This window comes from Taibaiella sp. KBW10 (assembly GCF_003852495.1).
GTDB lineage: Bacteria > Bacteroidota > Bacteroidia > Chitinophagales > Chitinophagaceae > Edaphocola.
Genome location: NZ_QAJI01000003.1, coordinates 558,684 through 789,369 on the forward strand (window position 1 = coordinate 558,684; position 230,686 = coordinate 789,369).

Below are 230,686 nucleotides of genomic sequence, written 5' to 3' on the forward strand. Positions count from 1 at the left end.
GATACAGAAGAATGGATGCTATTGGTACCCCTTTCTGCGTAACTATTGATCACCAAACGAAAGAAGATCAAACCGTAACGATCCGTCATCGTGATACCATGGCACAAGAACGGGTACACATCAGTGAAATCAAAAATATTGTTTTGCAATCTCTGTAATCTTTATTGATATTAAATGAAATGGCGCGCCTTCGGCGCGCCATTTCATTTAATATCAGCCTATTTCGTATTAAGAAAATACACTATGCTTTATTTTCACAATACAGGACGCATTTTCAGGCCCAAACCTTAGTGAGATTATGCCCTAAAACCTAAGATTAGCAATAGTTTAGCAGGTTCTGTTAAGGAAACCAAAATAAAATAAAAAACCGCTCATTATTAAGATGTTGCGCCTATTTTTGGAGCGAAACAAACATAAAACACTATTATTATGAACAAACTAAAAATTGCACTTTTTGTCTCTGTTGCTGCTTGTACGGCAATATTCTTCGCTTCTTGCAAAAAGAAGGGTTCTGCACACAAGGTCGTATTTAAAGCGGAAGCTTCCTCGGGCGGTAGCGTTGATGTAGCCGTATATGGTTATGATGCAAATACCACAACAGCCTCAAGCCTTACGGGTACCACTTGGAGCAGCCCGGAACTGAACGTTCCCGCCGGCACTGTAAATGCAAATGTCGTGGTGAATGGACAAGGGAATAGCACTTCTACTTTAAAAGTACAAATCTATGTAGATGGCGTTTTGAAGAAAGAAGGTACTTCCAGTGGGCAGGTACTTAGTGCTTCTGCAAATTATCAATTTTGATTTTCTATTCCTTAAAGGTAAAAGGGCCAGGTTTTTAAACCGGCCCTTTTACCTTTTTAATTCTCGGGTTGAAAAACATCTCGGTCAAAACATGCTCCATACAAAAGGAGACCCGATGGTAAAGTCTCCCCTGTCCTGACCGGCTCTGCTCAAAAAAGCGCCGTACTACAGTCAGATAATTTTCAATATTTCTTAGCTAATGATGGGCGCGCCTTTGGCGCGCCCATCATTAGCTAAGAAAATAGTCGCTATTCTATTTTCGCAAAAACAGTTCGCAGGAAATCGAATCGGCAAGCGCAGGACTCGCAGCCTTTAAGTCACGTTCGTTACGCTTACACCATTGGTACGCCTGATTACCACGCATTTTATCATGAAAATATTGTGTTGTGCCGGGCGCTTGCGGATCACTGCCCCGCGTATAACAACTACAGCTCTGCTGCTGCTCACAACTGGAAAAAGTAGTCCATAATAAAAAACAGCACAATCCCTTTCCTGATGCGGAAACAATAAATCTCATCCTGTTAAGTGTCTTTTTAGTAGCGCTAAAGCATATTTGTTTCATGATAGTTAATTTTTAAGGTACAAAGTATCAATACGTTATATTTATAAAATTAAAAATGTTTCATATTTATCTTTTAAGACGCATTTTTCAGGCATAATCTTAGTAATTTTATATCTGGCGATACCAGATTGGCGATGAAATAGTAAATTCGGTTAAGGATATCAACATACAAAACCGATTGACAGTAAGGCATTGCCCACCTATTTTGAAACTAAACCTAATTGTTTTATTAAAACTGCAAATATGAATAAACTAAAAGTTGCACTTTTTGTGTCTGTTGCCGCCTGCATGGCTGTTTTCGCTTCCTCCTGTAAAAAAAAGGGCGGGTCAGCACACAGGGTTGTATTTAAGGCGCATACCTCTTCGGAGGGTAATATTAAAGTAGCCGTATACGGTTATGATACCAAGACGACAACCGCTTCAAAACTGAATGGTACTACTTGGGTAAGCCCGGAAATTACTGTTCCTGCGGGCAGTCAAAATGCTACGGTTGTGGTAGATGGAAGCGGACCATTTGCATCTTCTACTCTAAAAGTACAAATCTATGTTGATGGAGCGCTGAAGAAAGAGAGCATATCCAGTGGACAAACACTCAGTGCTGCTGTAAGGCATCGATTTTAATTGCTCAAACTGATAACTATACTGAGCCGGGTCTATAAACCCGGCTCCATTTATTTAAACTAATCTTTAGGGGCAAAGAACAAGTCTGCCAGGGCCTCAATGAGCGCAAACGGAGGCCTGATGGTAAAAATACCAGCATCCTGCCCGCTCCGCACACCTCTCAAAAAAACATAGACAATTCCCCCAAAATGAACCTCATACTGATAGGCACTACCCATACGCTGTTGCAGGTATTTATGTACGGCCACAGTATAAATCAGGTACTGTAAATGATAGTTATGTTCGGTCATGGCTTCATACAGCTTTTCACGCTCATAATCGGCTATGTCAAAACCCAGGTAATTGGATTTCCAATCCAGGATATAATATTGTCCCTGTTGCTCAAATAATAAATCGATCTTTCCGTTCATCATACCGGATAAACTAAAATATTTATCATTCAATGTGGCGCCATAGGATTGCAAGAGCGGCAATAAGCGCTCCTGGATGGCGGTACTCTGCAGCGGGAAATTAAATTCCAGCTCATTGATCTTAGCATGATTAGCTATCGAGCGTAGCTCAAATATGTTATCTGCAAAACGGATGGTGGCATGCAGGGTATGATAGACCAATTGCCGCAGGAGATCTGTCCGGTCTGTTTTTAGGGTACCATTGGCCCGGACGTTAAACCCGGATAAATGCATCTTTTCAAAATTACCCAAGGTCTGCAGGCTGCTGTAGTCTTTTGTAAAATCCAGTTGTTCAAAAATAGTATGTAATAAGGTTCCGGCTTCTGTACCCCGGGGCAATTCATTAAATACAAAAGCATCATAGTCTGCTAACTGATTACTATTACTTTTAGGTACATAATCGTGTTTTACATTTAAGGCCGAATAGCTCACCATATTCCAGGGAGATTTGCTCCCCAGCACGGCCTGCTCCTGATAACTTATCGTTTTTAGGGTACGGTTATCTTGCTGCGGTACATAGGCCGCTACGGTATCGGCGACCGTATAATCAAGCAAAAGCCCCTCTCTGCTTTGCAACTGTTGCAGGTATTGATATAGTCCCGAATTGTTATGCCCTGTCTTGGTATAAAAAATATAACATTTATATACTGCACGGGTAAGGGCCACATACATCAACCGTCTTTGCTCCTGTTCCGCTTGTTTTAACAACAGCGCCTCCTCTTCCTCACGCAACCACTCTTTTTCTATAAATTTCTTCTTACCCTCCCGGTCTTTAAAATGATTAAATCCGTTACGGACAGTTTCTTTCGTGTGTATCCCGTATACAAACACGATATTATATTCCAATCCTTTACTCTTATGAATGGTCACGATGCTCACGGCATTATCATCACTTTCCAGTTGCACCTCATAGGCATCGCCGGAAACAGCTGCCGCCTCCGGATTTTGCAGCCAAAGCAACAGGTCATCGGCATTCATATTGCGCCGGTATTGCTGCTGATGCATCAATTGCATTAATTGTATAATATTGGCCAGCGCACGCAAAGATTTATTGTCTTTCGACATTTTGGCCGCAATACTAAAGTCTGATAGTAGTTTCTGAAAAGCCTGGTATACTTTCTGCTCCAGCACCAGCTGATGATAACTTTTAAACAAAGCCGTCAGGGCGATTTCATCCAGGTGATTGCTGTCCAGCAAGGCCGCTTGCTCTTCATAGTAAAGTGTATTGATAAAACTGAGGTATAAGGCTGAGGCTATATTTTTGACCGTAGGTGCCAGCATAGCCTGCAGCAAGCGCATCATATCTCCTGCTTCTTTGGTTTGCAGCACCCTTGTATCATCGATAGGCACGGCAAGGATATTATAGGCACGCAGTATTTTTTTAAGGTCTGCACCATCCTTACCGGTACGCACGAGGATCCCGATGTCGGAGGGCACAATTGCCCTTAGGCCACCACTGCCATCATCTATCGTACACCCATTTTCCGGATTCAGCAGATAGGCGATCTCTTTTGCCAAGGCCTGTTTGGCATCACCCACTTTATCGGCATAAGCCAATACCAATGTATCCTGATCGGGAGTATGATTTCTTTGTATCGCCTTCACCTGATCTTTCCCTTCTACGGGAATATACGTAATACTCTGCTCCCCGGCATCTTCATAGCCAAAAGCCTGTGTTCCCAGTGCGCTGAAAAAATAGTTGACAGACTGCACCATGCGTGCAGTAGAACGGTAATTCACATTCATGGAATAGACCTTATCTACTTTTTGCTTGGCCGCCAGATAGCTGTCTACATCGGCATTACGAAAAGCATAAATACTTTGCTTGGGATCACCGATCAGGAAGAGAATGGTCTCATTCGGGCTGTCCCGGTTCATGAATAGCTGTTCGAACAATTCAAACTGTATGGTATCTGTATCCTGAAATTCATCAATAAAGACGGCTGCATACCGCGCCCTGATCAGGCTACAGAGATATTCATTCTTTTCCTTCACCACAATACGATGCAGGTCTTCTATCATGGCATCGAAGGTAAGGATGCCATTTTTATGGATATACTCGGTCACTTTTGGGGCGTAATGCCTTAAAGCATGATAGGATAAATATTGTTGGAACAAGGCCCTTTGCGCGGCCAGGGATTCTTCCTGCCGCAAAACCTGCTGCAAGGTATCCCAAAATGCACCTTCCAGTTTCTGTATGTACGCGGTGCCTTTACGGCCGGCATTTAATGCGGCTTCTATAAAAGCAGAAGCATCGTCCAGCAGCGGCACTAATGCTTTCTTAGCATAGGCATTACCCATAACCGCGGCGGCAACCGATTCCCGCTGAGTAAGCAGCAGCAGAGACAAGGATTGTGTTGTTTCCGCCAGTTCTTGCTGCAACAATCCTATCTTCAGAAAGGGTTCAAATACGTCGTAGGATTGCGTCGCATCATAAGCGGCATATTGCAAGCCACCCAAATGTTTATAAAACAGTGTTGGCAATTGTGCTTTAAAAATATCCATTTCCTTAATGGAAAAGGTATTGACAGGCAGGTTGGTCACTACCTCACGCCAGAACTGATTGACGGCAGTCGCAACAATATCGTTCAGATCGCTTTGTAAGGCCGCATCAAAATGTTGTTTGGTTTCAAAGGCAAATTCATTCAGCATTTGCTGGCAGAAACCATGTATGGTCAAGATATTCGCCTCGTCCATCATCAAGAGCTCCCCTCTCAGCCGGTCTTTGAGGGCAAGCATATCGGGTACCGACTGTACTAATTGATTTATCAGTTCATCCTTAATCGTAAGACCGCAACTGGCATCATAGGCCATTTTGATAAAATGACGGACCCGCTCTTGCAATTCGGCAACGGCAAAACGGGTAAAGGTCACGATTAATTGCTGCTGTACGCCTATGCCTTTCTCGATGATCAGGCGCAGCACCAATATAGCGATGGAATAGGTCTTTCCCGTTCCGGCACTGGCCTCCACCAGATTCGTACCCTCTAAGGCGACCTGGTTGACATCAAATATCTCGTTCTTCTTAGGCATGGTCAAAAGCGGGTAAAATATATTGATCCAAAAGATCTTTAAAATCGGTGAAATATTCTTTTTGTGCTGCCTCGTCTATAAAAGGCAGGGCATGAATGATATAATTATCGTAATAACGATTTTGCTGAATGCTCTCTTCGAGCTTAGTCAAATAATTATCCGCATGGAGCTTCTCTTCATAGAGATCCATCGGGAATAAGATCATGGCTTTATGATGTTTGATAAAGAAGCGCAAGAATACCTCCAGCGTTTCCTGAGCCACTAGCTTAGTACAGGGCTTTAAGGCAAGGATACCATCCAGGGTAATCAGAAAGGCCGCTGCCACCTGTTCTGTAGCTTTTGCCAACAGGTATTTCAGGAATAATTGCACTTTATTTTTAAGCGATCTTTTACTTGCTTTTAAGGCATAGTCAATCAGGTTCCCATCCAGGATATTATCAATGATTCCGGTAAACACATATTGATCACAGGTATACATCACCGTAATGCTTTGCGGTGCGGTATCCTTAAGAAAGTCTTGATACTGTTGATAGATTTGTGTTATCGCTTCGTCCTGCTCTGCAATAAATGTTGGTGCTACATTGCGCAAAGGCAATATGGCATTAGCATACAGGGCTTTTAGGCGCTCGGCTTCATCTCCATGAATTTTGCCCTCAATGAGCGCTTGCCGTACGGCCCATCTTTGTAAGCTGTCCAGTGTAAAGTTTTCGTGTGCGGCCACTTGTGCTATCGTATCATTTATATACACCTGTAGTACTTTGTTATAGTAATACTGGGTTGGTTTCGTAAAAAACTGAAGCAGGTCTTTTAAGGAAAAGACTTGCTCCTGCATCATCACCTGCGCTTCTGTTGCTTTAAACGTAATCGGGAAAGGCTTTGCCTCCTGGATCAGATAATTGGGAATTAATGCACGGTCAGCCTGATTATATACTTTACTAAAACTGTGTAGCGGATGTTGCTGGATCAGTAGGTCTCTTAATTTTCCTGCTCCGGTGGCACGATACCCGATTTGGATATAATCCAGCAATTCATCGATCAGTACAGAAGGAGGCAGGGGCTTATTGTCTTTAATCGACCGGCCGATATAGCTCAGGTACAGGGCACTTTCGGCAGACAAAACCGACTCTAAAAACAGATGTTTATCATTGTTCCTGATGTTCCGGTCGCCGAGCATCGGTTTTTGAATCATCAGGTCAAAATCGACATATGATTCCTTACGTGGAAAGGCGTCGAAGTTTAAGCCCAACAAAGCAATGATTTTAAAAGGGATACTCCGGAAAGGTAATGGTGAGCAAAAGGTAATGCCACGATTCATGAAGTTTAGGCTTTGCTGTTCACCACTGATGGCATTCAGGAGCCGTTTACTAAAAACCTCATAGCTTATTTTCGTATCGTCGAGATAGGCATCTATGATTTCGTTTTGTTTGAAGCGGGTGATCAGGTCCCAATATTGTTCATCTTTTTCCTGCTCTTCTTCAATCACAAAACCCATGATCAGGTCATCCACATAGGTTTTCCAGTCGCTCAGGTTCTTATTTACTTTTCTTCGTTTAAGGGTTTCTTCCAAAGCCTGGACAAAACTGGACAGTGCCGTGATCTGGTGCATGTCCTCTATGTTATCGGCAATATCGGTCGTATACACATCCCTACCGGCAACATACCATTGCGACTCGTCGAAACACATGCCGAACATCAGTTTTTGTAAGCCATATTTCCAGCTCACAAGATAAGTATCGTCAATTCCTTCCTGGTAATCATTATCTATTCCAAAGCGAATATTAGCGGCTAACACGATCTTACGGATATACTCCATCTTATAGATCCCGAAACGCCTGCGAATATGCTCCGATTCCAGTAATTGTAATACCAGCTCTGCGGTAAAATTATATTCATTGACTTGTAGCAAAAGGATCAGCGCGCTAATCACGGTATCGCCATTGGCAATACTTTCATCAATGATGCTGTAGCTGAATTTATGAGGAGCATTATCAAACACGGCACGTATGTAGGGTGCATAGGCATTGATATCACTCACCATCACGACGATATCACGCTCGGTTATGGCACCATAGGTTTGCTGAATGACGGCATCCAGCAAATAGTTGTACAGGACTTCCACCTCACGGGGAATGGAGTAATGGGCGGTAATACTGATCGTCTTATCCCTTAGCTGCGCTTCTGTGAACTGTATATTTTCTGTTTTATTATAAAAAATATCGTACTGAACCTGTTGCAGCAAACTGCCCTGTGCCGGTTGTGTTATAGGTAGTTCATTGACCGCATTGATAAACTCATCGGAGCGGAACAGTAAACGATAGGTATTCTGCAGTACTTTACCCCAACTGGTCAGCAATGCATTGCCGACGTTCAGGTGGGCTACGTTTTTGCCCTTGAATTGTTTGAGAAAAATCTGTTGCTCCTGCTCATCCTCAAACCAATAATGATCGGGAGCAGGGTTTACGAGATAACATTTGAAATCGATAACCCGGCTGAGCTCATAAAAAATATGCAGGTGAAAAGGGGTGAGGATAGACAAACCAAATAAGTACAAGACAGGCATTGCCTGCCGGATACGCTCCTGTTGTACGGGATGTTTGAGTTCGGCAAGGATAAAATGGTGTATGGCCGTGATGTCGGGAAAAGCCTCTCCTGACTTGGATTTAATGGCCTGCCAGATAAAAGCCTGCCATTGCATCACCGGATCAATATCTTCTATCGCTTGTGTATTCCACTGTTGCATGATGTGGTTGCGGTAGATCTGATACTGATCAAAGAGATCGGCAATCTTAGCCGCAAACTCCCATTTCTTTACATCCTGCTCTACGCCTTCTTCTATATAATAAGCGGCCTGTTTGGGAAAGCGGTTCCGAAAAGCAGCCGAACTGAGAACGGCATAAATCAGCCAGTCGATGTTCTGGCGGTTGATCTTATAATACGATTGGCCGCCTAACAATCCGTAGACCTCCCATAAAATATCGGCAGGCTTCAGGAATTTCATATTGGCGGCAATACCCAGCTGATTAGCGGTATTCACCACCAGCCAGTTGTTCATGCCAATGGTCTGGGTAATGATATAATATGGTTGTAAAACCGGTGCTCCATGATGTTTAAAGTCATCGATCATCGCGGCAGACAGCGACCTGATATGATTTGAGATATAAATTTCCAAAGCCATAGCTGCCCTTATTGTAAGATTAAAAATTGTTGTTGTATCCCGGAAATACGGCGAATACTCTGTGCAGCCGTAGCCAGAATCGTGTCTTTATCGCCCACAATCACGACTTTACGTTTTGCACGGGTAATAGCCGTGTATAAGAGTTCACGAGTCAGCAACTGATGTTCTTTTGCCTCCGGCAGTACAATCAGGACTTCATTAAACTCCGAACCCTGGCTCTTATGGATCGTCATGGCATAAGCAGGCTCCCAGGATTGTATTTGCGGGGGTGTGATCGTCATATACTCTTGCTCTGATTTTGGCAAGTAGGCATAGTACAAGCCATCGGAAGCCGATGATCGGATCAGGGCCATATCGCCATTGAAGATACCTTCCTGCGGCTGGTTCTGGCTCACCATGATCAACTGGTTTTCATAAAAAACGGCCTCGGGATTAAATAAGTTACGAGCAACTTGTTCGTTTAGGGCATATACGCCCTGACGGCCTTCTTTAACCACGCAGAGTATGGTGCTGTTGGTCATTCTGGCCAATGCTTCGCTAATATCCGGGATACCAATATACCCGCCTTGAGTGGCTAATAATTTTTGAGAAAAGTCTTGTACACATTGCGGCAAAGCACTATGCTTATGTAGTGCCACCACTTCGTCGGGCGCTTCAAAAAAAGAATTTATGGCCGCCACATCGTTATGTAGGATAGCCTTGCTCAGTTTACCAATGCCCTTGTCATCATCAAAGCGATAACTCAATTGCAAGGCCACGATATGCTGAAACAAAGGATGGGCATGCGGCGTGCTGATTGATTCCGGCTGTATTCGATGCGCCTCGTGATCCAGAAATTCATTTAAAAATCCGGCGCGTGCAGCATCAAATTGGTTGATCAAAGTAGTCTCAGCGCAAAGGTCACTGAATACACTACCCGCATCGACAGAAGCCAATTGGTTTTGATCGCCCAGCAGGATCACTTTTGTTTTTAGGGGATCGATCGCTTTAAACAATTTATGAAACAAGGCCATATCGATCATCGAGCACTCATCCACAATCAGCACATCTGCCTCTAAAGGATTGTGTTCATTGTGTTTGAAATGAATACTATCGGGAATATAACCTAATAAACTATGAATGGTACTCGTTTGTAATTGCTCTATACGCGCAATAATTGATTCTTCGATCTCTATCGCATGGAAGGCGGTTCTCACTTTACGCAAACCTTCTTCCAGCCGCACTTTAGCCTTTCCGGTAGGAGCGCATAGCATAATCCTGCATTCCCGGTTTTCATATAGAAACAAAGACAGCAGCTTGGTTACGGTTGTGGTCTTACCCGTTCCCGGGCCACCGGAGATAATACTAAACTGATGCAGAAAAGCATTCAGACAAGCTACCATTTGCCAGTTGGTACTTTGCAGGCCGGCTTCCGGGGCAAATAATTGTTCTTGGATAAAGGGACGCAAAGTGCGTAAAAAATCCATGCGTTCAGGCACCACTTCTGCCCGCACCAGGACCAGTATTTTTTGTACAAACTGTTTTTCGTAATGATAAAAACGATGCAGGTATAGCCTGTCCTGAAAAAGAATAAAAGGCTTCACCTCGTCGGCGTTGCCCACCAGCACATGCTGCTGTACTACCTGCGGGTCCGGCGCTTCGTTTTCCCATTCCTCAGTGGTCATACTATCCAGTGCCAGGCAGACATTGCCCTCGCTCATCTTTTTGGAAAGGTGATACAGGAAGGGATGCAATTTATCTTTGGTAAAATAGTTGGCAAAGGCGTTATGTATATTCGTGTGCTGCAGCATATCGGTCAAAAGAGGAAGACTGAGTGCTAAAATATCCAAAAATTGCGTGATTTCGGGCTTTCCAGGGCAGATTTTATACACAAAGTGGTCTCCCAAAAATAAAGCGATGATCGTGATCATCGCTTTATTGCTATTTACTGCAAGGCATCCAGTACATCATTGACTTTAAAGGGACTCATGTCAAAATACCGTTCTTCAGCACCCTTGGTCATCTCTTTGAGTTCCCGCTGGTTTACCGGCTTGCCTTTTTTGTTGTAAAGAATTCCTAAGACGACATAACCCATGGGCAGGTTCTTATTGGTTTTGGTGCCGGTAAAATTATAGCTCTGCACCCGAGCACCCATCATATAATTCCCATCCAGTTTAATCTTTACATCATTACTTACCCAGGCTTCATAGGTGGAAAATTTGGGATTAGCCGGATAAGTGTAGATATATTGCTTACAATTAAATCCATTGATAACCCTGGTTTCTGAAGTGGCGACCCAGGCGGTCTGCTCCCCTTGTTCTTCTTTTGCCGCTTCTTTTTTCGCCATTTTTTCAGCCATCTTCTGCATATTGATCAGGGGCATTTTCATGGCCGTTTTGTCTTTTACCTGCACCATATAATTGGCTTTGTCCGCATAATTATAGACAAACCAGGTCTCGTTTTTTTCGCCTTCATTAGAGACCATGCATTCTCCGGTTTTGCCAAAAACGATTTTATCGATGCTGGCTTCTTTCAGATTCCCTTTTTTATCATAATCTGCCGAGGCAAATACAAAGGTAGCCTGGACTTTATTTTTAGGATCTTTATAGCGCTTATCGTTTTCGTATGTTACCTTTTCCAGCGCTTCTTTGCCTTTCTTTTTCTGTGGGTCGGCATACTTCTTTTCCATGTCTTTCTCTATCTTATGCCGCACATAACTTCTTTGTGCCGGTACAGAAGTCGCCGCTAATAACAGCAGAAGCAGGCAATATATCCCTTTGTATGGTACTTTTTTCATGACCTTTTCGTTTTAAGTAATACCCAAAATTATCTAAGCTTGCCAAGCATTGCAAGCGATCGCGGAAAAATGGGGATTTTTCCTAATTTATCGGCAGGCTATTTCCGAGAAAAACTTGTTTATAGCATTAAACTAAATTATATTTGAAAGCTAAATGAAGATAAAAATGAATTATAAAAATTGGATGTTGGGTACCTTTGGTCTATCCTTGTTTCTATGCTCCTGCCAAGGGGTAAGCAACAATAAGCATACGACGGGTATTGATCCATTATCGACGAATATTGACACGACAGTACGTCCTCAGGATGATTACTTCAGCTATGCCAACGGCGCTTGGATCAAAAAGAACGCCATCCCGGATGAATATAGCTCTACAGGGATTGCCCGTTTGGTGATCGACGACTTGCAGGGCAGATTAAGGACCATCAATGAAGATGCGGTAAAGAAACCGGAAGGAAAAGTTGGCCGCCAGATTGCGGACTTCTGGCAATCGGGCATGGACAGTACAAAACTGAACCAGGAGGGGATTAAACCTTTAGCGGGCCTGATGACACAGGTAGATTCCTTATCGGATATACCGGGTTTAATACAACTCTGTGCAGGGTTGCATAAAATGGGCATTGAGGTATTACTGAGTGTAGGCGTGCTGCAAGATGCGAAGAATAGTGATGCCATGGCGTTGTACCTGTTTCAGGGGGGAATCGGTTTACCCGACCGCGATTATTATTTCAACACGGATGAGCAAACACAAAAGGTAAGGGCTGCTTACCCGAAACATATCGCGCAAATGTTTAGCCTTGCCGGTTTGTATAAAGGAGAGGAAGCGGCTTATGCAGAGAAAGTATTGGCTATCGAAACAAACCTGGCCAAATCCAGTCGTAAACTGGAGGCTTTAAGGGATCCCTATGCCAATTATAATAAATATGGTGTGGCCAGCCTAAAAATGAAATTAACGCCGCAGATTGATTGGCAAAGTTTCAATCATAATATCGGCATCAATCAACTGGACAGTGTGATCGTGGGGCAACCTGAGTTCCTGAAAACACTGGATGCGGCTTTAAAGAGTATGCCCCTGGCTGAATGGAAGGCCTATCTTAAATGGCATATCCTCAGTGCTTATGCACCTTACCTGAGCGATGCACTGGTAACGGAAAACTTTGCTTTTTATGCCCAGACTCTAGGCGGCGCGAAAAAACAATTGCCCCGCTGGAAAAAAGTACTGGATGCGGAAGAAGAAGCTGTAGGAGAAGCTTTGGGACAATTATTCGTGAAAGAATATTTTAATGCAACGGCGAAAAAACGCTATGAAGATATGGTGGAAGACATCCGTGCGGCCTTAAAGAACCGGATTGAACACCTGGAATGGATGAGCCCAACAACCAAAGAAAAAGCCTTGGTTAAACTGGCTAAAATGAGCAAAAAAGTAGGTTATCCCGACAAATGGAAGGATTTTTCTGCGATGGATATCAAAGCGCAATCTTATGCCCAAAACATTATGGCGGCGCGCCTGTGGTGGCACAATTATTCGATCAACAAACTGGGCAAACCCGTAGACCGCAGTGAATGGAATATGACGCCGCAGACCTATAATGCTTATTATAATCCTTCTAATAATGAGATTGTCTTGCCAGCCGGAATATTTACGGTACCGGGTAAGCGAGATGAAGAATTGGATGATGCCTTTGTATACGGTTATGCGGGCGCTTCTACCATCGGTCATGAGATCACGCATGGTTTTGATGATGAAGGCCGTCAGTTTGATGAAAAAGGAAACCTGCAAAACTGGTGGACTAAAGAAGACGAGGCCAATTTCACCCAACGTGCGGAGGTAATGGTAAAACAGTTTGATGCTTACGAACCCTTACCGGGCAAGCATATCAACGGTAAGGCTACACTGGGCGAAAATATCGCGGATTTAGGCGGTGTATTGCTGGGCTGGGATGCTTTCCTGAAAACAGAACAATACACTAAGGGCAAGAAACTGAACGGGGAAAGCCCGGCAGAACGTTTCTTCCTGGGTTATGCGCATGGCTGGTTGTATAATATGCGTCCGGAAGAATTGGCCAGAAGATTAGTGACCGATGTGCACTCTCCTGCGAAATACCGTGTAAACGGGCCTTTCTCGAATGTTGCCGCCTTTTATGAAACTTATAAAATACAGCCAACGGATAAGATGTATATCCCTGAAGCAAGCCGGGTAAAAATCTGGTAAGCCGGAGTTTTAATAGAAGCTTGATTAACGTACAAAAAGCATATTGATTTAGGAATCCTAAATCAATATGCTTTTTTATATTATGGGTATAGTGTTTGTTTTTTGATTGCCGGACAGATGAAGCATATTGGTATTGCATTTCGTTTTGTCGTGTTGATGTAAGGAGAAGCTATTACAATACATAATCACTTTTTCCAGGTAGTATACTTTTTTATGATTGTCTGCATATAATCAACACCATTTTGTTTGTCCTTTTGTCCGGCAACAAAAGGACCAAAAATGCCTGTTTTCATCAAGGCGATTGCTCCGCACCACAATTTTGTTACGTTTCGTGCATTGATTTTTGAGCCTTTAAGAGCGTATCCCGGGCTCAAAAATCGCAGCTCCTCTTACAAAATTGCTATCGCTGTGATGAAAACAATAAGCGATCCGTACAGAACACATCGGATTTGAACTGGCCTTATCAATCCAGCTTAAGAAAATCATCGGGCTCGGTCGATAATCCGTCAACCAAACTCGCTTCGCTCGAAAGCACAAGGAGAATGTATACAGTGCTCCATCTTGTCATGCTGACCTAAGGAGGCATCTCCCCTACTACAAATCACATTCCCCATACAAACAACAAAGGCATTCCGAGAAATGGAATGCCTTTGTTTATATTACTAATTGTACTGTTTATTTCAATTCGAAAGACTCGATAAATTTCGTCGTGAAATTACCCGCTCTGAAATCTTTATTTTTCATCAGTTGCTGATGGAACGGAATGGTTGTTTTCACTCCTTCGATCACATACTCGCTCAAAGCACGCTCCATGGTACAGATCGCTTCTTCGCGGGTTTGCGCTACGGCAATGATCTTAGCGATCATGGAATCGTAGAATGGAGGAATCACATAACCGGCATAGATATGCGAATCAATGCGCACCCCATGACCACCCGGCGTATGCAATACCTGGATCACACCAGGGCTTGGACGGAAGTCATTATAAGGATCTTCTGCATTAATCCGGCACTCAATAGCATGCATGGTCGGTTCGTAGTTTTTACCACTGATCGGTTCTCCGGCAGCAATTTTGATTTGTTCTTTGACCAAATCATAACTCGTTACCTCTTCCGTTACACCATGTTCTACCTGGATCCGGGTATTCATCTCCATAAAGTAGAAATTACGGTGCTTGTCTACCAGGAATTCGATGGTTCCTACGCTTTCATAGTTAATGGCTGCTGCTGCTTTAATAGCCGCTTCACCCATTTTCTGGCGCAGTTCCGGCGTCATAAACGGAGAAGGCGATTCTTCTACCAGTTTCTGATGACGGCGCTGAATAGAGCAATCTCTTTCGCTTAAGTGACATACGGTACCGAATTGGTCGCCCGCGATCTGGATTTCAATATGACGTGGCTCTTCTACGAATTTCTCCATATAGATACCATCGTTTTTAAAAGAAGCCGCCGCTTCCGCTTTCGCGTTATCGTATGCTTTTTCAATTTCATTTTCAGCCCATACCACACGCATCCCTTTACCCCCGCCACCGGCAGTTGCTTTCAGGATTACGGGATAGCCCATTGCATTCGCCAGTTCTTTGGCTTCTACAACGCTTTCCAGCAAACTTTCAGAACCCGGGATTACCGGTACACCTGCTGCGATCATCGTTTCCTTGGCCGTCATTTTATCGCCCATACGGCGTATCATGTCGGGTGTGGGCCCGATGAACTTAATATTATATCGTGCACAGATTTCAGAGAAATCTGCATTTTCAGCTAAGAACCCGTAACCCGGATGGATGGCATCCGCATTGGTAATCTCTGCCGCTGCCATGATCGCCTGTACATTCAGATAAGAATGAATGCCCTGGGGCTTACCGATACATACCGCTTCATCAGCGAAACGCACGTGTAAACTATCCCTGTCGGCTGTAGAATATACCGCTACGGTTTTGATCCCCATCTCGCGACAGGTACGGATAATACGTAAAGCGATCTCACCACGATTAGCAATTAATATTTTTTTAAACATTTTCTAATTTTAAATAATGGAACAATACAGGTATAGAAAATGCGGTATCGACCGCATTTTCTTAATACAAACATTATTTTATATTATTCTACGATAAATAAAGGTTGGTCATATTCTACCGGAGTACCATCATCTACCAATACCTTAACGATACGGCCGCCTAAATCGCTTTCGATCTCATTAAATAGTTTCATGGCTTCTACGATACACACGACATCACCTACTTTAATCTCGTCGCCTACCCCTACAAAAGGAGGTTTGTCGGGAGAAGAAGAGCGGTAAAACGTACCGATCATTGGAGATTTCACCACTTTACCGCCGCTAACCGGAGCATCTGCTGCCGGGGCTGCACTGGCTACAGGAGCAGGAGCTGCCTGCGGTGCCGCAGGTGCCATCATTTGAGGCATTGCCTGGTATTGCGCTACCGGGATGGCCGTGATCGGCGCTTCTGCAGTAGCTTGCTTGATGGTAATTTCAAAATCACCGTCTTTTATAGACAATTCGCTAATGTTAGATTTGTTTACTGCTTTTAGTAACTCTTGGATTTGTTTATACTCCATTGTAAATAAATTTAAATAGATATGTGTAGTATGTTTATATTATTCTTTTACGCGCTCCATATACTCACCGGTAGTGGTGTTGATACGGATCAGCTCGTCGGTATCGACAAACAAAGGTACGTTAACCGTAGCGCCTGTTTCCAATGTAGCTTGTTTCAAGGTACGGGTAGCGGTATCACCTCTTAAACCGGGTTCGGTGTAGGTTACACGTAAAACCACAGAAGAAGGTAATTCTACGCTCATAGGCAATTCTGTTTCGGTATTGACCAATACAGAACATTCCTGACCGTCTTTATACAAACCGGCGCGGTCCAGCATATTTTCGGCCACTACGATTTGCTCGAAACTTTCATTATCCATTAAGTTATACCCGCTGTCGTCCTTATATAAGAACTGGTAAGGACGGCGCTCTACGCGCACCGGGAAGATATTATCGCCCGAGTTCCAGGTATGCTCGATGGTACGGTTATTGTCTACGCCTTTTAATTTAGCCCAAACTTTAGCCGCTGCACGGGCTGTTTTATTTTGTCCGAATTCTACAACGGAGTACAAGTTATTTTCGAGTTTTAAAATCATCCCGTTACGGATGTCTCCAGTATTTGCCATTGGTTAATTTGTTTTCAACCAGCAAAAATAAGGATTAAGTTCATTTAAACGAAAAAAGGTATTGTTTTTTGTGAGAAAGGGGCTGATTTGCGCAAATAACCCTTCAGGGTGAATTTTTTAGGCCTATTTGGATTTGTGGAAAATGTTATTATTTTTGTCACAAATAAAGGATTTAATAAAAGAAAACCGTATGAGGACAATAATTTCAGTGCTATCAATGATAGTAATCATAGTCTGTCTTATATGGACAAGCCAGCTAAGCGGAATTGACACGAGAGAGGGGCTTCTTGTATCAATTATCTTGGCAATTGCATCATCTGTAATTTCCTGGGCTATCTCATCCTTTTATTCCGAAAAAACATTAACTGCTGAGAATACAAAATTAATTGACCGAATTGGAGAACAGTCAAGCGAAAAGATTTTGAACCAATCAAAGCAACTATATTCGATTGAACAATACTTAGATGAAAAACAAAATATACTCTTGGAAAAAGATTTATCTCCAGAAGGCAGTATATTCTTAGAATCGACTCGCAACATGATAAGATTAGTAAGGTCTTCCAATAATACTTACATAAATGATTGGACAGGAGTCGTTTCAGACAAAGTAAAAGACAGTATCATAAAGCAAAGAAACGCGCAGTCTCAACTATTTGAAGACATTAATTTAATTAGGCATGTTTCTCCAGATAAGAGAGAAAAATTAGAGGAAAAAATAGAAAAAGCGTCGCAAGATTTACCATCTTATCTAGTACCTGTTACAACTTTAAAAGAAAATCATGCGAGTATTATAGAACATATCTATATAGAAGACACAACATCTATAAAAAAAGGAAGACTTAAAATCTATTTAGCAGAAGATTGTTATAAAGGACACGTTGTTGGGAAATTTTTATCTACTTTTTCAAACCCACCAAAGAAAAGCACCTCTTCTATGGAAAAAGCGGTATCAAGGGATCAGCAAATAAATACTTTCGCAAGGACCGGTACCGTTTATGATTTTCATGTTGGCATTAAATCAATAGAATATAATATTCCTCTTAAAAAAGGAATTTATGAAGTTGAATATTGTTTTGAAGAATAACGAAAAAAGCAATAAGATATTTTTTCGTCAAGAAGTGCAAATTTTTATCATCTTTTTCTTTTCTCATAAATAAAAGCACACACCTTTTATTTAAAAAATAAAAAAACAATTTATGCATTCAAAATTTAATCAACATGGCTATAATTAAAAATGGTTTTTTTGCTTATAGTTCAAATCCAACACACTGTGGAGAATTTATTGAAGAGGCAATAAAAGAAATTCACAAAAGTGGTCATTTGGTATTGATTAAGAGTTGGAGATCAATGAGTATTTCTGGAAACTATATTATTTCAGAAATACTAAAGCAAATTGAAAAATCCGACTTTTTAATGGCCGATTTAACCGGATTAAATGAAAATGTATTATTTGAAATTGGCTTTGCTATTGGAAAGGGTAAACCGATTTGGCTCATTCAAGATACATCTATTAACGAATCCTTTAATAGATATAAAGAGTTGAATTTACTTACCACCATTGGATATTCACCATATACGAGTTCAAAAGACATCGTAAGTAGTTTTTTGAACCAAAAAGGCTACTTAAGGAATGGCAATTTGCTAAAATCTACATTCAATTATAGCGAAAATACAAATAAGGAACAAGCTATATTGTATCTAAAAAGTCAAATAGACACAAATTACAATCAGTACATCATAAATACTGTAAATGAATTTAAACTTCCATCAATAGTTGATGATGCTTCAGAGGTAAAAGTCCAATCCATCTCTTGGTATATAAATCACATTCAGCTCGTTCCAGCAGTATTAGTCGAGTTTTCGTCAATTTACAGAAACGGCTTTGAGCTTCAAAACGCAAAATGTTCTTTAATAGGAGGTATAGCATTGGGCCTGGGTTTAAAAGTACAAATGGTAGCAGAAAAGCCATGTCCGACAACAATGGATTACCAAGAGTATCTTAAAAAGTTTACAAATATTGATTTGTGTAAGCAAGCAATAATCCCATTTTTAACAGACCTAAGAAATAATATTGCAGAATATTTCACAAAAAAAAACAATAATGAAATTATTGACAAAGAATTAAGCGATTTGCAAAAAATAAAATTTGGAGAGTATATTGCAGAGCACGAAGCAAATAATATTTATGACTACTACTTAGAAACCGCTCATGAAGAAACATTAGTTAGAAGCGAATACAATATTGTAGTTGGCAGAAAAGGTTGTGGCAAAACAGCAACTTTATATTTTCTAGAATCTTATCTTTCAAGAGATATTAGAAATGAGGTTATAACAATAAAGCCAATCAATTTTGAAATAGATGGATTAATTGAGCTGATTAAAAGGCTGAAAAGTGATTTCGAAAAAGGTTATATTATTCAGTCGATCTGGAAATTTTTGATATATACAGAAATTGCAAAAAGAATTTATGAAATAACTAAAAATAAGCCATTATATGCATTGAATGATATTGATAATAGAATTATATTTTTTGTTGAAAATAACAAAAATATAATATTAACTGATATTTCTACTCGTTTAGAGCAGGAGCTCGGAAATCTCGCAATTATAGAGAATATAGAAGAACAATCCGAATTTAGAAATAAAATTTCAGAATTACTACATGAAAATATAATAAAAGATCTGAAAGAACTAATTATCGAGTACATGAACTCAAAGAAAAAATTAGTTGTTCTAATAGATAATTTAGACAAGAATTGGAAGAAAGAAAATAACATCGAGGTAATAAGTAAATTCATATTAGGCCTTCTAGGAGTTATTGGCCGTATTGCAAAAGAACTAAAAGGCAGCTCAAACAAACCAAATAAATTTGATTTTAATTTAGTCATATTTTTAAGAAGTGACATATTTAAATACATAATACAATTTGCAAGAGAACCCGATAAAATTGAATATTATAATTTAAAATGGAACGACTCTGAAGTACTGTTAAGAGTTATAGATAAACGTGTAGAGGAGCTTTCAGAAAAAGGAACAAGTGATTTTTGGGGCAAATATATTTGCCAAACAGTTGATGGCATTCCAACAAAAGATTATATCACTTCATGTGTTATACCAAGACCTAGGGATCTAATATATTTTATAAATAGTGCCAAGGACATTGCCGTCAGAAGGGGCCACGCTTTGATACAAGAAGCTGACTTAATAACTGCATATAAGGATTATTCAAATTGGATATTTAAATCTATACTGGTTGAAAATGGAGTAACTGTAAAGCAAATCCAAACATTTCTCTATAATGTTCTTGGTGAAAACTCCATTTTAACAAAAGAAAAGATAGAAGAATTAATGGAATTATCTAGTATTTCAACCAACGATAATTACTCTAATAAATTTATCGATCATTTATGTAGACTTTCATTTTTAGGTAGGGAGATAAAACCTCTAAAGTTCGAATATGAATATGACTTCGAAGCAGATGAAAAAAATATAGTTTTGGCAAAAAAGTTAAATTCAAATAGATACAAAATCCACAATGCTTTTGTGCCATACTTAGAGTGTTCTGACTATTCCGAATAAATTTCAATAAAGCAATTTACTTGACAAAGGATTATAAATTAGCTATATATACTAATTTATAATAAACAACTAGCGATATTTATTAAAGTTTAATTTAGAAATCCAGCCCATGCTCCCTAAAATAGTACTTATCCTTTGCTTGTTATTGGCACAGCAGGTCTCTGCACAAAGCATACAAGAAAAAAGGGTTTATGCATTGTTAGATAGCCTGGACAATCCTTATTATACGCAACGTATTCCCGAAGATGGCTGGGGCAGAATCCCTCCCGAGGGCTATGAAGAAAAGTACCCTTTTCGAATGCAATTGCGCGCCTTGCAAAATGAGTTGAGCACCTTACTGCGCAAGGATACGCTTTCTGTTGAGGTACTCCGCTCTTTACTCAAAGAAGAAAACTATCAAAAATTATTTTCTACGGATTGGCATCATATTGTTGACCAGATCACCGCATACAAGGACGATGCTGCCCATAAACAACTCCTGGCTTTTGCCATTCTACCCAGTACCACCTATTCCTGGCAGCAAACCGGCCTGGAACAGTACACCATTCGTTCCTTCGTCGTCAAACAGATTTTACCCGGCGACATCAAAGCCTATATCTTTAAAAACAAAGATTTTAACGCTACTTATTATAACCGCATAGACAAAGAGACGGACCTATTAATTATTGAGGCACAAATCAGCTATTTAAAAGCAGAACGCAAAAAGGAAGGCCTTGGCGATGCGCCACGTTGGGCCAATTTGCTCTTCGATAAAATGATCAGCCCGATCAAATATTGTGACCGCGACTATCCGTTTTATCTGGATTATGGCAATTACTGGGATCATCATGACAATAAAAAGAATGTGGACATGACGATCAAAATCTTAAACGAGATCAAGACCAATTATGAGTCCATACATCTCAAATGCAAGCAAATGGATAAAGAGATACAGGCATACCAGGAAAGGCAGGCAAGGTAATAAAGCAAAACTATTTACCCCAAAACAGCAAACTCATCAGCAGGTTGTCGCTACGAGCATGCGCTAAAATCATTATCTTCGGCTATGCACAAATCATTAACAGGTCCCGAACCACACGCGACAATCAATAAAACAGATCATACACAACCATGCCGCTCTTAACGATATACATAGCCACAAGCCTGGATGGATATATTGCACAGGCCAATGATGACCTTAGCTTTCTGAAATTAGTAGAAAAGGAGGGCGAAGATTACGGCTATGCTGCCTTCACCGACACGATTGACACCATAATCCTTGGTCGAAAAACATACGATTGGGTACTTAAAGAAATCGGCCCGGCTCATTACGACAATGGAGACCGAAAGGTATATGTGATCACCAGAACAGAAAAACCAGGTATCGGCAACACCACATTTTATACAGGCGATCTAAGGGAATTAGTGCAGCAACTAAAATCCGGAAACGGGAAAAACATTTATTGTGACGGTGGTGCCGAAATCATCAATGAATTATTGCAAAATGATTTGATTGACGAGATGATTCTTTCCATTGTTCCGGTATTGCTGGGTAGCGGAACAAGGCTTTTCAAATCGGGCAGACCGCAGCAGGAACTGGTACTGCTACAGGTAAAAACATTTGAAACCGGGCTCACACAACTACATTACAAGCGAAAAAAGAATGAAGATCAAGCATAGCCTGTTCCAAAATGGAAGGACAACTTACTTCAATCAGACAGCGTGTATTTCTTTATTTCCCTTACCCCCGCAAATCAATATAATGAAACACTTTTTTAGTCTGTTACTGATCCTTTTTATTCCCTTCATGGCGATCAGCCAAAAAAGGCTACCCCAAAAGAGCGCCATAATCGACACCAGTGATGTGGTTACAATCAATGGCATCAGACATTACCTAAGCATCAAAGGGAAGGACAGCGGAAAACCGATCTTATTCTTTTTACATGGCGGACCGGGTACTTCTATGATCGAAACCTCGGAGACCTTTTCGGATCAGCTCAGGAATGCATTTATCGTCATCAATTGGGATCAAAGACAAACAGGAGCAACCTTACAGTTAAATGCCTCAGTTCAACCGCTAAGTACTAGCTTGCTGAAGGATGATGCAAACCAAATGCTTGCGTATATCTTAAAGAAATATAAGAGAAAAAAATTATATTTAGTTTCCCATTCCTGGGGATCGGTGCTGGGCTTCGATATCGCTCAAAAGCACCCGGAATTATTATATGCTTATATTGCCATTAGCCCGATTATAGATCAGGACAAAGCCGGGCAATTGACCATTGATATGTTGCAGGATTGGGCGAAAAGTGAGCATAATGTTTTGGCACAAGAGGAAATCGAAAAAGTCAAAGTGCCTTTTGAAACGAAAGAGGATCTCTTCTATTCCCAGAAATGGCTCTTTATTAAAAATGGCGTAGATTTTGCACAGAAAGAGGACTTCAAAACAAATTACTACAAATGGATGAACGTCTGGTTTCCCACCTGGAAGGAATCGGTCACCCTCAATATGTTCCGCAGCCTTTCCTCAGTGGATTGCCCGATTTATTTTATTGAAGGCAATGCAGACCAATATAAAATGCATGATCTGGTAAAGGAATATTATGCGTTTATTAAAGCGCCTAAGAAAGGCTTTTACTGGATGACAAAATCAGGGCATACAGTGTTTAACACCGAACCGGAAAAACTACAACAGACCATCATTGATATAAAAAAGGCAACGCTGTAACAAAGGCTACTCCCTATCCGGGTAGTATGCCGGCCTGTATTTAGGCCACATCTAATTGTATTGATTTATAACATAGATACCAGAACCCAACATAATGCCAAACCCATTGACCCTCAGAATCGCAACACTCGAAGATATCCCGCAGATGCAGCGCATCCGGAATACCGTAACCGAAAATACCTTGTCCGATCCGGGTCTGGTTACGGATGCCGATTACCGGGAATATATGTGCTCAAGAGGTAAGGGCTGGGTTTGCGATTGGAATGGGGAAATTGTGGGCTTTGCCATTGCAGATATGCAGGATCATAATGTCTGGGCGCTGTTCGTAAAAACGGGATGGGCACAAAAAGGCATTGGCAGGCAGCTGCATGATACCCTACTAGATTGGTATTTTGCCCAAACAAAAGAAACCCTCTGGCTGGGCACTGCTCCGGCTACAAGGGCCGAAACCTTTTACCGCAAAGCCGGTTGGCTGGAAACCGGAAGGCATGGTCAAGGGGAAATCAAGTTTGAAATGACTTATCAAAACTGGCTGGATAAACAAGAAAACCCGTTATAAGGTAAACAATAATGTCTTCTGCGCTCCGTAAATATTTTGGCCGCATCGCCTTTTCTTAATACATTAGATCAGAATATGTACCACTATATTTTATCCATGAAATACGTCCCACTCTTATTATTATCTATTATCCTCAACAGTGCTGTATATGCGCAAAAACGCGATACCTGGACGGCATTCTGGAATCAGGACACAACACTCATCGGTTTTAAAGATGCCCAAGGCAAGGTGAAAATTGAACCCAAATTTATGGGCCTGACCACCGCCGGGAAGTTTGATGATATTATGGCCGTTACCGAACCCGTAAAGGACACCTGGGCCAATTACTACCAAACCAAATCGGGCCGGATCCTTGGCCGGGACAGCCTGTATGTCTTTGATAATACTGCGGACTGTGAGAGTGAAGGCTTTATCCGTTTCCATGATCCCAAAACTGATAAAGTAGGCATGTTTAACCGCAAAGGAGATATCGTGATCCCGGCGGAATATAATGGCCTGACACCGGTGCGGAATGGCATGGCCATTGCCCTTAAAGGTGCGAAAAAAAAGTATTGGGATAAGGACAAACATGACGGTTGTAATCATTACAGCTGGACGGGCGGCACCGAAGTATTAATTGATACCAATAACCGCGTCCTGGTAGCGGACTTCACGTATAATGGACAGCTCAATTTTTTCTCACTTAAAGTTACCGCACAACCAAATACCGACCCCATCAGAAAACATTTCAAAGGCCTTAATGGACAATACTATTCCTTTATTGATTTTGAACTGGAGTTCAAACAGTGGCTGCAACAAAATCTTTTGCAGCAATGCACGAAGAAAGACCTGCTGGCCGCTACTTATGAAAAGATCACCTGGGAAGCACCTGATGATTGGCGTACAGAGCCTAAAACCGCTTTTATCGACCGCAATGTCGAATTGTTACAAAGCAAATTCAAAGAGCTGAGCAAGGCCGGCACCGATTATGCCATTTCCAGAGACGGACTAAATCCGTTTATGTTTGCCGAAAAGGAATTTGAATCTTATTATAACAATTGTGGCGAAGCCAAAGACTGGCTGTATCCTACCATGGACATTATCATCACGCATAACGATGAAGATCATTTCAGCCAGGATCACCTGGAGTTTTTAAGAACGGAACAGGGTTATAAACTGATCTGTGTGACAATTCGGAAGGGTACGATACGGTAAAAACGGCAAGAAGATACAAGCGGCGTTGCCGCTCGTCGGGGAATACCATAAAAATAAAATCCGGGTATCCGTTTATAGCAAAACAAGATTGTCTCTATGCTATAGGTACCCATTGCTTTCATCATAGTGCACAGCAATCACCTTGATAAAAACAGGCATTATTGAAACAACAGATTATGCGGATAATCAATACAAAAATTAATTAACCCTATTTATTCAAAAAAATGATGAACAGAATAACCGTTTTTTGTGGTTCCAGTTTCGGGACGGAAGCCATATATCAACAGCAAGCTTATGCTTTAGGAAAAGCCCTGGCAGAAAAAGGTATCGGTTTGGTTTATGGTGGTGCCCGTGTGGGTTTGATGGGTGCGGTAGCGGATGGTTGTCTGCAGCACAAAGGGGAAGTAATCGGGGTGCTCCCCCACTTTCTGGGCAGTAAAGAGATTGCCCATGAGCAGCTCACAGAACTGATTTTAGTGGACACCATGCATCAGCGAAAAACCAAAATGAATGAACTGTCGGATGGGGTCATTACCTTGCCCGGCGGCTTTGGTACCATGGAAGAGCTCTTTGAAATGCTAACCTGGGCACAATTGGGCTTACATCAAAAGCCTATTGCCATCCTTAATGTTGAGGGGTTTTATGATGAACTCTTAGCCATGATCAATAGTATGGTAGAAAAGGGATTGCTAAAAGCCCTTAACCGCGACATGCTTCTGGTGAGCGACGATATCCACAACCTTTTGGATCAAATGCAACACTACCAGGCACCGGCAGTGGGTAAATGGATTACAAAGGATAAGGTGTAATTTTAAACGATCACAATGCCATCACCACAAAAAGAACCTTCTATATGGAACATACTTGCAAAAACCTTTGAAGGGCACTATATCGAAAAACAATCTTATCATTCTGACAAAGCAGACTTGAGATTTAAAGACTTCCAGATTCTGTGTGATTACTATACAGCTTATCGCACCGTGGGACAGACAACGGTGCAAAAAACATATACCCGAATGGTATGCCCTTATCGTTCTGCTAATCCCTTTTTCTTTCAGATCTATCCTCAGGGCTTCCTTGATCGTATAGGCACTTTATTGGGGGCACAGGATATCTTAATTGGCAATGAAGCATTCGATAGGGCATTTATCATTAAAGGAAATGATCCCTATAAAATAACGAGCTTATTGAATGACCATACCATTCAGGATTTAATACAGACTCAGCGAGGACTTCATATCGAAACCTCAGACCAACACGGCATTTGGGAAGATAAATTACCAGAAGGCACTTATGAATTGTCTTTGTATCTTGAAGGTGCATTAGATATGGAGGAACAACTTAAAGCTTTATACTTATTATGTACCAAACTGCTGACGCAACTCTTAAAGATAGATGCCATTCATCCCATATATTATTACAGCCAATAAACCTTTAAATAAAGACAATCCTTGCCCCGCCATGTCTCTATAAAAATGAGAGAACGCTAAACAAAAAACACATGAACATAACAGATATAGCAACAGCCTTCTCCAATGGAGCCTTTGCAGCAACCTATCCATATCTTTCTGATCAGGTTGTATGGATCGTGGTAGGGGAAAAGACCTATGCGGGCAAAACCGCGGTGACAAAGCAATGCGAACAAGTACAGATCTATTTCGAATCGGTACAAACAGACTTCAAAACGATACAGATAATTACGGAAGCGCATAAAGTGGTGATCAGCGGAACAGCCGCTTTTTCAAAGGAGGGGCAATTGATTTCCTTTATATCGGCTTGCGATATTTATGAATTCAATGCCCGGCAACAACTGGAAAAAATCACTTCTTATTGTATTCCCGAAAAAGGAATATAGTCTTCATTTACTCTTTATTGAGACACTACCCTTCAACAATAAAGCCCCGGAATTTCCGGGGCTTTATTGTTTTTTATTATTTGATCAGCTTACTTCTGAATAATCGGTTTTCCTTTTCGGATCGCTCTTTTATGGGTCAGTTTGGTAATGGCCACATAAAACACCGGTACAATAAAGATTGCCAAGGTAGTAGCCGCGATCATCCCGCCAAATACAGTCCAGCCCATGGTATTACGGGACTCTGAAGCCGCACCGGAAGCGCGCATCAAAGGCACTACCCCTAAGATAAAGGCCAGAGAGGTCATCACAATCGGACGTAAACGCAGGCGCACAGCATGTAAGGTCGCTGCCACCACTTCTTGCCCCTTGTCTACCCCTTCTTTGGCAAACTCCACAATCAGGATCGCATTCTTGGCCGAAAGCCCGATGAGCGTAATCATCCCGATCTGTGCATATATATTATTGGTCAGGCTAGGCATAAAATATAAGGTAAGCATAGAACCAAATAAACCTACCGGAACAGCCAGCAATACACTAAACGGTATCGACCAGCTTTCATATAAGGCTGCTAAGAACAGGAATACGAAAATGATGGATGCCGCAAAGATATAAATAGTACTATCTCCTGCTTTGATCTCTTCCAGGCTCATGCCGGAGAACTCATAACTATAGCCGGCCGGTAAGACTTCTGCCGCCACTTCTCTAAGCGCATCCAAAGCCTGTCCCGAGCTGTACCCGTCTTTTGGCGTACCATTGATCTCGATCGAACGGTTCATGTTAAAGTGAGGAATCACCGATGGATTTTCCACCACTTTTGAGGTCACCAATGTTCCCAGCGGAATCATATTGCCTTCATTGTTCTTGACAAAGAATTTATTCAGGTCGCTGGTTGAAGTTCGGGAGGTACTGTCCGCCATCATCACAACACGGAAGTTACGGCCGTAGATATTGAAATCATTCACATACTGGCTACCCAAAAGACCCGACATCGAAGAATATACATCCGAAATACTAATACCCAGTTTTTTCGTCATTTCCCGGTTTACATCGACCTTATAGGCAGGTGTTTTGGTATTGAAGAACGTATAAGCATTATCGATTTCCGGACGTTGGCGCAATTTAGCCAGGAAGTCCTGTGAGATCTTCTCAAAGGTCTTGATATCATCACTACCCCCTGTCTGCATCAGCTGTATGGTAAACCCATTTGCCGAACCCAGACCCGGTATGGCCGGAGGCGCTACCACACGTACACTCGCTTCATTAAAGCCTTTCGTGCGTTTTACAATTTCTTTTAATACGGACTGTACATGCAGGTCTTTGGTCTTGCGTTTATCCCAGGGTTCCAAAAGGATGAACATCGTACCCACATTGGATTTACCCGAACCATTCAATACATTGAAGCCCGGCAAACCACCTACTACACGGATACCCGGAATATCTTTGATCTTACCCACCAGATCCTGAAACAGGGCACGGCTACGGGTAATGGAAGTTCCTTCCGGCATTTCGTAAGACACAAACAGTTTTCCCTCATCTTCCAAAGGCACGAATCCTGTCGGCTTGGCTTTCATCAGGAAGACCAGGCCAAAGGTTAGGAGCAACATCAGTGTAACCACATAAGGGGTTTTCTTGATCCACTTGGCGACACCATTGGTATAGGAATTGGATAATTTTAAGAATTTCGCATTGAACCAGTCGAAGAAACGGTTCATCAGACTTTTTCTGCGCTCCCCGATGGGCGTTGGTTTCAGCATGATGGAACACAAAGCCGGTGTTAACGACAAGGCCACAAAAGCAGAAAGCAATACCGAAATCGCAATGGTCAGGGCGAATTGCTGATACAGTTTTCCCGAGATACCCGGTACAAAACTGATCGGCACAAACACTGCTGCCAGGATCAGGGCAATCGCAATTACCGGCCCGGAGATCTCTCTCATCGCCTGACGGGTGGCCTCCTTAGCATCCAGCTTATCATGATCAATCTTATGCTGGACCGCCTCGACCACCACAATGGCATCATCCACCACAATGCCGATGGCCAGTACAAAAGCGAACATGGTCAGGGTATTTACGGTAAAGCCCAATGGGATAAATATCAGGAACGTTCCGATAATAGATACAGGAATCGCCAACAGCGGAATCAGGGTTGCCCGCCAGTTTTGCAGGAACAGGAATACCACCAAAACCACCAATAATAAGGCTTCGATAAAGGTGTGCAATACTTCCTGAATAGAGGCCCTTACTACGGTTGCATTCTCGGTCATCACCGCATAATCAAGGTCTTTCGGAAAAGCCTTTTTCATTTCGTCCATCTTGGCCAGGATCCTGTCGTAGGTATCCAGGGCATTAGAACCCGGTGACTGATAGATCAGCAGGAAAGCCGCTTTATTTTCAAAACGATACCCACCGCTGGTATAGTCAAAGCTGCCCAATTCAATTTTAGCGACATCTTTCAGGCGCACAAAACTACCGTCTCCGGCATTTGCCCGCACCACAATGTCTCCAAACTCATCTACCGTATTCAAACGGCTATTGGTGAGTACAGAATATTCAAAAGCCTGAGAACTGGGTTGCGGACTACCACCCAGGGAACCCGCAGCAATCTGAAGGTTTTGTTCGGTAATCGCATTCGATACATCTTTCGTGGTCAGGTTCAGTGCCGCCAATTTTTCAGGCTGTAACCAGATCCGCATACTAAAGTCAGAACCCCTGGCCATGATATCACCTACCCCGGCTACACGGGACAAGGCATCTTTTACATAAATATTTGTGTAATTGTTCAGGAATTCCGCATCATGACTGTTATTCGGTGCATACAGCGAAATCGCCATCAACATACTCGGGTTTCTTTTCTTCACCGTTACCCCAAGCCGTTTGATCGCATCGGGCAAAGCCGGTGTAGCCACACTCGCACGGTTCTGTACATCCAGGGTGGCGATGTCGATATTGGTACCCACATCAAAGTTTACCGTAATATTACTCAAACCACTACCGGTACTGTTACTGGTCATATAGGTCATGCCCGGTGTACCATTAATCTGCGATTCAATCGCCGTGGTGGTGGTTTGCTCTACCGTTTCCGCATCGGCCCCCGTAAAGTTGGCACTGATCGAAACCGTAGGCGGTGTAATTTCAGGGTATTGCGCAATAGGCAAATTGAACAAAGCAATCAGGCCCGTAAGCACAATAACAATAGAAACTACGATAGCCGTGACCGGCCTCTTAATAAACGTTTCTGCAATCATAACTATGAAAAATCTTTTTTGATTGAGTTTATAATTTTACTTTGGCACCTTCTTTCAGCTTTTGCTGTCCCTCTACCACGATCTTCATGCCGGGGCTTAACCCTTCATTGATGATGATACGATCACCCAGCTGCCTTCCGGGTACCACATGTTTTTGTGTTGCCGTACTGCTGTCGGTCACCACATATACATAAAATTCACCTAATTGTTCTACAAGCGCCTTATTCGGAATAATGAATTTAGGTTCCGGATGATCGTTCTTTACTTTGATTACCGCAGTCATACCAGAACGCAGCATTTTATCTTTATTATTAAAAATAATCCTTGCTTTTACCGTTCCGGTAGCGGGATCTACTGCACGGTCTATGATATCGATCTTACCACTTTCGGGATAAGGATCGGTACCAAATACCAGGGTGAATAATTGTTCTGAAAGCGCTTTGGTTTTCATCTTTTCAAACTTGAACACATCGCTTTGGCTGATGTTGATATCTGCTGCCATCGGATTATCTGTAGATACGGTGTTGAGCTGTGTTTGCCCGGCTACAACAGCCGCTCCTACACGCACTTTAGAAATCCCGATCGTCCCGGTAAAGGGTGCCACCACAAGACCAAAGTTCACATTTGCCTTAGAACTATTGATGCTCGCCTGTGCCGCCTGTACTTGTCTGCGTGCTGCCGTCAGTGCCGCATCGGCATAGTCTACCTGTTGCTTGGCGATCGCATCCTGTTTATCTAACTGATGGTAACGGGCCGCATCTTTCTCGGCTTTCACCAGATTAGCTCTTTGTACTTCGTAATTGGCCACCGCATTATCATAATTGGCATTCGATACCGGTACATCAATACTGTATAATTTTTGCCCTTGCTGCACCACCTGACCGTCTTTAAAATAAATGCCGGTAATGGTTCCGCTCGCCTGGGGCGTAAGGATCACCTCTTTCTGGGCTACAATCGTAGCCGGGTATTCGTCAAAATAAACCGCAGCACTTTGCTGGATCGCTACAGTCTTTACCGGTTGGGCCGCATTGGCCGCAGCAGCCTTGGCATCATCTTTCTTACCGCCACCACAAGACAGCAGGGTGATCGATGCAAAGGCCACAAGCGAAGTGATATATATATTGGTCTTCATTTTCATTAATGGTATTATAATAAATATTATTTTGTTTGAATATCGCCCAGGGCTTTTTGAATATCTACTTTATCAATCAGGAGTTGATAGATGGCATTAGCATAATTGATTTCTGCTTTTTGCAGGTCCGTTTGGGCCACGACAACCTCCAGGTAATTTTTCACTCCGGCTTTATACTGCGCGTCTAGTATACGATATACTTCCTTAGACAGGCCCAGGTTTTCTTTAAGCGTCTGGTAGGTATTCCAATCTGATTTATAGAGGGACAGTGCATTTTCATACTCTGTATTGATCACATTCTTAGCTTGCTCAATCGCCCAGTTGCTCTTTTCAAACTGAAACTCTGCCTGCTTAATATTATTGCGTCTTTTGCCCCCCTGAAAAATCGGGAAGCCTACCTGTAAACCGGCAAAGGAGTTGGGATAACCCTGGTTGTATAAGGGTAATAACTCATCATTCAGGAAATTGACATTATAATTGGCAAATAAGGACACCGTAGGCAGCAAAGCATTCTTACGGTATTGTATGTTAGCCTTATTCAGGTTTTGTGTCGTCAATAATTGCTGGAATTCTACCCTTTTTTCAGGTGCAATCCCGACTAAAGTGTCAATTAAAGCTTCTTGCTCCAGATTAATCGCTCCCGCAGTCAGCGACAGAGCCGCATTTGTAGGATAGCCCATCAACTCTTTTAGCTTTGCATACTTAGCCTGTAAGAGTACTACCGCATTTGCTTTTAGTGTCACCGAAGTGTTTAAAGAGATGGTCGCACGGGAATAATCGACCTTGTCTACAATACCGGCATCATATTGATGTTTGGCCATATCCAGGCTCAGGCGTAGCCTGTTGATATCTTCGTCCAGCACCTGAAGCTGATACTCGGTCAATAAGACATTATAAAAAGCTTTACTAACGCTCGATTGAATGTCGATATTGCTAAGCGCAACTTGTTGCTGTGCCTGCAGGCGTACATCATCAGCAGTACGGGAAGCTAGCTGTACCTCACTGTTAAAGATGTTTTGGGTAAGTCCCAGTTGCAGGGCAGATTGGTTATACCTTCCCACACGGGTTACCCCGGCTGCATTCGCGAAGGTTTGCAATTGAAAATTTCGTTGATAGTTGGCGGTTAATCCTATTTGCGGATACCAGTCAGCCAGTTTACTTTTTACCTGAGATTCGGTAATCGCAGCATCTAAAAAAGATTGTTTTAGCATCGGGTTATGCTTCAAAGCATAATCCACACATTGCTGTAAAGTAGCGCTATCATTCAGTGTGCGGGCTTCTTGCTGTGCCTTGGCAGCCGTAACGGACAATAAGCCAAGGGCAATAAAGAGGAGCCTGAGATAATATTTGGACATCAAAAGTATAAATAATTTTTTCAATAAAAAGAAGAGGCACAAAGGTATAGGTATCCTTTTTTAGAAAATAGCACTTTAACTTATCGTAAAATAAATAATATTGATAGTACTATTTAATCTATATATTGGTTAATGATAAGATAACATATAACTCCTTTTTTTAACGATTACGTTAAAAAATAAAATCTGTTCTTTTTCGAAGTACCTTTGTTGCCCTTAGTATTATTATCATTATGTCGGAACATATAGAAGTATTAGGCGCTCGGGTGCATAACCTTAAAAACATCGATGTCGCCATTCCTAAAAATAAATTAGTAGTCATTACGGGTCTTAGCGGGAGCGGAAAATCTTCTCTGGCTTTTGATACCATTTTTGCCGAAGGACAAAGGCGTTATATGGAGAGTTTCTCTGCCTATGCCCGCCAGTTTATGGGCGATCTGGAGCGTCCGGATGTAGATAAGATCACCGGGCTTTCGCCGGTAATCTCTATCGAACAAAAGACAACCAATCGTAATCCACGGTCTACCGTGGGCACGGTTACGGAGGTATATGACTTTATGCGCCTGCTCTATGCCCGTATCGGTACCGCGCATTCTTACCTGAGCGGCAAAGCCATGACCCGATTTTCGGAAGAAGAAATCCTGCAACATATTTACACGCATCTACCGGAAGAAAAAATTATCTTGCTCGCCCCCGTGGTGCGCGGACGCAAAGGGCACTACCGGGAACTCTTTGAACAATTACAGAAGCAGGGCTACCTGAAAGTACGTATTGACGGTGTTATCGTGGACCTGAAACCCAAAATGCAACTGGACCGCTACAAAATTCATGACATTGAATTGGTAGTTGACCGCTTAAAGGTAGATGAAGAAAGCAAAGGCCGCCTGAGCCAAAGCCTGCAAAAGGCCCTGCAATTAGGCAAAGGCCTTTTGTTTGTACAACAGCATGAAACAAACAAGCTATTACAATACAGTAAACACCTAATGGATATTGAGCATGGTATTTCGTATGAAGACCCCTCGCCCAATACCTTTTCGTTCAACTCTCCCTATGGCGCCTGTCCTGCCTGTAAAGGCCTGGGTACGGTGCATACCATTGACCGCAGTACCGTCACTCCCGACCTAAGCAAGAGCATTGCTGCAGGTGGTATCGCACCGATGAAAGAGGCGCGCGAAGCCCAAAGCTATCAGATCGCGGCCAAATATGCCCGGAAGCACAAAATTGACCTTAATAAACCGGTCGGCGAACTGAGTGCTACGGAATTGAACCTGATGCTCTACGCAAACGAGGAAGGCACCTTAACCTATGTGGCCGGTGAGGGCAGCGCTTATACTTACCTGGACGGAGGCGCTTATGAAGGCGTACTGAATATGATGATGCGCTGGTTTAATGAATCACCCTCCGATTATGTGCGGGATTGGGCGGAGCAGTTTATGCAGTTGGATAAATGTCCCGAATGTAAGGGACAACGCCTGAAGCCGGAAAGCTTATCGTATACAATTTATGATAAGAACATTGCGCAACTGGCAGAAATGCCTTTAAGCGAGTTGCATCAGTGGTTTAGTGAAGTGAATCCTAAATTAAACAAGAAGCAGCAGACGATTGCCAAAGATATTTTAAAAGAAATAATAGACCGAGTCGGCTTCCTGATCGAAGTCGGCTTGCATTACCTGATCCTGAACCGCCCCACCAGAACGCTGAGTGGCGGGGAATCGCAAAGGATTCGCCTGGCGACGCAGATTGGCTCTAAGCTCATGGGCATTACCTATATTCTGGATGAACCCTCTATCGGTTTGCACCAAAGGGATAACCATCAATTGATCACTGCCCTGCAAAACTTAAGGGATGGGGGCAATTCGGTGCTGGTGGTAGAGCATGATAAAGATATTATGCTGGCTTCTGATTATGTATTTGATATGGGGCCTGCAGCGGGCATTCACGGCGGAAAGATTGTTGCCCAGGGTACCCCGAAAGAATTCCTGAAATCGGGTAGCATTACGGCGCAATACCTTAATCATAAAATGTCTATTGCGATTCCGGAAGAGCGTAGAAAAGGGAACGGACATCTGCTGGTGCTGAAAGGCGCCACCGGCAACAACTTGAAGAACGTTAGTATTGAAATTCCTTTAGGCACGCTTACCTGTGTGACCGGTGTTTCGGGAAGTGGCAAATCTACCCTTATCAATGAGACGCTGTACCCTATTTTATCGCGCCACTGCTATCCGCAAAGTAAGATGCAGGCCATGCCTTATAAAAGCATAGAAGGGCTGGAGCATATTGATAAGGTGATCGAGATCGATCAGAGCCCTATCGGGCGTACACCCAGGAGCAATCCGGCTACTTATTGCGGCTTTTTCAATGATATCCGCCAACTGTTTGCAATGATACCCGAAGCGAAGATTAGGGGTTATACCGCCGGCCGTTTCAGCTTTAATGTAAAAGGCGGCCGTTGTGAAGAGTGCCAGGGCGGGGGTACGCGGGTGATCGAGATGAACTTCTTACCGGATGTGTATGTGCCTTGTGAAAAATGCCAGGGTAAGCGTTATAACCGGGAGACCTTGGAGGTGCGGTATAAAGGCAAATCAATTTATGATATTCTGGAAATGACAGTAGAAGATGCCGTGGAGTTTTTTGTGAACATGCCTTCCCTGCATCGTAAAGTCAAAACGCTGAAGGATGTAGGCCTGGGTTATATCACTTTAGGGCAGAGCGCCGTGACCCTCAGTGGGGGCGAAGCACAAAGGGTAAAACTGGCAACAGAATTATCCAAAAAAGATACGGGAAAAACAATTTATATTCTTGACGAACCCTCTACGGGCCTGCATTTTGAAGATATCAAACACCTGCTGGCCGTATTGAATAAACTGGTGGAGCGAGGTAATACGATTGTTGTGATTGAGCATAACCTGGACATTGTGAAGGTAGCCGATTATATTGTGGACATTGGTCCTGAAGGCGGACATGGTGGCGGCACGGTTGTTGCAAAAGGAACTCCGGAACAGATCGCCAAAAACAAAAAAAGCCATACGGGTACCTTTTTAGCACTCGAGCTATAAAAAATGTTATATATATGTTAATCTACCTTTAGATGACTAGGATTCCTGTATTAAAATCCTTTTTTTGTTCCTAATTAAAAACACTAAACATATACAATATGGGATTTATTAAAGAATTCAAAGATTTTGCGGTTAAGGGCAATGTACTGGACCTGGCCGTTGGTGTGGTTATTGGTGGCGCATTCAATGCGATTATCAAGTCTTTGGTAGACGATGTGATCACTCCGGCTATTTTAACGCCCGCTTTAAAAGCGGCTAACCTTTCGGATTTGGCGCAACTGACCATTCCGGGCACGGCAATTAAGTATGGTAATTTCCTGTCTCAGGTTATTTCCTTCATCATTGTTGCCCTGACATTATTCCTTGTGATTAAGGGGATAAACAGGATCAAGAAAAAAGAGGAAGCGGCAGCACCTGCAGAACCATCTTCTACAGATAAACTGTTGATGGAAATCAGGGACAACCTGAATAAAAGATAATAATCGTATGATTATATAAAAAGAAGGGCTGCNNGCAGCCCTTCTTTTTATATAATGTGCTAGAAATATTAGAATGGTAAATCATCTCCAACATTAGGCTCAAAAGAAGTGCCTTGCTGTGGTGGTGCATTAAAGTTTTGTTGCGGCTGTTGCGGCGCATTATACTGTTGTTGTGGTTGCTGATAGCCTCCTGCTTGCGGTTGTGCCATTGCAGCTTCTACTCTCCAGGCATTCAGGTTGGTAATGTATTTTACCTGACCGTCACGCTCCCACTTGTTTCCTCTGATGTCGAAACTCACTTTCACCTCTTGACCTAATTGAAACTGATCGATTACAGAACAAGCGTTATTCACCAATTGAAAAGAAGCAAAATTGGTAAAGGTCATGCCGGTATTTGTTTGTTGTGAAATTTCTATCACAAACTCTCTCTTAGAGAAATTTTCTTTTATTTGTTGGGTAGGTTGTATTACAATTAATTTACCCGTTACTTCTAAAGCCATAATATCTAATAATAATAAATTAAACCACAAATTTACAATTCTTTCATCGCAGAGCCAAAAAAAGTGCATCAAAATGATGCACCTTAATTATGTTATTGTAGATCAAAAGATTACAATTCAGCATTGTACAAAGATTCATCAGAAACTCTGCGCACGCCAAAATATTGGAATGATTTTCTTTTATATCCTTTTTTAGTAAAAACGTCTGTATTTCCTTCTTCCGGAATAGTGATCCAGTCACGGGACTTTGGATTGTACCAACGGTATACATCTACACGGTTTGGCATACGCGTGTTGGAAGCATAATATTGAAGTTTTTTCTCTTTATAACCCATTTTCAGCATCTGATCGTCTGTATACTCATCTTCAGTAACAGAGATCTGATCTTTTGTAGTAGGGTTTGTCCAAGAATACACGGCTGTTCTGTTTACGCCCGGCTCACGGAACGCATAGAACAACAATGTTTTATCTTTATATTTCCAGTTCAACAGTTGACCTTCCTGATACTCATTTTCAGCAAGAGTAACATAAGTCTTATCCGTAGGATTGTACCAACGGTATACTGCAATCATTTCAGGATTTTGTTGTGCAAAAGCTGAACTTCCGAAAAACATACCTGCAGCTAAAGCAGATAGTAGTACAATTCTTTTTTTCATAATTATTATTAAAATAAAAAAACTCGAAATTTCTGCCAAATTACTAAATTATTTTTCTTTAACAAACTTTTTCGGTTTTTTTTGCATCCCTGAAATGTAGAATGGGGCAATACTTCCGTTTTTACGGCAGCAAACCTAAAAATGGTGTTATTGTATCCTATATAATAGAGAATATTGCAGTTATTTATGTAATTTGGCCTCCATTTTGAAAAGAGGAATTTTTATGCAAGAAGTATACATTAACAGACTGGCAAAGTATCTACCGAACGATCCCATACCAAACGAAGCAATTGAAGATGTATTAGGCTATATTAACGGCAAACCCTCGCGTGCAAAAGCAATCGTGCTGCGTAATAACGGGATCAAAAGCAGGTATTATGCATTAAAAGACGGTAAGTCGACGCATTCTAACGCTGAGCTCACGGCATTAGCGATAAAAGGCTTATTCCCGGAGGGAAAAGTGGATACCGATTTACTCACTTGTGGTACTTCTTTTCCGGATCAAATCCTGCCCTCCCATGCAGCCATGACCCTTGGCCTGCTGAAAACCCATCCAACGGAAATATACAGCCCTTCAGGCGCCTGTTGCTCCAGTATTCAGGGTTTGAAGCATGCTTACTTATCTATTAAATCCGGCGATGCCCAAAACGCAGTGGCTACCGGTTCCGAAAAACTGTCCAATATGATGGACGCAACAAAATTTGACGGAGAAATTGAAAACCTGGAAGCCTTAAATCAAAACGGTTTTATCGCCTTTGAAAAGGATTTCCTACGCTATATGTTGTCTGATGGCGCCGCAGCCGCATACCTTTCTAACCAGCCGAATAAAGAGGATATTTCTTTAAGAATTGACTGGATCGACATGACTTCTTTTAGTAATGAACTGGACACCTGTATGTACGCAGGTGCGGTTAAGGATGAATCGGGAGCTGTGGTCAGCTGGAAAGACATGGATGTTAAGGAATGGCGCAACCAAAGTGTGTTTGCCGTAAAACAGGATACGCGTTTACTGGGCCAGTATGTGGTGTCTAAAGGGGTAGATTTTTTGGTCGACATCATCGCGAAAAGAGGTTTAGACCTATTTACTTACAATCACTTCTTACCCCATCTTTCCTCTAATTTTTTCAGAGAAGAGATCAAGAAAGGATTGGCATTGAGAGGCCTGGAAATTCCTGCGGATGTATGGTTTACCAATCTGGATCGTGTCGGTAATGTAGGTGCCGCATCGCCCTTCTTAATGCTGGAAGAATTGTTTCATTCCGGCCGGCTGAACAAAGGAGAAAAAATACTGATGATGATCCCGGAAAGTGCCCGGTTCATCTATGCTTATATTCAAATCACTGTCGTATAATTTAGCGCCCTCATTTTATGAAGAAAATACTTGTGGTCTATTTTACCCAAAGCGGCCAAATGAAAGATATTGTCCATGCTTTGTGTATGAATATTGAAGGGCAGGCAGAAATCGATTATGCACCGATCACTTTAGCGCAGCCCTACCCTTTTCCCTGGGTAGCATACGATACTTTTTTTGATGCCATGCCGGAATCGGTTTTAGGGATTACGTTCCCCGTACAGCCTATGCCGGAACTTCTGGAAAAAGATTATGATCTGGTGATCCTGGGTTACCAACCCTGGTACCTGTCTCCTTCTATTCCCTTCAACAGTTTTTTGCAGAGTGAATGGGCGAAGGTACTCAGTGGCAAGCCGGTAATCACCGTTATTGGTTGCCGCAATATGTGGTTGAACGCACAGGAAAAAGTAAAACAGCGCTTGATCGAACTGAATGCCTCACTGGTAGGCAATATTGCTTTGGACGATAAGAATCCGAATATTACCTCTACCCTTACCATCGTAAGATGGATGCTTAAAGGCCAGAAGGAAGCTACCGAAAAAGCACCGGAAGCGGGTGTTGCTCAAAAAGACATTCAGGATACAGCACGGTTTGGACCAACGATCCTGGATTGGTTGCGCAAGGGCCAACAGGATGATTTGCAAACGCAGTTATTAGCACAAGGTGCGATTCAATTGCGTCCTAACCTTATTGTTATGGAAGGGAATGGCGCAAGGCTGTTTCCCAACTGGGCCAATAATGCCCGGAAGCTGGGCTTACCCGGAGATCCGGCCCGTCAGAAAGTACTCAAGAAATTTAAGGTTACTTTGTTTATCTCTATATTCATCTTATCTCCATTGTCGGGTGGACTGGCAAAACTGAAAACATTATTACAAAAGAAAAAAATAACTGAAGACCTGGCTTATTTCAAACAAACGAAATACATCAAAGGGAAAATAGGGAAAGCCTGATCCTGATTGATTATGACGACTTAGCCAGGTATACACACTATTACAATACTTTTCACCTGATTTATAAAGCCCCTTCTCTTGCTTAGAGAAGGGGCTTTTTGCTGCTGCACATGATACCGTTTTTTTACAAAAAAAATGGCTGCCCTAGAAAGGGCAACCCTAAAAATGAAACTAAATAAAGATTTCATATTATCTTTTCATTGTATGGTAAGTGTTTAAGCTATTTCCCCTGCGGTATCGTCATTTCATTTCTGCCGTGTACTATTTTTCAGCACCAATATAATGCGGCGATACGTACTAGTATTGCCTTATGCCTGAGTAAACATTCATGTTGGTTCCGAACCTTGCAGGGGCAAACAGGACAAGGCCTTGCAGGCCTTATTTCCATTATATTAGGGGGGTAAATTTACTGGTGATTTTTTGTTCATTTTTTCATGTGTATGCTGCCCTCTAGTGTACATATAAAACTTCGTATGAGAAACATACAGGAGCTAATATGGGTAGTCATATTGGTTTAGAAGAGGATATTAAATAGTGATAATAAGATAAATAGGTTTACATCAGTTAATTAGGATACAAGATTAAGGAAAATAGTATACTCAGTTTCTTACACAATCGTTATTAACGTCATATTAAATAAATGCCGTTTATTTTTTCGGTAAATTGTAATGGCATGGCTAAGGTAAATATGCCGGCAACACAAAAGTTTTTATATCGTTCTTCAGCACTTCTACGTTGTATTATTGCCTCTTATGCTGCAGGAAACAAACCTGTTTAGCTCCTTAAAGGCCCTGGCAAAATCTAACACATAAAAATGCTGATGCGTCATACCCTCTTGATGATTGTCATATTGTTACTCTTTTCCTGCAATGATGAGCGCGGAGAAACATTTCCTCATCTGCGGGACTGTTACCGTCTGCAGACCCTCTCTGCACCCATACACCCGATACGCGAAGGGGAATGGCGATCTCTACATACTGAAGTTCCTGTTCCCTTAAAAATATATATGCGCAGCGCGCCGGCAAGGGCAGATCAAAAAAGAACAAAATTATATGTCATGAAAATCGGGGATTTCGACGCCACCGGCAACCTTATTTTTGATCAGGCTAGCGCTTATCTGCAAGCTTATTATCAAATTCAAGTGGATACTGTAGCACCTCTGGACATCAAAAGTATTCCATTAAAATATACCCGGAAACGCAGCGAAGGCTTACAGCTTAATTCTTCTTACATCATCACCAATATATTGCCCGAACGGAAACCGGATAGTGCTTTTGCACTTATTGCCTTTTCGCTTTATGATCTCTACCCCGATGAGCAATGGAATTTTGTGTTCGGACAGGCCAGCCTGAATACAGGTGTAGGTGTATGGAGCCTGGCAAGGCTGGGCGATTACAAGGAAAGCCCGGAGCAGTACCGCATTTGTCTGGAACGTACTTTGAAAGTTGCGGCACATGAAACCGGTCATATGCTCGGTATACAACATTGTGTAAAATATGAATGCAGTATGAATGGCAGTAATTCCTTGTTGGAAAGCGATCTGCAACCGGAATGGCTCTGCTGGGAATGTCTTGCAAAGCTTTGCTGGAACAGGAATACCACGCCACAAGCGCATTTGGCTGCACTGCTTCGTTTTCATGAAACAGTAACGCATAATAGGAAAAGCATACCGTACTATCGAAAGGCATTAGGCCTGTTACCGGTACAAAAGACACAATAGTTTATCTTTGCACGCAAACAAGGAACAGATATTGAATGAAGATTAAATTTCAACAAGTCATTTTGCTTTTGCTGATCTTAGGAAACAAAGAAGGTCTTTATGCACAGTTTAATGACAGTACACATTATATGGCTGCAGTGCAATCTTCAGGCAGCTTTAATAAAACGAATGATGGCTTCAATGCACTATACAACAATAGTATTAAATACGGCATGAAGTTCAACAGTTTTATCATGAATGCAAATAGCAGTTGGGTCTATGGCAAAACGCCTGTAAAGCTGAGCAATAATGACTGGAATACTTCTTTAGATTTCAACTTGTATAAAACCTTACCGCATTTTTATTACTGGGGGTTGCTCAATCATGCTTCAAGTTATTCTTTAAAAATAAACAATCAGTTCCAAGGCGGACTGGGTATTGCTTACCGTTTCTTTGACCGGCCCAATATCCGATTAAGTGTGAGTAATGGCATTCTATATGAAACCAGCAGCATTATACAGGAACAAGGCCATAACCTCGATTATGAGACCTTTAGAAATTCTTTACGGGTACAATTTAATTACACCTTTAAAGAGTTGGTAAAATTAAGAACGGTAGGCTTCTATCAACCTTCTCTTACACTGAAAAATGACTTTATCATCAATGCGAATGCCAGTGTGCAGATCAAAGTATGGAAATGGGTACAATTCAGCACTACGGCTACTTATAATAAAGTAAGCCGCACCAATCGTGAAAATTTTATCCTGACTTACGGACTGGTTGCCGAACGCTTTTTTTAAGTAAAAAATCTTCTTTAAAAGATCGAGGGCGGCCCATTGGCCGCCCTCGATCTTTTAAAGAAGATACTTCTGTTTATAATTTTACCACTTTAAAGAATTGGCTTACCTCATTGCGGCTGATCTGTATAAAATAATTACCGGCATTTAAGGATTTCAGATTAAGTTGGCTCGTATTGTTAGTAGCATACTGTTCCATGATTACCCTGCCGGAAGCATCAATTACCTTAAGAAGGTCGCCACTTTGAACGCCTTCAACAGTCAGTATACTCGCCGTTACGGTAGGAAATACTTTGATCTCGCCTGCGCAGTTCAAGGCAAGGCTCAACACTTTGGAATAGGCATAGCTGTTATCATTATCCACCAGCTTTAGACGATAGAATTGTTTTCCCTGGCCGGTACTGTGATCGGTAAATCCATATTGGCTCTGTGCCCCTTTAGCGGACACTTCCCGAATCGCTTTAAAGTCTGTTCCATTGCCGCTTTTCTCGACAATAAATTTTTTAAATTGATCTTCTGCACCACTCGTCCACAGCAATTGAACACCGCAATCTGCCTGTACACTAGCCTTAAAGGAAACGATCGTTACCGGTAAAGGAAAGCTGTAGTTAAGTGTATATGTCGAAGGACTCTGATCTACACTACCTGCTGCATCTACTGCTGCATAGCCAAAACTCGAAGTAGTGGTTCCTCCCGCTGTGGTAGGCCCAGCTACAATACTCAGGGTAGCGGGATCGTAGGTTATGTTAGGATCAATAACGGTAATCGCTACGCCATTTACTTTTAAGATAAAACCATTGGTGGGCAGACTGGTTATTTTTACGGCAGTCCAGTTTTGCTGTGTTCCGCTGTTTACTTCCGGATCACTTCCGCGCATAGGTGCCGTACTGATATTAACCGAAGTGCCGGGACTACCGTTTACAGTATTGGTTACCGGAAAGGTTTGGGGAAGCCTATTGATCCCAAAATCATTTCCGGCAATGTTAGTATTCGTGATCGCATCGGCCACAGTCACGGCAATACCGCCATTTGCGCTACCATCGCTTTCTGAAACATTCACCCAACCGGTTGGCAAGGAGGCTGCAGGCGCGGCAGCACCTACGGTGCCCTGCACGGTACTTAGCCGTGCCGTAAAGGAGCCTGAAATACTTGCCGGAACAGAATAACTCCCATCTGCCTGTACTGCCGCTGTACCTACTACATTGCCCGAACCATCAACCAGATTGACATACAACTGACCAGCCGAAGAACCGGAACCGCCTGTTGCGGTACCATTTACGCCACCGGTCGTACCATTGGCATCGTTAAAAATACTCCCCCGTATTAGTGCCGGACAAGCTTTAAAACTTACGCTCTGTACAGTATAATCATCGCCATGCCCACCGGCATCTGCGACAAAGCGTAACTGCAGGTTTCCGTTATTAGGAATTGTAGTCGGCAGGGTAAGGCTAATAGTAGTCATAGTACCTGGAACAAAGGATGCAGGGCTTACTGTGGCCGACGCCAGTGCTGTTACCGTAACATTGGTGGTGGTATTATTTGCCGTCCTTAGCCTTGCATACGTTACCCCATTATATAGGACTTCAAAAGAGGCCGGTAATGAACCTGCAACCGGGTTACCATCACTGCCCGTCATCACCAAGGTAACAAGCGCACCGGAACCCGTAAGATTTGCATTAGTGACCGATCTGGTTACTGTTTGTGCCACATTATTATCGGTTACAAACTGTGTACCTGTAGATCCGGCGTATATTGTGCCTGTACCTCCTCCGGTCCAGCCTGTCGCGCCGGGAATAGCCGTTACCGCAATATTTCCATCCGCGGCGGCACCATTAAAGTCATAAAAATTTGTACTCGGTGTTACCTTCTCTACCTGCAAAGCAGGAACACATTGTGCCCCCGCATTATAGGTGCTTAGGAATAAAATACCGGTGCATAAACACGGAAAAAAGTTGAATTGTCTCATCTATTTGGGGCTTTATGTTACGAAATCTATATATAATACAAAATTAGATAATTATACCTAATATAAAAATAAAGTATCATTAATACAGCCATGCAATATTATGACAATCAATTAAAACAAATGGTTATACAATTATTTAGTAAATTTATTTATATATAAAAAATAAAAAATATGGAATGATAAATAGTATGGTTGACCTGTATAAAAAAGGGGCAATCCACTTGGATTACCCCCTTTTTATGCTTCTTTACGCCTTATAATTTCACCACTTTGAAAACCTGAGTCTCTTCATTATGGCTGATTGTTATAAAATAATTACCGGCACTAAAGGATTTCAAATTAAGCTGACCGGTCTGGACGGTAGCATACTGCTCCATAATTACCCTACCGGAAGCATCGATCACCTTAAGAAGGTCGCCCCTTTGAACGCCTTCAACAGTCACCATACCGGCCGTGATCGTAGGATATACTTTGATCTCTGCGGCACAGTTCAGGACAAGGCTCAACACTTTAGAATAGGCATAGCTGTTATCATTATCCACCAGTTTTAAACGGTAGAATTGTTTTCCCGAACCCGCACTGTGATCGGTAAATACATATTGGCTCTGAGCCCCTTGAGCGAACACTTCCTGAATTGCTTTAAAGTCACGACCAGTACTACTTCTTTCTATAATAAATTTGTTGAAGTTGTCTTCCACACCGGATGTCCAGCTTAGGGCAACAGTACAATCGCTCTTCGCCAGCGCATCAAAGGATAATAAATCTATAGGTAAAGGTTGTGTAAAGGCAATGCTATACGTAGCCGGACTTGGGTCTGCTTGTTTAGCGGCATCAATAGCGGCATATTTAAAATTGGTCTGCAAAGTACCTGCGGGTGTACCAGGACCCGGGGTTACGGTTAGCAAGGCCGGATTGTAATTAAAAACAGAATCTCCGGCAGTGACCACGACACCATTATACTTTAGGATAAAGCCATTGGTAGGTAATTCGGTGATGATTAAAGCCCTATTGTTCCAATCGCTTTTTATACTGTTATTATCTTCGGGATCGGAACCCTGTAAAGGCAGATCGCCCAGGTTCAGGGCAACACCCAATACGGGAGCACCCGTTATGTTTTTAGAACGGTCATAACTTTGCGGAAGCCGTTGAAAGCCAAAATTCACATTCGTGATATCACTCAGCAAATCTAGTGGGGACACGAGTAGTTTGGACAATATGCTGATGCCAAGGCCTTTCGCATTATTCATCCCAAGATTACTTCCGGTAAAGGACCAATCGCCTAGATTGGTTTCGCTATACACGGTGCCGTTCGTTAATTCCTTTGTACTAACGGCTACATTATAGAGGGCATATTCGGGTGCAAATAAGGTATAAGTACCGTCTGCATTCACCATTGCTTTTCCCAAAATCCTGTTATCTGCCGGATCTAATAAATAAGCATATAAAGCATCGGCAGTTAATTTACCGATGAGGGCACCATCTACTAAATTATTGGTGAGCCCATTGGCATCATTATAGATTTTACCGGAAATTTTATAGGATGATTTCCGTACAAAGAAATTATCAAAATACGCGTCATTACCCGACTCATCTGAGGACGTAACGAGGTAATAAATGGCATAATCACCATCAAATTTTGCCGTAAAATCGGTAAAGGCTTTATTCCATCCAAAGTTAATGCTATCCATGGCATCGCTACCGGTAGACTGTACGGCAATCGTCCCTAAAGCTGCAGTATCATTAGTTGATATTCTTTTTACGAAATATTTGATGGTAGTCGGTTTTGCATAGGCGGTGCCTTGCTGCCATTTGTTGGCCGATTTACCATAAAATCCCATAGAATAAGTATTCCCGGAAGTCAGCCTTACGGTATCTGCAAATAAAATTGCGTTCAGGCTACTATCAACAAGATTACTCCCATTCACCGCCAGAAAACGATCGTTCCAAGCACCGGTTGTTGCGCCTGTTGTCACGCGCCATCCGAAATTCATGTTGTTCAAAATCCCTTTTAATCCCATATCGGTGCCGGCTGCCTCCAGGTAATTGGTGCCTAAAAAGTCGGTCACGACATACTTTCCCGCATCCCATAAAAAACCGTTGGTTCCGTAGTCCCCATTTTGGTAAGTATAATTAGATCCGGTGCGGTAACCCGTAACATCTGAATATAGTTCGGGATGTGTTGCCGTTAAGGAAAAATATTTTGTATTGGGATGATTTAATACATAAGCGTCTCCGGAAGCATCTGTGGTTCCAAAGGTTCCGTTATTCGCATTGGTCACCAGGTTTGGATTCAATATCCCGGCATCATACATGGTGGTAGTCGGGGGTAGAAATCCAAAGTTGATGACACCGGTTTGTGCATATTGCTCACTTTGAATATTGGAGAATATAAAATTTGCGTCTGCTGCCAACGAAGGAAAAGACAAGCCTGATTGCGGCATAGGCTCGGTTCTCGGCTGTAAATTACCCAATGGTTGTGCGGTTACCGAAAAGATTTCCAGGCCATCCAATACCGCCGCACCAAAGCTATAGCTGCCATTGAGGCCGGTGAGGGTGGTGGCAGCGGGCGTAGCAGCACTTAGCGATTTGATCCATACTTTTGCCCCGACAACTGCGGGTTCTGTCGATTCTTTACTATTGTTCAGGTTGTAGTCCTGAAACACGCTACCACTAATACTAAAATTGTCAAACAACTCTAGCTCCGCTATCCTCATATTCCTGGAGGATGCCGTATTATTAATCCGATAGTACCGGTATGCGTTCGTATTGTTCAGCGCAAATAGTTTTCGGGAACCTTGTTTCTCCCAGACGGTTGCGGTACGGGTATCTAAAACCACAAATCCACTGGTCGCATTGTTTGATCCTTCGATAGTCCAGTTGGTCGGGTTATAGGTCGAATTAGTGGGATGGTTGGTTAAACTATATCCTTTAATCACTTTTGCTGTACCCAGATCAATACGACAATAGCTGCCATTATCGATAGTTGCATAAGTACTTTTTGTATTGTCGACAAGGTTGGCTCCGTTGGTTACGGAAGTAATACTTGTCGTCTCTGAGGTTACATCTTTTAAAGAAGTTTGTGCTGTGCTGCTGTAAAAGCCCAGTACAGCGGTAAGGCCCAGAATCCATTGTTTAGAGTTTCTGGTCTTGATAAATCTGGCAAAATCGAATCGCATGATTGGATGGATTGAAATGATTGAAAAGGGTTACATGATTTTAAATCGCTTTGCGTGTGGGCAAAACAAAGTCACTACAAATCCTTGTGCAAAAAATTTACGGGTAGCGCAAATTCTTTTGAACAAAGCTTCGTTTAAGCCAGGCAGGTTTCATTTTTCAATCAAAACAGCATCGAAAGTCCAAACGTAATGTATATACGTTCAAAGGAGCAACGCAAGCGTCGTGTCAGGTGTACGGAGTATTATTAAGGCACATAAAACCAATGATTTTAGATTATGGTTTTATTTTTTTCGGTGGGTTATTTGAGGTGCAAAAGTAGCACTATTCTTTGACTAAAGAATGTAGTATTTCTTCTATATGTTTGTAGTAAAATTACTACAAATACGTGCCAGAAAATTTGCCCGTTCCCGTAAATACCTTCCAATAATATATTTTAACAATTCCATATCTTATACTTATACATTTTTTAGTAATTATATGTATTCCTATGGAACTGAAAACAATATCTTCGCACTCTTACTACATATACTATGTCTCTAAAAATAATCATTGCTGACGATCATTCTGTGGTGCGTTACGGGATCAGTCAGATTGCAAAAAGCGTTTACCCTGATGCTGAAATTACGTTTGCAGTAGACTTTGGTTCGATGTTGGAGGAGACGACTAAGGTGCAACCGGCACTCATCATTTGTGACATCAATATGCCCGGCTGCGACAGCTTTAACCTGGTCAAAAATATTAAAGCGGAAAGTGACACTGCAAAGATCCTGGTGTTCTCGGCTTATTCGGAAGAGCTGTATGCCCCTCGTTTTTTATTGGAAGGGGCGGACGGGTACCTGCATAAAGATGCCGACCTTGCCACCATTCGGACAGCCCTTAGAGACATTATGGATAAAGGACGGTTTATTAGCCCGGCAATGACTGAATATTTCCTGGATGCAAGCCTTTCTAAAAAAAGGGTGGGTGCAAATCCACTTAAGTTATTATCTAACCGGGAAATGGAGGTCGCTTCTTTACTCTCACAAGGTTTAGGATTATTAGAAATTTCCAATACCCTTACGCTGCATTCCAGTACGGTAAGCACGTATAAGAACCGAGTATTTGAGAAACTGAATATTTCGAATATTCCGGAACTGCTCAATATTATCCGCACGTACCATAGCCTGGAGCTGCTGTAATGCTTTAGGGTTTATTGATGTAAGTATATATCGACTCTTAAGCCTTGTGGCCGCACCGAACGCAACACAATCTGCAGGTGTAGCATTGATTGTACATCTTTCATAAACAGAAATCCAAACCCTACATAGCGATTGTTGATATTATCATTAGACTGGTCGCTAAAGAACGTATTGTAGTGGGCGATCTGTTCTTCGGAAAGTCCCCTCCCGGAATCTTCAATGATCAAAACGGCATGGCCATCAATATCCTCATTTCTGATCTCAATGGTACCTTGTCTTGTATTTTTGATGGCATTGTCGATCAGGTTATGAATCAGTATTTCGAATAGTTCGGGATAGGTATCCAAATCATAGTTGGGGCATACTTTATTAGAAATCTGTACCTGCTTTTCTTTCGCGGCGAGCTCAAAGGTTTCCTTCTTCTGTTCTATCAGCGAATGAATATGTACGGGTTTTGCGTCTTGTCCGGCCATTGATTTGGCCTTCAGGTAATTGGTAAGACTATCGGTGTAGTTATAAATTCTTTCTGCAGACAGGTACAAGCCGGTGGTATCTTCTGCTTCCGGCATTTCGGATTTGCGTACTTTTTCAGATAAGTACTGAGCGGCAATGACGAGATACTTTAGCGGCGTACGTATATCATGCGCAATATTCTTACTTAATTGCTCCTGAAATTGTAATTGCTTATTAATCTTAATCTCGGAGCTTTGCAGGGCTTCTATGGTTTGCTTGAGATCAGCAGTCCGTTCCATCACGGCCTGCTCTAATTGTTTGTTTTTTCTTTTATGATAGGTGAGCCGCATGTAGAATAGGATACCGAGTATGGAAAGCGCACAGACAAGCACTGCCAGCTTAAACAGGAAGGTTTCGTAATAAGCCGGCGGCACATGAATAACCAGCCTGGTGCCATAGGTAAAGGTATTCCCAAAGCCTGACCGCTTACGGGTTTCTAAGGTATGGATACCGGCGGAAAGTTGGTTAAACGTAATGATATCATTATCGACCGGTAGCCAGGAAGAGCTATCGATCTTATATTCGATAACAAGGTTATCTGCATTGCCAAAATAAGGAGTGGTTAAGTGTATGCTCATATTGGCAAACTGCCGGGCAATCTCTACCGTATCTTTTACCGCTATTGTTTCATTATCGAGGGTAATACAGTCAAGGATCATTGCCGCATCCGGCAATTCGGGTTTTATTGCTTCCGGCTTAAAAAATACGATTCCGTTTATAGAGGCAAAAGTGCTGAAGCCATTCCTAAGCTGTACGGCCATTTCTCTGCCACCACCATTAAATTCATTGCTGTTAAAACCCTCTCCTTGCTCATATTTCAAATAGAACACGTTCTTAAGTTTGCCATCAGCGTAATCGTACAAATCCTGCTTCCAAACCTGAAAGATACCGCCATTGGTGCTGAGCCAGAAAAAACCATTCCGATCCGCAACAATGGCATGTACTGAATTCAGGATTTTCTTTTGGTCTTTAGGAAAGGTTATGACTTCCTTATCCCGATACAGCAGCAGTCCATCCTCGTAGGTACACACCCACAGCCCACCCTGTTCCGCTGCGTAAATATTGCGTGTCACTTTTTTATGAAAACGGGGCACAATCTCTAACTGTTTACTGTCGGTATGGTAGCAGTATAAATCATTCTGGGTGCCGATCCAGACATTGTCTCCTTGTCTTAAGATGGCATATACATAAGAGCTTAGTGTAAGCTCCAGCATTACAGGATGCTGCTTTTCTTTAGGGTTCAGGGTGTATACATTACCCTCTCGGGTAGCCACCCATAGCGCTTCCGGACTAATCTGTGCTATGGCTGTAATGCGGCTCTTGAATTTCCAAGTGCCCAACTGTTTGGTTAAGGTTGCATTATAACAATTAAGAAATCCCGCCCCACCCTGCCAGATATTGTGGTCTTCGCCGCGGAATAAGACGGTGCCAAACTCGCTCATATTTTCGGTCTGATTGAGCAAAGCGGGGGTATAATACGCATTGGTACCTGAGCTAAAAACGATGCCCTTTCCGGTTAAAACGGAACTGTCGTTAAGGGGTATATGATGGTAGTACACATTGCCGGAGACAGTGGTTGTACCATTACTTACCTTTGTATCAAAGTGCTTGCGGGATAATATATATAAGCCATTATAGGTACTTCCTAAAAAAATCCGCTCTTTTGCCTCATCATAATAAACAGCAGCAATCTGATTTTTTTGAAAATCAAATTGACTAAAAATAAGCTTGGTATCGAGATCTCCATTGGCCAAACGAAATACCTGGTAGAGATGTGCACCACTTCGTATAAATACCTGCTTCATCGCTATATTGGCAATGAAGACCATATTTTCGTATTGCTTTTCTCTGGCGATATCGCCCGTAACCTTTACCCTGCCTGCCTCGGTGGCGCTGTAGCACATAACCTCCAGCGAATGGCTTCCACATATGGGTATGTATACATGATGATCTATCGAGAATAAATAGCGAACATCTTCGATAGGAGGCATACCGTATTTTTTAACCGCCACATGATCTTTATACCAAGTACTCAGTTTTTTATTATTATCAATAAAAATTGCATTTTCTCCATCAATACTGATTTTTAGTTCTTTTAGTCCAAATATGTCTTTAGCATTGGCGTGGATCCATGAAAGGGGAAGCGGGCTATAGTCTTCAGAGCTATTGCGAAGGGAGGGAAATAATTTCTCGACATTACCATATAAATCGCCTAATCTCGCTCTGAAAATCTCCAGAAAGGTGAAGTCTTCGGTAATCGCTTGCAATTTATTGTTATAAGGAGATCGGTCGAAACTGATCATCCGGCTGGAGGTCATGCCGGTATTATATTTATTAAACAGGGAAAATTTCCTGCCATCATAACGCACCAATCCGGCCTCTGTGGCCAACCATAAAAAACCGAGTTCGTCTACAACAATGTCCTTTACACTGTTCTGCGCCAAACCATTTTCTGTATTAAAATGTTGTATGGAGAAATCGCCGGTTCCTGTACCTGCATTGAGGGTACCGGACGGACAAAAAAACAAACTAAACACCAGTAAGCCCCGCAAAAGCAGGCGTCTGCACGCTGATACAATGATCATATATGTATATAAAATTACCGGAGATAAGCTTATACTGTACTGGCAATATCGTCGGGTAACTGAGATTTAAAATTAAAAGGAAACAAAGGTATAAAATATCGGTTCAATTGCTCTTAAATCATGGCCAGCAGCATATAATACAATTATTATATAACTATCCGTATTAGATAAACAACTATTGCGATTCGTTCTCGGTCCTTGTATAGGACAACAAGAGGAATAAAAGGGTATTTTCATCAAGACGATTCTTGCTACGCAATACAATTTTTCGGCCTTAGGTATTTTCATTATCGGGTCCTAATGCGATGTGGGGAAAACGCAAAAGCAATAAAGTAAAAAGGTGCACCCGATTGGGTGCACCTTTTTACTTTAGGTGTAATGATTTACGCTTATTGTTTTACAAATTGTCTTGAGTTTTTGGTTCCATTAATGATTGTAGAAACCTGATAGATACCTGTTGGTAACTCAGCAATATCATTGCCCAGATCCAGTACATTATTACCTTTCGCTACCTGCATTAATTTTTTAACAAGCAACTTTCCGGTATAATTGTACAGCTCAACAGTCGCCTCTGTATTATCTTCTGCCATTAAGTTCAGGTGCATCGATTTCAGCACCGGATTAGGATAAATCTCAAATGCCTGCGCCATTTGCTTACTGGAAACAGCAACTTTTACTATTTTACTGTGCTCATATTGTCCACTAAAATCCGTGGCTTTTATTCTGAAATATAATTGGCTGGCTTCAGCTGGAATATCAATCAGGGAAGTGTATTTTTTGATGGCTAAGTTTGCGCTCTTTGCTTTCTGCAAATCTGCCGCAGCAAAGCTTTTACCGTCAAGGCTCATCTCTACTTCAAAAGTGTTTACTTCTTTTTCTGTATACGTTTCCCAATTTACCTGAGCCTGATTATTAGCATTAATGCTCGCCGAGATATTACCAAAGGCAACAGGAAGCGGTGTATTTACCGGCCAAACGTTGGTACCTAAATCGGTGTAACCTGATGCGGCATGTACTAAGGTCGCTCTGATGGTGGAGGTCAAGTTTGTTGTATTTCTCAAATTGATTGTTGCCGGATCTAAATAATAGATACCATCTTGCACACCACTACCAGAACTATTATCTGTTGTGGACAGGTACATTCCGCCAAACTGGTCAAAACAACATCCGTTTACGCTACCGCCAAAACTATTGCCGTTGCCATCCAGGATATCCCATTTTTTGGTCAATTTTGTATTGCTGCCATTCGGTTTACCAATAAATATCTGGGTTGTACCGCCGTTATTTACCAATACAAACATGTTACCATCGCCATCGAAACAAAGGTCTCCGTTCTGGAAGGTACTTACGCTACCACCGATCAGATCTACATCATTATCGACCACTTCTACGGCACTATTGTTAATGGGTGATAAACCATTAGGGGTCGCTTTTACTAAATAAACACTGCTACTGCTTGCCGTAACAATCCAGGCGACACCATTCTTGTCTAAACCGAGACGTACATAACCTAAGGAGGAATTATTGCCACTTCCGTTCACATCATAGGAAGAGATAATGGTCTGGGCCGTACCTGATCCATCTCCTTTTTGTCCATACATGGTGAATACTCCGTTGTTGCTGCTCGTATTGGGCAACCAATAGAAAAAACCTTCCGGTACAGAGGGATAAGGACTGCGTCCTAAAGCCGCGAAAGCACCGTTTTGAACTTCGTATAATAATGCCGGTCCGTTCGCTTTAGTTCCGGACAGGATGTTGAAGGCATCGACGCGGTTCACGCCGTTGTTGCCGCTGTATGCAGCCCAAAAATTGGTCACTGCATCCATAATCGTAATTGTTGTGGAAACTGAAGTACCTCCTCTTGATACGGTAACGGTATAATTGCCGGTGGCATCTGAATTAAAGGTAAGGGTGTTGCTGGCGTTTTCGCTACCATATCCTAAATTGGTACTGGCAAGAGAAACTCCGGTAGACGGGCTAACGGACCATGTATAATTTTGGAAAGCACCATTAAAGTCTCCATCGCTTCTTGTAACGGTAACGGTACGGCTACTATTCGGTTTTAGGATAAGGCCGTTGCTCGGTCTAAGGGACTGGGCATTCAATTCGTTTGTACAAAATAGTACAGCGAATGCGATAAACCACCGTGATAATGTAAAATTGCTCATGTCTTAAATTTTAGGGGGGGTATAATATTTTTAGTGAAGTTTGTATGTGCTATATCCGGATATATTGATACTTACTTTCAATTGCAAAAGAAATATAAAATGGTAGGGTATATAAACGCAAAAACACCCGATTAAAAATCAGGTGTTTTTACGTGCTTGAAAACCAGCACTGGAGCAGTATTGACTTAATTAGCTGACATATAATTATTTATAAATTATACCCGGCTTTTCAGAAGTTATTTTCTATATAAATGAAGCAAAAATTATCCTTTGATCGCAATCGTATAATACGCACAGGTGGTAAAGAAATTACGGAACCAAGGGATGTTCGCGATGATCTTTGCTTGCTTTCTGCCCCTAAGGTTAAACTTATATTTATAGATCGGATTAATAAAGTACAGTAATCGGTTTTGGATTTGGTAGCCCGTTTCTGCGGTAATACGTTCAAATCTTTCTATCGAAATTCTGGTATCATATATTTCCAGGAATTCGGCCGGATCCATACCGCCCATTTTGATTAATTGCCGGTACAAAGGTTTTGGGAGCAAGTGTGTATATGGCACTTTGGATAATAGTTTGTGTTGCATTACCTGCTGATGTCCGCCAAAGGGCATTTGCCAGGGGGGAAACCCAAAAAAGATAACGCCTTCGGGTAACAACATCTCTTTCATCCGCTTGAATAATTTGGGCTGGTCGAAGATATGCTCAATAACATCTTTCAAGATGATGAGATCAAATTTTCCACCCAATTCTTCTGGACTGGTCAAATAAATATCTTTAGGGATGAAGAGGGCTTTTCCATCGGCTACCTCTTCGGCCATCCACTCATTTGCATTTTCTAAACGAATTTCGTCAAATTCTACCCCAACGGTGATACAACCTTTATCAATAAAAGGCTTTAAGACCCCACCTTCACCACAGCCAATTTCAAGTACCCGCATTCCGGGTTTCATTTTTTTGGTCTGCTCCAAAAAAGGCAAGACGTATGCTATGGTATTCTCTACCTGCATATCAAAATACCTTTTTCTATCTTTATGAAATTCAAACATTTTTTTACATTAATTAAGCCAAGAACTATTTTATATCCAGGATAAAAGCATGTCTGGTGCAATCCCGAACACAATAATAGCACAAATAATAACGGTCATAACGACTTTGTCTAAGGTGGTGATTTCTGATACCAATTCCGGATCTCCCTGTTTAAAGTACATGGCCATAATCACTTTAAAATAATAGAACAGACTCACTGCTGCCATCACCAAAGCAAAGACCACTAACCAGAACGTATAGGCTTGTTCTAATGCGGCGGCAATCACAAACCATTTGGCGAAAAAGCCTGCGGTAAGTGGTATCCCGGCCAAGGACATGAGACAGATGGTGGCTACTAAGGCTAAGAAAGGATGTTTTTTGGCCAGGCCGTTAAAGCCATCGTAGGTATAATCTTTTAATTTCAACAGTACGCCAAAAATACCTAATGTGGCAATGGTGTAGGCTACCGCATAAACAATCATGCCTTTCATCGCCATGGCATTACTACCAATCACGACAAACATCATAAAGCCTGCCTGCGCAATAGAGGAATAGGCCAGCATACGCTTAACGCTTTGCTGGTATACTGCGGTGATATTTCCGATCAGTAAAGTAAGCCCTGTGATCACACCTAATAATAATACTTTCCAATAAGGATCGATATTGGCAAAGCCTTCCATAAACAAACGCATAAATGCAAAGAAAACGGAGACTTTTACAATCGTGGCCATAAAGGCGGTAAAGGGTGTAGGCGAACCATCGTACACATCGGGTGTCCAGAAATGCATAGGTGCTGCACTGACTTTAAAACCTAAAGCCACTAACATAAACATGACACCAACAATACCCATTACGCTTAATGTACCTGTAGCATAGAAATTAAACCCGTGAATATCGAAGGTACCCATAGCACCATACAATAAAACGATACCCATTAAAAGTATACCGGTAGAAAAGGCTCCCATAAGGAAGTACTTCAGTGCGGCTTCGCTACTTTTTAAATTACGTTTATCAGAACCGGCCAGGATATACTGTGGTATAGATAAGATCTCAATACCCAGGAATAAGATCAATAGATTATTATAGGTAGATAATAAGAATACGCCGCAAAGAATAAAGAAGTGTAAAGAATAATATTCGCCTACATGCACGCCCACTTTCTCGATACTCCGGCCGGTCAGCAGGATGTATAAGAAGGAACAAGCGGTCATGAGCACATTAAACCACAGGGCATAATTGTCGACACGCAACATTTTGGCAAATAAATCGGGTGCCGCCTGCGCATTGGCCAGGAGATGATTATAATCTGCAAGCTCCCAAATATTAAGGCCTATTAAACCTAACATAAGGATCGCCGCAAAATTAGTCAGGCTCTTCTTTTCTTTTACAGTCAATGCTGCAAACATCATTAGTATTGCGAATACTGCGGTTGCTATTAATGGTTTCATTGTATATCTACTGATTATTCATTCTTAAGAAGTCCTAACCAAATGCTTTATTTTAAAAAATACTTTATTCCAAAAGCGTTTATAATACTTGTAACAACAGATTAGGATAAACGCCCAATACGACGATTACAATCAATATGATATAAATACTTATTTTTTCGTTTAGGCTCATATCGGCAATGACAAGGCTCTTTTGCTCGCCGTAGGCTACTTTCTGTACCATATTCAACATATATATGGCGCCAAGGATAATACCTAAACCGGCCAGTACCATGAAGGTAATATGGTTTGGATTGGTGCTTTCAAAAATACCCAGGAATAATAAAAACTCTCCGACAAATCCATTGGTTAAAGGCAAAGCGATACTGGAAAAAGTAATCACCACCAAAGCGATGGTCATTTTCGGTGCCGCACCGGCCAGACCTCCTAAAGATGCCAGGTCGCGGGTCTGATACCTGCGCTCGATCATATCTACCACCAACCATAAACCGGTGATCGTAATCCCGTGGTTGAACATTTGTGTGATCACACCATTGGTTGCATTTTCGGTTTGGGCAAAGATCCCCATGATCATTAAGCCTACGTGGGCCAAAGAGGAATAAGCCACCAGGCGTTTGATATCGGTTTGTACAATCGCCAATAGAGAGCCGTAAAGAATCCCGATCAGCGCTAAGATCATAATGATATTATAAAACTGCTCGTCTACATGAGGGAATACCGGATATAACCATTTCATCACACCGAACAATCCCATTTTCACCATAAGAGCACTCAATACAATCGTAACCGGTGTAAGGGTCTGCTCATAAGCGGAAGCCTGCCAGGAATGTAAGGGGAAGATGGGCATTTTGATCCCAAAGGCAATAAAGAATAAGATAAACAGGGTTCCCTGACTGGCGATCGGTAAAGAAGCTCCTGTAGCCAGAATCGTATTATAGTCAAAAGAGCCATTGGGCGTCTGAATGTATAAATAGATCAGGCCGGCAAGCATCAATAAACTACCCAGAAAGGTATATACAAAAAACTTGAACGATGTTTTGATGCGGTCTTTACCACCCCACTGTCCGGCTAAGAAATAAACCGGTATTAAAGCCAGCTCCCAGAAGAAGTAGAATAATAATAAATCGTTGGCGAGGAACACGCCCATTAAACCACTTTGCGCCAAAAGCATTAAACCATAAAAACGGCTCGGCTGCTCTATATCTTTATTCCATTGTGCAATAAAGACCAGTGGAAATACAATAGCGGTCAGTAAGGTCATTAATAAAGCCATTACAGAACCTTGCAGGCTAAAGTTGGCCCCCAGGCTTGGCAACCAATTATAGTTGGCCTCAGGAATGCTTTCTTTAATACCACAAAAACTAAGTGCTGCCACAACAAGTGTAGCCAGTGCACCGATCAATGCCCATGTTTTTACCGCCGGTGTCTTGCGAAAAGCAAAACTGGCCAGACCGGTAACCAAAGGAATAACTAAAAGTAAAATAAGTAACATTTGTATAATTTAAAATAACTGATCGCCTGAACTAATCAACAATAATGGTTTATAGTCGTCTACTTAAGCATAGAATAATCCGAAAATACCTATCGCAAATATGATAATGATCCCGATGACCATAGCAAATAAATAAGATCCTACTTGTCCGCTTTGTAAATTTTTCAAACGGGTACTTCCCCATTGCACTAACTGGCCTACACCATTTACGCCGGCATCAATACCTTTAAGTTCTATAACATTATTTAATATTTTAGCGATCCATGCCATCGGCTTTACAATGAGGAAATCATACACTTCATCGATATACCATTTATTTTCCAGCACTTTTGCCAAACCGGTCGCTTCTTTGAATTGTTCTTTTTTCGTTACTGCTTTCGCAATGATGATCATGATAACGATCAGGGCCGTGGCCACGGCCATTAAGGTCCATTCCGTACTGTGCGATAAATGATGCACATCGAAATTTTGAACCACAGGCGATAAATATTCATTTAGGAGGTGACCCACATTCAGGTGTTCCCCGATTACTTCAGGCAAACCTACATAGCCGCCGATCACGGATAATACCGCCAGAATAATAAGTGGAATGGTCATCGCCGCAGGGCTCTCATGCAGGTGATGCTTTTGTGCTTCTGTACCTCTAAAACTACCGGAGAAGGTATAGAAATAGGCTCTGAACATATAATAGGCAGTCATCAAAGCCCCTAATAAAGCAAAGTAGTAATACATAGGATTCTTGGCATATGCTGCTGCCAGGATCTCATCTTTGGAGAAGAATCCCGAAAAACCGGGTAAACCCGCAATAGCCAGGCATCCGATCAGGAAGGTAAATTTAGTGATCGGCATATGTTTGCCCAAACCACCCATTTTACGCATATCCTGTTCGCCACTCATGGCATGGATCACGGAACCACTGCCTAAGAACAACAAGGCTTTGAAGAATGCATGGGTCATGACGTGGAATAAACTTCCGACATATGCACCTACTCCTAAAGCCAGGAACATATAACCCAATTGACTCACTGTAGAGTAAGCCAGTACTTTTTTAATATCATTTTGCTTGATGGCAATAGAGGCCGCTAATAATACGGTAGCTAAACCGATAATGGCAATCATATTTTGTGCCATCGGTGCCAGATTAAACAAAGCATTGCTACGGGCAATCATATAGATACCGGCGGTAACCATCGTAGCCGCATGGATCAATGCAGATACGGGCGTAGGACCGGCCATTGCATCGGGCAACCAGGTATATAAAGGAATCTGTGCACTTTTACCCATTGCTCCGATAAAGAAACAGATCGCAATCGCATTGGTCATTCCCGTTCCGATCATATAACCGGTGTCGGTCATCGTACCAATACCACCGCTTAATTGACCAAAGAATTCATGATAAGATGCCGTACCAAAATTATAGATCGTCAGCATCAAACCTACTAAGAAACCTAAGTCTCCTATACGGTTCATGATAAAGGCTTTTTTAGATGCGTTCGTGTATTCTTTGTTCTTATACCAGAACCCGATGAGTAAATAAGAGGCTAAACCAACACCTTCCCATCCGATAAACATCACCACATAATTGGCTCCTAGAACCAATAGTAACATGAAGAACACAAACAGGTTCAGATAAGCGAAGTATTTGGTATACCCGGCATCATCGTGCATATAAGCTGTAGAATAGAGATGGATCAAGAAACCAATCCCTGTAATGATCAGCAGGAACATAGCCGATAACTGATCGACCAGGAAGGCGAAAGGAACACTGAATTTCCCTACGCTGATAAAATTAAAAATGTGTACAATACCTTTATCCGGTACACCACCGCTTTTCACTTCAAAAAAGATACCTAATGCTACACAGAAAGAAGCCAGAATTGCTACGCTACCGATGATACCGGCAAGTTTCTTTGGCATTGATTTCCAAAATAATCCATTTAACAGAAAACCGATCAATGGGAATAATGGTATTAAATAAACAAGTTGTGTCATAAATTATATTGCTTAAGCCTTGCTATAAAATGCGGCGTTTGTATGCGTTTAGTTTTTCAGACGGTTCAAAATATTAATGTCTACCGAATTTACTTTCCGGAACATCATCACGATGATGGCGAGCCCTACAGCGACCTCGGCTGCGGCGACCACCATAATAAAGAATACAAAAACCTGCGCTCCTGCATCTCCATGCAATTTGGAGAAAGCAACCAGCAAAAGGTTCACGGCATTCAACATTAATTCGATACACATAAAAATAACGATGGCATTTCTACGCATCAACACCCCCATTACGCCAATGGCAAAAAGGCTAAAACTCAAAAATAAATATGATTGTATAGGCACACTATAAAATTTAAAATGTTCTTATTTAGTTTTTTCTTCTACAACTTCTTTTCTACCGATCACCATCGCACCCACCATAGCTGCTAAGAACAATACAGAACTTAACTCAAAAGGCAGTACATAATGTTCAAACAGGGTTTTACCCAATACTTTAATCAGGCCTATATCACCGGCATCGGTAATCGGTACCTGGGTAAGGTTTGCATAGCGGAAGGCCGATAAGATTACCAGCAATAAAGAACCGGCACTGATCAAGGCGGCAAAATGCACCAAACGGCTTTTCTGCGGCTCCGTATCGGTATTCAGGTTCATCAGCATGATCACGAATAGGAACAGTACCATGATGGCTCCTGCGTAAACAATAATGTTGACAATGGCCAAAAACTGGGCATTCATGAGTATATAGTGCCCGCTAATCGCAAAAAAGGTTGCAATCAGGAACAATACACTGTTTACGGGGTTGCGGCTTACCACCACAAAGATGGCACAGACAATCGCCCATAAACTCAAAATCCAAAATATAATATCGTGTATATTCATATTAGTCGATTATCCTTTCTGTAGTTTTAAGCGTTTTTGTTTTACCTGTTCATCGGTCAGCAGCATATCTTGTTTTTTGTACACAAAATAATCTCTGGTATAATTAGAAGGCATTACGGTCTCGGACATATAGATCGCATCTTTAGGACAGGCTTCTTCACAAAATCCGCAGAAGATACAGCGCAACATATTGATCTCGTATTTCGCCGCATATTTTTCTTCGCGATACAAATGCTCTTCACCCGGTAGCCGCTCTGCCGCTTCCATCGTAATGGCTTCTGCCGGGCAAGCCAGGGCGCACAGCCCGCAAGCAGTACATTTCTCTCTGCCTTCTTCATCTCTGTTCAATACATGTAACCCACGGAATACCGGGCTGAACGGACGGGTTTCTTCCGGATAATTAATCGTGGCTTTCTTCTTAAACACATGCCCAAGGGTAATGCTCAAGCCTTTCAGCAATGCAGGAATATAAATCTTCTCTGCAAAGGTCATGGGGCTGCGATCTACCGCCAGTGCTCTATTCGTTAATGATTCCATTGCTATTTCTTTTGGGCAAAATGCCTTTACTTTTTATTTAATACAAATAAGATAACCGCTCCTGTTACCATCATATTGAACAATGCCAAAGGAATCAGTTTGGTCCAGCCTAAATTCAACAGCTGGTCAAAACGGAAACGTGGTAAAGTCCAACGGACAAACATAAAGAACAAGATAAATCCGATTACTTTGATCATTAACACCCCTACACAGATCAGGGCAAAGATACCCGAAGGTACTGCTGCCTGCACGGCATCCATTCCCGGGAAATTATATCCGCCAAAGAATAGGGTGGCCAATACCGCAGAGGATATAAACATATTAATGTATTCTGCAAACAAGAACATCCCGAGTTTCATAGAGGAATATTCCTGATGATACCCCATGTTGAGCTCACTCTCACTCTCCGGCATATCAAAAGGGGCACGGTTCAGTTCCGCAAAGGAACAAACCAGGAAGATAATAAATCCTAAAGGTTGTTTGAATACATTCCAGGTAAAATAGCCTTCGTTCCAGAAGCCGTGTTGCTGTTCTACAATCGTTCTTAGACTTAAGGTACCGGTCAGCATCAATAAAGCAATAAGGCTCAAACCTAAAGCCAGTTCATAACTGATGGCCTGAGAGGCGGCACGTATCGCACTCAATAAGGAGAATTTATTGTTGGAAGCCCATCCGCCCAGCATAATACCATATACACCAATACTCACCACCCCAAATACATACAGAATACCAATATTAATATCGGCTACCTGTAAGGAAATGGTTCTGGCACCGTCTGCGGTATTGAATACAAAGTCGGGGCCCCAGGGAATAATGGCACTGGTCATTAAAGCCGTAAAGATGAACATGGCCGGTGCGAGCATGAACAGCCATTTAGTAGAATTATCGGGTATGATCTCTTCTTTAAAGAACAATTTACCACCATCTGCCAGGGGCTGCAGCAAGCCAAAAGGCCCTGCTCTTAAGGGACCGATACGATCTTGCATCACTGCGGCTACTTTACGTTCTGCCCAGGTAGAATAAGCGGCTATTCCCATAGAGGCTGCAATGATAATGACAACCAATACTAATTTTTCTAGGATCAAAAAAGTATCTATACTCATTTTTTTGTTTAAATTATTTCGTTTGACAGCCTAATCGTGCCGCGTTTGTTTACTGTTTAAAGTCGTCTGAATGTGCTGGTCCGGCAATACGGTCTAAATGCACATTAGGTTGATTCACCTCACTTACCTGATGAATATCCAGGGTGTATAAAGGTTCTTTTCCGATTACTTTATCAATCAGTTTTTCTGATTTACCGGCAGACCCTACCGTACCGGCATAGTGCCCCTGTGCGATTACGGAATGACGGTTGATATTGCTCGGGCCTTCGATTACCCAGTCTTTGGTCTCTTTTTTCTCAAAACGGCATTCGTTACAAATCCATCCGGTAGTACCATTGCTTGCAGTAGCCACCTCTCCCCATTCATCTTTTCTTGCGGTCACACGGAATACTTCCGCCCCGCGCATCCATAAACGCACTTCGCCACAACATTTAGGATTGCTACAGTTACGGTGTGCCTCCAATGGCTTAGTAAACCATACCCTGTTTTTAAAACGGAAGGTTTTATCGGTCAGGGCGCCCACCGGACATACATCTATCACATTTCCGATAAACTCGTTGTCCAATGCATTTTGAATACAGGTACTAATGCGGGAGTGATCGCCGCGATCCAATACGCCATGTTCTCTTTTCTCCGTCAGTTGTTCTGCGGTGTATACACAACGATAACACAGAATACAACGATTCATGTGCAACTGAATGTACGGACCAATATCTTCGGGAGCAAAGGTACGGCGTGGAAATTCGGTACGGGTACCTTCTCTTCCATGCTCATAACCCAGATCCTGTAAATGACACTCCCCCGCCTGATCACATACCGGGCAATCCAGCGGATGATTCAACAGCAGGAATTCAGTAACGCCTGCGCGGGCATCGGGTACCTTTTCTGAAGTAATGTTTTTCACTTCCATACCATCCATAACCGTGGTACGACAACTCGCCACCAGCTTAGGCATCGGGCGTGGATCTTTTTCAGAACCCTTGCTTACCTCTACCAGGCAGGTACGGCACTTACCACCGCTGCCTTCCAGTTTGCTGTAATAGCACATCGTAGGCGGCGCTACGGCACCACCAACTTTACGGGCCGCTTCCAGAATGGAGGTTCCGGGAGCCACTTCTATGGTGATATTATCTATCGTTACTTTAAATAATTGTTGTTCCGACATTGTTATATTGCTTCATCCCCTAAGGGATCGTTTTATATTTTATGATCAGCTTTGTTTTGCAACCGGTTCTTTAAGATTCGGTGCGCAACAGCGCGTAATCAATTAATGTAAACTATACACCGCACCGATCATTCCATTTACCTGTGCATATATAAAGTCCTGTTTTCCTCTTCCCTGAATCCCTTTTTTATGTAATATAATATCGGGCATATCAACGTATCCTGCTTTCGCTTCAAACCTGAAGGACAACTTTCTCAATACCGTAATCTGCACACCTGCTTTCAGGGTTGTGCCAAAACCCGATACATGAAATCGGTCATTACGCTCATAATCTAAAAGTGACGTGTTGGTCCGTGGTATCATCACTCCCAGCCCTAAACCATACAGGTAACCGATATGCAATTTCTGATCCCGTGTTTGGTATAGATCACCGAGCTTTTCCACTTCAATATTCAGATAGTTTAAACCATCTGTATGCTCAAAGGTCAAGAAATCGTCATAAATAACGGTATTCCCGTTATAAGTTCCCTGATACTTTCCCTCATGCTGAATGATCCCATCTACTTTTGCCGTCTGGTTCTGAACCATCACATACTTCATGTGATCAAAACCGGCAGTTATCGCCAGATCGTCTCGCAAATAATAACCTACGCGCAGGTTTGTTTGCGGAATGGTGATCCTGTCGGCACGCAAATAATTATTCAGCCTTAAGGCACTGGGCCGGTCTGTCGCTTTCAATTTATGCAGGGTTAAATCATAATCCCCACCTTTAATTTTCAAAGTACTATTCGTGTACACTTCACGGTTCCAGCCCCAGTAGGCAAATACCGAGCCTTTCTTATTCGCACTTGTTTTGCGTACGGGAGGGCTTTGAACAGCCTGTTCCTGCGCAAATAGTGTATTTGTTCCGGTAAGTAATAAAAAAAGAACTAAAATCTGTCTCGCTTTCATGTTTCCTGATCTGTGTCTATCTGCTCTTTTGGTAAATATATTATTCTTTATACGACCGGGCTTAAGGCATCTGCATAATGCGCCAGACCGAAATTACGGGTCTGTGCTTCTTCCGGATGCAATACGTGCCACTCAAATTCATCTCTGAAATGCCTGATGGCTGCTGCTACCGGCCAGGCCGCTGCATCGCCCAAAGGACAAATCGTATTGCCTTCTATTCTTCTTTGAATATCCCAAAGCAGATCGATGTCTTCCATCTTTCCTTTTCCGTACTCAATATTTTTCAGGATTTTATACATCCATCCCGTACCTTCTCTACAAGGAGAGCATTGTCCGCAGCTTTCATGATTATAGAATCGCGCCAAGCTCATGGTATGACGCACCACACACTGGTCTTCATCCAGTACTATAAATCCGCCTGAACCCAACATGGTTCCGGTCTGGAAGCCCCCTTCTGAGAGACTTTCGTAATTCATCAGGCGTTTATTACCATTGGATTCGTGCAATAATAAATTGGTAGGCACAATGGGTACAGAAGAACCGCCCGGAATACAGGCTTTCATCTTTTTACCATTGGGGATACCCCCACAATATTCGTCGCTATAAATAAATTCTTCTACAGAAAGGTTGAAATCGATTTCGTAAACACCGGGTTTATTGATGTTACCACAAGCAGAGATCAGTTTGGTACCGGTACTTCTGCCTACACCCAGTTTTGCATATTCTTCGCCACCCATAGTGATGATGGGGCCAATGGCTGCAATAGTTTCTACATTGTTCACTACTGTAGGGCGCATCCACAAACCTTGTACTGCGGGGAATGGTGGTTTAATCCGTGGATTTCCGCGTTTCCCTTCCAGCGATTCGATCAGGGCCGTCTCTTCACCGCAGATATAGGCACCGCCACCGCGTTGCACATAAATCTCACAGTCAAAACCGGTTCCTTTTATGTTTTTCCCAAGCCATCCGTTCTCTTTGGCCTCGGCAATGGCCTTTTCCAAAATATCCGGAATCCAGGCATACTCCCCGCGAATGTAGATATAGGAGGTATTAGAGCCTAAAGCAAAGCTGGAAATGATCATCCCTTCGATAAACAGATGAGGTAAAAATTCCATAAGGTACCGGTCTTTAAAAGTACCCGGCTCCGACTCATCGGCATTACACACCAAGTGACGCGGTACGCCTTCCGGCTTGGCCAGAAAGCTCCACTTCATCCCTGTAGGGAATCCGGCTCCGCCACGACCACGCAATCCACTCTTCTTCACCTCTTCTACAATGTCTTCGGGCGCCATTTTTAAGGCTTTTTCTACACTGCTGTAGCCACCGTTTTTACGATAGACTTCATAGTGATGAATCCCTTCTATATGTGCTTTTTCTAACAGTAATTTCATCTTAATATATTCAAAATTCAAAATGCCGGAGGGATCGACCCTGTATCGGCTTTTCTATTTATTATTCACTTATTTTTACTGCCTTCCGGCTCCACAGCTGCAGCGTACCGTCAGTCTGGCTTTGCCACATTTCCAGTACCGATAGTTTCATATCAAAAGGATACTTTTCGAACTGGCCTTTTACCTTTATAGTACGCCTTATACGTACAAAATTCTGCTCCAAGGCCTCCTCTTCTATGGTTTCCCAGCGAATCTCGCTATAACTTACCTTACCACTTTCCAGATCGGCAATCAATGCATTTTTATCCTGTACCCATCCGTTGGAATGCTCAATACGCGCATCCGGATGTACCAATACTTTTAACCGATCCACATCTTTATCAAGCATCGCATTATCCAGCGAAGCAAAATAAGACATTGGAAAATGGGCCTCTTCCCCATTGGTCTTAATCGTCGCGGACACCATGGCCGCTAAAGTCTTCGTCTCCGCTTCAGAAAGCCCACCTGTAATCTGCACCTCACCACCTTCTATCTTGCCCTGTACTACTGGTGCGATCAGCAACCGCTTATTAGCCATGACCAGTATCCTTTTCCCTACACTTTCTGCCGTTGCCTTTGCAAAGACCTTAGTACCTTCCGGTGTCAGCTTTAGTGTTACTGTATGCAAGTTAAAGTTTTCATCCCTGCCAGCTGTTGCCGAAGCAATGTGCTTATTCGTTATAATTGCCTCTTCCGGATTATAATAAAGCCGGGTTCCGCTTTGGGTATCGATAACAGAAGCCGCTCCTTTGGGTAATACTTTATAAAATGCAATCCGTACTCCGTTTTGTGCGGTAACGTCAGTTATACCTGTTCCAAAAAAGAGGACCGTTAACAGCCAACAATAAAGACTAATGCTCCTTTTGCTCATAATCATGATTGAACATCCAGTTAATACCGAATGCATCAGTCAACATACCAAATTTAGCGCCCCAAAAAGTATCGGCCAAAGGCATGGTTACCTGAGATCCTTCACTCATCGCAGCAAATACGCGATCGATATCTTCTACCTTAGTAAAGTTCAAGGACAAACTCACATTGGTACCCGCTACCACCGGAAATTTATCATCTACAATATCAGAAGCCATCAGGGTCAGATCACCTGCTTTAAAAGTAGCGTGCATGATCTTATTGCGGTTCTCTTCGGTTACTTCCTGAGGACTCTCTCCGTAAGTTTGGGCAAATAAGATTTGGCCATCTAAGGCTTTAGCATAGAAGTCAAAGGCTTCTTTAGCATTTCCGGCAAAATTCAAATAAGGTACAATTGCTTCCATAACGGATGATATTTTCGTTTTTATTTAATGTTGTTTTATAAAAATATAGTTAGACGTGTTGGCTGTATTGAGTACACTACCATCATCGGCTAACTGTAACAAGGTATCTTTTCCCATTTTGTAAAACACGGACTCACCACCCTGGTCGGTCAATTCCAACACATTATGCTGAATTACAAAGTGTCCGCTGTCCACTAAAGGTAAAAGCAGCCCGGTATCATTTACCGCCTTCGTACTGATGGCATAGGTATTGTCTTCTCTTAAGATGATACTGGTCTGTATGGCTTCGCAGGTGGCACAAGGTGTTTGCCCTGTATAGGTTCCTACCAAAGAATTATCCAAGACCGGCTTTGAAGTGGTCATGACGTTCTTTTCAGCCTTATTATGCTCAGGACTGTCCGCTGCCTCGTCTTTACACGAGGTTATGGTCAAGGCAGCCAGAGATAATAGCATAAAAAATCGTTTCATGAATTGTTTTAGTTTTTAGCAGCTGCTTTAAGCTCTTCAATTAATTGATCTACTTTTTCTATCGTTAAGTTTTCTTTGTAGAATTTACCTAACTGTAACATGGGTGCATAGCCACAGGCGCCAAGGCATTCTGCAGGCTTCAGCGTAAATAAACCATCGGCAGTAGTCTCTCCTTCTTTAATCTCCAGTTTATTTTTTATATGATCAATAATCTGGTCGCTGCCGCGCAGCATGCAGGGGCCTGTATGACAAACCTCTAATACATACTTCCCCACCGGTTTCATGTTGAACATGGTGTAAAAGGTAGCGACTTCGTACACTTCAATAGGATTGATCTGCAACAAAGAAGCCACATAATCCATTACTGGCACATCCAGCCATCCCCCAAACGTTTCCTGTGCCAAATGCAGCAAAGGAATTAAAGCCCCTTTCTGCTTTCCTTCCGGATAGCGTGTCATGATCTCGTTTGCCTTATCTAGTTTTTCCTGAGAAAACTGTATCATTTCTCTAATTTTATAGTCAATTATTTTTTATAAAATACAACCGGTGCTTCTTCTGTTCCGGTCGTAAATCCATGATCCCAATCTATGGGTGCAACACCTGCATGCCCGATCAGTTGATCTATCCATTCTCTATACTGTATCACCTGGTTATTCAGTAATATTTTCCTGGAATCACTCCAGGTCAAAACGACATATTCCTCCGGGTATTCCCTGGCAAAGTCATCTGTCGAATAACCGGCGATTGCTGCAATATCTCCCTGCCGGTATGTTTTCGATGTCCAAAAAAAGCGCACCCTTATCTCATTCCCGACCAATTTCAAAGTGCCTCTCTTCATCCGTACTGCCGGATCATGGCTTAAGACGATAATGCCAATCTGTTTATTTAACAAAGTGCGTGCATGCAACATCCATACGATCCCCACAATAACAATCACCACAAGCAGTATGCTTATACCCATCACTTACACTTTTATGCGTCCAGCTCTCCCGCGATCACGTTGATAGAACTTAAAGTCACTACCGCATCACTAAACAAACCGCCCGCAACCATCTCATTAAACGCCTGGTAATAAATAAAGCTTGGTCTTCTGAAATGCAAACGATAAGGCGTACGCCCACCATCGCTCACCAGATAGTATCCTACCTCTCCGTTACCACCTTCTACTGCATGATAAACCTCTCCTACCGGCAGGTCCACTTCTCCCATCACAATTTTGAAGTGATAAATCAGTGCTTCCATTTTGGTATATACGGCTGCTTTTTCCGGTAAATAGAACTCCGGCGCATCCGCATGGAAAATACTACTGTCCATCCCTTTCAGCTTTTCTAAAGCCTGCTGAATGATGCGGTAGCTTTCCCACATTTCCCCGTTTCTCACCAGGTAGCGATCGTATACATCACCAGCGCTGCCAACGGGAATCTTAAAATCAAATTCATTATATGAGCTGTAAGGGCTATGTACCCGCACATCATAATCGACCCCGCTTGCCCGAAGGTTAGGACCGGTCATGCTCCAGTTCAATGCCCGTTCGGCGCTAATCGGCCCTGCGCCGATACAACGATCCATAAAGATTCTGTTGCGCGTCAGCAATGCTTCAAACTCTTTCAATATTGCCGGAAAGCCGTCCATAAAATCATGGATTTTTTTCCAGGCATCATCTGTAAAATTGCGCTCAAAGCCCCCGATACGGCCAATATTGGTCGTGAGGCGGGAACCACAAATGCATTCGTAAATTTCGTAAATTTTTTCGCGCCACTGGAACACATAGGTAAACGGCGTCAGGGCACCGGTATCCACCCCGATCACGGAATTACACACTAGGTGGTCTGCAATACGTGCCAGCTCCATAATCACCACACGCAGGTAATCTACGCGTTTGGGCACTTCAAGTCCTACCAATTTTTCGATAGTCATGTGCCATCCGAAATTATTGATGGGCGCAGAACAATAGTTCAGGCGGTCGGTCAGTGGTGTCACCTGGTTATAAGGACGACGTTCTGCAATCTTCTCAAATGCACGGTGGATATATCCCACTGTCATTTCGGTTTTGATTACACGCTCACCGTCAATCTCCATTACGTTCTGGAAAATACCATGCGTTGCCGGGTGCGTAGGCCCCAGGTTAATGGTGGTCGTTTCCTTTTCTACAGAGTTTTCTGCGAGTTGTATATGTTTTTCAACCATAAAAGTTGAATTGATTTTAAAGTCAATATTAAAAGTAAAAAGGCAGCATGCCCGTTTTCAACCGTCACAAGCTGCATTTAACTTAATTTCTATCTGCCAAACATTTCATCATCCTTATCCATTCTTGTAGGATCTTCCATCTGGTATTCTTTTCGCATAGGGAAATAATCCATTTCGTCTACATTCAGAATACGCTTCAGGTTCGGATGGCCTACAAAATTGATTCCGTAAAAATCAAAGGTTTCCCGCTCCATCCAATCTGCTCCGGAAAACAGGCCGGTCAGAGAATGAATATCGGGTGTGGCCACAGGCACGAATGCCTTCATACGCAGCCTGAAATTATCTTTTAAATTATGCAGGTGCGTGATAATCCCCAGTTCTTTTCCGGTATTGTCCGGATAGTGAACACCCGTAAGATCCGTTAAAAACTGAAATCCCAGTTCCTGAAACAAAAACGTGGCAATAGCCAGGTTTTGATCTGCAGGGATGGTACATTCCAGCATTCCAAAACTCTCGTTCCACAGCAACGCTTCGTTGCCAAAGGCCGCTCCTACCCGCTCTTGTATAATTTCTTTTGTCATGTTCTTTCGATATAAAGGAAATAAAAGACGCTTATTCGATTCCGTATCCGTTTAATAAGGCTTTGTACTGATCACTGTGTCTTCTCCTCAGGCTCTCGTTTTTAACGATCTCCTGCAGCTTCATGACACCATCCAGAATGCCTTCCGGTCTTGGCGGGCATCCGGGCACATATACATCCACCGGAATCACCTGATCAATGCCTTGTAAAACAGAATAAGAATCAAAAATACCACCGCTACTTGCACAGGCACCAATAGCGATTACCCAGCGGGGTTCTGCCATTTGTAAATATACCTGACGTAAGATAGGAGCCAGCTTCTTTGAAATGGTACCTGCAACCAACAGCATATCGCATTGGCGTGGGGTAAAAGCCATACGCTCCGAACCGAAACGGGCCAGATCGTAGTTGGCACCCATCGTTGCCATAAACTCAATACCACAACAAGACGTCGCGAAAGGGAGGGGCCACATGGAATTTGCCCTTGCCGCACCAATGGCTTTATCGAACATTGTCGTCATAAAACCTTCTCCCCAGTATCCGTCCGGAATCTCCGCTAAGCTTACTTTACTATTCTCGTTATATTTTACAGGTCTCATCCTATTTTAAATTTTGTGTGATCGACTCCCTAAAGATCCTGATCACTGACTTATGCAACACTCCTTTAGTCTTCCCACTTAAGGGCACCCTTTTTGATCACGTAGACAAAGCCACATACAAACAGGGCGACAAACATTAACACAGCTAAAAAGCCATCCGTACCTAATTCTCTGAAATTAACCGCGTAGGGATAAAAGAAAATAACTTCCACATCAAACAATACAAAGAGTATAGCGACAATGAAGTATTTAACCCCCATAGGTTTACGTGCATTTCCTATTTGCTCGATCCCACTTTCAAAGTTGACCAGCTTATCTTTCGTTTTGCGTTTAGGCCCTAAAAGATGGGTCAATAACATTAATAGGGTCACCACACCTCCTGCAGTCAGTAACTGCACGACAATCGGGACATAAGAACTGATACCCTGAGGCTCGGCAAGCCATAAAAAATTACACATATATGACACTAATTTTACAGTAAAATGTTGTTCGTACAAACATTTCTACAACAAACTGACCTACAAAAATAAGGTAAGCTCAAGGATTAAACAAGTTTTATTGGCATTATAATAAGGCTTTTCGCAAAAAAGGCGACAATACATAGATTGCCGCCTTTTTGCCAAAATATTTGTTTGTTTACAGACTATTTAATGCCTTTTTTCGCAAAATAGTCTATAATTTGTTTTGAGGGTTTATTTTCAGGATCTAAAGCCTGTATTTTTTTAGAATAGTCTACAGCACCTCTACCATCGTTCTTGTTATAACTTACCAATGCAAGGTATTCATATGCAGTGATTTCATCTTCTTTTTTACGTGCTTCGCCTGCTTTCGGTGCTTTGTTTAACCATGCTTTAAATGGCTCAACAGCAGTTCCCGTTTTTGCCTCCGGATCCTGAGCGGCAGCAATACGCGCCAACCAGAAGTACCCTACATTTTCTTCAGGGTATTTGGCATTAAAGGTCTCCAATCCTGTTTTTGCTTTGGTCAGATCTTTAGCGAAATACGCATAATAACCTGCATTGAAATAATCCAAAGGAGAAGCTTCCGGATATGCTTTTACCAGTTTGTCATACCATTCTGATACTTTAGCCCAGTTTTTGGTCTCTTTATATCCGTCTGCGATCTTACGATACAAAGCGGTTTTATCTTCGTCTGTATTTTTCGCTAATGCTTTTACATAATACTCCTCTGCCGTTGCCGTGTATTTAGCCGCATTAGCTTCATCAGACTTAGATAAGGCGTTATTTACATAAGCGTAGTACAAATCATCCTCGTAAGTAAAATCCTTAGGATCTTTTACCAGGCTGCGGTATTTATCAAAGCTTACTAATGCCTCCGCATAGTTGTTATCCTGATATTGCGCATAGGCTAAACCTCTGTATAAAGTCGGCGTTTTTTCACCTTGACCTTGTGCAATTAACTCTTTGTATTTAGCAGTAGCTTCTTTATAGTTTTGCGTTAAATACAGGATATTACCGTATCTCAGCTGGTCTAAGGTTGTTTTATCAGACAATTTCAGGTATTCTTCAATGTTCTGTTTCGCCAACTCATATTTACCGCTTCTGTAGTACACTTCGGCCAAATCACCATAAGGCAAAGGATTTTCCTTATCAGCATCTTTCGCCTGGCTATAGCTTTCCAGAGCCTCTTTGTACTGACGGGCATTCAACCATAATAAACCTTTACGGGCATACGCCAGAGAGTTTGATCCACCTATTTTGATGGCTTCATCAAACACCTGAGTTGCTTCTCCGTTAGAAGCCCCGGTATTTTGTCTCATTAAGGCATCACCTAAACCGATCAGCAATTCTGCATTATCCGATTTTTTCTCTTTTGCCGTTTTGTACCAAGCTACCGCTTCGTCCAATTTTGTAGCTGTTTTGCTATAGGTAATAGCATCTGCGGCCACTTTATATTTTTCCCAGTCTTTCTTCTTTGCTCCGTCAACGATTTCCTGTAACATTTTGAATGCTTCATCGCCTTTTCCTTCTGCAAATAATACACGGGCAGTACCTGCCTGGTTATAGAAATCTTTCGGGAATTTTGCAAAGCTCGCTTTCGCAGCATTAACATCTCCCTCTCCTAACTGTACTAAACCAAAGTAGTAATTCGCTTCGGGGCTGGAAGCGGATAAAGGCTGCAAAGCAGCGTGTGCACTACTGTATCGCTCGTAGCTTAAAAATTTCTTTCCTGTCTCTAATGATTGCGCATTAACGTCATACACTACTGCAGATGCAGCTGTAGCCGCCAATACTGTGATGAATGTTCTCATTTGTTTATTTTTCGTTTACTAATTTAATTGAATAATATAGATGCATTCCCTGCCTTAAGGTTTAATACCCACTTCGCGGATAATAAGTTGTACTTGTAAAGGTTGCATCATCGCTTTGTTGATGACTAACTGCCCGACCTCACTGGTTAAAAAGTTGGCAAATCCCGCACCCAGTTCCGATTCTTGTCTTACGGTAAAGTATAGTTTACGCACCAAAGGATAGTCTTTCAATGCGATACTCGCCTGATAAGGCTTGATGAATTGTAAGGTAGAATCGTTTTGCAAAGACACTACTTTAATATCGCTTCTAAAGGTACCATAACCGACATTACTTTTCGGATCAAAGGCATGTGACATTCCGATAAGCCCTACGGCATCAGGATTGGCCGCCACATATTTAATCACTTCTTCGTTTGTATTCGCCGCAAAGAGTTGCGCAGACAATTGCTGTCCCGGTATCAAAGAGTCTGTTATATAACGTGCAATACTACCGTTTTTATTATCGACGACCACATTATACTTTCGGGCAAAAGTACCGGTAAGGATTGATTTAAGTTGACCAACAGTCATCAGAGAATCCTTAGCCGCGTTATTCACAATAACAACAATTGCGTCTTGTGCAATGGCTACCGACCTGGTATAGATGTTTTTGGATTCGCAGGCTTTTGTTTCCTGAGCAGATAAGGGCCTGGTCGTCAGAATCATTTTCACCTTGCCCTCAAACAGTTGGGCAAAACATTCGCTTTCGGGCAAATAGGCTGCATTGATCTTGGCATTGGGGTAAGAGGAATCAAACACATTAATTTCCTGTGTCACCACAGGTTTATAGCTTTCATCCACAGCAATGTTGATGCTGCCCGAAGTGCGTGTTTCTGCATTTTTGGTATCGGTTGCTGCCGGTGTACTATTACCGCCGCAGGAAGACCATATCAAAACGCTGCCTATCCCAAAAAGGGAGTATAAGATGTATTTTTTCATTCTTTTGCTATGCAATAATAGCAAAATTAAATATTTAGCCATTCTATTTTTTTTGCTTAATAACTATTATTTAACAGCTGAACCCGCTTATACAGCCCTCAAATGGAGACGTAGAAAGCATGAATTTCCACACATATTTATACCTTACATCTAAGCCGATCCTTTGCCCCAAGGGAGCCTACTCAGTGTGATACTTCGTTCTTTTATTATAAAAACAATCTTAGGGTACCCTACTATATGATTGTCCCTATAAAACTATCTTAAACTTTTTGAAAGCCGTATTTTTGATTCCCTTGAAAACGTATCTTTGGCTAATAATCATTAAAAAATAAATTTCAATTATGGCTCAAATAGCATTTAAAGGCAATCCGGCGCATACGGTCGGAAACTTACCGGAAGTGGGTACCGAAGCACACGCATTCACTCTGACTACTGCAGGTTTAGAAAACAAGAGCCTGACTGACTATAAAGGGAAGAAAGTGGTCTTGAATATTTTCCCAAGCGTAGATACCGGTGTATGTGCTGCTTCTGTAAGAAAATTCAATGAGAAAGCCAGTTCTTTGGAGAATACGGTTGTGGTAAATATCTCTAAAGATTTACCTTTTGCCTTGAATCGTTTTTGTGCTGCTGAAGGTTTGGAAAATGTAGAAAATCTTTCTGATTTCAAAAGTACTTTCGGTGCTGATTATGGCGTAACGCTTACGGATAGCCCTTTACAAGGATTGTTGAGCAGAGCGGTTGTCGTTATTAATGAAAACGGAACAGTAACTTATACAGAACAAGTACCGGATATTACCTCCGAACCCAATTATGAAGCAGCATTAAATGCGCTGAAATAAAAGATGATCTTTCTTTAAAGCAACAGGCTAAAAGTAGTTTACTTTTAGCCTGTTGCTTTTTACAATTTACCGTACTCATAAATCCGAAACGTCCCACAGCAGATGATCCAGCACTATCTTGAACAGTTTAATGTTTTTACTACGGAAGAAATTACAGAGATCCTGTCACTTTTTGAAATCCGTAAGGTGCAGAAGCATGATTTCTTTATCCGGGAGGGGGAACGATGCCGGGAGATCGCCTTTATCACATCTGGGCTTTTCCGGTCTTATTATGTGTCTGATACCGGTACGGAAACGACCTATTGTTTCCGCTTTGAACAGGAGTTCCTGGCGGCTTATTCTTCTTTTATCACCGGTAAGGGCAGCCTCGAAAATATGCAAGCACTCAGCGCGGCCTCTTTATACGTAATCCAAAAAAGTGCCATTGATACTTATCTTAGCGAGAAGCCTAACTGGATCCGGTTTTTGAAAATTATTGCTGAACAGCAATATATCGAACTGGAACAAAGGGTCTTTCAATTACAGAAAGACAGTGCCCTAAAACGTTATCGCGCGCTGCTGGACCATCAGCCGGAATATATACGCGACATCCCTTTACAGCACCTTGCTTCTTACCTGGGCATTACCCAAAGACACCTCAGCAGAATACGAAAAGAAATTATGTTTTAGACATTTGTCCTACCACATTGCCCCTCCCTCCCACTACCTTTGCTTTGTATAAAACAACAGTAGTCATATGAATATCGTGATCATTAACGGGCATCCAAACCCGGACGCTTTTAACTTCGGGATCGCCGCAGCATATCGCGAGGGAGCACTGGCATCCGGTGCAAACGTAGCAGAGATTATCATCGCAGATCTGGAATTTAATCCTAACCTGCAATACGGCTATCAGCAAAGAACCGAATGGGAACCTGATCTGGTGGCCGCATGGGAAAAGATACAATGGGCCGATCACCTGGTGTGGGTACATCCGGTTTGGTGGGGCGGCTTACCGGCCATCACGAAAGGATTTATTGACCGGGTATTCCTACCGGGCAAGGCCTTTCAGTACCGGGCAAATTCGGTTTGGTGGGATAAACTACTTAAGGGTAAATCAGCGCACATCATCACCACTTTAGATCAGCCTTCCTGGTACTATCGTTTTTCTTTCGGAAGACCCAGCGTCAATCAACTTAAGCAATCAACCCTGGCCTTTTGTGGAATCAGCCCGGTAAAAGTCACCTATGTGGGTGTAATCAAAACCGCTGATGCCCCAAAGCGTGCAAAGTGGTTGCGTAAAATCCATGATCTGGGTATGCGCCGGAAATGAACATACTAAGCCAAAATCGGCTTTTGAAAACAAAAAAAGATCGTTTACGCGCTAAGGAATGCTATTATTCCTTAGCGTGTAAACGATCTTTAATATTGTCAAGATTACCGCAGCGTTTTAATAAACGTGCTGTCCCCCATTAATCGCATAATTTGCGCCTGTAATAAAGGCTGTATCCCGCGCGGCCAGGAAAGAGACTAAATGCGCAATCTCACCGGTGCCACCCAAACGGCCTACCGGAATACCGGCGATAATTTTATTACGCACTTCTTCCGGTACTGCCATCACCATATCGGTAGCCACATAACCGGGAGAAATAGTATTTACTGTAATGCCTTTATTGGCTACTTCGATCGCCAGGGTCTTTGTGATTCCATGCATTCCCGCTTTTGCGGCAGCGTAGTTCACCTGACCAAATTGTGCTCTTTGCCCGTTTACCGAAGATATATTCACAATACGGCCATAATTCTGGTCGATCATCTGATTGATCACATGACGGCAACAATTAAACACACTCGTCAGGTTTGTGGCAATAACATCCTGCCAGTTTTCCTTACTCATTTTCTTAAAAATACCGTCTTTGGTAATCCCTGCATTGTTGACCAAAATGTCTACCACACCATGATCTTGTTCGATGGCCTTAATCATTTGCTCGACGGCATCATAATCACAAACATCTGCTTTATACAAATAAAACTGGTACCCTTCTGCTTCCATTTTCTTTTTCCATTCCTGTGCTTTCTCTTCAGAGCGGTAATTGGCGCAGACGATATAGCCGTCTTCGCTCAGTCGTTTACAAATATGCGTCCCTAATCCTCCGGTAGCTCCTGTTACAAGTGCAATGTGTTGGTTTTCCGTATTCATATTTTTTTCTTTAAAGTTAGGGTAACTTAATGACAATAAGGCATTATCGTTTTATGAAAAAAACAGTTTTATAAAGCGGGTAATTTCCGCGCTCCGCCCCAATCTAAGCGGCCACCCATGGTCCCTCTGATGGATTGCCAGCGGCTTTCTTTTTCGTTTAAAGGAACAAAAGGGGAAATGCGCATGTTGCCCGTATCAATAGTGGGATTGAGTTGTTCATAATTTTTCAAAGTATCCGCAATAAAAGGCAGGTGCACAATATCGGTTTCAAAACGCCTTGTGGTGAATCGCTTCAACAAGATGCTTTGTACGGGATCTGTGCAAAGCACAATGGTCTTAAAACCTTGTTGCTGCGCAATTTTATAACTGTAGTAGATATTTTCAGTACTATGTTGTGCTTGCGTTTCATAAAAGATATGCGCCTCGGGAATACCCAAAGCCAAAGCATAGAGGCCCATAATCCGGGCTTCTACATAAGGACTATGTACTCCTCCTCCTGAAAAAATAATATTACGAACAATACCTAGTTCATATAAATGGTAAGCCCACAGCACCCTTGCCTTCATAAGCCGGTCCCAGGCCTTCCCATCAAAAGGATAACCGGGCACGATTGCGGCATCGAAGGTCTGCCCTTCACTTACTACCTGCCGGTACCGCTTCTGCGGCCGTTTTTGGGTGTAATAGCCGCAAGAAGACCACAAACCCACGCCCACAATCAAACCTGCCCATAACCCTGTACTCTTTATTTTCTTCATGTGCTGTATTAAATGACCTATAACGAATATAAGAAACATACGCTTAATTGGTGTAAGCGGTTTGCGTGGTTTTTTATAGCGGTTATTTTCTTGCGCTTCCCTCTGCTGCAATCACAAGTATATGGGGCCATATATAAAAAATATTCTCCAATACTTTACACTTTAATTTAAAAAAATTACGAGAAAAATAAACAATTATATTACTCTATAAATTAACAGTTTATAAAATTATTACATAGCTTTACTTATTGTTAATAGGATTTTTTTAACATTTAGAAAAACACATGATTAAAATTCAAAAATGAACCAAATGAAACACATGTACACAACGCTTACCCGTGCAGGACTTGTAGCGGCATTATTATTTGCCGGTCAGACTGTAAAGGCACAGAACAATATCGGTATCGGTACCGGTAGCCCCAATGCCAGCGCCAAACTGGACATCAGCAGTACAACCCAGGGATTGCTGGCGCCCCGTATGACCCTCAGTCAAAGAGGTGCCATCAGTAGCCCCGCAACCGGCTTGCTGATTTTTCAAACGGATAATACACCGGGATTCTATTATTATACCGGTAGTGCCTGGCAATATATGGACCCTTCGGGTGGTGGCGCCAGTGCCGCTGCTGACCTATATGGTAATGGCGCAGAAGGTGTATTGACCATATCTGCAAATACTGATTGGACAAGCAGTCCTCCTGCCAATCTTAATCTTCAATATTCCAGCATTACCATCAATTCCGGAGCTACCCTTACGGTACCCAGTGGTATCAAAATCAGATGTAGTGGCAATGTGACGATCAACGGTACGATTACGGTAGAGCCCAATTTAAATACCCCTAAAGGTACAGGCGGGGAAAAAGGCATCGCCCGGAATAGTGCAGTTTATAACGACCCAACAGCCATTTCGATGGCTTGTCGCGCGGCAGTAGTAAACAGCTTGATCAATGTGCCTGAAGTTGGTGGGGGCAGTGGTGCCGGAGCGATTACCGGCAATACCAATGGCGGCGGCGGCGGCGGTTCTCTTGCGATCTATGCTAAGGGTACCATTACCGTGGCGGCATCCGGTATCATTAATGCCAACGGCGCAAACGCAGTTAACCTCGATGCAGCAAACTCCCAGGGTTCCGGCGGTGGCGGTGGTGGCTTGGTCGTCTTGCTCTCTAAAGGCGCCATGAGTATAGCTGGTACGATTAATGCAAAAGGCGGCAACGGTAGTGACGGCATTTGGGTTTCCGGCTCTATGCGCTCTGGCGGCGGCGGTGGTGGCGGCGGTATCGTATGTCTGGTTTCTACAGCAACGCCTACTGTGGGTGGTAGCATTCAATTATCCGGCGGAACAGGAGGGGCAACCACGGCAAGTGGTACCGGAACCGGCAATTTAGGTGGCAACGGTGGTGCTTCTGGCGGTAATGGCGGCAGTGGTGGTGTGACAGGAACATCAAGTGCTTCTGCAGGCTCTGTAGGTTTCTCCAAATACATTGTTACCTCTGCACCGGAAAATATATATTAAAACAAATCATTCTCTTCTCAATTAAAAATAACTCAAGATGAATATTTTACCAACTTCAATCAAACAGATCTTGGTGATCGCAGTACTTTTTTTAAGTAGCTACAGTTTAAACGCGCAAAACAATGTGGGTATCGGAACGATAACCCCTAATGCCAGTGCCAAGCTGGAAATAAACAGTACGACACAAGGCGTCTTAGTACCCCGTATGACCGCTGCGCAGCGTATCGCGATCAGTAGCCCGGCTAATGGATTGCTGGTATACCAAACCGACGGTGCCGCAGGATTTTATTTCTACAACAGCAGCTGGATTTCTTTAAGTACTTATAGTTTACCGGCACAGAGCGGCAATTCAGGTAAAGTATTGAAAACGGATGGCAGCAATGCTACCTGGCAGGATGCAGTAACAACCAGCCCTGTAAGATACTATATCTGTGTCAATGGAATTTTTCCTTCATCAGATCATTTGGGCGGAGAATATATTTCTCTCGGACAGATTGTGATGAGCGCGATAACCAGTCCCGCATACGAGAATCCAACCGGAAGCTTCAGAGCCTGCAATGGTCAATTACTGCCTATTGCTCAAAACCAAGCGCTGTTTGCCCTTATAGGAACCAGTTATGGTGGTGACGGCATTAATACTTTTGCTCTACCCAATCTGAATAATCCTGCAAAAGTGCTTATTGGCCGTCCTTAAGCGACACCTCTTTACCTCAAATTTTTAAATAATTATACAAATGAATCCTAAATATATAAAAATACTGGGTCTCAGTTTGGCCGGGATAGCCCCTGCGCTGTCGGCCTCTGCACAACTCCTGTATAACAATGGGACTACCTTGTATGTCAATACCAGTGGTACCATACAGGTCAACGGGGACATGACGAATGCAACCGGTAGCGATTTTAGCAATAATGGTACGGTTACGGTAACCGGTACATTGACCAATAACCAGGTGATGGCTTCCGGAGCCAACGGGACACTAACCTTTAACGGTAGTGCTGCACAAACCCTGAATGGCAGTTCCGCATTTCTGGCCAAGGATGTAGTGATCAATAATGCCGCAGGGGTAACACTCAATACGCCTCTTAAAGTTTCCGGTAGTGTTACGTTTACGACAGGCGATGTTGTGGCGGCAACAAGCGCGACACCCGTCATTTTCACGAGTACAGGAAACTACACTGGTGCCTCTAACAGCAGCCATGTGAACGGTTATGTGGTCAAAGAAGGCACGGGTGCATTCAGCTACCCTGTAGGTAATGGCACCAATCTGCAAAAAGTAGATGTAAACCTCTCTGCAAATGCAACAGGCATGCAGGTACGCTATGTAGTAGGCAATGCCGGTTCGGGCACTTATGCCACTACCGGATCAGAATCCACTCCATTGGCGGTATACAATACCGGCGAATACTGGGATCTCAGTCCGCTGACGACAGCTACCGGAGCGGTTACCGTTTTCTGGGACAATGTCCATAACATTACAGTAAATAGCCTGCCCAGCTTACGTGTTGCCCATAAATCGGGAGCCAATTGGCTGAACGAAGGGGGCAACAGCATTACCGGTAATACCGGTGCCGGTAGCGTGACCAGTAACAGCATCAGTACCTGGAGTCCGTTTACCCTAGGGGCCACCTCTCCTACGGCACTTCCCGTACACTTATTGAGCTTTACCGCTAAGCATGCCGGTAGCAATAACCAGCTGGACTGGAATACGGCATCTGAAGACGCACAGATTCATTATGATATCGAGCGCAGCAGCAATGCACAGCAATTCAGCACCATCGGTTCCGTTTCCGGTAAAGAAGGAACGGGCAACAGTTATCAGTTTTTAGATGCACAACCTTTAGCGGCCAATTATTACCGCCTGCGCATTTCCGAGCCGGGAAGTGCAGTAGCGTATAGTAATGTTGTACTGCTGCGTCAGGAAGGAAAAGGAAGCTTATCCGTAAGCCCGGTACCAGCACGTGATCAAATCACCGTAACGAATTCCAATCCGGAACTCAAGGGACAAAATGCCCGCGTTTGTGATCTGCAAGGACGTGTCGTAACGCAGTTTACCATACAGGAAAAAGTAAACCTGTCTACTGCCCAGTGGGCTGCCGGTATGTATCTATTACATCTTCCGGATGGCAGTACTTTAAAAATAGTGAAAGACTAATACTGTAATCCTTTATAGTACTTCGTTTATATAAGAAAAGGCTGTTCGATGGAACAGCCTTTTCTTATATAAATTTCACAGACTAACCTTGAATCAGTCCGGTCTTCTTAAGTAATCTCCGGTTTTTACGTTTATGCACCAAATTGTAGGCATAAGCATAAATAATCGGAAGAATCAACAGGGTAAGAACAGTAGAAGTGATTAAACCACCGATCACCACAATGGCCAAAGGTTTCTGGGTTTCAGATCCCACACCTGTACTGATGGCTGCGGGTATCAATCCTATAGCGGCCATCAAAGCGGTCATCACGACTGGCCTGATCCGGGAATCGACCCCTTGCTCAATGGCAATGTCCAAAGACATTTTAGCCTCGAGATTTTTACGGAATTCCGTAATTAAAATAACCCCATTCTGAATACAAACGCCGAATAAGGCAATAAAACCAATACCGGCCGAGATGCTAAAATTCATACGTGTAATATGTAAGGCCAGAATACCACCGATCAGGGCAAAAGGCACATTCATGATCGTGAGTAATGCATCTTTGGTATTGCCAAAGGTGATAAAGAGGATCATAAAAATCCCGAGTAAACAAATGGGTACGACATTTGCCAGGGTCTTTCCGGCTCTTTGTGCATTTTCAAATTCTCCATTCCAGGTCATGGTATAACCCTGTGGTAATTTCACATTTTTTTGAACCAGTGCCTGTGCCTCTTCAATCGTGCTGCCCAGATCTCTCCCCCTGATGGAAAATTTTACCGGAATGTAGCGGGAGTTATTGTCTCTGTATACAAAACTCGCACCAATCAAGGACTTTGTGCTGCTGATCTCGCTGATCGGAATTTTGGCACCATCCTGTGTCGGCACCATCAGGCGGGCAATCTTATCATCCGCATCCCGGAATTCTTTTGCATAGCGAATCCGGATATCAAACTTACGTTCCCCTTCATATAATTGGGTCGCCGCTTTACCCCCGATGGCCATTTCGATCACAGAGTTGGCATCCTGGATATTGACCCCATACATGGCCATTTTCTGCTGATCAAGTTCTATCCGGTATTCCGGTTGTCCCAGGTTGCGCAAGACCCCCAGATCTTCTACACCTTGTACTTTTTTCAACTGATCCATTACTTTGTTGGATAATGAATCCAGGGTATTAAAATCCTGGCCGAATATCTTAACCGCCAGCGATGCCGGAACACCCGCTACGGCTTCATCTACATTGTCTCTGATGGGCTGGGAATAGTTATACAAGACACCGGGTATTTTACTCAGCTGACTATTCATACTATCTACCAGTTTATCGGTGGTCAAGCCTTTAGGCCATTTGTCTTTTTGTTTCAGATCTACCGCGATCTCCACATTGAAAAAGCCTTTGGGATCGGTGCCGTCTACCGTTCTGCCCACTTGCGCCAGGGTATGCCGCACTTCCGGAAATTTCTCGATAATATCCATCATCTTCCGGGCTACTTCATTGCTTTGATCCAGCGAAGAACTCATGGGTAATTGTGCCTTTACCCAAAGGGCACCTTCATCCAGCTCGGGCAGGAATTCTGAACCCAGGAATTTGGAAGAGCCAAAGGATAAGATCATAAATATTACCGCTGTTAAGAAGCTTACTTTAGGATGTGCATACGTCCATCTAAAGGCACGGCCAATATACTTTTCAAAGAAATGAACCACCACATTGTGTTTTTCTTTTACGTTTTTACGTAAGAGCACACTGGACAAAGCAGGGACTAAGGTAAGGGTGTAGATCAGAGCACCTAATAAGGCAAAGCCCAGGGTATAAGCCAGCGGAGAGAACATTTTCCCTTCTACTTTCTGGAAGGCGAAGATGGGAATAAGACAGGTTATGATGATGATCTTGGAGAAAAAGATGGACTTGCCCATTTCCGTACCTACTTGTTTGAACAAGCCCAGTTTAGCCAGCTTATTGAACTTCTCCATACCGACTTCTCTTGACTTCTTATCTAAGGCGACAAATATCCCTTCGACCATCACAACCGCCCCATCGATAATGATCCCAAAATCGACCGCTCCCATCGATAGTAAGTTGGCAGACATGCCTTTCATACGCATAAGCATAAAAGCAAACAACAGGGATAGGGGTACAATGATACCCACGATTAAAGTGGTGCGCCAGTCGGCCATAAAGATCAGCACGATGAGCGTTACCAAAACGATCCCTTCCACGAGGTTGTGTAATACGGTATGGGTTGCATATTCCATCAGATCGGTACGGTCGTAAAAAGGCACGATCTTAACATCTTTGGGCAAAACAGAACTGTTGAGTTCTTCTACTTTTGCGTGGATCAGATCTAATACTTCTTTGGCATTTTCACCTTTACGCATCACCACAATGCCTTCGACCACGTCATCATTTCCGTCTAAATGAACTTGTCCCAAACGTGGTTTTTCGGTTTCGACCACTTCTGCTACATTTTTGACCAGCACCGGCACCCCGTTCATTTTCTTTACGATGATGTTATTGATCTCATCAATATTATTTAAGAGGCCGATCCCTCTTACAATATAGCTCTGTCCGTTTTTTTCGATCACATCTCCCCCTACATTGATATTATTTTTAGATACGGCTTCATAAACATCGAGTGCCGATAATCCATAATTGATAATATTCTGCGGGTTTACCCTGATCTCATAAATTTTCTCGCCACCGCTAAAGGTATTTACATCGGCCACGCCGGGAATAGATTTAAACTTACGGTCTAAAACCCATTCCTGTAGGGTATTGAGTTCCCTGATATTTCTTGTTTTACTTTTAAGTACATAACGGTACACCTCACCTGTGGGGCCATAAGGCGGTTGTACATCGGGGCTGGCCCCTTCGGGCAGATCGGCACCTCCGATACGGCTCATGACTTGCTGCCGGGCAAATGCATCGTCGACATGGTCATCAAAAATGAGGCGGATATAACTTAAACCGAAGGAAGAGGTAGAGCGTAAATTGATTTTGCTCTGTACCGAATTTAATTGTGTTTCCAGCGGTATGGTTATAAAACGTTCTACTTCTTCGGCGCTTCTCCCCTGCCATTGTGTAATGATAATGATTTGCGTATTGGTTACATCGGGAAAGGTCTCGATGGGCGTTTTGGTATAACTTACATAACCGATAATAGCCAGGACAATGGTGAGGAAGAACACCAAATATCGATGTCTAAGGGAAAAGTGTATGATCCCTTTTATGATTTTATTCATGTGAATATATATTTTGAGTCGTTAAGCCAAGAGGCTCAACATTGGATATAAAAATGTGTGTACACAAACCGGTAAAATCCTGATACCTGCTCCTTAATACTTTTGTAATTCTTCAAAAATCAGGGATTGATATTTGGTGACTACTTTTTGCCCTACTTTAAGATCTGCACTTTGTATAAAAACAAGGTCATTGCTTTTTTTGAGTACAGTAACCTCTGCAATTTTTACATCACTTTTACTATTAAAGACGACCACATAATTTTTACTATCGATAGATACCAGGGAACTGGCCGGAATACAGGTAGCCATGCCGCCCTGTGTATTTTCCACGATCACTTTTACAAACATTTCCGGCTTCAGCAACATGTCTTTATTGGCCAAGCTGATCCTTACGGACATGGCCTTATTTTCAGGATCCAATACATCACCTACTTTTTCTATTTTACCTTCAAACGTTTTGTCGGGATAAGACATCGGAATAATCTTTACGCTATAGCCTTGCTTTACTTTCGGAATGTCCGATTCATACACGTTGGCATTTACCCAAACATTATTCAGGTTGGACACGGTAAAGATATTTTTACCGTCATCGGAACGGATAAAAGCACCTGTGGTCGCATTCTTAGCCACCACATAACCATCTATTGGCGCAGTAAGCGTATAGTTCCCACTTTGTGTGGCCCCGCTACCGCCATTAATACTGATCTCCGCTTTTATTTTGCTGGCTTGTGCCAGGGTCTTTTGGTAATTCTGTTTGGCTTCTACATATTCTCTTTCGCTGCTGATCCCGTTTTTATACAAGCCTTCCGCACTTTCCATTTCCCTTTTGGCAATAGAAATATCCGCATTGGCACTATTTAATTCGCTGTAACTGCCCGCGACTTCCGCGCTTCTGATTACTGCCAGCACCTGTCCTCTGCGTACATAATCGCCAAGAGACACATTGGTAGACACGATTTGCCCACTGCTTCGGGGAAAGATATTCACTACATTATTTTCATTAAAGCTTACGCTACCGGTCAGTACTAACTGGTCTACAACGGTACTCGTGCGTACCGAATCCAGTTGTATCATATTCATCATGGTATCGCTCAACACATATTTATCGCTTACTACGGGTGGCTGCTCTTTAGTGCCGCAAGCCGCTGCCAGCACAATCATTAATAAAACAGGGATGCTTATTTTAAAGTTCATTTTACAATTTTTTAATTTTGGAAAAAATTATTTTACAAGATCGGTACCGGACTGGAAATTGAGTTCTTCTTTGGCCAACTGTAATTGTAAGGCAAGGTTTGATTTTTGCCCCATAACGTCCAGGTAGGCCTGATGATAGTCGATAAACTCAACCAGACTCAATTGCCTTTGCTTATAGCTTTGCACGATATTGTCGTATAAAGCATCATAGTCCAGGTAGAACTTGTCCTGATTGCCGGCATTCATGCGTTGCAGGGCCAACAATTTATTATAGGCTGCCGCAACATCGTTTTGCAGGCTAATGCTTTTGTTGCCCAATACGGCTTCCTGTGCTTTGATCTGGTATCGAGCGGACTTGATATTGCCCTGGTTGCGGTTAAACACCGGCAGGGGTATGCTAAGGCCTAAGCCCCAGTAATTGACGGCGAAATTACTATTCTGATCGTAGCTGGGTGAAATCGTCAGGTCCGGAATGGCCATGGCTTTTTGCAGCCCCAGGTTTTGCTGCTCTCCCTGCAAACGGTAATTTTCGATTTTATACTCGGGATTGTTGCGCAGTGCAGAATCTATGGCTTCCTGCAATTGTGGTACGGTTACTTTATTCGCCATTTTTTCCGAAGGAACATACACACTGGTCGGCGCCGCCTGCAACAGGGTTCTAAGACTGCTCTCCATATCCTCCATCTGCTGATCATTTTCTGATATTTTCTGATGTAAGGTCAGCTGCAAGGCCTGCAGGCGCAGTAAATCTTTACGGGCAATATTTCCTGCCTGTAGCTGCGCGGACATGCCATTGATCAATTGTGTTAAGTGCTGATCTTCTTCCCGATACAATTGTGCCAGGTTGAAGGTCTGTATGAGGGTATAATAATTGCTTCTCAGCTGTAGTTTGAGGTTGCGCATTAAATCGTTGAACTGCCATTCGCTAATGGTGGCATTGGTACTGGCAATGGCTACGTTCTTAGCACGCTTGCCTCCCAATTGGATCAACTGTTCTACTTGAACAAATACCTGTCCTCTTGGACTACCGTCGGGATTGAAGCCATGTTGAAAAAAGCGCTTATTGGTATACACATTCTGATCGGTACTCAATACCGGATTATCCCATAGCCTGGCCTGGGCAATCAGTGCCTTATCTGCATCGACCTGATAATGTTGTGCCAGCAATAATAAATTCTTTTCAAGAAAGGTCTTTTCGAGTTCCGCGCAGGTTACCTGTACAGTATCCCCTTGGGCATGACCGCTTATGCAGGTGCCCAAAATAAGGAGCAATGCGAACGCAAAGCTCATATATGATGATGGCTTCATTTAATTATAAGATTAAAATAAAAAGGATTGTATATGCATAAGCAATATACAAAATAATTAAAATATTAATACTCTCTGAAGGGAAATATTAATCTATCTAATTAAACAAGTTTGGGGGGAGGTGGATTGATTTCTTTGAAGTAAAGAAAATTGTACTGATTGGAATATTCTGTATACCGGATATGGGCGTAATCGGGTACGGTATTGAGCTCAAATTTCTTGATCTCCTGTACGGTAACATCAAAAAATTTAGCTGTTTTTATAATATGTTTCAGGGGGTGATGTTGTTCGGTATGTTCCTTTCCTTCAGGAAAGGCATTCACTTGCTCAAAGGCGACCTCAACAATATACTCCAATAAGGAATCGATCTGGTTAAACATCGTAACCTTCTGTCCTTTTTCATTGGTTGTTTTAAAATAATATCCTGCACTAAAGACGCTCATATTCATGATCTGTAGCGCCAGTAGAATTACGGTGACTTTAGTGCCTAATATTTTAAATCTATTGTTCAAGTAGGGTTGTTTCTACAGCAAAGGTAAAAGAGATCTTTTCACCGCTGCGTTAATACTGCGTTATGTTATATTTAAACCTAATACAAGCGGTCGCTTAACCGGCGTTCTTTTTCCCCTCTTCGTCCATTAATGCCTGATCGGCTTTTTTCTTAAACCCGCGGGCAAACTCCTTAAATTCTGTGCCCAGTTCTTCATTACGGGTTGCTCTTACGAAAGTATCGGCCATGGTCATCATGGTCTGAAAAAAGAAATCGTTCATCTCATCGACCATCATGCGTTTGGTCCACAAGTCTATACGCATGGCTGTTTTCTCCTGACCATCCCACAAAGATAAAAGTACCGCCTTAGCCTGATTGGTTTCTGAACCGGCTCCGGATGCAGCCCAATCGATATGCTCGGGCATTTTATCATTGTCCAGGATTACGTTTATATTGATGTTATGCTTATTCATGTTCTCTTTTTATTTTTAGCCCTGCAAAGTTGCTGATTTTTTTTCAGAGTTTAAATAATTTCTATATCGGTTTTATCTATCCAGCCTTCACTGCCATTTGCCAGTGTTATATAGACGCGGGATTCTTTTTCTGCCCCGGATAAAATAAAGACGGTACCCTCTGGAATACTTCCTTTCACTACGGCCATATTATTTTTATCATATAAAAAGGCATTATTATGACATACGACCCCTTCTGAACGGTTTTGGTTATTTTGATATGCGGTAAAGGCAAAACTCATCACCAGTAAGGTCAACACAAGGCTAAGACTCAACCAGCGGTAGCCAAAACGGATCTTTTTAACCCGTATGCGGTACACAAGCGCTGCTGTCGCGATAAAGCAAGTCAGTGCCACGATAGCCCAGGCATTGGCCGAAATCATACGGAGTACAGTATGGTATGCTTTTACAATAAACAACTCCTGCAGGGCGACGATTGCTTTGGGCGTTTTTTGGTGAATAAATGCAATATTCTCCCGAGCCATCTTATTCCCGGCATTTAAGCGTAAAGCACGTTTATAATTCAAAACGGCTTTTCCTGTTTGCTTATTACGATAATAGGCACTTCCAAGGTTATAATAAACGGCATCATCTGCTACAGAATCGGCAACAATCTTTTCATAATTATCGATGGCATGCTGGTATTGTTGTGCTTCATAAGCGCGATTGGCTTCCTGCCAGTATTGTGCATAGGTATCCGGTGCCGCGTTTCCGAAACCGGCGTACAACATTACGATCATCCATAACAATATACGTTTCATGCTTATTTCTTTTTAAACTGATTTTCAAATATGCCAATTATCCGGACGGCTTCCTCCAAAGTCTGCTGCTTCTGCTGCTGACCGCCCACAGGGCTATACAAGGCCATTTCACATTCGGTAATTAAGGCCAGTGTTTGCTCAATCAGGTTTTCTTCAATCTGCTTAAATCGTAGTTTCTGTGCTACATTCTCTTTACTCAACTCACTCAGGGAAATACCCAGTTTATCACTAAGGTATAACCAAACTGCTTTAGAGACTTCTTCATAAAATACCGTATGCTTGCTGTGTTGTATTGCATTTCGGGCAGTGGCCAAACGCTTCCAGGCTTCTTTATTGGCGGTCTTTTGTTTAAAGACATCGGCATGTTGCTCCTTGTAGCGCTTACGATGCTGTCTCCATAACAGCAGCCCCAATACAAGTCCGGTAAGCAGGTATAGGCCCCAATAAAAGCCGCGCCGCCAAAGGGGTACAGAGCTTCCGTTAAAAGAGGGATTGGATGACATCAGTCCATGAATATCCTTCATCTGGTCGATGGCATCACCTTTCACTATTTTTGGTTTTGTGCCCTTGCTCACGGATACCTGAAAAGAATCGGTATGCAACACTTTATATTGATTGGTACTGATATCAAAATAGGAAAAGCGCATGGAAGGAATGGTATAGGTTCCGGCACTATCGGCGCTAATCTGGTAGATAAATTGTTTTGTGCCCAGCAGTTTGGGCATAATATCGACAATACTGTCTTTTACTTCCGGATCAATGACCGAAAGTCCGGTGGGTAAAGCCAGTTGCGGCGCACTGATTAATCCTATATTACCATTGCCTGCTACTGTAAGCACCAATTGAACGACATCGTCGGTAGAAAATTTCCGGTTGCTTAAATTTGTTGCTATCGTAAATTCCCCCAGGCCTCCGGAGAAATCAGCCGGCTTATTGGGCGCGGGTAAAGGCTTTACGGTTATAGGAACAATAGGGCTCTCCAGTGAAACATCAACCCAGGTGGGCATATAACGGTTGGCTCCTATATATTCTGCCACTTCAACCTTGCCTTGTGCCTTGGCCTGATCAAGGGCTAAAGTGCCGGCCTCTTGCGGAAATAAAGCGGCTTTCTTCAGAACAAATACGTTGTAGCGTTTGCCATTGTAGTTTTCCTGAACGGGCGGACTATCGGGAGGCAGTTTAATATCTTGCGTCCAAAATCCATTAAGCGCCGGGAATGCTGTAGGACTCATGGACATTTTTAAACGCGTATACAACTTGTATACTACATTTACCTGCTGGCCTACATAGGGATTCTTTTGATCTACTTCGGCACGTATGAATATATTTTCATCCAGATGCTCGGCCGTCAGGCCTTTTATATCGTCTATGGGTAAGGGTTGAGGCTCCTCCGGCTCTTCAAAAAGCTGTTGCAGCATCTGCTGTCTCCGGCGCATGGTTTCGGCCATTTGCTTATCAATATCATCTGTAAAGGCGTCATCTCTGTTGCCGCCCTGATTTTGTGCCGTTACCTTAATTTGGATCGGTTTGGTGCTCAATTGCTGACCACTTTGGGTACGGATACCCGCCGCTCCGATCACCATTGTGCCTAATCTCCTGGGTTGTAGCACATAGCTGTAACTCACGGTCAATTGTTCCTCATTGCGTCCGTAAATACTGACAAAAGTGGTGCTGTTGGACTGGCGAGGCCCTTCGATGATCATAAAATCTTTGAGTAAGGGCTCCATGAAGTCCAGTGCTTCTGTAGGATTGGATATGGTAAAGGTGACCCGAAATTGTTCCCTTATTCCGACAGTACTGCCACTGACCTGGCTGGTGAAACTCATTTTCTGAGCAATGGCCATTACACTAAACAGGATCGATAAGGATAATAACAGTGTTATTTTTCTATAAAAGGACATTCTTAAGCAATCAATCTTTTTGGAATAGCAAATGTAAAATAATATGCACAGCTCAGGCGGTTAAATCGAGGTTAAAACACTTATAAAACATCTTTTAAGTAAACCTGCAAATTTGTAAAATGTTCCTGAAAAAAGGAAGGTTGTTTGTATAAATATTTTTTTATGCTACATTCACGCCACACACGCTATTCATCTAACGGAATATTTATGAAAATCGGGATAAAAGCAAGCTTAATTTGTGGGATCGTTTTATGTTCGCTGTCGAAGCGGGCCGATGCCCAAAGTATGGCCTTTTCCAGAAAAATTGTGGATACCCTCTGTTCCCCATATTTCTGGGGGCGCGGCTATACGCATTCAGGCATGCAAAAGGCTGCGGTCTACCTGGCTGATGTATTTAAACAACAGGGCTTAGTCCCTTTGAATGAGCAAGGCTATTTTCAGTATTTTTCCTATAGCACCAATACGTTCCCCGATAAGCTTTCTGTTACGCTCAATCATAAAAAACTGGTTCCGGGTAAAGATTTCCTGGTGATGGCCGAAAGCAGCGGCCTTAAAGGAACATTCTCCCTGAGCCCAAAAGACAGTCTTAGTTTCGTTCACGCGAAAGATCCGCTGCTGATTGTAGAAAAGGTCAGGAAGCTGACCTGGAGCCCGTCGGAAAAAGTGCAGCCCTATACGCGGATTCAGGTATTGGATACAAATGCCACACTGCTGCCAAAAAAAATAAGTATAAACATCCGGAACCATTGGATACCCGACTTCAAAGCGGCTAATGTGGCTGCAATGGTAAAAGGCACCTTGTATCCGGATAGCTTTTTGGTGATTACGGCTCATTACGATCATTTGGGTGGTATGGGTAAGGACGTGTATTTTCCGGGGGCTAATGATAATGCCAGCGGTGTCGCAATGATGCTTAATCTGGCGCAGTATTATGCCCGTCATCCACAAGCCTGTTCTATTGTCTTTATTGCCTTTGCCGGTGAGGAAATTGGCTTAAAGGGTTCTAAATATTTTACAGAGCAGCCTCTGATCCCGCTGGAGCGCATCAAATTCCTGCTCAATACGGATCTTGCCGGTACGGGTTCCGAGGGCATTACCGTGGTGAATGCAACGGAGTTTCCGCAGGCATTTGCCTTATTACAGGCTATTAATACAGAAAGTCATTTATTTTCTAAGGTTCATTCCAGAGGAAAAGCGGCCAACAGCGACCATTATTTCTTTACCGAAAAAGGAGTTCCTGCATTCTTTATTTATACTCAGGGCGGAATTGCCGCCTATCACGACATTTATGACCGTGCAGCCACCTTACCGCTGGATCATCAAGAACAATTATTTCAGCTTATTGTACGCTTTTTTAAAGCTTTGTAAACAATATGCATACTTCTAAAAAAGGCCATCCGTATTTAGGATGGCCTTTTTTAAGGAGGTAAACTAATAGATAATTATCGTTTCGTAACCTGTTGTACTTTTAATATCCTGCCACTTTTCGCTTCGATGACTTGTATAAAGTACAGCCCGCTGGCATAGCTGCCGAGCGACAAGCTGTTACCTTTTTCTATAGTTATGATACGACCTTTGGCATCAATCAGGCGTAGCGTGATGGGTCTATCGGCTTGTACTTTTACTAAATCCTGTACCGGGTTAGGAAAGATATCGATACGCGCTGCGTTTTTTGTGTCCTCTATACTGGTTACCGATCCTACGTAATAAGCTGCGGAATCGGAACAGCCATTACCACCACCTACTTTTAAAGAATACCAGCCAGTACTGCTCACCGTCAGACTAGGACCCGTAGCAGCGGCGATGATCTGCCCGCCTTTGTACCACTGATAACTGTTATACGTACCGAGGGTACTCAAAACCGGGGCATTATATTGTAATTGCAGGTTTGGTATATTATTGGTTCGCACTTTAAAGGTATCCGTTCTGGGCCCGCAAATGGTGTTGTAGCGCACCCAATAGGTTCCGCCATGGGTAACCGGCCTCGAGGTCCCGGTCGTGCCATTATCCCACATATAATTAGTGAATACGGGGTATGCATGAAGGTTAAATGCGGCAAAAGGTTCTGCGGCACAAAACAGCGTATCCAGTATAATCCTATTGGCCAGTGCGGGCTCCACCGAGCCGGCAGGCTTGGCCATCACCACTTCATTGGGTAAATTCAATTGCAGGCCTGTAGTACCGGAGTTCGGAAAAAAGAGTGAAGGTACTCTCGATTCAAACTGGCATCCAAGACCGAAAACATTTGGCTTATTGATACAACCTAGGTAGCTGGTATCACTAGGTACACCCATAAAAGATCCGATCTCTGAAATGAAATATACTTTACCATTGACCCCCAATTTCACCTGAGTTATTGATTGCGCTTTACCCAATACAGTCCGGACGCGATCAATAAGATCATATTGAATAAAATTGCCCGAATCGGACATATCTGCATAATAAATTTTGTTGCCATCGGGAGAGAAGGCTACTCCGTAGCTCCTGGCATTACTATCCAGCACTTCAGATTGGTATATAATACCAGAGGTATGATCAAATTTAAATAACTCTAACGAAGAAGGATCGTTTGTGCTGCAGGTCACGATTTTGGTACCATCGGAGGAGGCCGCCATTTGTCCCTGATAATATGCAATTGAAGGTAAATAACCCGCGGTACTGATTACCGGAATGGTATCCAGCCCTGTCGTTTTCACCTGAAAAGAATAAAATTCAGGCTTTCTATCTGCACGGATCACGACCCATACATTATTATTACATCCCCTTATGGCCACCATTTTTTCGCCGAGCGTGTCATGACAAATAATGCCTTTTAAAGGATAAGTGGTCACCACGTCTCCCAAACCATTATTCAGGCTCATGTCTACCACATTCACATACAGGTACCTTTTCAAAGTGAATACATAATAGCGGTTTACATTGCCCGGATCGGGTACGATCAAAGCGCCTTGCGTCGTGGTATAATTACCAATACCGGTATTATTTATATTCAAGCCATTGGGCATGATGTTGTGGAAGCGATTCCAAATGTTGGAACCATCGGTATAGAACCGTAAACTTCCGAAACTATCGCTTACCGCAGCAGTACATTCGGTTTCGGTTATCTGGGAACTCATAGGTACTGGTTGGGTACCATTAAAATCAAGGCCGGCATGTTTGCTCATTACCCACACCTTATTTTGGGGCAAGTTATATTGCGCATAGAGCATAACCGGAAGGCTTACTAGAAGCAACAATATCAGCTTGGGTATAATTTTTCTCATATTAAAAGACTATATAATTGTATACATTTCAAGTAAAAAATGTATTTCAAATTTAATTATAAATATCGTGCAATCCAATATTTTGTTTTGTCCTGATCAGAACGTGTACCCATACCACGGCATGTGGTGCAAGCAGCGGTACCGCTTATCTGCAACCATATTACAAAAAAAAGCCCGGTCCATATGGACCGGGACGCAAAGGTTTTTTTAATCTTTATTTTATGTGCTTACCACTTAGGTGCAAAGTTCCCGAAACGGTAGGTTACCCCAAGTTTAAACATTGCAGGCAACTTTACTTCAATAGCATAGCCGTTTGATTCATTGGCCGGTAAGTCTGCTTTTAATTCCACGCCTAAATTTCCGGGGCCCGCTGCAAATTCATATCCCAGCATAACGCCTAAGAACGGATGCTTAATGGTCCCTTCTTCGGCTTTAAAATTAGATTTATATACACCCGTATTGTAGTCGCCTACCGTTTGATTGTATTTAAACATTTTATAAGAAAATCCTAGTCCTATATAAAAGCCATTGAAGGCATTTTCTCTTTCTTTACCAAAGAAACGCTTGATATTAAATTCCGGGCTAAAGGTGAAATACTTTAAGGTGGTAGTGGTTCCTTCTTCGGCCATTGAGTTATCATCTTTATAAAACAGTGGCGTAGGGGTTCTTTCTACAGAAGGCATTAATACATCGGCATTAATACCAATCCGGATAGTTCTTAAAAATCCGAATTCCAATCCAAGTCCCAGGTAAGGTTTTTTGTAGTACGCACCATGTGCATATCCTGCATTAAGTCCGGCCATAAACTGGGCGTAGGCGCCGCTCGTCAGTACGATGCACAAGAGCACGAGTAATCCTTTTTTCATTGCTTTTTCAAATTTGCCGCTAAAAATATAATTTTATGTTAAGAAAAGCAAGAATTTGACAGAAGAATAAAAAAAGCAGCCGCTCTAAATGAGCGGCTGCTTTGCCTAAGAAGGAATATATCGTTAATTTAAACTTCTGAAATCGACAGGAACCAGTTTACTCACCCCTGCTTCCTGCATAGTAACCCCATAGATCACATCTACGGCAGACATGGTCTGCTTATTGTGGGTTACAATGATAAACTGTGAGTTATCGCTGAACTTACGGATCATCTGTGTAAACTTGCCCACGTTGGCATCATCTAAAGGTGCATCGACCTCATCGAGGATACAGAAGGGCGCCGGTTTGATCAGGTAGATTGCAAATAAGAAGGCCGTTGAGGTTAAGGTCTTCTCTCCTCCGGAAAGCTGCGTCAGCGTACTGGGTCGCTTTCCTTTAGGTTGTGCGTAAATCTCAATCCCGCTGTCGGCCAGGTTGTTTTCATCGGTCAGCCTCAGATCGGCATTATCCTCTTCAGTAAACAGGGCTTTGAATACGTGTACAAAGTTTTCCCGTACTTTATCGAATGTTTCTTTAAAACGTGCGTTGGCCGTGTTTTCCACCTCTTCAATTGTTGCCAGCAAGGTGTTTCTGGCTTCTTCCAGATCTCCTTTTTGGTCCATGATAAAATCATGGCGTACTTTCATTTCCTGGTAAGCCTCGATCGCCGTAGGATTTATTTCCCCGATGTTATCCAGGCGTTTTTTGAGTTTCTCTGCTTCGGCATTCAATTCCTCTACCGTCAATTCATTGGCACGGGCCTGCTCCAGCACTTCATCCAGGTCTACTTTAAATTCTACATGCAATCGCTCTTTCATTCCGGCGAGTTGCAGTTTCATTTCGTTTAATTTCTCTTTGATAGAAGACAAAAGCGTATCGGCATTATCCCGTTCTCTGCGTTGGCGGCTGATGCGGCTTTCATGTTCACTAATGCTGTTGCGTAAAGCATAATACAAACGGTCTTTCTCACTCAATGATTTCTCATCGGTCTCTTTTTGTTTTAAGAGATCATACAGTTCATTGTCTCCAAAGTGCAGCTTACCGCTGGTATCGCTGATCTGTTGCGCGGTTTCTTTTAACTGGCCTCTATTATTGGTTACCTGTACCTCCAGGTCTTTTACCTGATTACTTTTAAAGTTATATTCCTGCCTCAGGTTTTCGATCTTGCTTTGCTGACGGGTATATTGCAGGTTTTGATTATTGTATTGTTGGGAAGCCATATTAAAGTCCGCTTCTACCATTTGAAAGTCGGTTTCCGCAACCTTAATCTGATCTAAGAGTTTTTGCAAGTGTTCGTTGATCTCATCTAATTCTTCTTGTTTATCACTTACATTTCCACGGGTATCGGCCAGCTGCTCTTCGATATCCTGAATACGGCTAATGCTGTTCTGATCCAGTTGTTCCAAATGTTCTGCCTTATTATTCAGGCTATAAACCTGGTTTTGCAGTTGGTTGATCGCAACTTTAGACTGATCAATTGCTTTATCGTTCAGGGTTTCATTGTATCCCGATATTTCCAGTTTCTTCTGATCAATCGCCGCTTTCAGGGATTCTGTACTTTGCCTCAGCGTTTCAATCTCGTTTTCTAAGCGCTCCAGGTTTTTGGCACGGCCTATTTTATTACCTTCAAACTTTCCTACAGAACCACCCGATAAGGTATAGGTACCCTTGAGTATGTTTCCTTTTTTATTGATCAGCACAATGCCTTGCGGCACCTCTATTGTAGCAATATCTACCGTTTCTTCTGCGACATATACATTACTTAATAAATGCGCTGCCAGTGCCTGGTAGGGTTTATCTACAGTCACTACCTCTAATGCTTTTACCAATCCTTCAGCAGCAAAGTCCAGCGGTTTTTCCACCACTTTTAATGCATCCAGGATAAAGAAGCTCGCCTTCCCTTTTTGGTGTTCGTCCAATAAGGAGATGGCTTTCTGAGCCTCGGCGACATCGGTCACGACGTAATAGTTCAAATAGCTGTCTAATACATTTTCCAATGCTAAGCGATAGGGTTCATTCACCAGAAACACATCTGATAAGATCGGTGCTTTGCTGCCCCAGGCTTTGTTTTTGTTCAGAAATTTAATGCTTTCGGGATATCCTTCCAGGCTATTCACTAAAGATTGCAAAAGATCGTGTTCATTTCTTTTGGCATCCAGTTTCCTGTTTTCCGCTACGGATTGTACCCGCAATTGTTCCAGGGCTTCCTGGTTATGCAGGATACGTTCTTTGACTTCTTCCTGTTTGGCAATCAACTCTTGCAAAGCCCCCTGCTGATCGATCAATTGTTCTTCCAGTTGTTTCTTTTCCGTCTGAATCGCCTGCAATTGGGTATGACGCTGTGTCTTATCGTCCATCAACTGTTGCAGGCTGCGCTGCAGGTTCACCACAGAGGTATCGGCAACGGCTACAATCTTTTCCGCATCAAATTGTCTGCGTTGGTTTTGCTGAAAGGTATGCCGGTGGGCTTCTAATACTTTTTTCTTTTCGTCAAATGCATCGCGCTTATCATCTAATGAATCCCGGAGGGTTTCCAGCTGGTCTTTAAGATCCTCCAAGCCATCCTGTTCTTCCTGCAGATGGTTTTCGGTAAATTGTATGCTTTCTCTGAGTTGAGCCACCTGTGCATCTGCTCCGGATAAAAATTCGTTTAAGCTTTTTTCGCGGTCTTGCAGATGGTCTAAGCGCTGTGCTGCGAGTTTTTTATCGCCTTCTAACTGGCGTATCCCTGCAAGCAGGTCATTAAAACGTTTTTGCAGCCCATGCAATTCATGTTCCTGTTGGGTCAGTTTTACCTTATTGGCTTCGATCTCCGCCTCATCTCCTGCAAGCGATGCATCGATCTGTAGTTTACGGTCGCTTTCCTTTTCCAACTGATCATTTAAGGACTGGTATTGGCCGTTAAATGCTTCCAGAGAGGCTTTAGCCAACTCCACACTTACCTCTTTATATTCATTCTTAATCTGGTAATAACGTTCTGCTTTTTTCGCCTGGTTTTCCAGCGTACGCAGGTTATTGGTAATCTCAAACAGTAAATCTTCAATCCGGTCTACATCTAATTGTGTGGCTTCCAGCTTGGATTTTGCTTCTTTTTTTCTGGTTTTGTAGATAGAAATACCGGCGGCCTGCTCCAGCATTCTGCGGCGGCTGCCTTCTTTATCTTTTATGATATCGTCTACCATACCCAATTCGATAATGGCGTAGGAGTCATTGCTCACACCAGTGTCCAGGAAAAGGTTATGGATATCCTTGAGGCGGCAGGCAACATCATTCAGGCGGTATTCGCTCTCGCCGCTGCGGTAAAACTTACGGGTTATCGTAACGGTGGTAAACTCGGTGGGTAAAAGATTACGGGTATTCTCAAACGTTAAGGAAACCTCGGCCATACCGCTGGTTGCACGGCTACGCGAACCATTAAAGATCAGGTCTTCCAGGTTATCGGAACGGAGGGCTTTAATCTTATGCTCTCCAATCACCCAGCGAATGGCATCAATAATATTGGATTTCCCGCAACCATTAGGCCCTACAATGCCGGTAATGGGATTGTCCAATATAATCTGGGTTTTATCAGCAAATGATTTAAACCCTTTTATTTCCAGTGATTTTAACTTCACGAATATGAATTATTTATATAAAATGAATCGCAAATTTACAAAAATGAATCAGAACCATCAATTCTGGGCTAAGCCGGTGTGTATACTGCTTTATGCCCCTCTGTACTAAGCCTGCAAAATCGCCTGTAGTTCCGTAAAGGCGAGGGTACACACTTTATTGAGGTGTTTGATCAGGGTGGGCAGCACTTCCTGCTGGGCTTCTGCAGCAGCATGTTCGATCAGGTAGATATTACTGACTTCTTCTTTGATGCCCATATAACTCATCTGCGGTTTTAAAGAATGCGCCGCTATTTTCATAACAGGATAATCTTTATGATCCAGCGCTTGATTGATCTGGTTAATGAGCTTCGGGCAATTATCCAAGAACATAGAGATGTATTTATTGCGCTTCTCCACATTACCGCCCGTAAACTGTTTCAGAAACTGCATATCGGTTACCTGATCGGGTAAGTGCAGTTTTTTAGAAGCACTATTTTCGGACTCTTTCGGAGCCTGCGATTCCTGTTGCGCCACCAATGCCCTGTTTTCCAACTGATGGCTCATCTTCAATAAAAGCTCCTCTGTCTGGAAGGGTTTAGAGATATAAGCATCCATGCCTTCCTTAAAATAGGTTTTTACATCTTCCTGCAATACATTGGCCGTCATCGCAATAATGCGGGTATGCTTTTTAGGTTCCGGCATTTCCTTACGAATATATCTTGTGGTGCTGATGCCGTCTCTTACGGGCATTTGTATATCCATCAGGATAAGGTCGTAATCTCTTTGCTGCAACTTTTCAATAGCGATATCACCATGCTCTGCAATATCGATCTTAATATCGGGCAGTAGCGATTTCAGCGTTTCTACTGCCACAATCCGGTTAAATTCATTGTCTTCTACCAATAGGATACGGGAACGGTTGAGCGCTGATTTCATTTCTTCCGTCACCAGATTTTCTTTTTTTACCGGGGTCTGTACGGCGGCAATCCCAAAGGGTAGATATACGGAAAAGACGGTACCATGATCCAATTCGCTTTCCACTTCTATACGGCCTTTCATCATATCCACAAGCTGTTTGGAAATCGTCAGTCCTAAGCCCGTGCCGCCAAACTTACGGGCGGTATCGCTACCCGCTTGTGTAAAGCTTTCGAAAATACTATTGGTGTACTGTTTGGAAATCCCGATACCGGTATCGGATATGTCAAAGCGGATATGTATTTTATCATTTTTGACCGCCGATGTGGTCAGCTTGATTTGCACATCTCCTTTTTCGGTAAATTTAATCGCATTGCCGACAAGGTTTACCAGAATCTGGTTAAGCCGCGTCGGGTCGCCGACCAAACGGTCAGGGATATCTTCTGCAATCGTGACTTCAAATCCCAGGTGCTTTTCTTCGGCTTTTAAAGCCATCATCTCCCGGGTACTGTTCACGAGGTCTCTTACCGAGAAGTCGATATGTTCAATAATAATTTTATTGGCCTCTATTTTCGATAAATCCAGGATATCGTTGATAATCACCAAAAGGTTATCGGCACTTTGCTGAATAACGTTGAGATATTTCTTTTGTTCTTCGGTTGGCTGCTTGTCGAGCAACAGCCGGGTGATGCCCACAATAGCATTCATGGGCGTACGGATCTCATGGCTCATATTGGCCATGAACTGTTGTTTTAAGGCCGCAGTACGCTCTGCCACTTCTTTCTCTTTCTTGGCAACTTCGATCTTATTTTTAATCTGAAGGTTGCGCAACTTGTTGTAGGTATTCTGATGAAAGATCTCTTCTTTAAGCTTTTCATAAGCCTTCATATGCTCATAAGCCTTGGGCACATCGTTCAACTCATCAAACAATTGCGACATCTTTTCGTGAATACCCAGGATATCCTGCCTGCGCAAAAACTCTTCCGCAAGGTATAAGCTTCGCTCAAAATAGGCCAGGGATTTAGAAAACAAAGACTGTTCTTTGTACATACAACCCAGATAATATTCCGATAAGATCTCACACTCTACATTAGCAAATTCCTGTGCCTGTTCTAAAGCTATATTCAGAAAATAAGACGCTTTTTCATAATCATTCATTTTAAAATACACCTTACCTACCCCACTATTCGCAAGGGCTTTGGCGGGCGTATTATCGTCGGTCAGGTTTTGTGTGCGTTTAAAATAGTCTAAGGCCTGTGGAAATAGTTCTTTTTTAAAATAGATATTCCCCAGGGTATTGTAGATACTCGTCAACCGCACTTTATCATCATCTTTCTCAAAGATAGGTAAGCATTTTAAGGCATATTCCAGCGCTGGATCATAATCGGCCAGGTCTAAATACAGGTTTGCAATATTGGTCAGGTTGATCGACTGATTAATGACATCGCCTAAAGATTCATTGATCTCCAGTGCTTCTTCAAAGTGTACTAAAGCGTTAGAGATATCGCCCAGTTCCCGGTAGATGCGGCCGTAATTATTGAGTGCTTTTGCTTCCAGGGACTGATCATTAATCTCCCGTGCTATGGAATAGGCTTCAGCCAGTTCATCTAAACCATCTTCATACTCTCCTTTTATCCAAAAGCAGGCGCCCTTATGATTGTATGCATTGCCAATCCCTTTAGCATAGCCGATCTTCTCGGAGCGTTCCATGATCTCATCTGCTAAAACCAGGGCCCTTTCCACATCTTCTGTTCTTATTTCTAAGGTAATATCGGAAAGCACATCTATTTTTTCTTCTTCTGTTAGGGCCTTTCGATATTTTTCCTGGAGCTGTATGAGTTTGGGTGTATCCATAGTAATGATAAAATATTGGTCTTAAAACGATTGTGCTAATTTAACCTAAAAGAATGAGTTTTATAGTTAAGATTGTTTTTAGCTGAGCAAAAAATAAGCACAGCAGATTGTATATAAAAGTACAAGACCCGCATGAGCGGGCCTTGTACTTATTAAGCTATTTAAACCGTATGTAATATACGATTTTATTTTACTACTTCAAACTTCCTGCTGGTCGTTCCTTCTGCAAACTGTATGCGTATGTTATACATACCGCTGGCCAGATGACGCACATCAATCATTTGTTTTGCATTCGTGTTTTGTACTGTTTGGGTATACACTTCCTGTCCCAGGAGATTGTAGATCTTAATGGCTTCCATTTTCAATCCACTCTCGTTTTCAAGGGTCAGGCTGTGTTGGGTAGGATTAGGATATAATTTAAGCGCGGTTGCACTCAGATTAATATCTCTAATACTATTGGGCTGAACCGTAACTAATTTATTAAGGGTTACACTGCCACAGGCATTCGTCAAAGTCACTTCTACCGTAAAGGTGGTATTGGTGGTAACGTTGAATGTATGTGTCGGATTGGCTGTGGTAGCCAGTGCAGAATTATCCCCAAAATTCCAGGAATAACCGGTTATATTTTGCCCGTTTGAAACGGAGAACCCAAAGGTCGGGGACGAACCTGTTACGACAATAGCATCTGCACTCGGCAATGGCGTAATACTTACCGCAATGGTATCAGTAGCTTTACAGCCGGCAGCATTAGTCACCGTTACCCAATAGGTACCGGCAGTAGTGACATCGATCGTTTGTGCCGTCGCGCCAACGCTCCATAGATATCCTGCGCCTGCATTACCTGCATCCAGGATGAGGGTGGCATTACTACAGATGGCGGTGTCTGCACCTAAATCGACCTCTGGTACCGGTAACAAAGTAACATTAATCGTATCTGCTTTTATACAGCCTGCTGCATTGGTTACTTTTACCCAATAAGATCCCTGCGCCAGCACATTGATCGTTTGTGCCGTAGCACCGGTACTCCACAGATAAGATGCACCTGCATTACCTGCATTCAGGGTTAATGTAGCATTCGTACAGATGGATGTATCATTGCCTAGGGCAACTACCGGCGCAATACCTGCAGTTAAGACAATTGTATCGGTAGCAAAACAGCCTCCTGCGTTCGTTACCTTAACCCAATACGTACCTGCTGCAGTTGCTGCAATCGTTTGGGTTGTGGCACCGGTGTTCCACAAGAAAGCGGCACCAGCATTACCCGCATTTAAGGTAGTCGTTGTTGCCGGGCAGATCGTGGCATCAGGACCAAGATTCACAACCGGATTCACACAGGTTACTGCATCAATAGAGAAGTTATCAAATGCTAAATCAAAGTCTCCTGCGGTACGGGTTGCTTCAATCCTGATCTTCACATTAGCTCCTGCATAGGCAGCCAAAGGATAAGCCAGGTTCTGCCATGCATTTGTTGCCGGCATGGGTAAGGAGTCAATTTGCGTATAAGATTGTCCGAAATTGGTTGAAAGCAATACCTTAAAGTAGCCGGAACCAGCAGCGACAGCTGCATAAGGAGCAGTATACTGGGAGGCTTTATATTGTACTTTAAAAGAATCTGCTGCGATAACCGGACCCACATTGGTGGTCAGCAGGATACCTGTCGGAACGGTTCCATATAAATTGATGTACACGTTATTTCCAGGATTGCCCGTTACGCCTCTCACAGAACCGATTAACCAATCTGCGGTAGCGGCCCAGCCTGCAGGACCGGTAGCGCCAAATGGCTCTGTCCAAGGTCTTGGTACCAGGTTTTCTGTAGTGAAGGTACCCCCTACAGACCATAAACTTTTATTGGTCGCGGCACATACAGAGCGCACCCAATAATAATAAGTGGTATTGGCCGCTAGCGGGGTAATATTTACGGCAGTAATACCTGCCAAAGTAGTACCACTGGCTGGAGTTGCTGCGGTAGGCGCTGTATTGGTCGTACTATAATAGTATTCATACCCACCTGCCGGAGCAACCGTAGGGGCTGTCCAGGAAATGGTGGTGGCGTTGTTGGTAATGGCATTAGCCTGTACCGCAGTTGGCACACCACAAGAAAGGGCCACAACGTTAATATTGTCTACTGCAGCAGGGGGTTGTATCCCATAACTTTCGTCATTGGTCCATTCCAAGACTACACGTACTGTAGTCCCTGCCAGTGCAGTTGCATTGACAACAAGGTTTTCATGTTGCCAGGTAGTAGATCCGGCATTGCGTCCTTCATCATAATTACCGGCAGCACCTACACCACCTATTTGCAAGGCGCCTGGCGTATTGGCCGGGGTAATGGCCGTTCCGGCAACAGGGTATTGTGAAGTACCGATGACCCATGCACGCATGTAATCATAGTCTTCTTCTCCTTGTCCTTTCCAGTCGAAGGAAAGATTAATATCATTTGTTCCGGGCGGAATTACCACATCTCTGTACGCAAAAGTTACCGAAGGGTTTCCTGTCGCGTATGCATTGGCAGTACCATTATTGTTAGAGACATAGAGTCCGTTACCGGTATTTCCGGTTGCACTTCCTACAAACCATTTATTGGCCTGGGTACCTCCTACAAAAGACCAGTTACCGCCACCGGCAGTAAAGTCTTCCGTCCAGGGTAAGGTAGCCGGGGTTTGGGCGACAGGATGTGTCGTAAATGATATGGTACCCGCATTCCAGGAGCTTTTATTAGCCGCTGCACATACAGAGCGTACCCATACATAATAGGTTGTATTGGCGGCTAAACTGCTTATGTTTGCGGTCGTAATACCTGCACCTACTGCACCGCTCGCGGTTGTAGCAGACGTTGGGGCTGTATTGGAAGTACTGTAATAATACTCATATCCATTTGCCGGTACAGGGGTGGCTGCCGTCCAGGAGATACTGGCACTGGCACTTCCTGTACCAATACCCGTTAAACCGCTGATGGGAAAACAGGTGGGTGCCGCACCCTGACTAATCACTACCTCATCCAGGTATAGCCAATAATCGGCAGAACTGGCACAGGTGGACACAAAACGAACATACATATTCCCCGTAAATCCGGTAGGGAAGGTTACTGTTTTTGTGGCACAAGAAGCGGAAGAGACATGGTTTGTAGCATCTATGGTCTGTACCGTAGTCCAGGGACCACTCGTAGACTGTGCATACTGAACGGTCAATACACCAAAGTCGGCAGGTGCCCCAACAGTAACGGGCGTATACTCTGTTACTTTATAACTATAGCTTAAGGTAATATCCCCTCCATTAGAGCCGGCTAATACAGGTGAGGTATAGGTGGCGCCAAATCCTAAATAGAGATTGGCTCTGGTAGATGCCGTAGCCACACAAGGGGCGGTCGTCGTTCTTTCAAATTCAAATAATCCACTATTTGTCCATGCACTGGTTGTGGGTTCCCAACCATAGTTATAGGCAATTTGTGCCTGCGCCGCAGGTACGGATAATAATGTTGTTGCAGATACCAAAAGCACTTTAGCCGTTCGCTGCCATTGCTCAGATAGCCATCTTGTAATTTTCGTTTTCATGATCTCAAAAATTTAGTAATTCCTACTCTGTTCCGTCTGAATGATACGTTGGGTTTTCGGAAACGCCCATATATTTATTCTCTTCATTGGGTATTCAAAAGTATTAAATTTATCTTAACATCCTGCTAATTAATAACAAAAAGGCCACAAAAGCAAACAGGCAGGGGCTTCAAATGAAGCCCCTGCCTGTTTGTAATACTGATCTTAAAAGATCGAATGCGCTTATTTACTATTGTACATTTTCAGTTCATCGCATGAACTAATATAGTTAGGATCGATCTTGATATAATAACCTTTTGCTTTTTCCTCCAGCCATTTTTTCAGGTAATTCATCTGTTTCAGGCTTAAGGCCGATTTTTGAATGATATTGTAATCATCGTTCAGGTTTAACTGATGCGGAGCCGTTTTAGATTTGATATAAAGAATGCGGCACTTGATGCCTCCGTAAATCGGATCGGTATATTTTGCCGGCTTGCCATATTCACCCACTTTCAATTCTGATACCGCTAAAGCCAAATCTTCAGAAGGAATGTTATCAACACTCAATAAGGTAGAGCCACTTCTGTCCATCACCATACCACCGGAAGCCTTAGAGTTATCGTCATTACCAACTTTGGTCAATGCCTCGTTGAAGGTCAGTTTCGAAGATACTAATAGATTGTAGGTACTGTCTAGTGTAGCCAGCGCTTTGGTAATATCGCCAGAAGTAAATTGAGGGATAACTACGATGTAGCGGATGCTTGCATCATCTCCATTACGGCTTACCATCTGCACAATATGATACCCGAAACTGGAACGAAACACAGGAGATACTTCTCCCGGTTGCAATTTAAAGGTTGCTGCAATAAAACGGCTATCAATATTATTGGATTTTCTATTCAGGTTCATCTCTCCACCGGTTTCCTTTCCGGCATCCTCACTATACAACTGTGCCATTAAAGCAAAGCTCTTACCATCGTCTACGATCTGCTTCCTGATATCCGCAACTTTATCGTAAGTATATGTTTCTACTTCCGGGTTTACAGAGGGTTTCAAAACAATCTCGCCCACCTCTACGGTAGCCGGAATATTACTTCTTCCTTCTTCCGGAATATTTTTATAATAATCTTCAACCTCTTTTGGGGTAATCGTTACATTTTTTATCACTTCCTGATACATTCTGGAAGAAACCATCTGGTCTCTGATCGGCTCGCGATAATCGTCTTTAATCTGATAGAGTGTTTTGTTGGTCGCACGCTCCATCGCTTCTTTGTTACCGCCAAATTCGTATTGCAGGATATCTGCTATTTTATTTTCAAGGTTCGCTTCTACTTCCTCTTTAGTCACGAGAACACTATCCCTTGCGGCTTGTGCTACCATTACTTTTTCTGCGATCATATCTCTCAGGAAGCCACATTTATCGCTTTCCGGGGTTTCCGGCATGTCTTTTTTCTGGCCTAAATAGCGCGCTCCGATATCGGACTGTAGAATAATTTTATCCCCTACTACCGCTAATATTTTATCCGCGTGCCGGGTTTGTGCTTTTGCACCTAAAAAGGCCGTCAAAGCACATAAAATTAGTATTGATTTCTTCACCATAAGGCTGCAAAGATAAGTTTTTGTATTTTGAATTAAATAATAAAAAAATTACAGGTAATAAGCTAATCTCAAGGCAAACAGGTTGTTCCGCTGCCGCTGATACCCGCTAAAATCTTCCGGCACATTTTCGGCCGTTCTGATCGGAGTAAGGGAGTATTGATAGCGCAAATTGACGAGCATTCTCTTACCTAAACGGTAGCCGGCGCTCAGAACGTATTCCCACTCGTCTTTTTTAAAAGGAAATTTTTCCGGGTCAAAGGAAACCCAGCCATACAGGCTTCTGTAGCGCTCTTCTGAACGGATCAGCCGGTTGTACGAAATACCTGCTCCAAACAATACATTGGGCAGGGCTTCATAATGCAGTAAAAGGGGAATCTCTATATAATCTAATTTCATCTGGTATACCATCAGATAAGGCCCGGCAGTTGAACTCCATTCCCGTGCATACCGGGAACCTTTTTGGGCATAGAGCAATTCCAGGTTTATATCCAATTTCGGACTAAGCGCCACATAAGAAGACAAACCACCATTCAGCCCCACTTTATGCACACCGGCATCCCGGTCGCCATCTACCTGAGAGAAATTGCCTCCGGCGATAATACCTCCTCTAAACCTTTGTTCATTCCAATAAGTACCTTCCTGCGCATGCACCTCAATACCAGATAACAAACAGATCAAAAAACCAAGATAAAAGCCCCTTTTCATATATTTATACGCATTAAAAATCCATTACAAATTTACACATTCATTTATCGCCGCGAAATCTTTATTTTTGCATACTTTCATATACGTCAAAAACAATCATATTATTATCTATAAATGGAACTTAGTAAGAATTATCAGCATATAGCAAACGAAACCAAATGGTACACACATTGGAATGATAAAGGATATTTTAACTCTACGCCTGACGAAAGACCGGCATATACCATCGTCATGCCCCCACCCAATGTAACGGGGATTTTGCACATGGGCCATGCCCTGAACAACAGTGTACAGGATATTTTGATTCGCCGTGCCAAAGCTAAAGGCTTTAATACTTGCTGGGTACCCGGTACAGACCACGCCTCTATCGCTACAGAAGCAAAGGTAGTGGCAATGCTGGCCGATATGGGTATTGATAAAAATACGCTTTCCCGCGAGGAATTTTTGAAATATGCCTGGGAATGGAAGGAAAAATACGGTGGCATCATCCTGCAACAGCTTAAAAAATTAGGTTGTGCACTGGATTGGAACCGTACACAATTTACGATGGACCCGGCCTATCATCAGGCGGTCATCAATGTATTTGTAGACCTGCATCAAAAAGGGAACATCTATCGTGGTGCCAAGATGATCAATTGGGACCCACAAGCCAAAACAGCTTTGAGTGATGAAGAGGTACTACATAAAGACACCAATTCCAAACTGACCTATCTGCGTTATCAGATCGAAGATAGTGATGAGTATATTACCATTGCAACGGTACGCCCTGAAACCATCATGGGAGATACCGCGATCTGTGTACACCCGGAAGATCCGCGTTATGCACATCTTCGGGATCAGTATGCCATTGTGCCGCTGATTAATAAACGCATCCCGATCATTTTTGATGAGTATATCGATATGGAGTTTGGTACCGGTGCTCTAAAAGTAACACCGGCACATGATATTAATGATTATAATTTAGGTCAAAAGCACCATCTGGAAGTAGTGGATACACTTAATGAGGATGGCACGATGAGCGAAGCGGCACAGATCTTTATCGGAGAAGACCGTTTTGTGGTACGTAAGAAGATTATTGCGGAGTTGGAACAAGCGGGCGCTCTGGTAAAACAGGAAGATTATAAAAACCAGGTGGGCGTTAGTGAGCGCACCGGCGCCGTTGTAGAACCGCGCATTTCTATGCAATGGTGGTGTAAGATGGAAGATATGGCCGCACCGGCACTCCATGCGGTGATGAATGATGAGATTGCTTTTGTTCCGGCAAAATTCAAAAACCTGTACCGCCATTGGATGAGCAATATCAAGGACTGGTGCGTAAGCCGTCAATTGCGCTGGGGACACCGTATCCCGGCATGGTATGCACAGGGAAATATTTATGTAGATGCAGATGTACAGGGCGCTTTTGAACAATACCAACAAGCCTTCCCGGGAGGGCAACTCAGCGACCTGGAACAGGATAATGATGTATTGGATACCTGGTTTAGCGCCTGGTTATGGCCGATGCAGGTATTCGGTTGGGATGCCAACAAGGAAAATAATGCGGAACTGGATTATTACTATCCGACCGCGACTTTGGTTACCGCTCCTGAGATCATTTTCTTCTGGGTAGCCCGGATGATCATGTCTGGGTATGAGTATAAAAAGCAACAACCCTTCCAGCATGTATACTTTACAGGTATTGTGCGGGATAAACAGGGTCGTAAAATGAGTAAGTCTTTGGGCAACTCTCCTGACCTTTTAAAACTTATTGATGATTACGGATCAGATGCCGTAAGGTTTGGCGTGATGATTGCTTCGCCGGCAGGTAATGATATCTTATTTGATGAATCATTCCTGGAGCAAGGCCGCAATTTCAATAACAAAATGTGGAATGCCCTGAAGCTGATCAAGATGTGGGAAGGCAATCAGGAAGCCGATACGCAGGAAACACCTACCCATTTTGCGACCTTATGGATGCAGGAACGCATCAAGCAGGTGGCCATCGAAATTGAAGATCTGTTTAAGGATTTCCGTTTGAGTGAGGCTTTAAAAACCATTTACTCTTTGATCTGGGATGACTTCTGTTCCTGGTACCTGGAATGGATCAAACCGCCTTTCGGAGCAGCTATCAGTACGAAGACTTTAGAAGAGGTGATGGATATTTTCGAACAGTTATTACAACAACTGCATCCATTCATGCCTTTTGTGACGGAAGAGATTTACCATCTGTTACGCACGCAAAAAGAAGATTTAATCGTTAAACAATTACCGGCATACGGAACTGCAGACAAGAATATCCTGGAGCAGGCATCTTTATTAAAACAATTGATCTCCAGTATCCGCGATACCCGTAATAAGCAGCAACTCAAGCCAAAGGACACCATCGAATTGTTGATCAATTCACCTAACGAAGATTTGTACCGCCATATCGGTAAAATCTTAGAAAGACAGGTAAATGCGCCTTCAATCACCCTTACGAAAGAAGCCCCGCAAAACGGTTTTGCTTTAGTTGTGAATACAGAGAAGGTCTATATCATCAGTGATGTAGCGGTAGATGCCGATGCGCAGAAATCCAAGATGGAAGAAGAGCTGTCTTATCTGAAAGGATTCCTGGTAAGTGTAGATAAGAAATTGAGCAACGAACGTTTTGTCCAAAACGCAAAACCGGAGATACTGGAAACCGAGCGTAAGAAAAAGGCCGATGCCGAAGCGAAGATTAAAACATTAGAAGAGAGCCTGGTAAACCTTGGCTAAAGATTTTGTTAATCTCCCTTTGATTATTCGGTATTGACTAAACGCTTATGTATATTTGAGATCCAAGCAGAACAAAATTCTTTTGATCATGACATATATAAAATGGAAACCAATAGGCATTACACTGGCTTTAATTTTAAGTACAGTGGCCATCCTATGGGCCCAAACCGCCAAGCCTGCAAAGGAAGTGAAACGGGGTCAGGCGTATCTTTCCGATAAGACGACCTCAGGGGGCAATATTACGGTAGCAAAATTCCTAGAACTGATTGCCAATCCGATCTATGTAAAGGATGAAGACGGGCAATTTTACCCGACCACTACCTTTGCTTATACTTATGCAGAACGGGGGCTTTTTGAAGATGAAACAGGACGGGCTTTTATCAGTACCGATTATATCAGCAGCAACTGTAATGATAAACTCGATAAGGGAATGGCTTCTGATATGCGGTTTCGTGCCAAGGCAGGTGATACCGCTTTTATAGATCATGTTACCTTTATGGCACCGGCAACTAAAGATGCAAAATCAATGGTGCCGACTAAATGTGGTGGCATTAAATTAATCTTAACTAAGTAAATGTATTGTATGAAATTGTTCCTCAGTATCTGTTTATTCTGGGTTTTGTCTATACCCTCTTTTGCGGGAGACAAAGAAAACCCGGTATCCTGGAAGGTAACAGTACAGGCCACGAATAAAGAACATACCGAATACCAACTTACCGCAAAAGCTACAATTGAGAAAGGATTCCATATCTGGGCATTAGATGCCGGTGGCGATGGTTCGCTGATCAATACTGCGATTGAACTGCAAACGCCTTCTGTGTCCTGGAAATCGGATACATGGGCTAGCGATAAGGAAGCGCATAAAGAAACGCTGGAATTCATTGAAGGTCCGGTCTTTTCTTTTGAAAAATCGGTAAGCCTGACCCGAGTATTTTCTATTGCACAAAAAACAAAAAAAATTAAAGGGACCATTACTTATCAGACGTGTAATGAAAGTATGTGTCTTCCTCCCGAAGATTTTGTCTTTGAACTTGATCTTCCTTAAAACAATAAAGGCTTTTCTTTCGAAAAGCCTTTATTGTTTTATAATGTAATATCTGTCTTATTGAAAAACGCTTGCATTGCTCCCGTCAAAACTGGCAAACACCATGGAAGGATGCGAATCCTGATGGTATATATTAGCCTGGGCATCTATCGCAATAGCTCCTGCAAAGCCATCATAAGGTTTTAACTCTTCAAAGGTTTTGGCAAATGCATCAGACAAGGATTGTCCGTCTGTAACGCGCGTCACAATCTTGGCCGCTACCGCAGCGCTTACAATATCTTCTCCCACTCCGGTACAGCTTACCCCACAAAATTGATTGGCATAATTACCGGCAACCGTAGCCGAATCGGATATCCGTCCGGGTATCTCAAACCCTTTACCACCGGTAGAAGTAGCCACCGCTATTTTCCCATCTTTATCAATGGCCACACAACCCACGGTTCCTGTTCCGGTAGCCTTTAGTTTTGCCTCATATTCGGCTCTGCGTTGTGGGATCTCTGTAGAAAAAGCAGCATACCCATGTGTTCTGGCATACGCTGTCGCTACTTCTCCACCCAGAATGCGGTCGTCTACGCTTTGTAGATCAAGCGCCAAAAGGATCGGATTTTTCACGGCTTCAATATTGATCACGCCACTCATTTTCTGCGTATCTCCATCCATCAGGGCGGCACTCATCCTGATCTTTCCATCACTTTGTATCTGAGAACCGATACCTGCATTAAAAAGAGGATCATCTTCCAGAAGGCTTACGGCATACACCACTGTTTCCACAGCGGTATGCGTTTCTAAATATTGATACGATTGCTTCACTATCGCCAGCAAGGCATCCTGTTTTGCTTTCTTGGTTTCGGCACTGGTAGAGGACTCCGAAAAGAAGCCTCCGTGTATGATTACCTTCATATATGTCTTTAATTATCGTCTACCTCGAATTTACCGATAGAGGTATATTGAGAGGAATGAATCGAGAAGTCGCGGGTTTCCAGGTCATAAGTATCAAACTTACTCATCACATGGGTCACCAGGTTATTGATCGAAATGGGTTGTCCCAATTCAACACTCGTCAAATTGGTATCTTTTATCTGATTGCCATCGACCAGGATAATTAATCCCGAACCGATTGCTTCCATTTGCTTATTGTTTTTGATGAGCAGGCCGGTATCTTCGCCTAGGCCAATGCCCAATACCCATGGATTGCCCACTACGGCTTGAAACAAGCGCCCTATGCGCCCCCGCTCTACGAAATGGGTATCGATAATTACATCATCGATCAAGCCCAGACCACCCGTCATTTTCACTTCACCTTTCAACATGGCTTCGGTACTTGAACCCTGATAAATCATATTATCAGAAGCCGCCGCCGCACCCGCAGAGGTACCGGCATATATAAATTCTTCTGTACGGTATTTCTTGAGTAATAATTTATGAAATGGTGTGCCACCAAGGATAGAAGACAACCGCAATTGATCGCCTCCGGTAAAGAGCACCACATCGGCCTTTTCCAGGCGATCGAGCACTGCCGGATCATTTGCATCACCTCTGGTCAGGATATTCAACACATCGGCATTCTTGGCATTCAAATAGTCAAAGGCCCTTACATATTCCGCACCAACCTCTCCGGGTATCTGAGACGCTGTGGGTATGATTTCTATACGCGAGGATTCCCCATGCTTTGATTCATTTATGATACGCTTCAGGATTCCTTTTTCAAAAAAATTGAGGTTATTCGATACGTTCTGATCGTAACTCACTTCTGTAAAACTTCCTTTGTTAACCGCACCTCCAATTATGACCAGCTTGCCAACAACATCAACATCCATTTCTATATTATTTTATCATTAAGAATGCACAAATGTATAAAATATTATGAACTCGCCTGAATTATCGGCCACCTTTAAATACAATTTTATGGCTATTAACCAACTAAAAACACATTACGATGTGTCTTTTGAATAAATCCCCTGTATTATGAAGCATTTATTACTCTTACTAAGCTGCTGTATTGGTTTATGCCAGTCCAGTCTTTTGGCCGCCACGCAGATCAATACACCTACTGTAAGCGGAGTATGGACGCAGCAAGGCTCACCCTATTATATCCACAATGATTTATTGGTCTCGGTAAATACGCTTTTAACGATCCAGCCGGGCGTAGAGGTTATTTTCATGGGTAATTATATGATTGAGGTACAGGGCCAGATATCGGCTGTAGGCACGCCGGAACAAAAGATTGTGTTTAAAGCCAATGACACTACCGGCTGGTCCAATAATGCCTTACCGACCTCCGGAGGATGGAGAGGCATTATGGTGGCGAACGGTATCGGTACCAATCTGTCTGCCCCTACTTTTGAGTATTGCCTCTTCCGGGACATGAAATATATACAAAACTATGGCGGCCTGCTTTCCTATGCACCTGTCATTTATGTGAATAAATGTGAGTTCTTTCATAATCTCACAGATGGCACTTTACTTAATTTGTATTATAATATTCAAAACGGGAATAGTAAACTTAAGTTTACCAATTGCGATATCCACGACAACCAAACCGGTTCGGTAATGTTCACTTTATATTGCGACAGTACTTATATCACCAACAACAAATTCTATAATAATACCGCAAACTACGGGGCATCGGGAATATACACCCATGCGTCCCTGAATGCTACGAGTACAGATGTTTTGATCTTTAAAGAAAATGAACTCTATAATAATACGGTGACTGCTGCCGGTGGCATTGTGAGTTCTTTTCAGGGGGGCGTTACCTACATTCTGAAAAACAAGGTACATCACAACCAGACCAAATTTCAGGGGGCTATTTCTCTTCAGTCGAAAGCGGGTACCATAGACCAAAACCTTATTGTCAACAATAATCAAATACTGGGTGACGGTATATTTTGCGGCATTAATGATGGTGGTGGCGGCCTTCAGCTATTAGGACTCAATCTCGACAATGATGTTGCGGGAAGAAATGAATATGTAGTGAGCAATAATATTATTGCCAACAATTATTCTTCTATTAGCGGTGCCGGCATCTGGGCACAGCATTGTAAGGCCACTATTGTCAATAATACCATTATCAACAATACGGTTAAAGACTATACCGGCAGTGCTGCTATACACGGATGGGGTCCCTATTGCAAATTAAAAATCAACAATAATATCATTGTAAATAATAAGCAGAATTTCCAACCCGCCGATACCCTGTACAATAATTTCCGTATGCATGTGTTGCAGTTAAGTATATCCAATAACCTGATTGACTATATGCCGACCGCTGCCTCGATATACAGTGGCCTGCAAGGGCTTGGCAGCAATACTTACAGCCACAACCTCAGCCTGGTTGCTCCACCTACAGGCATAGGTCCCGGCTATAATGCAGTGAATGCCGATTTTAGCCTCGCGGCGGCGGCAACCAACTGTATCAACAAAGGAAGCAATGCCGCCACAGGATACGGTACTGTTGACTACAAGGGTCAGGCCAGGATATTTGATCAATTGATTGATATCGGCGCTATAGAATACCAGAAAAAAATTGCGGATACTACTACAGCCATCAAGGGGATTGATATCAGCAATCAGATAAAAATATATCCCAACCCTTCTACCGGTATATTGCAACTCGACTATAACCACAAGCAATTTTCCCTGCAGGCCATCGAGATCTATACCCTTACAGGACAATTGGCCTATCGTCTTCCGGTATCTCATGCAATGCAACAACTCGATATCAGCATGCTCGCCGATGGGGTCTATATGATGCAACTGATTACGGATAAACAGGAACGCGCCCTCAAAAAACTGATCATTCAGAAATAATATATTACCCTTTCACTGTGACACAAGCCTGCCGGTACCGGCAGGCTTGTGTGTTTTACACGGAGGTGAATATGCCCTCACAAAATACGAGGTCTGTATGAATAAATAATGCAACTAAAAAAAGGAACTCGCGCACAAATTAAGTAAAGCCAAATACGACATACTGTAAATATAATAATATATAAAATACAACTAATTAAAACTATATGATTTTGCCTTACCGAAAATATTTTTATCTGATTAACCAACTAAACACACAAAGCTCATGTCTATTGCATTGAATTACTGTATATTATGATTATGAAGAAATTACTACTGTTATTTAGCTGCTTGGTTACCTTATGTCAAAACAGCCTGTTTGCCGCTACACAAATTAATACACCTACTGTAAGTGGTGTATGGACCACGCAAGGCTCACCCTATTATATCCACAATGACCTGTCCGTACCCATAAATAGTCTGTTGACGATACAGCCTGGTGTAGAAGTCATCTTCATGGGCAATTACCTGCTTGATGTACAGGGTAAAATATCAGCCGTAGGAACTCCTGAACAAAAAATTGTATTTAAGTCCAATGACACAACCAGTTGGTCTAATCTTGCCTTACCTACTAAAGGAGGCTGGAGAGGGATTATGGTCGCAAATGGTATTGCACAGGATCTTTCCACGCCTACTTTTGCAAATTGTATCATCCGCGACATTAAGAATATACAGACCTATGGCGGGTTGGCCGTCTTTGCTTCCCTAATCTATATTGATCGATGTGAGCTGTTTCATAATTATACGGATGGTAATCTGATCGCTCTTACCCATAATGTGCCAAACGGCGGAAACAGTAAGGCCAAATTTACCAATTGTGAAATCCGGGATAACATTACCGCTGCCGTAATGTACACGGTACGCTGCGACAGTACTTATATCACCAACAACAAATTTTATAATAATAAGTCCACAACTGCAAGCGGCATCTATACCCGTTCCTCGCTGACCGACATGAGTACCGACGTACTAATCTTTAAAGAAAATGAACTCTATAACAATACCGTACAACAATTTGGTGCTGTGGTCAATTGTTTACAGGGTGGTATCTCTTATATCACAAAGAATAAAGTGCATCATAACCAGACTAGATTCCAGGGTGCCATCTCGATTCAGTCGAAAACAGCGACAGTAGAGCAGAACCTGATCACCAATAATAAACTGTTACTTGAAGACGTGGCTTTTTGTGGGATTAATGACGGCGGTGCCGGTCTTCATCTCCTGGGTCAGAATGTACTCAGCGATGTCGCGGGCAAAAATGACTACCTGGTGCGCAACAATATCATTGCCAACAATTACTCTTCTGTAACGGGTGCCGGTATATGGGCACAACATTGTAAAGCCAATATTGTCAATAATACTATTATCAACAATACAGTAAAAGATGCAACGGGTAGTGCAGCTATTAATGGCTGGGGCAGTCATTGTAAACTACAAATCCATAATAATATTATTTCCAACAATAAACAGGCTTATAACCCTCTGGATACGGTATATAATAATTTCCGCATTTATGCGCTTGAATTAAATATGTCGGGCAATCTGATTGATTATCCTCCTACTGCAGCTACTATTTACAACGGGATGCAAGGAATCAACAGTAACACTTATGAGCACAGCCTGAATCTGGTCGCGCCACCAACAGGTGTAGGACCTGACTATAATGCTGTGAATGCAAACTTTGAACTGAAAGCTACTGCTACCAACTGTATCAATAAAGGGCGTAATGCCGCTACAGGGTATGGTGCGGTTGATTATAAGGGCCAGGCAAGGATATTTGATCAATTGATTGATATCGGAGCGATCGAATATCAGAAAAAAATTACGGATACCACTACGGCCATCAAGGGTATTGATATCAGCAAGCAGGTAAAAATATATCCTAATCCTTCTGCAGGCATATTGCAACTAGAGTATAACCATACACAGTTTTCCCTGCAAGAGATTGCTGTGTATACCCTTAGCGGACAATTGGCCTATCACCTGCCCATAGACCGTTCTACTCAAAAGATTGACATCAGTATGCTGGCTAATGGCGTCTATATGATGCAACTGATTACAGATAAACAAGAAGTGGCGCTCAAAAAACTGGTCATTCAAAAATAGTATATTGCCCTTTCCTCATAAAGAAAGCCTGCCGTTATCGGCAGGCTTTTCGGTATATATATACGCGTATAATTTATGGTGGCTTGTTTGAAACGCAACTGGCATATAAAACAGGCTGTATGAGTCGTCCATGATCATCTATGCCCGCAAACAAATTTCACCTCATGCACCAACTAAAAGACCCTTTATAGCGTCTATTGTATTGAATCCCTGATTATTATGATTATGAAAAAATTATTACTACTGCTTAGCTGCTGTTTTGCCCTATGTCAAAACAGCCTGTTTGCCGCCACACAGATCAATACGCCCACCGTAAGCGGAGTATGGACACTACAAGGCTCACCTTATTACATTCACAACAATGTGGTGGTTCCGCCAAATAACCTACTGACCATACAACCCGGTGTAGAGGTTATCTTTATGGGCAACTACCTTCTTAATGTGCAGGGTCAGATCTCTGCTGTCGGAAACCCGGAGCAGAAGATTGTATTCAAAGCCAATGACACCACCGGCTGGTCCAATAACGCCTTACCCGAAACCGGAGGATGGAGAGGGCTCCAGGTACTCAATTACATCAGCGCAGATCCTTCCACTCCTATGTTTGCCTATTGCATTTTCCGGGATATCAAATACAGTTATATGTTAAATGGAGGACTGAATCTTCATGCTCCTTACCTGTATATTGACCGATGTGAGTTTTTTCACAATAACACCGCCAGCCTGATAAGCTTGAGCTATAATTATAACCGGCAACAAGGAAACGGAAAACTTAAATTTACCAATTGTGACATCCACGATAACCGGACAGGCAAGTTAATGACCACTACATATGATGACAGCACTTATATAATCAAGAACAAATTTTACAATAACACGTCAACCTACAACTATGTAACGGGAATTTATACCCGTTATTCGTTAAACGATACCTGTACCGATGTGCTGATCTTTAAAGAAAATGAACTGTATAATAATACCGTAAGTGCTAGTGGTTGTGTTGTGACCTGCGATCCGGGCGGCATCTCTTATGTAGAACAAAATAAAATACACCATAACCAGACAGAGCTGAGAGCAGCAGTGCTGATACAATCAAAATCGGCCACCCTGGACCGGAACCTTATCGCTAATAACAGCGAGATCATGTCAGATGGTATCGTTTGCGGCATCAATGATGGCGGCGGGGCCATACAGTTACAAGGCCAGTTGATGAACGGCATCGATATTCCCGGACAAAATGAATATTTGGTACGCAACAATATCATTGCCAACAATTATTCTTCAATAACCGGTCCTGGTATATGGGCAGTAGGTTGTAAGGCGACCATCATCAATAACACCATTGTCAACAATACTGTAAAAAACAATCTACCCATGGGCAGCTCTGCTATACGCGGTTTAGGAGGCTTCCCATCTAAATACAAAATAATCAACAACATTATTTCCAACAATCAGCACAATAATGCGCCACGCAGCGATAGTGCCTATGGAAATTTTTCATTTTATGCTTCAGAATTGGTCATTGCCAACAACCTGATCGATTATTATCCGCACCACATTACTTTTGGTAACGCCGGTTGTCCCATACAAGGGCTCAATACCAATGTATACAGCCCCAGCCTAAGCCTGGTAGCACCACCTGCCGGTGCAGGCCCGGGATATAGCGCACTAAATGCAAACTTCGGCCTGACGGCCAGCGCGACCAATTGCATTAATAAAGGCAGCAACACCCCCACAGGATATGGTGCGGTTGATTATAATGGCCAGACAAGGATTTTTGATCAATTGATTGACATTGGTGCTATTGAATACCAGAAAAAACTCGTAGATACAAGCACCGCCATTAAGGGCATCGATATCAGTACCCGGATACAACTTTATCCCAATCCTTCTACCGGTTCGGTACAGCTGGACTACGACCACAAACAGTTTGCCCTGCAATCGATAGCCATTTATACCCTTACAGGGCAACTCGCCTATCAGCTACCCGTTTATTATGGCGTTAAAAACCTGGATGTCAGCATGTTGGCCGATGGGGTCTATATGATGCAACTCATTACCGATAAACAGGAGCTTGCTGTCAAAAAACTGATCATTCATAAATAGCTTATTAAATCTTATTCATAAAGAACGCCTGCCCGTATGGGCAGGCGTTCTTGTGATTTCCTGCGGCACTAATATGCCCTTATAAAATATTTTGGATTGGTATATAAAAAAACTTTACCTTGGTAAGGTAATATCTATAGCTATTCACCTAAAACATAGATTTCTTTATGAAGATATTGAAGATCCAGGCCCTGAGAGGACCTAACATATGGAGCGTACGCAGAAAAAAATTAATCCAGATGCGTTTGGATCTGGAAGAGCTGGAACAAAAGCCAACGAATACCATTCCGGGATTCAGAGCGCGTATTGAAGCACTGATCCCTACCATGATGGCACATCGTTGTTCTGAAGGAACAGAAGGCGGTTTTTTCTACCGAGTAGAGGAAGGTACCTGGATGGGACATGTAATCGAACATATTGCGCTCGAGATACAAACGCTTGCCGGTATGGAAACGGGTTTTGGCCGGACGCGCCAGACCAAAACAGACGGGATTTATAATGTGGTGTTTAGTTATATTGAAGAAAATGTAGGTTTATACGCTGCCGAAAGTGCCGTACGCATTGCAGAAGCTCTGATCGAAGACAGAGACTATGATATTGATGCCGATATACAGGAAATGCGCCGCATCAGAGAAAGGGTGCGTTTAGGGCCCAGTACCGCAAGTATTGTCGACGAGGCCGTAGCACGGGATATTCCCTGGATACGCTTAGGGACTAATTCTTTGGTACAATTAGGTTATGGGATTAACCAGATGCGTTTTCAGGCCACGATTACCTGCAAGACCAGCAATATTGCTGTAGATATTGCCTGTAATAAAGAAGAGACCAAGCGCCTGCTGGATAGTGCTTCTATTCCGGTAGCTAAAGGTAGTATTTGTGTGGATGAAGAGAGCATGATCCAAATTATTGACAACATTGGCTTTCCCATTGTGATCAAACCGTTGGATGGCAATCACGGCAAAGGGGCTTCTATCAATGTACTCACGGTCGAAGATGCACTTTCGGGATTGGAACATGCGCAGAAATACAGCAGAAGGGTTATTGTAGAGCGTTTCATTACCGGTCATGATTTCAGGGTACTGGTAATTGACAATAAAATTGTGGCCGCCGCGCGCAGAGAGCCGGCACATGTTGTAGGCAATGGCATCCATACCATTCAGGCACTTATTGAAGAAACCAACCGTGATCCGAAACGGGGTTACGGACATGAAAATGTACTCACCGAAATTACCGTAGACCGGGATACCGAAGATATTTTAGCAAAGAAAAATTATACTTTAGAAACGATTCCCCAACAAGGCGAAATCGTGCACCTTAAATCGACCGCCAACCTGAGTACCGGCGGTACCTCTGTAGATGTAACCGAGATGATGCATCCGGAAAATATCTTCTTATGTGAGCGTATTTCAAGGGTTATCGGGCTTGATGTTTGTGGTATCGATATTATGGCCGAAAACCTTACCCAACCGCTTAAAGAAAGTGGTGGCGTGATCCTCGAAGTGAATGCCGCTCCCGGATTCAGGATGCACCTGGCACCCTCCGAAGGATTACCCAGGAATGTAGCGGCTCCGGTCATTGATATGTTATACCCTCCGGGCAAACCGAGCCGTATCCCAATCATTGCTGTAACCGGTACCAATGGTAAAACTACCACAACACGCTTACTGGCGCATATTGTCAAAAACAATGGGTATAAGGTAGGCTTTACTACCTCAGACGGCATCTATGTACAGAACCATATGATGGAAAAAGGAGACACCACCGGGCCGATGAGTGCGGAATATATCCTTAAAGATCCTACGGTAGAATTTGCGGTGCTGGAAACCGCCCGTGGTGGGATTTTGCGCTCTGGTTTAGGCTTTAGCCGATGCGATATCGGCATCATCACCAATATCCAGGAGGACCATTTGGGTCTGAATGATATTGATACGATTAAAGACCTCGCCAATGTAAAAATGGTGGTGGCCCGCAGCATCAAGAAAGACGGATGGGCAATCCTGAATGCAGAAGACGAGATGTGCATGAAAATGTCCAAAGAATTGTCCTGCAACATTGCTTATTTCAGCCTGAATGAAGACCATCCGGTAGCAGCCAAACTCAGCAGAGAGGGTTGCATTGTAGCGGTATATGAAAACGGGTATATTACCATCAAGAAAGGATCCTGGAAGATCCGTATTGAAAAGGCAAGCCATGTACCCCTTACCTTAGGTGGGAAAGCGAAATTTATGATCGCCAATGCCCTTGCAGCTTCTTTGGCGGCTTATTTGCAGGGATTCAAAACGGATGATATCAGCCTTTCTTTAAAAACATTTATTCCCGGTGCGGCGCAAACCCCCGGAAGGATGAATATTTTTGACTTTAAAAACTTCAAGGTCATGATTGACTTCGCCCACAATCCGGCAGGTTATCGTGGTATAGAAGAGTATATGCAAAATGTAGATGCCACGCGGAAAATAGGGATTATTGCAGGTGTAGGCGATCGTAGGGATGAGGACATCAGGGAATGTGCCACGATTGCGGCAAGAATGTTTGACCATATCATCATTCGCCAGGAAAAACACCTTAGAGGCCGCCTGGAAGAAGACATTGTGGCTTTACTCCTCGAAGGTATTAATTCAGTAGACCGCAAGGTAACCTGGGAAACCATACCTAAAGAAATAGAGGCCATCAAACATGCCATGAATATTGCAGAAGAAGGCACCTATATTGTTGCCTTAAGCGATGTGGTGACCAATGCGATACAGATTGTACAACAATATCTGGATAAAGAAAATGAGGAAGGTACTGTCTAAACAAGGCATACCAAAAATAAGAATGGCTTGAACAGAGATTGTTCAAGCCATTCTTATTTTAAAGCAGATTGCTTAAGTATTGTTTTTGGGTACCAATTCCGTTACTTTTTGGTAGCGGAAAATGATGATTCCGATTAAGGCTACAATACCACTCATCCCACCAATATAAATATTTTCTGTAATGAGTATTGAGATAACAGCTACAAATGTTTCGGCAAAAATACAACTGAATACATGCCTTAAACGCCACCTGTAGGTTTCATAACCCTTTTCGCCTACTTTCTTACCCAGGAAGTAAGTAGAGAGTATAATTAAAAGAAGATCTATCATTATTTATTTTCCGAATTGACTCATAAAGGCGCTAACACTTTCTTTCATATGGGCTATTTGCTCCTCATTCAATCCATGATGACAAGCCATCAACATACCACCACGCATGACCTTATCGGCCTCAGGATACCCTTGAGCACTCGCTTTATGTGCTACGTTTTTAAATCCTGGCTGACGTAAGATGTTACCGGTAAATACGGTACGGGTTTGAATATTTCTTTTCTCCAAAAAGATCTGCAGATCCCTGCGAATAAACGGAGCACTTTCCCTAACGGTAACTGCAAATGCCAACCATCCGGTACGGGAATCCGGCAATTGATTGGGCAGGATAAAATACTCTTCATACTGCTCAAAGAAACTGCGCAGGTTATGATAGTGCGCTGTGCGTTTATCAATATTATCGCCCAGTTTTTTTACCTGAACCAGGCCAAAGGCTGCACCCAATTCTGAAGGTTCTATATTATATCCGGGCTCTTCAAATACAAATTTTGCATCATAAGGAATACCGTCTACTTCTACATTAAAGCGGTTTTCTATTTTTTCTGATTCTACAAAAAGAGAAGAACTACGGCCCCAGCTTCTCAACAGGCGGCCACGGTCATAAAAAGCATCTGTATTCACACAAATCATCCCTCCGTTACCGGCACAGTTTACAATATGAGAACCATAAAAGCTGGTTGTACTCATATCCGTAAAGCGACCGCTGGAAGCGCCTCCAATCTCTGCACCCAGAGTATCAGCACTGTCTTCCAGTACAAATAAATTGTATTTGTCTGCAAGTTCACGCAGTACTTTCCAATCCGGTAAATTACCAATCAGGTTAGGAATGATCATTGCCTTCGTTTTAGACGTAATCATCTCTTCTACCTTGGCTACATCTACATTGTAAGTACCCTCTGCTGCATCTATAAAAGCAGGAATCCATCCTTTCTTTACAATAGGAGCAACGGTTGTCGAGAAAGTCAAAGCCGGTGTCAGTATTTCACTACCCGCTTCAAAATCCATCAGATCTGCGGCAAGGTATAAAGCCGAAGAACCCGAATTTACGCCAATACCATATTTTTTTGCATAAAGCCCTGCCACCGTTTCTTCCAAAGCACGCACATTTTTACCCATTTGTGTAGATGTCTGTAACACCTCCACTACCGCATCGATTTCTTCTTGTCCGTGTACCGTTTTTCCATAAGGTACATGAGGATACTGATTGGTACTCATAAAATATCTATTTTAAAAATTTACAAGAAAGCGAAGGTACAATTTAAATTGATGTTGTATTTTATAATAATAACAAAAAAAACAGAATTAAGAATGGGCATTCCTTTGCATACAGAACCGCTTAGGAATTCATTATAACCATGTTATTGGTTTTATCGGTAATATTGAATCTTAGTCCTTATTGCTTTGAATTCTTTAAGAAAGAATAGCAAAACACATTCAAAATTATCAGAAATGAAAAACACTATATTCTTATTCCTGCTCATGGCCATAACCGTCAAGGGCTATAGCCAAAAGATAAACATTACTAAAGCCGATTTGCAGAAAACCGTCTATAGTGAGTACAATGAGGTCGTACAGGTAACGGGTATGGTATACATTTATTTCGAAATTATCAACCCAACCAAAGACACGCTATATCTGATCGGCCGCGATGTGCCTCACCTCACCGCACAAAAACCCTTTATTTTGATACAAACACAAAGCAGCAAAACCAGTAAAGAAGTCTTCATACCCGGCCCGCCCTCTGTATGGGACAATACACCTTTGCGTACACAAGACATTGTAAAAGTACCCCCAAATGCAAAAAAGGAAATGTATATATCCCGGGAAATAAACGAAGGTTTGTCGGCTGTAAAGGGCGATAAGATTGCGCTGCAAATAAAATACAGGCTGGTTCGGGACAGTACCGCTAAGGCGTCCAACATGAATGCCCTTACGGAAATAGAAAACAGTATTGCTTTATTAAAAAAAGACCAATCTGTTTATCAGCAAAACGAATTAATTAAAGGCACAGGTTTATTGGGCGATGTGGATCGGGCAATAGAAAAACTGGGAAACAGAGAAAACAGCGAGCGCAATAAAATAAAAGCCTTGCAACTAATGGAAAATGCCCCTTTCTACACAAATGAAATCGTGAGTAACAGGGTATATGTAAATGAATAAAGCAGATGCCAATATTGCCTCACTTTAGGACAACAGAAGCCGATCCGGACAAGACGACCATAGCAGCGATGTTTTTACAGAACGGCATTTAAGTAACTTATTAATTTCTATATTTGTAGTATGAATTTGAGTATCCCTGCCACAATCCAGAACTATATCGGAGGCAACTTTTACAATCCACATAAAGGACAATATTTAGACAACATTAATCCGGCTACCGGCAAGGTATACGGACAGATACCCAATAGTACTCAGGAAGATGTAGATAAGGCCGTAGCTGCGGCAGAACAGGCTTTTGAATCATGGGCGAATACAACTGCGGAACATCGCTTTAAGATTTTAAACCGTATCGCCGACCTGATCGAAGAGAATTTAGAAACACTGGCACTGGCAGAAACCAATGATAATGGCAAACCACTGAGTTTGAGCAAGCGCGTGGACATTCCCCGTGCGGCAGAGAATTTCCGTTTTTTTGCTACCGGTATCATGCATTTCGCTACGGAAAGCCATAGCATGGAGAACAAAGCCATCAATTACACCTTACGTAAACCCATCGGTGTAGTCGCTTGTATCTCTCCCTGGAATTTACCTTTATATTTATTTACCTGGAAGATAGCTCCAGCCTTGGCTGCAGGCAATTGTGTCATCGCCAAACCCTCTGAAGTAACCCCGATGACGGCCTATCTCTTATGTCATATAGCCAAAGAAGCGGGTCTGCCGGACGGGGTACTAAACATCCTTCATGGGGATGGATTTAACTGCGGTGCTGCTATGGTAGAGCATCCTAAGGTGAAGGCCGTTTCCTTTACCGGAAGCACCAGAGCGGGCAAAGATATTGCCGCAAAAGCTGGTGCGGTACTCAAAAAGACTTCATTAGAATTGGGTGGCAAAAATCCGAATATCATTTTTGCAGATTGTGACTGGGAGAAGATGATGAAGACAACGATACAATCTTCTTTTGCCAATCAGGGCCAGATCTGTTTGTGTGGCTCCCGTATCTTAGTGGAAGAAAGTATTTACGAACGCTTCAAAGCGGAATTTGTGGCAGCGGCCGGAAAGTTAACGGTTGGCGACCCTCTGGAAGCCGGATCGAAACAAGGCGCCGTTGTGAGTAAAGTACATTTTGAAAAAGTGCTGGCCTGCATTGCGTTGGCAAAGGCAGAAGGAGGTACCGTTCTGCTCGGCGGAGCAGCCTTGCAACCGGAAGGCCGATGTGCAACGGGTTATTTTATTGCCCCCACCATTATCGAAGGACTGGGTCCCGACTGTAAAACAAATATGGAAGAGATCTTTGGGCCGGTAGTCACCATCCAGTCGTTCAAAGACGAAGCAGAAGCCTTAGCACTGGCCAATTGCAGTGACTATGGCCTGGCAGCCACCATTTGGACGCAGGACATCAGCAGGGCACAGCGCATGGCCAATCAGGTGCATAGCGGTATTATATGGGTCAATTGCTGGTTATTGCGCGACCTGAGAACACCTTTCGGAGGCTTTAAGAATTCCGGAATGGGCAGGGAAGGCGGCTGGGAAGCACTACGCTTTTTTACAGAACCTAAAAATGTATGTATTGAATATTAATAATAAGAAAGCCGATGAATATGATCATCGGCTTTCTTATTACTAATATTTTATTTTAATTGTACCTTATCAGTTTTATACTGTACACCAGGATTTTATCTGCAGGTACATAACTTGGTTCCAGTGTCGTATTATTGCCTTTGCCTAAAGTCGGCGGAAGGTATAATTTCATTTCACCACCCATACCGATCATCGGCAATGCATATCGCCAGCCATAGATGTATTTAGACAGATCATGATACATGGCGGATGAATTGTTATTCGTCTTCACAAAGTACTCTTCACTATCCGATGGCCTTCCTTCAAAGTTGGCATAAATATCGGAACAGATACCCGGATGGTTAGGGCTGCCTGCTTTTACAATTTCATAGTAAAAACCTCTAGGGTCAAATACCGCATTGGGATTAACCGATTCTACATAAGCTTTTAAAGCAACGATTTCATCATCAGATGGTTTTGCCGTCACTGCCTCACAAACATCTTTCTTAAAACAAGAGGCCAACAATGTTGTGGCCAATAGGGCAACCAATATTCTTTTGAACATATTAATCTTTTGTAATGACATTTAATTTTATTTTAAAAATCAGGATAGAGCCCCCGGGAATAGACCCGTTGTCAGAATCGCCATAAGCTAATGCCGGCGGTAAATACAGGGTAAGTTCTCCCCCTGCCCCTATCTTGGGTAGCGCCATTCTCCAACCCGGAATCAGGTTCTCTAAAGCAAAACTCTTATTGGTATTTGAATCAAAAACCGTTCCGTTTGTCAGCTTACCCGAGTAATCAATACTTATCGTAGCACATTGCGATGGCTTTTTAGCATCGCCTGAACTGTGAATTGTGTAATAAAACCCTCTGCTGTCAAACTCGGCAGTAATATTATTGTTTGTAATATAATTTGCCAAAGCGGTCGCATCTCTTTGCGGCACGGTTACCGTTGATTCCACACAAGTGGTCGTGGTCGTCTTATCTTTACAGGCACCTGCTGCTAATACAGACAGGGTCAAAATGGTATATAATGCTTTTTTCATTGCTTTCGATCAAAAAATATGTGCAAACTTACGTTATTTAAGGCAAATGGCCTTGCTAAGGCTTGCATACATAACTTTATTTGTTATCATTTTATTATGATGAAACAGGGTTCTTTTTTTAGTAAATTTGCGAAAACACATCCGGCATACATGAAAGATCAGGCACTACAGAAAATCCACACTACTGAATTGGTCAAGAAGTACGGCAAACGTACTGTAGTGAACCATGTCTCTATTGAGGTACAGCAAGGGGAGATTGTAGGTTTGCTCGGACCAAATGGCGCCGGGAAGACCACCTCATTTTATATGACGGTAGGCCTCGTCAAACCGGATGAAGGCCAGGTATTCCTGAATGATATGGACATTACCAAATTGCCCATGTACAAACGCGCGCAACTAGGTATTGGCTACCTGCCTCAAGAGGCTTCTATTTTTAGAAAATTATCGGTAGAGGATAATATTGCCGCGGTATTAGAAATGACCAAATTGTCCCGCCAGGAACAAAAAGATAAAAAAGAAAATTTACTGGAAGAGTTCAGGCTGACCCATGTACGTAAAAGTATGGGTGATGTGCTGAGTGGCGGGGAGCGCAGGCGTACGGAAATTGCCCGTGCCCTAGCGGTAGATCCTAAATTTATTTTGCTGGATGAGCCCTTTGCCGGTATCGATCCTATTGCGGTAGAAGATATACAGGCGATTGTGGCCAAGCTAAAATTCAAAAACATCGGGATCCTTATTACTGACCATAATGTAAACGAAACCCTGTCTATAACAGACAGGGCATATCTTATGTTTGAAGGAAGGTTATTAAAATCGGGTACGGCAGAAGATCTTGCTGCCGATGAGGAAGTGCGTAGGGTTTATCTGGGTAAGCACTTTGAGCTACGTCGTAAAACCTACGATATCCAATAATTATTTTTGTGCTTTCTGGTCCTGATAGTTATACAGGATTACAAATTCAACTCTACGGTTTTGCTGACGTCCTTCAAAGGTTTCGTTGGTCGCAATAGGATTTTTAGGTCCGAAGCCCCAGGTATATACTCTTTTATTCTTCACTTCATTTTGCAATAAAGCTGCTTTGGCACTTTCCGCTCTATCCCAGGATAGTTTCTCATTCATTTGCAGGCTGCCGGAAATATCGGTGTAACCTGTAACCAGTACACTGGTTTTAGGATAACGATTTAATACGACCGCTATTTTAGCTAAAGAAGGTAAATAGCTATCATTAACAATGGCAGAATTCACTTCAAACATGAGGGCCTCCGGTAGTACGATCTTTACTTTATCATCTTCATAGGTTACTTTCGCCTCCGGTAAAGATTTGGATAAAGACTCATATGCTGCTTTCATATCACTGCGTTGTTTCGCAGTAGTGGTCTTCTTTTTAGCTTTACAGGAAGTAGTGGTAGCGCTTACTGCAAACAGGGTGCTTAAAGCAAGCAACAGGAACAAATATTTTTTCATATTATGAATATTAATGCGGAGCAAAGATAATGAAAACAATATATAAAAAAGTGTTGCGCGCCGCATGGCGGCGCGCAACACTTTGATTTTAAATAAAATATAACTTAAGGGAAGATACCTAACTCTTCATAAGCAACCCCAACTTTGTTGATGGCACAAATAAAGGCTGCTGTACGCATATCTTCTACTCCTTGATTCATTTTTAAGGCTTCACGAATCTCATGATAAGAACCGATCATAGTGTCTTCCAAACCAGAATATACCAAATCAACTTCATCAGGACCACGTAAAATCATTTTACGCTCTACCGTACCAAAAGATTTTCCGGTAAGGCTTTCTACACCTCTTACGATTTCAGCATTCATGTTTTCGCTGAAGCGCTTTTCCAAACGGCCATAGCGTACATGGCTCAGGTTTTTCAACCACTCAAAGTAAGAAACCGTAACACCGCCTGCATTCAGGTACATATCAGGTACTACTAAAACACCTTTTTTATTCAGGATATCATCTGCTTCCGGCGTTAATGGGCCATTCGCTGCTTCTCCGATGATTTTTGCTTGTATTTTACCCGCATTACCTGCATGGATTACAGATTCTAAAGCCGCAGGAATTAAGATATCACATGGCTTCTCTAATGTCTCTGCACTATTGGCAATGTTTTGCGCGCCGGAAAAATTCAGGATAGAACCGGTATCTTTACGATGTGCAATTACGGATTCCAGGTCTAAACCATTCTCGTTATAAATACCACCTTCGTATTCGGCTAAACCTACAATCACACAACCGGCTTCCTGAAAGAATTTAGCAGCATGGTATCCTACATTACCTAATCCTTGTACGATAACTCTTTTGCCATCCAAACCAGCAGTCAAGCCAATGGCTTGCATATCTTCAGCTACATTACACAGCTCACGGATACCATAAAATACACCCAATCCTGTAGCTTCGGTACGACCACGTACACCACCTTGTGCAATTGGCTTACCGGTCACACAAGCTTGTGCATTTAATTCACCCGGATATAAAGAAGCATAAGTATCTACGATCCAGCTCATCTCGCGGGAACCTGTTCCATAATCAGGAGCCGGTACATCAATACCAGGTCCGATAAAGTTTTTCTTTGCTAATTCTGAGGTATAACGACGTGTGATTTTCTCTAATTCGAAGGGCGTATATTTCTTAGGATCAATTTTGATCCCGCCTTTACCACCACCAAAAGGTACGTTTACCATCGCACATTTGTATGTCATTAAGGAAGCTAAGGCCATTACCTCATCCTGATTAACATCCATACTATAGCGGATACCTCCTTTACAAGGTAATTTGTGATGCGAGTGTTGTACACGATAAGCCTCGATAACCTCGATCTCATTGCCGATCTTTACGGGAAATTTAATTTGTAATATTGAATTACAAGCCTTGATTTGCTCTAAAATACCTTTCTCGAAACGAGTAAATTTAGCTGCCTTATCAAAATTACGCTCTACCCCTTGAAAGAAGCTGTATTCGCTGTGTGATGTTGACATACTTGTTTAATTGGTTTTTGGTTAAAAATTATTTTTGATTTTGTTCTATCTTTTTTATTTTCTTTTCGATAGTAAACAAATATAGAATTATTCCTAAGAAAATGGTAAAAATTACCGTAACAACTACATATATTTTTCCGTCCGATCTTAATTTATCGGCCATCGCTACGGCGTTGCTGTCCTGTGCCATTGCCGATAAGGGGAAAATAAGGGCAGAAAGGCATACTAAAAGCTTGGTAAAGTAAGATGTGAAGTGCTTAAGCATTGTACTAAAATTTGTATGATAATTTTTTATTTTTTGAATACATCCATTTCGACATTATGTGTAGAAAGCAAATGCTTTCGGGCCACTAACTGAAACCTGATGGCCAGCGTTGCAATCCAGATACCTAATAAGAACCATCCTATGACGGCAGTATAAAATACGGGACGCATTTCTGCAGCCAGGTCTCCAAAACCGGGATTACCCCCGTTTCCGGGATGTAAAGAAGCAGTGAGTCGTGGTAAGATCATGATGAGCGGAATCATAATGAAATAAGCGAATACATTATATACCGCAGATATTTTTGCCTTTTTATCATAATCGGGCACAGAACCCCTAAGCGCTAGGTAAGCAAAATAAATGAGCAGGCTCAAGGCTGAGGCCAATTGTTTCGGATCATTACTCCAAAATTCCCCCCAGGTAAAACGGGCCCATTCCATACCGGTCACCATACCTAAAGAGCCGAACAATACACCCACTTTCGCAAATTGCTCTGAATAAATATCGAATTTCAGGTCCTGCGTCTTCAGGAAACGGATGGCATAAACCAGGCTTACCGTAAATAACAACATCATCCCAAACCACATCGGTACATGAAAATAGAGGTTTCGGATGGTTTCGTTAAGAATGTTGAGTGCGGGAACGGGCATTAACAGCCCTACAATAATGGTTACTGACAGCAGTAGGATACAAAGGATTTTCCACCAGACTTTTCGCATACTATAAATAGCCTTAGCTATATTAATTTATTATTAATCCGACAAAGGTAATAAGATTTATGCCATTTTAGTCGCCAAAAATCGTTAATTCTTTTTTGTGACTTTCAGATGATAATCTAAGGAGCCGTCTCATTTTGCGGATAGGCCATTCTGCCCCTATATTTGCAGTATGATTACGATTATAGCCGGTACCAACAGACCCAACAGCAATACCCTTAAAGTAGCCACGCACTATTATAACCTGCTGAAGGAAAGCGCTGAAGAAGTACACCTGTTTTCGCTTCAAGAAGTTGCGGTACACTATAGAAGTGATGATTTTATAGCTATTGAACGCGACTGGCTTATCCCCTCCGATAAGTTCATCTTTGTGTTGCCTGAGTATAATGGCAGCTTTCCCGGTATTTTAAAAACGATGATGGACAATTCTGACATCAAAAAATGCTGGTGGCATAAAAAAGCCTTATTGGTAGGCCTGGCAGACGGCCGTGGCGGTAATGCCAGGGGCTTGGACCACCTGTCTAATATCCTGCATTATTTAAAAATGCATGTGCACTACAATAAACTGCCCATCTCAAAAATTAATGAGGAATTACTGGAAGATGGCAGCTTTAAACATGAAGCCACCCAAATAAGCATACAACAACAAGTACAGTCTTTTCTGGATTTCTAATAAATAAGGCTTTATACAATTGTAATATTTTTCAACCCGGCAATCCCCATAGCCGCTAACCGGGCTTGAATGCCTTTATGTATCGTATCTGATAAGTGCTCTTTACGTGAGATTACATCATAACCCTTTGGGGTAAACAAGGTCTTCTCAAAATAAATCAGGGCCCAGTCTTCTGCCATATACCGGATCTCCCAGCGGGAGCTTAACAAAAAGAGTATCCCCTTTCCACGCCACTCAAACCGGGTATTGGCCTTGTTTAAAGCAGTGTCAAAACCCTTAATATACCTTACTTTGTCCGATTTGAGATAAGAAACGGTGTCCTTAAGACCGGGTACTCCCTTACGTAGCGCTAACTCATAAGTAAAGGCAGGATGCTTTTTGTCTCCTTTGAGCCACATGGGAAAATTACTATACTGTATACACCATTTTCCTGCAATATCTTCTAACGGAAGGGAAAGCTGCTGTTCTTTTTCCATAAAATAGGGTTTAACGAAGTTTGATATAACCGACCTGCTACACAATGATGCCGAGCGGATAGTAGCCATGAAATGCTTTACAGAACTGTGTTCTTCGACGAAATGATGTTTTTGCACGACAAACGTTAATCGACAATATGCCGCTCTTTGCCGAAAAGCCTTATGCTGCGGTGCCAATCGATTGTACGTTTGTATCAACAAAGCAACAACATTCATCACAAACAAAAATGTAAAATTATGAAAAAGCTATTCTTCGCAACCGTAACCGCAACTGCATTGCTCATCAGCTCTTTTGCCCAAGCACAAAGCAGCAATAAACTGGTATATAACAAATCCCTAAACCCTACAATAGAGATCGAATTGGGCAACATCATAACGACGACTTCTTTCTACATCAAAAACGAAAAAGGACAGGTCGTCAAAAAAGGAAGTATAAATAAAAACGGAAAGATAACCCTGCCGACAGCGGAACTTAAAAATGGCCGGTACCGTTTCGAAATATTAGGGATAACACAGGATTTCGAAATTAAATAAAACCAGCCCATATGAAAAACATTTGGAAAGCCCTGTATGAAGGCAATGAAATAAAAATAGAACAGCACTGGTTTTCCGGAGAGAAACTCTATATTAACGATATCTTGCAGGATAATACGCATCAGTTTTTTTCTGCAAGACTAACCGGGCACCTGTTGACCTTAAACGGAGCAAGGCAAAGTATAAAAGTAAATTTAGGAGGACTGTTTCAAATGAATTGCAGCCTTTATATTGATGACCGTCCCATAGCCACCATACAAACCATTTAAGCGTATAGTAATGAACAACTACACATATTAAAGGAGCTTAATGAATCAACATTAAGCCCCTTTTCTTAGCAATAAATTAAAGTGCTATTATTTTCCCTGGAAGGCAGCAGGTCTTTTTTCTAAAAAGGCAGCAGCACCTTCTTTCTTATCTTCGGTATCGAAAGAAGCCCCGAATAATTCAATTTCATTAGCCAGACCTGTTGGACTTACTGTAGCCGCTTCGTTTACCAAAGCAATGATTTTTCCAATTGCCAAAGGTGCTTTACCCAATATTTTGGCCACAATCTCCGTCGTTTTAGGTAAGAGTTCTTCCGCCGTAAATACGTGGTTTACCAAACCTAAAGTTTTCGCTTCATCAGCTTTGATCATATCGGCAGTCATCAGCAATTCCATTGCTTTACCCTTACCGATTAATTGTACCAGGCGCTGGGTACCGCCATAACCCGGAATCAAACCAAGATTTACTTCCGGCTGTCCAAAACGAGCTGTTTCACTAGCCGTACGGAAATGACAAGCCATAGCCAATTCACAACCGCCACCTAAAGCAAAACCGTTAACGGCAGCCACAACAGGCTTAGGGCAATTTTCGATTTTATTAAAGACCATATCCTGGCCCCTTTGCGCCAAACCGGCACCACCAACACCATCCAAATCGGTAAACTCAGAAATATCGGCACCTGCTACAAATGCTTTTAAACCGGCACCCGTTAGGATGGCCGCTTTTATTTCAGCATTATTATATACTTCATCCAAAGCCGCGCTTAATTCGGTAATAACATCCTTATTCAGGGCATTCATTTTATCCGGGCGGTTGATCGTGATGGTGCAAATATTATGGTCTACCTGCGTTACTATTGTTTGATACATTTTTGTGTTAATTTATATAGTTTATGCTTTAAAAAATACCTTCTTTGATTTCTTCCCACAGCTCGCTATAAGCGGCGGCCGCGCGGGAATTAGGGGCATAATCGGTAACCGGTGCCTGATGAATCCCCATTTTCTCTACATCGGAAAGATAAGGAATATAAGATTCAAAAAAACGACGCTGCTGATTAAAAGCCTCCATAATCTCTATATGTAATGCTTTCCGGCTGTCCACCATAGAAAAGTAGCACATCAGTTTCGACAGATCTATTTTCTTTTCTTCAAAAAAATCTTTCACTGCCTCAAAAGTACGTAAAGACAAAGTGGTCGGAATCGTGGGTAACAAGACAATATCAGCCGCCTGAAAGATATTTTCTGCCAATACCGAAAATCCCGGAGGACAGTCCACAAAGACAAGATCATAATCGTTCTTCAATGGCTTCAGCAATTGTTTCAAAAACTTTTTGCTGCTTTTTTGCTCTTCTAAAAAGAAATCCAGTTTCCGGCTTGAAAAATCTGCAGGAACAATATCCAGGTGTTCATAAGCCGTTTGCTGGATCAGCTCTGTAATATCAATGCTTTGCTCTACCAGCTTCTTGGTATCCTTAGCCGTGCCGGGTTCGGCATGATAATAAAAGCCCGATGCCCCTTGCGGATCCAGATCCCAAACCAAAGTACGGTATTGATCCAAAGCAGCCAAATGTGCCAGATTCACACAGCCGGCCGTTTTGCCGACCCCACCTTTAAGATTGTATAGTGCAATAGTAGTCATCTCTAAATTTTAGATTGTCAATCGCAAAATTGCCTCGTAAAGCTACAGTATTATCGCCTTAGCCACATTACCTTTTAATGAATTTGCGCCTTACAGATTTCCGATTTCCTCATCGATCCAAAGGGCATAATTGGTATACCATTTTGCTGCTTTCGTATATATATCAGCCAAGGTATCGGCATCGGCTTGTGTATGATGCAATAACAGGATGTGATTTTCATCTTCCCCATCACTATTATGGAATACAAATCCAAAAGGATTATGCATTTCATAAGGCTTCATCTCTTCAGGAAATACAGATAATACTTCCAACAAGGTATTTGTAGGCAAGTGCATCAGTACGGTTCTGGCTTCCAATTGTTCGCCCAAATGATTTTCACCATCTAACAAGGTAAATTCCGGTAAAGGAAACTTTTTTGCAATATCCATTTTTATATTTTTTAAAATTTTGACAAATTACAATACTTCAATCTGGTTTTTCAACAGGTCTTCAAATACTTCCCTTCTCCTGATCAGCTGTGCTTTTCCATCCAAATATAAGACCTCTGCAGGCTTTAATCGGCTGTTAAAATTAGAACTCATCTCAAAACCGTATGCTCCGGCATTTCTGAACACCAAAATATCCCCTTCTTTAACTTCATTCAGCTTTCTGTCCCAGGCAAAGGTATCGGTTTCACAAATATTACCGACCACGGTATAAATTCGTTCCGGTCCATTAGGATTACTGAGGTTTTCAATATGATGATAAGCATCATAGAACATCGGGCGGATCAGGTGATTAAATCCGGAATTTACGCCTACAAAAACCGTAGCGGTTGTTTGTTTAATCACATTGGTCTTTACCAAAAAACAGCCCGACTCACTCACAATATATTTTCCCGGTTCAAACCACAACATGAGGTCTTTGCCACTGGCTTTCTGAAAGGTATCAAAAGCGTTCAAAACTTTTTTACCCAGCCTATCTACATCGGTTTCTACCTCATCTTTGGTATAGGGCACTTTAAACCCACTACCCATATCTACATATTTCAGATTTGGGAAATGCTCCGCGATTTCAAACATAATCTCCAGGCCCTGCACAAAAACATCGACATCCTTGATCTCGCTACCGGTATGCATATGCAGCCCCTCAATATTCAATCCTGTGCTTTTCATTACGCGCTCAATATGGCGCAACTGGTGTATAGAAATACCAAATTTGCTATCGATATGCCCGGTAGAAATTTTATAATTACCACCGGCAAAAATATGCGGATTAATACGGATAAATATAGGATAAGAACCTGCGTATTTATTGCCGAATTGTTCTAAAATAGAAATGTTATCAATATTGATATGCACGCCTAGCTGCATGGCCTCTTCAATCTCGGAAAGGTCTACACAGTTGGGGGTAAATAAAATACGATCGGCGCTAAAGCCAGCCCGCACCCCAAGGTTCACTTCATGAATACTCACACAATCCAGGCCTGCACCCAGTTGTTCTATTATTTTCAACACATTAATATTAGACAAAGCCTTACAGGCATAAAAAAAACGAGTCTGCTTATCAAACGCATTGCTTAGCTTATTGTACTGCTGCTTTATTTTTTCAGCATCATAGGTGTACAATGGGGTGCCAAATGTTTGCGCCATAGATAATAACTCGTTGTCTGTCATAATTTTTATTTTTTTTAATGAGGAAAGAGCAAAAATATACTAAAATTTCAAGTTATTTAGTATTAGCCCCTAAGAAAGGCCGGTAAATTGCCGTCCTATAAACTATATCATATCACTTGTAATTTTTAATCATGAAAAAAACACTACTCGCTTTAGCCGCAATGATGAGCATCGGCATAAGCTATGCCCAAAGTCCTGTAAAACGCTACGATGTAACCTATTCTTCCGGAAGCTCCTACACACCCTTAACCGGCGCCACTGATCTGGGCTTCACCGGAGACTGGTTGGACACCACCAGCAATAACATCACCCTTCCCATTCCGTTTAAATACCAGAATGTGACCGTGAATACTATTGCCATTGAAAGTTACGGCAGTATTTACCTGAACGATCGCATAAATGAAGATATGACGACGGGTCATATTACGGGCATCAACCTGGGCGGTGGTTATGCCGGTCTGGGAAGAGGTAAGGTATTCTATGGTGTAACCGGCAGTGCAGGCAGCAGAATATTCAAAGTTGAATTCCGTAATGTAGGCCGCGCAAGCGATGCTGTTGGCAATGACACCCTGAATTTCCAGATCTGGTTATATGAAAACAATAATGCAATCGAGTATCGTGCAGGCTATTCTAATGTGCCGGATGGTATATTCGCCAATACCTTTAACGATGTAATGAATGGCAGTCAAGAACCAATATTATGTGGATTACTGAATAATCGTGGAGACTCCATTGCGATTGCTTCTACCAATTTATTTCTACATGCAACGAAATACACCGCGCTCGGATTCTCCGATACCGCCATCACCCTTGATGACATAGGCGTTTCCAGCGGGCTCCCTGACGCGGCTGCCGTTGACGCAATATTATATGGCGCTTATCCAAGAAATGGTTCTGTGATTCGCTTTGTGCCCCGTACCCCTACTAGTATTCATAAAGTTGACTTTGATATGGCTACGGTGTTCCCTAACCCTTCTAAAGACGGGATGTACCAATTAAGCTTGAAAGAAACGGCAAAAACAGGGGCCATGGTTACGATCTACGACATGACTGGTAAGGCTGTCTTACAACAAACACTTTCTACGACACACTCAAGACTGGACTTAAGCAGATTTGCCGGTGGCCACTACTTTGGAAAGATCAATAATGGAGACAGGATCGGTACTTTTAAACTGATTAAAGAATAAACGCACACTTAAGGTCATAAAGCAGAATCACGCGATGTAAATACATCGCGTGATTCTGCTTTATGACCTATAATAAAATGTATCTTTAGCCCAGGTCAATAATATGTACCGGAATATTTACTCCTGAATAATTATTTATCCTGTTTATTTAATGACAATAGGAGCAAAAGTGTCGAATTAATTCGTAATATGCACTAACAAAGGCAGGCCAACAACCGTCTTATTAATAGTACATTATATATATCACCTTGTAATTTTTGATCATGAAAAAGACACTACTTGCCTTAGCCGCTGTAATAAGCATCGGCATGAGCTATGCACAGAGCCCAGTAAAACGCTATACTGCGACCTACACTACCGGCGGAACGTACACCCCATTAAGCGGCGCTACGGATATTGGTTTCAATGCTGACTGGGACGATACGGTAAGCAATCCGATCACACTACCTTTCGCTTTTAAGTACCAGAATGTGGCTATAACTACCGTTGCTGTAGAAACATATGGTAGCCTGCTCCTGAATAATGTTATCAATGAGATGACAACAACAGGGCATATTACCGGGCTGAATATGGATTACACTTCGGCGGGAAGGGGAAAAGTATTTTATACCACTACCGGCACTACCGGCAACAGGATTTTCAAAGTAGAATACCGGAATGTCGGGCGTTTTAATGATGATACGGGAAATGATACCTTGAACTTCCAGGTATGGTTATATGAGAGTGATCATGCCATTGAATACAGGGCAGGATACAAGAATGTAAACGATACGATGTTTGCAACTGACCTGAGCGGTGCAATGGATGATAAAGAAGTTATTTTGGCCGGGCTTATTGGCAATTCGGGAGATTCATTGGCTATCGATACCGCTAATGCCTTTTTCCACGCCACCAAGCGTACTGGTGCTGTTTTTTCTGATACCGCTATCTGGATAGCTGCGGCATCAAGTAATCCTTTGCTGTTGGGAGAACTTTTACATGGCACTTACCCTCCTAATGGTTCTGTGATCCGTTTTGCACCTCGCGTACCATCCGCTATTGGTAAAATTGATTTCGATATGGCAAGCATCTATCCGAATCCCTCTAAAGACGGCATTTATAACTTGAACCTGAAGGAAACTCCAAAAACAGGCGCACTGGTTACCATCTATGATATGACGGGTAAAGTGGTTTTAAAACAAGCACTCCATACAACCAAAGCAACATTGGACTTAGGTCGCTTTGCTGCCGGCAATTACTTCGGTAAGATCAATAACGGTGACCGTATCGGTAGTTTTAAACTGATTAAGGAATAAGGATAATATTTTTTTAAAGGTACATAAATCAAAAAACGCGATGCCTATGCATCGCGTTTTTTGATTTTTACTCCGATTTGAAAGATATGGGTACAGTAAAATAAGTCCTTACAGCTTTCCCATTTTGTTTTCCGGGTGTCCAGGCGGGCATATCCGACACTACCTTTATCGCAGATTCTTTGAGTGCTGTCACAAGTACCTCATCTAAGGGTATCTGTTCATTCTTATTGGCAAACTGCTGATATTTCACATTGCTGATGGATCCGTCTTTCTCCACAATATATTGAATATAGAACTTACAATCATATTGTCTTCCCTTAGCAATTTCCGGGAGCTTCAGATTTTTCACAATATAATCCTGCCATTCGTATCCTGCGCGGGGCGCCTCTTCTACTGAACGGAAGACAGGGTCTTTGGTCTCGGCCACAATAGCGGTCTCCGTAGCACGCGCCTTGCTCTGTATGGTAATGCCTGCCAGGAATAAGCCACTAAATAAAATAACGGCTCCGGCTTTTCTGATCCGGCTTGTCCGGGATGTATTGTATAACATCATAATTCTGCGTTTTATAGGATGAGTAAAAAAAGAATGATAAGTAGGTACAGATAATGTATTAAAGCCTTGCTGCGCCAGCAAATGCGCATAGGAAGCTGTATCAGACGCGGCACGCTGATCTGCATGAAACTCGTGAATCAATAGCAGCTCTTTCCTGACTAGGGGCAATATCAGGTTAAAAAATCCAAAGCATTGCAGAAGTCCTATACCAAGAATATCATAGGAATGCTTCAGGTCCACATGAGCCTTTTCATGCCGGATAATATCAGGATGTACCGCGCTCTCCGGAAGCAAAATATACCTCAGGAAACTCCCCGGAGCGATACCCTGCCGATAGATCATTCTGTACGTTCCTTCTTGCTGGTATCCCGCAATACGAACCAATTTATAAAATCGCAACAAATAAGCGATAAAACGGATCATCAAAACCGAAACGGTCAGGCCATACACAACCGCTATTATACTGGTGCCCGTCCCTGAGGCGGTAGCCTTGCTGCCCGTGATCATTGTTTCCGACAATACAAAAGCCATATTTTCCCTGTAGACAGTACTGTGCCGGATAAACTCCGGCCAGGACACAAGGGGTAATACATAGGGAAGTATTGCCGTAGTGCACAAATATACCCTGCTCCACCGAAACGCATTCTGGTTGCGCAGGCATATCCAGTACACCAGGGTCATTATCAACGCGTACACATTTACCTGTACCAGATATTGAAGAATCATTTCCATGATCATTATTTTTTATGTTTATCCAGTTCTTTCTGTATTTGCTCCATATCCTTTAAGGACAATTTATCTTCCGATACAAAGGCCGAAAACATACGGGTAAAAGATCCTCCGAAATAATTCCGGACCACCTGCATAATGCTATCCTTACTATAGTCAGTCTTGGGCACAAGTGGGTGATAGATATTTGTCTTACCTACCTGTTTAAAGGATACGAAATTTTTATCTACTAGAATTTTCAATACAGTACTGACGGTATTATAATGCGGTTTTGGCACCTCAAAAAAATCAAGTATTTGGTGCGTGGTACCGGCTTCGATTTCCCACAAGGCCTGCATCACCTGCTCTTCAGCCTTCGTTAGATTTTTAAAATCACTCATATAATTAATTACAACTATTTTTTTAGTTCGTAAAACAAATGTAAAACTAAAAACTTAGTTTTAAAACTATTTTTTTAGTTTTCCCAATTTAAGCATGGGTAGCGTAGTTATTTTCCGCTGCGCAAACGGGCATAATAAAAGAGCTATCCTTGTGAGGACAGCCCTTTTATTATATTATATTAAAGCAATAACTACCTACTTAAGTGCATGCTTCTTTCTTTGTATAGTGTTCTGAAATAAGGATCACGCAGGTCTTTTATAAAACGGATTGCTTCTCCAGTACTCTTCATTTCGGGACCTAATTCTTTATTTACATTAGGGAATTTATTAAAGCTGAATACCGGTTCTTTGATGGCATAACCTTCCAGTTTTTTCTCAATCGTAAAGTCTTTCAGTTTATTCTCACCCAGCATTACTTTGGTGGCAATGTTTAAGAACGGCACTCCATAAGCTTTGGCAATAAATGGTGTGGTACGGCTTGCACGAGGATTAGCCTCGATCACAAATACCCGACCGTCTTTAATCGCATATTGGATATTGATCAGACCTTTTACATTCAGTTTCAAGGCAATCTTTTTCGCGATATCAATCATCTCTTCTACTTCCAGTTTGCCTAGGTTGAACACCGGTAGTACAGAGTGGCTGTCACCGCTGTGGATACCTGCAGGTTCAATATGCTCCATAATACCCATAATGTGTACTTCTTCACCATCACAAATCGCATCAATTTCAGCCTCCTGACAACGATCCAGAAAATGATCGATCAAAATGGTATTGCCTGGTAAGATTTTCAATAAGCTAACTACGCTTTCTTCCAACTCTTCATCATTAATTACAATCCGCATGGCTTGCCCGCCTAATACATAAGAAGGACGTACTAAAACCGGGTAACCTACTTCATTGGCCACTTCCATGGCATCATCCGTAGTGAAAGCCGTACCATATTTTGGATAAGGAATTTTTAATTCTTTCAGTAAATCAGAGAAACGGCCACGATCTTCTGCAATATCCATATCGTTAAACGAAGTTCCAATGATTTTTATGCCTTTGGCATCAAGGCGTTTCGCCAGCTTCAAAGCCGTTTGTCCTCCTAACTGTACAATAACGCCTTCCGGTTTTTCATGTTCAATGATCTCCCAGATATGCTCCCAGTATACGGGTTCGAAATATAATTTATCTGCTATATCAAAATCGGTAGAAACGGTCTCGGGATTACAATTGATCATAATCGCTTCGTAACCACATTCTTTAATCGCTAACAATCCATGGGTACAACAGTAGTCAAATTCAATGCCCTGGCCAATACGGTTAGGACCGGAACCTAATACAATAATTTTCTTTTTATCGGAAACCTTGGATTCATTTTGAAGATGCTCGTGGGCCGAAGACACCGGCTTTTCTTCAAAAGTGCTATAGAAATAAGGGGTTTTCGCTTCAAATTCGGCGCTACAAGTATCTACCATTTTGAATACCCTGGTCACCCCCAGTTCTTTTCTTCTTTCGTAGACCTCATCTGGCGTACAGTCATTGATCAGATCAGCAATTTGCTCATCACTAAAGCCCATTTTTTTGGCTTCAAATAACATAGACTCCGGTAAACCTTGCAGGTGCTTATATTCTTTTATTTTTTGTTCCAGCGTTACAATTTCCTGAATCTGGTACAGGAACCAACGATCGATATGCGTTAGCTCACGTAAGGTTTTGATAGAAATACCTACTTCCAAAGCTTCTTTAAGCCTGAAAATACGATCCCAAGTAGGGCGTTTCAAATATTCTTTCAATTCTTCCGGGCGCATTCTGCTACGGCTGATTGAGGTCAGTCCGGTGGCATTATTTTCCAAACTCTGACAGGCTTTTTGCAATGCTTCCGGGAATGTTCTTCCGATCGACATTACTTCACCCACAGATTTCATTTGTAAACCTAAAGTATCATCTGCTCCCTTGAATTTATCAAAATTCCAACGAGGCATTTTTACGATTACATAATCCAATGCCGGTTCGAAATAGGCAGAAGTCGTTTGTGTAATCTGATTTTGCAATTCATCTAAATGATAGCCTACCGACAGTTTTGCAGCAATCTTAGCAATAGGATAACCCGTCGCTTTAGAGGCTAATGCAGAGGAGCGGCTTACACGGGGATTGATTTCGATCGCAATGATCTCTTCGGTCTCGGGGTTCAAGGCAAACTGCACATTACACCCTCCGGCAAAGTTGCCCAGGTTACGCATCATATCTACAGCTGTATTCCGCATCAATTGGAATGCCGTATCACTCAAAGTCATTGCAGGTGCGACTGTAATGCTATCGCCGGTATGAATACCCATAGGGTCAAAATTCTCTACCGTACAAATGATAACCACATTATCTGCCGAATCTCTGAGCAGCTCCAGCTCAAATTCTTTCCAGCCTAAAACGGCTTTCTCTACTAATACTTCATGTATGGGAGATGCTTTCAAACCTGCATCTAAAGCAGCTTCCAGCTCATCTTTATGTTTTACGAATCCGCCTCCGGAACCCCCAAGGGTAAATGAAGGACGAATCACTAAGGGAATTCCGATTTCCTGGGCAAACTCTTTACCTTCCAGCATAGAATTGGCAACCCTTGCCGGTGCCACCGGGATGTTCATTTCGATCATCCACTCGCGGAACAAGTCTCTGTCTTCAGCTTTGTCGATGGCTTTAATATCTACACCAATCAACCGAACCTTATATTGCTCCCAAATACCCAGCTCTTCTACCTCTTTACACAAGTTCAATGCGGTTTGTCCACCCATCGTCGGCAAAACGGCATCAATGTCGTTTTCTTTCAAGATCTGCTCGATACTTTCTGCATTAAGGGGCAGAAGATATACTTTATCCGCAACGATAGGATCTGTCATGATCGTTGCCGGGTTACTGTTGATTAAGGTAACTTTGATTCCTTCTTCTCTTAAACTTCTGGCGGCCTGCGAACCGGAGTAGTCAAACTCACATGCCTGACCGATGACAATGGGACCGGAGCCAATAATTAAAACAGATTTGATGGAAGTGTCTAAAGGCATTTTATATTTATTTTTTTTATTTATTTGAATCGGGATAGGCCGGCCGATCATGTATCTTATTCAGGTAAGGTATAGATACAAAAAATCGGGCTTGCGCCCGAAGTGCAAATTTAGCGCAATTATGTTTGCCGTACAAGTATTAATTCTTAAAAACTATAAACAAAAATCCAGAGCGCCTTGCGCTCTGGATTTCCATAATACAAGATCGCTGTGCATAGCCCTTTCGGAACAAGGTCGCATCAGCCTTGTACGTTTTGATGGTTTTATTCGGCAATGCTATCTTAATATAATAATTGCACACTCCCTTAAGGCTGTTTTGTCCATTATAGGTACTATCCTAACCTTTCAGCGGATTCATAGTACTGAATATTTGCCGGCCCCAACGATTATTGATTTCAAAACACAGTTATCGTGAGCCGTATATACGACAATTGAGCAGCAAAAATGTATCGTACTTCATTAAGGATGCTCATTATGCCGAAGCGTAAAAGGGTACGTAAAATACACATGGATCTGGTTTAAAGCAGATCCATGTGTATACTTTTATAAGAGAAGTTTATTTTTTTAATTAATCAACAAAGCCAATGATTTTTCGATCATCCGTTCAACAGACAAGGCACCATCTTTCGTAAATTCTTTCGTTTGCCTGTTGGCAATAATGGTGTTAATGGATAAACATTGATGTCCCATTAAGCGTCCTAAACCATAAATCGCGGAGGTCTCCATCTCGAAATTAGAAATCCGGTGTTCTCCGCATTGGAAGGAAGATAAGGAATCGATTAAGTGTGGGAAAGCCGGGCTTAACCGGATCTGCCTGCCCTGTGGCGCATAAAACCCCGGACAAGTCACCGTAATCCCGTGAATATACCCTTCCCGCTTTGGAAATTTATTCAGCAGATGGATAGCGCTTTCTACCATATAAGGTTTAATCGCTGAGGTTTCTAAACGGGTATGCTTTATAAAAGCGTCTTTGATAAAAGCAACTTCCGCATTTTCTTCATAGTTGTAATAATGCAATAAGTTATCCAGGCCGATTCCGAAGGTACCCACGACTAAACTATCTACGGCAATATCGGCTTGCAGTGCACCGGAAGTGCCCATGCGTACAATCTCCAGGCTGGTATGCGCTTCTTTAGGCAAGCGGGTATTAAAATCAACATTGACCAATGCATCAAGTTCATTTAAAGTAATGTCTATATTATCCGGACCAATTCCGGTGGAGACAACGCTGATGCGCTTTTGACCGATATACCCTGTATGGGTTACAAATTCGCGATGTTCTTTTTTGTGTTCTATACGATCAAAGTATTTAGAGATGGTCGCGACGCGGCCCGGGTCTCCTACGGTGATCACAGTTTGTGCCAGCTCTTCCGGATGCACATCTAGGTGGTAGATACATCCTTTGTCTGTTATAATCAATTCAGAAGCGCCAATTGGGTTTGTTTGCATATGAAAGCCTGAAAATATTTTTTTGAATATTAAACAATAAAATTTACCTTTGCTGTCCTTTAAATCGCAATGCGAACTGGTACCGTGGCCGAGAGGTTAGGCAGAGCTCTGCAAAAGCTTCTACAGCGGTTCGAATCCGTTCGGTACCTCAGCAAAAGTACAGAAAGCATCACAGAAATTTGTGATGCTTTCTTTTTTTATTTCTTAATTTTGATAGGATCGTGAATTGGTAAAAGATGAGCAAACATAGTAAACAACCCAAAGTATATATAAAGAACAAACCGGTAACTTTTGAATATGCCATTGAAGAGAAGTTGACTGCAGGAATTATGCTGACCGGTTCTGAAATAAAATCGGTACGTTTAAGTAAGGTAAGCTTTAATGATAGTTATTGTTTCTTTCATAAAGGAGAATTATGGATCAAGAGTTTGCATATTGCCCAATATGTAAATGCCGGCTATGTAGGCCATGATCCCACGAGAGAACGGAAATTGTTACTAAATAAAAAAGAGCTCAAAAAGTGGGCGCAGAAAATCAAAGAAAAAGGCTTCACGATTGTACCGCTTTCTATGTTCATTAACGAAAACGGATATGCAAAAATGGATATCGGATTAGGAAAAGGTAAAAAACTACATGACAAGCGGGAAAGCATCAAAACAAGAGATGTGGAACGTAGCCTTAAAAACAAGGATTGGTAGTTTTTTTTGAATTATATGTTAACGCATATATTATGTTATATGGTTTTATTACTTTTGTAATAGGATTATATAGACTATTCTTATAGCCCATTAAACTATAGCAATAGTTTATACTCTAAACAACCGGTATTAAAAACAAATAAAAAATAGAAATTATGAAAAAAATCCGCATTATTGCTTCAGCAGCTTTATTGACCTTGACGGCATTCGGTGCCACAACCTTAACTTCTTGTACAAAAGATTGTGAAATTGGTTACGAAGGTTCTGATTGTAAAACATTAAGCCGTACTAAATTCATTGGCGACTGGAAAGGAGCTGATGCTTGTAATTCAGGAAACTACAACATCACTTTAAAAGTTTCTCCTTCTTCTACTAATGAAATTAGCGCCTTAGTGACTAACGCTGGTGGTTTCGGAACAAGTGTAATCATTACAGGTACTGTAACGTCTACAAACACTATTTCTTTCACAAACCAAGATGTTACCGGCGGAAGAAGCCTGAGTGGCACTATGACTGCTAACGGCAACAGCTTATCATTCTCTTACACTGTTACGCCTTCTGTTGGTGTTACAGATGCATGTACTGGTACTTATACAAAATTGTAATCTAAGTACTCATTTTCTTTAATGAAGGAAGGGCTTGCAAATTAAATTTGCAAGCCCTTCCTTTATTTTATCTTATTGATTAATTAGCACCTGGTCTGTCAGATACTGATTTTTTCTCATTACCTTTTGTAGCACCTGCTCTGTCTGAGGTTCCTTTTGGTTCATTGTTATTAGAAGAACCCGGTCTGTAATCCGTGCTGCCTTTATCTACTGGCTTAGTCGTAACAGGAGGTTGTTTGTTTCCTGGTTTAGTCGTACTTGGCTTAGTTACTACAGGTTTTGCTTTTCCACCTGTTTTCACATTAGCAGCTGCTGCGGCTGTTGCAGCTTGTGCGGCAGCTAAGGAATCTGCTGCTGCTTTTCTTAATAAAGAGTCTTTTTGCATTGCAGTTGCAGCGGCGATAGAATCTTCTGCTGCTTTTTTCATAGAATCAACTTGCGCTTGCGTAAAAGTTGTTGCTGCATTTTCTACAGGCTTATCGTCACCACATGAAGTGATAGAGAAAGCTCCTGCAACTACTGCTAAGATTAAAATATGCTTTTTCATTGTTTATGATTTAATTGTTTTTAAATTTAGTTCGTTACAAAGATATTATTCAAAAATCAAACTTTCTATAAAAAATAGTATACAGTATGTTAAGCCCGACACTTTAAGCAGGCAATCTGATACCCTTTATGCCTAAATCGTCAAAAAGTAACCTACCGGGTTCCTATTTATATAACACTAGGATGCAAAAACGGCACGGAATGCATAAAAATTTAACAAGAAGACAAAATATTAATTTTTGAAAAAAAGAATTCTTAATCCTATCTTTGCATATGGCAGCAAAATCTAATAAATTTTACGGCGAAGGATTAACATTTGACGATGTCCTCTTAGTGCCGGCTTATTCAGAAGTACTTCCGAGAGAAGTAAACATTTCCACAAAACTTACCAAAACAATTACGCTTAATACGCCCATCGTATCGGCCGCTATGGATACCGTTACGGAGGCGCATCTTGCTATTGCATTGGCCAGAGAAGGTGGCTTAGGTATTCTACATAAGAATATGAGTATTGAAAAGCAAGCCGAGCAGGTACGTAAGGTCAAGCGTTCGGAAAGCGGACTGATTCTAGACCCGATTACCCTACACCCTGACCAAACAATCGGAGATGCTTTAAAAGTAATGCGGGACAATAAAATCGGCGGTATTCCGATTGTAGACAGCGCTCATAAACTTATTGGTATCCTTACCAACAGAGATCTTCGCTTTGAAAAAAATGTAAAAAAGAAAGTATCTGAAGTCATGACTGCCAGTAGCCTGGTAACCGCTCCCAGCGGCACAACCCTACAAAAAGCAGAAAAAATATTACAACAACATAAAATTGAGAAACTACCTATTGTTGATAAATCCGGACAACTCATCGGACTAATCACCTTTAGGGATATCCTCCAATATAAAAGCCATCCCAATTCCTGCAAAGACGAATTTGGCCGTTTACTGGCCGGCGCTGCGGTGGGCGTTACGGCAGACATTCTGGATCGTGTAGAAGCTTTAGTGCAATCGGGTGTAGATGTTATCACACTGGATAGTGCCCACGGACATTCTAAAGGTATCCTGGATGCCGTACGACTGGTTAAGAAAAACTTTAAGAACCTTCCTGTTATCGGTGGCAATATTGCGACTGCAGCAGGTGCCCTGGCACTGGCAGAGGCTGGAGCAGATGCTGTAAAAGTAGGTATCGGCCCCGGTTCTATCTGTACGACACGTATCGTTACCGGTATTGGTGCACCACAACTCACTGCTGTTATGGAAGCGGCAGAGGCCTTGAAGAAAAAAGGCATTCCGGTGATTGCCGATGGTGGAATCCGCTACACGGGCGACATGGTAAAGGCAATTGCTGCCGGTGCTTCCTGCATTATGGCCGGTTCAGTATTTGCCGGTACGGAAGAAAGCCCCGGGGATACCATTATATATGAAGGCAGAAAATTCAAAACCTATCGCGGTATGGGTTCTCTCGATGCCATGCAGGACGGATCTAAAGACCGTTATTTCCAGGATGCAGAAGATGATGTAAAAAAACTGGTTCCGGAAGGGATTGTTGGTCGTGTACCATACAAAGGCACGGTAAGTGAAGTCGTACAACAATTTGTCGGTGGCTTAAAAGCCGGTATGGGTTACTGCGGAACGCCAACCATTAAAAAATTACAAGACGATGCACAGTTTATCCGCATTACCAGTGCGAGTATGGCAGAAAGCCATCCACACGGTGTAGTGATAACTAAAGAAGCACCTAATTACAGCCGTTAGTCCTTACCGGATAATAACGAAACATAAACAAAAGAGCTTGCCTGAAATATTAGGCAGGCTCTTTCGTTTTTTATACTTTTAAGCCAAAATTAATCCGCATGCATTATTCATACAAGATATTGGGGCTGTTACTGTTATTCATCTCCATAAGTACGCAGGCACAAAAGCGCAAAGACTATTACCCCGACGGGAAACTCGCTTTTGAAGGCAAATACACCTACGCCTGGAGTGAGATGGAACGATACGAAGTTGAAAACTTCTCCAAAGACCAAGAAAGAAACCTTTCCCGGCGTCGACGTTCTGATATAGATGAGATAGACCAGTATATCAACCTTTTTCCGGAAAGACAATATGAAGGCACCTGTAAATTTTATGCTCCGGACGGATCGCTTGCCTTTTCCGGAAACTATAAACATGGTATCAAAGAAGGAAAATTTATCCTTTACTACCCTTCCGGAAAAATAAAATCAATACGCTACTACGAAGATGGCATGGCTGCGAATACGTGGGAATATTGGGACGAATACGGTAACCCTACTGCCCTTCATTCCTATAGGCCCATACCCGAAACAATATTATCTGATATCGATCGCGAAGCCTATCTGAGCATGTTGGTCAATAAGAATGGCAATTCTGCTTCCAGCAAAAATCGCAAAGGAGAAAAGTATGTAGATTCTGTATACCGGTCTTTCTTTAAATCAGACAAGTCGACCGTTTATCGCACGCCTATTACGGAAGGACATAGCTCCCGTATTTCCGTTTTCCGGGATTATATTGAAGAAAATGTATACCACCGTACGTTTAAACATGGTGTATTTAAAACCTGGGAACTCAAGCAACCCAAAATGGAGTTTTCCTTTGAAGATAACCAACCCAGTGGCACCTGGAAGCTTTGGGAAAATGGCAAACTGGTGTATGAAATGACCTTTGTACAACACAAAGTAAGCGCTGCAAAAGACTATGTACATCCTGACAATGACTATTCGGAAGAAAGATACCGTAGAAAAAAATATGACGATTCTTTACAGGCGGCCGATAATTACACCGGCCGTTACGCAAGCGGCGATCCGGATGCGATTGATCCGGGCATGAGCGGTATGGGTGTAGTAGAAGCCCCACCACCCTCGCGCGTACCAAATGGGACGGAAACCTTTACTTCTGTTGAGCAAATGCCAGAATTTCCGGGCGGTGCAAACGCAATGAACCAATTCTTGCAGAAAAACATTCGCTATCCGAAAGAAGCCGTAGAAGCAAAAATACAGGGTAAAGTATTCCTGAAATTTGTAGTGACAGAAATGGGAGAGATTACAAATGTAACCGTTGTGCGCAGTGTAGATAGAATACTGGATAGAGAGGCGCTCCGCGTAGTTAAAAGTATGCCTAAATGGAAGCCGGGAAAACAAAATGGCAAGAGTGTACGGGTATATTATACATTGCCCATATCCTTTAAAATGCAATAAAGGGGACGGACTAAAGTAAGCTCATAAAAAAATGGTTGCCATCAGATGGCAACCATTTTTTTTATGAGCTTACTAAATTCAATTAATTATTGAATGGTTTTCTTGCTTTGGGGCCACGCTTATCCGCGTAGTCACCTTTTGGCTTGCTTCGGTCATAAGAGTTGCCTCTGCTGTAACCACCGCCACTACCGCCATCGCGACGACCACCGCCACCGCCATAACCGCCGCCACCATATCCACCGCCGCTTCTATTTCCGCCGCCGCCAAATGAAGGCTTATTATCAGCTTCCTCTACACGTACTTTTCTATCGTTGTACTTGCGGGAAGTGATGTTTGCAGAAATATACTCTAAAGCATCAGCTGGTATGTTGAAGAAACTGCTTAACTCTCTTACAGTGATTTTAGTAACCAGGTTACCATCAAAATCAGTTTGATCCGTAATGAATTGAATCAGTTTTTGCGTGTTGATACCATCTTTAGTTCCTAAGTTGATAAACAATCTTACAGAACCATCTCTGTTTGCACTGCGCTCACTTGATTTTTGCTCGTATCCAGAATTTAAATCCGGAGCATCTTCATAAGAAGCAACAGTATCTTTCAATTGCAACCATAACAGGCGTTGGATCAGGTCTTCTTTATCGATTCCCTCAAAACGCTCGCTGATGGCTTTGCTCATTTTTTCGCTGAAATGAGTTTGTCCTTCTGCCTGCTCGATCTTCTCCATGAAATAGAATAAACGCTTACGCACTACTTCATTTCCATCAGGAATATCTGTTTTGTTGAATTTAGTTTTTGCAATACGCTCTACCTGGCGAATCTTACCGATGTCTCTAGGGGTAACGATAGACATACAGATACCGGATTTACCGGCACGTGCTGTACGGCCACTACGGTGCGTATAGCTTTCTACATCTTCTGGTAATTCGTAGTTGATTACGTGTGTAATATCATTTACGTCAATACCACGCGCGGCAACATCTGTAGCCACAATCGCCTGCAACATTTTACGTTTGAAGCGATCCATTACTTTGGTACGCATCTTTTGATCCATATCACCATGCAATGGGCTTACATGATATCCTTCACGCATCAGCTTTTCAGAAATATCTTGTGCATCTTGCTTGGTACGGGTAAAGATAATACCATAAATATCCGGAGCAAAGTCCAATAAACGCTTCAGGGTATCATAACGGTGATGTGCACTGGTTACAAAATACTGATGATCGATATTTTCGTTTGTTACGTTTTCTCTCGCTACCGCAATTTCCTTAGGATTTTGCATGAAGCGCTTCGCAATGCGTCTTACGTCATTGTTCATTGTCGCAGAAAATAACCATGAGGCTTCTTTCTTCTCTGCATTTTTAAGGATGAAATCAATATCGTCACGGAAACCCATGTTCAACATTTCATCTGCTTCATCCAATACCACCGTTTTCACGTGGTCTAAATTAATTACGCCACGCTCCATTAAATCCATCAAACGGCCTGGAGTAGCCACGATGATGTGCGGACGACGTTTGATATCTCTGATTTGCGCGCCGATTGGTGTACCACCATAAACAGCTACGATTCCTACTCCACTCAGAAATTTACTATATTTCACAAATTCTTCTTGAATTTGCATACACAATTCCCTTGTAGGACTTAATACTAAAGCTTGAATTTCACCAAGTCCCTCTTCTATGCGGTTCAGCAAAGGAAGTCCAAATGCCGCGGTTTTACCTGTCCCTGTTTGTGCCAGAGCGGTAATGTCAATGTTCTCGCGAACCAAAAGTGGGATTGTTTGCTCCTGAATTGGGGATGGTGTTTCAAATCCAATTGCCTTAACAGCTTGTACAAGCTCCTCTTTTAATCCGAATTGTTCGAATGTAATCATTACTGTTTTTTGAAATAAGCTGCAAAGGTACGTTAATTATGTGGTAAGCACTATTTTTATATATTTATTACATATTTATAACATAAATAAAACAATAATGGCCGCACTTTTACCCATTCAGACTAATGTCTGGTATACTTGCATTGTATGTGCCGCAAAATCTTTGAGAGAGAATTTCTGAGCAAAGGTTAGCCCTTTTTCAATTTGTGCTTGCCGGAAATCTTCGTCATCCCATAAGGCGGCAATATGCTGCGCCAAAGCAAAGTCATCATCCGGTCTTACATATAAACTATCCGGCCCGCCGGCTTCTTCCAGGCAACTTCCGGTCGCAGCAATAACGGGCACCCCACTTTTAAGGGCTTCTATAACAGGAATACCAAAACCTTCGAAGATACTGGGATAAACGAAGATACTCGCCAACTGGTATAATACCGGCAAATCATCAAAACTTACCTGTGGCAGCATCCAAACCCGGTTTTCTAAATGGTGTTCCTTAATATACGCTTCAATCTTTTTTTGATACTCCGTAGGCTTACCCACCAAAACAACATTTACCTCTTTAGGCAGATGCAATAAGGATTTCAAGAGGAGCAATGCATTTTTACGGGCTTCGAGGGTACCAACACAAAGGATAAAGCGCTCGGGTAAATGATATTTTTGTGAAATTTCTTTTTTACAGACTTCCGATACGCTTCGCTCAAATACAGGGTTACAGGTTTGGTATACTACTGTAATCTTTTCAGCAGGCACTTGCAGATAGGAGATAAGGTCTTGCTTTGTTTGTTCGCTGATGGCAATAATCATGTCTGCTTTTTCACAGGCAGCACGTGTTTTGTAGCCATATATTTTTCTATCCATAGCCGGATAGAGTTCGGGAAAGCGCAGGAAAATAAGATCGTGTATGGTGACTACATATGGCACGCCTTTGGGTTTGGTCCCTGCCGGCAACTCTGCACTTAAACCGTGGTAAAGCTGCACCCCTTTCTTATGTAATAAAGAAGGCACGCGGAATGTACGCCAAAAGGAGGATAAGAATTTAGTACGGGCTTGTACCACCCGGACACTCTTCATGTCAAACGCTTCGTCAAATAAAGAAGGTTTTCCTTCCAACAAGGGTGTAAATAACTGGTACTGGTGCTGGGGAAAGTATTGATGCAGGGCTTCAATCAGCGACCGGCTGTAATTGCCCAATCCCGTACGATTTTTAAACGCCCGCTTTGCATCAAACCCGATTTTCATAGCATCAAAAGTACGCTAATTTTCTTTTTAATTACGGAGCAAGGCCTGCTAAAAAAGCGCGTACATCCTGCTGCCATTGTTCTTTGTACTGATTCCAGTAGTTTTCATGCCCGGCTAATGGATAAGCATTTAATATTTATTGAGTATCCGCTTTTAGGAAACAAGGACTTTCTTTATTCTTTTGGTTTCCATTTATAGCAACTGCTACCTTTTGCCTTGATGCAAAAGGTAGCGCCAAAAAATCAAGGCTTTATAAATCCTTGGCTAAAAATCAATGCACGGAATGCAGCAAAATCGCGATGCACCGCAATCACCTTAATAAAAACAGGCATTTTTAGTCCTGTTATTGCCACAAAAGGACAAACAAAACGGTTGCCTAAATGCGGATTTCATATAATATTTTTAAAATTCGGGATCGGCTTGAAAAGAAATTTTTTGTTTGGTCGACGGATGCCGGATTTCCAGGTATTCCGCATGCAGGTGTAAACGATCTGCTTTTGTACCATAAAGATCATCTCCTACAATAGGCGTATTCAGCCCCATAATATGTGCCGCATGTACCCTTAACTGGTGGGTGCGCCCGGTGATGGGGTAAAAATAAACCCTGGTTTTATTGCCTTCTACTGCAATCACCTTCCATTTGGTTTTAGCGGCTTTGCCATGTTCGGGACAGACCAGCTGAAAGGGCCGGTTATCAAAGTCTACCCTTAAGGGCAGGTCAATTATGCCTTCGGATTGCGGCAATATGCCGTTCAACAGGGCCACATACCGCTTCTGGATCACTTTTTTGATAAACTGATTTTGAATATAATGATAAGCCTCTTTTGTTTTGGCCGCAATCAGTAAGCCGGAAGTAGACATATCTAAACGATGTACAAGCAAAGGCCCCGTAGCTTCCGGGTAGCGCTTTTGCAATACCCGTAATACGGAATCATCTATATTTATACCAGGCACGGAAAGAAACTCTGCAGGTTTGTTCACGACCACAATATGGTCATCTTCGTAAATAGTGGCAATCGCTGCACCCAGATCTTCCTGTACCAACATCGGATTATCATCCATCTCAACGTCTTCGAGCATGTGTGCCAAAATAGGCTCGCATTTCCCTTTACAGGCCGGATAAAAGTATTGGTGTTTCCTGATTTCGGAAACCGGTGATTGCCCCCACCAGAATTCAGCCATAGCTAAAGGTTTCATCCCATGCAGGAATGCATATTGCAGTAATTTAGGTGTGGCACACTCCCCCGCTCCTGCCGGTGGCTTATCATAGGGCTCTCGGTCAAAAATGGATCGTACGTTTTTATACTCCCCTTGCTTATTAATAAAATTATACTGATCAAAAAGCCGTTCCTGCAGTGCTGCAGATGCTTGCTTTCTGGATTCTTTAAGCCGGTTTATGACTTCCCGGTGTTGATCGACTGCTATGGTTAACAGGTTTATTTTATCTTTCCAGACTTGAACACAATGCTTTAATTGCGCATTATCGGAAAGGCTTTGCCTGATCAGTTCCGCACATAATTCTTCATAGTCGGATGATGCCAATACCCGTTTTTCCGTTTCCCTAAGGAATTTGCGGGCTGCTTTCTTTTCTTTCAGGCGGAAACGCAGCAGTGCAATGTCGCGTTCAGAGGCATCTTGCTCCTGTCGCAAGGCCGCTACGGCATCCTGATAAGTGGTATCACTTTCCAAGGCCGCTATTTGAAGGGTAACCTGATGAATCTCTTTTTCGCCTACTACAAAAAAACTATTGTCCTGTAGCATATCAAAAATAGGAGGTACAAAACGAGGCAAGGTATTACTATTGGCTAATTTACCGGAAAAAGCAGCAAGGTAACCGATCGCTCCGTCAGCCTTTTCCACTAATAAAACGCCAAACATTTTCCCGATTACTAATCCGGATTGCCCTTCCTGTAACCCAAAATTATGCTCCCAGTCTTGCTGTGTACTCAGATATTGTTGCAATGCCGCAACAGCCTCCAAACATAAAGGATGCGGTTCATAATAAAAGGGGAATGTAAATTTCTGTGGCAACTCACTGCTGTCAATTATTCTGGCAAAAGGAACAAAACAATTTTCCTCACCCAAAACAGACCGATCCTCATGCATAATAATCCAGGCAAAATGATAAAATGCAAAATTATAGAAAACTAAATAAATAACGCTGTTAAAGAGACATCCGAAATGTTATAAAACATACTTAGCTTTACATTTCATTAACAACCACTCTCTCTATGCGCAAACATATACTATTCAATACGGCATTACTTTGTTTGAGCCTATATACCTCCTCTTCCTTTGCTAAAGAATTGAAGTTTTACCAACCGCAAACCAACGTAGCTTCATTTGCCGCACCGATTACAAAAGAGCTGAGCAATTATCGCGTATTGCGGCAGGATATTGCGACAATACAATCTTTTGTGCAAAGCGTACAGCAACGATATCAAAGTGACAATTTTAGCGCGACCATATCTATTCCTCTGCTGGACGGAACGGAAGCCACTTTTATCATCAGTAATAGCAACATCCTTTCCAAATCATTTCTGGATATACATACCAATATTCTTTCCTTTAAAGGAATATCGGCAGACGGGAAAAGGACCATACGCCTTACCTTATCACCCTTAGGTATGATGGGAAGTGTACATACTGCAGGCCAATCGGGTGTAGAGTATTTTGCCCCCGCCGACCTGAAACAACCGGAAAACCTAATCGTCTATGCGGCCAAAGATATGCAGGCGCACACCGCTGCTGCTGTTTGCGGTACGGATGGCAGCAGCTTTTCAGACCCTTCAGATTTGCGGCGGCTGACCGCCTTTCTCCCCTCTTCTCAGTTGAGAACCTACCGGCTGGCCATAGCCGCAACAGGAGAGTATACCACATGGGCCGGCAACCAAACAAATGCGCTGTCCCTGATCACCAATTCTGTAAATAATATCGATGCCATATATGAGCGCGATTGTACCATACATTTTACTTTAGTCACCAGCAATTCGGTTATTTATCCCGATGCAACCACAGATCCATACACAACGGTTTCGTTTCCGTCCAGTGCTACACTAACAGAAAATAATAATGCTTTAAATACAAATATCGGCAGTGCCAATTACGATGTGGGTGTGGTATTCGGATATGGCTGGTCGGGAGGGTTAGCCAATCTGAATGCCACCTGTACAACAAACAAAGGAAAAGGTTCCGGTGGATTAAGCAGTAGCTTCAGTACAGGATCTTCAGGGCCGGTTTTTGACATTATGATTGCTCATGAGATCGGACACCAGTTTTCGGCAACCCATACTATGGCTGCTAACAATGGGAGTTGCAACGGAAATGTAACCGGTAGCAGTGGCTGGGAACCCGGTGGCGGTTCTACGATTATGGCCTATGCCGGTTCGTGTACCGGAAACGCCTATCAAAATAATTCGGACGACTATTTCCACGGCGGCTCGCTCGCACAGATCGCAAGCTTTATCACCTCAGGGAGTGGCAATACCTGCCCTGTGCTCAGCAACAGCGGGAATACTACCCCAACGGCGACGGTAGCCGCGAGTAGTTACACCATACCTCATAGTACCCCGTTTAAACTGTCGCTGAATGCCACTGATCCTGATCCAAGCAACCTGCTCACTTATACTTGGGAGCAAATGGATGCTATAGGAGGAACGGGTACTGCTATAACACCCGGCGCAACGGCGACTTCCGGTCCTTTATTTCGCTCTTATACTCCTAAAAGTAATCCAAACCGGTATTTCCCAAGCCTAAGTGTTTTAACCGGCAATATGTCCGGCACTTATGAAGTCTTACCGACCGTAGTACGGACTATGAATTTTAGAGGTACGGTAAGAGACAATCATTCAGGAGCAGGCAGCGCGGCCTATGCCAATGTAGCCGTCAATACGCTGAACTGCGGCGCATTTGAATTTACCAATATGAGTAGCAATACCGCTTTAGTGGCCAATGGAACGAATACGGTAACCCTTACCTGGAATACCGCGGTGACTTGTGTGCCTATGGCTAACATTAAGATTTCCTTCTCTACCGATGGGGGACAAACATTTCCTTATACCATACTGAGCAGCACTCCTAATGACGGGAGCGAAACGATCGTTGTACCCAGTTTGCCAACGTGCTCGGGACGTTTCATGATCGAATCGATAGGCAATATTTATTTCAACATTAACAGAGCGGATATCAGTATTACTTCCCCAAGTCTTGCCAACGGAACGTCTATCAGTCCAGATAACACGGTAAATGCAACACCGGGCAGTGCAAGCCTTAATCTCTCTATCGCGCCGGCGTATGGCACGACCATTAACCCGACCATTACCGGTACTATCAGTACGGCTTCTCCAGCAGGTAATTTATCGTTCTACAATCCAAATACCCTAAGTTGTAACGGGCCAAGCAATTCGAACCGTTATCAGCTACTGGAATTTACACCTTCCGTTTCGGGCACATACTCGTTTACCAAAACAAACTCCGGAAGTGCTGTATTAAATCTTTACAAAACAGCTTACAACAGTGGGAATGTATGTGAAAATTTTCTGGCTTCCTCTGCAAGCATGAATGCATCCAATGATGGTGTGATCCTGAGCAATACCGTGAGCGCACAACTATGTGCTAATCAGAAATACCAGCTGCAGACGGCTACATTTAGCAACGGCAGCGTTGCGCTGCCCTACAACTATAGCATTACGATGACCCCTCCTTCAGGCGGAAGTATCAGCAGCGGCATTACCAATCCCCCGGGATATAATTATATGTTTTCTATTGTTAATAATGGAACAGGAAACATTGTTCGCATCAGTAGTACTCCCGATCTGAGTAACGCTAATACTTTTCCTGCCGGTGCTTATACCGTTTCGGGACTTTCTGCTAATAATACTGCTGCGGCCTTAAATAGTACTTATGCGGGTACTCCCTTTAATAGCTTTAACACCGCCATACTCAATCAATCAGGCGGCTTGTATGCGCAACTCTCTTCCAATCAAAAATCTGTAAATATTGCAGCAGCCTTACCGATACGCCTTCTCGCTTTTGAAGCCATAAAAACCAATGCGCATCATGCATTATTAAGCTGGAAAATAATGGAGGATCAATTAGTGTCTGGTTATACAATAGAACGCAGTACGGATGGCGCCCATTTTGACCGCACAGGGTACGTTATTGCGCAAAAAAATCCTGCAGTAACACAAGACTATAACTTTACGGATGAACAATTTGCTATGCTTAGTGGTAAGGTATATTATCGCCTCCGTATCGAAGGAAAGGATCAAAGCATCCAGTATTCGGACATTGTAATCCTTCGCAACGATGATTTGAAACACACAGTAGGGATTTATCCTAATCCGGTAAAAGATGGTTTACATATAACCTTTGACCATCCTTTGGCTAAAACCTATACCATCGCGATCATTGATGTGTTGGGGAAAACCTTATGGCAGGAACACTATCAGAAACCGGCGCAGAACACAGCGCTTATCATTCCGGTAAGTCAATTTAGCGCAGGAATGTACTATATTAATGTTCACGAGGGAAGCGAGGTGACTACCCAAAAATTCATCACGGAATAAATATTTATGCTGAATAAAGAATAGGGCAGGTCAAAATTTCGACCTGCCCTATTCTTTATAAATAACCTTATCCTAAGATTTATAACTACACTTCTTCGTTACGCATCACCACTGTTCTGTCAAATACATCGATCAGTACCGGTTTCGTTTTGTCAATATCTCCGGCAATAATGTGTCGGCTCAACAGGTTGATGATCTCTTTCTGAATCAATCTTTTCAACGGTCTTGCACCATACTGCGGATCGAAACCCTGCTCTGCAAAATAGTCTACTGCATAGTCGGTAAACTTCAAGTTGATTCCTTGCTGCGCAACCCTTTCTTTAACCTCTTCAAACTGAATGCGGATAATGCCTTTGATCTCGTTTCTCAACAAGGGATGAAACATGATTATTTCATCAATACGATTCACAAATTCGGGTCTCAGTGTTTGGCGTAACATCAGTATTACATCTTCTTTGGTACGATCAAATACTTCATGGAATTTAGCATCATTGCTGCCGCTTAAGCCTTCAAAATTCTCCTGGATAATATCAGAACCCAGGTTGCTTGTCATAATAATAATCGTGTTTTTAAAGTTTACCACACGACCCTTATTATCGGTCAGGCGGCCATCATCCAGTACCTGCAACATTACATTGAATACATCGGGATGCGCTTTTTCGATCTCATCTAACAAGATCACAGAATAAGGCTTTCTCCTCACGGCTTCTGTCAGTTGCCCTCCTTCATCATAGCCCACATATCCGGGAGGTGCCCCTACCAGTCGGCTCACGCTATGCTTTTCCTGATATTCACTCATATCAATACGGGTCATCATCGAATCATCGTCAAACAAAGTTGCGGCAAGGGCTTTAGCCAATTCGGTTTTACCGACACCTGTCGTTCCCAAAAAGATGAATGATCCAATGGGTTTCTTCTCATCCTGCAAACCCGCACGGCTACGGCGTATGGCATCAGCCACCGCAGTAATTGCCTCATCTTGCCCTATTACCCTTTTATGTAATTCAGTTTCTAAATCCAGCAATTTTTCCCGCTCACTCTGCATCATTTTCTGTACCGGAATACCTGTGGCTTTGGCTACATTTTCCGCGATATCTTCCGCATCTACTTCCTCTTTCAATAATCTTCTGTCGAGTGCCAATTCATTCAAGGCATTAGTATGGGCGACCAACTCAGCTTCTTCTTCTTTCAATTTACCATACCTGATCTCTGCTACTTTACCATAATCACCATCCCGCTCGGCTTTCTCGGCATCCTGTTTCAGCACTTCTATCTGGCTTTTGGATTGCTGTATTTTCTCTACCATTTCCTTTTCGGTAGTCCACTTCGCTTTCAAGGTATCCCGTTCTACCAGCAGGTTTGCAATATTGGTATTCAGCATTTGCAATTTGACCTCATCATTTTCTCTTTTGATGGCTTCTCTTTCAATCTCCAACTGACGGATTTTACGCTCCAGTTCATCCAATTCTTCCGGCATAGAGTTCATCTCTAACTTCAGCTTGGCCGCACTTTCGTCGATCAGATCAATGGCTTTGTCGGGCAAAAAACGATCGGTGATATAACGCTGCGATAATTCTACGGCTGCAATAATCGCTTCATCTTTAATGCGTACATGGTGGTGGGTCTCATAACGATCTTTTAAACCGCGAAGAATAGAAATAGCATCTTCGGTGCTGGGTTCTTCGACCATTACTTTCTGGAATCGTCGTTCCAGGGCTTTATCTTTCTCAAAATATTTCTGGTATTCATTCAAGGTAGTTGCGCCGATAGCCCTTAGCTCTCCGCGTGCCAAGGCCGGTTTTAAAATATTGGCGGCATCCATGGCACCTTCTCCCCCACCTGCACCTACAAGGGTATGAATCTCGTCAATAAACAGGATGATCTGTCCGTCGCTGTCCGAAACCTCTTTCACTACGGCTTTCAGTCGCTCTTCAAATTCTCCTTTGTATTTAGCTCCGGCAATTAACTGCCCCATGTCGAGTGCATAGATGATTTTACTACGCAGGGTCTCTGGTACATCTCCGTTAATGATGCGGTGTGCCAGCCCTTCGACGATGGCCGTTTTACCGACACCAGGCTCTCCAATCAGGATCGGGTTATTTTTGGAACGACGCGAAAGGATGTGCAGGGTTCTGCGGATCTCTTCATCTCTTCCGATCACAGGATCTAATTTTCCCGCCTGCGCCAATTCGTTTAGATTTTTCGCATATTTTTCAAGGGAATTATAGGTGTTGTCGGATGTTTGAGAATTGACAGTACTGCCTTTTCTAAGGTCTTTAATTGCGGTGACCAGTGCCTTTTCGGTGACCCCGGCATCTTTTAAAAGTTTTGCCGTATCATCATTTCCCTGCATAATGGAAAGCAACAGGTGTTCGGGACTTACAAATTCATCTCCGAATGTCTTTAAGATTGTAGCGGTACGCAAGATGGCATTATTCACCTCTCTACTCACCGACTGAGCCGCATCCCCTCCGGTTTGCTTGGCAATACGGTTGATGCTTTCCTCCAGCTTTGTGTTGATCAGGTTCATGTTGCCATTACTTTTTTTCAACAAAAACTCGATCGGACCTTCTTTATCGTCCAGCATGGCTTTGAGTAAATGCTGCGTTTCAATATAGGCATTGCCATTATTAAACGCTACCTGCTGTGCTTGTTGCAGGGTTTCTTGTGCCTTGATCGTGAAATTATTTAAGTTCATATATAATTAGTTCTTTGCTTTTGATTTATAAAGTTAAATCCTCAAACAAAGCACCAATTATCTACAAATGTTATTTCGTCATAATTTAACACGACCACCCTGCCGAAGCGTCTGTAAGCGAATATAAAAATGGAAATATTTGCAGCTTATTGCCCTTGGATATGCAGTATTGGCATTTATGGATTTGAAATTGTTCCTTCAAATTTTATTTTATCGGCACACAAGCTGTTCAAATGTTCAAAAAAATTGGGATAAGATTTGGCTACGGCATCGGCATGGGTAATCTGAACCTCAGCAGAAGCCTTTAAAGCCATAATCCCACCTGCCATTGCTATGCGATGGTCTGCGCGGGAATCAATAATCCCTCCCGAGATGATACCTGTACCCCGTACAAGCATATAATCATCTTGTATTTCAATCAGTATGCCCAGACGTGCCATTTCTTCCTGAAGGGTTTGTGCCCGGTTACTTTCTTTGTGTAACAAACGGGAAACCCCTTCAATAACGGAGGTACCTTCTGCACAAGCGGCCAAACAGACCAGTGGTGGAAAGAGGTCGGGACAATCAGTAGCATCAAACTGAAACGGGCTTAGGGTATTATGCCGCACCCGGATAAAATCGGCTCTGATCGACAGGGTGCAGCCACAATCCTGTAAGGCTTCAAGAATCTTTTTATCGGCTTGTGTGCTGAATACATCAAGTCCCGTCACGGTGATATCTCCCCCAATTGCGGCCGCTACCAGGAAAAAAGCCGCATTACTCCAGTCCCCTTCTACTAGGGTTTGTACCTGTGTTTTGGTTTGTGCATTAGCCCCGGGAGCAAAGGTAAAGGTCTGATAATCGTTATTTACGGGCATGTTCATCCCAAACTGTTCGATCACAGAAAGTGTGATATCAATATAAGGTTTGCTCTTTAAATCTTGTACGCTTATTGTCACTTCTTCTGTTAAGGGCGCATTGGCATAAGCCAGCAGCAAACCTGTGAGCAACTGGGAAGTAATGCTGCCATCTATGGTAATATTCTGAGGGACTAAAGGCCCTTGAATTTGTATGGGGAAATGGCCCTGCTCATCCTGATAACGGACGCCAAGGCTATGCAACAGTGCCGCCACAATGTTCAAAGGTCTGTCGCGCAAAGTACCCTCTGCATTAATTTGTATACCTTTCGCAGCTGTGGCCGCAATCATACAAAACATTCTGAAGGACAAGCCGCTTTCCCCACAATGAAATGCCTGCTGCATGCGTTCGTTAGGAAAACCAGTTGAATGAATTTCCATACGCGTTTCATCAATAATGGTTACGGTTGCGCCTAATTGTTGAATGATTGCCAGCGCAGCTTTATCATCATTGGAGATTCCGTAATTTTCGATACGTGTTTTTCCGTTAAAGAGCAGCGCCGCAGCAAGTGTACGCTGGAACACACTTTTAGAAGGGGCGATTTGTACTGTTCCCTGTATAGATTGGGGCTGTATGCTGACGTTCATATTTTCCTTAAAGATTATATGCGCAATTTATCTTGTGTTTGCAGGATTATTGTTGCGCTAAAAATTGTTCAATGATATTGAAATCTGTTTGATAAATACGGGCCTGGCCTATTGTTTCTAACAGGACATAATCGACGGTTCCCTTATTCGTTTTTTTATCGGTCTTCATCAAAGACAATACCTTAACCGAATCAAAATCCATGTGTACGGGTAAATGGTATTGCTCCAGAAGTATCTTCAGGCGTTCGCTATCGTTAAAATGCAACAACTGAGCCGAGAGCTTCGCCGCAAAATACATTCCGATACTAACGGCATGACCATGCGATAATTGATATTCATTTTCTATGGCATGTGCAAGTGTGTGTCCGAAATTGAGCTGCTTCCGTTCGGCTTTTTCAAACTCATCTCCCTGTACTACGCCCACCTTCAGCATGACATTTTTATAAATAAGTGCCGATAGTAAGGATGGTTTTTCCTGAAAATCGGTCAATTTATGGGCCGCTATATGATCAAAAAGAGAAGTGCTTAAGATGGCAGCATGTTTAATAATTTCGGCAAACCCGTTAATCCACTCCTCCCTGGGCAATGTTTGTAAAAAACTATAATCATATAGAATAAATTCCGGTTGCCGGGTAAGGCCCACCATATTTTTAAACACACCGATGTCTAAACCATTCTTTCCTCCTATAGCTGCATCAACCATACCCAGTATACTGGTCGGCAGAAAACCGAAACGAATACCTCGCTTATAAATACCCGCTAGAAATCCGGTAAAATCGGTCACCACACCCCCTCCAATCCCGACCAAAAAAGACTGCCGGTCTGCTTGTAAGGTCAATAATTGCAACACGGCATTTTCCAGAACAGAGAAACTTTTTGCACTTTCTCCGGCGGGAATCACGATTGTTTTTTTGTTGGCAAACAACTTAGGATATAGCGCAAATAAATGACTATCCGTGAGCAGGATCATTTCCTCCTCCTCCACAATATCTTTAAGATGCGCCCAGGAAGCCTCGAAGTAAAATTGTGTGGCAGCCTGTGAAAAAGCAATAGATTCAGTATGCATAAGGTGTTTTGTTTTATATTTTTTTGTCATTCATCACCATATCCTGGTGTTTGATGCTTTCTAAATGAATGGCATCAAAATACTGAATGATGAATTCTTTGCTTAATCCTAATGATTCTCCCTTAGAACACAGGCGATCCAGAATTTCCTTCCAACGGTTTACTTGCAAAATCGTCACATCATTTTCTTTTTTATACTTACCAATCTCTTCTACCAATTGCATCCTGTTGGCCAGCAGCTCAATAATTTCGTTATCCAGCTGATTGATCTGTGTTCTGTATTTGAGTAAGATAGCATGCAGCTCTTCGGTGGGAATGTCTTCTTTTCTCCAGACAATCTGGGATAAGATATTGACCAGGCCATCGGGAGTTACCTGTTGCTTTGCATCACTCCAGGCATGGTCCGGATCAATGTGTGCCTCTATCATCACCCCATCGTAGCGCAAGTCCATGGCTTTTTGAATGGTCTCCTGCAGCATATGCCTGTTGCCACATATATGAGAGGGATCTATAATGAAAGGAACATCGCCACAACGGCGTTTCATTTCCAATGCAAGGTGCCACATGGGGGCATTGCGATAGGTGGTGTTTCCATAATGGGAAAATCCGCGATGAATTAATCCGATTTGTTCATTCCCCGTTTTGAGTATCCGTTCGTAAGCACCCAGCCACAATTCGACATCCGCATTGATCGGGTTCTTGATGTATATGGGTACCTTCACATTTTGCAGGGCGTCTGCCACTTCCTGAACACTAAAGGGATTCACTGTAGTACGCGCACCAATCCAGAGTACATCAATATCATGCTTTAAGGCTTCTTCCGCCTGCTTGGCATTCGCAATTTCAACTGCCATAGGCAGTCCGGTTAGGGCTTTTGCTTCCTGTAACCAGGCTAAACCCACTGTACCTACACCTTCAAAACTGCCGGGGCGGGTACGCGGTTTCCAGATACCTGCTCTGAAAACATCTACTTTGCCGGTCTCTTTAAGGTCTATAGCTGTCTGTAAGACCTGCTCTTTTGTTTCTGCACTGCAAGGACCGGATATGATTAAGGGTCTTTTCGCTAAAATATGATCTATGTTATTCACTTTCAATTATTTATCTTTTTTCTTCTGTTACAGCTAATGGTTTACTCCCCTTTTCTTTTTACAATCAGCACCCAATCGTGCTCCAATTGCAAATATCCGAATTCATAGCAGAAACTATAAGTCTGACCTTTTTGGGTCAGGTAAAGATGGGTATGATACCCATAATTAAAGCCTTCATTGGATAGCTTCTCTCGTTTTACCTTTACCGTTTCTTCCGTTTCGGGTAACATTCCGGCCAAAATTCGCCTATTCTTACGCAGTATATTGTTAATATTTCGGACAAAACTGTTTTGATCACTATTCTGTCGGTTATTAAAATTGTTACGACAATAATCATCACAGAATTTCTTGTCTACGCGACCCCTTATAGGCTTAGCACAGCCTAAACACAATCTGAGATTAGGTTCCATAGGTATAAGTATTGGTTATAGTCTTCTTTCTTAGTCGACAACAAACGACAACAATCAATTACATACGAATGTAATTAATTAAATACGAATGTAATTAATTAAATACCGACTGCCGTGTTTTGCCGCCCACATCTTTGCAACAGGAAACAGAGAATGATTATCCTTAAAACAAAAAGGGCGTTTGCTTCCACAAGTTAAAAACAAATTTTATTATTTATTCTTTAAATTTTATGTCATGAGTAGTGTAAAAAACAGCGTACAGCTAATCGGTCATCTGGGCATCGACCCGGAAGTAAAAATTTTAGATAAGGGTGCAAAAGTAGCCCGGATCAGAATTGCCACCACAGAGCGGTATAAAAATAAAAATGGAGAGTGGATGGAGGAAACAACCTGGCATAGTGTGGTGCTATGGGAGCAACTGGCAGAACGGACAGCACAAAACCTGCACAAAGGCAGTCATGTATTGATCGAAGGGAAATTAAGCAGTCGAAGCTATACAGATGCCACCGGACAGAAAAAGTATGTTACAGAGGTTCGAGCCAACAATTTTATGCTGTTGGATAAAAAAGAATCCTTAAATCTTGTGGAGACACCTGAAGAACGGCTCACAGAAGATCATGATCTTCCCTTCTAAAGCAGGAACCATATAAAGGGGCAAGTATTTCTTATACTAAAGAAGTGCTTGCCCTTTCCTATATATTACCAAAATACTCCCGTTGTCTTTACAAGCATAAATTAGAAAAAGAACCATTAGAGAAAATAGTATATTTACAGCTTTATTCAGCATAGGCCCTATGTAACTTTGTAGTGAAGAAGATTTCCAAAACGTGGAAAGTCTGAATATTATATAAAGATGCCGGGTAAATAAGGAACCTTCTTTTCGTTATACAATTAAGATATTATCAGTTTTTTATACAATTCAATTTATGAAGTCATTTTTAGGGAAAGCCTGGAACTATGTAATGGGAACACGAAATCGTGTAATGATGTCTCCCTCCCTGATTTACTTAACCAGAGAGCGAAAGGTCGAAACAACTTACTTTGACTACATACGTTTAGCAACACTCGAGCTAATTTGTGACGAAATCAAACGGAATCAATTAGAGGGTAACATTGCCGAAGTTGGGGTATATAAAGGTAAGTTCGCTGCTCATATTAATGCTTACTTACCAAATAAATCATTTTATTTATTTGATACATTTGAGGGCTTCAATAAAAAGGATAAAACCACGGAACTGGAAAATCGATATTCCGATGCAGGCCAGGATTTCAGTAGTACATCTACTGATTCAGTACTGGCCCGAATGCCGCATAAAGAACAGTGTATTATTAAAAAAGGCTTTTTCCCAGATACTGCCGAAGGACTGACCGATCAGTTTTGCTTTGTAAGCCTGGATGCCGACCTTTATGATCCAATTTATTTAGGGCTGCATTTCTTCTATCCCAAACTCGTTTCCGGAGGGTATATTATGGTTCACGACTTCAATAATGATAGCTATAAGGGAGTACGTAAAGCCGTGGAAAAGTTTTGTGAAGAGGCAAAGGTCAATTTCGTTCCCCTTCCGGATAAATCAGGTACATGTATCCTTTGTAAAGGCTAACCTATCTCATCAAAATATTATTCATGTTAGCACTAGGCAATCAGGCTCCCGATTTTAAAGCAATAGACCAAAATGGCATTAGCCATCAACTCAAGGATTATAAAGGCAAAAAACTCGCCTTGTATTTTTATCCAAAAGATAACACTCCGGGCTGTACCGTGCAGGCTTGCAATGTCCGGGATCATTATGCCTTATTGGAAACTCATGGTATTAGCATATTGGGGGTAAGCATAGACACTGCCAAAAGCCATCAAAAGTTTACCGAGAAATTTCAATTGAATTTCCCAATTCTTGTTGATGAAGATCATAGTATGGTATCGGCATATCAGGTATGGCAGTTGAAAAAATTTATGGGTAAAGAATTTATGGGAACGGTACGTACCACTTTTCTCATTAACGAGCAGGGTATGATTGAACACATCATCAATAAGGTAAAAACGAAAGACCACGTACAACAAATATTAGCGCTCTGGACTTAGTACATTAAACTTTTTACAGTTATTCGTATCTTAGTAGTATACTTTGTGTAAAGGAGCATTGCCCTTTCAATCATAAGAAAGTATTTTATATTCAAAATTTAAAGAAATCGTACATGAAAAATATATTTTATCGCAGTTTTATACTGGTTTCCATGGTTGTGATGGCTCAAGACGTGCAGGCGCAATCAGCTAATGATTTATTGAACTCTGTACTGGGTGGAAAGAAAAGTACCACAACGCAAAACAATGGCAGACCGGGAAGCACGAACGGAACAAACAATAGCACTACTTCCGGCAACAATACTACAAGTGGTAACTTAAGTAATACGCAGATCGTCAGTGGCTTAAAAGAAGCCTTACGTATCGGCGCCAATAATGCTGCGGGAAAATTGTCTTTAACAGATGGTTTTTTCAAAAATACCGCGATAAAAATTCTGATGCCTGCAGAAGTACAACAGGTAGAGAAAACCCTGCGTTCTGTGGGTATGGGCTCTGTAGTAGATAAAGCGATCCTGGCCATGAACCGTGCTGCTGAAGACGCTTCTAAGCAAGCTGCTCCTATCTTCGTGAATGCCATCACCACAATGTCTTTACAAGATGGCGTAGGAATATTAACCGGTGGCAATACCGCAGCTACCAACTATTTAAAATTAAAAACAACGGATGCATTAACACAAGCATTCAGGCCGATTATACAAAGTTCACTTCAAAAAGTGGGAGCCACTAATTTGTGGAAAACGGTATTCACCACCTATAACCAACTTCCTTTAGTTGCTAAGAAGGTGAATCCTGACCTAAGCGGTTATGTTGTGGAAAAAGCAATGGATGGCATGTTTTATAGCATTTCGCAGGAAGAAGCTAAGATCCGTACAAACCCGGCCGCACAGGTAACTAGTCTGTTACAGCAAGTATTCGGGAACAAGCGATAAACAAGTATATTATTCGATATATTAACAAGTAAAAGGCGACCATCTGGTCGCCTTTTATTTGTTAATATATTTCGCATTGCTTTCTTAAACGCATCTATTGATATTTCAGGCAACAATTCGGAAGGAAACGGTAATCATTAGCCACTATTCCCTAATTTTGCCGGCATGAAATACTTAATCGTAGGCTTAGGTAATATAGGACTCGAATACGATGCGACCCGTCATAATATTGGTTTTGATGTTGCAGATGCCTTTGTAATCAAGCATGGTGGTAATTTTGAACAGGATCGCCTGGCTTTTGTATCTAATATCAAATGGAAAGGCAAGCATTTTATCGTGATCAAACCGACCACTTATATGAACCTTAGTGGTAAAGCCTTAAAATACTGGATGGATAAAGAAAAAATAACCTTGGAAAATATCCTGGTTATTGTTGATGACCTGGCACTCCCGATCGAGGCCCTGCGTCTACGCCCAAGTGGTAGCGATGCCGGCCATAACGGCTTGCGGGATATCCAGGCTACTTTAGGTACCACCAATTATCCGCGCTTACGGTTCGGTATCGGCAATAATTTCCCCAAAGGAAGACAAGTAGAATTTGTTTTGGGTAAATGGAAAAAAGATGAGCTTCCGGCGGTGCAGGAAAAAATTATGATTTCGATTGATATGATCGAAAGTTTTGCCGCGATGGGCCTGGCCCGTACCATGAATACCTATAACAAATAATTTCATTCAAAACAGTACCTTTGCATCATGAATCAAAATGATATTACATCACTGCTTCCCGCGCATTTCGATGATCATTCCCGCGTTTGGATTTATCAAAGCTCCCGCCCTTTTAATGAACAACAGGAAAAGGAAATTGACGAACAACTGTTACAGTTTACCAGTCAATGGAACGCGCATGGCGCACCAGTGAAGGGATGGGGCAAATTGCTCTTCGGACGTTTCGTGGTGCTGATGGCAGATGAAACACAGGAGGCGGTAAGTGGATGCAGTACGGATAGCTCTGTACGGGTAATCAAAAGTATAGAAAAGCAATATGATTGTAACCTGTTTGACCGCTTATCAATCACTTTTTTGGTAAAGGGCAAGGCAGAAGTATTACCCATGAATCAGGTGCAATATGCCTTGGACAAAGGATATATTCAAGCCGACACTTTATTATTTAACAACCTGGTGTCCACCAAAAAAGAGATGTGTTCCCATTGGTTACAAGCGTTAAATGAGAGCTGGCTGGCTCCTCGTCTAAATTTTTCGGCACAACCCAACACTTTATAAGCCATGATATTATCAGATAAAAAAATACTAGCAGAAATAGAAAACGGCACTATTGTCATTGAACCTTTTGACAGAAGTTATTTGGGTAGTAATTCGTATGATGTACATTTAGGCAAGCACCTGGCGGTATACCAATCGGCAATCTTGGATGCCAAAAAACATAATGAGATCAGCCACTTCGACATTCCGGAAGAAGGTTATGTACTGCAGCCCGGAACCCTTTATTTAGGTGTTACTGCAGAATATACCGAGACCCATACACATGTCCCCTTTCTGGAAGGGAAGTCCTCTACCGGCCGTTTAGGCATTGACATTCATGCAACAGCAGGTAAAGGAGATGTAGGGTTTTGTAATACCTGGACACTGGAAATCTCCTGTGTACACCCGGTGAGGATTTATGCCGGCATGCCTATCGGTCAACTGATCTATTTCCCTGTAGATGGTGAAGTAGAAAATAGTTACAACACCAAACAAGATGCAAAATATACCACGCGTACCATTCGCCCGGTAGAAAGCATGATGTGGAAAAACAGGTTTTAATTTTCAATCAACAATAAATGAATATAGGGATTATAGGTTCCGGTGCCATGGGTAATGGTATCGCGCAGGTAGCCGCTATGGCTGGGCACAAAGTGGTGGTATATGACAACAATACTGCGGCCTTAGACAAAGCAAAAGCCGCTACGGAAAAGGCTTTACAAAAACTAGCCGAGAAAGGAAAAATAACGGATGCTGCTGAGCTATTCGCCAGATATACTTATGTCAATAATTTAGAGGAATTAAAGGATAGTGGATTAGTTATTGAAGCGATCATTGAACAACTGGATATAAAGAAGAGCGTTTTCGCTCAGCTGGAAACGATTGTTTCTGAAGCTTGTATTCTGGCAAGCAATACATCTTCTTTATCGATTGCCTCCATCGCCGCTGCTTGTAAGAAAGCAGATCGCGTGATCGGCATTCATTTCTTCAATCCTGCGCCTGTTATGGCTTTGGTCGAAATTATTCCGGCTATTCAAACACGGGAAGGATTGGCCCAGGAAATCAAAGAGTTGATGCTTGCCTGGAAAAAAGTACCGGTATTGACCAAAGATACTCCCGGGTTTATCGTTAATCGTGTAGCCCGTCCTTTTTATGGAGAAGCGATTCGGATTATGGAGGAAGGCTTGGCCGGTAAGGAAGACATTGATCTGGCTTTAACGCAATTGGGTGGCTTTAAAATGGGGCCTTTTACCCTGACGGACTATATCGGGCATGATGTGAATTATGTCGTTACGGAAACGGTATTTCAATCGTTCTACTATGACCCGAAATACAGACCGGCCTTTGCACAAAAGCGCTTGTTAGAAGCCGGCTGGTTAGGGCGAAAATCCGGTAAAGGTTTTTATAATTACGAAAATGGGGAGCCTGTTTTAACTACAGCGCTGAACGAGGTAGAACAAAAAACGATTGTAGAAAGGATCTTGTTTATGCTGATCAATGAAGCGGTGGAAGCATTGTACCTGAACATCGCCAGTGCGGCAGATTTGGATTTAGCAATGACCAAGGGCGTCAACTATCCTAAAGGCTTATTGCAATGGTGTGATGAACTGGGTGCCGACTATGTTTTGGCGGGTATGGATGCTTTATACAAAACGTATCATGATGACCGATATAGAGCGAGTGCATTGCTAAGAAAGTATGGTACCGAAAAAAGAAAATTTTTCAATTAGTAGATATAAGAAAGCCGGCTTTTAGCCGGCTTTCTTATATCTACTAATTGATATTAATATTCTTCCTCATTGAAAAAGAAGTCATCCTGAGTAGGATAATCAGGCCAGATATCTTCTACACCTTCATACATTTCTCCTTCATCTTCCAATTCCTGAAGGTTTTCTACGACCTCTAATGGCGCACCGGAACGAATGGCATAATCAATTAATTCATCTTTTGTGGCCGGCCAAGGTGCATCTTCTAAATGTGACGCTAATTCTAAAGTCCAAAACATATTATAAATATTTTCTTTTAATTTTTGATTTCGGCAAATGTAAGATATAGTTTATTAAAAAAAGCAAGTTTTTTTTCAGGAAATATTAAATTTTAGTTATAAACCATTCTCTTATTTATCACAAACTAAAAGAAGATTTGTTTTACATTTACAATGTCATTATTTCACCCATAAATTTAAGATTTTTACATGCTATTACAAGCGACTCATTTATCTAAAAGCTACGGAAACCTGCAGGTTCTGAAAAATGTTTCCCTGCAAATAGATAAAGGTTCTTTTGTCGCCATTGTAGGCCCTTCCGGAGCCGGGAAAAGTACGCTCTTACAGATTCTGGGCTTATTGGACAGCCCTAATAAAGGTAGTGTACAGATTCTGAGTACTCCTTTGGAAAATCTTTCCTCAAAAAAGCAAGCGGCATTCCGTAATAAAAATATAGGTTTTGTATTCCAATCTCACCATTTGCTTCCGGAGTTTACGGCATTAGAAAATGTATGTATGCCGCTTTGGATCGCCGGTACAGATAAGGAAACAGCACAACAGGAAGCGACAAAAGTACTAACCCAGGTCGGACTCGCTCATCGTATTGATCATAAACCTTCCGCACTTTCGGGAGGCGAGCAGCAACGGGTTGCTATAGCCAGAGCACTGGTACAAAAACCGGTAATCATTTTTGCGGATGAGCCTACCGGAAACCTGGATACGGCAACGGCAGATGCAGTCAATAAATTATTTCTGGAATTAAAGGAGCAATATCAGCTCACCTTTGTCGTGGTCACGCATAATGAACAATTAGCCGCATTGGCCAATCGCGTATTAAGTATGAAGGACGGGGAAATAGTGTCGGATAGTGCCGACAGGCTTATTTAGATTTCGTCCAGGTCACCAAACCATTCTTCACAAATTGGTAAGGATAAAACTGACCACCAAAATGAGATAGGGCTTTTTGCACCGCGTACTTGGTATTGTTCGGACAATAGAAAATCATAAATCCTCCTCCTCCGGCACCGCTGATCTTCCCACCCGTTACGCCCGCCTGAAGCGCGGTTTCGTAGATTTCATCAATTAGCGGATTCGAAATATCTTTAGCGGTCTGCTTTTTATGTTTGAAGCCGAAATTGAGTATTTGACCGATTTCATCGATTTCACCTACCAGTAAGGCCTCTTTCATCATCACCGATTGCTCTTTAAGGTGCGACATGGCTTCTATAGAGTCCTGATTTTTATCGGTAATATTTTTACTTTGGGCATCAATTATTTTTGCAGAAACACGGCTGGTTGAGGTGTAGAACAACAATAAGTTGTTTTCTAATTCATGGATATGGCTGGATCTAACGCGCAGCGGATTCACGATTACCTTATGATCGGCAAAAAACTCCATATAGTTAAACCCTCCGAAGGTAGCCGCATATTGATCTTGCTTTCCACCGGACATCTTGAGGTCTTCTCTTTCTATTTTATAAGCGAGTCTAGCGATATCATATTCTCCTAAAGGAAGTTTTAACCACTCTACGAAAGCACCTAATATTGCAACGACCAAAGTAGAGGACGTTCCTAATCCGGAGCCGGCAGGGACATCTACAGAAGTGGTCAGCTTAAACCCGCTGGTAATAGGCCCGTAATCTTTTACGATTCGGTTGTAAATACCTTTTGCCAGGTCTAGGTAGCCATCAATCGGAAGTTCCGGTATCAATGTATAGGACCGATATTCATCTCGATCTACCGCCTCAATAATAATCTCCGGTTTTTCAATAGTTTCTATAGAAGCATAAGCATATAAAGAAATAGTCGCATTTAAGATAGCTCCCCCATATAGATCACTATAAGGGCTTACATCCGTACCACCACCTGCCAAACCAATCCGTAAAGGAGCTTTACTTCTATATAACATTTTTAAGAGAATCGTTTTTTGAGTCCCAAATATAAAACAAAAAAAGGCTGCTTTATAAAAAAGCAACCTTTTTTTGTTTTTAGTTTAGTACTAAATTATTTAGCAGCTTTAGCAGCTTCAGCAGCTTTTTCAGCACCTGCTTTTACTTCTTTAGCAGCTTCTTTAACGTCTTTTGCAGCAGCTTTAGTTTCTTCTACAGCAGCTTTACCAGCTTCAGTTGCAGTTGTTGCAGCAGCGTTAGTTGCAGTTGCAGCAGCAGCAGCAGTTGCAGCAGCAGCAGAATCAGTAGTTGCAGCAGCTTGCTCAGTTACAGCAGCAGCAGCAGTTGCAGCAGCAGCAGCAGAGTCAGCAGTTGCAGCAGCGTCAGTTGCAGTTTCAGTGTTACCGCAAGATGCAGCGAATAAACCCATAGCGATAGCGAAAACGCCTAATTTCAATGATTTCATTTGTTTGATTTTTTTAATTTTAAAATTGTGATTTTGAATATTAATGCGCAAAAGTAAAAAAGGTAACCCAGTATTCGAAAAATTTTTTAAAATATTTTTTTTGGGTTACTTTTTGCATTTTCGGGCATTAAGTAAGTGAATAGTATTAGCTAACTTAGCAGACGCTTATCTCATCATTTTGACACACAATATATATGTATGCTTTGTGACTTAGGATGAAATAGGATTGAAAGACCAAATTATAGATTTAAAAGAATAACGCTTTGAGTAGAACTACTATTTATACCGATAGTGAACTTATAGAAGGATTGTCGCGGAACAATAGCCATGCTATCCGGGAAATCTATCGGCTTTACCAATCGATGTTGACGAAGTGGATTACCACAAGAGGAGGCGCCGAAAATGATGCTTATGACATTTTCCAGGAGGGCTTAATGGTTTTGTACGAGAAAGCTAAAAATCCTGATTTCATATTAACTTGTAAATTAAGCACTTACCTATTTGCTGTTTGTAAGAGATTATGGTTTAAGAAAATGGATGTATCTAGTCAAACTTCCTATCTCCAGGAAATGGAGCAGGAAGAAGATGACACCATTTCGGAAGCACAATACAGTGATGATGTAGAACAACATCTGGAAAAAGAGTTCAATTTCAATCTATTAGATGCTTCCATGGATCAATTGGGAGAGCCATGCAGCAGTTTATTAAAAGCATTTTACATAGAAGAGAAAAACATGCAGGAGATAGCAAAGCAATTTGGCTATACGAATGCAGAAAATGCGAAAACACAAAAGTATAAATGCCTGAACAGATTAAAAAAATTATTCTTTTCTTCTAAAAAGGCAAACTAATTATATAAGAATGATTCATTTATTAAACATTGAGGAGTGGGCAGAACGCTACAAAGCAGGAGATCTCAGCACTGCTGAACTTAAATCTTTGCATACTGCTCTGGATGAGGATAAGGTATTAAACACTTCTTTCCAACAGGCATTACAATTACAGTTCTTATTGTCTGAAAAGAAATCTACGCAGCAACTTAGAAATACCTTACAGGAAGTCGCGACGGCTCATAAGGCCAGTCAGGATCCGGCTACTTCTATTATAACAAGTGTTAAAAAGCCGCTGATGGGTATGCGCCGATACTGGAAACCCATATCTGCTGCGGCAACAATAGCGCTGTTTTCTTCGCTACTGACTTATACATTTACGAAGGATAACAGCCAAAAGAACCATCAATATACACAGCTTCAAAAAGATATTGCGACTTTAAAGCATTCACAAAACCAGATTATTAATAATCTAAACAAACCGAGCAGTACGCCTGTAGTAAGTTATCCCGGTGATTATAGCGGTTCTGGCTTTGCCATTACTAATGATGGTCTGGTGGCGACAAATTATCATGTGGTTGAGGGGGCAGATTCTGTTTTCATCCAATTGAATGATGGTAATTATTATAAAGCGAATATCATCACTGCTAATCCGCAATCTGATCTGGCCATTCTGAAGGTTATCAATAAGGATTTTACTTTTGGGAAAGCACTACCTTATATGATTTCTAAAAGTCCATCTTCTTTAGGACAAAAGATTTTCACTATTGGTTACCCTCAGGACAATATTGTTTATAATGAAGGATATATCAGCAGTGAACGGGGCTTTAACGGTGACACGACTGCCTATCAGTTAGAAATTACTTCTAATCCCGGCCAAAGTGGTGCACCCATTCTGGACAATAATGGGAATGTTGTGGGGATCATAACCGGCAAGCAAACCAATACCAATGGTACAACTTTTGCGGTGCATGCTAATGAGCTTTTAAGTATGATAAATGGGCTATCGAAAGATCAAAAAATTAATTTAAATACTAAAAACCGCCTGAATACGAGCAGACCGGAGCAAATTAAAACACTTCGTGATTTTGTCTGCGCAGTAAGGGTATATAAATAAATAAAAAACTACCAGGCCAGATCTTCATCGGGCTTAGTCGTTTTTTTAAATTGCCTTCTGGTTTCAAATTTTTCAAATTGCCGCTCTATAATCAGAGTGGCAATTTGCTTTGGTATATCTTCTGTGTTAAATGCTTCCTTTATTTTATGTTCTAAAACATCTAAGCGATAGAGTTTAGAGAATAGTTCTTCTGTATTATGCGACAACATATACGCTACTTTTTGCGTCAGTAATGCAAGGAAGTCTGCTAAGGTAATCTCTGGAAGCGACTCCATTTCAAATGCATCGACAATAAGCCGATTTGAAGCATTCCAATCCTTATTATTAATATCTTGTTCTGTAAAGGACATATCTTATTCAAATCTTATTGACCGGCAAAGGTAAAGGTCAGTTTTAACCCTCCTTTGGTACTGGTCAGTGGGAATGAAGTGTAGACGTGAGGGAAACTCTGTCTTCTGTCAAAATAAAATTGCAACTGTAAGTTATCGTTAATAATATAATCTATTGTTGGTGTAATCGCGATTACTTTTTGACCCATTGTAGCCCTGTTTTCATTCAGTGCCATATACGTATTGGATGTGATATCATCTCTGTATGAAAAATCAAATTTGATGTTCAAATCGTTTTTCAATTTTTTTACGCCAAACAGGCTGAAAGGCAATACAAGTCCTTTAATACGGTAACCCATACCAATAATCCATTCTGTAGACCGGGTCTCACTTACCTGGTAATCGATAAGGCTTAAGCTCACGGTACGCGATCTGCCATAATCAAGGCGGATAGAAAGATCGTTTTTAAATGAGGCGTTGAATCCAAGAAGCGGCCCAAAGTTCTCTGTTATGGTCATATTAGGTACCTGGAAGAACGGAACGTAGTTGTTGGAATTCGAATCAATAAACGAAGGGAATCCTACACCAAGCAAATCACTATAATATAGAGAATTCGCAAAAGAGTTCATACTCATCTTACCCGAATAATTATGATTTAAGGTAAACGTATTGAGGATATCGCTAAACGGTGCTACATTCGATAAGCCGGTATAGCTGATCTTCCAGTTAGGCATCGGAATATAAAACTTGAACGGATTACTTTTTATGTTATCATAATCATACTTCATCAGCGGTATATTCGTCGCGCTTTTACCGGAGTATGCTGCAATGAAGGCAGGAATCAATACATCTTGAGAAAAGCCTGTATATCCTTTCTTATAATTAGGATCATTCGGATCTGCTATACCATTAGTATAAGGATTGGTGTTTCCTAACCTATTTGAAATAGTCTGCCTGTTGGCCATAAATTCACGATAACTACTGGTCAGCTCTCCTGCTTTTGCATTTTGGAATAATGTGCTCACCCCAATATAAGTCGCACTGAAAGACCCTGTATAATATGGATTCAAGCGTTCATAAACACCATTTACCTCGTTATATTTATTGATCTCCGATTGATTACGCGTAAAATTGCTCGACCAGTTCAGATCGATCCTAAAATCCTGCACAGGCTCTAATACCGCGCGAATATTATAGGTTTGTGTATAGGTTTGCTGATACATACCGTTAAACAAACTATCTGAAGACAGATTTCCTTTCTTCATCTGCTGATCCAGCCAGTATCTTGACGGTTGATAGCCTAAGGCAAAATCAAGACCATTACCTCTATTTCTAAAATTCGCGCCCAGATAATTAGTACTATCCATATAGCCCGGCAAAATAGTACCCATATTTTCGGTATAGTCTACATTTACCCGCTTAACCATTGTCGCTAAGCGCACCAAGAATTTTTCACCATTACCAATCTCCGGTAAAATGTTTTGTTTGGCCTTGCGCCATGCAATCATAGCCTTCCTGTACCGTATACGCTCTGCTTTACGCAATTGCTTCAGTGCTTGGCCTATATCGGCGAGCTTCATGGTATCACTACCTTTCACATCTTTTACCGTTATCGTTTTCCGCTCCGGCCTAGGGGGTACTTTAGATTTATTTTTGTCTACAGCAAGGTTTTTATCACCTTTCGGCACTGGCGGCTTATTGGGATCTACTTTATCAACCCCAATTTCCATATCGTTCATCATCTTTCCTTTCAGCTTTGAATTTCCATTTTTCAAAACGGTAGGCGCATTTCTATTTACAGCTTTTAAATATCTGTTCTTATTATATAACTGTCCAAAATTCAGTTCTCCGTTAATCTGCTTTAACTGTGTATTTGTAATCACATTACCCTGACTGTGCGCCAGCAATGATGCTGCGGTCCAGTCATAAGTCGCATTATATACAATATTCGCAGACGTCCAATCCAGGAATGGGAATTTCTTCGTGGGCAAGGTATAAGCTACATCAAACTTCTGACTGAAATAAGTATTTCGCCCAAGACCCAGTATTTTATTATAAAGACTGTCTCTTTTTTCTCCGGTATTGATTCTTCCGTAGGGCTCATCTATCCTGGAAATATTAGCCGCCTGATAGTTCACCGATAAACTACGGGTTAGGTCCCAACGCAAGTTATAGTTCCTATTCCAAACAAAATTCTTGTAGTAATAAGCAGGCATCGGATAGCCACCGTCATCTACATCTCTAAGTATCGTTTCACTAAATGTCCGGTCCAGATTGCTCCGGAACGTAAAGGTATTGGGGAGGTAATTAATATTAAAATCTTTAATAAATTGTAACCATACAGACTTCGATTTGATTCTTTTCTTAAAAGGCTCAAAAGGTTTTACCGTAAGCGCATAGGTATACCCCAGACTCATCTTTTGGTCTGTAAATTCGTTGCTTTGTATTAAAGGATTGCGGTTGAACTGGCGCAAATAGGAATAACTGAGATCAAAGTTTTTAGCACTCCAAGGCATTGGTTTTTTCTGCTTCGCAGGATTACCCAAAATACGCATATTGGTGATATTAAAACTGGTAATCGAATTATAATCCTGTGCTGCCTGTAAGGCATTGGTGCGTGCCTGACCCGATAACGTTCTTAATTTATCGGTCAAACTGATGTCAACATCATAAGGATCATATTCCGGATTGCTGGTAGACTGGTTATACCCGATAAATACCGGTAATTGTACCCCCCAGTTTTTAGGCATGATCTTGCCAAGATTCAAATTCGCATTTCCCTGATATTGATAATAATCGTCCCGGAAACGGTCGTTCACTCTTTGATCGATGCTTCCATAACCTTTTGTGTGCATTGTTCCGGCAACATGTACAGAGCCAAAATCGGCCAGCTGCACATTCACCTGCCCTGAAGCGGCATATCCTGCCTTTTCATCCAGCCCCACATTACGCAATTCATCAAACCAAACTTCCGTACATTTGGGCAACCCGTCATCCGCAGGAGTCTGTGGTGTTTTCTTAGGATTGAGCACCCCAAGCATTATATTTTTAACTTCGCCTATATTCGGATTTCCGATTACTCTTATTACTCTTCCGTTTCGGTCTAAGCCATCGTAATTATTGGCCACAGGAAAATTATCACTATTCCGCTTAGACTTTAAATCGACCAGATCCTGAAGTATGATATGTAAATTATTTTGCAGCGGCCATATCGCTTCGGCAGAAGCAGCACCCGGTTCTGTTATTTTCAAAGGAACCTGATATTCGTAGTAGTTACGCACATAGTCAGAACCTATACGGATAAAGGCTGTCACATCACCATCCCTCAAGGCCTGCTGGTCTTCTACGGACTCTGCATGGATAAACATTTTCAGTTCTTTGTACTGACGCATATCAGTACCAACCTCTTTAAACACCGCTCTTGAATCTCCGTCTTTCAAACCACATACCTGCAAGGAAAGCGATTGCTCATCGGCATTAAATTGCTGACCTGTTGTAGACAGCTGTTGCTGCTTCAAAATACCTGGCGGGCTCACATATTTAACCGGTGTTCTAAAACTATTCTGATCTACACTTACCGTTGTTAAGCCATATGGTGTACTTGCGATATCTGCTGGTGTTAAAGGTTCGCCCGGATTAGTCAGGGAGAAATTGTATTTTCTCCAGATACTTCTGTCTAATTGTAATTGGGCAAAACGCATCACGACACTGTCCTCAAATCCGTTAAGGAACATTCTCATGAAACGGATAGAACGAAAATCACTAATACCACCTACCGCAGCAGAATAACTTCTGATCGGAATTTTGAACTGATACCAGGTATTTTCGGTGACCCTGCCATCGGGCAGTTTCACATTAGTCGCCACATTTTTATCTACCAGATAAGGCGTAGTTCCCACCACCATATTGGGTTCAATTTTTACCCGATACTGGTAATAAGCTTCTATTTCATTTAAGGTATTGTCTCTGTTAATGTCTTCAGATTCAGGAATAGAACTTCCTGCAGTGGTCGTTGCATTATTGCCAGATAAAATGGGCGCATTCCCCTGAGGATTATTAAAATAACGGTATCTTTTTAAGATAGAAGCCTTTTCAGTATCATAACTTGTAGCATAGAAGTGCTTAAAGTTATCTGAAGCAGGGTCCTCCTGTAATTTTAAATAGGCATCGGAAGTCGGCCCTAATAACGTACGCATCTTACCCAAAAAGGAAGATTCAAAAAATTGACGCTCATCCTGATCATCAAGCTCATCATATCCAACATCCTGCACCTCTCTGGCATTGGGTTGTTGATCAAAGGCCCTTACAATTTGCTGCTGAAACTTTGGCACCCTTCCCCATACTGTTTCATCCAATTTAGTGGGATCTTTAGGATAGGGAACACCATTTTCAAAGGACAAACGGGAATCTTTCAATACATCTTCAGATACATTACCCAAATTGAAATAAAGGTAACCCCCACGGCTAGTCCCGTTGTACATAAAAGGATCCAACATCCAAAAGGTAATATATTCTACATTCGTTTGTTCGAAATCACTTTGTTCAATTGCACGTTGAATACCACCCCATCTTCCCGAAGGATTCAGGAGTTCTCCGGTTGCAGGATTGACATTAGTCGGATCGAAGTTATAAGGACCGCGTATTTTCGGATTGTAGTTCAGGTCAAAAGTGGTCAGGATACTTTGTGTAGAAATAACTGATTTTTTGGGAAAAACTTCCACCTGGGGTACTTGTCTCCAATAATCCTGCTGTACCGTATCATCGCGTACACTTTGCGGTGCCGATGTTCCACCACCATTAAGTACCGGCTCAATATTATACCATGCCAGATTTGCACGGTTATACCCTATTTTCAAGTCATTAGAAGCATTGGCTTCCGGAAACAGAATATTATTCGTAGGTCCAGTTGCATCAAAAGGGATACTGGATAAAGTCCAGCTATTTACGGGATACCGTAAATCGTAAGAGTTTGCTGCACCTTCAAAGTCATCGACATATACGGTACCGCCTTCATCGCCCGCAATACCATTGATAAATTTAGAGTGCCCGGGGAAGATCCCGGCTACTTCTGCACTGGCAGAGATCAAAGAAGGTGCCGATGTACTATAAAAAGGCAGAATCTTATCTAATGCCCTGGTTAATCCCGGTAGTTCAGACTGGTAATTCATGTCTGCCCCTAATACCGTATTCTTGATAGGGTCATAGCCAGAGATCACTTTTTGCGTATACGGTCTTTCTGTAAGACGCATATAAGTAGCCCCTAAAGTGAGCTTATCACTGGCATAATAATCCAGTCGGGTACCCATAAAGTTCTGTACGTTTTGCCCAAAGGCCGCATTGTCTTCGTAAGAGATATTGATCGGCACACCGGAATTAAGGATGCCCTGATTCAGCATTTTTACGACACCCATACTGTAATCAATCTGGTAATCGGTGCCTTCCATTAATTTCTGGCCACCAGCCGAAACGGTTACAGAGCCCTGGGGAATATTAAAGCCATTCAACCTGATCTCAGCGCCACCGCCAGAAGACTGATATTCTCCTGTGATCAGGAAACGATTGTTCTGTTGTTGCTGTATGGCTACTGTTTTTGTAGAATCATACAATATTTGATACAGGTATTTATTTTCCAAAGCGGGATTACCGCCTAATGCCGGCTTTAAGGAACTTCCGAAAGGCTGCAAGGTCGGGAACATTACTTTCCCCTGTTGGGAATTTATCGTAATGCCCTCTACATAGTCAAACACCCCGTCCGGTCCCGGATCATTTTGAGGGTTCAGACGATCAAGATTCAAGAGACTAATCAGGGGTACACCTGCCTGAGGGCCTTCGGGTAAAAATCGTTTATTCCCTCCACCAGGATCCTGGTAGACGACATTCAAGCGGAACTTATCTTTAGATATGTTTACGCCTTGTAGCGCGTATACATTCTTCATCATCAGATTCCATATAGGTAAAGTGACTCTTGCTGAGGTCCCTTTTAATAATTTAAGGAAAATTACTTTTTGTGATGTGCTGTCCGGGGGTAATTCTTCGGAAAACTCACCCACCTGATACACTTTTCCATTATACGTATAGCGGTAAGCCACCGCGATAACGTCATCGGCATTGGGCGTTGTGTTGATAGACACATAGCCTAACTGCGGTTGAAAATTATATTCATTATCATTTAGCTTTCTCAGCGTCACGCGCTGAAATTCATTACCTTCTTTCAGCCCCAAAGAAATGGCGCCTTGACTGGCGGTACTTTGCATTCTTACGATCGGGTTCTGCTGCAGGTTGTTGTACAATGCATTTGCTCTGTTGTCGGGCAATGCTGTTGTTGAACCCGTAACCAGACTCGTATTATAGGGATTTGCCTCTCCTAAATCCATAAACGCAAGTGCATCTCTAATGCCTTGTGTACTTCCGGTTCTGTTGGTTACCCATACCTCTACTTTGCTGATCACAGCCTGAGAATTAATAATCGGGAAATTCTGTAATGCTTTATCGTAATTGTTATAAAAGTATTGTCCTAAAAGGAAGTGTTTATTCTCCTCATAATCATTAGCCATTATCTCAAAATCAAGTGTTTGAGCGCCCCCTTTAACGGTCATGCTTCTACGCTGTGATTTTTGCTGCGACACAACACCGGTCACCCATAACTTACCAAACTGTAATTGTGCTTTGGCACCGAATAAAGAAGATACCCCGGATATAAGGCTGCTTCGTAAAGGGAAGCTTACATTACCCAATTCGATTTTCTTAATGATCTCATCATCTTTTCCGCTGTATTCGAGCTTACGCATTTCCTGCATATCTCCAAAATTGGACAAGGTGTTATTGCTGATGTTCAGCTTCATCTTATCTCCGATTTTGGCCACCAACTGCACATTCATCATCATGTCAAAGTCAGGAACCGTATATTTCTGAGAGCGTAATGGGATATTTGGGTTCTTCAGGTTTTGAGAATAAAACCCCGCCAGTATCGTCAGGTTTCCCTGTGGCTTTATATCGAGCTTAGTATTACCAAACAAGCGGTCAAAAACCCCGTCTTTGTATAAAACCGGTAAATCCGGTTTCTTATTAAACATACCCAAAGCGGAAAGCCGCTCACCGAAATACTCATTTTCGTCTTTGCGGGTTTGGTATTTATAATACTCGTTAAAATCCATGACATATGGATCTTTCACGTTTTCACCGCCAATTTTTTCGGTAAAGATGTATTTGTTAGAGTCGGGATCGTACTCGACCTCTTTCTTAAGATTTTTGGGATCAGAAAGCCCAAACCGGCTGGCCGCACTTGTATCCGGGCCTGCAGTTTTCTTGTCCGGAGTAGGAAATTTTAAGGTATCCGACGGACTAATATCCTCTGGTTCATCCAAAGGTTCATCAGCGTCAATCTCGGTGGCAGCACCCATAGGGTCGAGGCCGCCCGTCGCTATTTGCACCACAAAAAATGTGGCCACAAAAAATGACAATATCTTCAGTCCGAATGCTATGTTCTTTTTACGCTTCAAGTGCTCTTTCTCCGTTTGTTTATATAAATACGCTTACTATTAATTATAAATTTTTCAATGCCGTTTTGATGAGTTCTTCTACTGAATGCTCATCAGTCAATAATGGTTTTGATTTTTGAATGGCTGCTTCTGCACCCGCTTTAGGAATACCTAAACCTAACAATGCATTTAACGCATCTTGCTCTAAAGTATTGCGCCCTGAACTTATATTTTCCAGGTCAGTGGTATCTTCGGGAAGTTTTCCTTTTAGCTCCAAAATAATGCGTTGCGCTGTTTTGGCACCAATCCCTTTTACCTTTTCCAAAGCCTTACTATCCCCGTTCATGATAATTCGGGAAAGATCATTTGCCGTTAATGAAGACAGCAAAATACGGGAAGTAGCAGCTCCTACTCCCGAAACACTCAATAATTTTTGAAAGGCTTCTTTTTCAAGCGTGCTTGAAAAACCATACAATACCCAGGCATCTTCACGTACTTGCAAGTGTGTGTAGAGCTTTGCAAGCTTCTTGTCTTTGATGGCTTCATAGGTATTAAGGGTGATATGCACTTCATAGCCCAGGCCATTTATGTCAATAAATGTTTGAGAGGGGCTTAGGTCTACCAACTTTCCTTCTAAATATCCGATCATTTATACTTATTATATGATATTATATCACTATATCCAAACGAAAAAACGCTGTTAAAAAGTACAGCGTTTTCTAATTAATTTTTATCCGTATTAAATTTAATTACTATACTTTATCTCCACCATGCATTCGCTCTCTTATTAATTTTCCAAAAGAAGTTGAGCGAAATAGTGGAATACATATCTTTAGTGTTTGGATCTCCTCTGTATTCACCGGCTGCATGCTTTATACCCGGTGCGATTTCAAAGGTTTTATCAGCCATAACCTTTGCCTGACCAGCCTTGTATCCTTCATTTAAGAATCCGATATCAAAACGCAAAGGATCTACATATTTCCCACTCACATCGTCTAAATAATCGGTAAGTGCATAGCGCATTACATATTCCAATCCCAGTCCTAAACCTTTTCCTAAATCTACGCGGAAACCGATACCGGCCGGTATCACGATGGCGTATTGATTATAAGCAGCAGGATAGCCGGGTTTATCAAAGTTTTGTCCTTCGGTATGTAATGGTCTCAAATCGACCCATTTCTTATATTGAGTAGTATAATCTACGGTAATGGAACCTCTTGGATTGAAATAGATACCTCCAACACCGACCATAAGGTACGGTTGGAACCTGGATTTGGCCAAGCGGCTGTTTTCCCAGTTGGTAAACAGTTCCATAGGACTGATTTCTACCATTAAAGAAGATTCCCAGATATTCGTTTTTACATCTAAATTACGATAGTAACGTTGCACATAATCATCACTGATAGACGAGGCTTTTTCTGCTCCGCTTTTGTTCCAAACATCATTAGCATATAAGGTACCATTGGCAATGCTTAAGCGGAAAGATAAACCCGGAATATGTGTATAACGGCCATAAATACCACCCATCACCTTCATATTTTTCCAATAATCAGAATTACCGTAATGATCAAGTGCGGACTTTGCTCCTACATCTCCCCACATATCTGACATACCGAGATTTACACCTAAAGAAAATCCACGCTGATCAATGTATTTTATATCGGGTTGTAGCCAATCACGTTTTGTTTTTTGAGCAGTACCAGAATTTGCCCACAGTAAGCCTGCAGCCAAAAGTCCGATATTGAACGTATTACGTAATAAATTCCGCATAGTTGGTTATTTATTTTAAGCTATGAAAGTATAATTTTTTTACTAAAATTTAAAGAAAATCCTAAAATTCTTCTAAAAAAGCCTAAATATCTAAAATATATCTTAATAATACAAGCTTTAGTATATTTATATTTCTTCTTTGATATGTAGTAAATCGTTGCTGCGCTTCACTATAGTGGCATACAAGGCTGCATCTTTTTCAAGAGATTGCCCATAAGACGGAATCAGCTCCTTCATCCGAATTGCCCATCCGTTCTCCTTCATTTCTTTAGGAAAACACCTTTCGATTAACTTGATCATGATCGGCACTGCGGTAGAGGCACCGGGAGAGGCTCCTAATAGGCCGGAGATAGATCCATCAGCAGCGGTAATCACCTCTGTACCAAATTGTAAGACGCCACCTTTCTCCTTATCTTTCTTAATTACCTGCACCCTTTGGCCAGCCACTTCTAAGGCCCAATCTTCGGCTTTTGCATTAGGAAAATATTCCCTTAATGCTTCTAAACGGTCTTTCGGCTTTTGCATCACTTGCTCAATAAGGTATTTCGTGAGCGAGACATTGGCCAACCCTGCCCTTACCATAGGGTATATATTGTTCCCTTTAATAGAACAAGGTAGGTCCCAATAGGAACCTTGCTTTAGGAATTTGGTAGAGAATCCGGCATAAGGGCCGAATAATAATTCTTTTTTACCATTAATGACCCGCGTATCTAAATGGGGAACAGACATTGGTGGTGCACCCACCGCTGCTTTACCATACACTTTCGCTTTATGTTGGGCAATAATATCGGGATTCACACAACGCAGCCACTGGCCGCTTACCGGGAATCCGCCAAAACCTTTTCCTTCGGGAATGCCCGATTTTTGGATTAAGGATAAGGCTCTGCCACCTGCACCGACAAAAACAAATTTCGCATTCACTTTAAAGGTTTTGCCCTGATCAAGATCTGCTACTTTTACGCTCCAGCTCTGATCTGCATTTCTGGACAGGTTTTTCACCTCGTGGTGATAGTGAAAAGCGACATTTTCTTCTTTGCCTATCGCTTCAAAAAGAAAGGTCGATAAAGCGCCAAAATTTACGTCTGTACCCGTCGCCACACGCGTTGCGGCTACTTTTTCATCAGCCGCTCTCCCTTCCATTATTAACGGTGCCCACTTCCGAATTACCTCTTTATCTTCTGAATACTCCATTGCAGCAAAAGCATGATGGGGTTTCAACAATTCGTATCGCTGTTTTAGGTAGGCAATATTCTTCTCTCCTATCACAAAACTCATATGAGGTGTTTGTGCTAAAAATGCTTCCGGTCCTTTGATCTTTCCTTTTTCCAGCAGATATGCCCAAAACTGTTTTGACAATTCAAATTGCTCATTAATCCCAAAAGCCTTAACCGTTTCTACCGATCCGTCTGGTCTTTCAGGTGTATAATTCAGCTCGCATAAGGCGGCATGTCCGGTACCGGCATTATTCCAGGCATCGGAACTTTCGGCCGCAATGGCGCCCAGTCGTTCATAAATAGCAATAGAAGCATTGGGCTGTAAGATTTTCAACATTGCGCCTAGCGTGGCACTCATTATTCCTGCACCAATTAACACGATATCGTACGAGGCATCGCTTCCAGAATGAGACATATCAAAACTTTTAAGTTTCGCAAAGTTATTACTTGAACACTAAAAAATCAATACGAAATTGATAAATTTTACCACACATATATAAAGCAACAAAGCGTTACATTAAGCGTAACACTTTGTTGCTTCGGTTTACTCTTGTAATTTCGTTTATTATGCGCTTAGGGCTGTCTTTTTAGCAGCTCTTTTCTCGGCATAAGCGGTTGCCGCATCTCTTACCCAGGCACCATTATCCCAGGCATTTTTTCTTGTTTCCAAACGCTCTTTATTACATGGCCCGTTGCCTTTCACGACATTCCAGAATTCATCCCAGTTAATCTCGCCAAAGTCATAGTGACCGCGTTCTTCATTCCATTTCAAATCTTTATCAGGAATGGTTAATCCTAAAATATTCGCCTGTTCTACAGTGACGTCAATAAATTTCTGACGCAGATCATCATTACTAAAACGTTTGATCTTCCATTTCATACTTTGTACCGAATTCGGACTGCTGTCATCATTAGGACCAAACATCATAATCGAAGGCCACCAAAAGCGGTTCAAAGCATCCTGTGCCATTTTTTTCTGTACGGCACTACCTTTAGAAAGGGTCAGCATAATTTCATAACCCTGACGTTGGTGAAAGCTCTCTTCTTTACATACCCGCACCATCGCGCGGCTGTAAGGTCCGTAAGAGCATCTGCATAAAGGCACCTGATTCATGATTGCAGCACCATCGACCAACCAGCCAATAGCACCCATATCGGCCCAAGTTAAGGTCGGGTAGTTAAATATAGAAGAATATTTAGCTGTTCCATCGTGTAATTGCTCCAGCATCTGATCGCGGGAGATACCTAAGGTTTCCGCTGCACTATATAGGTATAAACCATGCCCGGCTTCATCCTGAACCTTCGCCAGCAAAACTGCCTTTCTTCTTAAAGAGGGCGCTCGGGTGATCCAGTTGCCTTCCGGCAACATGCCTACGATCTCGCTATGTGCATGTTGTGAAATCTGCCTGATTAAAGTCTGACGGTATTTCTCCGGCATCCAGTCTTTCGGCTCGATCCTTAATTCATTATCTATTTTTTGCTGAAAATGCAATTCTTGTTGTTCGTTTGTCATAAAATCAGGTTAAATGATTTTCTTAAATACAAAGATAATTCATTTTAAGGATTTATATCTATTGTTATATAGAATACAGACCAAATCGCCCGGATATGCTCGCTTTCTGTATCCGCTATAATTTTATAAGGGAAGAAACATTTTGCTTCTTCCCTTATGGCATTTAACGTTGAAACAACGCTAATATAATAATATTAATGACTTATCTACCTCTGCCAAATACTTTTGGACACCTGGATTGTAAATATTTTTTAGCGTTACCAAAGGCATCGAAATAAACGGTTGCGGTAATACCGGCTGTCCAGTACCAGTCATTTCCTTTGAAATCACCACGCTGAAATTTGTAATTAGGATAATTGCCGTCCCATTTGCCCGATTGGTTACCTCTGTAACTCATATCCACGGCTTTAGTCCCTTTATATGCCCTTAAAGTATCTAAATTCACATAGCTACGGCTTACATCATCTATATAATCGGTAGACGTGTAGCGCATATTTACCTCAGCGGCCAGCATGATTGTCTTACCAATGAAAAATTTAACCCCACCACCAATAGGGAAAGCGGCATTAATCAAAGGATAGGCTTTACGATCCGGATATTGTGCAATACCTTGACCCTCAGTACTCAAATCTCTTAATACTTGCTTTTCACCTTTCTCATCATAAGCGAAAGGATTGCTGTAAAAAGCACCTACACCCGCAAAGATATAGGGACTTACTTTAAATCTGTATTGATCTACGGCCAAAAAATTAAACTCTATGGCTCCATAAATCTCTCCAACATTATTGCTAAAGCTTAAATTCCTTTTCTCGTATGTCTTATTTAAGGATAAACTGTCTGCAGCAGTCAGTCTTATATAGTTAGCACCAAAACGGAAACCCAGTCTTGGAGATACGAAATACTTATATAACAACCCTACTGTCGGCTGGAACATTTTATTATTATCCGGCAAAATATTAGGTTGTAAATCTCCGTAAAACGAACTAGCGCCTGCAGTTAAACCAATTTCATGATGCCTTTGTGCAGTAACTAATAATGGGAGTGCCACTAATACGGGAAGTATAATTTTTTTCATCAGAAATATTTTCTCAATTATCCAAAGTTATAAGTGCTGCTGTTACAACTACTTTAACAAACCAAGTTACAAATATAATTTTTAAGAATTGAAAAACAAAACTATTCTCTAAAAATAATCCTCCCCTGCTGTTTGACTCTTATTTCCCTTCTTTTTTAATCCCCTCAAGGAACAATAATTCTCATTATTAAAGTAAAAAGCAGCTTAAATAAACATAAAACACAATAATTTAAAAATCGTAAACATTTGAATTCCAATTGTTTGTGTTTTTGTTTGTATTTTTTTAACTAAAAAGATGCCATTTTTATATTTTACTAAGTTACCTTTGCTCCCGAACCAAATTTATTGTGAATATGATTTTGAGGAAATTAATTTGTTCATTACTGGCAATTTTGTCCATCAGCGTGGTTACTTTCGACCTAAAAGCACAAGGTAACGGAAGCAACGCAAAAACGGGTAAAGCCAGCTATTACCATCCGAAATTTGTAGGCCGCAAAACGGCAACCGGAGAAGTATTCAGCAACAACAAATACACAGCCGCCTGTAATCAATATCCGCTCGGTACTTATCTGAGGGTAACGAATACCAAAAACGGAAAGGTTGTATATGTTAAAGTAAATGATCGCATTGGGCATCCACAAAGAATAATAGATCTTACACAGCGTGCAGCATCGGACCTGAAGTATGTAAACAGCGGCCTAACCAACGTTAAAATCGAAGTGGTTAATGATGATGAAGGCAAAAGGAAAATATTTGCGCAAACCACTGGAGATATGGTTGACGATAATACCTTATAATATTTTATAGAATTAATTTAAAAACTGCTTTTAACCAAAGCAGTTTTTTTATTTATATAACAAAAGAATACTTTTATAACGAATTCTTAGATTATAAACATTCTAGCGTGTATCTTTGCACTTCAACTTTAAAACAAAAATGCCCTCTCTTTTAGGGCATTGTGAAAATCAGATTTTGTGATGGAAAACAATACAGATACGGAATTTCTGGAATCGCTGGCGGATAAGGAATATGAACATGGTTTTATTACCGACATCGAAATGGACATCCTTCCTCCCGGCTTGAATGAAGAGACCGTTAGATTCATATCCGCAAAGAAAAATGAACCTGAATGGATGCTGGAATGGCGCTTAAAAGCCTACCAGGCTTTCCTGAAAATGGAATTACCCAGCTGGCAAAATTTCAAGATGCCGGACATGAATTTCGATGGCATTTCTTATTACGCTGCACCAAAAAATACGCCAAAGTATAATAGCCTTGATGAGGTAGACCCGGAATTGCTGGCCACCTTTGAAAAGTTAGGCATTCCTTTGAATGAACGCAAAAAACTTTTGGGCGTAAGAGAAGATGGCCCGATAGAAAATGAAAACGGCGAAATGGTCGAACGTCCTTTAGTAGCAGTAGATGCGGTTTTTGACTCTGTATCTGTGGCAACTACTTATAAGGACGAATTGAAAAAACATGGTATTATTTTCTGTTCTATTTCAGAAGCCATACAAGATCATCCTGAATTGGTAAAAGCCTATATCGGTTCGGTAGTACCGCAAACGGATAATATTTTTGCAGCTTTAAACTCTGCTGTATTTTCTGACGGGTCTTTTGTATACATTCCTAAAGGCGTTCGTTGCCCTATGGAATTGTCTACATACTTCCGTATAAATGCAGAAAACACCGGACAGTTTGAGCGTACGCTGATTATTGCTGATGACGATGCTTATGTAAGTTACCTGGAAGGCTGTACAGCTCCTCAACGTGACGAGCATCAATTACATGCCGCCATCGTAGAGATCGTAGCCCATAAAAATGCAGAAGTAAAATACAGTACCGTACAAAACTGGTACCCCGGCGATAAGGAAGGGAAAGGCGGTGTTTATAACTTTGTAACCAAAAGAGGGATTTGTAAGGGTGAAAATTCTATCATTTCCTGGACACAAGTAGAAACCGGCAGCGCGATTACCTGGAAATATCCCAGTGTAATCCTGCAAGGCGACAACAGCTATGGTGAATTCTATAGTGTAGCCGTAGCCAAGGGCAAGCAAATTGCCGATACCGGTACCAAAATGATCCATCTGGGTAAGAATACCCGTAGCCGCATTATCTCTAAAGGGATTTCTGCCGGTAACGGACAAAATTCTTATCGTGGTTTGGTGAGCATCGGACCTAAAGCAGCTAATGCCCGTAACTTTACCCAATGTGATTCTATGTTGATCGGTGACCGTTGCGGGGCACATACTTTCCCGTATATTGATGCCAAAAATCCAACCGCTACTTTAGAACACGAAGCGACGACTTCCAAAATCGGAGAAGACCAGATCTTCTATCTGAATGCCAGAGGTATCGACACGGAAAAAGCGGTGGAAATGATCGTAAATGGTTTCGCGAAGGAAGTACTGAACAAATTGCCGATGGAATTTGCAGTAGAAGCACAAAAATTACTGGCAGTATCTTTAGAAGGAAGTGTAGGATAATCCAAACATTTATAAACAACAATAAAATTACATAACAGTGTTATCTATAAAGAATTTACACGCAAGTGTAGAAGATAAAGAAATCTTAAAGGGATTAAATTTAGAAGTAAAAGCGGGTGAAGTACACGCCATCATGGGACCTAACGGTGCCGGAAAGAGCAGTCTGGCTTCGGTATTGGCGGGAAGAGCCAACTATGAAGTAACAGAAGGTTCTGTAACATTAGATGGTAAAGACATTCTGGAACTGTCTCCTGAAGACCGCGCCAGAGAAGGGGTTTTCCTTGCTTTCCAATACCCTATTGAAATTCCGGGTGTATCGAATATCAACTTTCTGAAAACCGCAATGAACGAGATTCGTGATTATCGCGGTTTGTCGCCACTAACGGCTAAGGAATTCTTACAAATGAGCAGAGAAAAGCAAGCATTGGTTGAGTTTGATGCCAAGCTGGTAAACCGCTCTTTGAATGAAGGATTTTCCGGCGGAGAGAAAAAACGTAATGAGATTTTTCAATTAGCGATGCTGGATCCTAAATTGTCTATTCTGGACGAAACGGATTCCGGTTTGGATATTGATGCTTTGCGTATTGTAAGCCGCGGGGTAAACAAATTGCGCAGTGAAAACAATGCCTTTATCTTAATCACGCACTATCAGCGTTTGCTGGATCATATCGTACCCGATTTTGTGCATGTATTAAGCGACGGTAAAATTGTAAAAACAGGTGGTAAAGAATTGGCCTTGGAACTGGAAGAGAAAGGCTATGATTGGTTGAAGTAATAATACAATACAAAAAATGACTACAAAACAATTGGAATCTCCTTTATATGAAAGTCTGCAGGCGCAATTTGAGATTGTGTCTTTACAAGATCAAAATGCGCAAACCAAAGGTTATCGTGAACAGGCGATGCAGCAATTCAGTACTTTAGGATTCCCTTCTATAAAAAATGAAGAATGGCGTTTTGCCAATGTATTGCCTATTGTAAAAACATCTTACGAAGTTAGCGCGAATAAAAATGCACAGATTTCGGAAGAGGCTTTTGCACAAGCAAGAACATTGATCAATGCGCACAATGAAGATATTTTACCCAAATTAAAAGGGGAGCAAAAAGGTGCCTACCGTTTGGTAACGGTAAATGGTGTTTTGTCTAAAGAGTTGTCTTTCTTACCGGAAATGGAAGGTGTTACCATCTGTGCCATTACCGATGCGATCGACCAGCCTGGATTTCAGCAATATTTTGGCAAAATCCTTACCCTGGAGAACAATGCTTTTGCCTGCCTGAACTCCGCATTATATACGGATGGTATTTTCATGGAAGTAAAAGCCAATACCACGCTGGATATGCCTTTGCATATCATTAAGGTTAAGTTGGCTGCAGATAATGCTTTATTCCAGCCTCGTAATCTTTTTGTACTGCATAAAAGTGCCGAATTGCAGGTTATTGAAACGTATATTTCTGATGCCGGCAGCGAAGCAAAAGTCCTGATCAACTCGGTGAGTGAAATTGCTTTGGAAGAAAATGCACATTTCTATCATTACGATATCCAAAAGGGACATAAAAACATTCGTAAGATTCAACGTAATGAAGCAGTGCAATACAAGCACAGCAATTACAGTAACTATACTTTTACCTTCCCGGGCAGCAGCTTTACCCGTAATAACCTGGCCATTCACCTGAATGACGAGTTGGTGGAAAGCCATTTATACGGCCTATACCTGACTGCTGAAGATCAATTGGTCGATAACCATACAGAAGTACATCATAAGAAACCTAATGGGGAAAGCAATCAATTGTACAAGGGGATTCTGATGGATAAAAGTAAAGCGGTGTTTAATGGTAAGATCTTCGTTTATGAAGATGCCCAAAAAACAAATGCGTTCCAGCAGAGTAATAATGTGTTGTTTAGCGAGCAGGCTACCATTCATGCCAAACCTCAGTTGGAAATCTTTGCAGATGATGTGAAATGTAGCCATGGTACAACGATTGGACAATTGAATAAAGAGGCTTTATTCTATTTACAAAGCAGGGGTATCGGCGCAGAATCGGCTAAAAAGATTATGGTGAAAGCTTTTGCTTTTGATGTGGCTGAGAAAATCAAGATTCCTGCTTTACGTAGCTATGTGGAGGAAATGATTGTAGAAGAGATGTCTCATAAAGCATAATGTAACGCATACCTTATTAAAATATATTTCGCTAAGACCACTGCCTGCAGTGGTCTTAGCTATTTCAAGAGGTCTTATGAAACCGAAAAAAACCTACTATTTTATTGCTGTTATCGTCACCGTCATACTTGGATTATGGTCCAGGCAGCTGTCTTTCGTTCCCCTATGGACAGGAGATCTTCTTTATGCCGTGATGTGTTACCTGGGCTTTCGCTTTCTGTTCACCGGTCGTTCTTTAACGTTCAGCATGACCGCTGCCTTGCTGTTCTGCTTTGGCATTGAATTCCTGCAGTTATGGCAGCATCCGGTCCTGCTTAGCCTAAGGCATACGTTACCCGGAAGACTGATCCTGGGCCAGGGTTTCCTATGGACAGATCTGCTGGCTTATACTGTCGGTATTGTACTGATCTATTGGTTGGACAGACTCATCAGTTAAGGGTTTTCTACTACCCTTAACTGGGCTGCCTTTAAAACAAACGATAAAAATATTGAAGATTGAGCCCATAAGGGGTTTTCCATTTTGCCTTATCGAAATTTTTAATTGAGTTAGGTTCTCCAGCTACTACCAGTGAATTTCCTAATTGGACAAAAGGCGCTGCAGATATGGAATGCCGCTGTACACTATATTGAAGCGCTGCGGAGCACTTGGGACTAAGGAATACCCTGGAGCTGTATGAATTTACAATATAAACCATGTACACAATACCCTCTGCCGCCACTAGCCTGTAACTATCCGACGACGTCTTTTGCCAGTTGATATCTATACCTGCACTAAACAGCGCAGACAGGTTCTTCAACAGCCTCTGCCGGTATTGAATGCTTAAGGGTATATGCCAATATTGTACGTTTACGGATAAAGGTCTTTGCCAGCTGGAATAAGGGAATGGCCCCGATTGGCTCCATTCATCAAAATACACCAGGCCATTGTGCTTCCACAGGCCAAAACCAGCCTGTACCCACAAACGGTCATTTTTGCGCGACAAAGGTGTACGTACATAAAGCGCAAGAGCAGGACGTTTTTCAGATCGGTTAAACTTTGTCTCACCAGCGATCCTGATGGCATTAGAACCATCTCTTTCAGATACATAGGTATCTCCGATATCGGTCATTTGACTTTTATAGATATTCCCGTCGAAACCGACCTCCCATTTACGCTTTTGTGTTTGGGCAGATAATTGCATGTGCGTTAGCAGCATACAGGACAATAAAGAAATAGTAGCAATTTTTATCATATAAAAATCTTATTTTTTTATATCAGCTATAAATATAAAAAAAGCAGCAGTTATTCACTGCTGCTCGTACTAACTTTATATTCTTTCTATCCCTCCTGCGGGTCATGAATTTTGAATTTCAGCCCGTGCATATCGGGGTTTAACCGGAGCTGGCAAGCTAGTCTGGAATTGGGTAACAAATCGGGTAAAGTATCCAGCATGGCATATTCATCGTCACTGATTTCGCCCAACTTATCCAAGCCTTCCAATACATCAACACAACAGGTCGCACATAAAGCCATCCCACCACAGGTAGCGAGTACCGGATATTCGCTGGCTTTTAGCATTTCCATCAAGCTCAAGCCCATATCGGTCGGGCACTCCATCGTATCTACAGAGCCATCTGCATTTTCCACATGCACATGAATCATATTATCTTCCATAAAAATCGTATTTAATTAGCGCAAAATTACAGCTTTACCGTGGGTAATTTTACATCATGATAAAATAAAAATTGCCATCCTTCCTGCTGTCCCTGTGCAGCCCATTGTTCGCGCAGCTCCATGGCCAGCTTACCGTTATAATCATATTTGGCCACATATTTGATCTTCATCTGCCGCGCCTGGGGTGCTTCATCGCCTCCGAAAAAGACCTTACCTTCTGCAGTATCGATCCAATATACCACATGTTGCGGACTATGTCCACCGCTATGCTCATAATGGATATATCCGTCTATGGTGCCGGAAGGCTGATCTAACCACACGACATTTGGGCTCATCTTAAGATCATCCAAGTCTTCGGTAAAGTAAGAAGGCGCTCCTTTTTCGTAAGCAAATTCAATTTCGGGAAAATATACATAGATTTTTGCCTGAGCAAAAGCAGGATTATCCATTATCGCCGGGATACCGCCGGCATGGTCTTTATGCAGGTGGCTCATCAGAATCTTAGTTACATCTTCCGGGTGGATATTATGTTTTGCCAAATTAGTGACCAACTGTGCCACACCATCGCTTCCCGAAAAGCCCAGGCCGGTATCACATAAGATTACATCTTTCTCATTTACGATTAAAAAAGGTTGTACTTCTACTAAAATAGAACCGATACTTCTATCGTTTAATTCATCTTTGGCTTCGTCAAAAGGAAAGAATACTTTATCTCTACCAACGGTAAAGGTCCCTTCGGACAAAGGAAATATCTGTGTTTGCATAATGTTTATCTGATTAAAATATGCCGGTCTGCATCTAATCTCAACATGATAAAGATTAGGATGGAGAAAGACAAGAGTGAAGTACCTCCATAACTTAACATGGGCAGGGTAATACCGATTACCGGAGCCAGTCCCATCGTCATGGAAAGGTTAATAGCAAAGTGGAAGAACAGGATAGAGGCGACACAATAACAATATACCCGGCTGAATAAGGATCGTTGCCGCTCTGCCAGAAACACAATCCGTAAGAGAAGCGACAGATAGAGTATGACCAACAGTGCACTGCCCACAAAGCCGAATTGCTCTCCGATGCCACAAAATACAAAATCAGTATGCTGCTCCGGAACAAAGGAATACTTTGTCTGGGTACCGTTCATAATCCCTTTTCCGATCACACCTCCGGAGCCGATGGCGATCTTGGATTGCCTTACGTTATAATCGGCATCTTTTTTTGCCGCTTCTCCGGGTTTTTGAAACTCCAGGGGTACATCCTGCCCCAGCATTGAGTAAATACGCTCTACCTGATAGCCTTTAAATACATTTTTGAAGATATAGGGTACGACCAATTGTGAAAACGTAACGGCAATAAGCCATCCGCCCACAATAAAGAGTATGACCAATTTTTGTCTTTTAATCTGTTTCCATAAGATCCATACACTCAATAAAGCAATAACGGTAATGGCAATGAACAGGGGCAAACGTTCGATCAACAAAGAGGATAGGAATAAGGCTACACTCCCTAAACCAACAAGTAAGATACTATTAGGAAGCCCTTCTCTATACATGGGTAAGAAGAAGGCAAAATAAACCAAAGCCAAACCGGTCTCATTCTGAAGGATAATCAGGAAACAAGGAATCAAAACAATCGTCGCTGCGATCAAACGGTCTTTTAGGGTATTAAAGCGCGTTTCGGGTGCAGAAAGAAACCTGGATAAAGCCAGTGCCGTGAAGATCTTACACATCTCTCCAGGTTGAAAGGTAAAGGAGCCGAATTTGATAAAACTGTGGGACCCTTTTACTTCGCCCCCAATCACAAAGGTGATGAGTAGCAGGAAGATTCCGAATACATAGGATAAATTAGACAGGGAATAAAAAACCTTACTGTCGGTAAATAAGATGATCAATCCCAGAAAACAGGAAATACCTAACCAAATGATCTGTTTCATATGGCTTTTCTCCGTATTAAAAAAAGGCTCGGAAAAGCTTGTATACTCAGAAGTGTATACCGCCATGATCCCTATCGAAATAAGAGAAAGCACCAGGAATAAGGAGAGCCAGTCTATTCGAGCCAATACCGGTTTTCTATGTGTTGCCATGCAATGATGTATCTAAGGGTTGAATTTTTGATGATTATTTTTTCAGGTGGTAAAATTTCTCTAGCATGGTGTTCACCAGAAGAGTATCTCCCCGTTTGGTCATGGCAATCTGGCCTTCTTTATCCGCCATCTTCATTTCCCATCTCAGTTTATCTTTGATCCTTTGCAGCGAATCAATGGTATAGGTGTATTTCTTTACCAGATTGGCATGGAACATTTTTTCTTCAAGGGGTTTCCGTTTCACGGAGTCGGTCAGGTATTTCTCCATCATCAGACTAGCTACCGGTCCTGCCCAGGTAGCGCCATATCCCGCATTTTGTACGACCACGGCAATCGCGATCCTGGGATTATCTTTAGGGGCAAAACAGACAAATACAGAGTGGTTATCCAGCTTTGTTTTCTTTCCAAAAAGCAAGGCATAGTTTTCTACAGTACCCGTTTTGGCCGAAACGGCAATACCGGGTAGTTGCGCTACCCTACCGGTACCGTTAGTAACCACCATTTCCATACCATCGATTACCGCCTGATAATCGGTAGCAGAAATATTTGTGGTCTGGTGTTTTTCCAGGTATTTTTTCAATTTAGGGTGTTTGGCATCTCCGCCAATACTTTTCACCAGATGTGGTGTGTAGAAAAAACCTTTATTGGCAATCATACACATAGAATTGGCCAGCTGCATTGGGCTTACCGTTACCTCTCCCTGTCCCATGCCTACAATGGCCATGTTACAGGAGTTCCAGCTGCCTCCACGATACATATTATTATAAAAGGATGAATCGGGAATAAGCCCGCCCCCTTCAGAAGTAATATCTACGCCTAAAGGATGCCCGAATCCAAAATGGTTCATGTATTCATACCAGGTTTCCAGCCCTTTGTGCACGCCTCCGAATTTAGGCATATCTACAATCTTACGAAATACATCACAGAAATAAGCATTACAGGAATTGGCCAAAGCAACTTTCAGATTGGCCGCATGGCCGTGACCACTATGGGTACAACCAATACGCTTACCGCAGGCATAATAACCTCCGGCACAAGGATAGCCGAACGAAGGCGTAATAGCGCCTACATCAAGTCCTACAAGACCTGTAATTGGCTTAAACGTAGAGCCCGGCGGATAGAAAGCCTGTGTCGCATAGTTAAACAAAGGCTTGGTAGCCATTTTATTAAGATCTGCGAAATGCCTTCCCTTATCCTCTCCGGTAAGCAGGTTCGGATCAAAACTAGGTGCCGAAACCATTGCCAGAATGCCGCCTGTTTGTGGATCAATAGCAACAGCGCTCCCGATCTTCCCGGACATCAGTTTTTCTCCATAGGCCTGCAATTCCGCATCTATATAAAGTTGCAGTTCTTTTCCTCCTGAAGCAACCGTATCCATTGCCCCATCCTTATAGGCATCTCTAGGGCGGTTCATTACATCTCTTACCAGGTATTGTACACCACGCGTTCCTCTCAATTCTTCTTCATATACATTTTCGAGGCCACTCATCCCTACATAATCGCCCTGCCTGTAACTGGCAAAACGGGGATTCTCTAACATGGCCGGAGACACCTCACTTAAATAGCCTAAGAGTAAGGCTCCGGAGGATTCCGGATAAGAACGCATACTGCGCTCTGCCAGCTCAAAGCCCGGGAATAAATACATATTCTCCTGCAAGCGGGCATTTAATTCTTTTGAAATTTGTGCTTTGTAGACACCCGGTTTTTGCTTCCCATTTTTAAACAATACTTTGTTGAGTTCCTTTTCGAAGTCTTGCTCAGTAATGCCTAATATAGAACAAAAAGCAGCCGTATCCATATCTTTCGTTACCCGGCTTGGGGTTACCACAAGGTCAAAAGTGACGTTGTTGTATAACATCGCCTTCCCGTTACGGTCTACTATACTACCCCTGGCGGGATAAATTACTTTACGGAATATGGCCTGATCATCTGCCAATACCTTATATTTATCGTCCCACACCTGCAAGTTGAACAAACGGAAAATCAATGCTACTGCCATTGCGGCAAACAACAATCTGACAATCCATGCCCTCGGATTATTATTAAAATTGATCATTAACGGAAATAGTATATTGGAATATATACAAATATAGAAAAGAGCGGAGTGCTAAAATAATTTTTCTACGATATTTATAAAAAAAAGAAAAAAGCCGGTAAAAGTGTTCACTTTTACCGGCTTTTTATCCAAAATGGCTTTTATTATCGAATCAGGGTTACATTACCTGATTTTCTGAATCTTTGGTTGGTGTCTTTACAATAAGCATCAATTTCCCACACATAAACACCCATCATACATTCTACGCCCTGCATATCTCTACCAGTCCATTTCACATTAGGGTTTGTTGTGCTGAACACTTCTCTGCCCCAACGATCAAATATTCTAAAGTAGTTAACCTGCGTCAACTGAAGATTCAGCAATCCGAAGCTATTGTCTTTTGGTGCAAATGCATTAGGCAATCTGATGTCTTCACAAGGTACTCCGATCTTCACAGAATCAATAGCCGTACAACCGCTTGGCGCTGTAACCGTAAGGTAATACGTCATGTTTTGAGCAGGTTTTACCCTTGCAATAGGTTCGTTCAGGGTCGATTCAAAGAATACATTTGGCGTCCATTTATACGTATAAGTCGGTCTTACCGTAGTCTGTGGCCCACCGATTTGCGTGATAGAACCGTCTGTGATTACGCGATCTTCACCGGCATCAGATTTGATGTTATCTACTCTTACATTAAAGGTTTCTTTTACAATACAATTCGGTGCGTAATCAATCGCAACAGTATACAAGGTTGAATACTGTGGCCATACTCTTACAAAACGTCCTGCTAAAGTATCAATATTATAGTTTGGAGACCATACGAAAGAATCTGTTCCGAAAGTAAGAACGTGCATGTTGATGGTATCACCGCTACAGATCAGGGTATCCTGTACGGTTAAGTTATAAGAAGGGTGATCTTTTACATAAATTGGTTTACAGAAATGTCTTTCTGTAGCCAGACCTTCATCTACCGTTAAGAAAACGGAATAGGTACCTGTTCTGTTATATTTTACCGGGTTTGGTACTCTTTTATCAGAACCGGAAATAGATGCATTTGTACAATTACCGTATTTCACTCTTAAAAGCGTATTGTCGGAATTGATGACATGCATATACACACCATTGGAATCTCTTACAGCATTAGACAAGCTTGTCGGTAATAATAAGGTATTCATGGTTGCTACGCTTGCTGTAGGTACTCCGGCAATAGAAGCCGGCCAATACAAGCTCACCCATTCTCCAGTATTTTTATTAGTGACATACCCATAATAATCATTACAGTTTTTCACAATGGCAATACCGGTAGGAACTTTTAGCTTTCCGCTTAAAGAACCCATATCTACCGCAAAAGGAACATTCAAATAAGAATTACCAAAAGTAACTTGTGATAATTTACTGGTGGTCTCGTTGGTCACGATAAAGTGATGGTTGCCCAATTCAGTCATGTTGGCCAATCCGCTCACGCCACTAAAGGCATTGCTGATATTACCAAAATTGGTGAACCCTTGGATACTATCAATATTGGCTTTAAGATCGATACGGGATAATGCATTACCATTATTAAAGGTGAATGCTCTTATAGAATCGTTTTCGATAACTGTAAACAGCTCTCTTGGTTGTGTTAAAAAAGCCGTTGTGTTATAGGCCACAAAGCCTGTAGGGGCATAATTCAAACCGTTGGCAAAATCGATACGCACAAATCTGGGACCGCCACTTACGGCAGACCCGATTACAAAAACGTGCCATCCGGAAGCATCTTTTAAAGTCGAAATCCCGGTAGGATTATCCGGTACACGGTCCTGATAGTGTCCTAAATCGGTTACAATCGGTGCCTGTTCGATACCGTCTTCGTATTGATAACGAAATACTTTACCATCCTGGCTCGCTGTAAAGCTGTAATAAAAAGTATCTACTTTTAAAGTAGTGATACAGGAGTTCACATTAATTTGATAATTACCGATACCCATACTGGTTGCCGCTGGCGTACCGCCCAATAGCGGGGGACAAAAAGACCAGTTATATGTCTTTGCATCGTTTACCAGTACATTGGGGGTAAACTCTGATCCTAAACATATCGTATCGTAATTAAAAGAAAACAAGGGTGTTTCCAATTGTGCCTCTGCTTTTGGTATAAAGCAACCCAAACTCAGGATAGTTAACAATAACTGTAGTTTTCTATTCATATCAATTCTAAAGAAAAAAGCAAAAATGAATTATGAGAGTACTCTCGTAAAATCTGAAAATTTTGGCTAATGTAATAATATTATCGCATATTTTCATAAAATATTGCTAATTTTATTTTTCATTATTTTCCAATTATCTCATGCGTAACAGACTTTTACCGCTTTCTCTATTTTCTACCCTTTTATTTTCGACAACTATCTATAACAGCCAGGCCAAAGAAGGCATGTGGCGTCCGGCAGACCTCAAGAAACAAGCCGATGAAATGAAAAAGGCGGGTTTGCAAATCCCGGTGAGTAAACTTTATGAAGACGGCAAGGCTGCGCTAAATGATGCAGTAGTGATATTTGGCGGTGGTTGTACCGGAGAGGTGGTCTCTGCCCAGGGATTGGTGTTCACTAACCATCACTGTGGCTATGGTGCCGTACAAGGTGTGAGTACCGATGCCAAGAACTATCTGATCAATGGCTTTTGGGCTAAAAATAATGCAGATGAGGTTCCCTGCCCGGGGCTTTCGGTTACATTCATAAAAAAAATAGAAGAGGTAACGAAGCAGATCTTAAAAGGCATTACGGAAGAAACATCTGAAGCTGAACGGGCACAGATCATTGCTGAAAATATAAAGTTCCTGGAAACCGGTTACCGCAAATTACTGGGCTATACCGCTGAGGTAAAACCTTTTTATAATGGCAATGAATATTGGGTAACCCTTTTGGAAAAGTATGACGATGTACGCCTGGTGGGGTTTCCGCCAAATGGCATTGGCAAATTTGGCGGCGATACGGACAACTGGATGTGGCCAAGACAAACGGGCGATTTCGGCATCTTCCGGGTATATGCAGGACCGGGTAATAAACCTGCTGCCTACAATATCAACAATAAGCCCTACAAGGCAGAACAATATTTCCCGATTAATACTTCTGGTGTAAAAGAAGGCGACTATACAATGGTTTATGGTTTTCCTTATGTAACCAAAGAATATTTAACTAGTGCGCAATTGGCACAAACGCAGGACATCATTGATCCGATCCGTATTGCGGCCCGTAAGATTAAACTGGGCGTTTGGGATGAGGCAATGCGCAAAGACCCGAAAACGTTTTTGAAATATGCCTCTAAGCAATCTTCGGTAAGTAATGGGTATAAAAAATGGCAGGGTGAGATCAGAGGACTGGAACTCAATGATGTAAAAGGCAAAAAACTGGCTTATGAAACCCGTTTGATGCAAAAAAGCCTTAGCGATACCGGCATCAATAGTCCTAAAAGTACTTTAAGTCAGATTAATGCTGCTGTGGAGCACAACAATAATTATTTAAGGGCTTACGAAAGCACGAATGAAACGGTACTGGGTATTGAAATCATTGGCCAGGCAGCTTACCTGCAAAGGGTTTTGAATATTTACAGATCAGGCGTTAAGGATAAAGCGCTCACAGATACTTTGGCGAAAGTGAAGAAAGGCCTGGAAGGATTTTATAAAAATTATGATGCAGTACTGGACAAACAGCTGTTTGAAAACCTGATGCCTTTTTATTATATGCAACCGGGACTAGCCGTTGCGCCCAAAGTAAAATCATTATATACCGAAAACGGAAGCGATTTTGGAAAATGGTCTTCAAATGTATATGGGCAAAGCGCTTTAGCGATCAAGGAAATGGCCATGCACTATTTTGATGCACCCAAAGCCAGCGATACGGTGGATATTAAAAATGATCCGGCTTACCAGATTTATCATGCAGTTATCGATTGGCAGGACCAGTCGGTGAGACCCGGTATGATTGCGTATGCCAAACGCACGGATCTCCTGAACCGTATCTATATGCAACAACAATTGCAGTATATGAGTGGTGAGCGGAATTTTTATCCCGATGCTAACCAGACCCTGAGGTTAACCTACGGACATGTAAAAGGCATCACGCCACAAGGTACCTCCTTGTATTCTTACAGAAGCACGCTGGAAGATGTGATCGCAAAACATAATCCTGATGTGGAAGAATTTAATGTTCCTTCAAAATTACGCGACCTTTATTTACGCAAGGATTATGGCCGATGGAATGTAAACGGAACGGTACCGGTAACTTTTATTGCCACGAATCACACCAGCGGAGGAAACTCTGGCAGCCCGGTGTTGAATGCCAAAGGAGAATTGATCGGGATTAACTTTGACCGCATCTGGGATGGCACAATGAGTGATCTTTACTATGATCCTAACCTGTGCCGCAATATTGCGGTAGATGTACGTTACGTGTTATTTATTATAGAAAAATACGGTAATGCGCCCTGGTTATTTAAGGAGATGAATTTGGTAAAGTAAGTTTGTGTAACTTTATGTTGCCCTAAATAAAGTGCAGTCAATTATTTATCTTTTTTAAAACTTATAAAATCAAAATACTATGCATGCTACAATAATCGCAGTGTACGACCAACAAGAAAAAGCAGTCGCTACTGTTGAAGCGTTAAAACAAAATGGTTTCGGAAAAAGACATATGACCATCTTGGGTAAGGTGGATGCTGATGATGCATTGCAGTCCAAGATCAGCACGACCGCAGTTGCAACGGTAGGTACTGCAGCAGTAGTAGGCCCTGTAATCGGTGCTTTGGCCGGTGTGGGTATTATTGCGATTCCGGGTTTAGGTTTTATTTATGGTGCCGGTGCTTTAGCAGGTGCTATTATGGGCTTTGATTTCGGTATTATAGGCGGTGGTATTATTGCAAACCTGTTGCTTGACGGTGAGAAAAGTGAGATCGCGGATATGTATGAAAAAGAATTACAGGATGGCAAGACCTTACTGATTTTCAGAGGTACGAAAGCTTCCGGTGATAAGGCTTTTGAGCTGATCCAGAAAGAGGGTGGCTACAGTGATGTCAAATTGCATTAAGCTATATCTTATATATTTATGTACAAAAGCTGCCCCTAGGGGCAGCTTTTATTTTATCTAAAAATCGGTAACTTTAATGCATGAACCGTAAAAACGTGATCGTATCCATACCTGAACCCTGCCACGAAGACTGGGCAAAGATGAGCCCTTGCGCACGGGGTCGTTTTTGCACTGCCTGTCAAAAAAACGTGCTTGATTTTTCGGAGATGAGCGATACCGTGATTAGCAAAATTCTTTTGGCGAAAGAGCCTGTTTGCGGCAATTTTGATGCGACTCAATTGAACCGCGCATTACCGCTTGCCCACCCGGCACCCCGCAATAGTTGGTTGTATCGGGCTGCGGCACTACTCTTAATTCCTGTAGCTCCTTTTATAGCGAAGGCACAACACAAAGTGAATATAGAGCAAACTCAGACTACCGGAAAACAGGCCCGGATCTCTGGCCTCGTTCTGGATAATATGAGCGGCAAACCGCTGTATGGAATGGAGATTCATGCTACCGGCCTGGGGATGAAATATAGTAATGCTAAAGGGGAATTTCATTTTAGTATACCTGACAACTTTCCCTATAAAGAAATCTTAATAGAAGCTAAATATACCGAAACGTCTTCTAAAGCGTTACCTGCAACGAGCATTTTACCCGTATCAATACCCGTTCCTATTATCGGTACGGATACTAACGTGGTACTGAAGCGATATCCGGGCGATACTTTAGAACAGATGGAGATTATTACACAGCCAATCCGACCACAGTACAGAGGTGCTGTTTCGATCACGAGAGAAATCAGGCCAAGCAAAACGAATATATTCCGGCGCAGCTGGTATGCCGTAAGTAAACCTTTTAAAAAGAAACCTAATTGATGCACCGGATACGCCAATATTTCTGTATCGGTTTCATCTCATTTTTGTCTACATCCGGTATGTATGCACAGGATGTGAAACCTAAGGTACTGCCCAAAGGGATCAAAACACTCCCTAAATTCACCGATGGCGCTATCGTAGTCGATCAATATATCAAAAATCGCATCCGGTACCCTAATCTAGCCAGAGAAAATGAAGTGCAAGGCCGGATTATCGTCTCCTTTTTGATCGCAAAGGACGGTACTGTTACCTCCCCCACCATTATCAAAGGCAAGGCATTAGGCAATGGTATCCCTGAGGAAGTGTTACGGGTGATCAGGGCTATGCCCAAATGGGTACCGGCAAAGGATCTTAAAGGAAACCCGGTCGATTTTCTATATACCGCCGATCTTCATTTTTCAATAAACTAAATTGAGTATCCGCTTTTATCCAAAAAAGGAAAAGCACGCTTAGATATATACCTAAGCGTGCTTTTATATTGTTTACAAAATCTACATCATCCAGAACCAGGGTCTGAATACCCTATAATCATTATTGTCCTTCTTTTGGAGCTGCTGCATTTTTATCGCGCGCTTTTTGTTTCCCTGATTTCGCTTTTTTCTTTTCCGGCTCTGCGGTGGTTGCATCTACTGCAGGTACGGGAACAGGAGCTTCCTGAATAACGGTGCTGGCATCTGGCGGCGGTGGTGGCGTAGGCGGTACAATCGTATCTGCCGTCTGTGCCGGTTCTTGTTTCTTTACGTCTTGATTATTTTCCTGCGCACTTGCACTAAATAACCCTACAAAACTGAGCATTACTGCTGACAAAATTACTTTTTTCATAATCCTTAAATTTTGGTATCTGTCCTACTAAAAATACACCTAAAAAAAAGCGGTACAGATTTCTTTTTAAAATGAGACTATTGGTTAAAAAAATACAATAAATCGGGTGTATTTGAAAAAAAGTAAATTTTGCTACATGTTTATTTTATTTTGTATATCGTTTATTTTTATTCTCGTTATGCATTTCAAAGAAACGTTCTTTTGCCATAAGATCAGCCATATGATTGTTAATGATATGTTGTGCGATATTCATTTTAACAGGTATTTTAGGCTTTGTAAACATTATGTTTTGATATTAACACTACTGACATACGTAAATCACTGATTATAAAAATTGCATTTTAAACTACAGCATCATTTGCAAAGGCTTATAAACGCAATACAGGCGGGCATCAAAGATGTCCGCCTGTATTGCGTTTTATTAAGAAAAAATGGTAGTTTCTACCAGCCTAAAAGCTTTTTCATTTTGGCGCCTACTTCAGTCTTCATCAACCATTCTTTGACTTTCGCCAGGTTTTCAAATGCCGGAACATCTTCTTTAAATGGCGGCGCTAATACGCTCAACTCGTCATACATCCAGCGGGTGGCGGGTGACAGGCGGTCTTTAAATCCTTTGGCATCTACAGCCTGTACAATGGTGCAGGCGTGCACGGCCAAGGTTTCAAATGAGTTTTCGATGACTTTGGCACAGATCAGGGCTGCATTGGTCCCCATACTTACAATATCTTGGTTATCATTATTGTTGGGAATACTGTGTACATACATTGGGTTGCTCAGCATCTGGTTTTCGGCCACATTGCTTACTGCAGGGTATTGCATACCTTGTATACCAAAATTAAGGCCTAATACACCCTGATTGATAAAGGGAGTTAAGCGTTTATTCAAAGCAGGATTTAAAAGGAAGTTCAATTGGCGCTCGGCCAGCATTGATAATTTGGTAATGGCTATCTTAAGTTTATCCATCTCCAGGGCTACATAATCGCCGTGAAAATTGCCGCCGTGATAGATATTTTTTGTTCTGTAATCCACTACAGGATTATCATTCACAGAATTGAGTTCCTGTTCTATGATTTGTGCGGTGTATTCTATAGTGTCGTAAATAGGCCCCAGGATCTGCGGCACGCAACGTAAGGAATAATACTCTTGTACCTTATCCTCAATAACGCTCTCGGTTACTTTTTTATCGTACAGGTGTTCATGGCGCTTGCGCATCAAACCACTGTTCTTCGTGATCGCACGCATCGCCGCGGCCACGGTTTGTTGTCCCTTATGCAGTTTTACACCATTCAATTCTTCGGAGAAATGATCGTCGTAGGCTTCCATAATTTCATTTACCATCAGGGAGAATAACATTTCTCCGGCCAATAGTTTACGGGCATGCAATACATTAATGGCTCCGATACCGGTCATGGCCGAGGTACCGTTCAATAAAGAAAGGCCTTCTCTGATATGTATGGCCAGTGGTTGTAGGTTCAGCTCTGCAAATACAGTTGCCGCTTTGACAACCGCTCCTTTAAACTGAAAATATCCTTCTCCGATCAATCCCAGTGCCAGATGCGCCAACTGTACCAGATCACCACTGGCTCCTACGCCACCATGTTGGTACACACAGGGATAGGCTTCGTTATTGATCAGCTCTTTCATCAACACCACTAATTCGGGATTCACACCGGAATAGGCGCGCATGACCGTATTGAGCCTTGCGAGCATCAGCGCCCTGCTCTGATCGGGGGTAAGCAACAAGCCCATACCTGAGCTATGGCTCCGGATCAGGTTTAGTTGTAACTGGCGGCAGTCTTCATCTTCGATACGGTACTGCGCCATCGGACCAAAACCGGTATTGATACCGTAGATCAATTTATCTTTAGAAAAATCGGTCAGGAAGGCATGAGAAGCTTCTACTTCTGCGACTGCAGTAGCGTCCAGCTCAATATGATCTTTTTGCAAGACGATTTGCTCCAGGGCTTCCAGTTTTAGTATTTTATGGCCTATTGTTTCCATAGTCTGTTTTACTTTATACAATTAGGTAGTTATGATAAAAGAGTACGGCACTTATCTTCTTTCCTGCTGGTGTTCATCCTGTTCTAAATGCAGGATGCTCGCATCGATATTATAAATTTCTTTTAAATGTTTTTTCATTTGTTCTGCGGCAAATACAGAACGATGCTGCCCCCCGGTACAACCGAAGCTGATGGTGAGGTAGTCAAATTCCCGTCGCAGATAATCGTTGATGGTAATATCTACGGTACCGAATATATTTTCTAGGAATAAAGGCATCTCGGTTTTGGTCTGTAAAAATTCCTGCACCGGATAGTCGCGCCCCGTAAGGGTTTTATATTCTTCAAATCTTCCGGGGTTTAAGATTCCTCTACAATCAAATACAAATCCGCCGCCATGCCCGGTGGTGTCTTTGGGCATTCCTTTCTTATAAGAGAAGGAATAAATCTGCACCTGCAAAGGTTTGTCCGGATTTTGTACGGGCAGAAAGAACTGTGCAATCACTTCAGGTTTTACCAATTGCTGCAACACTTTGATCAGCTCGGGATATTTGATCAGGTAAGCGTAATCGTTTACGTATTCCTGTAATTGTTGTAAGGCCGGGTAGATGCTGGAAATAAAATGGGGTTTCCGCTCAATTAATCCTCTAAGCCCGTAAGCACCCAAGGTTTGCAGGATGCGCAACAGTACACATTCAAGGTACACTTTCATAAAGTGCATCTCGTCAAAATCAGCGATTTCTTTGGCTTGCTGAATGGTACGGATATAATGTTTTTCCAGATGGGTTTTCCATTCTTTTGGTAGTTGCGCTTTGGCCTGCCATAATAAGGATACCAAATCGTAATGGGGCAAACCTTTCATGCCTCCCTGGAAATCGATATAGCCCAGCACACCATCATTTATCATGACGTTGCGGCTTTGAAAATCCCGGTACATAAAGGTTTTTACACTTTCCGCATCCAGATCTTTACTCCATTGTTCCAATTCACTTTGCAGGGTGGCTTTGTCGTAGTTGATCTTTAAGACATCTGCAAAGTAGTATTTAAAATAGTTCAGGTCGGCGAGGATGGCTTTCTGATCGAAGGAGGAGGTATTGTAACACATGGAGTAATCAATCTCCCGGCCCGCTACCCACTGGAACTTGACCAAATCGGCTACTGCTTTTTCATAAAAGGCTTTTACGGCATCGGTCTTCCCATCTTTCAGGAGCATTTCGAGGAGCGATTGCGCCCCTTTATCTTCCATCAGATAACAGATACTGTCGCTGGTCTGATGGTAAATTTCCGGTACGGCTAAACCGTGTTTTAAAAATATTTTGGTAAAATAGAAATAGGTATTGTTTTCTCTTTTGTTTTTACTGTACGCACCTATGGCCCGGTTTTTCTTGCCGATCAGCCGCACATACATCCGATCGGATCCGGAAGGAGGAATGGCTTCTACCTGTTCTACGGGTTCGTTAAAATGTTGTGTGAATAATTCGCTTAATCGTTCCAGGTACGCTATGGTATTAGACATCTAAACTGTTGTTTTTAGGATAATCGTATGTAATTAATGTTTTTTGGGCCTGATGGTAGTCCACCCAATGGCTGCAAGCTACGGAAAAGGCGATGATGCCACAAGTCGGCACATTCGGAGTACAGAAACCGGGAATAGCCTCGTTGACAAATTCGGTAATACCTGGGTTATGCGCGATGATATATATGGTTTGTAAAGCATCGTCGGCCGCGCAGATCATATCTTCTATGGTTTCCGGTGGTGCATGATACAACTTATCCTCCCAATGTATTGCATCGGTATACTGCATTGCTTTGGCAATCGCATCGGCCGTCTGCCGCGTTCTCTTCGCTGTACTGGCGAAAATCGCGTCGGGTTGCAGGCCATATGTTTGCAATCGCTTACCCATTACGGGTGCATCTGTTTTGCCCCGCTCATTGAGTGGCCGGTCAAAATCGGTCTGACCCGGATTGGCCCAGCTGGATTTGGCATGTCTGATGATGACGACTTGTTTATGCATGTGCTTCAAAGGTTTTTAGGGAAAAGTTGTTGCCGTCAAATACTCCATACGTATTATAACTGATCCAGTCGCCCAGATTGACATACAGGCTGTCTTTTATCGGCAGGGTCAGTGCCAGATGACGATGTCCGAAGACAAAGTAATCTATATGTTCTTTTTGCAGGTAGGCTTTGGCGAACAGGATAAGCCACTCCCGGTCTTCTCCTTTAAAAGCTCCGTCCTGCGTACCCTGATGCTTGGCACCCCTACGGCTGAAATAGTTGGCAATGCCAACACCCGTATCGGGATGTATTCTGCGGTACAGCCATTGCGAAAGCGGGCTGTTCATGAGGCTTTTCAGCATTTTATATTTCTTATCACCGGGGCCTAACCCATCTCCATGCGCCACAAAAAATTTCTTGCCATTGACTTCAAAGGTGATACTGTCGAAATGCACCGGGATATTGAGCTCTTCAGGAAAATAGTTGTGCATCCAAAGGTCATGGTTGCCGGTAAAGATTTCGATAGGGATACCCGCATCGGCCAGTTCTGCAAGCTTCCCTAAAAAACGGGTATAGCCTTTAGGCACGACGTTTTTGTATTCAAACCAAACGTCAAAAAGGTCGCCCACCAGATATATCTTTGCTGCCTCGTCGCGGATGCTGTCGAGCCATTTGCATATACGTTTTTCTCTGAGCAGGCTGCTGGCCTTATCAGGAATACCTAGATGAAAATCGGATGCAAAGAATATTTTTTTTCCTTGGGGGAGTTGCATAATGACAATTGAGGGCAAAAATAGCTAAAATGTATGTATTTTTTTGCATTAATGTATTGCTGTTCATAAAAAACTGCTATATTTGCATCCCATTAAGAAAGAGAGGTGTCCGAGTGGTTGAAGGAGCACGCCTGGAAAGTGTGTATACGGGAGACTGTATCGAGGGTTCGAATCCCTTCCTCTCTGCAAGAAAGAAAAACCCGCTATATTAGCGGTTTTTTTTGTTTTAACACATTTGAGCGTTTTTCTTACTCATTCATTATAAGTCTTTCAAGGTTCGAATCCCCTGACTTTTGAAGTTGCGGGTTTAAATGGTATAGCTTTGTTGCGACTGCTAAATAAGTGTTACCACGATTGCCGACTTTAGTTGTTGCAAAAAGTTGATTTTAAGATGTTAATAATGGTAATTATTTTACATTTGGGATTAAAAGATAAATATGAAACTAAATTTATTTCCTTTCGTTCTGCTTGTTGTTTTACCCCAGCTATCATCTGGACAAATTTTGGAAACATTTGAGTCGGTAACTCAGACTACTGTTAATGTAAGACCCACAACATTTACCAGTAATGGACAATCATTTACAACCACATCTGATAATTGTGCGACAGGAGGCATTTTCGGGGGTGTGGCTTCCGGGACAACAATATGCTAATTGCAATGGCACAAACTCCACGAATTCTACAAATAGTTATTATGGAGTAGGAACAACTTGCACCGGAACGGGCAACTGTACAGACTATTCTGCTAAATTTATCGACAACGGTTTGGTACCCCCTGCGGTGGCAACAGCGGGTCATGTGTACGGCTTGCAAACAACTAATGGCGCTCTGTTTACTGTTAAATCTATTTTCATCTACCTGTCTACTGATAATGGTAACAATCCATCTGGCGCCGGAGGTTTAACTATTACAGGGAAGCGTGCAGGTAATACCGTATTTACCTATATAAAGACTACAGGTTTTGCAACTGATTTCACCAACAATAGCGGCTTTACATTTATCGACTTTTCGTCAGGCACTAATTACAGCAATGCTAATATCGATCAATTACTCATCCAAAGCCCCAATGCGAACTACGTGGCTCTAGATAATTTTAAATGGGGCGCAAGCATTCCTTTGCCATTAGGACTTTTGTCATTTGACCTGAAGAAAAACGGTAGTGCAGTCTATTTAAATTGGAATACATCTTCAGATGCAGCTATTATGGATTATCAAATTGAAAGAAGTGCTGACGGCACGTCATTTTCTCGTTTGGGCAATATGTCAGTGAATAATTCGGGCAACTATCAATTTCCAGATTTAAATCCACTTACCGGTGATAATTTTTATAGATTGGCTATTACGTCAAAAGATGGCAATGTGGCCTATTCTGAGGTTAAACGCATATTTGTGTCTGCCAAAGAAAAGGCTAACAATCTGATTTATCCGAATCCGACAACAGGTATATTATATGCAAAAGTTCCGGGAGCAGCTGTCTGGAATCTTCAAATAACTGATGTAACTGGCAGAATGGTATTTAATGCTAAATGCTCTGCTCAAGCCAATAGTCTAAGCATCGGATCTTTGCAAAACAGCATTTATTACTACAAATTGAGCGATGCAAACACAGGAGTTATACTGGAAGAGGGAAAAATTAATAAATTATAATCTCATACCCAAATAAAATCCCATTATCTGCGTCAAGCTAAACGGTAGGTTTGTTGAATATTATTTACGTCAACCATGTATCAATATCTTGCCACTTCTCGAAGGAAAGCCACCAAAATGGCTTTCTTTTTTATATACCGGATGAAAATATTAAAAACATTCGGGCAGTTTATCCCTCAATGTAATGAACCTTAAAAAGCTATGCTTCATGTAGAAAGATTGATTGGTAAAAAAGCTATTTAAGTGCTGCGTTATCATTTAGAGCACGAACCCAAGGATACTATTTCCAATTGGCTGGAAGCTTGATAATTATAGATTATCGAATGACATGATTTCTATCATATGGCATTTTGAATTTCAACCAAATCATTCATCAATCGGTTCGAACTTTGACACATTCTCTCTGCTGAAACGATCAGTTAAAAATTATAAAAGCCTGCAAATGATACATTTGAAGGCTTTTCCTATTATTTTTACCAATACTGATTTACATGCATTTGAATCGAAACCAGAATGCAACAGATAATATTACTGGGTAAGTAATCGCGATGGAAGCGCCAATGATAAACAGGAAAATAAATAACGACTTCACTAAAAAGTAAAGTGAAAATGAACGCAGCATCATCAAATCATTAAACCGAAATAGATCTTTAATGATCTCGGGGAAACCCATTTTTATAAAATAGCGACATGAATAAGAAAAAAGTACTCGTATCAGGCGCCAGTATTGCCGGCCCTACCCTCGCCTTTTGGTTGCATCGGTTTGGCTTTGAAGTCACTGTTGTGGAACGTGCCGAAGAATTAAGGCTGGGCGGCCAAAATATAGATGTTAGAAACGAGGCTCAGAAAATAGTACAATTAATGGGCTTGGAGCATAAAATACGGGCGGCCAATACAGGTGAGCAGGGCGTCCGTTTTGTAGATGCAGCGAACCAAATTAAAGGGGAATTTCCAAAAGGGGATGTTGATTTTGGCACGGCAGAACTCGAAATCCTGCGTGGCGACCTTGCAAAGATTCTCTATGAAGCCACCCATGAAAATGTAGCATATATTTTTGGAGACCAGATTACGGATTTGGATGATCAGGATAGCCAGGTTACGGTTACCTTTAAAAAGGCTGCCCCTCGCTCATTCGATCTTGTGATTGCCGCTGATGGCATACGGTCTACAACCAGGACATTGATGTTTGGAACCGAACCCAAAATCAAATATATCGGTGTATACTGTTCTTATCTCACGATTCCCCGAATAGAATCAGATACGGATTGGGCCTACTGGTATAATGCTCCCGGATCCAGGGTCATTAACCTGCGACCGGACAACCAGGGCACAACAAGGGCTTCCTTTTCTTTTCTGTCGCCGGACAATGGATATGAAAAGCTTGATGTAACGGAGCAGAAAGCAATGTTGAAACAGAAATTTGCTGATGCCGGTTGGCAAGCACCCCGGATTTTAGCGGCTTTGGAAGACAGCAAAGATGTATACTTAGATGGTATTAGCCAGGTAAACGCGCCACATTGGACAAAGGGAAGGTGTGCCATGGTTGGCGATGCGGCCTATTGCCCCACGCCGATGACCGGAATGGGTACAAGCCTTTCCATCATTGGCGCATATATACTTGCGGGGGAATTGTCGAGAAATGCAAATCATGAAGAAGCATTTACAGCTTATGAAAAGCTGCTGCGCCCTTTTGTTGAGGACATTCAGAATCTGCCTCCAGGTGTGCCTTGGATAGCGCATCCGAAAACAAAGTTTGGCATCGCGCTCTTCAATACGGTTATTGGCATCGCATCCAGTAAGCTCGTGAAAAAGATTACGAAGCGCTTCAGCGCAAAAGAAAAAAAGGAACCAAAGGAGCAGATTAAATTACCAAACTATGCTGAATGATAAAGATTCCATATTGCCATATTAAAACCCTAAGCTATGCGTTAAAGGTCTTTGCCCTGATTCGGTTGAATATGGCAAGATATAGGCGGCCATAATCACAAATTCACCCTTTAGGGTTATTGTCGAGTATGTATTTATGTTGCACCTTTGTATTGTACATGAGGGTTCAGAAGCCATACTGCCTACACCTATGAAAACTACGTAGCAGGAAAACTTTTGAATGACCAGCCCGGCTCCATTGAGCCGGGTTTTTGTTTGCAGCAGCCAAGAGAGATGCGGCTTACAGCATTATACGAGCATCGTATTTCGGATGCACGATCATAAAAAAATATTTCCCGGATTCCTTTTCATCGGACAAAACGAACTGATAGGTATCTTTCTTACAGATTTTATATTTAGTCCCTTTGCTTTTATAGTTCGAAATTGTAAAGCCTTTTTTCTTCAACTCATCAATACACGTTTCTACTTCACCTGTGACATGTGGTTTATAGAGTTTAACTGCAATTGGTGTACGCTCTTTGCCCTCAAATACAAAGAAGAATATTTTGTCTGTACGCCATTTGAACATATATGTTTTCAGCCCCAATTCATTCGTATGCTCCATGGCTACCGCACCAAAACGCGTCATCACGCTTTCGACATTTTCGGTTGTTAGGCTTTCCGACATATGTGCTATCGTTTCGAGCCGGTCGTCGTCAAATTTGTTTTGGCTAAAGCCGCTTAAGCCGGTAGACAAAAAAAGGAGGACTAAAAAAATCTGTTGTAGGATAGATTTATACATGGGTATAGTATTTGCGTTTTCATTTATTGTAAGAGCTCCCAAAGTTATATTCATGTTTATACTGCTCAATATTGCCAAAGGCGGTATTGAAAAAGAATAAATTCAGTACATCAGGATATACATTATACAAGACAAACTCATAAGGGTATTCTTGATGATGATACGTTACCATCATTGGTTCATCTGTAAAAGTATTGGTATGTAGTATGCTGTCTTTAAATCCTTTTTCGCGCAATTCCTTGATGACCGGTTCGAGGTTTGCCGCATAGCGCACCGGAAGATCCATCCTGATATATACTAATTTTTTGTTTGCAGCATAACAGAAGCCGAATGCTACTTCCTGAGGCGTATCGAAAGCCAACATATGATTGCCCTTTTCGTCTTTTACATTTGACTTTAGGGTCATGCCACTAGTCTTCATTAGGGCAACGATGTTGTCATAATCGGACTGGAATGCCATATTCTCGAATACGTTCAAAACGGAATTTTCGAGGCCCATTTGTGCAAAGCAATTAATACTTGCACTGCAGAAGACAAGGATCAAAAGGAATTGCTGCCCTATTTTTTTGTATCGATGTATCATATTAGTTCGTGGTTTATTTTATGGAGAGATAGGGTTATTGGCCGATGAATCCTCTATTGCTATGGCTTTTTGTTATAATCCATAGCAGCCTTTTTTGCCGCATTTATCTTTACCGTATCCGGTTGTACACAACCCATATCTCGTTGCATAGCTGCAATCGCTTTTGCTCTGGCCTGCGCTTCCGGGGATACTGTATCTTTAGCTGAATGAGATGTGGATTGTACACTTTGGTACCGTACCCTTCCCGCAGAAATTTGCGCATACAATTCAGGGGAAAAAGCCCCGGACAAGGCACTTGCATAACTTAGGTATTTTATATAAACTCTCATAGCCCAATGAAGCTTTGGTACAACCTTTTAACAAAGGTAGCATGAGCCCGCGCGCGATGCAATACCCCAAAAGGAGTATTTTTCTGAAAAATACTATTGGAAAGTGCGCAACATTATTCATCCGATAAATCGGAATAATATTATGCCGGTCAGCAGGCACCAATAAAGGAGACATTAAATCAAACCTTGCAGAACGCAGGTTTTAATGAGTTGGGCGGTATTTTTACAATCCGTTTTGCTAAGAATATTTTTACGATGTTTCTTTACTGTCAGATCACTGATAAAAAGCTTTTCCGCTATTTCCATGCTACTTAAGCCTTCTGCAATATTTTTGATAATATCTATTTCTCTTTTCGAAAACAGAGCGGGTACATGATCAGGCTCGTCAATACTTAAATTCATGTATGAGGGCTCGCCGTGTAAACCGATCAAAGAAACCTTATAATTGCAGGTATTACTCAGATGATCTATTCGGGTGTTAATGATCAGCGATTTTCCATAGCCATTATGTTCATCTTGAGTTAGCATGAGCGCCTGATGGTTAAACAAAACATAGGTTCCGTTTTTTAACCTTGCTCTGTAATTATAGCTGATTTTATAGCTCAGGAGCTTCTCCCGGCCTACTTTTTCAAAGAAGAACTTGGTTAAAAAATCTTCTGCTTTAATCACAAAACCAATATCATCCGGATGGATTGCACTGAGTATATCGTTAAGCGAAATATTTTCCCGATCGAAGTCATGCAGTTCATATATCGAATCACTGATATTAGAAAGAGACATGTCATAGAAGTCGATGATAAAAAAAGAAAACGGACCGGTAGAAACAATCGAATTCGTCAATTCATTAAAAGATATTTGATGACGATCCGTTCCGTGTACCGCCCTGTTGGTCGACCAGACATTATGCAGTTCTTTTATCTCAGGTTTCATGGAGACATATTTCCCGAAAGGTAAGCGTTAAAGTTGTAAAAACCGATCTTTTCACGATAGGATAATGAGGAGGTTAAACAGAAAAATAGGACAACCCCGGCTTTCAGGCCGGGGTTGTCTCAGGAAAGCATCTTACTCCCCTTGGTAACACGGAAAAATGTGGTACCCGCTTAGTTTATTGTGCTCTGTCGATACGGATTTTTTGTAAATAAACATTGACATCCGTTTCAAATGAAATATCCACTTTATCCGCGCTTGTAAACGGCTTGTTCTCGTTATCATAGAAGATTACTTTATCCAGATCTCTTTCTTTACCCGGAAGAAAAACCGCATTAGCATGTTCTCCCCAAGACATATCCAAGATTGCAATTTGGCTATTCGGATCGCCGGGTGTTGTATAGACATAAACGGTTTGCGGTCTATTGGTATAAACGGTTAATGGCGGTGTATACGTCAAATAGCCTGTTATGGTATAGCGCTTGCCTTCTTTACTTTTATCTGCCTTTAGCGCATCTACAGCCGTTTTGGTAGATTCAATAGGTGTTCCTTTTTCACGCTTGTTGCTAAATAAAGAACAAGAGGTAATGGTGAGTAGAGAAACGGCACTCAGCACCAGCATTAGTTTTTTCATATAGATGTATTTATGGATGAGGAATGGATATTAATATTTTATCATGGGTACAATTTTGAGGATCAAATTAAGCCTTTTTTACGATTTAAGCCCGTTGTTGTGTATTATTTTACAAAATCCTGATGCAATTATTAGGCTGTCCTGTTCTGTAAATCAGTTGAATGGCTGATCGACTCCGCTTTCCTGCATCATATTTTCACTCCTCTTTTAAAGTAAAAAAAGAACTTTTGATGCATCCAGAGGACTGTATAAAAATCAATCAAAACAGATATAATAAAGGGCTGTCAATCATGACAACCCTTTATTATATTCTTTATTAGATGATTAATCTTTAATTACTTTATGTACCGTACCATCGGCAAATTTGAGTAAATAAGTACCTGCACTCAGGTTACTGATATCCAGTTTCGTTTGTGCCGCACTTAGGGTCATATTTTTTATCTGCTCTCCATAGCTAGTGTATAAGCTGACCTCACTGTGTAGTAAAGACAGGTCATTCAACCGGATATGGATCGCTTCTTTTCCCGGATTAGGGTATACATAAACAGGTGTGGCAGACCATTCCATTTGTACTTTAACGACCTTACTATATTCCTGTTTGCCATCAAAGTCTTTTTGATTTAGGCGATACAGGTTTTGCCCCTTAAGTGGTGATATGTCTGTGTAAGCATAAGGGGTACTTTGGGTACTAGCGCCCATACCTTTTACAAAATCGAGGGCAGTCCATTCCTTTCCGTCTGTAGACCTTTCGACCTCAAAACCGGCATTGTTTTTTTCTGTCGCTGTAATCCAGTTCAGAACAACCGCATTGTTGAGGGGTGTTGCCGTAAAAGACGATAGGCTCACTGGTAGTGGCGCCGCAATTGTAAAAACGGGATTGGCTCCGGGAAACTGCGTTCCTCCCGGACTTAAATTATAGGTAGTCGTCTCATCACCCAGCCAATTGCCCGTAGCCACAATCTCACCTAACAGGACAGACTTAGAACCAGTACGGACGCCATTATAAACCATATTGTCGTAATGTGGATTACTGGGGGTTGGTACAGATGATGTCACACCCGTCAATGCAATCGCATTTACCCCGTTTGTCAGCCCAACAGGTAAATGAGAGCCGGCAGCAGTTGCCGCAGTTGTCGTTAAAGGCAACCAAGTGTAGGTTGGACTAGAAGGAGCGGCCCAGTTAGCAAAGCCAAAAATCCATGTTGAGGGTGTACCGGCATTAGCACCCTGGTAAATAAACCAGTTATCACCGCCTTGTGCTATCGCAGGTAAACTCCATCCGGTTGCGGATACTGTACCCGGTAAACCCGTTATGGTTGTCAATCCACCTGAGACTGCAATCCCGACTTTAAATACCGTACCCGCTGCTATAGAAGTCGTAGTGGTCCAGGTAATAACACCTTCCGAAGCATTGATGGTGGTTCCATTATTGCCATCATTACCCCATCTGCTGTTATTCGCATCCCAGAAGTAATCTGATATATAAATTCTTGTTCCGCTGGGAATGGTTTTAAGGGCGACCAATGCCAACTCATCCGGATCGGCAGGGACCACTGTATTCAAATCAGAATTGACACCTATGATCGCAATGTCTCCGGCAGATAAGGCTTGTGCCTGCAACTCCGTAGTGTTTGCCATAAATAATCCGGTTATCAATGTGGCGCCTGCCCATTTCAATCGTGTTTTTGTCATTTTGTTTTATGGTTTTATAGATAAGGGTTAAGGGGTGTTGGTTTTTATAATTAATGATCTAGAATGAACTTCAAAATATCCAGAATTTAATGAGGCAGACAAAGCCTATGGCTACAATTCGAGAAATGACAGCAGTCCATAGTTACCCGTAGTCCTTGTTATTCATTTGTTATTGAGCGCAAATGTATTAAATAATATTTGATATTTAACACATTTATATTGAACTATTTTTGCTTATTATTAGAAATGATAAAAAAACATAAGGGGGAGGTGCTATAAAGTGCTGCCGATAATTAAAGCCCTGCACATAGGCGCAAAAGCGATCATAAACATCCATCCGCAACCCGTATCAAACCAGTGTATAGGCCATTTATGCCGGGGTTTACGTAATTTTATTAGGTAATGAATACTCTTTTATGAAAGCACAGGTGCCTGAAAACCTGTATTGTGTTTATGATACCATAAACCTTATTGAACGTAAGTATGACCAACTCCTTTCCATAAAGGAGCTGGAAGCGGTTTCGCATTACTCCTACCGGAATATACAGCGGATTTTTAAATATAGTTGCGGAGAAACAATAGGCGCTTACCAAAAAAGACTTCGGCTGGAGCATGCTTATAAATTGATGCTCTACACTAAAGAAAGCCTCAGCGCAATTGCCCTTGAAGTCGGGTTTGCCAACCTGGCTTCTTTCTCCAAAGCATTTAAGCAACACTTCCATATATCACCCAAACAGGCAAAAGTCCAAAAAGCACTTTTATATGCCAAAGCCGGACTGCTCCCGATACAGGCGGAGCAAATCCTCAAGCCAAAGATCATCTACCGCGAAACCACCACCGTTTACTATGAAAGCGCCGATACCTATTATGCGAATGAGGAGATAGAATTATTATGGCAAAAATTCATGTCTTATGAATTTCCACTTACCGAAACCGCTTATTTCGGTTTGATTGCCGATGAACCTTTGATTAGGGAAGCCCTGACATGCCGTTATGATGCCTGCGCTACCCAAGCTCCGAAGCATCGGCAACTTCCTTCAAAAACCATAATGGGTGGACGATACGCCCAATTTATGCATACGGGTACTTACGAGACGATAGAGGATACCTATAAGAAAATTTACGCCGGCTGGATTTTGGATACAGATCTCGAATTTAGCCATAGCCCCATTATTGAACAATATATCAGGCATGCGGACAACACCGACAACGAAGAAGATCAACTAACCGCCATCTTACTGCCACTGAAGTAAACTTGTCCATTCCGGACAAGTTTATGCGTTTGTATCCATTTAATTTTGTCTTGAAAAAGACATTTCAATCATGTACAAAATGAATATAATCTTCATGCTCTTATCTGCTACCCTTTTATCTTGTACCAAAGATACACCGCAACAAATCCCTGACCCTTCCGCGGAAGGCATCGTTTATACCATGCCGGAAGAATCTGCTCCACATGAAGGAACATGGCTGCAATGGCCACATCAATACCAATATGGCCTGCAATATCGAAACCGTCTGGATGCCACTTGGATTGCCATGACGGGCGCATTGGTACACAGTGAACGGGTGCACCTGATTGCCTATAATGAAGCAGAAAAGACCCGGATCATTAATTTGCTGCAAGGGGCTGCCATTCCTTTGACCAATGTGGATTTTAAGGTGTATCCGACCGATGATGTATGGATAAGAGACAATGGCCCCATTTATGTAAAAGATAAAAACGGACAGCTCTTTATTCAGGATTGGGGTTTTAATGCCTGGGGCGACAAGGCCGCTTATGATCATTGTAATGCAATACCGGCAAAAATCGCGGCAGATATGCAGTTGCAAAAGGTAGACCTTAATGATGTTATGATTAATGAAGGCGGAAGTATTGAGATAGATGGACAGGGTACTTTAATGGCCTGTAAAAGTTCTGTTTTAAACAAGAACAGAAATCCGGGCATGACACAGCAACAGGCAGAAGGCGTATTCACGAAATATTTAGGAGTTACCAAATTCATCTGGCTTGAAGGCCGGGCCGGGCTGGAGATCACAGATATGCATATAGACGGCTTTGCAAGATTCGCTAATGCGGCAACTATTATCACTATGAGTGCAGTTGATTTAGCGTATTGGGAGGTACCCCAAAAAGATATTGAAACCTTATATGCCGCCACAAATGGGAAAGGAGAAGCGTATCAATTCGTTACCCTCCCTTTAAGCCGAAACGAGGTACACACCACTTATGGAAAGAATCTCGGAAAAGGGTCTTATATCAATTATTATATTGCGAATAACCGTGTTCTGGTACCGAATTACAATGATCCCAACGATGCTATTGCGAATGCCATGATACAACGATTATATCCGGACAAAAAGGTTGTGGGCATTGATTGCCGCGATTTGTTTGCAAATGGGGGCATGATACATTGTGTGACGCAACAACAGCCGCGTTAAGGGAAGAAAGGTTGCCATGTGCAGCCTTTCTTTTTGCGTACGTCTCAATAATGAAGAATGCGTTTCAAAATTATGAATGATAATTTTTTTCTAACTTTAACATTCTTAATATAAATTAAATGCAACAATCTATGCATATAGTGAAACAAAAGGCAGTACAATTTTTAGTATTTTTGCTCCTCTTCTCGCCGGGCTTCAATGCCTCTGCACAATCTATAAATACCGCAGAATGGGTATGGGCAAAACACTATGGTGGTGCTGAAGAGCAGATCACCCATAGGATCAAGGCAGATGCCTCCGGAAATGTATATTCTTTCCTGCAAACCAGCAATGCTCAGGTCATTGCTCAAAACGATACCCTTACTGCAGGACCATACATGAGTGGCGGCGGATTTGCCTTGCTGAAGCATAATAGAAACGGGCAATTACTTTTTTCAAAAAGAATCGTATTAGGCACACTACAAAACGCCGTTTCGACTTATCCGCTCTATGCCGGAGACATGGCTGTCGACGGCAATGAAAATATTTATGTTACTGGTATGTTTACCGGACCTACCTTAAAAATAGGCCAAAATGACTCTATTGTAGTTCCCGTAAGCCAGGCAAATTTTTATAAGCAGTTTATTGTAAAGCTTAATAGTGCCGGTACCGTCGTTTGGAAAAAATATGGGCAGGTTACCGGTATTGCCGGCAGCCAGGGCAGCCCCGCAGCGACACACCTTTCGGTAGATAAAGATGGTGATGTCTACATTTTCTCCCAGTTTTCGGGATACGGAGGCACGATGTATGGCTTTGATAATTTTTATTTACAGGCAACAGAGCAAAGCGGCAGCAACTTCTATATTGCTAAATTCAGCAGCCAGAACGGCCAGACGCAATGGTTAAAAAACGGATTTACCGGCAGCACGACCTCTGTAGAGGGGCTCTCTGTAGACAAGGATAAAAATCTGTATCTCGCGATGCGCGGAAGTGGATTGGACCTTAACGGTACCTTCTATACCATACCCAATGTGAGCGGTGTTGCAGGGAGAATATTATTAAAGCTTAATGCCTCCGGCAGCTTTGTATGGGTGAAGGGCATGAATGCGGGACCGCGGTTTAGAGACATCACAAACGACAAATCGGGCAATGTTTATATAACGGGCAATTTTTATGATACACTGAAGGTGTCGTCACCAAACGATTATATTATCAACAACCATTACAGCAGCTCCAGTCCTAATGCGGGCTTTATACTCAGCTATACGCCAGCGGGTATTTTGAGATGGAGCAGGGTGTTTTATGCAATGGGTGTTGCAGATGCTTCTTCGGCGATTGCAGTTGACGAGAACCTGAACAGTTATGTTACCATGGAGAACTATGGTACAGTATACACCGGAAATGATACTATTCCCGTCAATACGATCCATACACCTATGGTCTGTGTCCTAAAACTGGATTCTTCAGGTGCAATAGCGGGCCATAAAAATACAGGGTACACGATATCGGCCTCTTCAAGGTCTTTTACTACCGCCGTTGATCTGGCCGGAAATGTATATACCGGCGGTGAATTCCGTACGGAACCAACTAACCCACTCACTACATTTAATATCGGGAACAGCTCTTTTCATGCTATTGAGGCACAGGATGCCTTTATTGCGAAACTGAAGGTGGCGCCTCTGGTATCTTTTGATACGATAAGCAAAACGGTATGGTGCCCCTCAGACTCTGTTAAGGTACCCTTCCGTTATAACAACACGCTGTTCTCTTCCGCTACTAACTTCGCCTTAGAATTGTCCTCGGTTACGGGTAGTTTCAGTACGCCATCATTTGTCACTACGCTTCCTTTTTCCAATACTGGATTGGACACTTTTAAATTTGTATTACCCTCGTCGCTGGCTGCAGGAAGTACTTATAAATTGCGGATAAAAGCGGCGCTGCCAAATGCCACTACGCTGCCTTATGATACGACGGTAACGATTGCCTCCTTACCTCCCGTTCCGGTAATCACCCAGGCTGCAGGTCTGCTATCTTGTTCGCTTACCGGTTATACTTATCAATGGTACAAAGACAATGCCCTCCTTCCTGGTGCTACGGGCCAGACCTATGCCCCGACCGCTTCCGGGACTTATAAAGTAAAAGTAAGTAATGCAGCAGGTTGCTTTAATATGTCGACAGGCTTCCTATACAGTGCTACAGGCATTAAAGAATCAATAGGAGCAGATGAGGTTGATATATTTCCTAATCCGGTTTTAACCTACCTGACCATAAACATTAAGCGCAATATGAACCATGCATCGTACACCATCAGTGATGTGCAGGGAAGAATATTAAATAAAGGATCGCTCCAATCAGGTAAAAACAAAGTGTATGTAAAAGATTTATCTGCCGGCATCTATTGGCTCAAAATACAGAATGATACACGATCTGCGATCTACAAAGTGATTCGCCAAGATTAATAAACCTACTGTATTGTACATCTTTATAAAAGGGAAACGCTGCTATACACAATTGCAGCGTCTCCCTTTTTGCATGATACAACTCCGTTTCACTAAAAGGATTCTATATCCTTACAGTGCGCGGTTTATTTTATCACAGATCTTTATAACTTACGGTCATCGCACCCAATACACCGATACCGCCGCTTACATTGGTATAGAGTGCCGTGGGCTCTGCAAAAGGATTGCCCCCCGTATCTTCCAGTGTTTGAACAGACTTGAAAAAGCGATAGTAAGACTCACTAATATGGGAGACGGCTATTGTATTGCCTCCGGCCCGGTAAGTCTCTTCATCGAGTTGCATTGTAAGGGTTATTTTTGCCAGTTGGTCTTTTTCATCGGTTGTAAAATACCGGGAATACGGATCATAATTAGGATCTGAAGATGCCAGGATACTGGTCCTGTAAAAATTGTTTTGCCCTTTGAAATCAACGATGGTAGTTTTGATTTTGTAAAAGGCATTATTTTGTGAGGAACTGTACGGGCCATCTGCGGTAAAGGTAAAATCGGCTGGGCTTTCCGGCACGGTAGTGGTGGCTTCCAGAGAAAAATGATCCCCATTTTTTGCACGTACGGTATAGGTTTTCCCCTGCTGTACGGGCATTTCAGTCCGGGGAAGGAAGAAGATGACCATAGTAGGTGTTTCGCTAAGAAAACGTAAGGATTTCACAATGCCATTTGACTCGATTGTGATCTGGGCATTTTTCAAGGCGTCGATGCTGATCTCTTTTTTATTTTTGGAAATACCGGAGGCAACAGACAGGCTAATAGTGACCGTATCTGCATCAGGATTTAAAAAACCTTGCATGATCGCTATATCATCTGTTTTTGCCAATGGGATATTATGCACTTCTTTTCTGCAACTACTGATTGTAAATATACAAAGGAGGGCTAAGGTCAGTTTTGAAAGATAGGATTGTATCGGCATGGATTAGCTGAATTTGAATGAATAAGTAATAGAGGGAATAAAAGGAAAAATAGTGTACTTATATAGGTTTTTATCCGTGCTAAAATCTGCCTGTTCTATTGCATAGAAGAATGGGTTTTGCCGGTTATAAATATTATAGAAACTAATCTCCCAGGTGCGGGTACCTTTTTTCTTTTGTTTCATAAACTGGATTCCGATATCCATTCTATGATAGGCTTCGGTTCGGTAATCATTTTTATTGCTATACAAATTAAGGATGTATTCTGATCCGTTGCTCAGGTTGCCATTTGTTGGAATAGAGCCGAGTACCCTTGCTTCATGCCGTGGCAGCGCTACCGGATTGCCGGTGGCAAAAGTAAATAATGCATTCAGCCGTATTCCTTTACTGATCTCATAAAAACCTACAAGATTGAGGTCATGCCTCCGGTCATATCTTGGATAAAACCAGGCCCCGTTATTGATCTCTTCAAATTTAAATTTGGTCCAGGAAAGGGTATAAGAAAGCCATCCGGTAAATTTCCCTTTTTGTTTTTGGATCATTAATTCCGCACCATAACTTTTTCCGATACCGGAAGTCACATTGTCCTCGAAGGTTTTTACAGTACTGTTATTCGTAGGGTCTTCAATATTCATAAAAGAAGCACCTTCTTTATAAGTAATGATATTTTTCATATCCTTGTAGTAGCCTTCCAAAGATATATTCAGGGCCTGATCGTGCACTTTGAGGTCATGGAAAAGACCCAGGCTATATTGTTGTGCTCTTTGCGGTGCAACACGTGCCGTTGCCGGCACCCAAAGGTCTGTCGGCAGATTGATTCCGGTAGAACTGATCAGGTGCATGTACTGGTTCATGATGGTATAACTTGCTTTTACAGAAGTATTACCCTGAAGCAAATAGCGAACGGAAGATCTCGGTTCAAGATTAAAATAAGTGTTCTTACCGGAAGTAAAGGAAGAGCCCCTCAGTCCAATATTAGCCGCCAGTTTATTGTTGATCTTCCATTCGTCGTCTATATACACATTATTTTCCCAACTGATGTAATTGGTGGCGCTATTTACCTGCTTGGTTTTATTTTCAAGTGTCGTCATTACACTTGGTTTAAAAACATGCCGGGTTAGTTTATACCCTGTTTTTATCGTGTGCTTTGCACTATGGTAATAGCTAAGGTCATACTTGGCTCCGATATCATCTATCGAGGAAAGATACTCCATGATGTACGTTTCGGTACTACTGTATTTTTCTTTTAGATATACCGACATATTAAAATTGCTGTAGTTAATAGTCAGGTTGGCAAATAGTTTAGGAGAGATAACCCTGTTCCAGCGCAAGGTTCCCGTGGCATTGCCCCAGCTAAAATTCATTTTGCTTTTGCTCCCGCCGTAGGATTCATTTGTGTAAAATTTATCTCTCCCGAAGTAGCCGCTGAGATAAAGGCTGTTATTATCATCGATCTGATAATTGACTTTAGCATTCAGGTCATAGAAATAATATCCGGTAGCGCCCTGATTTTTATTTCTGAGAAAGGGCTGGGCGATAATATCTGCATATGTCCTGCGACCCGATATTAAGAAAGAAGCCTTGTTTTTTATGATAGGCCCTTCCAGCGTTGCTCTTGAAGATAAAAGGCCGATGCCATACTCTCCTTTTACATGTTGTTTATCTCCTTCCTTCATGGTGATATTGAGCACCGAAGACAGGCGTTCGCCATACTTGGCCGGATAACCACCCTTAATCAGTTCCACTCCTTTCAAGGCATCTCCATTAAATACCGAGAAGAAGCCAAAGAGATGACTGGCATTATACACAACGGCATCATCAAGGATAATCAGGTTTTGGTCGGTACCACCGCCTCTCACATTAAAGCCGCTACTACCCTCCTGGCCTTTTTGTACGCCGGGTAATAATTTAATGACTTTAAAAACATCTTTTTCACCGAGTAGTGCAGGTGTATTTTTGATTTGCTCTATACCGAGCTGATGGCTGCCCATCCGTATACTTTCCACATTTCCGGACTGGCCCGTTACCAGCACCTCTTCTAAAGTATTTTGGGGTGCGATGCTGAAATCAAGTTTTTGATCTGCTTTCAAATTCAGGCTAAAGGTTTTATCATTGATATAGCCGGGAAAATAAACCTGTAACTCATAATTGCCTGGCGGCAGGCTTAGCGAATAAAATCCGTACTCATTGGTATTGACAAATGTTTCGCTGCCTTTTACCGTAACAATTGCTCCCGGAAGGGTTTCCTGAGAATTCTTTTCTTTTACAAAGCCACTTAGGGTAAGTTTATTTTGTGCTGCAAGATCGCCCGATAGCGCAGCCATCCCCATAATAGACAGGGTTGTCATGATGCTTTTCATAAATGATAGATATGCTTTAAATCGTAGAATTGTGGAATACTTAACGAATAACGGCAGTTTCTTTCACTTTATTTTACACCTAAATGGAATTAAATAAAAAGGAGTCCCGAATAGTATCGCGACTCCTGTCTATTGTTACCAACTATACAGCACGTTTATTGTTTGACAATGGTGCTCCCTTTCTCTGTTCCATTCTGATAATATATCTTTAAGAGGTATACACCTGCGGCAATATCGGTCATATCGATATACTTTATTGTCGCAGCTTTCGACAGAAAAATAATTTTCCCGCCAGCATCCAGTAGTTGTACCCTTTTTATATTTTGACCATCGACATCCGCGAGGGTTATGCTAGTCTGTACGGGATTCGGATAGATGACCAACTCATTATTCCCTTCAAGCCACAGGGATTGTACCGCGCTATAGGCTTTTGCACCATCCATATCCTGCTGGAAGATCTGATAATAATTACGGCCTTTAAGGGCTTGCATATCATAAACCTCATACTGTAAAGTATTTTGACTGTTACCGCCGAAGGCCAGGCTAGGTACAAATTGCAGCTGTTGCCACTGCCGGCCATCAACACTATGCAGGACACCAAAACCTTTATTGTTTTGCTCTGATAAGGTATGCCAGTTCAACACCGCTCTAGCCCCTTCTGCCCGGACACTTAATCCGCTCATATGAACCGGAAGCGGTATGCTCCGCATAATAGTTACTGTATCCCGAGTAGCATGACAGGCATCTGTAAAAATCGTCCAGACATAGCTGTTGGTCCCCATACTCAGGTTATGCACTATTGTAGTCGGGCTGTTTATATGCGCAAACGTTCCGGTACCCATAATCGTGGTCCAATAACCCAATCCATTGATCGGCATATTAGCTGCAAGATTAAAGCTATCGACCGTAACCGACTGATCGGTACCGGCGACAGATAAGGTCGGAACAACATTTTCCCGATAATCCGGAATGCCATTAGCGTCGCTATCCTGCAGCGGGGCAGCCGTACCGCCATTATTTGTATCATAGCTGTTATCAAGCCCATTACCATCTGCATCGATGCCGGATAGCGCAAAGTCTGCGATACAATCACGGTTAGCATCATTACCCTCAATCTGGTCGCTATTGCCGTCATTGTCCGAATCAAGGTCGCGATAATCGGGTGTACCATCATTATCCGTATCTACTGCAATCAGTGCGATACCTCCGGTACTCAAATCAAAAGCATTGTCGAGGCCATCATTATTGTTATCCAGGCCCAAAGGAGCAATAAAACCTACAGAAGCCTGTATCTCACGAAGATCCGGTATCCCGTCATTATCGCTATCGGCATCCCGGAATCCCGGATGACCATCACCATCTATGTCCTGTAAGGCACTGTAGGCATTACAATAAGAAATTTCGCCGATCCCCAAATCTTGTGTACCCAGGTTGACGACATCTGCATTTTTATAAATAAACTGTATGGAGTCTACCATATCAGGCAGGTGCACAGATATGGTTCCATTCATTTCGTTATTGTTCATGGGGAGCAAGCCTACAAAAGTATTATTGCCGGCATACATATTAAAATTGCCCGATCCGATCGTCAGATTCGCTGCTGTTATAGGATAGATTTGTTTACAGTAATACGCATTTACCCGGACATTATCCTGAAATTGACCGGCACCTAAGTCAATATCCTGTAGTTTAAAGCGAAGGTTATGTACCGGCGAACTGAATTTCAAGCTTACAATTGAAGAATCGGAAGCGGTATTTACATCCTGGCTTATTTTGATTTCCGGTCCGGCCACTGCATCAAAGTTTTCAGCAATCCCAAAATCGGCAACACCTGCTCCGGAAGTGCTCTGGCTAGAAAGGGACATCGTTACACCAGCGGTAACTGGTATGCTTAGGGAGGCATCTGCGATCGCGCTCAGACTTACTGATTCCGGACTATTGCAGAGTATTAGTTCTTTACTATTGGGTAAACCATCGCCATCCATATCGTTGTCTGATTCATCTACAACACCATCCCCGTCTATATCTATAACAGGTGTATAATAATAGACCCTTATTCTTACCTGGTCAATATAGGAGACAACAGTAGGTAATAATAAGCCGGCTGCACGGGACTGTATGCCTATCGCAACGCCAAAACCATTATTACTTACTTCAAAGCCGCTAAGGGTCGTTCCCCAGAGATCCGAATTTGTGCCATAGGTAAATGCAGTTTCGGAGGTAGGCCAGTTTACGCCTGCATTGGCATGGTTCGTACCCACTACCTGATTATTCTTTAGTAAGCGGATATCAAGATCACGTGTATAGTTGGAGCCACTGTTGTCTGAAGACGCTTTTCGAATCTCCACCTGCACCCCGCATATCTGTGCATTGCGCGGCAAATCAAAACCCAGGTTACGCAAGACCAGGAAGTTTGAGTTCCGTACCGTACCACCGATCAGGAGTGCGGCGTTGGACATGGTCGCATAACTATTGTTATCGGTAAGGGCATTGCCAGGATTACTCCAGGCCTCTGCTCCTGTTGTGGCCAGATTAAGTCCCACTGCCGGATTTGCATAGCCCACCGCTACGCCGGGGCACTGTGCCTTCAGTATACCGGGGATAAGAAGCAAGAGCAGGCCGAATACAAATTTTAATGGAGCTCGGAGTATGGTAGTAATAGTAGAAAAAAGGTTCATAAATTATCATTTAAAAAGGCATGAATCGCTGGTTATAAGCTCATTATACCATAATTTGGTGCAAGATAGCCGATAATATCATATTTTATACAATATATTTTTCATTTCAGTACAGTACATTATAATAAATCGGGAACCGGGATGGTAGATTGCCCAAGTCCCATTTTTTATAATATCGTGATAAGCTTGTTCCTTACCTTCTATTAAAAAAGCAAGCCCTTTTCTTGTTTCGCTCAGGGGAGGCTAAAAGTGCATTAGGCCCCTTGGTATACTATAAACAGTTGCCTCGGCAGCAATACTGCATTTTCTTATCTTCGCTTTATGAAACCCGTACT

The 230,686-nt window shown here is 42.2% G+C and carries 187 protein-coding genes, 2 tRNA genes and 1 pseudogene (2 of these 190 only partly in view); 77 read left to right on the forward strand and 113 right to left on the reverse strand.

All coding sequences use genetic code 11. The features are described from left to right. Together DBR32_RS06730 and DBR32_RS06735 are read left to right on the forward strand one after the other, a co-directional pair. Positions 1 to 158 carry the final stretch of a glycine--tRNA ligase gene (locus tag DBR32_RS06730; RefSeq protein ID WP_233559679.1) on the forward strand. 1,288 nt of this gene lie to the left of the window's left edge, so 158 of the gene's 1,446 nt are visible here — the last part of the coding sequence; the start codon falls outside the window, past its left edge; the stop codon is at positions 156 to 158. Between the two features lie 271 nt (positions 159 to 429). Beyond that, a complete protein-coding gene (locus DBR32_RS06735) occupies positions 430 to 801 on the forward strand; it encodes a hypothetical protein (RefSeq protein ID WP_124635526.1) in 372 nt (123 codons plus the stop codon). A 253-nt stretch (positions 802 to 1,054) separates the two neighbouring features. On the opposite strand, the gene DBR32_RS06740 is transcribed toward DBR32_RS06735, so the two are convergent. Continuing rightward, positions 1,055 to 1,363: a hypothetical protein gene (locus DBR32_RS06740; protein ID WP_124635527.1), complete on the reverse strand. Its 309-nt coding sequence runs from the start codon at positions 1,361 to 1,363 to the stop codon at positions 1,055 to 1,057. A 243-nt stretch (positions 1,364 to 1,606) separates the two neighbouring features. Here DBR32_RS06740 and DBR32_RS06745 point away from each other — a divergent pair, with 243 nt between their 5' ends. After that, on the forward strand, positions 1,607 to 1,984 hold the full coding sequence (locus DBR32_RS06745; RefSeq protein ID WP_199724384.1) for a hypothetical protein: 378 nt from the start codon (positions 1,607 to 1,609) through the stop codon (positions 1,982 to 1,984). A 59-nt stretch (positions 1,985 to 2,043) separates the two neighbouring features. Here the strand turns inward: DBR32_RS06745 and DBR32_RS06750 are convergent, their stop codons facing one another. From DBR32_RS06750 to DBR32_RS06765, 4 genes are read right to left on the reverse strand one after another with little or no spacing between them, the layout of a single operon-like run. Beyond that, positions 2,044 to 5,466 (reverse strand): UvrD-helicase domain-containing protein, encoded by a 3,423-nt coding sequence (locus DBR32_RS06750; RefSeq protein ID WP_124635528.1) that lies wholly within the window; start codon positions 5,464 to 5,466, stop codon positions 2,044 to 2,046. Then, a complete protein-coding gene (locus DBR32_RS06755; RefSeq protein ID WP_124635529.1) occupies positions 5,459 to 8,641 on the reverse strand; it encodes an exodeoxyribonuclease V subunit gamma in 3,183 nt (1,060 codons plus the stop codon). Before DBR32_RS06755 ends, DBR32_RS06750 begins: the two co-directional genes overlap by 8 nt. A gap of 8 nt (positions 8,642 to 8,649) precedes the next feature. Further along, positions 8,650 to 10,551, reverse strand: coding sequence for an exodeoxyribonuclease V subunit alpha (gene recD, locus DBR32_RS06760; protein WP_124635530.1), 1,902 nt, complete (start codon positions 10,549 to 10,551; stop codon positions 8,650 to 8,652). A 14-nt stretch (positions 10,552 to 10,565) separates the two neighbouring features. Then, positions 10,566 to 11,417, reverse strand: a complete 852-nt coding sequence (locus tag DBR32_RS06765; protein WP_124635531.1) for a hypothetical protein — start codon at positions 11,415 to 11,417, stop codon at positions 10,566 to 10,568. Between the two features lie 166 nt (positions 11,418 to 11,583). On the opposite strand from DBR32_RS06765, the gene DBR32_RS06770 reads away from it, so the two are divergent. Further along, a complete protein-coding gene (locus tag DBR32_RS06770; protein ID WP_124635532.1) occupies positions 11,584 to 13,629 on the forward strand; it encodes a M13 family metallopeptidase in 2,046 nt (681 codons plus the stop codon). A gap of 675 nt (positions 13,630 to 14,304) precedes the next feature. Here DBR32_RS06770 and accC read toward each other — a convergent pair. The 3 genes from accC to efp form a co-directional block, all read right to left on the reverse strand. Beyond that, the gene (gene accC / locus DBR32_RS06775; RefSeq protein ID WP_124635533.1) at positions 14,305 to 15,642 is read right to left on the reverse strand and encodes an acetyl-CoA carboxylase biotin carboxylase subunit; all 1,338 of its coding nucleotides are present in this window, start codon (positions 15,640 to 15,642) and stop codon (positions 14,305 to 14,307) included. A gap of 83 nt (positions 15,643 to 15,725) precedes the next feature. Next, positions 15,726 to 16,202, reverse strand: a complete 477-nt coding sequence (accB, locus tag DBR32_RS06780; protein ID WP_124635534.1) for an acetyl-CoA carboxylase biotin carboxyl carrier protein — start codon at positions 16,200 to 16,202, stop codon at positions 15,726 to 15,728. A 39-nt stretch (positions 16,203 to 16,241) separates the two neighbouring features. Continuing rightward, positions 16,242 to 16,808: an elongation factor P gene (efp, locus tag DBR32_RS06785; RefSeq protein ID WP_124635535.1), complete on the reverse strand. Its 567-nt coding sequence runs from the start codon at positions 16,806 to 16,808 to the stop codon at positions 16,242 to 16,244. A gap of 190 nt (positions 16,809 to 16,998) precedes the next feature. On the opposite strand from efp, the gene DBR32_RS06790 reads away from it, so the two are divergent. From DBR32_RS06790 to DBR32_RS06835, 10 genes are all read left to right on the forward strand, one after another. Continuing rightward, positions 16,999 to 17,892 (forward strand): hypothetical protein, encoded by an 894-nt coding sequence (locus DBR32_RS06790; RefSeq protein WP_124635536.1) that lies wholly within the window; start codon positions 16,999 to 17,001, stop codon positions 17,890 to 17,892. A gap of 134 nt (positions 17,893 to 18,026) precedes the next feature. Then, on the forward strand, positions 18,027 to 20,387 hold the full coding sequence (locus DBR32_RS06795; protein WP_124635537.1) for a P-loop ATPase, Sll1717 family: 2,361 nt from the start codon (positions 18,027 to 18,029) through the stop codon (positions 20,385 to 20,387). Between the two features lie 109 nt (positions 20,388 to 20,496). Further along, positions 20,497 to 21,348 carry a hypothetical protein gene (locus tag DBR32_RS06800; RefSeq protein WP_124635538.1) on the forward strand — a complete coding sequence of 284 codons (852 nt, stop codon included), beginning with the start codon at positions 20,497 to 20,499 and terminating at the stop codon, positions 21,346 to 21,348. 149 nt (positions 21,349 to 21,497) lie between these two features. Next, positions 21,498 to 22,046 carry a dihydrofolate reductase family protein gene (locus DBR32_RS06805; RefSeq protein WP_124635539.1) on the forward strand — a complete coding sequence of 183 codons (549 nt, stop codon included), beginning with the start codon at positions 21,498 to 21,500 and terminating at the stop codon, positions 22,044 to 22,046. Between the two features lie 82 nt (positions 22,047 to 22,128). Next, positions 22,129 to 23,094 carry an alpha/beta fold hydrolase gene (locus tag DBR32_RS06810; RefSeq protein ID WP_199724386.1) on the forward strand — a complete coding sequence of 322 codons (966 nt, stop codon included), beginning with the start codon at positions 22,129 to 22,131 and terminating at the stop codon, positions 23,092 to 23,094. Positions 23,095 to 23,188: 94 nt separating this feature from the next. Then, a complete protein-coding gene (locus DBR32_RS06815) occupies positions 23,189 to 23,653 on the forward strand; it encodes a GNAT family N-acetyltransferase (RefSeq protein ID WP_233559680.1) in 465 nt (154 codons plus the stop codon). Positions 23,654 to 23,749: 96 nt separating this feature from the next. Continuing rightward, positions 23,750 to 24,847 carry a WG repeat-containing protein gene (locus tag DBR32_RS06820; protein WP_124635540.1) on the forward strand — a complete coding sequence of 366 codons (1,098 nt, stop codon included), beginning with the start codon at positions 23,750 to 23,752 and terminating at the stop codon, positions 24,845 to 24,847. Positions 24,848 to 25,071: 224 nt separating this feature from the next. Further along, a complete protein-coding gene (locus DBR32_RS06825; RefSeq protein WP_199724388.1) occupies positions 25,072 to 25,656 on the forward strand; it encodes a TIGR00730 family Rossman fold protein in 585 nt (194 codons plus the stop codon). Positions 25,657 to 25,671: 15 nt separating this feature from the next. Further along, positions 25,672 to 26,277 carry a hypothetical protein gene (locus DBR32_RS06830; RefSeq protein WP_124635541.1) on the forward strand — a complete coding sequence of 202 codons (606 nt, stop codon included), beginning with the start codon at positions 25,672 to 25,674 and terminating at the stop codon, positions 26,275 to 26,277. Between the two features lie 71 nt (positions 26,278 to 26,348). Next, positions 26,349 to 26,702, forward strand: a complete 354-nt coding sequence (locus DBR32_RS06835) for a nuclear transport factor 2 family protein (protein WP_124635542.1) — start codon at positions 26,349 to 26,351, stop codon at positions 26,700 to 26,702. 89 nt (positions 26,703 to 26,791) lie between these two features. Here DBR32_RS06835 and DBR32_RS06840 read toward each other — a convergent pair whose 3' ends face one another. The 3 genes from DBR32_RS06840 to DBR32_RS06850 are packed head-to-tail and all read right to left on the reverse strand — an operon-like array spanning position 26,792 to position 32,434. Continuing rightward, on the reverse strand, positions 26,792 to 29,947 hold the full coding sequence (locus DBR32_RS06840; RefSeq protein WP_124635543.1) for an efflux RND transporter permease subunit: 3,156 nt from the start codon (positions 29,945 to 29,947) through the stop codon (positions 26,792 to 26,794). Between the two features lie 28 nt (positions 29,948 to 29,975). Next, entirely contained in the window at positions 29,976 to 31,079 is a 1,104-nt protein-coding gene (locus DBR32_RS06845; protein ID WP_199724389.1) for an efflux RND transporter periplasmic adaptor subunit, read from the reverse strand. Positions 31,080 to 31,105: 26 nt separating this feature from the next. Further along, positions 31,106 to 32,434 carry a TolC family protein gene (locus DBR32_RS06850; protein ID WP_124635545.1) on the reverse strand — a complete coding sequence of 443 codons (1,329 nt, stop codon included), beginning with the start codon at positions 32,432 to 32,434 and terminating at the stop codon, positions 31,106 to 31,108. Positions 32,435 to 32,667: 233 nt separating this feature from the next. Here DBR32_RS06850 and uvrA point away from each other — a divergent pair, with 233 nt between their 5' ends. Beyond that, positions 32,668 to 35,490, forward strand: coding sequence for an excinuclease ABC subunit UvrA (uvrA, locus tag DBR32_RS06855; protein WP_124635546.1), 2,823 nt, complete (start codon positions 32,668 to 32,670; stop codon positions 35,488 to 35,490). A gap of 98 nt (positions 35,491 to 35,588) precedes the next feature. After that, positions 35,589 to 35,969, forward strand: a complete 381-nt coding sequence (mscL, locus tag DBR32_RS06860; protein ID WP_124635547.1) for a large conductance mechanosensitive channel protein MscL — start codon at positions 35,589 to 35,591, stop codon at positions 35,967 to 35,969. A gap of 68 nt (positions 35,970 to 36,037) precedes the next feature. Here mscL and DBR32_RS06865 read toward each other — a convergent pair whose 3' ends face one another. Together DBR32_RS06865 and DBR32_RS06870 are read right to left on the reverse strand one after the other, a co-directional pair. Next, positions 36,038 to 36,469, reverse strand: coding sequence for a DUF3127 domain-containing protein (locus DBR32_RS06865; protein WP_158605929.1), 432 nt, complete (start codon positions 36,467 to 36,469; stop codon positions 36,038 to 36,040). A gap of 110 nt (positions 36,470 to 36,579) precedes the next feature. After that, positions 36,580 to 37,125: a hypothetical protein gene (locus DBR32_RS06870; RefSeq protein WP_124635549.1), complete on the reverse strand. Its 546-nt coding sequence runs from the start codon at positions 37,123 to 37,125 to the stop codon at positions 36,580 to 36,582. Between the two features lie 223 nt (positions 37,126 to 37,348). Here DBR32_RS06870 and DBR32_RS06875 point away from each other — a divergent pair, with 223 nt between their 5' ends. The 4 genes from DBR32_RS06875 (at position 37,349) to DBR32_RS06890 (ending at position 41,925) form a co-directional block, all read left to right on the forward strand. Beyond that, positions 37,349 to 38,476 (forward strand): beta-ketoacyl-ACP synthase III, encoded by a 1,128-nt coding sequence (locus DBR32_RS06875; RefSeq protein WP_124635550.1) that lies wholly within the window; start codon positions 37,349 to 37,351, stop codon positions 38,474 to 38,476. A gap of 17 nt (positions 38,477 to 38,493) precedes the next feature. Then, entirely contained in the window at positions 38,494 to 39,426 is a 933-nt protein-coding gene (locus DBR32_RS06880; protein ID WP_124635551.1) for a dialkylrecorsinol condensing enzyme DarA, read from the forward strand. A gap of 820 nt (positions 39,427 to 40,246) precedes the next feature. Continuing rightward, positions 40,247 to 41,146, forward strand: coding sequence for an archaemetzincin (locus tag DBR32_RS06885; protein WP_158605930.1), 900 nt, complete (start codon positions 40,247 to 40,249; stop codon positions 41,144 to 41,146). Between the two features lie 35 nt (positions 41,147 to 41,181). After that, positions 41,182 to 41,925: a DUF481 domain-containing protein gene (locus DBR32_RS06890; protein ID WP_124635553.1), complete on the forward strand. Its 744-nt coding sequence runs from the start codon at positions 41,182 to 41,184 to the stop codon at positions 41,923 to 41,925. 73 nt (positions 41,926 to 41,998) lie between these two features. Here DBR32_RS06890 and DBR32_RS06895 read toward each other — a convergent pair whose 3' ends face one another. Together DBR32_RS06895 and DBR32_RS06900 are read right to left on the reverse strand one after the other, a co-directional pair. Continuing rightward, entirely contained in the window at positions 41,999 to 43,888 is a 1,890-nt protein-coding gene (locus tag DBR32_RS06895; RefSeq protein ID WP_124635554.1) for a T9SS type A sorting domain-containing protein, read from the reverse strand. A gap of 254 nt (positions 43,889 to 44,142) precedes the next feature. Then, positions 44,143 to 47,064, reverse strand: coding sequence for a T9SS type A sorting domain-containing protein (locus DBR32_RS06900; protein WP_124635555.1), 2,922 nt, complete (start codon positions 47,062 to 47,064; stop codon positions 44,143 to 44,145). Here DBR32_RS06900 and DBR32_RS15570 point away from each other — a divergent pair. Together DBR32_RS15570 and DBR32_RS06910 are read left to right on the forward strand one after the other, a co-directional pair. After that, positions 47,063 to 47,254 (forward strand): hypothetical protein, encoded by a 192-nt coding sequence (locus DBR32_RS15570; protein WP_124635556.1) that lies wholly within the window; start codon positions 47,063 to 47,065, stop codon positions 47,252 to 47,254. The genes DBR32_RS06900 and DBR32_RS15570 overlap by 2 nt on opposite strands. Positions 47,255 to 47,595: 341 nt before the next feature. Then, positions 47,596 to 48,243, forward strand: coding sequence for a response regulator transcription factor (locus tag DBR32_RS06910; protein ID WP_124635557.1), 648 nt, complete (start codon positions 47,596 to 47,598; stop codon positions 48,241 to 48,243). Positions 48,244 to 48,254: 11 nt separating this feature from the next. Here DBR32_RS06910 and DBR32_RS06915 read toward each other — a convergent pair whose 3' ends face one another. The 24 genes from DBR32_RS06915 to DBR32_RS07030 all read right to left on the reverse strand — a co-directional run bounded on the left by DBR32_RS06915 (position 48,255) and on the right by DBR32_RS07030 (position 73,902). Next, positions 48,255 to 51,341, reverse strand: a complete 3,087-nt coding sequence (locus DBR32_RS06915) for an ATP-binding protein (RefSeq protein ID WP_124635558.1) — start codon at positions 51,339 to 51,341, stop codon at positions 48,255 to 48,257. A 389-nt stretch (positions 51,342 to 51,730) separates the two neighbouring features. Continuing rightward, positions 51,731 to 53,509 carry a T9SS type A sorting domain-containing protein gene (locus DBR32_RS06920; RefSeq protein ID WP_124635559.1) on the reverse strand — a complete coding sequence of 593 codons (1,779 nt, stop codon included), beginning with the start codon at positions 53,507 to 53,509 and terminating at the stop codon, positions 51,731 to 51,733. 263 nt (positions 53,510 to 53,772) lie between these two features. Further along, a complete protein-coding gene (locus DBR32_RS06925; RefSeq protein ID WP_124635560.1) occupies positions 53,773 to 54,558 on the reverse strand; it encodes a bifunctional 2-polyprenyl-6-hydroxyphenol methylase/3-demethylubiquinol 3-O-methyltransferase UbiG in 786 nt (261 codons plus the stop codon). Positions 54,559 to 54,588: 30 nt separating this feature from the next. Continuing rightward, the gene (locus tag DBR32_RS06930; RefSeq protein ID WP_124635561.1) at positions 54,589 to 55,986 is read right to left on the reverse strand and encodes an NADH-quinone oxidoreductase subunit N; all 1,398 of its coding nucleotides are present in this window, start codon (positions 55,984 to 55,986) and stop codon (positions 54,589 to 54,591) included. A 79-nt stretch (positions 55,987 to 56,065) separates the two neighbouring features. Continuing rightward, positions 56,066 to 57,478, reverse strand: coding sequence for a NuoM family protein (locus DBR32_RS06935; protein ID WP_124635562.1), 1,413 nt, complete (start codon positions 57,476 to 57,478; stop codon positions 56,066 to 56,068). 63 nt (positions 57,479 to 57,541) lie between these two features. Next, positions 57,542 to 59,470, reverse strand: coding sequence for an NADH-quinone oxidoreductase subunit L (gene nuoL / locus DBR32_RS06940; protein WP_124635563.1), 1,929 nt, complete (start codon positions 59,468 to 59,470; stop codon positions 57,542 to 57,544). A 48-nt stretch (positions 59,471 to 59,518) separates the two neighbouring features. Beyond that, a complete protein-coding gene (nuoK, locus tag DBR32_RS06945) occupies positions 59,519 to 59,818 on the reverse strand; it encodes an NADH-quinone oxidoreductase subunit NuoK (protein WP_124635564.1) in 300 nt (99 codons plus the stop codon). A gap of 21 nt (positions 59,819 to 59,839) precedes the next feature. Continuing rightward, complete coding sequence (locus DBR32_RS06950; RefSeq protein ID WP_124635565.1) at positions 59,840 to 60,358, reverse strand: NADH-quinone oxidoreductase subunit J; 519 nt, start codon at positions 60,356 to 60,358, stop codon at positions 59,840 to 59,842. A gap of 9 nt (positions 60,359 to 60,367) precedes the next feature. Next, positions 60,368 to 60,895 (reverse strand): NADH-quinone oxidoreductase subunit NuoI, encoded by a 528-nt coding sequence (nuoI, locus tag DBR32_RS06955; RefSeq protein ID WP_124635566.1) that lies wholly within the window; start codon positions 60,893 to 60,895, stop codon positions 60,368 to 60,370. 26 nt (positions 60,896 to 60,921) lie between these two features. Continuing rightward, complete coding sequence (gene nuoH, locus DBR32_RS06960) at positions 60,922 to 61,998, reverse strand: NADH-quinone oxidoreductase subunit NuoH (protein WP_199724390.1); 1,077 nt, start codon at positions 61,996 to 61,998, stop codon at positions 60,922 to 60,924. 49 nt (positions 61,999 to 62,047) lie between these two features. Then, a complete protein-coding gene (locus DBR32_RS06965) occupies positions 62,048 to 63,163 on the reverse strand; it encodes a 2Fe-2S iron-sulfur cluster-binding protein (RefSeq protein WP_124635567.1) in 1,116 nt (371 codons plus the stop codon). Between the two features lie 102 nt (positions 63,164 to 63,265). Continuing rightward, positions 63,266 to 64,114 (reverse strand): hypothetical protein, encoded by an 849-nt coding sequence (locus DBR32_RS06970; protein WP_124635568.1) that lies wholly within the window; start codon positions 64,112 to 64,114, stop codon positions 63,266 to 63,268. Positions 64,115 to 64,161: 47 nt separating this feature from the next. Next, positions 64,162 to 65,505 carry an NADH-quinone oxidoreductase subunit NuoF gene (gene nuoF, locus DBR32_RS06975; RefSeq protein WP_199724391.1) on the reverse strand — a complete coding sequence of 448 codons (1,344 nt, stop codon included), beginning with the start codon at positions 65,503 to 65,505 and terminating at the stop codon, positions 64,162 to 64,164. Between the two features lie 61 nt (positions 65,506 to 65,566). Then, positions 65,567 to 66,415, reverse strand: coding sequence for a nuclear transport factor 2 family protein (locus DBR32_RS06980; RefSeq protein WP_158605931.1), 849 nt, complete (start codon positions 66,413 to 66,415; stop codon positions 65,567 to 65,569). Beyond that, positions 66,396 to 66,818, reverse strand: a complete 423-nt coding sequence (locus DBR32_RS06985) for a VOC family protein (RefSeq protein WP_124635570.1) — start codon at positions 66,816 to 66,818, stop codon at positions 66,396 to 66,398. The genes DBR32_RS06980 and DBR32_RS06985 overlap by 20 nt, the downstream gene beginning before the upstream one ends. Before the next feature lie 24 nt (positions 66,819 to 66,842). Continuing rightward, a complete protein-coding gene (locus DBR32_RS06990) occupies positions 66,843 to 67,286 on the reverse strand; it encodes a copper resistance protein NlpE (RefSeq protein ID WP_124635571.1) in 444 nt (147 codons plus the stop codon). A gap of 8 nt (positions 67,287 to 67,294) precedes the next feature. After that, positions 67,295 to 67,789, reverse strand: coding sequence for an NAD(P)H-dependent oxidoreductase subunit E (gene nuoE / locus DBR32_RS06995; protein ID WP_124635572.1), 495 nt, complete (start codon positions 67,787 to 67,789; stop codon positions 67,295 to 67,297). A 20-nt stretch (positions 67,790 to 67,809) separates the two neighbouring features. Continuing rightward, positions 67,810 to 68,247 (reverse strand): hypothetical protein, encoded by a 438-nt coding sequence (locus DBR32_RS07000; RefSeq protein WP_124635573.1) that lies wholly within the window; start codon positions 68,245 to 68,247, stop codon positions 67,810 to 67,812. 11 nt (positions 68,248 to 68,258) lie between these two features. Continuing rightward, a complete protein-coding gene (locus DBR32_RS07005; protein ID WP_124635574.1) occupies positions 68,259 to 69,473 on the reverse strand; it encodes an NADH-quinone oxidoreductase subunit D in 1,215 nt (404 codons plus the stop codon). Between the two features lie 89 nt (positions 69,474 to 69,562). Then, positions 69,563 to 70,054 (reverse strand): NADH-quinone oxidoreductase subunit C, encoded by a 492-nt coding sequence (locus DBR32_RS07010; protein WP_124635575.1) that lies wholly within the window; start codon positions 70,052 to 70,054, stop codon positions 69,563 to 69,565. Positions 70,055 to 70,085: 31 nt separating this feature from the next. Beyond that, on the reverse strand, positions 70,086 to 70,652 hold the full coding sequence (locus DBR32_RS07015; protein WP_124635576.1) for an NADH-quinone oxidoreductase subunit B: 567 nt from the start codon (positions 70,650 to 70,652) through the stop codon (positions 70,086 to 70,088). Positions 70,653 to 70,717: 65 nt separating this feature from the next. After that, complete coding sequence (locus tag DBR32_RS07020) at positions 70,718 to 71,110, reverse strand: NADH-quinone oxidoreductase subunit A (protein ID WP_124635577.1); 393 nt, start codon at positions 71,108 to 71,110, stop codon at positions 70,718 to 70,720. Between the two features lie 185 nt (positions 71,111 to 71,295). Further along, a complete protein-coding gene (locus DBR32_RS07025) occupies positions 71,296 to 72,924 on the reverse strand; it encodes a tetratricopeptide repeat protein (RefSeq protein WP_124635578.1) in 1,629 nt (542 codons plus the stop codon). Positions 72,925 to 72,978: 54 nt separating this feature from the next. Further along, positions 72,979 to 73,902, reverse strand: a complete 924-nt coding sequence (locus DBR32_RS07030; RefSeq protein WP_158605932.1) for a PstS family phosphate ABC transporter substrate-binding protein — start codon at positions 73,900 to 73,902, stop codon at positions 72,979 to 72,981. Between the two features lie 341 nt (positions 73,903 to 74,243). Here DBR32_RS07030 and tpx point away from each other — a divergent pair, with 341 nt between their 5' ends. The 3 genes from tpx (at position 74,244) to DBR32_RS07045 (ending at position 76,053) form a co-directional block, all read left to right on the forward strand. After that, a complete protein-coding gene (tpx, locus tag DBR32_RS07035; protein WP_124635580.1) occupies positions 74,244 to 74,741 on the forward strand; it encodes a thiol peroxidase in 498 nt (165 codons plus the stop codon). A gap of 102 nt (positions 74,742 to 74,843) precedes the next feature. Continuing rightward, positions 74,844 to 75,410, forward strand: a complete 567-nt coding sequence (locus DBR32_RS07040) for a Crp/Fnr family transcriptional regulator (protein ID WP_124635581.1) — start codon at positions 74,844 to 74,846, stop codon at positions 75,408 to 75,410. Positions 75,411 to 75,477: 67 nt separating this feature from the next. Next, the gene (locus tag DBR32_RS07045) at positions 75,478 to 76,053 is read left to right on the forward strand and encodes an NAD(P)H-dependent oxidoreductase (protein WP_124635582.1); all 576 of its coding nucleotides are present in this window, start codon (positions 75,478 to 75,480) and stop codon (positions 76,051 to 76,053) included. Positions 76,054 to 76,170: 117 nt separating this feature from the next. Here DBR32_RS07045 and phbB read toward each other — a convergent pair whose 3' ends face one another. Both phbB and DBR32_RS07055 read right to left on the reverse strand, forming a co-directional pair. Next, positions 76,171 to 76,917: an acetoacetyl-CoA reductase gene (phbB, locus tag DBR32_RS07050; RefSeq protein WP_124635583.1), complete on the reverse strand. Its 747-nt coding sequence runs from the start codon at positions 76,915 to 76,917 to the stop codon at positions 76,171 to 76,173. Between the two features lie 68 nt (positions 76,918 to 76,985). Then, complete coding sequence (locus tag DBR32_RS07055) at positions 76,986 to 77,672, reverse strand: YdcF family protein (RefSeq protein WP_124635584.1); 687 nt, start codon at positions 77,670 to 77,672, stop codon at positions 76,986 to 76,988. 310 nt (positions 77,673 to 77,982) lie between these two features. Here DBR32_RS07055 and DBR32_RS07060 point away from each other — a divergent pair, with 310 nt between their 5' ends. From DBR32_RS07060 to DBR32_RS07070, 3 genes are read left to right on the forward strand one after another with little or no spacing between them, the layout of a single operon-like run. Next, entirely contained in the window at positions 77,983 to 79,182 is a 1,200-nt protein-coding gene (locus DBR32_RS07060; RefSeq protein WP_124635585.1) for a hypothetical protein, read from the forward strand. 37 nt (positions 79,183 to 79,219) lie between these two features. Beyond that, a complete protein-coding gene (locus DBR32_RS15630) occupies positions 79,220 to 79,876 on the forward strand; it encodes a phage tail protein (RefSeq protein ID WP_199724392.1) in 657 nt (218 codons plus the stop codon). Between the two features lie 40 nt (positions 79,877 to 79,916). Next, entirely contained in the window at positions 79,917 to 81,335 is a 1,419-nt protein-coding gene (locus DBR32_RS07070) for a T9SS type A sorting domain-containing protein (protein ID WP_124635586.1), read from the forward strand. Between the two features lie 82 nt (positions 81,336 to 81,417). Here the strand turns inward: DBR32_RS07070 and DBR32_RS07075 are convergent, their stop codons facing one another. From DBR32_RS07075 to DBR32_RS07105, 7 genes are all read right to left on the reverse strand, one after another. Next, positions 81,418 to 84,555 (reverse strand): efflux RND transporter permease subunit, encoded by a 3,138-nt coding sequence (locus tag DBR32_RS07075; RefSeq protein ID WP_124635587.1) that lies wholly within the window; start codon positions 84,553 to 84,555, stop codon positions 81,418 to 81,420. Positions 84,556 to 84,648: 93 nt separating this feature from the next. After that, positions 84,649 to 85,749: an efflux RND transporter periplasmic adaptor subunit gene (locus DBR32_RS07080; RefSeq protein ID WP_124635588.1), complete on the reverse strand. Its 1,101-nt coding sequence runs from the start codon at positions 85,747 to 85,749 to the stop codon at positions 84,649 to 84,651. A 27-nt stretch (positions 85,750 to 85,776) separates the two neighbouring features. Continuing rightward, positions 85,777 to 87,057 (reverse strand): TolC family protein, encoded by a 1,281-nt coding sequence (locus DBR32_RS07085; protein WP_124635589.1) that lies wholly within the window; start codon positions 87,055 to 87,057, stop codon positions 85,777 to 85,779. Positions 87,058 to 87,158: 101 nt separating this feature from the next. Then, a complete protein-coding gene (locus tag DBR32_RS07090; protein WP_124635590.1) occupies positions 87,159 to 87,569 on the reverse strand; it encodes a hypothetical protein in 411 nt (136 codons plus the stop codon). A 94-nt stretch (positions 87,570 to 87,663) separates the two neighbouring features. Beyond that, the gene (gene gldC, locus DBR32_RS07095; RefSeq protein ID WP_124635591.1) at positions 87,664 to 88,020 is read right to left on the reverse strand and encodes a gliding motility protein GldC; all 357 of its coding nucleotides are present in this window, start codon (positions 88,018 to 88,020) and stop codon (positions 87,664 to 87,666) included. A 50-nt stretch (positions 88,021 to 88,070) separates the two neighbouring features. Continuing rightward, positions 88,071 to 88,820 carry a c-type cytochrome biogenesis protein gene (locus DBR32_RS07100; RefSeq protein ID WP_124635592.1) on the reverse strand — a complete coding sequence of 250 codons (750 nt, stop codon included), beginning with the start codon at positions 88,818 to 88,820 and terminating at the stop codon, positions 88,071 to 88,073. A gap of 2 nt (positions 88,821 to 88,822) precedes the next feature. After that, the gene (locus DBR32_RS07105) at positions 88,823 to 90,721 is read right to left on the reverse strand and encodes a BatD family protein (protein ID WP_124635593.1); all 1,899 of its coding nucleotides are present in this window, start codon (positions 90,719 to 90,721) and stop codon (positions 88,823 to 88,825) included. A 207-nt stretch (positions 90,722 to 90,928) separates the two neighbouring features. Between DBR32_RS07105 and DBR32_RS07110 the strand changes: the two genes are divergently transcribed. Beyond that, the gene (locus tag DBR32_RS07110; protein ID WP_233559681.1) at positions 90,929 to 92,089 is read left to right on the forward strand and encodes a M28 family metallopeptidase; all 1,161 of its coding nucleotides are present in this window, start codon (positions 90,929 to 90,931) and stop codon (positions 92,087 to 92,089) included. Positions 92,090 to 92,163: 74 nt separating this feature from the next. On the opposite strand, the gene DBR32_RS07115 is transcribed toward DBR32_RS07110, so the two are convergent. From DBR32_RS07115 to DBR32_RS07145, 7 genes are all read right to left on the reverse strand, one after another. Beyond that, entirely contained in the window at positions 92,164 to 93,984 is a 1,821-nt protein-coding gene (locus DBR32_RS07115) for a T9SS type A sorting domain-containing protein (RefSeq protein WP_124635594.1), read from the reverse strand. A gap of 227 nt (positions 93,985 to 94,211) precedes the next feature. Then, the gene (locus DBR32_RS07120; RefSeq protein WP_124635595.1) at positions 94,212 to 94,850 is read right to left on the reverse strand and encodes a hypothetical protein; all 639 of its coding nucleotides are present in this window, start codon (positions 94,848 to 94,850) and stop codon (positions 94,212 to 94,214) included. A 123-nt stretch (positions 94,851 to 94,973) separates the two neighbouring features. Then, entirely contained in the window at positions 94,974 to 98,504 is a 3,531-nt protein-coding gene (smc, locus tag DBR32_RS07125) for a chromosome segregation protein SMC (RefSeq protein ID WP_124635596.1), read from the reverse strand. A 105-nt stretch (positions 98,505 to 98,609) separates the two neighbouring features. Continuing rightward, complete coding sequence (locus DBR32_RS07130; RefSeq protein WP_124635597.1) at positions 98,610 to 101,252, reverse strand: tetratricopeptide repeat protein; 2,643 nt, start codon at positions 101,250 to 101,252, stop codon at positions 98,610 to 98,612. 185 nt (positions 101,253 to 101,437) lie between these two features. After that, the gene (locus DBR32_RS07135) at positions 101,438 to 104,803 is read right to left on the reverse strand and encodes a T9SS type A sorting domain-containing protein (RefSeq protein WP_124635598.1); all 3,366 of its coding nucleotides are present in this window, start codon (positions 104,801 to 104,803) and stop codon (positions 101,438 to 101,440) included. 222 nt (positions 104,804 to 105,025) lie between these two features. After that, positions 105,026 to 106,381, reverse strand: a complete 1,356-nt coding sequence (locus DBR32_RS07140; RefSeq protein ID WP_124635599.1) for a peptidylprolyl isomerase — start codon at positions 106,379 to 106,381, stop codon at positions 105,026 to 105,028. A gap of 48 nt (positions 106,382 to 106,429) precedes the next feature. Next, the gene (locus DBR32_RS07145; RefSeq protein WP_124635600.1) at positions 106,430 to 107,086 is read right to left on the reverse strand and encodes a porin family protein; all 657 of its coding nucleotides are present in this window, start codon (positions 107,084 to 107,086) and stop codon (positions 106,430 to 106,432) included. 114 nt (positions 107,087 to 107,200) lie between these two features. Here DBR32_RS07145 and DBR32_RS07150 point away from each other — a divergent pair, with 114 nt between their 5' ends. From DBR32_RS07150 to DBR32_RS07160, 3 genes are all read left to right on the forward strand, one after another. Next, entirely contained in the window at positions 107,201 to 109,819 is a 2,619-nt protein-coding gene (locus tag DBR32_RS07150) for a valine--tRNA ligase (protein WP_124635601.1), read from the forward strand. 88 nt (positions 109,820 to 109,907) lie between these two features. After that, positions 109,908 to 110,393, forward strand: coding sequence for a hypothetical protein (locus tag DBR32_RS07155; protein WP_124635602.1), 486 nt, complete (start codon positions 109,908 to 109,910; stop codon positions 110,391 to 110,393). Positions 110,394 to 110,402: 9 nt separating this feature from the next. After that, a complete protein-coding gene (locus DBR32_RS07160; protein WP_158605934.1) occupies positions 110,403 to 110,864 on the forward strand; it encodes a protein-disulfide reductase DsbD domain-containing protein in 462 nt (153 codons plus the stop codon). A gap of 57 nt (positions 110,865 to 110,921) precedes the next feature. Here DBR32_RS07160 and DBR32_RS07165 read toward each other — a convergent pair whose 3' ends face one another. Beyond that, positions 110,922 to 111,764 carry an isoaspartyl peptidase/L-asparaginase gene (locus DBR32_RS07165; RefSeq protein ID WP_124635604.1) on the reverse strand — a complete coding sequence of 281 codons (843 nt, stop codon included), beginning with the start codon at positions 111,762 to 111,764 and terminating at the stop codon, positions 110,922 to 110,924. A gap of 8 nt (positions 111,765 to 111,772) precedes the next feature. Beyond that, complete coding sequence (locus tag DBR32_RS07170; RefSeq protein WP_124635605.1) at positions 111,773 to 112,681, reverse strand: cyanophycinase; 909 nt, start codon at positions 112,679 to 112,681, stop codon at positions 111,773 to 111,775. A gap of 148 nt (positions 112,682 to 112,829) precedes the next feature. Between DBR32_RS07170 and DBR32_RS07175 the strand changes: the two genes are divergently transcribed. The 4 genes from DBR32_RS07175 (at position 112,830) to cphA (ending at position 121,714) form a co-directional block, all read left to right on the forward strand. Beyond that, positions 112,830 to 114,674 carry a T9SS type A sorting domain-containing protein gene (locus DBR32_RS07175; protein ID WP_124635606.1) on the forward strand — a complete coding sequence of 615 codons (1,845 nt, stop codon included), beginning with the start codon at positions 112,830 to 112,832 and terminating at the stop codon, positions 114,672 to 114,674. Between the two features lie 300 nt (positions 114,675 to 114,974). Then, positions 114,975 to 116,819: a T9SS type A sorting domain-containing protein gene (locus tag DBR32_RS07180; RefSeq protein ID WP_158605935.1), complete on the forward strand. Its 1,845-nt coding sequence runs from the start codon at positions 114,975 to 114,977 to the stop codon at positions 116,817 to 116,819. A gap of 225 nt (positions 116,820 to 117,044) precedes the next feature. Continuing rightward, positions 117,045 to 118,922 (forward strand): T9SS type A sorting domain-containing protein, encoded by a 1,878-nt coding sequence (locus DBR32_RS07185; RefSeq protein ID WP_158605936.1) that lies wholly within the window; start codon positions 117,045 to 117,047, stop codon positions 118,920 to 118,922. 167 nt (positions 118,923 to 119,089) lie between these two features. After that, on the forward strand, positions 119,090 to 121,714 hold the full coding sequence (gene cphA / locus DBR32_RS07190; RefSeq protein WP_124635609.1) for a cyanophycin synthetase: 2,625 nt from the start codon (positions 119,090 to 119,092) through the stop codon (positions 121,712 to 121,714). A gap of 72 nt (positions 121,715 to 121,786) precedes the next feature. Here cphA and DBR32_RS07195 read toward each other — a convergent pair whose 3' ends face one another. Together DBR32_RS07195 and DBR32_RS07200 are read right to left on the reverse strand one after the other, a co-directional pair. Next, positions 121,787 to 122,044, reverse strand: coding sequence for a hypothetical protein (locus tag DBR32_RS07195; RefSeq protein WP_124635610.1), 258 nt, complete (start codon positions 122,042 to 122,044; stop codon positions 121,787 to 121,789). A gap of 3 nt (positions 122,045 to 122,047) precedes the next feature. Next, complete coding sequence (locus DBR32_RS07200) at positions 122,048 to 123,259, reverse strand: DegT/DnrJ/EryC1/StrS aminotransferase family protein (protein WP_124635611.1); 1,212 nt, start codon at positions 123,257 to 123,259, stop codon at positions 122,048 to 122,050. 234 nt (positions 123,260 to 123,493) lie between these two features. On the opposite strand from DBR32_RS07200, the gene DBR32_RS07205 reads away from it, so the two are divergent. Together DBR32_RS07205 and DBR32_RS07210 are read left to right on the forward strand one after the other, a co-directional pair. After that, positions 123,494 to 124,204, forward strand: a complete 711-nt coding sequence (locus DBR32_RS07205; RefSeq protein ID WP_124635612.1) for a hypothetical protein — start codon at positions 123,494 to 123,496, stop codon at positions 124,202 to 124,204. Positions 124,205 to 124,324: 120 nt separating this feature from the next. Continuing rightward, entirely contained in the window at positions 124,325 to 125,782 is a 1,458-nt protein-coding gene (locus tag DBR32_RS07210) for an aldehyde dehydrogenase (protein ID WP_124635613.1), read from the forward strand. 55 nt (positions 125,783 to 125,837) lie between these two features. Here the strand turns inward: DBR32_RS07210 and DBR32_RS07215 are convergent, their stop codons facing one another. Together DBR32_RS07215 and DBR32_RS07220 are read right to left on the reverse strand one after the other, a co-directional pair. Further along, the gene (locus tag DBR32_RS07215; protein ID WP_124635614.1) at positions 125,838 to 126,347 is read right to left on the reverse strand and encodes an FKBP-type peptidyl-prolyl cis-trans isomerase; all 510 of its coding nucleotides are present in this window, start codon (positions 126,345 to 126,347) and stop codon (positions 125,838 to 125,840) included. Beyond that, a complete protein-coding gene (locus DBR32_RS07220; protein WP_124635615.1) occupies positions 126,328 to 126,810 on the reverse strand; it encodes an FKBP-type peptidyl-prolyl cis-trans isomerase in 483 nt (160 codons plus the stop codon). Before DBR32_RS07220 ends, DBR32_RS07215 begins: the two co-directional genes overlap by 20 nt. A gap of 150 nt (positions 126,811 to 126,960) precedes the next feature. On the opposite strand from DBR32_RS07220, the gene lptB reads away from it, so the two are divergent. Further along, positions 126,961 to 127,722: an LPS export ABC transporter ATP-binding protein gene (gene lptB / locus DBR32_RS07225; protein ID WP_124635616.1), complete on the forward strand. Its 762-nt coding sequence runs from the start codon at positions 126,961 to 126,963 to the stop codon at positions 127,720 to 127,722. Here the strand turns inward: lptB and DBR32_RS07230 are convergent, their stop codons facing one another. The 4 genes from DBR32_RS07230 to ccsA form a co-directional block, all read right to left on the reverse strand. Further along, positions 127,723 to 128,274: an OmpA family protein gene (locus DBR32_RS07230; RefSeq protein ID WP_158605937.1), complete on the reverse strand. Its 552-nt coding sequence runs from the start codon at positions 128,272 to 128,274 to the stop codon at positions 127,723 to 127,725. A 104-nt stretch (positions 128,275 to 128,378) separates the two neighbouring features. After that, positions 128,379 to 129,800 carry a Glu/Leu/Phe/Val dehydrogenase gene (locus DBR32_RS07235; protein ID WP_124635618.1) on the reverse strand — a complete coding sequence of 474 codons (1,422 nt, stop codon included), beginning with the start codon at positions 129,798 to 129,800 and terminating at the stop codon, positions 128,379 to 128,381. 28 nt (positions 129,801 to 129,828) lie between these two features. Further along, positions 129,829 to 130,065 carry a CcmD family protein gene (locus DBR32_RS15845; RefSeq protein ID WP_370453698.1) on the reverse strand — a complete coding sequence of 79 codons (237 nt, stop codon included), beginning with the start codon at positions 130,063 to 130,065 and terminating at the stop codon, positions 129,829 to 129,831. Positions 130,066 to 130,091: 26 nt separating this feature from the next. Next, on the reverse strand, positions 130,092 to 130,781 hold the full coding sequence (gene ccsA / locus DBR32_RS07245; RefSeq protein WP_124635619.1) for a cytochrome c biogenesis protein CcsA: 690 nt from the start codon (positions 130,779 to 130,781) through the stop codon (positions 130,092 to 130,094). Between the two features lie 169 nt (positions 130,782 to 130,950). Between ccsA and DBR32_RS07250 the strand changes: the two genes are divergently transcribed. Further along, positions 130,951 to 131,451 (forward strand): NADPH-dependent FMN reductase, encoded by a 501-nt coding sequence (locus DBR32_RS07250; RefSeq protein ID WP_124635620.1) that lies wholly within the window; start codon positions 130,951 to 130,953, stop codon positions 131,449 to 131,451. A gap of 11 nt (positions 131,452 to 131,462) precedes the next feature. On the opposite strand, the gene DBR32_RS07255 is transcribed toward DBR32_RS07250, so the two are convergent. After that, positions 131,463 to 131,927 carry a hypothetical protein gene (locus DBR32_RS07255; protein WP_124635621.1) on the reverse strand — a complete coding sequence of 155 codons (465 nt, stop codon included), beginning with the start codon at positions 131,925 to 131,927 and terminating at the stop codon, positions 131,463 to 131,465. Between the two features lie 237 nt (positions 131,928 to 132,164). On the opposite strand from DBR32_RS07255, the gene DBR32_RS07260 reads away from it, so the two are divergent. Further along, positions 132,165 to 132,461 (forward strand): hypothetical protein, encoded by a 297-nt coding sequence (locus tag DBR32_RS07260; RefSeq protein WP_124635622.1) that lies wholly within the window; start codon positions 132,165 to 132,167, stop codon positions 132,459 to 132,461. A gap of 11 nt (positions 132,462 to 132,472) precedes the next feature. After that, on the forward strand, positions 132,473 to 132,730 hold the full coding sequence (locus tag DBR32_RS07265; RefSeq protein ID WP_124635623.1) for a hypothetical protein: 258 nt from the start codon (positions 132,473 to 132,475) through the stop codon (positions 132,728 to 132,730). Between the two features lie 87 nt (positions 132,731 to 132,817). On the opposite strand, the gene DBR32_RS07270 is transcribed toward DBR32_RS07265, so the two are convergent. The 4 genes from DBR32_RS07270 to lysA form a co-directional block, all read right to left on the reverse strand. Further along, on the reverse strand, positions 132,818 to 133,597 hold the full coding sequence (locus tag DBR32_RS07270; RefSeq protein WP_124635624.1) for an enoyl-CoA hydratase/isomerase family protein: 780 nt from the start codon (positions 133,595 to 133,597) through the stop codon (positions 132,818 to 132,820). A 28-nt stretch (positions 133,598 to 133,625) separates the two neighbouring features. Beyond that, positions 133,626 to 134,366, reverse strand: a complete 741-nt coding sequence (locus tag DBR32_RS07275) for a ParA family protein (protein WP_124635625.1) — start codon at positions 134,364 to 134,366, stop codon at positions 133,626 to 133,628. A 90-nt stretch (positions 134,367 to 134,456) separates the two neighbouring features. Next, positions 134,457 to 134,795 carry a hypothetical protein gene (locus DBR32_RS07280; protein WP_124635626.1) on the reverse strand — a complete coding sequence of 113 codons (339 nt, stop codon included), beginning with the start codon at positions 134,793 to 134,795 and terminating at the stop codon, positions 134,457 to 134,459. Between the two features lie 27 nt (positions 134,796 to 134,822). Continuing rightward, positions 134,823 to 136,022: a diaminopimelate decarboxylase gene (gene lysA, locus DBR32_RS07285; RefSeq protein ID WP_199724393.1), complete on the reverse strand. Its 1,200-nt coding sequence runs from the start codon at positions 136,020 to 136,022 to the stop codon at positions 134,823 to 134,825. 131 nt (positions 136,023 to 136,153) lie between these two features. Here lysA and DBR32_RS07290 point away from each other — a divergent pair, with 131 nt between their 5' ends. Further along, the gene (locus DBR32_RS07290) at positions 136,154 to 137,209 is read left to right on the forward strand and encodes a T9SS type A sorting domain-containing protein (RefSeq protein WP_124635628.1); all 1,056 of its coding nucleotides are present in this window, start codon (positions 136,154 to 136,156) and stop codon (positions 137,207 to 137,209) included. A gap of 263 nt (positions 137,210 to 137,472) precedes the next feature. Continuing rightward, positions 137,473 to 138,504 (forward strand): T9SS type A sorting domain-containing protein, encoded by a 1,032-nt coding sequence (locus DBR32_RS07295; protein ID WP_124635629.1) that lies wholly within the window; start codon positions 137,473 to 137,475, stop codon positions 138,502 to 138,504. Between the two features lie 67 nt (positions 138,505 to 138,571). On the opposite strand, the gene DBR32_RS07300 is transcribed toward DBR32_RS07295, so the two are convergent. From DBR32_RS07300 to DBR32_RS07315, 4 genes are all read right to left on the reverse strand, one after another. Further along, positions 138,572 to 139,789 (reverse strand): hypothetical protein, encoded by a 1,218-nt coding sequence (locus tag DBR32_RS07300; protein ID WP_124635630.1) that lies wholly within the window; start codon positions 139,787 to 139,789, stop codon positions 138,572 to 138,574. A gap of 5 nt (positions 139,790 to 139,794) precedes the next feature. Next, on the reverse strand, positions 139,795 to 140,166 hold the full coding sequence (locus DBR32_RS07305; RefSeq protein ID WP_124635631.1) for a BlaI/MecI/CopY family transcriptional regulator: 372 nt from the start codon (positions 140,164 to 140,166) through the stop codon (positions 139,795 to 139,797). A gap of 191 nt (positions 140,167 to 140,357) precedes the next feature. Continuing rightward, complete coding sequence (gene carB / locus DBR32_RS07310) at positions 140,358 to 143,207, reverse strand: carbamoyl-phosphate synthase large subunit (protein ID WP_124635632.1); 2,850 nt, start codon at positions 143,205 to 143,207, stop codon at positions 140,358 to 140,360. 564 nt (positions 143,208 to 143,771) lie between these two features. Next, positions 143,772 to 144,656 carry a nucleoside phosphorylase gene (locus tag DBR32_RS07315; protein ID WP_124635633.1) on the reverse strand — a complete coding sequence of 295 codons (885 nt, stop codon included), beginning with the start codon at positions 144,654 to 144,656 and terminating at the stop codon, positions 143,772 to 143,774. Between the two features lie 78 nt (positions 144,657 to 144,734). On the opposite strand from DBR32_RS07315, the gene DBR32_RS07320 reads away from it, so the two are divergent. From DBR32_RS07320 to DBR32_RS07330, 3 genes are all read left to right on the forward strand, one after another. Next, a tRNA-Cys gene (locus DBR32_RS07320) sits at positions 144,735 to 144,805 on the forward strand. 87 nt (positions 144,806 to 144,892) lie between these two features. Beyond that, positions 144,893 to 145,354 (forward strand): SsrA-binding protein, encoded by a 462-nt coding sequence (gene smpB / locus DBR32_RS07325; protein ID WP_124635634.1) that lies wholly within the window; start codon positions 144,893 to 144,895, stop codon positions 145,352 to 145,354. A 155-nt stretch (positions 145,355 to 145,509) separates the two neighbouring features. After that, the gene (locus tag DBR32_RS07330) at positions 145,510 to 145,959 is read left to right on the forward strand and encodes a hypothetical protein (protein WP_124635635.1); all 450 of its coding nucleotides are present in this window, start codon (positions 145,510 to 145,512) and stop codon (positions 145,957 to 145,959) included. A gap of 79 nt (positions 145,960 to 146,038) precedes the next feature. Here the strand turns inward: DBR32_RS07330 and DBR32_RS07335 are convergent, their stop codons facing one another. Then, positions 146,039 to 146,506, reverse strand: coding sequence for a hypothetical protein (locus tag DBR32_RS07335; RefSeq protein WP_124635636.1), 468 nt, complete (start codon positions 146,504 to 146,506; stop codon positions 146,039 to 146,041). Between the two features lie 272 nt (positions 146,507 to 146,778). Here DBR32_RS07335 and guaB point away from each other — a divergent pair, with 272 nt between their 5' ends. Continuing rightward, the gene (gene guaB, locus DBR32_RS07340) at positions 146,779 to 148,251 is read left to right on the forward strand and encodes an IMP dehydrogenase (protein ID WP_124635637.1); all 1,473 of its coding nucleotides are present in this window, start codon (positions 146,779 to 146,781) and stop codon (positions 148,249 to 148,251) included. Between the two features lie 98 nt (positions 148,252 to 148,349). Continuing rightward, entirely contained in the window at positions 148,350 to 149,711 is a 1,362-nt protein-coding gene (locus DBR32_RS07345; protein WP_124635638.1) for an energy transducer TonB, read from the forward strand. 82 nt (positions 149,712 to 149,793) lie between these two features. On the opposite strand, the gene DBR32_RS07350 is transcribed toward DBR32_RS07345, so the two are convergent. From DBR32_RS07350 to DBR32_RS07360, 3 genes are all read right to left on the reverse strand, one after another. Continuing rightward, positions 149,794 to 151,587 (reverse strand): DEAD/DEAH box helicase, encoded by a 1,794-nt coding sequence (locus tag DBR32_RS07350; protein ID WP_124635639.1) that lies wholly within the window; start codon positions 151,585 to 151,587, stop codon positions 149,794 to 149,796. Between the two features lie 117 nt (positions 151,588 to 151,704). Beyond that, positions 151,705 to 152,826, reverse strand: a complete 1,122-nt coding sequence (locus DBR32_RS07355) for a glycosyltransferase family 1 protein (protein WP_124635640.1) — start codon at positions 152,824 to 152,826, stop codon at positions 151,705 to 151,707. Between the two features lie 402 nt (positions 152,827 to 153,228). Next, a complete protein-coding gene (locus tag DBR32_RS07360; protein ID WP_124635641.1) occupies positions 153,229 to 154,932 on the reverse strand; it encodes an RluA family pseudouridine synthase in 1,704 nt (567 codons plus the stop codon). Positions 154,933 to 155,057: 125 nt separating this feature from the next. On the opposite strand from DBR32_RS07360, the gene DBR32_RS07365 reads away from it, so the two are divergent. Then, the gene (locus DBR32_RS07365) at positions 155,058 to 158,393 is read left to right on the forward strand and encodes a zinc-dependent metalloprotease (RefSeq protein WP_124635642.1); all 3,336 of its coding nucleotides are present in this window, start codon (positions 155,058 to 155,060) and stop codon (positions 158,391 to 158,393) included. A gap of 85 nt (positions 158,394 to 158,478) precedes the next feature. Here the strand turns inward: DBR32_RS07365 and clpB are convergent, their stop codons facing one another. The 5 genes from clpB to DBR32_RS07390 all read right to left on the reverse strand — a co-directional run bounded on the left by clpB (position 158,479) and on the right by DBR32_RS07390 (position 165,138). Beyond that, the gene (gene clpB, locus DBR32_RS07370) at positions 158,479 to 161,091 is read right to left on the reverse strand and encodes an ATP-dependent chaperone ClpB (protein WP_124635643.1); all 2,613 of its coding nucleotides are present in this window, start codon (positions 161,089 to 161,091) and stop codon (positions 158,479 to 158,481) included. Positions 161,092 to 161,267: 176 nt separating this feature from the next. Continuing rightward, entirely contained in the window at positions 161,268 to 162,575 is a 1,308-nt protein-coding gene (aroA, locus tag DBR32_RS07375) for a 3-phosphoshikimate 1-carboxyvinyltransferase (RefSeq protein ID WP_124635644.1), read from the reverse strand. 46 nt (positions 162,576 to 162,621) lie between these two features. After that, on the reverse strand, positions 162,622 to 163,641 hold the full coding sequence (locus DBR32_RS07380; protein ID WP_124635645.1) for a 3-dehydroquinate synthase family protein: 1,020 nt from the start codon (positions 163,639 to 163,641) through the stop codon (positions 162,622 to 162,624). A 13-nt stretch (positions 163,642 to 163,654) separates the two neighbouring features. After that, entirely contained in the window at positions 163,655 to 164,728 is a 1,074-nt protein-coding gene (locus DBR32_RS07385) for a chorismate mutase (protein ID WP_124635646.1), read from the reverse strand. 41 nt (positions 164,729 to 164,769) lie between these two features. Then, the gene (locus tag DBR32_RS07390) at positions 164,770 to 165,138 is read right to left on the reverse strand and encodes a hypothetical protein (protein ID WP_124635647.1); all 369 of its coding nucleotides are present in this window, start codon (positions 165,136 to 165,138) and stop codon (positions 164,770 to 164,772) included. Between the two features lie 235 nt (positions 165,139 to 165,373). On the opposite strand from DBR32_RS07390, the gene DBR32_RS07395 reads away from it, so the two are divergent. The 8 genes from DBR32_RS07395 to DBR32_RS07430 all read left to right on the forward strand — a co-directional run bounded on the left by DBR32_RS07395 (position 165,374) and on the right by DBR32_RS07430 (position 171,137). Next, positions 165,374 to 165,772, forward strand: a complete 399-nt coding sequence (locus tag DBR32_RS07395; protein ID WP_124635648.1) for a single-stranded DNA-binding protein — start codon at positions 165,374 to 165,376, stop codon at positions 165,770 to 165,772. Between the two features lie 292 nt (positions 165,773 to 166,064). Beyond that, entirely contained in the window at positions 166,065 to 166,739 is a 675-nt protein-coding gene (locus DBR32_RS07400) for a TylF/MycF/NovP-related O-methyltransferase (protein WP_124635649.1), read from the forward strand. A 23-nt stretch (positions 166,740 to 166,762) separates the two neighbouring features. Then, entirely contained in the window at positions 166,763 to 167,218 is a 456-nt protein-coding gene (gene bcp / locus DBR32_RS07405) for a thioredoxin-dependent thiol peroxidase (RefSeq protein WP_124635650.1), read from the forward strand. A 113-nt stretch (positions 167,219 to 167,331) separates the two neighbouring features. Then, positions 167,332 to 168,147: a DUF4197 domain-containing protein gene (locus tag DBR32_RS07410; RefSeq protein ID WP_233559682.1), complete on the forward strand. Its 816-nt coding sequence runs from the start codon at positions 167,332 to 167,334 to the stop codon at positions 168,145 to 168,147. A 165-nt stretch (positions 168,148 to 168,312) separates the two neighbouring features. Continuing rightward, the gene (gene pth, locus DBR32_RS07415) at positions 168,313 to 168,873 is read left to right on the forward strand and encodes an aminoacyl-tRNA hydrolase (protein WP_124635651.1); all 561 of its coding nucleotides are present in this window, start codon (positions 168,313 to 168,315) and stop codon (positions 168,871 to 168,873) included. A 27-nt stretch (positions 168,874 to 168,900) separates the two neighbouring features. Then, positions 168,901 to 169,428, forward strand: coding sequence for a hypothetical protein (locus DBR32_RS07420; protein WP_124635652.1), 528 nt, complete (start codon positions 168,901 to 168,903; stop codon positions 169,426 to 169,428). A 3-nt stretch (positions 169,429 to 169,431) separates the two neighbouring features. Next, positions 169,432 to 169,968 (forward strand): dCTP deaminase, encoded by a 537-nt coding sequence (dcd, locus tag DBR32_RS07425; protein ID WP_124635653.1) that lies wholly within the window; start codon positions 169,432 to 169,434, stop codon positions 169,966 to 169,968. 17 nt (positions 169,969 to 169,985) lie between these two features. Then, positions 169,986 to 171,137 (forward strand): 3-hydroxyacyl-CoA dehydrogenase NAD-binding domain-containing protein, encoded by a 1,152-nt coding sequence (locus DBR32_RS07430; RefSeq protein ID WP_124635654.1) that lies wholly within the window; start codon positions 169,986 to 169,988, stop codon positions 171,135 to 171,137. Between the two features lie 53 nt (positions 171,138 to 171,190). Here DBR32_RS07430 and DBR32_RS07435 read toward each other — a convergent pair whose 3' ends face one another. Next, positions 171,191 to 171,412 (reverse strand): DUF2795 domain-containing protein, encoded by a 222-nt coding sequence (locus tag DBR32_RS07435; protein WP_124635655.1) that lies wholly within the window; start codon positions 171,410 to 171,412, stop codon positions 171,191 to 171,193. Positions 171,413 to 171,601: 189 nt separating this feature from the next. Here DBR32_RS07435 and DBR32_RS07440 point away from each other — a divergent pair, with 189 nt between their 5' ends. Continuing rightward, a complete protein-coding gene (locus DBR32_RS07440; RefSeq protein ID WP_124635656.1) occupies positions 171,602 to 172,279 on the forward strand; it encodes an ABC transporter ATP-binding protein in 678 nt (225 codons plus the stop codon). Here the strand turns inward: DBR32_RS07440 and DBR32_RS07445 are convergent. Both DBR32_RS07445 and DBR32_RS15635 read right to left on the reverse strand, forming a co-directional pair. Further along, positions 172,272 to 173,300: a dehydrogenase gene (locus tag DBR32_RS07445; protein WP_124635657.1), complete on the reverse strand. Its 1,029-nt coding sequence runs from the start codon at positions 173,298 to 173,300 to the stop codon at positions 172,272 to 172,274. The two genes, DBR32_RS07440 and DBR32_RS07445, sit on opposite strands and share 8 nt — an antisense overlap. 95 nt (positions 173,301 to 173,395) lie before the next feature. Beyond that, the gene (locus tag DBR32_RS15635) at positions 173,396 to 173,797 is read right to left on the reverse strand and encodes a hypothetical protein (RefSeq protein ID WP_199724396.1); all 402 of its coding nucleotides are present in this window, start codon (positions 173,795 to 173,797) and stop codon (positions 173,396 to 173,398) included. Between the two features lie 212 nt (positions 173,798 to 174,009). On the opposite strand from DBR32_RS15635, the gene DBR32_RS07455 reads away from it, so the two are divergent. Both DBR32_RS07455 and DBR32_RS07460 read left to right on the forward strand, forming a co-directional pair. Further along, the gene (locus tag DBR32_RS07455; RefSeq protein WP_124635658.1) at positions 174,010 to 174,597 is read left to right on the forward strand and encodes an RNA polymerase sigma factor; all 588 of its coding nucleotides are present in this window, start codon (positions 174,010 to 174,012) and stop codon (positions 174,595 to 174,597) included. A gap of 10 nt (positions 174,598 to 174,607) precedes the next feature. Continuing rightward, on the forward strand, positions 174,608 to 175,693 hold the full coding sequence (locus DBR32_RS07460; protein WP_124635659.1) for a S1C family serine protease: 1,086 nt from the start codon (positions 174,608 to 174,610) through the stop codon (positions 175,691 to 175,693). A gap of 8 nt (positions 175,694 to 175,701) precedes the next feature. Here the strand turns inward: DBR32_RS07460 and DBR32_RS07465 are convergent, their stop codons facing one another. The 7 genes and pseudogenes from DBR32_RS07465 to DBR32_RS07495 form a co-directional block, all read right to left on the reverse strand. Beyond that, complete coding sequence (locus tag DBR32_RS07465; RefSeq protein WP_124635660.1) at positions 175,702 to 176,043, reverse strand: hypothetical protein; 342 nt, start codon at positions 176,041 to 176,043, stop codon at positions 175,702 to 175,704. A gap of 14 nt (positions 176,044 to 176,057) precedes the next feature. Beyond that, positions 176,058 to 183,521, reverse strand: coding sequence for a cell surface protein SprA (sprA, locus tag DBR32_RS07470; RefSeq protein ID WP_124635661.1), 7,464 nt, complete (start codon positions 183,519 to 183,521; stop codon positions 176,058 to 176,060). Between the two features lie 43 nt (positions 183,522 to 183,564). Further along, positions 183,565 to 184,149, reverse strand: coding sequence for a Holliday junction branch migration protein RuvA (gene ruvA, locus DBR32_RS07475; RefSeq protein ID WP_124635662.1), 585 nt, complete (start codon positions 184,147 to 184,149; stop codon positions 183,565 to 183,567). Positions 184,150 to 184,259: 110 nt separating this feature from the next. Further along, entirely contained in the window at positions 184,260 to 185,270 is a 1,011-nt protein-coding gene (locus tag DBR32_RS07480; RefSeq protein ID WP_124635663.1) for a hypothetical protein, read from the reverse strand. A gap of 126 nt (positions 185,271 to 185,396) precedes the next feature. Next, positions 185,397 to 186,902 (reverse strand): annotated as a pseudogene (locus tag DBR32_RS07485) (malate:quinone oxidoreductase); the annotation flags it as partial. A gap of 147 nt (positions 186,903 to 187,049) precedes the next feature. Beyond that, complete coding sequence (paaA, locus tag DBR32_RS07490) at positions 187,050 to 187,997, reverse strand: 1,2-phenylacetyl-CoA epoxidase subunit PaaA (RefSeq protein WP_124635665.1); 948 nt, start codon at positions 187,995 to 187,997, stop codon at positions 187,050 to 187,052. A 202-nt stretch (positions 187,998 to 188,199) separates the two neighbouring features. Further along, positions 188,200 to 189,072, reverse strand: coding sequence for a DUF6089 family protein (locus tag DBR32_RS07495; protein ID WP_124635666.1), 873 nt, complete (start codon positions 189,070 to 189,072; stop codon positions 188,200 to 188,202). A 392-nt stretch (positions 189,073 to 189,464) separates the two neighbouring features. Between DBR32_RS07495 and DBR32_RS07500 the strand changes: the two genes are divergently transcribed. From DBR32_RS07500 to DBR32_RS07520, 5 genes are all read left to right on the forward strand, one after another. Next, entirely contained in the window at positions 189,465 to 189,869 is a 405-nt protein-coding gene (locus DBR32_RS07500) for a septal ring lytic transglycosylase RlpA family protein (RefSeq protein ID WP_233559683.1), read from the forward strand. Positions 189,870 to 190,049: 180 nt separating this feature from the next. Then, on the forward strand, positions 190,050 to 191,558 hold the full coding sequence (gene sufB, locus DBR32_RS07505; protein ID WP_124635668.1) for a Fe-S cluster assembly protein SufB: 1,509 nt from the start codon (positions 190,050 to 190,052) through the stop codon (positions 191,556 to 191,558). Positions 191,559 to 191,595: 37 nt separating this feature from the next. Beyond that, the gene (gene sufC, locus DBR32_RS07510; protein WP_124635669.1) at positions 191,596 to 192,333 is read left to right on the forward strand and encodes a Fe-S cluster assembly ATPase SufC; all 738 of its coding nucleotides are present in this window, start codon (positions 191,596 to 191,598) and stop codon (positions 192,331 to 192,333) included. Between the two features lie 16 nt (positions 192,334 to 192,349). Further along, on the forward strand, positions 192,350 to 193,717 hold the full coding sequence (gene sufD, locus DBR32_RS07515; RefSeq protein ID WP_124635670.1) for a Fe-S cluster assembly protein SufD: 1,368 nt from the start codon (positions 192,350 to 192,352) through the stop codon (positions 193,715 to 193,717). A gap of 76 nt (positions 193,718 to 193,793) precedes the next feature. Then, the gene (locus DBR32_RS07520) at positions 193,794 to 194,153 is read left to right on the forward strand and encodes a DUF2809 domain-containing protein (protein ID WP_124635671.1); all 360 of its coding nucleotides are present in this window, start codon (positions 193,794 to 193,796) and stop codon (positions 194,151 to 194,153) included. A 31-nt stretch (positions 194,154 to 194,184) separates the two neighbouring features. Here DBR32_RS07520 and DBR32_RS07525 read toward each other — a convergent pair whose 3' ends face one another. From DBR32_RS07525 to DBR32_RS07550, 6 genes are all read right to left on the reverse strand, one after another. Beyond that, positions 194,185 to 194,949, reverse strand: a complete 765-nt coding sequence (locus tag DBR32_RS07525; protein WP_124635672.1) for a hypothetical protein — start codon at positions 194,947 to 194,949, stop codon at positions 194,185 to 194,187. A gap of 86 nt (positions 194,950 to 195,035) precedes the next feature. Next, a complete protein-coding gene (locus DBR32_RS07530) occupies positions 195,036 to 195,371 on the reverse strand; it encodes a 2Fe-2S iron-sulfur cluster-binding protein (protein WP_124635673.1) in 336 nt (111 codons plus the stop codon). A gap of 26 nt (positions 195,372 to 195,397) precedes the next feature. Further along, positions 195,398 to 196,135 (reverse strand): MBL fold metallo-hydrolase, encoded by a 738-nt coding sequence (locus DBR32_RS07535; protein ID WP_124635674.1) that lies wholly within the window; start codon positions 196,133 to 196,135, stop codon positions 195,398 to 195,400. A 5-nt stretch (positions 196,136 to 196,140) separates the two neighbouring features. Continuing rightward, positions 196,141 to 197,451, reverse strand: coding sequence for a rod shape-determining protein RodA (gene rodA / locus DBR32_RS07540; RefSeq protein WP_124635675.1), 1,311 nt, complete (start codon positions 197,449 to 197,451; stop codon positions 196,141 to 196,143). A gap of 34 nt (positions 197,452 to 197,485) precedes the next feature. Then, on the reverse strand, positions 197,486 to 199,507 hold the full coding sequence (gene mrdA / locus DBR32_RS07545) for a penicillin-binding protein 2 (protein ID WP_124635676.1): 2,022 nt from the start codon (positions 199,505 to 199,507) through the stop codon (positions 197,486 to 197,488). 143 nt (positions 199,508 to 199,650) lie between these two features. Continuing rightward, the gene (locus DBR32_RS07550) at positions 199,651 to 201,669 is read right to left on the reverse strand and encodes a gliding motility-associated C-terminal domain-containing protein (RefSeq protein ID WP_124635677.1); all 2,019 of its coding nucleotides are present in this window, start codon (positions 201,667 to 201,669) and stop codon (positions 199,651 to 199,653) included. A 140-nt stretch (positions 201,670 to 201,809) separates the two neighbouring features. Here DBR32_RS07550 and DBR32_RS07555 point away from each other — a divergent pair, with 140 nt between their 5' ends. From DBR32_RS07555 to DBR32_RS07570, 4 genes are all read left to right on the forward strand, one after another. Next, positions 201,810 to 203,975, forward strand: a complete 2,166-nt coding sequence (locus DBR32_RS07555) for a S46 family peptidase (RefSeq protein WP_124635678.1) — start codon at positions 201,810 to 201,812, stop codon at positions 203,973 to 203,975. A 79-nt stretch (positions 203,976 to 204,054) separates the two neighbouring features. Next, positions 204,055 to 204,540, forward strand: a complete 486-nt coding sequence (locus DBR32_RS07560) for a general stress protein (protein ID WP_124635679.1) — start codon at positions 204,055 to 204,057, stop codon at positions 204,538 to 204,540. 80 nt (positions 204,541 to 204,620) lie between these two features. After that, on the forward strand, positions 204,621 to 205,400 hold the full coding sequence (locus DBR32_RS07565) for a hypothetical protein (protein ID WP_124635680.1): 780 nt from the start codon (positions 204,621 to 204,623) through the stop codon (positions 205,398 to 205,400). Further along, a complete protein-coding gene (locus DBR32_RS07570) occupies positions 205,400 to 205,810 on the forward strand; it encodes an energy transducer TonB (RefSeq protein ID WP_233559687.1) in 411 nt (136 codons plus the stop codon). Before DBR32_RS07565 ends, DBR32_RS07570 begins: the two co-directional genes overlap by 1 nt. Before the next feature lie 121 nt (positions 205,811 to 205,931). Here DBR32_RS07570 and DBR32_RS07575 read toward each other — a convergent pair whose 3' ends face one another. The 5 genes from DBR32_RS07575 to DBR32_RS07595 form a co-directional block, all read right to left on the reverse strand. Beyond that, complete coding sequence (locus DBR32_RS07575) at positions 205,932 to 206,222, reverse strand: hypothetical protein (RefSeq protein WP_124635682.1); 291 nt, start codon at positions 206,220 to 206,222, stop codon at positions 205,932 to 205,934. 441 nt (positions 206,223 to 206,663) lie between these two features. Continuing rightward, on the reverse strand, positions 206,664 to 208,223 hold the full coding sequence (hutH, locus tag DBR32_RS07580; protein ID WP_124635683.1) for a histidine ammonia-lyase: 1,560 nt from the start codon (positions 208,221 to 208,223) through the stop codon (positions 206,664 to 206,666). A 51-nt stretch (positions 208,224 to 208,274) separates the two neighbouring features. Then, entirely contained in the window at positions 208,275 to 209,735 is a 1,461-nt protein-coding gene (locus DBR32_RS07585) for an RNase adapter RapZ (RefSeq protein WP_124635684.1), read from the reverse strand. Further along, a complete protein-coding gene (locus DBR32_RS07590) occupies positions 209,728 to 210,234 on the reverse strand; it encodes a histidine phosphatase family protein (protein ID WP_124635685.1) in 507 nt (168 codons plus the stop codon). Before DBR32_RS07590 ends, DBR32_RS07585 begins: the two co-directional genes overlap by 8 nt. After that, entirely contained in the window at positions 210,227 to 210,988 is a 762-nt protein-coding gene (locus DBR32_RS07595) for a UDP-2,3-diacylglucosamine diphosphatase (protein ID WP_124635686.1), read from the reverse strand. Before DBR32_RS07595 ends, DBR32_RS07590 begins: the two co-directional genes overlap by 8 nt. Positions 210,989 to 211,087: 99 nt before the next feature. On the opposite strand from DBR32_RS07595, the gene DBR32_RS07600 reads away from it, so the two are divergent. From DBR32_RS07600 to DBR32_RS07610, 3 genes are all read left to right on the forward strand, one after another. After that, positions 211,088 to 211,174: transfer RNA gene (locus DBR32_RS07600), tRNA-Ser, on the forward strand. Positions 211,175 to 211,555: 381 nt separating this feature from the next. Continuing rightward, positions 211,556 to 212,635 carry a T9SS type A sorting domain-containing protein gene (locus DBR32_RS07605; protein ID WP_124635687.1) on the forward strand — a complete coding sequence of 360 codons (1,080 nt, stop codon included), beginning with the start codon at positions 211,556 to 211,558 and terminating at the stop codon, positions 212,633 to 212,635. Positions 212,636 to 213,325: 690 nt separating this feature from the next. Then, entirely contained in the window at positions 213,326 to 214,522 is a 1,197-nt protein-coding gene (locus DBR32_RS07610; protein ID WP_124635688.1) for an FAD-dependent monooxygenase, read from the forward strand. A 280-nt stretch (positions 214,523 to 214,802) separates the two neighbouring features. On the opposite strand, the gene DBR32_RS07615 is transcribed toward DBR32_RS07610, so the two are convergent. The 6 genes from DBR32_RS07615 to DBR32_RS07640 all read right to left on the reverse strand — a co-directional run bounded on the left by DBR32_RS07615 (position 214,803) and on the right by DBR32_RS07640 (position 219,468). Next, positions 214,803 to 215,303: a hypothetical protein gene (locus tag DBR32_RS07615; protein WP_124635689.1), complete on the reverse strand. Its 501-nt coding sequence runs from the start codon at positions 215,301 to 215,303 to the stop codon at positions 214,803 to 214,805. A gap of 19 nt (positions 215,304 to 215,322) precedes the next feature. Beyond that, the gene (locus tag DBR32_RS07620; protein WP_124635690.1) at positions 215,323 to 215,886 is read right to left on the reverse strand and encodes a hypothetical protein; all 564 of its coding nucleotides are present in this window, start codon (positions 215,884 to 215,886) and stop codon (positions 215,323 to 215,325) included. Positions 215,887 to 215,945: 59 nt separating this feature from the next. Then, the gene (locus DBR32_RS07625; protein ID WP_124635691.1) at positions 215,946 to 216,215 is read right to left on the reverse strand and encodes a hypothetical protein; all 270 of its coding nucleotides are present in this window, start codon (positions 216,213 to 216,215) and stop codon (positions 215,946 to 215,948) included. 174 nt (positions 216,216 to 216,389) lie between these two features. Beyond that, entirely contained in the window at positions 216,390 to 217,145 is a 756-nt protein-coding gene (locus DBR32_RS07630; RefSeq protein WP_124635692.1) for a LuxR C-terminal-related transcriptional regulator, read from the reverse strand. Between the two features lie 175 nt (positions 217,146 to 217,320). Further along, complete coding sequence (locus DBR32_RS07635; RefSeq protein ID WP_124635693.1) at positions 217,321 to 217,776, reverse strand: hypothetical protein; 456 nt, start codon at positions 217,774 to 217,776, stop codon at positions 217,321 to 217,323. Between the two features lie 324 nt (positions 217,777 to 218,100). Next, complete coding sequence (locus DBR32_RS07640; RefSeq protein ID WP_124635694.1) at positions 218,101 to 219,468, reverse strand: T9SS type A sorting domain-containing protein; 1,368 nt, start codon at positions 219,466 to 219,468, stop codon at positions 218,101 to 218,103. 416 nt (positions 219,469 to 219,884) lie between these two features. Between DBR32_RS07640 and DBR32_RS07645 the strand changes: the two genes are divergently transcribed. The 3 genes from DBR32_RS07645 to DBR32_RS07655 all read left to right on the forward strand — a co-directional run bounded on the left by DBR32_RS07645 (position 219,885) and on the right by DBR32_RS07655 (position 224,348). Continuing rightward, positions 219,885 to 220,721, forward strand: coding sequence for a GyrI-like domain-containing protein (locus tag DBR32_RS07645; RefSeq protein ID WP_124635695.1), 837 nt, complete (start codon positions 219,885 to 219,887; stop codon positions 220,719 to 220,721). A gap of 79 nt (positions 220,722 to 220,800) precedes the next feature. Beyond that, entirely contained in the window at positions 220,801 to 221,910 is a 1,110-nt protein-coding gene (locus DBR32_RS07650) for an agmatine/peptidylarginine deiminase (protein WP_199724398.1), read from the forward strand. Between the two features lie 131 nt (positions 221,911 to 222,041). Further along, positions 222,042 to 224,348 (forward strand): T9SS type A sorting domain-containing protein, encoded by a 2,307-nt coding sequence (locus tag DBR32_RS07655; RefSeq protein ID WP_158605939.1) that lies wholly within the window; start codon positions 222,042 to 222,044, stop codon positions 224,346 to 224,348. 133 nt (positions 224,349 to 224,481) lie between these two features. Here DBR32_RS07655 and DBR32_RS07660 read toward each other — a convergent pair whose 3' ends face one another. The 3 genes from DBR32_RS07660 to DBR32_RS07670 form a co-directional block, all read right to left on the reverse strand. Further along, a complete protein-coding gene (locus DBR32_RS07660) occupies positions 224,482 to 225,315 on the reverse strand; it encodes a DUF4249 domain-containing protein (RefSeq protein WP_124635698.1) in 834 nt (277 codons plus the stop codon). A 3-nt stretch (positions 225,316 to 225,318) separates the two neighbouring features. Beyond that, positions 225,319 to 227,673 (reverse strand): carboxypeptidase-like regulatory domain-containing protein, encoded by a 2,355-nt coding sequence (locus DBR32_RS07665; protein WP_199724399.1) that lies wholly within the window; start codon positions 227,671 to 227,673, stop codon positions 225,319 to 225,321. 155 nt (positions 227,674 to 227,828) lie between these two features. Beyond that, complete coding sequence (locus DBR32_RS07670) at positions 227,829 to 230,351, reverse strand: T9SS type A sorting domain-containing protein (protein WP_124635699.1); 2,523 nt, start codon at positions 230,349 to 230,351, stop codon at positions 227,829 to 227,831. A 321-nt stretch (positions 230,352 to 230,672) separates the two neighbouring features. Between DBR32_RS07670 and DBR32_RS07675 the strand changes: the two genes are divergently transcribed. After that, positions 230,673 to 230,686 carry the beginning of a hypothetical protein gene (locus tag DBR32_RS07675; protein WP_124635700.1) on the forward strand. Its footprint extends 1,684 nt past the window's final position, so the window shows 14 of its 1,698 coding nt (coding positions 1-14); its start codon is at positions 230,673 to 230,675; its stop codon lies beyond the right edge, outside the window.

Bases quoted from the DNA above. Each gene is read 5' to 3' on its own strand.
- DBR32_RS07030 (WP_158605932.1), bottom strand. From the start codon at position 73,902: ATGAAAAAATACATCTTATACTCCCTTTTTGGGATAGGCAGCGTTTTG.
- DBR32_RS07140 (WP_124635599.1), bottom strand. From the start codon at position 106,381: ATGGTGAAGAAATCAATACTAATTTTATGTGCTTTGACGGCCTTTTTA.
- recD (WP_124635530.1), bottom strand. From the start codon at position 10,551: ATGATCACGATCATCGCTTTATTTTTGGGAGACCACTTTGTGTATAAA.
- hutH (WP_124635683.1), bottom strand. From the start codon at position 208,223: ATGGAAACAATAGGCCATAAAATACTAAAACTGGAAGCCCTGGAGCAA.
- DBR32_RS07145 (WP_124635600.1), bottom strand. From the start codon at position 107,086: ATGAAAAGGGGCTTTTATCTTGGTTTTTTGATCTGTTTGTTATCTGGT.
- pth (WP_124635651.1), top strand. From the start codon at position 168,313: ATGAAATACTTAATCGTAGGCTTAGGTAATATAGGACTCGAATACGAT.
- DBR32_RS07110 (WP_233559681.1), top strand. From the start codon at position 90,929: ATGAAAATCGGGATAAAAGCAAGCTTAATTTGTGGGATCGTTTTATGT.
- DBR32_RS07105 (WP_124635593.1), bottom strand. From the start codon at position 90,721: ATGTCCTTTTATAGAAAAATAACACTGTTATTATCCTTATCGATCCTG.
- DBR32_RS07290 (WP_124635628.1), top strand. From the start codon at position 136,154: ATGAAAAAAACACTACTCGCTTTAGCCGCAATGATGAGCATCGGCATA.
- DBR32_RS07625 (WP_124635691.1), bottom strand. From the start codon at position 216,215: ATGAGAGTTTATATAAAATACCTAAGTTATGCAAGTGCCTTGTCCGGG.
- DBR32_RS07615 (WP_124635689.1), bottom strand. From the start codon at position 215,303: ATGTATAAATCTATCCTACAACAGATTTTTTTAGTCCTCCTTTTTTTG.
- tpx (WP_124635580.1), top strand. From the start codon at position 74,244: ATGGCTCAAATAGCATTTAAAGGCAATCCGGCGCATACGGTCGGAAAC.
- DBR32_RS06865 (WP_158605929.1), bottom strand. From the start codon at position 36,469: ATGGCTTTAGAAGTAACGGGTAAATTAATTGTAATACAACCTACCCAA.
- DBR32_RS07390 (WP_124635647.1), bottom strand. From the start codon at position 165,138: ATGGAACCTAATCTCAGATTGTGTTTAGGCTGTGCTAAGCCTATAAGG.
- DBR32_RS07085 (WP_124635589.1), bottom strand. From the start codon at position 87,057: ATGAAGCCATCATCATATATGAGCTTTGCGTTCGCATTGCTCCTTATT.
- DBR32_RS06835 (WP_124635542.1), top strand. From the start codon at position 26,349: ATGAACATAACAGATATAGCAACAGCCTTCTCCAATGGAGCCTTTGCA.
- DBR32_RS06735 (WP_124635526.1), top strand. From the start codon at position 430: ATGAACAAACTAAAAATTGCACTTTTTGTCTCTGTTGCTGCTTGTACG.
- DBR32_RS07660 (WP_124635698.1), bottom strand. From the start codon at position 225,315: ATGCCGATACAATCCTATCTTTCAAAACTGACCTTAGCCCTCCTTTGT.
- DBR32_RS07610 (WP_124635688.1), top strand. From the start codon at position 213,326: ATGAATAAGAAAAAAGTACTCGTATCAGGCGCCAGTATTGCCGGCCCT.
- DBR32_RS07155 (WP_124635602.1), top strand. From the start codon at position 109,908: ATGACATATATAAAATGGAAACCAATAGGCATTACACTGGCTTTAATT.
- DBR32_RS07365 (WP_124635642.1), top strand. From the start codon at position 155,058: ATGCGCAAACATATACTATTCAATACGGCATTACTTTGTTTGAGCCTA.
- DBR32_RS06815 (WP_233559680.1), top strand. From the start codon at position 23,189: ATGCCAAACCCATTGACCCTCAGAATCGCAACACTCGAAGATATCCCG.
- DBR32_RS06770 (WP_124635532.1), top strand. From the start codon at position 11,584: ATGAATTATAAAAATTGGATGTTGGGTACCTTTGGTCTATCCTTGTTT.
- DBR32_RS07420 (WP_124635652.1), top strand. From the start codon at position 168,901: ATGAATCAAAATGATATTACATCACTGCTTCCCGCGCATTTCGATGAT.
- DBR32_RS07235 (WP_124635618.1), bottom strand. From the start codon at position 129,800: ATGTCAACATCACACAGCGAATACAGCTTCTTTCAAGGGGTAGAGCGT.
- efp (WP_124635535.1), bottom strand. From the start codon at position 16,808: ATGGCAAATACTGGAGACATCCGTAACGGGATGATTTTAAAACTCGAA.
- DBR32_RS07380 (WP_124635645.1), bottom strand. From the start codon at position 163,641: ATGCATACTGAATCTATTGCTTTTTCACAGGCTGCCACACAATTTTAC.
- nuoF (WP_199724391.1), bottom strand. From the start codon at position 65,505: ATGAAATTACTGTTAGAAAAAGCACATATAGAAGGGATTCATCACTAT.
- DBR32_RS06920 (WP_124635559.1), bottom strand. From the start codon at position 53,509: ATGAGCAATTTTACATTATCACGGTGGTTTATCGCATTCGCTGTACTA.
- DBR32_RS15845 (WP_370453698.1), bottom strand. From the start codon at position 130,065: ATGCTTAAGCACTTCACATCTTACTTTACCAAGCTTTTAGTATGCCTT.
- DBR32_RS06970 (WP_124635568.1), bottom strand. From the start codon at position 64,114: ATGAAAGCGAGACAGATTTTAGTTCTTTTTTTATTACTTACCGGAACA.
- sufB (WP_124635668.1), top strand. From the start codon at position 190,050: ATGGAAAACAATACAGATACGGAATTTCTGGAATCGCTGGCGGATAAG.
- DBR32_RS07575 (WP_124635682.1), bottom strand. From the start codon at position 206,222: ATGAAAAAAGTAATTTTGTCAGCAGTAATGCTCAGTTTTGTAGGGTTA.
- DBR32_RS07205 (WP_124635612.1), top strand. From the start codon at position 123,494: ATGAAAAACACTATATTCTTATTCCTGCTCATGGCCATAACCGTCAAG.
- DBR32_RS07665 (WP_199724399.1), bottom strand. From the start codon at position 227,673: ATGAAAAGCATCATGACAACCCTGTCTATTATGGGGATGGCTGCGCTA.
- DBR32_RS07495 (WP_124635666.1), bottom strand. From the start codon at position 189,072: ATGAAAAAAATTATACTTCCCGTATTAGTGGCACTCCCATTATTAGTT.
- DBR32_RS07115 (WP_124635594.1), bottom strand. From the start codon at position 93,984: ATGAGAAAAATTATACCCAAGCTGATATTGTTGCTTCTAGTAAGCCTT.
- DBR32_RS07100 (WP_124635592.1), bottom strand. From the start codon at position 88,820: ATGAAACGTATATTGTTATGGATGATCGTAATGTTGTACGCCGGTTTC.
- mrdA (WP_124635676.1), bottom strand. From the start codon at position 199,507: ATGATCAATTTTAATAATAATCCGAGGGCATGGATTGTCAGATTGTTG.
- DBR32_RS07440 (WP_124635656.1), top strand. From the start codon at position 171,602: ATGCTATTACAAGCGACTCATTTATCTAAAAGCTACGGAAACCTGCAG.
- DBR32_RS06980 (WP_158605931.1), bottom strand. From the start codon at position 66,415: ATGAGCAAAAGGAGCATTAGTCTTTATTGTTGGCTGTTAACGGTCCTC.
- DBR32_RS06840 (WP_124635543.1), bottom strand. From the start codon at position 29,947: ATGATTGCAGAAACGTTTATTAAGAGGCCGGTCACGGCTATCGTAGTT.
- DBR32_RS06800 (WP_124635538.1), top strand. From the start codon at position 20,497: ATGCTCCCTAAAATAGTACTTATCCTTTGCTTGTTATTGGCACAGCAG.
- gldC (WP_124635591.1), bottom strand. From the start codon at position 88,020: ATGAATAAGCATAACATCAATATAAACGTAATCCTGGACAATGATAAA.
- DBR32_RS06765 (WP_124635531.1), bottom strand. From the start codon at position 11,417: ATGAAAAAAGTACCATACAAAGGGATATATTGCCTGCTTCTGCTGTTA.
- DBR32_RS07410 (WP_233559682.1), top strand. From the start codon at position 167,332: ATGAAAAATATATTTTATCGCAGTTTTATACTGGTTTCCATGGTTGTG.
- DBR32_RS07015 (WP_124635576.1), bottom strand. From the start codon at position 70,652: ATGAGACCTGTAAAATATAACGAGAATAGTAAAGTAAGCTTAGCGGAG.
- DBR32_RS07045 (WP_124635582.1), top strand. From the start codon at position 75,478: ATGAATATCGTGATCATTAACGGGCATCCAAACCCGGACGCTTTTAAC.
- DBR32_RS07445 (WP_124635657.1), bottom strand. From the start codon at position 173,300: ATGTTATATAGAAGTAAAGCTCCTTTACGGATTGGTTTGGCAGGTGGT.
- DBR32_RS07315 (WP_124635633.1), bottom strand. From the start codon at position 144,656: ATGCAAACAAACCCAATTGGCGCTTCTGAATTGATTATAACAGACAAA.
- DBR32_RS06850 (WP_124635545.1), bottom strand. From the start codon at position 32,434: ATGTCCAAATATTATCTCAGGCTCCTCTTTATTGCCCTTGGCTTATTG.
- DBR32_RS07550 (WP_124635677.1), bottom strand. From the start codon at position 201,669: ATGAATAGAAAACTACAGTTATTGTTAACTATCCTGAGTTTGGGTTGC.
- DBR32_RS07080 (WP_124635588.1), bottom strand. From the start codon at position 85,749: ATGAACTTTAAAATAAGCATCCCTGTTTTATTAATGATTGTGCTGGCA.
- DBR32_RS07070 (WP_124635586.1), top strand. From the start codon at position 79,917: ATGAATCCTAAATATATAAAAATACTGGGTCTCAGTTTGGCCGGGATA.
- accC (WP_124635533.1), bottom strand. From the start codon at position 15,642: ATGTTTAAAAAAATATTAATTGCTAATCGTGGTGAGATCGCTTTACGT.
- DBR32_RS07180 (WP_158605935.1), top strand. From the start codon at position 114,975: ATGAAGAAATTACTACTGTTATTTAGCTGCTTGGTTACCTTATGTCAA.
- DBR32_RS06990 (WP_124635571.1), bottom strand. From the start codon at position 67,286: ATGAAACGATTTTTTATGCTATTATCTCTGGCTGCCTTGACCATAACC.
- DBR32_RS07300 (WP_124635630.1), bottom strand. From the start codon at position 139,789: ATGGAAATGATTCTTCAATATCTGGTACAGGTAAATGTGTACGCGTTG.
- dcd (WP_124635653.1), top strand. From the start codon at position 169,432: ATGATATTATCAGATAAAAAAATACTAGCAGAAATAGAAAACGGCACT.
- DBR32_RS06810 (WP_199724386.1), top strand. From the start codon at position 22,129: ATGAAACACTTTTTTAGTCTGTTACTGATCCTTTTTATTCCCTTCATG.
- DBR32_RS07650 (WP_199724398.1), top strand. From the start codon at position 220,801: ATGAATATAATCTTCATGCTCTTATCTGCTACCCTTTTATCTTGTACC.
- DBR32_RS07060 (WP_124635585.1), top strand. From the start codon at position 77,983: ATGAAACACATGTACACAACGCTTACCCGTGCAGGACTTGTAGCGGCA.
- DBR32_RS06755 (WP_124635529.1), bottom strand. From the start codon at position 8,641: ATGGCTTTGGAAATTTATATCTCAAATCATATCAGGTCGCTGTCTGCC.
- DBR32_RS07620 (WP_124635690.1), bottom strand. From the start codon at position 215,886: ATGATACATCGATACAAAAAAATAGGGCAGCAATTCCTTTTGATCCTT.
- DBR32_RS07640 (WP_124635694.1), bottom strand. From the start codon at position 219,468: ATGACAAAAACACGATTGAAATGGGCAGGCGCCACATTGATAACCGGA.
- DBR32_RS06870 (WP_124635549.1), bottom strand. From the start codon at position 37,125: ATGAAAAAAAGAATTGTACTACTATCTGCTTTAGCTGCAGGTATGTTT.
- DBR32_RS06965 (WP_124635567.1), bottom strand. From the start codon at position 63,163: ATGTCGGAACAACAATTATTTAAAGTAACGATAGATAATATCACCATA.
- lysA (WP_199724393.1), bottom strand. From the start codon at position 136,022: ATGACAGACAACGAGTTATTATCTATGGCGCAAACATTTGGCACCCCA.
- sufD (WP_124635670.1), top strand. From the start codon at position 192,350: ATGACTACAAAACAATTGGAATCTCCTTTATATGAAAGTCTGCAGGCG.
- DBR32_RS06915 (WP_124635558.1), bottom strand. From the start codon at position 51,341: ATGATCATTGTATCAGCGTGCAGACGCCTGCTTTTGCGGGGCTTACTG.
- DBR32_RS06845 (WP_199724389.1), bottom strand. From the start codon at position 31,079: ATGAAGACCAATATATATATCACTTCGCTTGTGGCCTTTGCATCGATC.
- DBR32_RS07040 (WP_124635581.1), top strand. From the start codon at position 74,844: ATGATCCAGCACTATCTTGAACAGTTTAATGTTTTTACTACGGAAGAA.
- lptB (WP_124635616.1), top strand. From the start codon at position 126,961: ATGAAAGATCAGGCACTACAGAAAATCCACACTACTGAATTGGTCAAG.
- DBR32_RS07295 (WP_124635629.1), top strand. From the start codon at position 137,473: ATGAAAAAGACACTACTTGCCTTAGCCGCTGTAATAAGCATCGGCATG.
- ccsA (WP_124635619.1), bottom strand. From the start codon at position 130,781: ATGCGAAAAGTCTGGTGGAAAATCCTTTGTATCCTACTGCTGTCAGTA.
- DBR32_RS06910 (WP_124635557.1), top strand. From the start codon at position 47,596: ATGTCTCTAAAAATAATCATTGCTGACGATCATTCTGTGGTGCGTTAC.
- DBR32_RS07400 (WP_124635649.1), top strand. From the start codon at position 166,065: ATGAAGTCATTTTTAGGGAAAGCCTGGAACTATGTAATGGGAACACGA.
- DBR32_RS07210 (WP_124635613.1), top strand. From the start codon at position 124,325: ATGAATTTGAGTATCCCTGCCACAATCCAGAACTATATCGGAGGCAAC.
- DBR32_RS06825 (WP_199724388.1), top strand. From the start codon at position 25,072: ATGATGAACAGAATAACCGTTTTTTGTGGTTCCAGTTTCGGGACGGAA.
- rodA (WP_124635675.1), bottom strand. From the start codon at position 197,451: ATGGCAACACATAGAAAACCGGTATTGGCTCGAATAGACTGGCTCTCC.
- DBR32_RS07280 (WP_124635626.1), bottom strand. From the start codon at position 134,795: ATGGATATTGCAAAAAAGTTTCCTTTACCGGAATTTACCTTGTTAGAT.
- guaB (WP_124635637.1), top strand. From the start codon at position 146,779: ATGGCAGCAAAATCTAATAAATTTTACGGCGAAGGATTAACATTTGAC.
- DBR32_RS06900 (WP_124635555.1), bottom strand. From the start codon at position 47,064: ATGCGATTCGATTTTGCCAGATTTATCAAGACCAGAAACTCTAAACAA.
- DBR32_RS07260 (WP_124635622.1), top strand. From the start codon at position 132,165: ATGAAAAAGCTATTCTTCGCAACCGTAACCGCAACTGCATTGCTCATC.
- DBR32_RS07270 (WP_124635624.1), bottom strand. From the start codon at position 133,597: ATGTATCAAACAATAGTAACGCAGGTAGACCATAATATTTGCACCATC.
- DBR32_RS06925 (WP_124635560.1), bottom strand. From the start codon at position 54,558: ATGTTTGAATTTCATAAAGATAGAAAAAGGTATTTTGATATGCAGGTA.
- carB (WP_124635632.1), bottom strand. From the start codon at position 143,207: ATGCCTTTAGACACTTCCATCAAATCTGTTTTAATTATTGGCTCCGGT.
- DBR32_RS07275 (WP_124635625.1), bottom strand. From the start codon at position 134,366: ATGACTACTATTGCACTATACAATCTTAAAGGTGGGGTCGGCAAAACG.
- paaA (WP_124635665.1), bottom strand. From the start codon at position 187,997: ATGACAAACGAACAACAAGAATTGCATTTTCAGCAAAAAATAGATAAT.
- DBR32_RS06890 (WP_124635553.1), top strand. From the start codon at position 41,182: ATGAAGATTAAATTTCAACAAGTCATTTTGCTTTTGCTGATCTTAGGA.
- DBR32_RS07135 (WP_124635598.1), bottom strand. From the start codon at position 104,803: ATGAAAACGAAAATTACAAGATGGCTATCTGAGCAATGGCAGCGAACG.
- DBR32_RS06805 (WP_124635539.1), top strand. From the start codon at position 21,498: ATGCCGCTCTTAACGATATACATAGCCACAAGCCTGGATGGATATATT.
- accB (WP_124635534.1), bottom strand. From the start codon at position 16,202: ATGGAGTATAAACAAATCCAAGAGTTACTAAAAGCAGTAAACAAATCT.
- DBR32_RS07055 (WP_124635584.1), bottom strand. From the start codon at position 77,672: ATGAAGAAAATAAAGAGTACAGGGTTATGGGCAGGTTTGATTGTGGGC.
- DBR32_RS06930 (WP_124635561.1), bottom strand. From the start codon at position 55,986: ATGAAACCATTAATAGCAACCGCAGTATTCGCAATACTAATGATGTTT.
- DBR32_RS07020 (WP_124635577.1), bottom strand. From the start codon at position 71,110: ATGTGTAATTTTTTATGGCTTGCCGAGCCTCAGGGTATCAGTTCTTAT.
- DBR32_RS07305 (WP_124635631.1), bottom strand. From the start codon at position 140,166: ATGAGTGATTTTAAAAATCTAACGAAGGCTGAAGAGCAGGTGATGCAG.
- DBR32_RS07255 (WP_124635621.1), bottom strand. From the start codon at position 131,927: ATGGAAAAAGAACAGCAGCTTTCCCTTCCGTTAGAAGATATTGCAGGA.
- mscL (WP_124635547.1), top strand. From the start codon at position 35,589: ATGGGATTTATTAAAGAATTCAAAGATTTTGCGGTTAAGGGCAATGTA.
- phbB (WP_124635583.1), bottom strand. From the start codon at position 76,917: ATGAATACGGAAAACCAACACATTGCACTTGTAACAGGAGCTACCGGA.
- DBR32_RS07565 (WP_124635680.1), top strand. From the start codon at position 204,621: ATGAACCGTAAAAACGTGATCGTATCCATACCTGAACCCTGCCACGAA.
- DBR32_RS07480 (WP_124635663.1), bottom strand. From the start codon at position 185,270: ATGCGGAATTTATTACGTAATACGTTCAATATCGGACTTTTGGCTGCA.
- DBR32_RS07185 (WP_158605936.1), top strand. From the start codon at position 117,045: ATGAAAAAATTATTACTACTGCTTAGCTGCTGTTTTGCCCTATGTCAA.
- smpB (WP_124635634.1), top strand. From the start codon at position 144,893: ATGAGCAAACATAGTAAACAACCCAAAGTATATATAAAGAACAAACCG.
- DBR32_RS07435 (WP_124635655.1), bottom strand. From the start codon at position 171,412: ATGTTTTGGACTTTAGAATTAGCGTCACATTTAGAAGATGCACCTTGG.
- DBR32_RS07530 (WP_124635673.1), bottom strand. From the start codon at position 195,371: ATGGAAGATAATATGATTCATGTGCATGTGGAAAATGCAGATGGCTCT.
- DBR32_RS06950 (WP_124635565.1), bottom strand. From the start codon at position 60,358: ATGAATATACACGATATTATATTTTGGATTTTGAGTTTATGGGCGATT.
- DBR32_RS07570 (WP_233559687.1), top strand. From the start codon at position 205,400: ATGCACCGGATACGCCAATATTTCTGTATCGGTTTCATCTCATTTTTG.
- DBR32_RS07395 (WP_124635648.1), top strand. From the start codon at position 165,374: ATGAGTAGTGTAAAAAACAGCGTACAGCTAATCGGTCATCTGGGCATC.
- DBR32_RS07200 (WP_124635611.1), bottom strand. From the start codon at position 123,259: ATGAGTACCAATCAGTATCCTCATGTACCTTATGGAAAAACGGTACAC.
- DBR32_RS06750 (WP_124635528.1), bottom strand. From the start codon at position 5,466: ATGCCTAAGAAGAACGAGATATTTGATGTCAACCAGGTCGCCTTAGAG.
- DBR32_RS07535 (WP_124635674.1), bottom strand. From the start codon at position 196,135: ATGCAAACACAGATATTTCCTTTGTCCGAAGGGACCTTTACCGTTGGT.
- DBR32_RS07345 (WP_124635638.1), top strand. From the start codon at position 148,350: ATGCATTATTCATACAAGATATTGGGGCTGTTACTGTTATTCATCTCC.
- DBR32_RS06885 (WP_158605930.1), top strand. From the start codon at position 40,247: ATGCGTCATACCCTCTTGATGATTGTCATATTGTTACTCTTTTCCTGC.
- DBR32_RS07000 (WP_124635573.1), bottom strand. From the start codon at position 68,247: ATGGGTATAAGCATACTGCTTGTGGTGATTGTTATTGTGGGGATCGTA.
- DBR32_RS07630 (WP_124635692.1), bottom strand. From the start codon at position 217,145: ATGAAACCTGAGATAAAAGAACTGCATAATGTCTGGTCGACCAACAGG.
- nuoI (WP_124635566.1), bottom strand. From the start codon at position 60,895: ATGGAATCATTAACGAATAGAGCACTGGCGGTAGATCGCAGCCCCATG.
- DBR32_RS07525 (WP_124635672.1), bottom strand. From the start codon at position 194,949: ATGATAAAAATTGCTACTATTTCTTTATTGTCCTGTATGCTGCTAACG.
- DBR32_RS06985 (WP_124635570.1), bottom strand. From the start codon at position 66,818: ATGGAAGCAATTGTACCTTATTTGAATTTTGCCGGAAATGCTAAAGAA.
- DBR32_RS07230 (WP_158605937.1), bottom strand. From the start codon at position 128,274: ATGAAAAAATATTTGTTCCTGTTGCTTGCTTTAAGCACCCTGTTTGCA.
- nuoH (WP_199724390.1), bottom strand. From the start codon at position 61,998: ATGAGTATAGATACTTTTTTGATCCTAGAAAAATTAGTATTGGTTGTC.
- DBR32_RS07005 (WP_124635574.1), bottom strand. From the start codon at position 69,473: ATGGTTGAAAAACATATACAACTCGCAGAAAACTCTGTAGAAAAGGAA.
- DBR32_RS07250 (WP_124635620.1), top strand. From the start codon at position 130,951: ATGATTACGATTATAGCCGGTACCAACAGACCCAACAGCAATACCCTT.
- aroA (WP_124635644.1), bottom strand. From the start codon at position 162,575: ATGAACGTCAGCATACAGCCCCAATCTATACAGGGAACAGTACAAATC.
- DBR32_RS07160 (WP_158605934.1), top strand. From the start codon at position 110,403: ATGAAATTGTTCCTCAGTATCTGTTTATTCTGGGTTTTGTCTATACCC.
- DBR32_RS06745 (WP_199724384.1), top strand. From the start codon at position 1,607: ATGAATAAACTAAAAGTTGCACTTTTTGTGTCTGTTGCCGCCTGCATG.
- DBR32_RS06880 (WP_124635551.1), top strand. From the start codon at position 38,494: ATGAAGAAAATACTTGTGGTCTATTTTACCCAAAGCGGCCAAATGAAA.
- DBR32_RS07520 (WP_124635671.1), top strand. From the start codon at position 193,794: ATGAAACCGAAAAAAACCTACTATTTTATTGCTGTTATCGTCACCGTC.
- DBR32_RS06795 (WP_124635537.1), top strand. From the start codon at position 18,027: ATGGCTATAATTAAAAATGGTTTTTTTGCTTATAGTTCAAATCCAACA.
- DBR32_RS07555 (WP_124635678.1), top strand. From the start codon at position 201,810: ATGCGTAACAGACTTTTACCGCTTTCTCTATTTTCTACCCTTTTATTT.
- DBR32_RS06875 (WP_124635550.1), top strand. From the start codon at position 37,349: ATGCAAGAAGTATACATTAACAGACTGGCAAAGTATCTACCGAACGAT.
- DBR32_RS07025 (WP_124635578.1), bottom strand. From the start codon at position 72,924: ATGAGAACATTCATCACAGTATTGGCGGCTACAGCTGCATCTGCAGTA.
- DBR32_RS06935 (WP_124635562.1), bottom strand. From the start codon at position 57,478: ATGTTACTTATTTTACTTTTAGTTATTCCTTTGGTTACCGGTCTGGCC.
- DBR32_RS07635 (WP_124635693.1), bottom strand. From the start codon at position 217,776: ATGAAAAAACTAATGCTGGTGCTGAGTGCCGTTTCTCTACTCACCATT.
- uvrA (WP_124635546.1), top strand. From the start codon at position 32,668: ATGTCGGAACATATAGAAGTATTAGGCGCTCGGGTGCATAACCTTAAA.
- cphA (WP_124635609.1), top strand. From the start codon at position 119,090: ATGAAGATATTGAAGATCCAGGCCCTGAGAGGACCTAACATATGGAGC.
- DBR32_RS06895 (WP_124635554.1), bottom strand. From the start codon at position 43,888: ATGAGACAATTCAACTTTTTTCCGTGTTTATGCACCGGTATTTTATTC.
- DBR32_RS07195 (WP_124635610.1), bottom strand. From the start codon at position 122,044: ATGATAGATCTTCTTTTAATTATACTCTCTACTTACTTCCTGGGTAAG.
- DBR32_RS07175 (WP_124635606.1), top strand. From the start codon at position 112,830: ATGAAGCATTTATTACTCTTACTAAGCTGCTGTATTGGTTTATGCCAG.
- DBR32_RS07165 (WP_124635604.1), bottom strand. From the start codon at position 111,764: ATGAAGGTAATCATACACGGAGGCTTCTTTTCGGAGTCCTCTACCAGT.
- DBR32_RS07360 (WP_124635641.1), bottom strand. From the start codon at position 154,932: ATGCATGAGGATCGGTCTGTTTTGGGTGAGGAAAATTGTTTTGTTCCT.
- bcp (WP_124635650.1), top strand. From the start codon at position 166,763: ATGTTAGCACTAGGCAATCAGGCTCCCGATTTTAAAGCAATAGACCAA.
- DBR32_RS07605 (WP_124635687.1), top strand. From the start codon at position 211,556: ATGGACAATCATTTACAACCACATCTGATAATTGTGCGACAGGAGGCA.
- DBR32_RS07170 (WP_124635605.1), bottom strand. From the start codon at position 112,681: ATGGATGTTGATGTTGTTGGCAAGCTGGTCATAATTGGAGGTGCGGTT.
- DBR32_RS07585 (WP_124635684.1), bottom strand. From the start codon at position 209,735: ATGTCTAATACCATAGCGTACCTGGAACGATTAAGCGAATTATTCACA.
- DBR32_RS15630 (WP_199724392.1), top strand. From the start codon at position 79,220: ATGAATATTTTACCAACTTCAATCAAACAGATCTTGGTGATCGCAGTA.
- DBR32_RS07560 (WP_124635679.1), top strand. From the start codon at position 204,055: ATGCATGCTACAATAATCGCAGTGTACGACCAACAAGAAAAAGCAGTC.
- DBR32_RS15570 (WP_124635556.1), top strand. From the start codon at position 47,063: ATGATTGGATGGATTGAAATGATTGAAAAGGGTTACATGATTTTAAAT.
- DBR32_RS07220 (WP_124635615.1), bottom strand. From the start codon at position 126,810: ATGAAAAAAGCATTATATACCATTTTGACCCTGTCTGTATTAGCAGCA.
- clpB (WP_124635643.1), bottom strand. From the start codon at position 161,091: ATGAACTTAAATAATTTCACGATCAAGGCACAAGAAACCCTGCAACAA.
- DBR32_RS07130 (WP_124635597.1), bottom strand. From the start codon at position 101,252: ATGGATACACCCAAACTCATACAGCTCCAGGAAAAATATCGAAAGGCC.
- nuoL (WP_124635563.1), bottom strand. From the start codon at position 59,470: ATGACACAACTTGTTTATTTAATACCATTATTCCCATTGATCGGTTTT.
- DBR32_RS07335 (WP_124635636.1), bottom strand. From the start codon at position 146,506: ATGAAAAAGCATATTTTAATCTTAGCAGTAGTTGCAGGAGCTTTCTCT.
- DBR32_RS07075 (WP_124635587.1), bottom strand. From the start codon at position 84,555: ATGAATAAAATCATAAAAGGGATCATACACTTTTCCCTTAGACATCGA.
- DBR32_RS06830 (WP_124635541.1), top strand. From the start codon at position 25,672: ATGCCATCACCACAAAAAGAACCTTCTATATGGAACATACTTGCAAAA.
- DBR32_RS07150 (WP_124635601.1), top strand. From the start codon at position 107,201: ATGGAACTTAGTAAGAATTATCAGCATATAGCAAACGAAACCAAATGG.
- nuoE (WP_124635572.1), bottom strand. From the start codon at position 67,789: ATGATACAGTTTTCTCAGGAAAAACTAGATAAGGCAAACGAGATCATG.
- DBR32_RS07120 (WP_124635595.1), bottom strand. From the start codon at position 94,850: ATGAAAAAAGGATTACTCGTGCTCTTGTGCATCGTACTGACGAGCGGC.
- DBR32_RS07460 (WP_124635659.1), top strand. From the start codon at position 174,608: ATGATTCATTTATTAAACATTGAGGAGTGGGCAGAACGCTACAAAGCA.
- DBR32_RS07355 (WP_124635640.1), bottom strand. From the start codon at position 152,826: ATGAAAATCGGGTTTGATGCAAAGCGGGCGTTTAAAAATCGTACGGGA.
- DBR32_RS07010 (WP_124635575.1), bottom strand. From the start codon at position 70,054: ATGACAAAAGAAATTATACAAGAGCGGGTAGGAGCGGCCTTTGGCAAC.
- DBR32_RS07645 (WP_124635695.1), top strand. From the start codon at position 219,885: ATGAAAGCACAGGTGCCTGAAAACCTGTATTGTGTTTATGATACCATA.
- DBR32_RS07330 (WP_124635635.1), top strand. From the start codon at position 145,510: ATGAAAAAAATCCGCATTATTGCTTCAGCAGCTTTATTGACCTTGACG.
- DBR32_RS07590 (WP_124635685.1), bottom strand. From the start codon at position 210,234: ATGCATAAACAAGTCGTCATCATCAGACATGCCAAATCCAGCTGGGCC.
- DBR32_RS07670 (WP_124635699.1), bottom strand. From the start codon at position 230,351: ATGAACCTTTTTTCTACTATTACTACCATACTCCGAGCTCCATTAAAA.
- DBR32_RS06820 (WP_124635540.1), top strand. From the start codon at position 23,750: ATGAAATACGTCCCACTCTTATTATTATCTATTATCCTCAACAGTGCT.
- DBR32_RS07265 (WP_124635623.1), top strand. From the start codon at position 132,473: ATGAAAAACATTTGGAAAGCCCTGTATGAAGGCAATGAAATAAAAATA.
- DBR32_RS07655 (WP_158605939.1), top strand. From the start codon at position 222,042: ATGCATATAGTGAAACAAAAGGCAGTACAATTTTTAGTATTTTTGCTC.
- ruvA (WP_124635662.1), bottom strand. From the start codon at position 184,149: ATGATCGGATATTTAGAAGGAAAGTTGGTAGACCTAAGCCCCTCTCAA.
- DBR32_RS07430 (WP_124635654.1), top strand. From the start codon at position 169,986: ATGAATATAGGGATTATAGGTTCCGGTGCCATGGGTAATGGTATCGCG.
- DBR32_RS07350 (WP_124635639.1), bottom strand. From the start codon at position 151,587: ATGATTACATTCGAACAATTCGGATTAAAAGAGGAGCTTGTACAAGCT.
- DBR32_RS06790 (WP_124635536.1), top strand. From the start codon at position 16,999: ATGAGGACAATAATTTCAGTGCTATCAATGATAGTAATCATAGTCTGT.
- DBR32_RS07465 (WP_124635660.1), bottom strand. From the start codon at position 176,043: ATGTCCTTTACAGAACAAGATATTAATAATAAGGATTGGAATGCTTCA.
- DBR32_RS07595 (WP_124635686.1), bottom strand. From the start codon at position 210,988: ATGCAACTCCCCCAAGGAAAAAAAATATTCTTTGCATCCGATTTTCAT.
- DBR32_RS06740 (WP_124635527.1), bottom strand. From the start codon at position 1,363: ATGAAACAAATATGCTTTAGCGCTACTAAAAAGACACTTAACAGGATG.
- DBR32_RS07215 (WP_124635614.1), bottom strand. From the start codon at position 126,347: ATGTCATTACAAAAGATTAATATGTTCAAAAGAATATTGGTTGCCCTA.